Source organism: Pseudomonas sp. SZ57 (assembly GCF_009495975.1).
Classification (GTDB): Bacteria; Pseudomonadota; Gammaproteobacteria; order Pseudomonadales; family Pseudomonadaceae; genus Aquipseudomonas; species Aquipseudomonas syringae.
Genome location: NZ_WIBD01000028.1, coordinates 10,750 through 225,886, shown reverse-complemented (window position 1 = coordinate 225,886; position 215,137 = coordinate 10,750). Strand labels below are relative to the sequence as shown.

The window sequence follows — 215,137 nt, the reverse complement described above, 5'->3', positions numbered from 1 at the left end:
GTCCTGTGGAATACAGAATGCAGGCTGCCAAGGCAGCGTAGGGGGATAATTGACCAACCTTCGGGGGTCACACCATATTCCTGTGGGAGCGAGCTTGCTCGCGAAGAGGCAGGGACAATCGCCGGAGATTTATGCCTCTGTCAGTCAGCCTTCGCGAGCAAGCGAAGCGTGGCCCGGCTCGCTCATACATGGTTATGACTGAACAACATTGCCTCCCACAAGACGAGCTTGGGCATGCCGCTCGTGGCCTTCCCCCCTCTTCAAGGCTCGTCTTTATAGACAAACTTGGGCATTTCCCAGCGGAAACGAATCGCCAGCAGGCGCAGCAGCAGGCCGCCGAACAGGGTGATCAGTACCGCTTGTTCGTTGGGCAGTTGCAGGTACTGACACAGCAGAAAACACCACGCGGCCAGAAAAGACACGCTGGCGTACAGCTCGCGGCGGAAGATCAGCGGGATGTCGTTGCAGAAGATGTCGCGCAGGATGCCGCCGAAAACCCCGGTGATCACGCCGCAGACTGACGCGATCAGCAGACCGTGCCCGGCCTCCAGCGCGGTCATGCAGCCGATCAGGGTAAAGGCCACCAGCCCCAGTGCATCGAGCACCAGAAACAGTGAGCGCAGGTGACGCATCAATGGCGCGATGAAGATCGTCACCAGCGCCGCCACACTGGTCAGAACCAGATACTCCGGGTGCTTGACCCAAGTCAGCGGGTAATGACCGATCAGCACGTCGCGCACCGACCCGCCACCCAGCGCCGTGACGCAGGCAATCAGCACCACGCCGAACCAGTCCATCCCGCGCCGCCCTGCAGACAGGGCTCCCGTCATGGCTTCAGCAGTGATAGCGATCAGATAAAGCATCAGCAACATGGCGGGGACTCTGCGACAAAGGCGCGCAGTCTAACCAGCCGACCAACGCACTGAAAGAGTGCAGCGAAGATTATTCACTGCACCTGCGAGTCTCGATCAGGCCTTGATGAAGTGCTCACGATAAAAGCGCAGCTCGGCAATCGACTCGCGGATATCATCGAGCGCCAGGTGGGTGCTGCCTTTCTTGAATTTCAGCTCGGGGGACCAGCGCGCAGCCAGTTCCTTGAGGGTCGAGACATCCAGGTTTCGGTAGTGGAAGTAGTTTTCCAGCGTCGGCATGTGGCGGTACAGGAAGCGGCGATCCTGGCAGATGCTGTTGCCGCAGATCGGCGAACTGCGCTCTGGCACCCACAGTTTGATGAACTCAAGGGTCTGCGCCTCGGCTTCAGCCATGCTGACGGTACTTTCCCGCACGCGCTGGGTCAGGCCCGAACCGCCGTGCTGGCGAGTGTTCCACTCGTCCATTTTCGCCAGCGTTTCGTCGCTCTGATGCACAGCGATCACCGGACCTTCGGCCAGGGTGTTCAGCTCGCTATCGGTGATGATCGTGGCCATTTCGATAATGACATCGGTATCAGGGTCCAGACCGGTCATTTCCAGATCGATCCAGATCAGGTTCTGCTTGTTCTGCATGTGTCGACTCCTCAGCGTAGGCGCGCAGTTTAGCTCACCCTGCCGTGCTAGACTCCTGCCGATCCATCGTACTGCCTAATTCATCGGTTACATCACATCGGAACACCCATGGCCAAACGCCAACTCAATCGTCGTCAGAACTGGCGCATCGAAAAAATTCAGGGCGAGCGTGCTGCCCGCGCGGCAAAACGCGAGTCCGCTACGCTTGAAACACTTGAGGGTGGCGACCTCGGCCCCGAGCAGACGGGCCTGGTGATCGCTCACTTCGGCGTGCAAGTCGAAGTCGAGGCCCAGGAAGGCGAAGCGACCGGTCAGGTCTTTCGCTGCCACCTGCGCGCCAACCTGCCTGCGCTGGTGACCGGTGATCGCGTGGTATGGCGCGCCGGCAATCAGGGCATTGGCGTGATCGTCGCGCAACTGCCTCGCACCACCGAACTGCGCCGCCCGGATTCACGCGGCCAGCTCAAGCCTGTGGCTGCCAACGTCGACCTGATCGTGATCGTCTTCGCGCCGATGCCCGAGCCACATGCCAACCTGATCGACCGCTATCTGGTGGCCGCCGAGCATGCCGGGATTCGTCCGTTGCTGCTGCTCAACAAGGCCGACCTGATCGACGAACAGAATGCGCCCGCGCTCAATGCGCTGCTGGCGGTCTACCGCACGCTGGGTTATCCGGTGCTGGAAGTGTCCGCACACCACGGTGACGGCATGCAGAGTCTGCAAAGCCAGCTTGACGGGCACATCAGCGTGTTCGTCGGCCAGTCCGGCGTCGGCAAGTCCTCGCTGGTCAACAGCCTGTTGCCGGAAACGGACACTCGGGTCGGCCCGCTGTCGGAAGTTTCCGGCCAGGGCACACACACCACGACCACCGCGCGCCTGTTCCACTTCCCGCGCGGCGGCGATCTGATCGACTCGCCGGGCATCCGGGAATTCGGCCTGGGGCACGTCAGTCGTGCCGACGTAGAGGCAGGTTTCATCGAGTTCAACGACCTGATCGGCACCTGCCGCTTTCGTGACTGCAAGCATGACCGCGAACCGGGCTGCGCCCTGCTCAAGGGGCTTGAGGACGGCCGCGTGCAACAGCAGCGCATGAACAGCTACCGCTCGATCATTGCCAGCCTGCCGCAAGACAGTTACTGAGCACCGAACGCCGCACGCAAAAACGCCGCGATGATCGCGGCGTTTTTGTATCGGTTACAGCTCAGTTCTGGGCCGGCTCGACCCGCAACTTGCCATCGTCAAAGATGTTCAGCTTCTGCCGGATCTCGCGCGGCTGGGCGTAGGCCTGCGGGTCAGGTGGCGCCGCTGTCGAAGCCCCCGGAGCCGCGGGTGTCGCAGGCGCCGGTGCTGACGGTGCTGCCGGCGCGGCAGGTGTGACTGGCGCACCACCGGAGTTCTGATCGCCCTCGATGCGGTGCTGGGCCTTTTTGGTCAGCACCACGATATCGATGCGGCGATTGATCGGGTTGGTCGGGTTCTGGCGGTCATAAAGAGCAGACGACGCGTACCCCACTACCCTCGCTACTTGTGAATCCGGATACGTCCCGGCTACCAGCGCACGGCGTGCAGCGTTCGCACGGTTGGCCGAAAGCTCCCAGTTGCCGAACCCGCCACTGCCCACGAAAGGCGTCGCATCGGTGTGGCCGCTGATACTGACTTTGTTCGGCACACTTTTGATGGTGTCAGCCAGGGCCAGCAGAATATCTTCGAAATAAGGCTTGAGGCGCGCGCTGCCCGAGTCGAACATCGGCCGGTTCTCGGCATCCATGATCTGGATACGCAAACCGTCCTGAGTGATCTCGAACAGAATCTGATCCTTGAATTTCTGCAGCTGCGGATTTTCCTCGACCTTGGTCTGCAACTCCTGGAGCAGCATCTCCAGACGCTCCTGCTCCACCGCTTCAGCCTTGGTCTCGGCATTTTCCGCTTCGATCGGCACCGTATCCGGCGACGGCGTGGTCTGAACCTCAGGGTTCAGCGTCTGGTTCGGCGACATCTCCGGCGAACCGCCCAGATCGATCACATACGGCGAACCGCTGTCCGAGAAGCCGACCGGGTCCTTGAAATAACCGGCAACCGCGAGCAATTGCTCGGGGGTGGCAGACGACATCAGCCACAGCACCAGAAAGAACGCCATCATCGCGGTCGCGAAGTCGGCAAACGCGATTTTCCAGGCACCGCCGTGATGTCCGCCACCAAAGCGCTTTACGCGCTTGATGATAATCGGCTGATTATTTTCCATGACTTAGCGACCGCGAACCGCTTGTTCCAGCTCGCTGAAGCTGGGGCGATGCAGCGGATAGAGAACCTTGCGGCCGAACTCGACAGCCAGCGAAGGCGGCATGCCGGAGGCCGAGGCCACAAGCGACGCCTTGATGGCCTCGTAGACGTTCATTTCTTCCTTGGCATCATGCGCAAGGCTGGTGGCCAGAGGACCGAAGAAACCGTAAGCCGCGAGAATACCGAAGAACGTACCGACCAGTGCCGCACCTACGTGCATACCGATCGCAGCCTTGTCGCCGGAACCCAGCGACGCCATGGTCACTACGATACCCAGTACCGCAGCCACGATACCGAAGCCGGGCATACCGTCAGCGATACCGGTAATGGCGTGGGATGGATGCTCGAGGTCTTCTTTCATGCTCAGCAGTTCCATGTCGAACAGACCTTCCAGCTCATGGGGAGCCATGTTGCCGGACGACATGATGCGCAGGTAGTCGCAGATGTACGCAGTCATGCGCTCATCCTTGAGGACACCCGGGTATTTGGCGAAGATCGGGCTGGAAGCAGCGTCTTCGATATCCCCTTCAATCGCCATCATGCCTTCACGGCGGCTTTTGTTGAGGATTTCGTAAACCAGCCCCAGCACTTCGAGGTAATAGGCATGTGTGAAGCGAGTACCGAACATCTTCAGCGACTTCTTGAACACGTGCATGAACATGTAGCCAGGGTTGGCCTGGAGGAACGCGCCCAGCGCAGCACCGCCGATAATCAAGACCTCGTAGGGCTGGAACAGCGCCATGACCTTGCCATGGGACAGCACATATCCACCGAGGACACTTGCGATAACGACAATGATGCCGATGATTTTAGCCATAGGAAAAAATACTTTACTGAGTCGGGTTCAGGGACAGTCCGGAAGTTGTTGAATCTCTTCTTCTCCTTATCGGCCTAACTGGGCCAGACTATAGCCGGTTCTTTTGAAAAACCCATTTATGCGCCTCCATAAAAGGAGGAAAATGGCCTCAGTGCCCCGTACGCTGGCGGTTTCCCAGCTCAGATAATCAGCCGCACAGGCCCTCGAATGCCGACAGTACACGCAGCACATCACCTCGTTCCGAAGACGCTGGATGCCTGGGTCAAACTGCTTGACGGCATCGCGTTGCCGGTCCCTGCCGTCAATCATGGACACGTCCGCGCCGCACTGAACGACAGTCGTCGGTCGCTGCGTGAAATCGCCGAAATGATGCAGGAAAGTCCTGCGCTGGTGCTCAGCGTGATGCGCGAGGCCAACCATCACACCCACGGGTTGACCGAGCAGGCCGAGAGCCTCGAAATTGCGATCAACCGCCTGGGTCTGGCGCGTACCGAAGTCCTGCTGGGCCGTTTGCCGGCCAAGCCGCCCGAAGAAATTCCTGCAGCCTATCGCCAGCTGATTCTGGTCAGCCAGCACGCCACGCAACAGGCCAACGGCCTGTTTGCCAGCCGCCTTGCGCGACTCTGGCAGGACATTCACATGGGCAGCCTGCTGTTTCTGTCGCCGCTCTGGCCAATGGCGCTGGCCTATCCGAAGCTGCTCGAAGAACTGGAGCTGCGGGTTATCCACAAGGGCCATTCCAGCGTTGCAGTGGAAAAAGAGCTGTTCGGCGTCAACCTGCTGGAATTGTGCCTGGCACTCGCAGAGTTCTGGCGCCTGCCGATCTGGGTTACGCGCGGCTATAAGCTGTTGATCAACGAGCGACGCGATCTGGCCAAGGCGCTGCGCATCGCCCGCGAAGACAACAGCCCGCTGCAGCAGCAACAACTCATGGACGACGACCCCAACCTGCGCCGCTGGCTGAATCAGCCCGCCAATACCGTGTTGCTGGGCAACGGCCTGGCGCTGGCCGCACAACAGGCCTGGAACAGCCCGCATTGCCTGCGCTGGGAACGGCTGACCAGCCTGTACCTGCAACAGTCGATGAGCGAAGTACAGCAACAGGCGCACCAGAATGCCGCCAGCAGCGCACGCGTCCATGCGGAAAAAGACCTCTGGCACCCGGCCGAATCGCTGATCTGGCCGTGGGACGCACGGCGTGTAAGGCGTGACAATGAACCTGCACCGCCGCCATCGGCCGACGCCCTGCAACTGTGGCGCAAGCAATGCGCCGAGCTGCTGCAGGATCCCAGCCCGTTCATCAACGCCATGCACCTGACCACCTCGGCGCGCGATGCATTTATCTCGTGTGGCATGGAGCGGGTCATGCTGCTGATGCTGGACAAGACGTCAACGGTGCTGCGCGTCAATCAGACTGCCGGCCTGCCAAAGGACGCCGCTACCTTGCAGCTGTTCATCAAGGAAAGCACCGTGCTGCAACGCCTGCTGACCCAGCCAACGCAGTTACGCATGACACCCGCCAACAGTGCGCAATTTGCCGCGCTGCTGCCCCCGCAGCTGAAAACCCTGTTCAGCGGCCAGCACTGGCTGATTCGCTCGCTGAGCAACAACGGCAAAGTCATGCTGCTGGTGGTCGCCGACCAGGGCGGCGGGGCCTTGTCGGAAATTTCCGTACAGGCATTCGGAAAAACCGCGCAATGTATTGAACGGGCACTGGGCATCTTTAGTCATCGCAAAGCCTGAGGCCTGGCGTACAATTCGCCCCTTTCCTTTCATCGGAGGCTGCAAATGTCCGCATTCACTGGCTTGTCGCTGGTCATCGAACCCAACGATCTGCTTGAGCGTCTAGACGCCCCGGAACTGATCCTCGTGGATCTGACCAGCAGCGCTCGCTACGAAGCCGGGCACATTCGCGGTGCCCGCTTCGTCGATCCGAAACGTACACAACTGGGCAAGCCTCCTGCCCCCGGTCTGCTGCCCGACACTGCCAGTCTTGAGCAACTGTTCGGCGAGCTGGGCCACAATCCCGACGCCGTGTATGTCGTCTACGATGACGAAGGCGGCGGCTGGGCTGGGCGTTTCATCTGGCTGCTGGATGTCATCGGCCACAGCCGTTATCACTATCTGGACGGTGGGCTGCTGGCCTGGGAAGCGCAATTGCTGCCGCTGAGCACCGACGTTCCGCCTGCTGCCGATGCCCCGGTCACGCTGACGACGCTGCACGACGAACCTACCGCCACGCGTGAGTACCTGCAGAGTCGTCTGGGCGCCGCCGACCTGGCGATCTGGGATGCCCGCGCGCCGACCGAGTATTCGGGCGAAAAAGTGGTCGCGGCCAAAGGCGGCCACATACCCGGCGCCGTCAATTTCGAGTGGACGGCGGGCATGGACAAGGCGCGCAACCTGCGCATTCGCCAGGACATGCCGGAGATCCTTCGCGAGCTGGGCATCACGCCCGACAAGGAAATCATCACGCACTGTCAGACCCATCACCGCTCGGGCTTCACCTATCTGGTGGCCAAGGCGCTGGGCTACCCAAGGGTCAAGGCCTATGCCGGCTCGTGGGGCGAATGGGGCAATCACCCGGAGACACCGGTAGAACTCCCGAATGTGGCCGCCGCGCCCGTCGAGGCAGTCGAGGTTGCACAACCCGTCACGTCTGCGCAGCCAGCACCAGCACCAGCCGAAACCGTCGAGCCGGCCCGCGCCACCGAACCGGGACGGACCTCACAGAAATATTCAGGACACTCATCCTCAGGACCTTCAATGAAAGACCGCTTGTTCATCATCAGCCAGTACCTGCTGCCGCACCACCTGCTGTCCCGACTGGCAGGCTGCGTTGCCGAATGCCGCGTGCGCTGGTTCAAAAACGCTTTCACCGCGTGGTTTGCCCGCCGTTATCAAGTGGAGATGTCGCAGGCACTGGTCGAAGACCTGACGTCCTACGAGCACTTCAACGCGTTCTTCACCCGCGCATTGAAAGCCGACGCCCGCCCGCTCGATGCCACGCCGGGCGCGATTCTTTCGCCAGCCGACGGTGCCATCAGCCAGTTGGGCCCTATCGACCACGGCCGGATCTTCCAGGCCAAGGGCCACAGTTTCAGCGTGCTCGAACTGCTCGGCGGTGATCCCAAGCTGTCAGCGCCGTTCATGGGCGGCGAGTTCGCAACCGTCTACCTGTCGCCGAAGGACTATCACCGCGTACACATGCCACTGGCTGGCACGCTGCGCGAAATGGTCTACGTACCGGGCCGCATCTTCTCGGTCAACCAGACCACAGCCGAAAACGTACCCGAGCTGTTCGCCCGTAACGAGCGGGTGGTCTGCCTGTTCGACACCGAGCGCGGGCCAATGGCAGTGGTACTGGTGGGCGCGATGATTGTGGCGTCTGTCGAAACGGTATGGGCCGGGCTGGTCACGCCGCCCAAGCGTGAACTGAAGACATTCAGCTACGACGAAGCGGCGCGTGCGCCGATCCATCTGGAGAAAGGTGCCGAAATGGGTCGGTTCAAGCTGGGCTCTACCGCCATCGTGCTGTTCGGTGCAGGTCAGGTGAAATGGGCCGAACAACTGACCGCTGGCTCCAAGGTTCAAATGGGCCAGGCACTGGCCGTTCCGGCCCAGGCATAATGGAGGCCTGAGCCTTGATGCATGAGTGTCCGATGATGGACAGTGGCGCTCATGCAACGTGCCGCCGGACGGTAGTAGCTTAGGGCCATAACTGCTGCGAAGCGACGTCGATACTGGTAAAGTCGTCCGATTGATGCTGTAGGATACTTCGCACTTTCATGGGCGTATGCTCGGCACATCGCGGGTGCGAGATAACCTCGGCCCCCTTATGAAGCCATCGTCCGCGCCAGTGAGTTGTTGGAGCTTGCCTGTCACATGAGTAATTTTAGCCTCCCTCTGCTATTGCGTGCCCCCACGCCGACGCAGTCGAGCCTGACATTCAGTGAAGCCAACCCCCGCGACCTCAAACGCTGGATCTCCAGATTGCCCAAGGCAAACCTCGGAGAAATGGCACGCCAGCTCTATCAAGGGCTGACCGAGCTGAACCAGTTGATCACCCCGAGCGAAAACCGCCTGCAATTGCTTGAACTGCTGCGGCCCGAGGTGTACTTCGTCTGCAAGCACCTTGAACGCCACTTTCTCAATCAGGCCATTGTGCTGGACGAGCGACCACGCAAGGTGGCCAACCTCTGCCAGGCGCTGCAAAACCATCTGGCGACCGGTTACAAGCAGATCATTCAACAGGTCGCCCCGCGCTACACCCGAGACCAGGCCGGGCTGTTCAGCATGGCGTTGCAACGCGCACTGCACGGGCTCAACGGGCCGCTGATTCGCGCCAACCAGCTTTACTGTCCGGTTCAGGACGGCCTGTGGCTCGAACTGCACCAGATCTACCAGATTGCCCGTCAGTACCAGTTGCACAACACGCCGGTCGAAGAGCCTCTGGCCCATCACAGCAAAGTGCTGAGCGTGGAACAGACCTATGTGATCGCGCTGCTGATGGGCTGCTCGCGCTGCAATCAGATGCGTCAGCTGAACATCGGCAAACTGGCCGATGCGCTGGAGGCCTGGAGCGCGCTGGTAAAGCTGCAGTCGCCTGTCGAGGAGAGCAGCCTGTTTGCCCTGGATCCGACTGCCGACAAACCACCGCTGTATCGCACGCTGTTCAACGACGAACAATCTCCACGGCTGCTGGGTATCAACACGTTCGCGCTGGCGGAAGCGATCAATCAGTACCTGGCCCTGCCCGACGACCAGCGCACGCCCTCGCCGCTGCTGATTCCAACCGGCATCAACACCGACCTGCTGCAGCATCTGGCGGTCGCCTGGGGCGATGTGGCCGAACGCACCTTTCAACGCACGCCTGGTAAGGGCACGCTGAAACTGTGCATCGGCATGAGCGCGCTGCATTTCTATGTCGCGGGCCAGAAGTCGTTCAGCGAGCTGTTGCAGTTGAACAGCGCCACCAGTGCAGCGAGCTTTTCGTTGAAGATGGCCAATGATGACGCGGACGATCCATGGGCCTCGGCCTTTGATACGCAGCGCGGCAAGAGCTCATCCGTTCTGCTGCCTTACGAAGAGATCGAATACCCGAAAAACGACGGCGACAGCGAATCGCTTTCCAACAACCAGCACACGTTTCCGACCTTCGACCTGAATATCGTCAACCACAGCCCGGGCGGTTACTGCCTGGCGTGGCAGAAGGATGTGCCTCAGCAGTTGCAGGCTGGCGAGCTGGTGGGTATTCAGGACGACGCAGGCCAGGGCTGGAGCATTGCCATCGTGCGCTGGATCCGTCAGGTACGCAGCGGCGGCACACAGATGGGGATCGAACTGATCGCCCCGTTTGCCCAGCCGTGCGGTATGCAACTGATTCGCGAACAGCAGAACAGCCAGTACCTGCGAACCCTGATGCTGCCCGAAGTACGAGCCATGGAAAAACCGCCCACCGTGCTTGCACCACGCCTGCCGTTTCAGGAAGGCAACAAGGTGATGATCAACGTCGACGGTGAAGAACGCCGCGCGTCACTGAGCAACCGGCAGGTCAGCAGCGCCAGTTACAATCAGTTCGAGTATCAGATGTACGACACCCCGAAAGCGGCCGAAACCGAAAAGGTCAGGCCGGATCAGGAATTCGATTCCTTGTGGGGCACGCTGTAGCGGTCATTGCGGCAGCCGTCGCGATTGGCCCCTCGCCATCAGGGGCAGACCACGACGGTCCGAGCGTCAGCGCTTTCCTTCGCGGTCGCGGAAACCCAGCAGGTACAGCACGCCATCGAGTCCCAGCGTCGAAATGGCCTGTTTGGCCGATTGCTTGACCAGCGGCTTGGCACGGAACGCTACACCCAGCCCGGCAATCGCCAGCATCGGCAAGTCATTGGCACCGTCGCCGACCGCGATGGTCTGCTCCAGGCTCAACCCTTCCTTGTGGGCCAGTTCGCGCAACAGATCGGCCTTGCGCTGCGCATTGACGATCGGCTCGACGGCTACGCCGGTCACCTTGCCGTCAACCACTTCCAGTTCATTGGCAAAGACGTAATCGATGCCCAGCTTTGCTTGCAGCTGTTTGGCAAAATAGGTGAAGCCACCCGACAGAATCGCCGTCTTGTAACCCAGCCGCTTGAGCTCGGAGAACAGCGTTTCAGCGCCTTCGGTCAGGCGCAGAGACGCGCCGATTTCATCCAGCACACTCACATCGAGCCCCTTGAGCAGGGCCAGACGCTCTTTGAAGCTTTCGCTGAAATCCAGTTCGCCGCGCATGGCACGCTCGGTAATCTCGGAAACCTGCTCGCCGACGCCCGCAGCCTTGGCCAGTTCATCGATGACTTCGGCCTCGATGAGGGTCGAATCCATGTCGAACACCGCCAGGCGCCGGTTACGACGGAACAGCGAATCCTGCTGGAACGCGATATCGACGTTGAGATCCTGGGCAACCGCGAGGAATTCGGCCTGCATGGCTTTCGGATCGGCAGGCTCGCCGCGCACGGTGAACTCGATGCAGCCCTTGCCCTTGTCGGCCGGGGTGTCGAGCGGCATGCGACCGGACAAACGATCGATCTGATCGATATTCAGCCCGTACTTGGCAGTGATGGCGCTGACGCACTGCAATTGCTCGGCCGTGACCTTGCGGGTCAGCAGCGTAACGATGTGACGCGCCTTGCCCTGGCCTTCGACCCAGTGTTGATAGTCGGTTTCGGACACCGCCGTGAAACGGACTTGCTGATCCAGTTCGTAGGCGGTGAACAGGATGTCCTTGAGCACCGAGGATCCCTGCACGGTATCCGGAATTTCAACCAGGATGCCGAACGACAGGGTGTCGTGGATCACCGCCTGACCAATATCGAGAATGTTCACGCCACCCTGGGCGAGGACGCCGGTGATGGCCGCAGTGAGACCGGGACGGTCGACACCAGTGATGTTAATCAGGACGATTTCGCGCAAGGCGCACCCCCGCAGTGGAAAAAAACCGCATTCTAACCACATTCAGTGACCACCGGGCACAGGCAGCGCTTTGCCGCCACTGGGTCGCTCGTTATACTGCGCGACAACTTCACCGAAAGAGCCGTGCTCTGTGAACCGGCCCACGCCCGTTAAAACCGATAATTTCTTCCTGCTCATCTTTCGTGCCCTGCGTCATCGCCGTGTACCGATCGCTTTGCGCATTGCCAGCCATAACGTGATCCTGGTCGCTTTGGCGCTGGTGATCTACGCCGGTGTCATGGGCCTGCAGTTCAAGCAGGCCATGCATGAACAGGCTGATGCGCTGGGGCAGGCCCTGACCACCCAGACCGCCACCTCGGCTACCGAGCTGTTGGTGTCCAACGACATCCTCAGCCTCAACGTGCTGCTGGGCAATCTGGTCAAGAATCCGCTGGTCGCGCATGCCGCTATCTACAGTGTGGATAACCGCATCCTCGCGGAGGCCGGCCAGCGCCCGAAAAACGGGCTGCTGGGGGAAGCTCAGGGTCTGTATGAAATCAAGATCACGTTCCAGGACGTGATGGCGGGCCATCTGCGCATCAGCCTCGACATGTCGCAGTTCCAGCAGCCACTGACCATCAGTCTGCAGAGCATGGGCATTCTGGCCGGTATCCTGCTGGCCCTGGCGCTGGCCCTGAGCCTGCGCCTTGGCCGCCACATCTCCACGCCACTGATGCAGATGCGTATCTGGCTACGGAATATTGACCCGTACACACCGGCCACCGATCGCCAGGATGAAGTCGGCGATCTGGCGCGCCAGCTGCGCACCTCGTTCGCGCCGCCGGTGCCGGAGCCAGACCCACTGCCCGAGCCTGAGTATGACGGCGAGGAAGACGACAGCGAAGATCCTTATCTGGAGCCGGAAGAGAAGCCCGCACCAAAGGTTTCGGCACGCAGCAGCGAAGCAAAACCGCGCTTGCCGGCACCACCGGTGCAGCGCCGCATCGTTGCCGAAGAAGATGAAGACGACGATGAGGATCCATTCGCCGATCTGCGCGACCACTCGGACAACTCGCCAGCCGTTCGCCCGGCGGCTGCCTCGGTAGCGCCGATCGAACCGCATAACAGCGCAGTGCTGGCCGTGCAGCTGGGTGCGCAGGATCAATTGCGCCGCCTGCCGCGCGCACGCCTGACCGAATTGCTGCAACGCTACCGCGACTGCCTCGATCAGGCCGCCTCGCTGTATGAAAGCGAGCTGCACACGCTGAATGACGGCAGCACGCTGATGCTGTTCCACAGCCACGAAAGCGGTGATGACTACCTGACCAACGCGATCTGCTGCGGTGAGCTGTTGCGCGCACTCAGCCATGCCTTGCAGATCGAGGTGGCCGACAGCGGCATCACCTTGCAACTGCAACTGGGCCTGACGCTGGGCGAGGGCTTGAGTGGGCTGAGCCAGATCGATCTGTTGCTGACCGAAACCGCGCAGGATGCACTGGCGCTGTCTCAGCACAGCCGCAACCTGCTGCTGGTCGAGCGCCGCATCAACGACGACCCGTTGATCCGCCAACGCGCCCGCATCCGCCCGATCGCCAGCCCGGAAGGTGCCTGCTGCGTAGAACGCCTGATGGAGCCCTACCCGTCGATGCTCGAACGCCAGCTGGCGCGCATGCACGAATCCAACAAGGCCTGATCTTCTCCTCCGCTCACTCCTCTCTCGTGCCCATGCTCTGCATGGGCACGCCGCTCTGGGCGCTCGGCGTCCTATCCTGACTGACCTGGTCCGGCGCAAACAGGTGACGCAGAGCGTCACGAACTGCATTCCCACGCGGAGCGTGAGGAACGATAGGTGTCCGCAAGACCACCGTCGTGCCCATGCTCCAGCGTGGGCATGCCGCTCTGCGTCCTATCCTGACTATGCAGCGCATCAGGAACGCCGAGGTGTGGGAACCAGAGATGAGCGCCCAACAAAAAGCCCGCAGCGATGCGGGCTTTTTGTTGGGCCGATCCTAGAAGCGGAACACTTCCAGATCGGTGCGTATAGGGGACGCCAGTGGAATTCTTGGCTTGTCAGGCTCTTTGGCCTTGGCGACAGGCGTTTTTTTCGGCTCGTCGAGCGCCTGCCAGGAAATCGGCTTGATCGCCGTGCTGACCTGATCAGCCAGCCGCTGCAACAGCATGCCCTGGGCTTTGACCTGATCGGCAGAGCTGCCGGCATGGACTTGTTCCAGGTGAACCAGTCGGCTGTCACGGACGTGGCCCTTACGGTCCAGAAGACGCCATTGCGCATCCAGTACCGCAGGCTGTTTGGCACCGGAGTCCAGGCGGGTGATGGACAGCACGACCTGAACATCGGGCGTGAAGCTGGCCGTTGCAGGCGCCATGACGACACGCTGGCTGTCCAGCTTCCAGGCCAGCTGACGCAAGAGCAACTGGTCAATATCCGAAGACAGGTTACCCGCCCAGCGCCCATCGGACGAAGCGGTCAAGGTACCGTCAGGCTGGCGTTGCAGCAGAGTTTCGCGTTGCAGATAGTCGGCCACCGAAACAGGACCCAGCAATACTGCCAGACCACTACTCTGTTTCGGCTGACCAGGCTCACCACTATCGAGCTGATAAAGCGCGGTCGGCTGGTGCACACTGCAACCAGCCAGACCCAGAACGCCAGTCATCAGCAGGATCAAGGGAAGGCGTAGAAAATTCATCATCCCATCCAGGTGGCCGTCCAGAGACAGGCCACAGTATTAGTACTTTCAAGACCCATGCAGGCACTGAGCCACGCATGCACCCCAAGACCCCATATCATCCGTGAATATGCACCATGACTCCAGCGATTATGCATCGTACTTCATGGCAAAACGAAGAACCTTGGTGCCAGATCAATGTTTTCAGCTATTTTCCACCAATAATGCATCGACCCTCTGGAAGCCCCTTGGCAGTTTATTGCCACGTCTGCCTCGCTCACCCTTGTAATGTTCGAGGTCTTCAGGTTTCAGCGACAGCGTTCTTTTGCCCGCCTGAAGTACCAGCGTAGCGCCTTGTCCGATCACCGCAAGATCAGTCACATACTCTTCACGGCTGGCTACCCGCTCACCCGGAATACCGATGATCTTGTTGCCCTTGCCTTTGCCCAGCTGCGGCAAATCGCTGATCTTGAACACCAGCAGGCGGCCTTCGGTGGTCACCGCCGCCAGCCAGTTCTGCTCACGATCAGGCACAGGGCGAGGCAGGATGACTTTCGCCCCGGCCGGCAGGCTCAGCAACGCCTTGCCCGCCTTGTTCTTGGCTTGCAGGTCTTCGCCTTTGACGACAAAACCATAACCGGCATCCGACGCGATCACGTACAACGCATCATCTTCAGGCAACAATACGCATTCGAAGGTCGCACCCGGTGGCGGTTGCAGCTTGCCCGTCAGCGGCTCGCCCTGGCCCCGCGCGGATGGCAGGGTGTGGGCCGCAACCGAATAGCTGCGCCCGGTCGAGTCGATGAACACGGCGAACTGATTGGAGCGGCCGATGGACGAGGTCTTGAAACCGTCCCCGGCTTTATAGGAAAGCCCGGTCGCGTCGATGTCGTGGCCCTTGGCACAGCGTACCCAGCCTTTTTCCGACAGGACGACAGTCACCGGCTCGGTGGGCATCAATTCGTTTTCAGACAGCGCCTTGGCTTCGGCACGGGCAACGATGGGCGAACGACGGTCGTCACCATAGGTTTCAGCGTCGGCAATCAGCTCGGCACGCACCAGCTTGCGCAGCTTGGACTCGCTGCCCAGCAACGCCTGAAGCTTGGCCTGCTCTTTGCGCAATGCATCCTGCTCGCTGCGCAGCTTCATCTCTTCCAGACGCGCCAACTGACGCAGGCGAGTGTCGAGGATGTAATCGGCCTGAATTTCCGACAGATCGAAACGCGCGATCAGCTCCGCTTTCGGATGCTCGGCGGTACGGATGATGTGGATCACTTCATCGAGGTTCAGGTAAGCCGTGAGCAAACCGTCCAACAGGTGCAGACGATGCTCGACCTTGTCCAGGCGGAATTGCAGACGGCGACGCACCGTACCGATACGGAACGTCAGCCATTCGCCCAGCAGCGTCTTGAGGTTCTTGAGCTGCGGCTTGCCATCCAGACCGATGATGTTGATGTTCACCCGGTAACTGGATTCCAGCTCGGTGGTCGCGAACAGATGCTGCATCAGCTCGTCCAGCTCAACCCGGTTGGAGCGCGGGATGATCACGATACGGCAAGGGTTCTCGTGGTCCGACTCGTCGCGCAGGTCGGCAACCATCGGCAGTTTCTTGGCCTGCATCTGCGCGGCGATCTGTTCCAGCACCTTGGCACCGGAAACCTGATGCGGCAGTGAGGTGACGATAATGTCGCCATCTTCGATGCGGTAAACCGCACGCATGCGCACCGAGCCACGTCCGGTCTCGTAGATTTTCAGCAGGTCGGCACGCGGCGTGATGATTTCCGCTTCGGTCGGATAGTCCGGCCCCAGAATGTGCTCGCACAGCTCGGCAACCGTGGCCTTGGGATCGTCCAGCAGACGAACGCAGGCACTGGCGACTTCGCGCAGGTTATGCGGCGGCACATCGGTCGCCATACCGACGGCGATACCGGTGGTGCCATTGAGGAGGATGTTCGGCAAACGTGCCGGCAAAACCGCAGGTTCGTCCAGGGTGCCGTCAAAGTTTGGTACCCAGTCAGCGGTGCCCTGGCCCAGCTCGCTGAGCAGAACTTCCGAGTAACGCGACAGACGCGCCTCCGTGTAGCGCATGGCCGCAAAGGATTTGGGGTCATCCGGCGCACCCCAGTTGCCCTGCCCGTCCACCAGCGTGTAGCGGTAGCTGAACGGCTGAGCCATCAGCACCATCGCTTCGTAACAGGCCGAGTCGCCGTGCGGGTGGAACTTGCCGAGCACGTCGCCGACGGTACGCGCCGACTTCTTGTGCTTGGCGTCGGCACCCAGGCCCAGTTCGCTCATCGCGTAGATGATGCGTCGCTGAACAGGCTTCAGGCCGTCACCGATATGCGGCAAGGCACGGTCCATGATCACGTACATGGAGTAGTTGAGGTAGGCCTGTTCGGTGAAGTCCGCCAGTGATCGGCGTTCTACACCATCCAGGCTGAGGTCAAGGGAGTCGCTCATGCGGGCCTCATTATTTCGTTGACTGGCGCAGCAGCAAATTGCCGCCACGCTGTGTGAATTCGAGTTGTTTCATTGCGCTCATACCCAGCAGCACCTGTTCACCGTCCAGACCGGGTGCCACGAGGGCACGCACATTGGTCAGGACGATATCGCCCAGTTGCAAGCGGTCAAGCGTGGTCCGAAAACCCTGACTGTTGCCGTTGGCCGTGCTGACCGTGACCGGAAAGCCACGCTTGAGCCCCAGGCGGTCAGCCATATCACCGGGTACGGCCACATCGGTCGCCCCGGTGTCGATCATGAACTCCACTGTCCGGCCGTTGATCTGGCCGGTGGTGACGAAGTGCCCCTGACGATTGCCTGCCAGTTGCACCTCTATATAGCCGTCACCGTGTTGCGAGGTGACCACGGCGTTGGGGTTCTGCTGCCGGTCTTCCCAATCGCCGAAAAAGCGCGTCGCGAGAAACAGACCGGCCGCCCAGGCCACGATCATCAGCACCTTGCCAGCGCGTTTGCCAGGCTGCACCTCGCTCACTGCTCAGCGCTCCAGCCCGCCTCAGGTGCAGCGAAACGCCAGACGATCGGGCGTTTCTCACCGTCGGCACGCACACCGAAATTATTGTCGATGCCGATCCAAGCGCCCTTCTCGTCCACCACCAGTGCCTCGGTCAGCCCGTAGGGTTGATCGTAACGACGCGACGGCACCATGGCTTCCTTGGCGAACGACCAGCAACGCTCGACCTGCCCGGTTTCGAGATCACGCCGACAGATGCGATACACCGCACGTTCCAGCGTGAACAGCTTGCCGTTGTACAACGACACATCAGAAAAATCCGTCGACACCTTTTTGCTGCCCTGCTCCGGCGGCAACGCGTCCAGACCGGACTCGGACAGCAGCACGCAGCTTTGCCCGCAGGTCCACTGCTCCTTGTCGCGTTGCACCACCAGCAAGCCGCGCTTCTCGCGTTCGGCCGCCAGCCAGAGACGGTCGCCCACAGGACTGACAGCAATCCCTTCGAAAATCGCGTTAAAGCGCTGCAACATGCCCTGAGCGCGCGCCTGATCCACCAGCGCTTGTGGCAAATCCAGCCAGAACGGCTTACCGCTGACCGGAACCTTGAGCACTGCGCCGTAAGCCTCGCTCACCAGATAGCGATTGCCGGCGGCGTCGCAGCTGACACCCTCGAAATCCAGACTACCGCCGCGTATCAGCGCGGAAAGCCCGGCCATGAAACGCAACTTCAACGGCAGATAGCTTTGTGGCGCAGGTGCGTCAATGTGATGTGACTGAGCCTTCCAGGTGTCTTGCGACACATCCAGGCTGTACAGCACATCATCGTCACGGTCGGACACGGTCCACAACTGGCCGTTGCACATCGCCAGACCTGACAGATTGCCACCGGCCATGTCATCCACCGGGTGCTCGGATTGCAGCTTCAGGGCCTCGAGTGGCGCAGCGACAACCGGCGCGGCAATCAGGATCAGGGCGGCGAGCCAGGCTCGTATCAAGTCAGGACCTCGGCAAGGTTGCCCTTCGACTCGAGCCAGGACTTGCGATCACCTGCACGTTTCTTCGCCAGCAGCATGTCCATCATTTCCGAGGTGGCGGCGAAATCATCCAGCGTGAGCTGCACCAGGCGCCGGGTGTTCGGGTCCATGGTGGTTTCGCGCAACTGCGGCGGGTTCATCTCACCCAGGCCCTTGAATCGGGTGACCTGCGGCTTGCCACGTTTCTTTTCAGCGACCAGACGGTCAAGGATCCCGTCACGCTCGGCTTCGTCCAGCGCGTAGTAGATTTCCTTGCCCAGGTCGATCCGGTACAGCGGCGGCATGGCGACGTACACATGCCCGGCGTCGACCAGCGGGCGGAAGTGCTGCACGAACAAGGCACACAGCAGCGTCGCAATGTGCAGACCGTCCGAGTCGGCGTCAGCCAGGATGCAGATTTTGCCGTAACGCAACTGGCTAATATCGGCTGCGCCCGGGTCAACCCCGATGGCCACGGCAATGTTGTGGACTTCCTGACTGGCGAGCACTTCGCCGCCGTCCACTTCCCAGGTGTTGAGGATTTTGCCGCGCAACGGCAGGATCGCCTGGAATTCCTTGTCGCGAGCCTGCTTGGCGGAGCCACCAGCAGAATCACCCTCGACCAGAAACAGTTCAGAGCGCGCCGGGTCCTGTCCGGCACAGTCAGCCAGCTTGCCCGGCAACGCCGGCCCTTGGGTGATGCGCTTGCGCTCGACCTTTTTGCTCGCCTTGAGGCGCCGACCGGCGTTGTTGATCGCCAGATCGGCCAGCTGCAGGCCCAGCTCGGAGTGCGTGTTGAGCCACAGGCTGAACGCATCCTTGACCACACCCGAGACGAAAGCCGCCGCTTCACGGGACGACAGACGTTCTTTGGTCTGCCCGGAGAACTGCGGCTCCTGCATTTTCATCGACAGGACGAAGGCAATGCGCTCCCAGACGTCTTCCGGGGCCAGCTTCACACCACGCGGCAACAGGTTACGGAACTCGCAGAACTCGCGCATGGCATCCAGCAAGCCCTGGCGCAAACCGTTCACGTGGGTGCCGCCCTGCGCCGTCGGGATCAGGTTGACGTAGCTTTCCTGAACGCTGTCGCCCCCTTCGGGCAGCCAGAGCAGCGCCCAGTCGACCGCTTCCTTGTTACCGGTGAAGCTGCCGCAGAACGGCTCGTCCGGCAGGCGCAGGAAGTCGGTGACCGAGTCCTGCAGGTAGGAGCGCAGGCCGTCTTCGTAATGCCACTCGACTTTCTCGCCGCTGGATTTGTCTTCGAAGCTGACCAGCAGGCCCGGGCACAGAACCGCCTTGGCCTTGAGCACATGCTTGAGACGGCTGACGGAAAACTTCGGCGTATCGAAATACTTCGGATCGGGGGCGAAATAGACGCTGGTCCCGGTGTTGCGCTTGCCAACGGTGCCGACGACCGCCAGTTCGGTGGCCTTGTAGCCGTCAGCGAAGGTCATTTCATATTCGTTGCCATCACGCTTGACCCGCACCCGAACCTGAGTGGACAGCGCGTTGACCACGGAAATGCCCACGCCGTGCAGGCCGCCGGAGAACTGATAGTTCTTGTTGGAAAACTTGCCGCCTGCGTGAAGCTTGGTGAGGATCAGCTCGACGCCGGACACGCCTTCTTCGGGGTGGATGTCCACCGGCATGCCGCGGCCGTCGTCGGAGACTTCGAGCGAATTGTCGGCATGAAGGATGACCTGTACCGAACGCGCGTGACCGGCCAGGGCTTCGTCGACGCTGTTGTCGATGACTTCCTGAGCCAGGTGGTTGGGCCGCGAGGTGTCGGTGTACATGCCCGGACGTTTGCGAACCGGATCGAGGCCCGAGAGGACTTCGATGGCGTCTGCGTTATAAGAGCTAGCGCTGGGAGTGGCCATGGGTTCTCGTTATCAATCTTTCATGGAATTTCGGGGGTTCAATGTTCTTGCATTCGTATGACCGGGCATCGATCACCTACAGCGCCGACAGATCGATCTTCTGCAACAGATCGGGGGCAAATCCGGCAAACGTCAGCAGTGCCGGCATGCGCTCGGCAAAACCCTGAAAGCTGTGGTCGCCGCCCGCCTGAATACGCAAGGCACAGGCCCGGTAAAACTTCTCGGCGCGACGATAATCGAGCGTCTCGTCACCGGTCTGCAGCCACACCTGGAACTGCTGCGGGTCCTGCGGCGCGGGTACTTCCAGCTCGGCCAGCGCCCAGATATGGTCTTCGGTCAACTGCCACTGCTCGCCGGTGTACAGGTTCTGTTGCACGCCGAGAAACCCGTCGAACAGCTGATGCGGATTGACTGCCGGGTTGATCAGCACCGCCTTGAGGCCATGCCGTTGCGCCAAATGAGTCGCATAGTAGCCGCCGAGGGAGCTGCCGACCAGTAATGGCCGTCCCAGCGCCGTGATAGCCGCTTCAAGCTGGAGCATGGCATGACGCGGATGGTGATGCAGTTCAGGGACTTGCAGACGATCAGCCAGACCCAGGGATTTCATCAGCGCGCTGAGCTGACAGGCCTTTCTCGACAGGTTCGAGCTGTTCAAGCCATGGATGTATAGCAGTGAAGGTGTGTCGCTCGTCACGCTGTTGCTCCCGGGTGCCAGGCAAAGCCGTGTAGTTTACAGGGACTTACGCTACAGCACCTCACCGGAAACGTATCCGCCTGCCCGATCAATAGCCGGTGCCGCCGTAATCGACCTCGAATTCCAGGCCGACCACTCGGGAAACAGCCGTTTCCAGCCGTCCATCGTCATGCAGTCGCAGCCAGCGATAGCCCGGCGCCGTGGTGTCCACCTTGAAATCCACACTGCCCGGGGCGAACTGAATGCAGGTCGAAGGCGACGCCAGCAGGCGCACGCCGTTACGCATCTGGTCAAACTCTTGATGCACATGCCCCCACAGTATGGCGCGAACCTGCGGAAAACGATCGAGCACAGCAAACAACGCATCGGCATTGCGCAAGCCGATCGGCGCCATCCACTCACAACCAATCGCCACCGGGTGATGGTGCAGGCAGACCAGATGATGCCGGTCAGGCGCTTCGCTCAGCGACTGCTCCAGCAACTGCAATTGCGCAGCCGCGAGAAAACCCGGCACCGAACCGGGCACCGCCGAATCCAGCAGCGTCACCCGCCACTGGCCGATATCCACCACAGGGTCCAGCAGCCCATTAGGCTGCGCAACCTGCTCCATCTGCGGCAGTTCGTCGTGATTACCGGCGAACCAGCGCGCTGGCGCATCGATCCGCCCGCTGATCCGACGAAACGCTTGGTAAGACTCGACACTGCCGTCCTGCGAGATATCGCCGCTGGCGACCACAAGATCGACGTGCGGCTGCTCGGCCAGCACCTGATCAACGACTTTTTCCAGACTGTCCCGCGTACTCATGCCCAACAACGCCTCGTCCGCCTCGGCGAACAAGTGGCTATCGGATATCTGCACCAGCAAAACTGACGATGAAAGGGCTGCGCTCGGCAAGACCGTCTCCCAGAGAGGATTCAGCGCGATTATGTGATGCGGCAACGGGCGGGTAAACCGGGAATGTGCGTGCGGACGAGCATTTGGTCACATTTGCTGATTCGCTCGGTGCTTGAGCACAATTGAAGCAATAAGTCCGGCCGACACCATGCCTGCCAGTCCCGCACCCAAGAGATAGCTCAACACGCGCTCATAAGGCATTCCGGGCCAGAGATATCCCGCCAGCAAAAGCTCCAGGGCAACACCAAGAATCATTCCTGCCAATCCAGCCAGATGAACGATCCACGGCATGAGCCTCAAAGACAGAATACCGATGACCGCTCCGATAATGGCCATATACAGGGAGTGCTCCCCACGCAGAGCGCTGCCTGTCAGGGTTATCACCTCGATATAGCTGAAAAGGCTGAAAGTGATTCCAGCGAAGCACGCTAACTGACGCCGAGGAGTGCCTAAGTAACTCATTCGTTATACCTGCAAATCAATTCAGGCCGAATGTAAGGCATTGGGTTTCAAATCCAAGGTGCCGGGGTATTTTCAGAAACAACCTACAGGACCGAAGCACACCCACTGTCAGTTGATGTCACTTGCTGGTCAATCAGATGTGGGAGAAATCCAGAGCGAAGCCGGGAAGCGGTAGTACGAGAACAACTGAGGAAAGGAGTTAACGCACCGCCTCAAACTCATGCCCGCACGCCAGGCAGTGACTCAGCCATTCGCCCAGAAACAGGTTGAGCTGGGCTTTTTCGTCTGGTTGGTGCATGTCGGCGTTGGGGTAGGGATAGATGCCCCGGAAGCGCCGTGCATGTTCGGCGCCGATGACTTCGGCCATGCGTGCGTCGTGGTAGACCTGTACTTCGAGCTTGGGCACCGGTAGCCAGGGCAGGCTGTGTTCCTGGCAGACCTGCAAGGTGGTGGTGTACGGGCAGTCGAGCAGCACTTCGACGGCCAGCACGCCCAGCATCTGATCACCCTGGGTAACGGCGACGCGGCGTGAGCGCTGTTCGTTGCGCATGTCGGGCAGCAGGCGCATCAGGCGCGCGTAGTTGGCCTCGCACGCGGCCTGCAGTCCGGCAAGATCGACACGGTAGCGTTCGCGCACTGGATTCACGACCATAAACCCCTTATCTCTGCACGATTCAGCGCCAGCCATTGCAAGGCGATGATCGTCGATGCGTTCTTGATTATTCCGTCTTTCATCGCCTGCATGGCGTCATCGAATGACCAGACCGTGACCCGGATGTCTTCGCCTTCGGATTCCAGCCCGTGCAAGCCGCCCGCGCCTTCGCTCGTGCAGCGCCCCAGAAACAGGTGAACATACTCGTCGCTGCCACCCGGCGAAGGGAAGTATTTGGTGATCGGCCACAACGCTTCGAACTTCAGTCCAGCTTCCTCTTCCGCCTCGCGATGAGCAACTTCTTCCGGCTGCTCGTCCTTGTCGATGAGGCCTGCAACCAGTTCGACCAGCCAGGGGTTGTTGGTCTTTTTCATGGCGCCTACACGAAACTGCTCGATGAGCACGACTTCGTCACGTTTGGCGTCATAAGGCAGCACGCAGACGGCGTCGTGGCGAACGAACAGTTCACGGCTGATTTCCTTGCTCATCCCGCCCGCGAACAATTCGTGGCGCACATGCAGCTTGTCCAGCTTATAGAAGCCCTTGAAGCAGTTTTCACGCTTTATGGTTTCAAAAGCGCTTGGTGCAGATCGTGTGGTCTGGGTCATGGGTTTCTCGCTTGCCGCCGTGTTTGACATCGGGCCATCCTAACGCGCATCGGCAGTCAGATGCAGCCCCCTTGAAGATGCAGGGTAGACGGCCGGGACTTAAAACAATTCTAATCTGCCATGATCGAACCGAAGACGTTGTTTACAGTCCAACCAGCCTGCATACGTACAACGCAACCGCCTTTACTGACACTGCCAAGGATCAACATGTCGTTATTGAGGATCACTTCACTGGCTTGCCTGGCCCTGTTGCTCGGCGCCTGCCAAAGCCTCTTCACGCCCAACATGCGCACACCGCTGCAAGTCCAGCGCGATGCTTCCGAGCTGATCAAGCCGGGCTGCACCACGGCCGACTGCCCGTTGGTGAACATCGATACCGTGCACTTCCCCGATGAGCCGCGGCTGGACGCCATCGTTCAGAAGACGTTGCTGCAACTGACCGTTGCCGACAGCAGCGCATCGCCGCCTGCGTCGATCAAAGCCTATCAGGAACAGTTCCTGAGCCAGGCCCAGGGTCGCAACGCCAGCTATCTGCAGGCCAAGGTACGCGAGCAGCATGACGGTATCGTAGTGGTCGAACTGTCCAGCTATCTGGAGACCGGCGGTGCCCACGGCAACCCGGGTCGGGCGTTCATCAACTATTCGCGTCAGCAGCAGAAAGTCCTGACCCTGGCTGACATGATCATCCCGGGCAAGGAAAGCGAGTTCTGGCAGAAAGCCCAACTGGCCCACCAGGGCTGGCTGGTATCGACCAAGATGAATGAAGACAGCGAGTTCATGAAGACCTGGCCGTTCAAGCGCACGCCCCACATTGCGCTGACCTACGGTGCAGTGATCCTCAAGTACTCGGTCGATACCATCGCGCCGTATTCGATGGGTCACATCGAGCTGAAGATTCCTTATCCGCAGCTCAATGGCATCCTCAAGCCGGAACTGTTCCCCGGCCGCGGTTGATCGCACCGCCGATCAGCAGCTGCAACACGCCAGCGACAATGAGCGCTGGCAGTGTTGCGCCCACTTCAGGATAAAGATTGGCCAGCAGATGATAGGTGCTGAGCCCGCCGAGCCACGCCAGCAGGCTCATCCAGCGCAAACCGCCCTCCGCTACCTGACCACTGCGACCACGCAGGATGAAATGGTCAACCAGCACGACGCCGAACAGCGGCGCGAATACCGAGCCGATCAATAACAGAAAGTTCTGATACTGCGCCAACGGTGCCAGACAGGCGATCAGCGTACAGATCACGCCAATCACCAACGCCAGATGCTCGACCTTGATGCGTGACAGCAGAGCACTGGAGACCGCAGCCGAGTGAATATCGGCGAATGCATTTTCCGTCTCGTCCAGCAGAATCAGGAGCAGCGGGATACCCAGACCTGCGCCGGCCAGTGCCAGCAGCAAGGCATTGACCTCGCCGCTCGGGGCGAACGCCAGGGTGTAGGCGACGCCCAGGCTCATCAGCCAGAAGTTGCCAATGAAAAAGCCGGCAGCGGTGCCGCCGAAGACACTTTTCGCGCGCTGCCCGAAGCGTGAGTAGTCGGCAATCAGCGGCAGCCACGACAGCGGCATGGCGATGGCAATGTCGAACCCCGAGGCAAACGGCAGCGAACCATCGCCGGAGGTTGCCCACAGCGCGGGCAGATCAGCCTTGGCCAGCAGGTTCCAGGTCAGCCATGCACACGCCGTCAAGAGTATCCACAGGCCCCACTTGCGCAGAAACCGGCGCACGAAGGTCAAGGGTCCGCTGACGGCCAACAGCGTGGCCAGTGCGCCGAACAACAGTGTCCAGAGCAGCGGACTGCTCCACAGGCTGCCCTCTGCAAAGGCCCGAGCGCCGAGCAGACTGGCTGCGTCGCGCATGACGATGATCTCGAACGAGCCCCAACCGATCAGTTGCAGCAGGTTCAATACCGCGGGCAGCGACGCGCCCTTGCTGCCCAGGCTGAGCTTGAGCGCAGCCATGGACGACAGGCCGGTATCGCTGCCGATCACGCCGACGCTGGCGAGCAGCAAGACGCCCACCAGCGTGCCGAGGAAAATCGCCAGCATCGAGCCGGACATGCCCAGCCCCGGCGCCAGCAAGGCCCCGATCTGTAACACCATCAGACCGATGCCGAGGGAAAACCACAGGGAAAACAGATCCCGCCCGCCGAACACGCGCTGGCTGGCGGGGACTGGGGTGTCGGGAGAATAGGTGCCGGGTGTATTCACAGGGGTGTCTCGTATGGAAAGTCTAGGAACCGGGTGCAGCCGCACTGCACCTTCAGAATCGGACGCAGAGCGGGCTTCTGGCCGTAGGCCGGAGCGAACTTGTTCGCGAAAGGGTCGTTACATCCGCTGAAGATGTATCGCCCGGAATAAAGCTTTCGCGAACAATGCGGATCGCCGCCCCGGTCGCTCCTACGCCCTTCGGGCAGAAGCGTGCTCTGCGTCCGATGCATCGCTATGCACAAGTCCGCTTCTGATTCTGGCCGAAGGCCGTGGGAGCGAACTTGTTCGCGAAAGGGTCGTTACATCCGCTGAAGATGTATCGCCCGGAATAAAGCTTTCGCGAACAAGTTCGCTCCTACGCCCTTCGGGCAGAAGCCAAGCCCTTTCGCGAACAATGCGGGATCGCCGCCCCGGTCGCTCCTATGCCCTTCGGGCAGAATCAAAGCGGAACTGTGTATAACGACGGGCTATCGCCCTTTACACCTTCTTGTACAACTGGCTGCCTTCCTGCTTGAAGCGCTCGGCCTGTTCGGCCAGTCCCTTGGCGACGTCGACGTCTACCGCCTCGATGCGCTGATTGGCGGCGTACTCGCGGACTTCCTGAGTGATCTTCATCGAGCAGAATTTCGGCCCGCACATGGAGCAGAAATGCGCGACCTTGGCCGAATCCTTGGGCAGGGTTTCGTCGTGGTACGAACGCGCGGTGTCCGGGTCCAGGCCGAGGTTGAACTGGTCTTCCCAGCGGAACTCGAACCGCGCCTTGCTCAACGCGTTGTCGCGGATCTGCGCACCCGGATGACCTTTGGCAAGGTCCGCCGCATGGGCTGCGATCTTGTAGGTGATGATCCCGGTTTTGACATCATCCTTGTTCGGCAGCCCCAGGTGCTCCTTGGGCGTGACGTAACACAGCATGGCGCAGCCGAACCAGCCGATCATGGCCGCCCCGATACCCGATGTGATGTGGTCGTAACCCGGCGCGATGTCGGTGGTCAGCGGGCCAAGGGTGTAGAACGGCGCTTCGTCGCAGCACTCCAGTTGCTTGTCCATGTTCTCCTTGATCAACTGCATCGGCACATGGCCGGGGCCTTCGATCATGGTCTGCACATCATGCTTCCAGGCAATCTTGGTCAGTTCGCCCAGGGTTTCCAGCTCACCGAACTGCGCCGCATCGTTGGCATCGGCAATCGAGCCAGGACGCAGACCATCGCCCAGCGAGAAGCTGACGTCGTAGGCCTTCATGATTTCGCAGATGTCTTCGAAATGCGTGTAAAGGAAGTTTTCCTTGTGGTGCGCCAGGCACCATTTGGCCATGATCGAACCGCCACGGCTGACGATACCGGTGACCCGCTTGGCGGTCAGCGGCACGTAACGCAGCAACACCCCGGCGTGGATGGTGAAGTAATCGACGCCCTGCTCGGCCTGCTCGATCAGCGTGTCGCGGAACAGCTCCCAGGTCAGGTCCTCGGCTGCACCCCCCACTTTTTCCAGCGCCTGATAGATCGGCACCGTACCGATCGGCACTGGCGAATTACGGATGATCCACTCACGGGTTTCGTGAATGTGCTTGCCGGTGGACAGGTCCATGACCGTGTCCGAGCCCCAGCGGATACCCCAGGTCAGCTTGGCGACTTCCTCTTCGATGGAAGAACCCAGTGCGCTGTTGCCGATGTTGCCGTTGATTTTCACCAGGAAGTTGCGACCGATGATCATCGGCTCAAGCTCGACGTGGTTGATGTTGGCCGGGATGATCGCGCGGCCACGGGCAATCTCTTCACGCACGAACTCGGCAGTGATCTCCTTCGGGATGCTCGCGCCAAAGCTGTGTCCGGCATGTTGCTGGGTCAGCAGACCTGCGGCGCGGGCTTCCTGGAGCTTCATGTTCTCGCGGATGGCGACGTATTCCATCTCGGCGGTGATGATGCCCTGACGCGCATAGTGCATCTGGCTGACGTTGGCGCCGGCCTTGGCCCGGCGCGGGTTGCGCACATGGGCAAAGCGCAGCGCGGTGAGTTCGGCATCGCTCAGGCGTTGCTGGCCGAAGTTGGAGCTCAGGCCCGGCAGACGCTCGGTGTCATTGCGCGAGTCGATCCATGGCGAGCGCACGTCAGCCAGGCCTTTGCGCACGTCGATGATCACATTGGGATCGGTGTAGGGGCCGGAGGTGTCATAGACCGTGACCGGGGCGTTGATCTCGCCGCCAAAGTCAGTCGGGGTGACATCCAGGGTGACTTCGCGCATCGGCACGCGGATGTCCGGGCGCGAGCCCTGAACGTAGATTTTCTGCGAACGGGTAAACGGCTGTACCGATCCGGAATCGACCTGCGCCGACTCGCTCAAATGGGCTGCGTTTTTTGCTTTTATACTCATCACGGCTCTCCAGACATCCAGTTGCGGATTTATTGTCGGAGTGACCTGACATGACGGACGGGTGCACCAGTGCTGGTGCTGAGTATCGAAAGGAGGCGAAACTGTTCATTATTTGAACAATCGACCCCGGACGGCACTCAAGAGGACTCGCCGGGAGACGAGAAATCTTGTTCCCTACGCAGGCGCTAACCTGATCAGGTTCAACGGGATCCGGTTTAACCGATCTCAGCCTCATAGCAAGGCACCCCGACAAGAACGCCGCCAGTCTATGACGGGGTGCCGTCGCAACGCCAGCCTATTTGCACGGGGCTCGATAAATGGCGCAAATCGACGATTGTTGCCAAAAGCGTCTGGCTCTACACTCCCTAGCCCGGTTTCTCTTCAACCCGAACTGTAATTATTTTCTTCATGAACAGGGAATGCCTCATGTTGCGCAAACTTTCGTTGGTCGTGGCTGTTTCGTTTGCGTCCAGCGGGTTGACCTGGGCAGCCGAATTGCCGATGCCAACGCAGACAGGGCTGTTGAGCGTTTATCAGCAGGCTGTGGACAACAACGCCGACCTCGCAGCCTCACGCGCCGATTACGATGCGCGCAAGGAAGCCGTGCCGCAGGCCCGCGCCGGTTTGCTGCCGAACATTTCCGGCAGCGCCCAGAACAGCAGCACCCGAACCAGCATCGATCAGCCCAGAGCCGTGGCCACCCGCAGCGGCAATCTCTACCAGGCCACGCTGAGCCAGCCGATCTTCCGCGCTGACCGCTGGTTCCAGTTGCAGGCTGCCGAAGCGAGCAACGAACAGGCGGCGCTCGAGCTATCGGCTACCGAGCAGAATCTGATCCTGCAATCGGCGCAAAGCTATTTCAGCGTACTGCGTGCACAGGACAATCTGGCCTCGACCAAGGCCGAGGAAGCGGCCTTCAAGCGCCAACTGGATCAGGCCAACGAGCGCTTCGATGTCGGCCTGTCGGACAAGACCGATGTGCTGCAGGCGCAGGCCAGCTATGACACGTCACGTGCCAGCCGACTCATCGCCCAGCGTCAGGTGGACGATGCCTTTCAGGCGCTGGTAACGCTGACCAACCGCGAATACAACTCGATCGAAGGCATCGTGCATACCCTGCCGGTGCTGGCGCCGACGCCCAACGATGCCAAGGCCTGGGTCGATACCGCCGCGCAGCAGAACCTCAATCTGCTGGCCAGCAACTACGCGGTCAATGCCGCCGAAGAAACCCTGCGTCAGCGCAAGGCCGGGCACGCGCCGACGCTCGATGCCGTGGCGACCTATCAGCGTGGCGATAACGACGCACTGGGTTTCAGCAACCCCAACTACACCGGCCGCAATTACGGCGGCGACGTCGAGCAGCGCAGCATCGGCGTGCAGTTGAATATCCCGATCTACAGCGGCGGGCTGACCAGTTCACAGGTACGCGAAGCCTATGCGCGCCTGAGCCAAAGTGAGCAGCGCCGTGAAAGCCTGCGTCGTCAGGTGGTGGAAAACACCCGCAACCTGCATCGCGCGGTGAACACCGATGTGGAGCAGGTCCAGGCCCGCAAGCAGTCGATCATTTCCAACCAGAGCGCGCTGGAAGCCACGGAAATCGGTTATCAGGTCGGCACCCGCAACATCGTCGACGTGCTGGATGCGCAACGCCAGCTGTATGCCTCGGTGCGGGACTACAACAACACGCGTTACGACTACATCCTCGACAACCTGCGCCTCAAGCAGGCAGCAGGCACCCTGAACCCGGGCGACCTGCAGGACCTGTCGCGCTACCTGAAGGCCGACTACAACCCGGACAAGGACTTCCTGCCGCCGGACCTGGCGACTGCTGCGCAGAAGAACTTCGAGCGACCTGCAAAGCGCTGACAGGTGACGCAGAGCGTCACGAAATGCATTCCCACGCTGGAGCGTGAGGAACGATAGGTGTCTGGACGAGCGTGAAAGAAGCAAGGCGTCTGGAAACCACTATCGTACCCATGCTCCGCGTGGGTATGCCGTTCCGGACGCTCCGCGTCCTCCCCGATTCAGCGTCTGCTCATCAACCGCCCGATCCCGTCGAGCAGGCGTTGCAGCGCGCCCTGATTGGCCTTCATCACCGCGAGCCCGGCATCGGCCATGTTGCGCGCCTGCTGCGGCTGGTCGAAAAGACCCTGCACGGCGGCGGCCAGCGCTGCTGCATCGTTGACCTCTTGCAACGCACCGGCCTTGCGCAGCATGGCGGCGATCTCGAGGAAGTTGAACAGGTGCGGGCCGCTGAGTACCGGCGTGGCCAGTGCTGCAGGCTCCAGCAGGTTGTGCCCGCCGTTGGGCACCAGGCTGCCGCCAACGAACGCGATGTCAGCCAGCGCATAGAGAAACAGCAATTCCCCCATGGTATCGCCCATCAGCACCGAGACGTCAGGCGTGACAGCCTGCGCGGATGAGCGCCTTACCGTCGCAAACCCCTGTTGCTGACACAACGCATGCACGCTGTCGAAACGTTCGGGGTGGCGCGGCACCAGAATCAGCAGCGCATCGGGGTGACTGGTCAGTAACGTGCGATGAGCCGCCAGCACGCTTTCATCCTCGCCCGCATGTGTGCTGGCCGCGATCCAGACCGGACGCTGCGTGGTCTGCCATTGTTCACGCTGCTGGGCGGCACGCTGCAGAAGCTGCGGGTCGATGCTCAGGTCGAACTTGATCGAGCCGGTCACCGCCACGCACTCGGGACGTGCGCCCAGATCACGAAAGCGCTGCGCCTCAACTTCAGTCTGCACTGCGAACCAGGCCATTTCCGTGAGCATCGGTCGCGTCAGCCCGGCAAAACGCGCGTACCCCCGCGCCGAACGCTCCGACAGCCGCGCATTGGCGAGCACCACTGGAATCCCGCGCAGGGAACACTGATGGATGTGGTTGGGCCACAGCTCGGTTTCCATGATGATCCCCAGCCGTGGCTGTACCTGATCGAGAAAACCAGCGGCCGCCCACGGAAGGTCGTAGGGCAGGTAGCAATGCTGAATTCGCGGTTCACTGGCGAACAGCGCCTTGATTCGCTCCGAACCTGTGGGCGTCATGCAAGTCACAGTGATCGGCAATTGCGGATATTGCACCAGCAGCGAGCGAATCATCGGCGCTGCGGCGATGCTTTCACCCACCGACACCGCATGCACCCAGATACCGCCCCGCTGCATGACCGGCAAACCGCGGGCGAAGCGCTCGCCGATGCGCTGGCGATACGCCGGAGCCTTGCGCGCACGCAACCACAGACGCAGAGCAACCAGCGGCAGGCCGAGATGAAACAGTACGGTATAAAGAGTTCTATTCATGGGCGCGGAGTTTATCAGCCCGCCATCACAAGTCGCTAGAATGCGCAGCCTGACGAAAAGGAATGCACCATGAACGCTTATTACCTGTTGGCTATCGCCGTTTGCGCGGAAGTCATCGCCACCACGTCCATGAAAGCCGTGAAGGGATTCAGCACCCCGCTGCCCCTGGTGCTGCTGATTACCGGCTATGCGATCGCGTTCTGGATGCTGATTCTGGTGATGCGCACGATCCCGGTGGGCATCACTTACGCCATCTGGTCGGGCATGGGCATCGTCATGGTCAGCATCGCGGCGTTCTTCATCTACGGCCAGAAACTCGACCTGCCCGCGCTGCTGGGCATGGGCATGATCGTGGCAGGCGTGGCAGTCATTCAGCTGTTCTCGAAAACCGCCGGGCATTGAAAACCCGATCCTTTATAATGCTGGTACTTTTCGCTCACTGAGGTGCTCATGCCATCGGTTATTTCCACTGACGTGCTGATTGTCGGGGCTGGCGTCGCCGGTCTCTGGCTCAATGCCCGGTTGCGTCGTCAAGGGTTCTCGACAGTGCTGGTAGAAAGCGCCAGCCTGGGTGGCGGGCAAAGCCTCAAGTCTCAGGGGATCATCCACGGCGGCGCCAAGTACGCGCTGCACGGCGCGCTGTCGGGTGCCTCCGAAGCCATTGCCGACATGCCGCGTCGCTGGCGTGAGGCCCTCGATGGCAAGGGCGAGCTGGACCTGTCCGGTGTACGCCTGCTGTCCGAGGCCCATTACCTGTGGTCGCCAGGCACCATCGCCGGCAACCTCACCAGTTTCTTCGCCAGCAAGGCCGTGCGCGGCCGTGTGGATCAGGTCAAGGGCGAGCAACTGCCGCCAGCCCTGCAAAATCCCAAATTCAAAGGCAAGGTCTATCGACTGGCCGAGCTGGTGATCGATGTACCCAGCCTGATCGGGCGGCTTGCCGAGCTGGCCGGTGACAGCCTGCTGGCCGGTCAGCACATCGAGCCGCTCTTCGAGGGCGATGAACTGATCGGTCTGCGCGTCGATGGTCGCGATATCCATGCGCAGCGCATCGTGCTCAGTGCCGGTGGCGGCAATGCCGACCTGCTGAACGCACTGGGCGTGTCGCAACCGCAGATGCAGCGCCGCCCGTTGCACATGGTGCTGGTCAAGGGGCCGACCTTGAAGCCGCTGTACGCTCATTGCCTGGGTGGCGGGCCCAAGCCACGCATTACCGTGACCACACACCCGGCCGCAGATGGCCAGTGGGTGTGGTATCTTGGCGGCGATCTGGCCGAAGCCGATGGCGTGGCGCGCCAACCGGACGCGCAGATCGCCGTCGCGCGCAAAGAGCTTGAGGCGCTGCTGCCGTGGGTCGACCTGAGTCAGGCGCAGTGGGCGACCCTGCGTGTTGATCGTGCCGAGCCGGCTCAATCAGGGCTGGTGCGCCCGGACAATGCCTTCCTCGACAGCCAGCAACGCCTGATGATCGGCTGGCCGACCAAGCTGGCGCTGGCACCGGACTTCGCCGACCGGGTCCTGTCGCAGCTGTCCAGAGACGGCATCCACCCGACCCCGCAAGCTGCGCTGAGCGATGTGCCACGGCCTCCGATGGCCATACCTGTCTGGGATGAACTGCTGCCATGAGCCTGAAAACCCTGCACGATCTGCATCGCCCGCTGGGCAGTACCGGCCTGAACGTATCGCCGCTGGGGCTGGGCACCGTCAAACTGGGGCGCGACCAGGGCGTCAAATACCCCAGCGGCTTCAAGATTCCCGATGACCAGCAGGCGCAGATGCTGCTGCGCATGGCCCGCGACATGGGCATCAACCTGATCGACACGGCCCCCGCCTACGGCACCAGCGAAGAGCGCCTGGGGCCGCTGCTGCGCGGTCAGCGCCAGGACTGGGTGATCGTCAGCAAGGTTGGCGAGGAATTCGTCAACGGCGAGTCGAACCATGACTTCAGCGCCGCCCATACACGCACATCGGTCGAGCGCAGCCTGAAACGTCTTGAAACTGACTTTCTCGATCTGGTTCTGGTGCATTCGGACGGCAACGATCTGGCGATCCTCAACGACGCCGAGGTGTATCAGACGCTCGCCGACCTCAAGCGCGAAGGCAAGATTCGCGGCTTCGGCTTTTCCGGCAAGACCGTCGAAGGCGGCCTGCTGGCGCTGCGTGACGGTGACTGCGCAATGGTCACTTACAACCTCAACGAGCAGGATGAAAAACCGGTACTGGATTACGCGCAGGCGCATGGCAAAGGCATTCTGGTCAAGAAAGCACTGGCCAGTGGTCATGTCTGCCTGACACCCGGCATGGACCCGGTCCACGCCAGTTTCCAGCTACTGTTTGAACATCCGGCGGTTGCCAGTGCTATTGTCGGCACCATCAACCCGTTGCACCTGGCACACAACGTTGCAACTGCCGCTGCCGTGATTTGCCGTCAAGCCTGATTGAGGCGGCCGACCCCAACGCAAGAAGGAGCCGTTATGCCGCGAACACTGATCCGGAAGAATCCCAGCAACTTCAAGACCCTGCCGCTGTTTGTCGAGGCCACTGCGGAAAGCCTGAGCTACCAGAGCGTCGGCATGCCGATGAACTTCGCGCAGACCTTGCAGCGGCGGCGCAAGATCGACGTGCCGGACACCGAACGTTTCTCCACCGAACTGGCCAATCTGGGGGTCTCCGTTCGCCTGACCGTCAGTTGGCAGAATCGCGATTACTGGGTGCTGGTTCGCCAGCGTCGTCAGGATCGCGGCGACGTCGTGCTCAAGCTGATCTCGGGTTATGTCCCGGCCCATGAGCTGACACTGCCGCTGCACACCGCGATTCAGGAAGTGGCCGAAGAGTGCTTGATCGAAACACCGCAGGGCTGGCTCAGCGGGCTGTTCAAGGATACCTGGCTGCCTGCGCCCTACGCCGCCGCGCTGCACTATCGCGAGGCCATGCCCTTTCGCCTGAGCCCCCTCTCCGGCGCCGCGAGACCGGTGCGAACCGGCAGCCTGACCTTGCTGGAGCGCCCGCGGGCCTATGTGCATTTGCCCACGGCGTCCTTGCAACTGATTTACGACATGCGCCTGGAAATCCCCAAGGAGGCGCGCCCGGTCAGCCTTTTCCATGTCGACGAAGCTCTGGAAAACGATCAACTGGTCGCCCGCCTCAACCGCAGCAAACCTGACCTGTACCTGATGCCGCTGGAGAATGGCGCGCCCCTGCCCGAGCTGTACACGCTCAAACGCGACAAGCTGATCCCGGCCGGCACGAGAGGGTTGTACCTGGCCGAGAGCTTCGCCGCGCAGGATGGCTGGGTGGTGCGTGAAGAGCGGATTCGCTGGAAGGACTGGCTGCGTCAGCAGGGCATGGCCCCACCGGCGAAGAAGTCAGGGCTGAAACGCCTGACCGGCAAGGCCCGAGAGCTGCTGCAGATAGCGCGCGGCAGCCTGAGCAAGTAAGTCGGCCGGCGGCGACAAGGCGCTGAAACCTTGAGCACGCCGGCATTCAAGCGGCAACGTTGCGGTTACTGGGCTCGAATCTTCTCGACAATGGCGGTGGTGGAGCTGTTTTCCACCAGCCCCAGCACACGCACTTCGCCGCCGTACGCCTGAACGATATCGGCACCGACCACCTGATCGACACCGTAATCACCGCCCTTGACCAGCACGTCGGGCTTGACGTGGGTCAGCAGGTTTTCCGGGGTTCCTTCCGGGAAGCTGATGACCCAGTCCACGGCCCCCAGACCTGCCAGCACCGCCATGCGCCGCTCAACGCTGTTGATCGGTCGACCGGGCCCTTTCAGGCGGCTGACGGACGCATCGTCGTTGACGGCAACGATCAGGCGATCACCCAGGGCGCGCGCCTGCTCAAGGTAGGTCACATGACCGGCGTGGAGAATGTCGAAGCAGCCGTTGGTGAAGACGATTTTTTCCTTGTGCGCGCGTGCATCATCGACCGCCAGCAGCAGTTGCTCCAGACCCAGCACGCCGCGCTCGGAGCCTTCTTCACGCTGAATGGCCCGGCGCAGCTCGGGGGCGCTGATGGCCGCGGTACCCAGCTTGCCGACCACGATGCCCGCGGCCAGATTGGCCAGCGCCACCGCATGCGGCAACTCTTCGCCGGCAGCGATCGCTGCCGCCAGGGTTGAAATCACCGTATCACCAGCACCGGTCACATCAAACACTTCGCGGGCTCGGGCCGGCAGGTGCAGCGCCTGCTGATCAGGACGCAGCAAGGTCATGCCATGCTCGCCACGGGTCACCAGCAGCGCGCCGAGATCGAGCTCCTGCATCAACTGCGCACCCTTGGTGACCAGTTGTGCCTCATCGACACAATGGCCGACGATGGCTTCGAATTCGCTGAGGTTCGGTGTGATCAGGCTGGCACCGCGATAGATCGCGAAATCCTTGCCCTTGGGGTCGGCCAGCACCGGAATGCCGCGCTTGCGGGCGGCCTGAATCAGCGCCTGATGGTTTTTCAGTGCGCCCTTGCCGTAATCCGAGAGGACCAGCACCTTGATGCCATCCAGCAAGCTGTAGACCTCTGCGCTCAGGGCCAGCGGGTCGGTCCTGAACGGTTCTTCGAAATCGATGCGTAACAGTTGCTGGTGGCGACTCATGACACGCAGTTTGACGATGGTCGGCTGATCGGCGATGCGCTGAAAGCGCGCCAGCACACCAGCAGCCTTAAGGCTGTTGGTCAGACTCTCGGCAGCTTCGTCATCCCCCGTCACACCGACCAGCGAAGCCGGTGCGCCCAGCGCAGCGATGTTCAAGGCCACGTTGGCAGCGCCACCCGGACGGTCCTCGATCTGATCGACCTTGACCACAGGCACTGGCGCTTCAGGGGAAATACGCGAGGTACCACCATGCCAGTATCTGTCGAGCATGACATCGCCCACCACCAGGACAGGGGCCTGATCAAAGCGCGGCATGGATAGCTTCATGGAACAACCCGTACTTGAAAAATGGACAGGGGCGGAATCTTAGCACAGGGGTTTGCAACCGACAGGCTGTTGAATCACACCGCTGAAAGGCAGGCGGGCTGTGTCAGCCCGCCTGATAATGAGGTCAAACAGCGCCGGCAGGCGCTGGCTCGTCCAGCCCCATGGCATGCAGGCGGGCATAATAGCCGTGCTGCGCCAGCAGCTCCGAGTGCGTACCGCGTTCGACGATCTGCCCGGCGTCCATGACCAGAATCAGGTCGGCCTTCTCGATGGTCGAAAGGCGGTGGGCGATGACCAGCGTGGTACGGCCCTTCATGACGTGATCCAGCGCCGCCTGAATGTGCCGCTCGGACTCGGTGTCCAGCGCCGAGGTGGCTTCGTCAAGAATCAGCAACGGAGCGTTCTTGAGCAGCGCGCGGGCAATGGCCAGACGCTGGCGTTGACCGCCGGACAGCAGCACACCGTTTTCGCCCACCTGGGTATCGAAACCCTGTGGCAACTGGTCGATGAATTCCTTGGCGTACGCATCAGCGGCAGCCGCTTCGATGTCGGCACGCGGCGCACCAGCCAGATCGCCGTAGGCAATGTTGTTGGCAATCGTGTCATTGAACAGCGTGACGTTCTGATTGACCTGAGCGATGTGCCTGCGCAGGTTACGCAAGCGATAATCGTTGATTTCGACGCCATCGAGCAGGATGTTGCCCATGTCGTGCCCGTAGAAACGCGGAATCAGGTTGGCCAGGGTCGACTTGCCGCTGCCGGAGCGTCCTACCAGGGCAATCATCTGTCCCGGCGCGGCGGAGAAACTGATGTCGTTCAACACCTGACGCGCCGTCTGCGGGTAGAAGAAGCTGAGGTTCTTAACCTCGAGGTGGCCGGTCACGCGCTCACGCTCGATGGTGCCGGTGTCGACTTCCTCTTCCACATCCAGCTGTTCGAAGATGCTCTCGGCACCGGCGACGCCCTTCTGGATCGTGGAGCTGACTTCCGACAGCTGACGAATCGGCTTGGGCAGCAGGCCCGCAGCGGTGATGTAGGCAACCAGATCACCCGCAGTCGCTTCACCGCGCAGGAACAGCACCAGGAACATCAGCACCGCCATGGCGCTGTAGATCACCAGTTGCAGCATCGGCGTATAGATGGCGCCGGTCTTGGTCATGCGCAGCTGCTTTTTGGTGTTGCTGTTGCTGGCCTGGGCAAAGCGCGCCTGCTCGTAGGGTTCGCCACCGAAGCTGCGGACTACGCGATAGCCCTGAATGGTTTCCGAGGCAACATGCGTGACATCACCCATCGCCACCTGGATCTTCTTGCTCTGCTTGCGAAATTTCTTGCTCGCGGTGCCGACCATCACGGCAATCAACGGCAGGATTGCGAGCATCACCAGCGTCAGCTTCCAGTTCATCATCAGCAGATAGATGAACAGGAACACCACGGTCAGGCCTTCGCGAATCACCACCTTGATGGCATCGGTGGCAGCGCCGGTCACCATCGTGACGTTGAAGGTGATACGTGAGATCAGATGACCGGAGTTGGTCGTATCGAAGTAACGATTGGGCAGCACCAGCAGCTTGTTGAACAGCTCTACGCGCAAATCATGCACCAGCCCGAGGGAAACCTTGGCCAGGAAATAGTTGCCCAGAAACGAACCCAGCCCCTGCCATGCGGCGATCAGCACGATCAGCAGCGGCACGGCCTGCAACAGCTGCAACTCGCGCAGATAAGGGACATTGGGGAACAGCACCGCTTCAGGATTGGTCAGGCCGTCGACGAAATATTTCAGGATGCCGGCGAGCATCGGCTGGGTCGAGGCGAAGATCACGAAACCAATGATGCTGAGCAGGAAAATGCCCACATACGGACGCACATAAGACAACAGGCGGAAATAGATTTTCACGCTGGAGGTTGTGGACGATTCGGAAGTTGTCATGAGAATCCGTCGTGTTAAAAAGAGGCCGAATTGTATCACAGCGGTTTTCGCGGCTGCCTGCTGCGGTAACATAGGCGGCTCGTCCATTCCCAAGGGCGTAAAAACCGGAGTATCGATGCAAGCGCTTGACCACGCCCATTACCTTGAACGGGTTCAAGGTGCCGAAGTACTTGAAGCCGACGGCACGGGCGACAAGGTACTCCGCCTGCGTGACGGCTCCATGCTGAAACTGTTTCGGCGCAAACGCCTTGTCAGCTCAGCAGCCTGGTATCCCTACGCGCAGCGCTTCGCAGACAACTGTGAAACGCTGGCCAAACGCGGCATTCCCTGCCCGCGCATACGCTCGGTCAGCCGCATCGCCGAGATCGAGCGCGATGCCGTGCATTATGATCCGCTGGCCGGCTTCACCCTGCGCCAGCTGCTGGGCAGTGCGGTGGCCGACGACAAGCTGCGCAGGCAACTGGGAAGCTTCATTGCCGGGTTGCACGAAAAGGGCATCTACTTTCGCTCGGCCCATCTTGGCAACGTGATCCTCACGCCCGAAGGCAGCCTCGGCCTGATTGACATCGCCGACATGAAAACCTATCGCCGCGCCTTGCGCAAAAGCCTTCGCTTGCGCAACTTCAAACACATGCTGCGCTATCAGGAAGACCGCCAATGGCTGCTGGACAACGGCAACCCGGCCTTCCTCGATGGCTACATGAGCGCGCAGACCCTCTGTGACACCTCTGAACTGGCCCAGGCTGTTCAATAACCAGCCCATGAAAAATGGCCGCTTTCGAAGCGGCCATTTTTTTGAGGCTATTGCTGCTGCCTGAGTCGATGCGTCTGCGCCACTCGCCCGAGCACCATGGTCGCCGGTAACAGCACCAGCACCCAGAGCTCGTCGGGATTGCCGACCAGCTGGCCGCCGTCGAAGTTAAGCATGACCAGCGCACACACCAGGTAAAGACCCCAGGCATCGCCGTTGCGCACCGAGTCCCACAGCGTCATCGCCATCACGACCAGAAACATCACCAGCGAAGCGGCACCGGTATACAGCCCCAGCGACACGAAAATATTGTGCGGGTGCTGGATCGGTATGCCGCCCGTCAGGGTCTGGGTCGTGTAGAAATCCACACCGCAGCCGAGCATCCAGCCACAGCGACGCCATTCACCGGTCATGATTTCAAACAGCTCGATGCGGTAGGAATCCCCTCTGACCATCAGCAGGGCGACCCACTGTTCATCCTTGACGAACCAGAAGGCGGCTGCCGCCACGACGCCCAGCGCCAACAAGGCCACGATCGTGCGTAGTGGGAAACGGTAGAGCGAATAGGCGGTGCAGACGGCAAACAGAACGGCGCAACCCACCAGCGCAGTGCGTGTCTGTACGACAAAGGCGGTTATCACCAGCGTGACGAAGACGGCGCAGACGGCCTCGACCCAGCGACGCTCTTTTGCCCACAGCGGCATGGCCAACGCAAGGCTGCAGACCAGCCAGGCACTGGCGTAGATCACGTTTTCCATTCGCCCCGGCAAAATCGCCACACGCTGGCCGAACTCGAACTGCCCGGTCACCCAGCTGTGAATGCTGCTGAGCAGGATGTACAGGCACAGCGCCCAGAACAGGCTGCGCACGAAGACTCCGCGCCTGAAGAAGCCGTTGTCGGTGATCCCCGCCACGACAAAGACAAACAGGCTGACATAGATGATGTGCTTGTAATACTGGAACTCCTGCGCCTGTAGCGCCGGGACCAGAAAGCAAGCCATGAACACCGCCCAGGCAATGCCCAGAGGCTTGGCAAACACGCCAGCGGCTCGATACTTGATCAGAAAGAACAAGCCCGGCAGCGCCGTGAATGCATAAAACAGGTTATTGGTGATCTTGGCTGAGGGGTTGAGGATGAAGCTCAGCAGGAAGATGACGATGGCAGCCGTGAAGTACTGCTGTACTTTGCTGCCGGGTACTCTTATCGGGTCAACTGACATTATTAAGCAACCAACCTGCTACTAGGCCAGCGAGCACAGCGACGATCAGCTTGATGCGATCCCGACGTTTGCGACGCTGTTTATCAAGCCGCTCCTGCGGCACCTCCACGTGCTCACCAAACCCGGTGTGCAACACGGCATCATTTTCCAGAATCAGAGCGTAACGGTTTTGCGCAGCGAATAATTGTGAAAGTTTCTTCTCGCCACCGTGTTCGGCATAAGGCGCATGCTGCAGGTAATCAGCCAGGCGGCGCAGCCCCGGATTGAAGGAAAACCCCTGCCATTCCGGCTTGTGCGAGCCCAGTTTGTAAAACGGGATACCCTCGACCACTTCACGCTCGTTCAGGTAAACGTAAGGGCTGTGGATACGCAGATCATGATTGTAGCTGCGCAACCAGACTTGCAAGGCCTGAGGGTCGTGTTCCAGGAGCGTCATCGACTCTTCGATGAAGTGCGGACGGTAGAAATCCCAGTCGTCTTCGCAATGGAACACCCAAGACGTTTCGATCAGCGAATAGGCCGCATCGACAGAGCGCATCTGCCCCAGCTTGGGGTTGTTGATGATGAAGCGCGTATGCGGGTGCCAGTGCTCGGGAATGCAGGCCTGAACCCGGTCATCGCCGGAGTCTTCGGTAATCAGCACATGGCGTATGGGCGCAGTGTTGAAATGGTCGAACGTTTCCAGGGTGCGCTTCAACAGGTCGAATCGACCACAACTGGTGACGACCAGCGTAATGTCGCTGTTTTCGCTGAATACCATCATTCGTTCCCAATCATTGAATATTCATAATTCCCTACCATCCCAATCGTGACCGCAGGCGATCGATCCAGCTCGCCGCCGGCATGCTGCGCAGTGGCGCATGCATGGCATCCACGATGGCTTTTCCAAGGGCATGGAATGTAAAGCGTTCCTCGACCAAAGTCTGCCCATTACGAGATATTTCACTGGCCAGTGTGACGTTATCGCGCAATTTCGCCAGCTTTTCGCGAAGTTCGGGAATGTCGCGATAGAGCACGATGTTGTGCATGTCGACAAAGCCCAGCGCGCGGTTTTCTTCAGCGCCCTGGTCGAAGGCAAGCAGCACGCAGCCGCACGCCATGGCCTCGAAATTCTTGATCATGTACTCGCCCATGCCCACGTCGGCACTGACGAAAAAACGGATGCGGTTCAGGGTGTCGCAATACTCTTCGCCGGACTTGGTCCGCGTGACGAGCAGATTCTCGACCTGGCCCAACTCGTCCAGTAACGCTTTGCGGCCGCTGTAGGCCACGCTGTTGGTGCTGCCCACGAAGGCCAGTTCGATGTCACGCTCGCGTGCCTGCAACTGCAGCAGGCTCTGGTCATAGCCCTTGGGCACGAACACCGCATCGAAGCCTTCCTGACGCAGACGCTCGCTGACCATGAACCCCGAACAGATCACCCGCGCCCAGGGCAGCTTGCGGTAGTGCGCGCTGAACTTGCCGGTGTATTTGCACGGAATGTAGTTCTGGTAGGCATCGTGTTCGAGGATGACCAGATTGGGAATCGTGCGGATGAAGCCGACCTGACGCACTTCCTGCTTGAAACGCAGGAAAAACACGATCCGGTCATAGCGGCTGACGTCCACCTCACGGCGGAAATAACCACGCAGGTTGCGTTGCTCCGCAGAGCTCAGCCAGCGCACTTCGCATTCACAATGTGCGGCGATGCCGTCGTAGAGACGGTCCAGAATCGCACGCTGCTCTTTCTGGACCAGCAGTAGAACTTTCATGGTTTTCCTTGCAGTACTGCGCCTGCTGAATCAGAGATCACGGCTGCACCAGAACAACTCGTGTCGTCGCACCGCCTTGCGGAAGAATTCGTTTTCGCCCTCGGCTGGCCAATGGCGACCGGCCAGAACGCGCTGCAGCACACGGCGCACACGGCGCTTGAGCGGCATGGGTGGCAGCAGGTCATGCATCATCCCCAGTGCCATGGCCTTGTCGCGTTGCGCGGCGACCGACAATTGAAGGCTGTACGGCACCAGCGCCAGCGTGGCATCGAATACCGGCGGCAGGCTGATGCCGCTGTAGGCATCGCCCATCGGCCAGCGGTCGTTGTCGTGCAGGTGATTGGCATAACCGAGCACCACGTCCGGCTGCCATTCGAGCCCGAGCAGGGCTTCACGCACCGCAGCCTGGGCGCAGATGTGATCGGGATGAGGGTCGATGGCAGGGTGCGGCATCACCACAACCTGCGGCCGGGCCTTGAGAATCAGCGCGCGCAGGTCGGCGAGCAGGTTATTCCAGGTCGGCTGACCGTTGTCGCCGGGCAATGGCAGGGTATTGAACTGACGGAACAGGCGGGTATCGGTCAGATCCGCCTCGCGCGAACCAATCGGCGTGTCAGGCGCGGCCTGCATGGCGGGCAGTTGCAGGCAGAAATAGCCCAATTGCACACACTGCGACTCGGGCACCCCGCCCCAGCGCGCCACAGCGATACTGTCCCAGGCCCGCAAGCGGCCTTTCATGCGCGCAGCTTCGGCGCGCTCCATGCCCATCTGCCGATAATGCTCGGCCTCGATCTCACCGGCGGTCAGCGTGATGATCCACGCTTCCTCGGCCTGGCTGTACAGCCCGAAGGCGGCCAGCTCGGCATCGTCGGCGTGCGGTGCGATGACCATGACACGCTGTTTTCGCGCATCCGGCTGACGAAACAGCCAGAGCCGCGGCGTGCCGGCCAGACGGCAGCAACGCCCGCGCAGTTTCAGCACACCTGCGGCCAGCGGCTCGCCCAACCCGGTGAGGTTCAGATAACGCACACCGCAGACGCCGCGCTCGAATGCCTGCTGGTCGTTGAGGCCCTGACCTTGCAGATCGACCACGGGGTCGAGAAAACGCCCGAGCCAGGTGCTTTTGACTGTCAGCGCCAGTATCAGCGTCTCGTCGCCGTTCAGTTGCACAGCGGGGTCGATCAGCAACGTGCCGCCATCCAGGCGCACGCCCGGCACTTCGCTGTCGGCAGCGAAGGTGTACTGATAGTCGTCAGACGGCGAATAGAACAGATGATCGGCGAACCAGGCCTCATGAGCGACCCAGGCACACACGGCCAGCAGCGGGGCCAGCCACCAGGCCACCAGCACGCCCACCGCGATCAACAGGAGCAGCCCACCCAGCAACGCCAGCCGCTTGTTACGGCGATGGCGTTTGAGCAATTGCTGCTTGCGACTCAAATCTGGAACACCGGAACGGGGTTGCACCATCGGTCCTTGTACTCGCGGTCGGCACGACCGAAGGAAAAACGCAGTGATTTGCCCAGTGCGCGGGCGTTCTCCCAGGCAGACTGGGTATTAACGAAGCTGAGCACGCTGCCCGGGCTGAAATCACGGGTTTCGGGATCGACACCGCCGTTGACGTACTCGATGCTGACCCACTGCGGCGCTTCGACGCGATACACCAATTGAATGGCAATCGGCGCATCGTTGAGAAACACCACCGAACCGATCAGCAGCTCGCGCAACAGTTCGATGACTTCGGCCTTGTGCCGGGCACCGGTCGCTTCGAAGCCCCAGCGACGCTGAAACAGATCGCAGTACATACTCGCCAGTTCGGCGCTGCTGAACTCGCTGACAGGCCTTACCGTACCGCCGGCCTCTTCGAGCAAGCGAAGCTCACGACGCTGGTTGTAACGAAATTTCTTGGACAGTTCTTCAGGCGTACGCGCCATCGCCAGGGATTCGGTCTGTGGCTTGAAGGTACTGATGCGGCCTTCGTTGAGCGACGACACATAGCGAGCCCGATGCCGGACCGGCACCTGGATATCATCGGCCACCGGCAGAATCAGCTCGGCATTACCCAGGTCGAACAACCCTTTCTTGCCGTGGCGCTTGAGCTCGTCCTTGGACAGCGCCAGCGAGCGCCCCCAGGTGGCAATCGCCGCCTTCACTTCACCGCCCTGCTCCCAGGCCAAGTAACGTAAAGCGATGCCGGAAAAGGCCGACAGGCGCGCGACCACCAGCGGATGAGTGGCGACGCTGCCGCCAAACCGCTGCCAGGCCTGCTCGTAGGCAGCCGCATCGATCTGCACCCAGCCACGCTCGCGCCAGCCCTTGAATCGATTGAGCATCAGGCCCCCGCTGTCAGGCTGGAGACTTGTGGCAGACGCCAGAAGACATTACGCACAGCGTGATCGGAAAAACGTTCGCGCAAGCGCAGCAGCATGCGCTCGGCACAATCCTGACGTTGTTCGGCATCGAGACCGGCCATGTGCACCAGGCCGTGTGCCAGGCTGTGCACATCACCGAGCGGGAACAGCAGGCCAACGTCTTCGACCACTTCCTTGGCGCCGCCGCATGAGGTTGCAACCAGCGGCACACCGGCGACCATCGCTTCCAGCAGGACCATGCCGAACGGTTCGTGGTCCGAGCTCAGGGCGAACACGTCGAAGGCCTTGAAGTAGCGGCGCGCGTCAGGCACTTGCCCAAGGAACAGCACCTGCGGGCCGATGCCCAGTTCCAGCGCCAGCGCCTTGAGGTCTTCTTCCAGACGCCCCTTGCCGAGAATCACCAGTTGGCTGTTCTCGGGAAGATCAGGCAGCGCTTCGGCAAAACCGCGCAACAGCGTGGCCTGATCCTTGTCGGGATGCAGGCGACCGACATTGGCGACGATCCAGGCCGACGCCGACAGGCCCAGCTCTGCGCGGGCATCTTCAGCGGAAAACTGACTGCCCTGCAGTTGCTCGACATCGATCCGGTTGTACAGCGTCTGAATGCGCTCGGCCGACCACTTGGGCAGGCTGCTGCGCATGTCGTCGCGAACCGCGTCGGAAACACCGAGCAGGCTCAGGCGCTTGCGAAACAGGTTGGCGAACAGCTTGCGACTGCGCCGGTGGTAATCGCCGAACGCATGATGCACACCGATCACCGGCAGCTTCGTTGCCAGCAGGGCGATGTACACCGGCTTGAAGCGGTGCGCGATGCAAAAGCTGAACGAACGCGTCGCGGCGATCTTGCGCAGGTCACGGATGGCGCCCAGCTTCAGGCCACGAATGGCACTGGAGCTGTACTCCATGAACAGCACTTCGTCCGAACCGCAGTCAGCGACGACATCCGGATCGGCGGCACCGGTCAGAAACACCGTCGTTACCCGATAGCCCTTGCCGGCGAACAGGCTGGCGTATTGCCGCGCGCAGTCCAGAAACGGCCCGTCATAGCCGTGGCAGAACTGCAGTACGTGACGTTCAACCGAGCGTGTCATAAGCCTCGACGCCCTCTTTGACCACCAGGATGTCTTCCATGATCAGGTACTCGAGGTCCGAGCCGAAGAACATGTTCAGCGCATCGGTCGGCGAGCAGATCATCGGTTCGCCACGGCGGTTCAGCGAGGTGTTCAGGGACACGCCATTGCCGGTCAGGTTTTCCAGCGCTTTCATCATGTCGTAGTAGCGCGGGTTGTATTCGCGCTTGAGCACCTGGGCACGGGAGGTGCCGTCTTCATGGACGACTTCCGGAACGCGGGTTTTCCACTCTTCGGCCACTTCGAAGGTGAAGGTCATGAACGGCGCCGGGTGATCGATCTTGATCATCTGCGGGGCGACGGTGTCGAGCATCGACGGGCAGAAAGGCCTCCAGCGCTCGCGGAACTTGATCTGATGGTTGATGCGGTCGGCCACGCCGGTGACGCTCGGGCAACCGATGATGGAGCGACCGCCCAGCGCGCGCGGACCGAATTCCATGCGCCCCTGGAACCAGGCAACCGGGTTGCCCTTGACCATGATCTCGGCAATCCGCTCCGGCGTGTTGTCGATCTGGCGCCAGACCGGCTTGCTCGGGTGACGGGCACAGGCCGCGATCACGTCTTCGTTGCTGTACGCAGGGCCGAGGTAGACGTGTTCCATCTTCTCGACCGGCACACCGCGGGCGTGCGAAACATAGGCCGCAGCGCCCACCGCCGTACCGGCATCGCCGGACGCAGGCTGCACGAACAGCTCTTTGACTTCAGGGCGGGCGATGATGCGCTGGTTGAGTTTGACGTTCAGCGCACAGCCACCGGCGAAAGCGATCTTGCCGGTTTCCTTGAGGATGTCACCCAGGTAGTGATCCATCATCTGCAGCGCGAGCTTTTCGAACAGCGCCTGCATGCTCGCGGCGTAGTGAATGTAGGGTTCATCAGCCACGTCGCCAACGCGTTTCGGGCCGAGCCATTCGATCAGCTTCGGCGAGAAATAGAAGCCCTTGCCGTTCTCTTTGTAGCGACGCAGGCCGATGACGTTGGCCAGCTCGGTATTGATGACCAGCTCACCATTCTCGAAGGTCGCCAGACGCGAAAAGTCGTATTTGCTGGCATCGCCGTACGGCGCCATGCCCATGACCTTGAATTCGCCGTCGAGCATCTCGAAACCGAGGAACTCGGTAATCGCGCCGTAAAGGCCGCCCAGCGAGTCCGGATCGAAGAATTCCTTGATCTTGTGGATCTTGCCGTTTTCGCCATAGCCGAAGAAAGTCGTGGCGTACTCACCTTTGCCGTCGATGCCCATGATCGCGGTTTTCTCGGTGAAACCGGAGCAGTGGTAGGCGCTGGAAGCGTGGGCCAGGTGGTGCTCGACCGGCTCGATCTTGATCTTCTTCGGATCGAAGCCCAGTTGCTCGAGGCACCAGACAATCTTGTTGCGGTAGCGCTTGTAACGGCGATTGCCCATCAGCAGCGCATCGAGGGCGCGATCCGGTGCGTACCAGTAACGCTTGGCGTAATGCCAGCGGGCCTTGCCGAACAGGCTGATCGGGGCGAACGGAATCGCGACCACGTCAACGTCCGAAGGCTTGATGCCTGCCTGTTCCAGACAGAACTTCGCCGACTCGTAGGGCATGCGGTTCTTTGCGTGCTTGTCACGAACGAAGCGCTCTTCTTCGGCCGCTGCTATCAGCTTGCCGTCGATATAAAGCGCTGCGGAAGGATCATGGCTAAGGGCGCCGGACAGGCCAAGGATCGTCAATGCCACTAGTGTCTAGCCTCTTTAGTCTGCATGCAGGCGCAGGGCGCCCGAGAAAAGGTGTGCCCCCGCACAGCGAGCTGAGGGCAGCTAAAGGGCGGGATTATAACGTAATGACCAAGGATTGGCTCGACGCGCTGAAATGTCACTGAAGGCGGCCCGCCAGACGGTGTACGAAACGTCTCTTTCGCCACGCTGCATATTTATCTAAGGCGTTGCTGCCCGTCGCATCTGATTAATTGAGGCCTTTAGTCGCCGCCCCCGAGGCCGTCGATCAAACCTCAGCGCCTGGCGCAATGGAAAGCCTGTCATGACACAAACATCACCCTCTCTGAATTTCAACCTTTCAACGCCGAGCCCGGTACCGATGACGCCCAGCGATACCTGGCCTGGCGCGTCCGCAGCGCTGAAAAGGCTCGACGAACTGCGCACCCTGCTGGCCAGGGAACTGGACGCGCTGCCCCGGGCTGGCGAGGCCTTGTTGAGCGCCCTCGAAGGCGCTGACGTGTCCGAGCGCGAACTGGAAATTTTCAGTCTGTTGCAGCAGATCGACGACTACTGGACGGACCCGGGCGAAACCGCTGAAAGCCGCCGCGACCGCCTCGTACCGGCCTTGCAACGGGCCATGCTTGACGAAGCCCGCGTCAGGACTCACGAGCGCGACCTCGACAGTGGCTACCTGGCCTGTCTGCCCGACTCGCCCGAGCAGACCCAAGGCCCGGCGCTCACCTACTCGACGGTGCGGGTGCAATTGCATGATGACGAACAGATTGAAATGGCCGGCGTGCTGGTGATTTCCCAGGATCAGGGGCGCACGTTATTAATGCTGCCAGGGCTCGGCATCACCGGTTTTGCCACGCCGGCCATAATGGTCGCAACCCTTGCGCAGTGGCTCAATACGCCAACATTGCGCGATGCGCTGCTCAGCAATGCGCAACGACAGCATCAGGACCGGCTGGCCAAGATACTTCAGGACGCCGACCTGTACCTGGAGCCGTTCACGGCTGCCGATGTGCAACTGCAGCCCGTTACCACGGCACCGTTCATTCACGCGTTCGACCGGTTGCTGAACAAGCAGCGCAACGACATCCGGTACGCCTGTGAACAACCCGGCATAGCGGATCGGTTCAAGCGTCAGTCGCTGATCCAGCAGGCCATCGACATGCCTGGCCTGTTAGGCCCCGCCGCCATGCTCGAGCTGCGGGAGCTGACCAACAGACAACGTCAGTACCAGCGCAACTTGCCCGAGTGGATGAAGATCGCCAGCGCGGCGGATCTGCAAACCTATGCCCGGCACCTGCAACGCTACGACGCGGCGCATACTGCGATGCTGAGTGTTCTGGGCAGCGCGGCATCGCCGGAGCGGTTTGCCGAAATGCAGTTGCGCACGCGCCTGGCCAATGACCTGGGCCATGATCTGGACCCGCGGGCCTTGATCATCGACACCCGTCGCACGCTGCCAGCGACGAGCGAGACCTACCGCGTGACGCTGCCGCTGACCGAACTGGCGCTCTATGGTCTGCATCCGGGCGACGAGGCAGCAGGCTCGGACTTCCTCGACCAGACGCTCATCACCCTCGATGGCCAGCCGCTGGACGCCGCCTACTCGGCCTTGAACCCGGCCTACCTTGCCGCAGTGATTGACCAACTCGACCTGCGCGCGGTGTTTGGCAAGTTTCAACGCGAGGCCTATCAGCAGCAACACAACCAGCAGATGCTGCGCGCACTGGCGCGGACCCGACTGACCACGCTTGGCTGGGCGGCGAAGATGCAGGGGCATATCCAGCCCGATGATTTTGCGATTGTCGCAGCGCTGACCGGCACGGCGGCGAGTGCGCCTGATCCCACGGTGCGCGTGCAGCAGATCAAACTGAACGACCGCAACGTAATGGCCAGATTGCTGGTGTTTCGCAAGCAGGACGCTCAAGGCCGGACACAGCGGCTGATCATGTTCGCCAGCGAGGCGCCTGGGCAGCACTATTTCAAGGCCTTCGACACCGACACCCAACTGCTGCACGAGGTGGTTAGCTGGACAGCATCGCCGGCAATGACGGCCTGGCTGCTCGATCAGGTAGAGGTCGCTGCCCGTCCGGAACTAGAAGCGCAACTCACGGCCCTTCGCGAGAAACCCCAGCCTGCAAAGAACTTTCTGCAATTCATCGATCACCCCGATTGCGAGACGGCGTTGCACAGTTTTACCGACGAGCAGACCCGCGTATTGCTCTCCGAGCAGGCCCGCCATACCCCGGACTGGTACCTGCGCGCCAGCCGTGCCCAGCGCCGGGAACTACTGGCCCTTGAACACGCCATCGGTGGCGCGCTCGGCAACTATCAGGCCCAGCCGCACAACAGGGTTCAGTCGTTCCAGGACTACGTACACCAGCGTGCCAGCCAGCAGATCGGCAAACTGCTGGGCGTCCCGGCAGGCACGGTAGACCCTGACCTGATCGTGATCACCAGCGAGCGCGAAACGCTGACCTACACCACCATGCTGCTCCAGGGCTACAACGACAGCATCGACCCCTTGCGCACGTCAGCAGCCACCGACGCCACGTTCAGCGGCCCGCCGGGTCTCGACCTGAGCGCGCTGTCACCCGCGGCTGTCGCAGGCTCGGTACGTGGCCAGTGGCTGGCGGACGAGTACATTGCGCTGATCAGAAACACCCTGCTGAACAGCAAAAACGATGGCTATGCCTACCGTCGCCAGTGCAGCGTGAAGATCACCCAATTGCAGATGAAGGCCGCTGCACTGCGCAGCCTGCTGAAAGGTCATGTCGAGCCCGCGCAGTATGTCTGGCTCAAGCAATCACTGGATAACGCGCACCTGAGCGACTCGGCCTCACGCGAGCGTTTCCCCCTTTACCCCCTGCAAATACATGTGGATAAACCGCTGATCGCCTCGGGACTGACCGATGTCAATCAACTGGTTATTCCCAGCCCGCTGCTGACCCACATCGAAACCGTTCAGGGCTGCCTGATCATTTTGCCGACGCAGATCCGGCACGCCGCGCTGCTCTATACGCCGCAGGCACCTGACGGTCTCGAATTCCGACTGTTCAGCGATTTCGTGAGCTCGCTGAACAGCGAAGGGATGATCGATTACTACAAGGATCGCTGCCGCATCAAGGCACGCCGGACGTTGTCGTTCTTCCTGCGGGACATGCAGAAGGGCAATGCCAACAAGCCTCCGGTCATCCCCAGGGCATTCATTTCAGACGTCGCCGATACCTGCTTCAACCGGCCACTGGAGCGCAGGTTGCGTGATGTGGAAGAAACCACCACCGGCCGCCACGACATGCTGGCCAAGCTGATCTGGGTCAGTGTCGAAATCATTGCCACGGCCCTGACCCTGCCCTTCCCGCCGGCAAGCTTTGCGGTGGGCAGTCTGCTTTCATTGCATGACAGCGGGCAGGCACTGGCCGCGCTGAGTGCAGGCGACCGGGAGCGCGCTACGAACTACATGCTGTCGGCACTGTTCAACGGCCTCGGAGCAGGCAGCGATTTGCTGCTGGGTCTGAAAGGACTGGGCGTTTTGCACCAGCTTGAGAACGGCCAGCATTCGACCCCGGTGTTGCGCTCGTTCCAGCGCCAGCCTTCCCTGCCGCGTTACGAGGATCTGTACCCGGTAGAGCTGCAAGAGCAGGTATTTCTGCTCGGCAAGCCCAACGTCCACGGGCATGCGGCGGTGTTCCAGGCGCCCCATGTCGCTTCGGCACCACCGCTGGCAACCGGTCAGTTCGCGGCGCGCGAGGTCGGTGGCGCCTGGCAGCCGCTTCCTCCACTGCACCCGGCAGCGCAGCGCGCGCCGTCAGCTTTACGCATTGACCTGGCGGTCGACATTTCGCTGGATAACGTGCCGCGTATCGGCGATGGTCACGCGAAAGGCGTGCATGCGATCAATGGAAAACACTATATCCAGCTGTCAGACCGGGCCTTCGAGGTTCAGTACGACGCACACTGGCGCTGCTGGCAGATCATCGACCCGGCCAATCCGTTCGCCTTCTTCGGCAAACAGCCGGTTCGCCTGAATGATCAGGGCCAGTGGCTGCTCGTCGAACGGCAGCGCCTGCGTGGTGGCGGGCTGGACACTCCGGGCACTTATCGACCGCTACCTGAGGAAGCCAGCGCAAGCTCAAGCTCGCTGAACACCTTGAGCGACTATGAGATGCCGAGCGGCATGCGCGCGCACCTGGACATCGTCATCAACAAGGAGGTCTTCGACCCGACCGGCGCTGGCCTTGAAGTCTATTTCGAAACGTATTTCACCGAGGTGCGCCAGACCTTCACGACGCGTCGGGAAAATCTCTATCAGGACGCCCAGGCCTTTTTTGCCCGCTTCACCCCTCCACCCAGGCCGACCCTGCCCGCCTATCGCCTGCCCGGCAGCGTCGACACACTGATCGAGCACATCTTCAGCCACACTAACGGGCTGGTGTTCAGCGAGGCCCCGAAGTCGGTGGCCAGCAAGCGTCTGCTGCTGCTCAACATGCCCGTGCTCGCAGAGCAGCGTGTCGAGGTGCTGTACATCGAGCACCTGCTGATCGACAAACACCTGCGCAAGCTGGCCCGGTATCGCCAACTGGGCAAAAAGAGTCGCTCCGGCTCTCATGAACTCAAGTATTACCTGCAAGAGACCAATCGCGGCGCCCTGAACAACGCCAGCAGCGAATTCGATTACTACCACCTGATCAAAACAGCCCACCGTTACGGGATCGAGGTGCGCCCGTTCAGTTCGTCGATCAGCTATCCGTTTCTCGGCCATCCAGTGCTGGCGGCTGCCGATGACCCGACAGCGGCCATGAAAATGAGCAATTTCTTCGGTCACAAGCTCATCAGCCACGATATCGAGCCGGCCTCTGCCAAGCGCTGGGTAGCGCTGCTCGACCAGAAGCTGGCCACGACCCACGATCAGGTGCCCGGCATCGCTGAAATGCAGGGGGCCGTCAGTGTGCATATCCAGGACATCCCCGCCGGCCGGCCAACCCGCATCAGGCAAGGCGCGGGTGGGGCGCATGAACACACGCCGATTCACTGCGACTTCAGCGTAGCGTTTGCCGATCCGACGCTCCCCGCCAAGCCACTGCCCCCTGCCACTGCGCTGGATAACCTGCTGATCCGCGAGCTGGGCGACCCGGCCGCGATTGCCGAGGGTGAGCGCTGGGCCGGCGAGTATGGGTTTGTCCTGGACGACAACGATACCTGGCTGCGCGTGGAGCCCGATGACTGGAACGTTGACCGGCCGATGACGGCCATCCAGCAATCGCTGACCGATGCCACCTACGAAATGCCGCTGGAGACCCGAACAACGCTGCATAGCCTGGCGAACTTCGAAAAGAAAGGCCTCGATATGGAGTATTTTTTTGAAGACATCGAACTCGACACTGTGCGCAATACATTCGATCGGCTGCGCAGAAATCTGCAACAGGACGCCGCCCGGATCAGTGCAGCTCAACTGCCGCCTCGCCCGACATTGCCAGCCGTCGAACCGCAGACAAGCACTGCCGGGCTGCTTGAAACCCTGTATCGCCATACCGAAGGCCTGGTTATTGGCGAGTCGCACGCTTCGCTCGCCAGCAAAAAGCTGATCATCGACAACCTGCCGTTGCTGTCACAGCAGAACGTCAAAACGCTGTACATGGAGCACCTGCTGAGCGATCTGCATCAGGCGGACCTGGATCGTTTCCTCGAAACCGGGCAGATGAGCAAAACCCTGCTGCATGACCTGAAAACCCTGGACCGCGGGCATCACACCGACCCGGACGGGGTCTACACCTTCGAGCGGCTGATCATCAAGGCGCGGCAGCAGGGCCTGGAGATCCGCGCCATCGATTGCGCAGGCAGTTACCACCTCAAAGGCATCGCCGAGGATGAGTCCCTGATCCGCCAGCAAATGATGAATTACTTTGCCTCACGCACGATCCGCAGGCATCAGGAGGTGATGGGCTCGCACAGGTGGATCGCGCTGGTCGGCAACAGCCATTCCAACACCTACCAGGGCGTCGTGCCGGGCATGGCCGAACTGCAAGGCGGGATCGGCCTGCGGGTCGTCGATGTGGCACCGGGGCATTCGAGGGGAATAACGCTGGATCCGGGGGAGCTCGTCTCGGGTGGCATAGCGGATGACAAGGTCTACATCAAAGCTGATTATCGGGTGGAGATGGAGGTGCTGCGTCCACAGCCGGTCAGGCTGCCGAGCATCGAAAACCGCCTTTCCAGGCCGGGAATGTTTCTGGTGCAGGAGGGTGAAGGCAATCTGCCAACCATCATTCATCGCGCACGCGACACCTGGGTTCACCACACACCGGTGCTGCGCAATGAAGAGGGCAAGCTGTACATCGAGCGTCTGCGCTGGCCGCGCATCCACCTCAAACCCTTCGACGACATCGATGCACTGGTGGCAGCACTCGAAGCGATGAACCTCAAACGCATCACCTGAGCATTGGCGCGAGAGTCAGCCACTACCGATGATCGTTCCCATGCTCCGCGTGGGAATGCCTTTCGTGACGCTCTGCGTCACCCAGAGGACGCGGAGCGTCCGGAACGGCATGCCAACGCGGAGCATTGGCACGATAATCTACACCTACCGATGAGCGCTCCGCGCTGGCACGAGGGTCAGCCGGGCTCAGTCCGTCGCAAGCTTCGGCAAGCGCTGTTCCAGCAACTGGTGCAGCGCGCTCTGCGCTGGCCAGTTGCGCATGAAGCGGGCACGGTCTCGGGCGTAGGCCGCAGCGAATGACGACTGCGAGCTGTGCTGCTGCATGGCGTCCAGGTCGATCATCGCCCAGCGATCGACGTGCCAGAACAGGTTATGCCCCTTGAAATCACCATGGCTGATGCGTGCCTGGATAAGCTGCGCAAAAAGCCGATCCAGCGCCAGCAGTTCGACCTCTGGCGCATCACCGCTTTCCACATAGGGAGCGAAGCGTTCGATGATGTCCGGCCCATCGATGAACTCGGTCACCAGCCAGGCCTTGCTGCGCAAGCCGAGAAAACGCTTTTCCTGCACGGCCAGCGGCTTGGGTGTGGCGATGCCGAGGAACATCAGCCGGTTGCCTTCGCGCCACGAATGCCAGGCCCGGCTGGGGCGCCAGAAGCGCTTGAGCCAGTGGCTGAAATTCTTGATGTTGTAGCGCTTGATGACCAGCGGACGACCATTGACCTCAACCCGCCCGACACTCGCAGCGCCACCGGTCTTGTACAGATGGCCCTTGTCGAGCAAGGCATCCGCCTGACTCAGCACCGGCAGCATCGCGGGTTCTTCCTCGCGACGAATGGCGCGGAACACCGAAGCGCTGTCCTCGACACTGAACAGACTGCAGTCGCGCACGGTTTTGCTCATGAAGTCCTTGAGCCGCCAGCTGCGAACCTTGTCGATCTGTTTTTGCAGCGCTTCCATTGGCAACCCATGCTCGGCATTGCTCAACAGGTAATGCACCAACAGCTCTTCAGTAAACGGTTCGAAAGACCTGGGTAACTGGGCAAAGAACACGCCGAGATTTTCCAGCACTTTTTGCCGCGACAACGGCTTACCAGCCTGTTCAGCACGAATGCCGGCGCCATCGATCAGGTACAACTGCCCCTTGTGGCGCAGCAGGTTGTCCAGGTGCAGGTCTTCCTGCCACAGGCCTTTTGCGTGCTGCAGGGCAGTGGCCGATAGCGCCTCGCCGAGCACCGCTTGCTGCTCGTCTGCCAGCGGTGGCAGGTGCTGAACAGCGTTCCACGCATCGCCCAGGCTGGGTGCCTGTTCCAGAAACTCGAACAACAGCCAGCCACCCTCGCCGTCCTGCAAACCGTCGGCCAGCAGCAGCGGCGTGGTCAGGCCCTGTTCGGCAAGCAGCCTTACCCCGGCCAGCTCACGCTGAAAGTGTCGGGCCGCCTTGTCGCCCACCAGCAGTTTTGCCAGCACCGTTCGGCCTCGCCAGACACCGGCCCCGACATAGCGCTGCCCCGGCAAGACACGCAGCAGGGTCAGCAATTGCAGTTCAGCCGATCCGGCAGCATCGGCCAGCGTCAGGCTCATCGGCAACTCGGGGGTACGTCCGGCGGTCTTGAGTTCAGACAGGCGCATCAACGGGTCTCTTTATCATCGCGGTGTTGAAGGTCTCGTTTGTGAGCGCCGCGCTTGCCCAGGCGCGCACTCCAGGCGTCGACCAGCAGGCTGTTCGGCGTGGCGTGCAGATAAGCCGCCAACAGCTCGCGCCGATCGGCCTCATTCCACATGGGCGCACGGCGCAGCAGCGGTTCGAGGTCGCGGGCAAGGTCACGCTTGCCGAAGATCACCGGGCGGGTTTTTTCCAGGTCGATCAGTTGCGCCTGATACCCCGTACCGGCTGCCTGAAGAAAAATATGTTTGGGGTAGAAGCAGCCATGCACCTGTCCGGCGCCGTGCAGCGTGCGCGCCAGCTGGCCGCAGGCGTGCAGTATTGCCTGACGCTGAGGGGCCTCCATCTGGTTCCACTGCTGCAACAGTTCGTCGAGATCGGTCCAGCCGTCCAGCGCACGCGTCATCAGGATCGCCCGGCGTTCGCCGTCGACCTTGCGCTCGCCATAGAACGCCGCCTGCAACGCCGGGATGCCCAGTTTGCGATAGCGACTGATGTTACGAAACTCGCGCGAGAACGACGGTTCGCCAAACGGGTGATGCAACGTGTGAGTCAGGTAGTTGCTCTGACGCTTGAGGTAAAAACCCTGACCGTCCAGGTCGAGGCGGAACACACTGCTCCAGCCGCCGCGTCCGGTATTGGGCTCATCGACGGCGTCGAGTCTGATGTTCCAAAGCGATTCAAAATCAGCCAGGTTGTGACGCGCCAGTAAAGGCTGGTCGGCACTGGCAATAAAAACGCTCATTCACGGCCCTCGAAAAAGCTGACGATATGTCGAATACGTTTTTTGTCGGAGGCGTTCAAACGCGTTCGCTGGCGGTATTGCAGGTAGAAGCGCAGGCGCTGGGTGGCCGACAAATGATACTTGGCGACCTTGTCCAGGCAGGCCAGATCCTTGGTGATCCGATAGCGCAGCATGAAGCTCCACCAGAATGCGCCATTGGGGCAATCGATGAAAAACAGCTTGCCTTCGTTATCCACCAACAGGTTGCGCCATTTCAAATCATTATGCGTGAAATGGTTGTCGTGCATGATCCGGGTAAAGGCAGCCAGCTGGCGACTGACTGCATCGACCCAGTGGCGGTCGGCCAGTCGCGGATCCTTGCGTTGCGCCAGTGCCGACAAGTCTTCGGTGTTCGGCAAGCCACGCGTGATCAATGCGCCGCGATCATACGCCGCGCCATTACGCTCCAGCCCCCAGGCCACGACTTCTGCGGTGGGGATGCCCCATTTGGCGAAGCGCTTGAGGTTCTGCCACTCGGACTTGACCCTCGGCTTGCCCATGTAGCGACGCAGGCCCTTGCCCGCACCCACGTAGCGTTTGACGTAGTAATAAACCCCGGCGCGCTCGACGCGGATCACGTCGGACAGCGGATCGCGGGTCAACTGCTGTCCCTGCAAGGCAAATACGGCATCCAGGCTGCCAAATTCCGGCTCCAGGAACGCGTACTCGGGCTCGAGCTTCCAGCCCGCCATCAGAGTGCGTCTCCGTAGCGCACTTTACGCTGATACAACTTGTCGGCTTTTTTATCCAGCCAGGTCAGCAGCGTCGCTTCCTTGAGCAGGATTTCGCGCAACGGCTTCTGGAAATAGCCCTGCAGAAAACGCAGTTTGTCGCGGCGGGTCAGGCCGATGTCCAACGCTGAAAAATACAGCGCGGCCAGGTCCTTGTTGCGCCAGCGTGGCGTGATCGCACGGCGGGTCTGGGCACGGTGCAGGTCGATGACCGAGAGTTTGAAATCGTCAGCGGTCACCGGTTTGTCGGTGTGCAGCAAAAAATGGCAGATGTAGCAGTCGCGATGATTGACACCGGCGCGGTGCATCATGCCGACCATGCGGGCGACTTCGGCAATGAAGGCTCTCTTCAGACGCGGCTCGGGCGGCTCGTTGCGCCAGTTGAGGCTGACGTCTTCAAGACTGGTGGTCGGTGCGAGTTCTTCGGTGACGATGAACGAGTGCTGCGCGGCAGGGTTGCTGCCACGCTCACCATAGGCCACGGCGGTCATGGTCGGGACGCCGACTTCATGCAGACGCTCGATGGCATCCCATTCCTTGCCCGCGCCGAGTACCGGCAGCTTGGCGGTCGCCAGGTTCTTGGCGATCTCGCCCCAGCCGATACCGCGGTGGATCTTGACGAAGTAACCGCGCCCGTCGACCTCGGTGCGCAGCGTGCGGCGCCCTTCCAACTCGCGGTAGACCTCACCGCTCAGGCCTTCGACCTCGACGAACGCATCGCGCCCCGCCCACAGGCTCTTGAACGGCTCAGCAAGGAACAGCTTCATCAATAGTGCTCCGCCAGAATCACATCCGCAGCGTGTTGCGGCATGCTGTAAAGGTCTGCCGTGTCGGCAAAGGTCAGGCCATTGCGCGACCACGCGCTGCGGGCGGCATCGTCCTGAAGCATCTCCGACAGGTAGCGATTGAGCTGCGCCTGATCGAACGGCTCATCCAGCACCCGCCCGCAATCGGCCTCGGCAATATAATGAGCGTAACCACAGACCGCGCTGACCAGGACCGGCAGACCGGCAACCAGCGCTTCGAGCAGCACGGTCCCGGTGTTTTCGTTGTAGGCCGGATGAATCAGCAGGTCGGCGCCCAGCAGAAAACGCGGAATATCGCTGCGCCCTTTCATGAAGGTCACCTGATCACCCAGGCCGAGCGCCGCGCTCTGTAATTGGAATACTTTGGGGTCGTCCTGACCGATTACAAACAGCCGCGTGCGCTTCTTCAGTTCGGCGGGCAGAGCCGCTAGCGCCTTGAGGCTGCGATCCACGCCCTTGGTCTTGAAACCGGAGCCGATCTGCACCAATAACAGGTCATCGTCGGCAAGGCCGAATTCCTTGCGAAAGCCTGCGCGGATGTCAGGTGCATCCGGCGGCGCGCGGCGATCCTGGGAAATGCCCGGCGGCAGCAAATGGAAGCGCGACGGCGGGGTGTCGTAATGCTTGATGAACAGCGGCTGCTGCACTTCGGAAATCATCAGCACCTGGGTTTTCGAGTCCCTGGCGAACACTGCGCGCTCGTAGTCGGCAAAGTGGCGGTAACGGCCCCACTTGCGATACAGCGGGCTGCGCAGGTTCTGCGCCTTGTCCTCGAAGCAGCCGTCGGCGGCGTAATACACATCCAGACCGGGCATCTTGTTGAAACCGATCAGGCGGTCCACCGGGCGTTTGGCCAGGTCTGCTTCCATCCAGGCGCTGAGCTTTTCGTTGCGCCGATGATTGAAGAACGCCTTGACCGGCGCCACCAGCACCTCGAAACCGGGCGGCACATCGCCTTCCCAGATCAGGGTATAGACGCGGATCTGATGGCCGCGCTGCTGGCACTCCAGCGCGATGCGCATGAAGTCGCGTTGCAGGCCGCCGAACGGGAAGTATTTGTAGAGTACAAAAGCCAGTTGCATCAGCCAGGTTCCTTTGCCAGCAACAGCGCGCCCAATTGGCTCGCTACTCGCTCGGGATTCAAGCGAGTGAAGCACATTGGCCACTCGCGCTTAAGGTCGAACCGGCGCTGATCGTCGGCGGTCGGTTGGTACGTGCATTTCTTTTGCAGGCACGGCGTGCAGCCCGGGTAGTCGCTGGCCAGATGCACCTGCGACTTGCCGTAGGCCCCGGTCAGACCCGGATTGGTCGGGCCGAACAGGGAAATGGTCGGCACATCCAGTGCCGCGGCCAGGTGCCCGATGCCGGTGTCTACCGCGACGCACGCCTGCGCGCTGGCCAGCACCCGCGCAACCCCTGCCAGATTGAGCTTTGGCAGCACGTGCGCACTGCTCAGACCCTCGGCAATACGCTCGGCGCGAGCTTTCTCTGCCGGGTTGCCCCACGGTAACTGCACTTGCAGACCGCGCGCTGCCATCAATTCGGCCAGTTGCCGCCAGTACAGCTCGGGCCAGTGCTTGGTGTCCCAGGTCGTGCCATGCAGGAACAGCACGAACGGGGCCTGCAAACTGTCATCCAGGGTCGCCAGTGGCTTGAGACCGTAATCGCCCATGCCGGACGGCTGTGGATAACCCAGCGCCTGAGCGAACAGCTGACGCAGCCGCTCGACCGCATGCTGCCCGCGTGCCACTGGAAAAGCGCGATCGTAAAAGCGACTGGCGACCGGCTCGCGTGCCGAATCGCGGTCCAGACCGGCCACCGGCGCATCGACATAGCGTGTCAGCCAGGCACTTTTGAACAGGCCCTGCGCATCGATCACCAGATCATAGCGCTGTTCGCGCACCTGCTGTTTGAAGCGTCGCCATTCCCCGGACCTGAAGGTCTGCCAGAGGTGCTTGCGCCAGCGGCGAATCGCCACCGGGATGACCCTGTCGACCGCCGGATGCCAGGCGGGAATTTCCGCGAAGCCTTCCTCGACCACCCAGTCGAAGCGAATGCCGGGCAGCGCGCGCGCCGCATCGGTCAGCGCGGGCAAGGCATGGATCACATCACCCAGTGAAGACGTCTTGATCAGCAGTACCCGCAAAATCAGGCAACCTCCACCGGCGTGCTACTCAGACGGGTCAGCGCCTGAGTCACGGCGTCCGGCTCAAGCAGACGCATGCAGTTGTAATGGCCGAAACGGCAGGTGCGCTCAAAGCACGGGCTGCACTCGATGCCCAGACGCACCACCTCCACTGCGTCGGCCAGCGGCGGCGTGAAGCCCGGCGAGGTCGAACCGTAGACAGCCACCAGCGGACGGTTCAGCGCTGCGGCCACATGCATCAGGCCGGAATCGTTGGACACCACCGCGTCGGCGCACGACAGCAGGTCAATGGCTTCGGCCAGCGAGGTCTCGCCACTGAGGTTGACGGACTCCTCGCGCAGGCCGGGAATCAGCTCCTGGCGAATGCTCTCACCGACCGGGTGATCCTTTTTCGAGCCGAACAGCCAGACCTGCCAGCCTTCGCGAATGCTCGCGTCGGCAACCTGTGCGTAATGTTCGGCGGGCCAGCGCTTGGACTCGCCGAACTCCGCGCCGGGGCACAGCGCCAGTACCGGGCGATCCAGCGTGAGGCCGAATTTGCTCAGTGCGGCATCGCGTGTGGTCGGGTCGATGCGCAGGCTCGGCCGCGGGTAAGGACGCGGCAACTCGGCGCCCTTGTCGAAGGCCAGGGCCATGAAACGTTCGATCATCAGCGGGTAGCGCTGTTTGTCGAGGGTTCGTACGTCGTTGAGCAGGCCGTAACGAAACTCGCCGCGCCAGCCGGTGCGCTTCGGGATACCGGCAAAAAACGGCACCAGCGCCGATTTCAGCGAATTGGGCAGCAGGATAGCCTGATCGTATTGGCCAGCAAGAGATTTGCCGATCCGGCGACGGGTCGCCAGTTCCAAGGCACCGTGACCCAGCGGAAAACTGAGCGCAGCGCGAACTTCCGGCATGCGCTCCAGTATCGGACGGCTCCACTCAGGGGCCAGCACGTCGATTTCGCACTCGGGATGACGCTGTTTCAGACACTGGAACAGCGTTTGTGCCATCACCATGTCACCGACCCAGCTAGGCCCAACGATCAGAATTTTCATGTTCTATCCAAAAACGACCAGAAACGATCAGGGAGGCCGATCAGACTGCGTGACGTTCCCACACAACCTGTCGCCTCCCTGTCATAGCTTTATAGAGTGTTGCAGCGGAATGTGGCGTCGCCGTGAGGCTCAGCTCAACCCCATCTGCGTCCAGATCCGCATCACCTCACGCCGCTGGGCATGAAACTGATCGCCGCTGACCACGCCCGCCTGCTTCTGCAAGGCCTGGCGATGTGCCGCCGAGCGATACGCCTTATAGGCTTCGCGCAACAGGCCGGCATCCGTATCCGGCAGCAGCCCGGCCTCTTCCAGCCCTTCGAGAATCCGGATGTTGTCGGTGTATTGCAGCAGCGCGGGATGCTCTCTGGACCACGCCAAGGCGGCGTATTGCACCATAAATTCGATATCGACGATACCTCCGGCATCCTGCTTGAGGTCGAATGGCACCGCCGCCTCGAAGGCATTGGCCGCCCTGCCGGCCGCTGTCGCGCGGGTCCCGAGGTTGTCACGCATCTTGGCGCGCATTTCGCTGACTTCGGCGCGCAGCTTGTCCAGATCGCGTTCGCGCCCCAGCACATCGGCACGGACCTTCTCGAATTGCTCGCCTACATCCCGGCTGCCGGTCATGACCCGCGCACGAACCAGCGCCTGATGCTCCCAGGTCCAGGCTTCATTGGCCTGATAGCGGGCGAAAGCGCCCAGAGAGCTGACCAGCAGGCCGGACGCCCCCGAAGGCCGCAGGCGCATGTCGACGTCATACAGCTGACCGGAGTTGGTTTGCGTGGTCAGCAAATGGATCACCCGCTGCCCCAGCCGGGTGAAGAACTGCGCAGTGTCGATCGGTTTGGCACCGTCGGTCTCGGCTTCCAGATCGCCATCATGAATGAACACCAGATCCAGATCGGAGCCGTGCCCCAGCTCGATGCCGCCGACCTTGCCGTAGCCGACGATCACAAAGCCCGGATCGCACAACGTGCCGTCCGGGCGCAAAGGCGTACCGTGGCGGGCCACGCTGTAGCGCCAGGCCAGCGCGAGCACCTGATCGAGAATCGCCTCGGCCAGCCAGGTCAGGTAATCACTGACTTTCATCAACGGCAGGCTGCCGGATATCTCGGACGCCGCGACGCGCAGGCTGTGCGCCAGTTTGAAATGCCGCAGGGCTTCCATCTGTTGCTCGAGATCGTCCTCGGGGATACGAATCAGCCGCTCACTCAGCTCGGCCGCCAGTTCCGGGGCCAGCGGCGGATTGAACAGCCGCCCTTCGTTGAGCAACTCATCGAGCAGCAACGGGAAGCGCGCGATCTGTTCGGCAATCCACGGGCTGGCGGCGCACAGGGTCAGCAACTGTCGCAGCGCGTCGGGGTTTTCCGTGAGCAGCACCAGGTACGCCGAGCGCCGCGCGACGGCCTCGACCAAGGGCAGCACGCGCTCCAGGACCAGGTCGGGCTTCTCATGTTCCACCGCCTGAGCCAGCAGACGGGGGATGAACGCGTCCAGCCGCTCACGGCTCAGACGCTGCATCGAACGCAGGTTGGGGCTGCTGCGCAGGTTGGCCAGATGTTTCAGCGCCTTCTCGGCATCGACGAAGCCGGCCTGCAACAGTTGGCGACCTGCGGCTTCTTCGTCTTGGGACTCTTCCCACAACGGCAGCCATTCGCCTCCCACCACCACTTCGTCATCTTCATCTTGCTCGTCGTCCGGATCAGCATCGGGGTCAGCAATGACCTGACGGAAGTGCCAGGCCACACGGCCACGCCAGTACATGAGCCGTTCGTGAAAGGCAGCCCAGTCAGCGAAGCCCATGATCAGCGCAACGCGCGCCTGATCCTGTTCGTTGTCCGGAAGCATCTGCGTCTGACGGTCGGCAATCGCCTGAATGGCGTGTTCGGTATAACGCAGAAACTCGTAGCCCTCACGCAGCTCTTCGGTCACGGCCGAGGGCAGATAGCCCTGCCCCTCGAGGGTTTTCAGCACTTTGAACAGCGGCCGCTGCTGCAGACTCAGGTCGCGGCCGCCGTGAATCAGTTGAAAGGCCTGGGCGATGAACTCCACCTCACGAATGCCACCGGCACCCAGCTTGATGTTTTCCGCCATGCCCTTGCGCTTCACTTCCTGCTGAATGAGCTGCTTCATGGTGCGCAGCGCTTCGATGGCCGAGAAATCCAGATAGCGGCGATACACGAACGGACGCAGCATCGCCAGCAATTCGGCACCAGCCGCCTGATCGCCACCGACCACGCGCGCCTTGATCATCGCGTAACGTTCCCAGTCCCGGCCTTGGTCCTGGTAATACTGCTCCAGCGCATTGAAGCTGAGCACCAGTGCCCCGGAGGAACCGTAGGGGCGCAGGCGCATGTCGACCCGGAACACGAAACCGTCGACGGTCACCGGGTCGAGCGCCTTGATCAGCCGTTGGCCCAGGCGAATGAAAAACTCCTGATTGTCCAGCGCACGCTTGGTACCGACGGTTTCGCCGCCCTCCGGGTAGCCGAAGATCAGGTCAATGTCCGAGGACAGGTTCAGTTCCACCGCGCCAAGCTTGCCCATGCCCAGAATGACCATGTGCTGGGGCTGCCCGGAATGACGACCGGTCGGGGTGCCGAACTGCTGGCAATGCCGGGCGTACAGCCAGTGGTAAGCCAGATCGATCGACGCATCGGCCATGTCCGACAGGTCACGGCAGGTTTCGATCAGGTTTGCCTGACGGGTCAGGTCGCGCCAGATAATCCGTACTTGCTGGCGTGCGCGCTGTCGACGTAGATTACGCCCCAGTTCATCCTCGCTGGCGGTGCTCGACAGCGCGTCGGCAAGCTGACCGCGCAATTGGCCGGCAGCGAAGCTACGCTCCAGCTCGCCCGAATCGGCCAGCTGCAGAAGCATCTGCGGATCACGGCAGACTTGTTCGGTTACAAAATCACTGGCGGCGCAGACCCGGTCGAAGGCTGCCTGTCGCGCCTCGGGCCAAGCGTTGAAAGAAGCCAGCGCGTCCTCGGACAGGACAGTCAGCGCAGCCTGAAACATCTGGCGGGCGCGGCTGATCGATGGCAGTAGAATGGCCGGAAATTCGGCCAGTAAAGGTAGGCTCATGGTCTATCCTTGATCGGCGTGCAGACGCCCGTCCGTCGTTACGGCGAGACGCGTCTGCCAGCACCGCTTGTCGAACAAAGGTTATAAATTGCTGGAAAAATCAAATTAGAAGCATAAAAATCCGCTTTTTCCCTGCAAGATATTCAATAGCGATCAACAGTAACGTTTTAAGCTACACGACAACAGGAGCGATTGAGTCGCTTCTCTGTAGTTTTACTACTGGGTCCGATACTCGGAGGGCTGAAATCGTCGTCGATTTGTAGTAAAACTACACGCCGCCGGATCCCACCCTCCGGAAATCCAAGAATTTATGTCGTCTGCCCACAAGGCCAGTCGCAAACTCAGGCAACCGATTCTGGAAGCCTTTCCGCCCTGGAGCAAGCCATGCAAGACCTCGATCCCGTCGAAACCCAGGAATGGCTGGACGCCCTGGAATCGGTTCTCGACAAAGAAGGCGAAGACCGCGCTCACTACCTGATGACCCGTTTGGGCGAGCTGGCCACCCGTAGTGGTTCGCAGCTGCCGTACGCCATCACCACGCCATATCGCAACACCATTCCTGTCACCCACGAAGCACGCATGCCTGGCGACCTGTTCATGGAACGCCGCATTCGCTCGCTGGTGCGCTGGAACGCATTGGCCATGGTTGTCAAAACCAACATCGGCGACCCGGATCTGGGCGGCCACATCTCCAGCTTCGCCTCCAGCGCCACGCTGTACGACATCGGCTTCAACTATTTCTTCCAGGCCCCGACCGACGAACACGGCGGCGACCTGATCTACTTCCAGGGTCATGCATCGCCAGGCGTTTACGCCCGTGCATTCATGGAAGGCCGCATCACCGAAGAGCAAATGACCAACTTCCGTCAGGAAGTCGACGGCAATGGCCTGTCGTCTTACCCACACCCGTGGCTGATGAAAGATTTCTGGCAGTTCCCGACCGTATCGATGGGCCTTGGCCCGATCCAGGCGATCTACCAGGCGCGCTTCATGAAGTACCTGGAGCACCGCGGTTACATCCCGGAAGGCAAGCAGAAAGTCTGGTGCTTCCTGGGTGACGGCGAGACCGACGAGCCGGAATCCCTGGGCGCCATTGCCCTGGCCGGCCGCGAGAAGCTCGACAACCTGATCTTCGTCGTCAACTGCAACCTGCAGCGCCTCGACGGCCCGGTTCGCGGCAACGCCAAGATCATCCAGGAACTCGAAGGCGTGTTCCGTGGCGCCCAATGGAACGTCACCAAAGTCATCTGGGGCCGTTTCTGGGACCCACTGCTGGCCAAGGACGTCGACGGCATCCTGCAACGTCGCATGGACGAAGTCATCGACGGCGAATACCAGAACTACAAGGCCAAGGACGGCGCGTTCGTCCGCGAGCACTTCTTCAACTCGCCTGAACTCAAGGCCATGGTTGCCGATCTGTCCGACGACGAGATCTGGAAACTCAACCGTGGCGGCCACGACCCGTACAAGGTCTATGCGGCCTACCACGAAGCCGTCAACCACAAGGGTCAACCGACCGTGGTTCTGGCCAAGACCATCAAGGGTTATGGCACCGGCGCCGGCGAAGCGAAAAACACTGCGCACAACACCAAAAAGGTCGATGTCGACAGCCTGCGTCACTTCCGTGACCGTTTCGACATCCCGGTCAAGGACTCCGAACTCGAAGCCCTGCCGTTCTACAAGCCGGAAGAAGGCAGTGCCGAAGCCCGTTACCTGAGCGAGCGTCGTGCTGCGCTGGGTGGTTTCGTACCGCAGCGTCGTGCGCAGAGCTTCAGCCTGCCGACCCCGCCACTCGAGACCCTCAAGGCCATCCTGGATGGCTCGGGCGATCGCGAAATTTCCACCACCATGGCCTTCGTGCGCATCCTGACGCAACTGGTCAAGGACAAGGAAATCGGTCAGCGCATCGTGCCGATCATCCCGGACGAAGCGCGTACCTTCGGTATGGAAGGCATGTTCCGCCAACTGGGCATCTACTCGTCGGTCGGCCAGCTCTACGAGCCAGTCGATAAAGAACAGGTGATGTTCTATCGCGAAGACAAGAAAGGCCAGATCCTCGAAGAAGGCATCAACGAAGCGGGCGCCATGTCCTCCTTCATCGCTGCCGGTACTTCGTATTCCAGCCACAACCAGCCGATGATTCCGTTCTACATCTTCTACTCGATGTTCGGTTTCCAGCGTATCGGCGACCTGGCCTGGGCCGCTGGCGACAGCCGCACCCGTGGCTTCCTGGTTGGCGGCACCGCCGGCCGTACCACGCTGAACGGTGAAGGCCTGCAGCACGAAGACGGTCACAGCCACATCCTGGCATCGACCATCCCGAACTGCCGCACCTTCGACCCGACTTACGGTTACGAACTGGCAGTGATCATCCAGGACGGCATGCGCCGGATGTTCGAAGAGCAGCAGGACGTTTTCTACTACCTGACCGTGATGAACGAGTCCTACGCCCAGCCAGCCATGCCGGCCGGTGTGGAAGAAGGCATCGTCAAGGGCATGTACCTGCTCGAAGAAGACACCAAGGAAGCGGCGCACCACGTCCAGTTGCTGGGCTCGGGCACCATCCTGCGTGAAGTTCGCGAAGCGGCGAAGATTCTCCGTGACGAGTTCAACATCGGTGCCGACGTGTGGAGCGTTACCAGCTTCAACGAGCTGCGTCGCGACGGTCTGGCTGCAGAGCGCAACAACCGCCTGCACCCTGGCCAGAAGCCGCAGCTGAGCTATGTCGAGGAATGCCTGAACGGTCGCAAAGGTCCGGTCATCGCATCCACGGATTACATGAAGCTGTTCGCTGATCAGATTCGTCAGTGGGTTCCAACCAAGGAATACAAAGTCCTGGGCACCGACGGTTTCGGCCGTAGCGACAGCCGCAAGAAGCTGCGTCACTTCTTTGAAGTCGATCGCCACTTCGTGGTGCTGGCAGCCCTGGAAGCCTTGGCTGATCGTGGCGATATCGAACCTAAAGTCGTGGCTGAAGCCATCGCCAAGTTCGGTATCGATCCTGAAAAACGCAATCCACTGGACTGCTAAGAGTCTGCTTCAAGAGCGCTGATCAGAGCGTAAACAGCCGAGGATGCGGAATTTACTCGACGTAAATGAGCATCCAACGCTGTTTCGTTGTAACTGAACCAGCGTATTCGTGAGTGAACAGGTTCTCCTAAGGAGAGACATAGTGAGTGAGTTAATTCGTGTACCCGACATCGGCAACGGTGAAGGCGAAGTCATTGAATTGATGGTCAAGGTCGGTGATCGCATCGAAGCCGACCAGAGCGTTCTGACGCTTGAGTCGGACAAGGCGAGCATGGAAATCCCTGCGCCCAAGGCTGGCGTCATCAAGACCATGAAGGTCAAGCTGGGCGACCGCCTGAAAGAAGGCGACGAGCTGTTCGAACTGGAAGTGGAAGGCGAAGCCGCTGCGGCCCCGGCGCCTGCTGCCGAACCTGCCGCAGCCCCTGCTGCTGCCGAAAAGCCGGCTGAAGCGGCACCTGCACCCGCAGCCGCCGAGCCTGCTCCGGCAGCCAGCGCCAGCGTTCAGGACATCCACGTGCCGGACATCGGCTCGTCGGGCAAGGCCAAGATCATCGAACTGATGGTCAAGGTCGGTGACAGCATCCAGGCCGATCAGTCGCTGATCACCCTGGAATCCGACAAGGCCAGCATGGAGATCCCGTCTCCGGCAGCAGGCGTTGTCGAGAGCATCGAAGTCAAGCTGGACCAGGAAGTCGGTACCGGCGACCTGATCCTGAAACTGAAAGTCGAAGGCGCCGCGCCTGCCGCTGCTCCGGCCCCTGCCGCCAGCGCACCCGCCGCTGCGCCGGCCAAGGCTGAGGCCGCAGCTCCTGCTGCCCCTGCTCCCAAGGCAGAGGCAGCACCTGCGCCGGCCGCTCCAGCGGCTCCGGCAAAAGACGGTGCCAAGGTTCATGCAGGCCCGGCCGTTCGTCAGCTGGCCCGCGAATTCGGCGTCGAGCTGAGCGCGGTCAGCGCCACCGGCCCGCACGGCCGTGTGCTGAAAGAAGACGTTCAGGCTTACGTCAAAACCATGATGCAGAAGGCCAAGGAAGCTCCAGCTGGCGGCGCAAGCGGCGGCTCGGGCATCCCGCCGATTCCGGAAGTCGATTTCAGCCGTTTCGGCGAGATCGAAGAAGTACCGATGACGCGCCTGATGCAACTCGGCGCTTCCGGTCTGCACCGCAGCTGGCTGAACATTCCGCACGTCACGCAATTCGACCAGGCCGACATTACCGACCTGGAAGCTTTCCGTGTGGCGCAGAAAGGCGCTGCCGAGAAGGCTGGCGTCAAGCTGACCGTTCTGCCACTGCTGCTCAAATCCTGCGCCCACCTGCTCAAGGAGCTGCCGGACTTCAACGCGTCGCTGGCACCTAGCGGCAAGGCCGTGATCCGCAAGAAGTACGTGCACATCGGCTTTGCCGTGGACACCCCGGACGGCCTGCTGGTCCCGGTCATCCGCGACGTCGACCAGAAGAGCCTGTTGCAACTGGCCGCCGAAGCCGCCGCACTGGCGGAAAAGGCGCGCAACAAGAAACTGACTGCGAACGACATGCAGGGCGCATGCTTCACCATCTCCAGCCTCGGCCACATTGGCGGCACCGGCTTCACGCCGATCGTCAACGCGCCGGAAGTGGCGATCCTCGGTGTTTCCAAGGCAACCATCCAGCCCGTCTGGGACGGTAAAGCCTTCCAGCCAAAACTGATGCTGCCGCTGTCGCTGTCCTACGATCACCGCGTGATCAACGGCGCAGCTGCTGCCCGCTTCACCAAGCGCTTGAGCGAATTGCTAGCGGACATCCGCACAATCCTGCTGTAAGCCCTGCAGGCCCGTCCCCGGACGGGCCTTGCTGTACACCTTTGCGAGCTGCCACGCTCGAACCTCAACCCCGCCTTCCAGCGGGGATTTTTTTGTCTGGCTATCGCGCCCATGCTCCGCGCTCATTGCTGGATCCTGTGGGAGTGACAGGGGCGGCGATCCGCATTGCTCACGAACCATCTTCTGGGACTGTAAGAGCCCCTTCGCGAGCAAGCTCGCTCCCACGACCTTTATCGTCGGTGCCAGGTCTGACTGGCGGGTGATACACTACGCGACATTTTTGTTTTGCAGGTTCACCGTCGTGACTAACACCGCTTTCAATTCTCTGCCTCTGTCCGCTGCCATGCTGGCTAACCTGGAGTCGCTTGGTTATGCCGAAATGACACCGATTCAGGCGCAGAGCCTGCCGGTGATCCTCAAGGGCATGGACCTGATCGCGCAAGCCAAGACCGGCAGCGGCAAGACCGCTGCGTTCGGCATCGGCCTGCTCAACCCGATCAACCCGCGTTTCTTCGGTTGCCAGGCACTGGTCATGTGCCCGACCCGCGAACTGGCGGATCAGGTGGCCAAGGAAATCCGCCGTCTGGCGCGCTCCGAGGACAACATCAAGGTCCTGACCCTGTGTGGCGGCGTTTCGTTCGGCCCGCAGATCGGCTCGCTGGAGCATGGCGCGCACATCATCGTCGGTACCCCGGGTCGCATACAGCAGCATTTGCGCAAGGGCTCGCTGGTCCTGGACGGCCTTAACACGCTGATTCTCGATGAAGCTGACCGCATGCTGGACATGGGTTTCTACGACGCCATCGCCGACATCATCGAGCAGACCCCGCAGCGCCGTCAGACCCTGCTGTTCTCGGCGACCTACCCGGTTGGCATCAAGCAGTTGTCCTCGAAATTCATGCGTGATCCACAGACCGTGAAGGTCGAGGCACTGCACGCCGACAGCCAGATCGAGCAGATTTTCTACGAGATCTCCCCGGAGCAGCGCCTGGAAGCAGTGGTCAAGGTACTTGGCCATTTCCGGCCGACGTCCTGTGTGGCGTTCTGTTTCACCAAGCAGCAGGTGCAGGAAGTGGTCGATCACCTGACCGCCAAAGGCATGTCTGCCGTCGGCCTGCATGGCGATCTGGAACAGCGTGACCGTGATCAAGTGCTGGCGATGTTCGCCAACCGCAGCACCTCGGTACTGGTCGCCACTGATGTGGCCGCGCGCGGCCTGGATATCGACGCGCTGGACATGGTGATCAACGTCGAGCTGGCGCGTGATTCGGAAATCCACATCCACCGTGTCGGCCGTACCGGTCGTGCAGGCGAGAAAGGTATCGCGGTCAGCCTGGTGGCCCCGTCGGAAAGCCAGCGCGCCCGTGCCATCGAAGAGTTGCAGAAAGCGCCGTTGAACTGGCAGCAATACGACAGACTGAGCATCAAGGAAGGCGGCAAGCTGCTGCCCGCCATGACCACGCTGTGCATCGGCTCGGGCCGCAAGGACAAGCTGCGTCCAGGCGACATCCTCGGCGCATTGACCGGCGAGGCAGGCATTCCCGGCACTCAGGTCGGCAAGATCGCGATTTTCGACTTCCAGGCCTACGTTGCCGTCGAGCGCAGCATGGCCAAACAGGCCCTGGAACGTTTGAACAATGGCAAGATCAAGGGCAAGTCGTTGCGCGTGCGGATTTTGTAAAGTTTATCGTTGACCCTGATAGTCCCTACACGCCGCGCCGAGCGTCATATACAGGCCCCGAAGGTCCTGAAAACGCGGTTTTCAGGCTTCTGCCCGCAGGGCGTAGGAGCGAACTTGTTCGCGAAGACGGTAGTTCAGACGATAAATCTTCGGAGAACCTACCGGCCCTTTCGCGAACACGTTCGCTCCCACGGCCTTCGGCCAGAATCAAAAACAGGCTTGTGCATAGCTTGGCGCGGAGCATGGGAACGATCGTGACCTGAAGATCGAGGAACCACGCTGTGCCCGTTACTGACGTTGTAATCATTGGCGCCGGCGCTGCCGGTCTGATGTGTGCGTTCACCGCTGCCGCTCGCGGGCGCAAGGTGATGTTGATCGACCACGCCAACAAACCCGGCAAGAAGATCCTGATGTCCGGTGGCGGGCGGTGCAACTTCACCAATATGTACACCGAGCCGGCCAACTTCCTGTCGCAGAACCCGCATTTCTGCAAATCGGCCCTGGCCCGTTACACCCAATGGGATTTCATCGCGATGGTCGCCAAACATGGCGTGCCTTATCACGAGAAAAAGCTCGGCCAACTGTTTTGCGACAACAAGTCCAGCGACATTCTGGAAATGCTTCTGGAAGAGTGCCGCCAGGCTGGTGTCAGCCTGCACATGGACACCTCCGTGCAGCAGATCGAAAAGACCGACGCCGGCTACAGCCTGCAGACCACGCTGGGCACCCTGAACTGCCAGTCGCTGGTGATTGCCACGGGCGGGCTGTCGATTCCGACGCTGGGCGCCACCGGCTTTGGCTATCAGGTCGGCAAGCAGTTCGGCCACACGCTGCTGCCGACCCGTGCCGGGCTGGTGCCGTTCACCATCACCGATCAGCTCAAGGAGCTGTGCACCGAACTGTCAGGTACCTCGGTGGATTGCCTGGTGAGCTGCAACGACACCAGCTTCCGCGAAAACATTCTGTTCACCCACCGCGGCCTCAGTGGCCCGGCGATCCTGCAGATCTCCTCGTTCTGGCAGCCCGGTGACACCGTGGAAATCAACCTGCTGCCCGATCATGACGTGCCCGCCTGGCTCAACCAGCAGCAGGCCGAGCGCCCCAACAGTGAACTGAAAACCCTGCTGGGCGAGATGTTCACCAAGAAGATGGCCAACCTGATCGCCGAACACTGGTTCGTTTCCAGACCGATGAAGCAGTACACCCACGCCGAACTGGCCGAGATCGCCGAAAAGCTGGCGAGCTGGCAGGTGGTCCCGGCGGGCACCGAGGGTTATCGCACAGCCGAAGTGACGCTGGGCGGCATCGATACCCGCGAAGTGTCATCCAAGACCATGGAGTCGCTGAAAGCCCCCGGCCTATATTTCGTGGGCGAAGTGCTGGACGTGAGCGGTCATCTGGGCGGCTTCAACTTTCAGTGGGCGTGGGCGTCGGCCTATGCTGCCGCACACTACGTGTGACGTAGTCGCTGATACGCAACATCTCGACACGGCAAACCGGTATAAATTTTGCGAGGCGGATGTACAGCCAGTCATTTGGTCTGTACATATCCTCCTGCACGATCGATCAATTGCGAACAGGGCCGTCAAGCTAACCCATGGCATCGAAATCTCTCCGTCATACATTCCGTCGATTGTGGGCGCTGGATAAATTCAGCTATAGCGTTCGAGTCTTTATCGCACTGACCGGCAGCATGGCGCTGTGCTGGTATCAAAACGAAATGGCGTTACTGATCCCGCTGTTTCTGGGGATCATCGCCTGCGCCCTGGCCGAGACCGACGACAGCTGGCAAGGCCGACTCAACGCCCTGGCGGTAACACTGGTGTGTTTCAGCATCGCCGCCCTCGCCGTCGAATTGCTCTTCCCCTACCCCATCCTGTTTGTCTGTTCACTGGCGCTGGCCAGCTTCTGCCTGACCATGCTGGGCGCGCTGGGTGAACGCTATGGCGCGATTGCCTACGGCACGTTGATCCTTTCGGTCTACACCATGATCGGCGTCGATCAGCGTGGCGGTGAAGTGCTGGACTTCTGGCATGAACCGATGCTGCTGGTGGCGGGCGCAGCCTGGTACGGCCTGCTGTCGGTGCTGTGGCAGATGCTGTTTGCCAACCAGCCGGTGCAACAGGCGCTGGCGCGACTGTTTCGTGAGCTGGGCCAGTACCTGAAACTCAAGTCGACCCTGTTCGAACCGATTCGCACGCTCAACGTGGAGGCCCGTCGTCTGGAACTGGCGCAGCAGAACGGCAAAGTGGTCGCCGCGCTGAACTCCACCAAGGAAATCATCCTGCACCGCGTCGGCAGCGGCCGCCCCGGTTCCAAGGTCAGCCGCTACCTGAAGCTGTACTTCATCGCCCAGGACATCCACGAGCGCGCCAGCTCGTCGCATTACCCCTACAACTCACTGGCCGATGCGTTTTTCCACAGCGACGTGCTGTTCCGCTGCCAGCGCCTGCTGCGCCAACAGGGCGCTGCCTGCCAGGCGCTGTCGGAATCCATCCAGCTGCGGCAGCCGTTCGTGTATGACCCCAGCTTCGCCGAAGCCATGGAAGACCTGCACGCGTCCCTTGAGCATCTGCGCATCCAGAGCAACCCTGCTTGGCGCGGCCTGCTGCGTTCGCTGCGCGCGCTGGCCGCCAACCTCGGCACCCTGGATCGTCTGATCAGCGACGCCAGCAACCCGGACGCCGTGGCCGATGCCACCGACAGCAGCCTGCTGGACCGCTCGCCGCGCAACCTCAAGGATGTCTGGACACGCCTGCGCCTGCAGATGACCCCGACTTCGCTGCTGTTTCGTCACGCGCTACGACTGCCGCTGGCATTGACCATCGGTTACGCGATGGTGCACCTGATCCACCCGTCACAGGGCTACTGGATCATTCTGACCACGGTGTTCGTCTGCCAGCCCAGCTACGGCGCCACCCGGCTCAAGCTCGGCCAGCGGATCATCGGCACCGCGATTGGCCTGACGGTCGGCTGGGTGCTGTTCGATCTGGTCACCAGCCCGATTCTGCAATCGATGTGCGCCGTGCTGGCCGGGGTGGTGTTCTTCGTCAATCGCACCACGCGCTACACCCTGTCGACCGCCGCCATCACGGTGATGGTGCTGTTCTGCTTCAATCAGGTCGGCGACGGTTACGGCCTGTTCCTGCCGCGGCTGTTCGATACGTTGCTGGGCAGCCTTATTGCTGGCCTGGCAGTGTTCCTGTTTCTGCCGGACTGGCAGGGACGGCGCCTGAACAAGGTGCTGGCCAATACCCTGACCTGCAACAGCATCTACCTGCGGCAGATCATGCAACAGTACGCCAAGGGCAAGAGTGACGACCTGGCCTACCGACTGGCACGGCGCAACGCCCACAACGCCGACGCCGCGCTGTCGACCACGCTGGCCAACATGCTCATGGAGCCCGGCCACTTCCGCAAGGAGGCCGACGTCGGCTTCCGCTTTCTGGTGCTGTCGCACACGCTGCTCAGCTACCTTTCAGGCCTCGGCGCGCACCGTGATACGCAGTTGCCGAGTGATGTGCGCGAACACCTGATCGATAACGTCGGTGCCACGCTGGCCGCCAGCATCGACGAGATCGCTGCAGGGCTGGCCGAGAAGAAGCCGGTTGCGGTACAGAGCGATGTCGAGGAAGAGCTGGCCGCACAACTGGAGCAATTGCCCGAAGACATGGACGAAAGTCAGCGACTGGTGCAGGCCCAACTGGCGCTGATCTGCCGCCAGCTGGCCCCGCTGCGTACCCTCGCCGCGCACTTGATCAAAGCTCCGGAGACTGCTGCAACCCATGCAGTCTGAGCAGTTCATCGTAGGTGCCATCCGCTTTCATGGCGGTAATTTCGCGATCGAAGTCGGCGACGATCTTGTCGTGGTGGGGATTTTTCAGGCTGACCAGAATATGCAGGCTGTTCTCGCTCAACGAGCCCGGTAGAAACTCGACCCGGTCACGCACCTCGTCCGGCTCCATCGCCAGGTTGTAACGGGCCACGTATTCGTCTTCCAGGGTCAGATCGACACGCTCGGCGGCAAGCATGCGTATGGCGGTGGAGAAGTTTTGCACCGGGACTTTCTGCAGCTCGGTGTCGTTGTCAAACGCAGGGGCATAAGCGTAACCCCGGACCACTGCGATGACGTACCTGTGCAATTGCTCATGGGTCAGGGTGCCAATCGGCGAGTCCTTGCGCTTGATGAAGCGCACCCGATTGAGCAGGTATTGCGCAGAAAACTGGCCAACTTTCGTACGCTCCTCGCTGAACCAGGCATTGATCAGCACATCATGACGCCCCTGGCTCAAGCCCAGCATCGCTCGCGCCCATGGCACTTGCTCGTACAGCGTGGTGTACCCGGCACGGCGTAGCGCCGTATTGACGATATCGGTCGCCAACCCGCCGTTGAGCAGCAGCGCGTCGGTAAAGGGAGGCCAGGGGTCGGCGACAAGACGCAGCTTTTCAGCTGCGTTGGCCTGCGCCATCAGCAGAACGACCAGCAACCCCACCGCTCGAAGCGACTGCGACATGCTCAGGTTCCTGAAAGGGGCGGCATACCCAATTTAATCCTATCGGCAGGGAAACGCTCGCGCGTTAAGGCGCCTGCCGTTTTTAATTGAAGACCTCAAGCAGGCAGTAGACAAGCAGGGCAAGCAACATGCTCAACCGGCGCAGCATTCATAACGTTGACGGCGTTTATTGGGAATGTCGCCGGATACGTTTAGACTTCGCTTCTGGTTTCCCTGCGAGTCTGCGACATGTCTATCAAATGGATCTGCAAACATCACACCGAGCTGAGCATCCAGCAGCTCTATGCCGTGCTGCAACTGCGTGCCGAGGTGTTTGTGGTCGAGCAGCAATGCGTGTATCTGGACGTCGACGGACAAGACCTGACGGGCGACACCTGCCACCTGATGGCGTGGCAGGAAGACAAGCTGGTCGCCTACCTGCGTTTGCTCGACCCCATCCAGCAAGGCGGCGACGTGACCATCGGCCGGGTGGTAACGGCGCCTTCGATTCGCAGCAGGGGCATCGGCCATGAACTGATGGAGCAGGCCCTGGAAAACGCCGAACGCAAATGGCCCGACCAGCCCATCTATCTATCGGCCCAGGCGCATCTGCAAGGCTATTACAGCCGCTACGGCTTCAACCCGGTAGGCGAGATCTACCTGGAAGACGACATCCCGCATATCGGCATGCGTCGCGATCTGGACTGAAAACCGCTCAGGGATACTCCAGCACAGCCTTGATGCGCGGCAGATTGTCGGCGATCCAACCCTTGTCAACGGCGCCCCAGTCACGGATCCGGTAGCTGCCGGCGTGATTGCGGCCGCCTTCGAGCTGCTCGAAGTCACACACAATGTCCAGATCGGCAAGCGCACTGATAGTGTCCTGCGCGGTACGACGAGGCATGCCGGTTGCCGCCATCAGTTCAGGGACACTGCTGGCGATCTGTGAATCGATCAGGTACGCCACGTACAGGCGGCGATAGAAACTGCTTTTGGTCTTGCTGACCTGCATCGTCGAATCCTTTTTCAGTGCTGGCTCAGCATGGCGCTCGTGCGGCCTGCAGATCGCGGTACGTCAGGTACACGCGCAAATCGAATTCCAGTTGGTGATAACCGGGCAACATGTGCTCGCACAACTGGTAGAACGCCTTGTTGTGGTCCGACTCACGAAAATGAGCCAGTTCGTGCACCACGATCATTTTCAGAAACTCCGGCGGCGCTTCCTTGAACAGCGCGGCCACACGAATCTCGTTACTGGCCTTGAGCTTGCCACCCTGCACTCTGGATATCTTGGTGTGCAGGCCCAGCGCGCGATGGGTCAGGTCCAGGCGATTGTCGAAAAGAACCTTCTTGATGGCTGGCGCGTTGCGCAGGTGATCCTGCTTGAGCGCCAGCGCATAGGCGTAAAGGGCCTTGTCGCTCTGGACCTGATGCCGCGCGGGGTAGCGCTGCTGTAGATAATCCGCCAGGCGATCCTCGGCAATCAGCTGCTGCACCTGATCCTGCAGGGCCTGCGGATAGGCCTGCAGGTATTTGAGCGGAGCATGGCTGGATGCAGTCATGGGGCCTTTGCATGAGATCGAAAAACGCCATTCTACAACAATCTGCTCTGCCTCAAGCCCGCCACGTCAAAGTGCCCGGGAAAGCGCAACGCGTCCTCTGGCACCATCGGATGAGCGATCAGAAAGCCCTGTATGACCTGACAGCCGTTGTCGGCCAGCCACTGATACTGCTCGGCTGTCTCGACGCCTTCGGCAATGACCAGCATATCGAGGTTGCGGCTCAGGTCGATGATACTGCTGGCCATCGCCGCCTCGCGCTTTGACCCGACGATGTTGGCCACAAAACGCCTGTCCAGCTTCAAGGTGTCGAGTTGCAGATTGCGCAGGTGCGACAGCGAGCATTCGCCCGTACCGAAGTCGTCGAGCGCAATGCGCACGCCGACGTCATGCAGCAACTTCAGCTGTTTATGGCTGTGTGTCAGGTTGTTGACCAAAGCGGTTTCAGTGATTTCCACCTCGATCTGCCCCGGCTTCAGCTCGAAGCGATCCATGGCGCGTTTCAATTCCGAAGCCAGATTGGGCAGACAGAATTGCGTGGGACTGACGCAGACACTCAGCACCATGTCAGGCGCGAAGATCCGGCTCCATGCCTGACGCTGCTCGGCGCCCTGATCAAAGATCCAGCTGCCGAGCCGGTTGATCAGTCGGGTCTCTTCCAGCAGCGGAATGAACAGCGCAGGCGGCACCTCTCCGACCGCAGGATGCTGCCAGCGCAGCAAAGCCTCGAAACCCCGCAAGCGACCATCCGCCACGTGAATCTGGGGCTGGTACACCACTGAAAAATCCCGGCCGTCGATGGCCGTACGCACGCTTTCCTCAAGCATCAGTCGCGAGCGGGCACGCCCGTTCATGTTCTGATCATAGAACCGATATTGCTGCCGTCCGGCACGCTTGGCTTCGTACATGGCGATATCTGCCGCGCGCAGCAGACCGTCCAGATTCGAGCCGCAATCCGGAAAGGTTGCAATGCCGACGCTGGCACCCAGCGTGATCTCGACGCCGTCGACCTGACGTCTTCCGGATACGCGCTCAATGAGCTTTTCGGCGATCTTGGCCGCCTGTTCGGGGTAATCGAGCCCGTCGATCACCACCGTGAACTCATCGCCGCCGATGCGCGCCAGCACATCGTAGGGGCGCATGCTGTCCTTGAACTGCTCGGCGACCCAGAGCAATACCTGATCACCCGCTTCATGGCCCAGCGCGTCATTGATCTGCTTGAAGCCATCCAGATCCATGAACAGCACGACCAGGTATTTATCGGCCCGCTCGTTGCGCAACAGCATGCTTTCAACGGCCTGATAAAGCCCTCGGCGATTGAGCAGGCCTGTCAATGCATCGGTGACGGCCTGTTTTTCCAGCTGCTGATAAAGATCACGGACCACCGACATATCGAGAACCGTCAGCACCATTGCTTTCTGTTCGGCAGGCAGCGCCGCGCAGGACAACGCCACTGGCAGTTGCGTGCCTTGCGCCGTACGCAGAATGGCGTCGTGCACCCGATAGGTGTCGGACTTGCGATAGTGCTGATAGAAACCAGAATCCAGCCAGTGGCCCACCTTCGGTTCGATGATGTAGTCCAGCACCTGGGTGCCGCGAAGGTGATCGACCGAGGTGTTCAATAACTGGCAGATAGCCGGGTTGGCAAAGCTGATAGTGCCCGCTTCGTCAACGACCAGAATACCTTCGGCGACGTTGGCCAGCACCGATGCATTGAACGCACGAGCCGATTCCAGCTCCAGCGACAACTGTTGCAGCGCACGGCGATTGCGCTGCTGTTCAAGCAGGGTCTGCACCTTGGGCTTGAGCACATTAGGGTCGAAGGGTTTGAACAGATAATCCGTCGCACCATTCGCATAGCCCTTCTGCACCGCATCCTGGGTCTGCTCATTGGCGGTGAGAAATATAATCGGCGTCAGGCGGGTACGCTGACTGCCGCGCATCAGCCGCGCGACCTCGAAACCGTCCATGCCCGGCATTTGCACATCCAGCAAAACCAGGTCGACTTCCTGCTCGAGAAGTACGGTCAATGCTTCAATTCCGGAACTTGCAGTCACGATGTGCCAGTCCGTTCTTTGCAGAACAGCGCACATCGTCACCAGATTCTCCGGGTAATCATCTACAACAAGTAAAACTGAAGAGCCATCATCTGGCTGGGTTGGCACGCGTTCCATGCTGCTTCTCTTTGTGGGCATGACGCCTGAGACTCAGGACGACCGTCATACTTTGGAATAACTCTAGCCTCGTCTCGCCAAAAGCAGAAGCAAGGCGCCTCTTCCCTACTGTCAAAGTTCGATCTAGCCGACTAACGGTCATTCTCTACACCCCTTGCAGGCTCTGCCCTGCAGAAGAAGTGACAGCACTTTGACGCCATCCGTTCGACATTTTTTTATTAACAAATTGTCCTACGAGCCGTATAAAAGTCGGCTGAAGCCTCGCGCCAGAGGCTTTTCCATGAGCGATACAAAGACATTTACGGACGGAGACAAAATGGTAGATCTTGGATCGTGGAATCTCAGCATCCCGGTGGGGTCACCCCCCAAGACCATCGAAACCGCTCAGTTAGTAAAAGGCTACGACGGTAAATATTTCAAATCCAAAACCGACTCCATTGTGTTCTGGTCGCCCGTCACCGGCACTAAAACCGAGAACGCCAAATATTCCCGTAGCGAACTTCGGGAAACGTGGTCCGACGGTTCGCTGCATAACTGGGTATATCCGGATGCCGACAACTATCTGAACGCCAAACTGGAAGTCGATCAGGTACCTTCCACCGGCAAGGTGGTCATCGGACAAATACACGCATACGAGAGCACAGAGCCGCTCCTGAAAGTCGAGTTTCAATACAAGGAAGACACCAAGACCGGCGATATCGTTGCAAAAGTTCGCAACCGCTATGACGATGACGAAAGCAAGGTTTACACCATCGTAGAAGGGGTGAAGCTGAATGAGACATTCAATTACGTCATTCACCTGAGCAAGGGCGGCAAACTGTCCGTCAGCGCCAAGGATCAGGACTGGAGCACGCGCATCAGCGAGACCTGGCGGGACAAGCCTCTGTACTTCAAGGCGGGGGTGTATACCCAGGACAATACCGGATACACCTCGGAGGGCGGCAAGGCGACGTTCTACAACCTCGACATCGATCACAACCAGAGCTGACCGGCACGCTGCTCCCGGCGCACATACAGAACGGCCCGCGCTTCACGAAGAAGAACGGGCCGTTTGTGTTTCAGTCAGACCTCTCAGCGGTTGGCTTTGAAATCCTGCTCGGCTGCCAGGAAACGGGTCTGCATGGATGCAGAAGCAGGCTTGCCGATCAGGCTGAACACCACGATCGCGAGGCTGGCCAGGATGAAGCCGGGAATGATTTCGTACAGCCCCATCGTACTGAACTGCTTCCAGAGCACCACGGTCGCCGCACCCACAATGACCCCGGCCAGAGCGCCGTTACGGGTCATGCCCTTCCATAGCACCGAAATCAGCACCACAGGGCCGAAGGCTGCGCCGAAACCGGCCCAGGCGTAACTCACCAGGCCCAGCACGCGGTTTTCGGGATTGGCCGCCAGCAGAATGGCAATGATCGCGATCAGCAGCACCATTGCCCGACCGACCCAGACCAGCTCGACCTGCGAAGCTTCTTTGCGCAGATAAGCCTTGTAGAAGTCCTCGGTCAACGCGCTGGAGCACACCAGCAACTGGCAGCTCAGCGTACTCATCACCGCAGCCAGAATGGCCGACAGCAGCACGCCCGCAACCCATGGGTTGAACAGCAGCTTGGCCAGCTCGATGAACACCCGCTCCGGGTTTTCAGTCACCGGCCCAGCAACATCCGGGTGCGCCGAGAAATAGGCGATGCCGAAGAAACCCACCGCTACGGTGCCGCCCAGGCACAGGATCATCCAGGCCATGGAGATGCGTCGGGCGCTGGCAATCGACTTGACCGAATCGGCCGCCATGAAGCGCGCCAGGATATGTGGCTGACCGAAATAGCCCAGGCCCCAGCCGAGCAGGGAAATGATGCCGATGAAAGTAGTGTTCTTGAACATGTCGAAGCTGGTCGGATCTTTCGCTTCAATGGCCAGAAAGGTGGTATCCACGCCGCCCGTTGCCAGCAGAACGATGATCGGCGTGAGGATCAGCGCGAAGATCATCAGCGTGGCCTGCACGGTGTCTGTCCAGCTCACTGCGAGGAAACCACCGACGAAAGTGTAGGCAATGGTCGCCGCAGCACCGGCCCACAGGGCGGTTTCGTAGGACATGCCGAAGGTGCTTTCAAACAGACGCGCCCCCGCAACGATGCCCGAGGCGCAATAGATGGTGAAGAACACCAGAATCACGATGGCCGAGATGATGCGCAGCAGGCCGCTGCTGTCTTCGAAACGGCTGCTGAAGTAATCCGGCAGGGTCAGCGCGTCGCCGTTGTGCTCTGTCTGCACACGCAGACGGCCAGCCACGAACAGCCAGTTCAGGTAGGCGCCGATGATCAGGCCGATGGCGATCCAGCTTTCCGACAGGCCGGACATGTAGATGGCACCGGGCAAGCCCATCAACAGCCAGCCGCTCATGTCAGAGGCACCTGCTGAAAGAGCGGTGACCACGCTGCCAAGACTGCGTCCGCCGAGGATGTAATCTGAAAGGTTGTTGGTAGAGCGATAGGCCATCAGGCCGATCAATACCATTGCCGCTATATAGATCACGAACGTGATCAAGGTAGGGTTGCTGACACTCATGAGTTCTGCCTTGGCATTATTTTTATGTTGGCACCCGATGCCAAAGGGAATGGCGACCGATATTCGGCACATCCCTGCTTTTGCACCCGACACCGCGTTGACTGATCGCTCCGCAAGGATTGGCAATCAATGACTGGCGGTTGCACCGCAGGAACGAATCCTATTAAACAAAGCAAACAAGGTGCAACCCATTTCATCCTGCAAGTTGCACCTGTTACAAAAAACCTGACGCAGATGCATTTACGCGCCATTTTAGGGCGTTTTCGATGCAATCTACAAAAAATCGCGCACCAGCATTGAGCGTAGCGCTGTTTTTATGAGCTGCTCGCCGGGAGCGTCACAAAATATTCTCCAAATCGGGTTGCACCCGGTTGCACCTCACCCCGTCCCGAGGCTAATCTGCGCCAAAGCCGATGCCACCTCCGCGTGGCTATAAAGAGGACAACACATGGCCACCACCACTCTTGGCGTCAAACTTGACGACCCTACCCGCGAGCGATTGAAAGCCGCAGCCCACTCCATCGACCGTACACCGCACTGGTTGATCAAGCAGGCGATTTTCAATTACCTGGAAAAGCTCGAGAGTGGTGCAACCCTGTTGGAGCTCAATGGGTCTGCCGGGAAGGAAAACGATGACCGCGGCGAGCTGGCAGAAGACGCGGGGCTGCAATGCTTCCTGGATTTTGCCGAGAGCATTCAGCCACAGTCCGTATTACGTGCAGCCATCACTTCCGCCTACCGTCGCCCCGAGCAGGAAGTGGTGCCGATGCTGCTCGAGCAGGCGCGCCTGAGCGCCCCGGTTGCCGAAGCCACCAACAAGATGGCCGCGTCGATTGCAGAGAAACTGCGTAACCAGAAAAGCGCGGGCGGTCGCGCAGGCATCGTTCAAGGCCTGTTGCAGGAGTTTTCACTGTCCTCTCAGGAGGGCGTTGCGCTGATGTGCCTGGCCGAAGCGCTGCTGCGTATTCCGGACAAGGGCACCCGCGATGCGTTGATTCGCGACAAGATCAGCAACGGCAACTGGCAGCCGCACCTGGGCAACAGCCCGTCGCTGTTCGTCAACGCCGCCACCTGGGGCCTGCTGCTTACCGGCAGACTGGTTGCCACTCACAATGAGGCGGGCCTTACGTCCTCGTTGAGCCGCATCATCGGCAAAAGCGGCGAACCGATGATCCGCAAGGGCGTCGACATGGCCATGCGCCTGATGGGCGAGCAGTTCGTCACCGGCGAAACCATCGGTGAAGCATTGGCCAATGCCAGCCGCTTCGAAGCCAAGGGCTTCCGCTATTCCTACGACATGCTGGGTGAAGCGGCGCTGACCGAACATGACGCGCAGAAGTACCTGGCGTCCTACGAGCAGGCCATCCACTCCATCGGCAAGGCCTCCCACGGTCGCGGCATCTACGAAGGTCCGGGAATTTCCATCAAGCTGTCGGCACTGCATCCACGCTATAGCCGCGCCCAGTACGAGCGGGTGATGGATGAGCTGTACCCGCGCCTGCTGTCGCTGACCCTGCTGGCCAAGCAATACGACATCGGTCTGAACATCGACGCCGAAGAAGCCGATCGCCTGGAGCTGTCGCTGGATCTGCTTGAGCGCCTGTGTTTCGAACCACAGCTCACCGGCTGGAACGGCATCGGCTTCGTCATTCAGGCGTATCAGAAGCGCTGCCCTTACGTGATCGATTACGTGATCGACCTGGCACGCCGCAGCCGCCATCGTCTGATGATCCGCCTGGTCAAGGGCGCTTACTGGGACAGCGAGATCAAGCGCGCCCAGGTCGAAGGCCTGGAAGGCTATCCGGTGTACACGCGCAAGGTGTACACCGACGTGTCCTACATCGCCTGCGCCCGCAAACTGCTCGCGGCACCGGAAGTCATCTATCCACAATTCGCTACGCACAACGCCCATACCCTGGCGGCCATCTACCAGATTGCCGGTCAGAATTATTACCCCGGCCAGTATGAATTCCAGTGCCTGCACGGCATGGGCGAGCCGTTGTACGAGCAGGTCGTGGGCAAAGTCGCCGACGGCAAACTGAATCGTCCTTGCCGCGTGTACGCCCCGGTCGGCACCCATGAAACACTGCTGGCCTATCTGGTGCGTCGTCTGCTGGAAAACGGCGCCAACACCTCGTTCGTCAACCGGATTGCCGACCACTCGATCTCGATTCAGGAGCTCGTCGCAGATCCGGTCAGCCAGATCGAACGCATGGCAACCCAGGAAGGCGGTTTCGGCCTGCCGCATCCGCGCATTCCGCTGCCGCGTGATCTGTACGGAACCGAACGCGCCAACTCCAGCGGCATCGACATGGCCAACGAGCATCGTCTTGCTTCGCTGTCTTCGGCCCTGCTGGCTACCGCGCACAACGACTGGAAAGCCGCCCCTATGCTGGGCTGCCCGGCCAGCGCTGGCACGCTGAGTGCTGCGCTCAACCCATCGGACCTGCGTGACGTGGTCGGTCATGTACAGGAAGCGTCCCTGCCAGATGTCGATAACGCCATCCAGTGCGCCTTGAGCGCCGGTCCGATCTGGCAGGCCACTCCGCCTGTCGAGCGCGCTGCGATTCTGGAGCGTGCCGCTGACTTGATGGAGGCTGAAATCCAGCCGCTGATGGGCCTGCTGGTCCGTGAAGCGGGCAAGACCTTCGCCAACGCCATCGCCGAAGTGCGCGAAGCCGTGGACTTCCTGCGTTACTACGCCGTGCAGGCGCGCAATGACTTCACCAACGACGGCCATCGTCCGCTGGGGCCGGTGGTCTGCATCAGCCCGTGGAACTTCCCGCTGGCAATTTTCAGTGGTCAGGTGGCTGCTGCACTGGCTGCGGGTAACCCGGTGCTGGCCAAACCTGCCGAGCAGACACCGCTGATCGCCGCACAGGCCGTGCGCCTGCTGCTTGAAGCGGGCATTCCGGAAGGCGTGGTGCAATTGCTGCCGGGTCGCGGCGAAACCGTAGGTGCCGGGCTGGTCGGCGACGAGCGTGTCAAAGGCGTCATGTTCACCGGTTCCACCGAAGTCGCCCGGCTGCTGCAGCGCAATGTGGCAGGTCGCCTCGACTCTCAGGGTCGCCCCATTCCGCTGATCGCCGAAACCGGTGGCCAGAACGCGATGATTGTCGACTCTTCGGCGCTGACCGAGCAGGTGGTGATCGACGTGGTGTCTTCGGCGTTCGACAGCGCCGGTCAACGCTGCTCGGCACTGCGCGTGCTGTGCCTGCAGGAAGATTCTGCTGACCGCGTCATCGAAATGCTCAAGGGCGCGATGGCCGAGAACCGCCTCGGCAATCCGGAGCGCCTGTCCGTGGACATCGGCCCGGTGATCGATGCAGAGGCCAAGGCCGGTATCGAAAAACACATCCAGGCCATGCGCGACAAGGGCCGCACGGTCTATCAGGTGGCCATCGCCGACAGCGCCGAACTCAAGCGTGGCACTTATGTGATGCCGACCTTGATCGAACTGGAAAGCTTCGATGAGCTGCAACGCGAAATCTTCGGTCCGGTACTGCACGTGGTGCGCTACAAGCGCAAGGAACTCGGCCTGCTGATCGATCAGATCAACGCTTCCGGTTATGGCCTGACCCTGGGCGTGCACACCCGCATCGACGAGACCATCGCCAAGGTCATCGACAACGTCAATGCCGGCAACGTCTACGTCAACCGCAACATCGTCGGCGCCGTGGTGGGTGTTCAGCCATTCGGCGGCGAAGGCCTGTCCGGCACCGGCCCCAAAGCCGGTGGCCCGCTGTACCTGTATCGCCTGCTGTCGACGCGCCCGCAGGACGCTATCGAGAAATCGTTCGTCCGCAGCGATGCGCTGTCTGCACCGGATACGCGCCTGCGTGAAGTTCTGGGCAAGCCGTTACAGGCATTCAAGGCCTGGGCTGCCAGCAATCAGCAAAGCGATCTGGACGCCCTGTGCAGTCAATACGCCGAGCAATCGCAAAGCGGCATCACCCGCCAGCTGGCGGGCCCGACCGGCGAACGCAACAGCTATGCGATCCTGCCGCGTGAACACGTACTTTGCCTGGCTGACGACGAGAACGATCTGCTGATTCAACTGGCAGCCGTACTGGCGGTCGGCAGCTCTGCCGTGTGGCCGGAAACCGACATCAGCAAACCGCTCCGTGCTCGCCTGCCGAAGGACGTTCAAGCGCGCATCAAACTGGTACCTGACTGGGCCAAGGACGAAGTCACCTTCGACGCCGTCCTGCACCACGGCGACTCCGATCAGCTACGCGCCATCTGCCAGCAGATCGCACAACGCAGCGGTGCCATCGTCGGCGTCAACGGCCTGTCCCACGGCGAAACCAACGTGCCACTGGAACGCCTGGTGATCGAGCGGGCATTGAGCGTCAACACCGCGGCGGCGGGTGGCAATGCGAGCCTGATGACGATCGGCTGATGCCGTGCGTTAACAGATGACGCAGAGCGTCAAGAACGGCATTCCCACGCTGGAGCGTGCGGAACGAGAGGTGTCTGAAAGACACCGACCGTTCCCATGCTCTGGACTATCCGCGTCCGCTCTCGATACCCCCTGCACACGCTCGACCATCACCCGAATCAATCTTGCTACCCTCCCCCCTCAACCCGACCTAGACTTGAGCCATTCCAAGAACAGGTACGCCATCATGTCCGAGTCGCTGCTCAGTTCCCGAAATCTGGCTTTCGAGCTGTATGAAGTTCTGGACGCCGAAGGTCTGACGCGTCGCGAGCGCTTTGCCGAGCATTCGCGGGAAACCTTTGATGCGGCGCTGGGGACGGCGCGCGCCATTGCGGAAAAGTACTTTGCACCGCACAACCGCAAGGCTGACGAAAACGAGCCGCGCTATGAAAACGGCGAAGCGATCCTGATTCCTGAGGTCAAGCCCGCGATAGACGCGTTTCTCGAGGCCGGCTTTCTCAATGCATCACGCGACTTCGACGCAGGCGGCATGCAGTTGCCTACGCTGCTGTCGCAAGCCTGTTTTGCCCACTTTCAGGCTGCCAATGTCGGCACCACGTCGTATCCGTTTCTGACAATGGGCGCGGCCAATCTGATCGAGAGTTTTGCCGACGACGAGCAGAAGCAGCGTTTTCTGCAACCCATGATCGAAGGCCGCTTCTTCGGCACCATGGCGCTGACCGAGCCGCATGCCGGTTCGTCGCTGTCAGATATCCGCACACGCGCCGAACCGGCAGGCGACGGCACTTATCGGCTGCGTGGCAACAAGATATTCATTTCCTGCGGGGATCATTCGCTGTCGGAGAACATCGTGCACATGGTCCTGGCAAAACTTCCGGATGCGCCAGCCGGGGTCAAAGGTATCTCGCTGTTCATCGTGCCCAAGTTTCTGGTCAACGATGACGGCAGCCTCGGCCAACGCAATGATGTACTGCTGGCGGGCCTGTTTCACAAGATGGGCTGGAAAGGCACCACCTCCACCGCGCTGAATTTCGGCGATAACGGTGAGTGTGTCGGCTATCTGGTGGGCAAGCCTCATCATGGCCTGAATTACATGTTCCAGATGATGAACGAAGCGCGTATCGGCGTGGGGCTTGGTGCGGCGATGCTGGGTTATTCCGGCTACCTTTATTCACTGGAGTACGCCCGCGAGCGGCCGCAAGGGCGCTTGCCGGACAGCAAAAGCCCGGACAGCAAGCCGGTCCCCATCATTGAGCATGCTGACGTGCGGCGCATGTTGCTGACCCAGAAAGCTTACGTGGAAGGCGCGTTTGACCTGTGCCTGTACGCCTCGCGGCTGTTCGATGACACACAGACCGGCGAAAGCGAAGACGATCGCAAGCACGCGCATGAATTGCTGGACCTGCTGACCCCGGTGGTCAAGTCATGGCCGTCGGAGTTCTGCCTGAAGGCCAACGAACTGGCGATCCAGGTCCTGGGCGGCCATGGCTACACCCGCGAATACCCGGTCGAGCAGTATTACCGGGATAACCGCCTCAATGCGATCCATGAAGGCACTCACGGCATCCAGTCGCTCGACCTGCTTGGCCGCAAGCTGGCGCAGAATGGCGGCACCGGCCTCAAGCAACTGCTGCGCCTGATCTCGGCGACCTGCGAACGCGCCCAGACTCATCAGGCACTCGACGAACTGCGCCAGCCTCTGCAGCAACTGGTCGCACGCGTGCAGGCCGTCACCCTCGGGCTGCTCACCGATCTGGCACAGGGCAGAATCACCAGCACGCTGGCCAATTCGGCGCTGTACCTCAAGGCATTCGGCCACACGGTAGTCGGTTGGCGATGGCTCGAACAGGCGGTCCGCGCAGAAGAAGGCCTGAGTGGCGGCAATCAGGCCGACGGCGACTTTTACCGCGGCAAACTGCAGGCAGCCCGGTACTTCCTGACGTGGGAAGTACCGGGCTGCCATCACGAACTGGCGATTCTGGAAAGTCGTGATGACACCTGCCTGGCAATGCGCGACGACTGGTTCTGATTAAAACCTGACTAGCACTTGATCAGTGAAAGCCGAACAGATCCGCCAGTGGCTCTTGCGGGAAAAACCGGTCGACCAGTGGCTTGGCATCGTTACCCAGCTTGAGTGCGTACTGCTCTCGGCTGAAGGGCTCGCCCGTGCGCATGTCGTAAAGCGCCCGCCCCGGATGAGGGCGATCGACCTCCTGCATCTGGATTTTCATGATGCGGTAAAACTCGCCGCTCACCTCTTCGATGCTGTCTATCTGAAAGTAGCAGCCGGGCAAAAAGATTGATTCGGCTTCCTCGGGCGAGGCTGAAAACGGTGCAATCGGTGTGGCCCGCAGGTATCGGCCCTTGGGCAGAACGAAGACCACCGAGGTGTCATCGAAGGTTACCGGCCCGATCAAGGCGTTAGCGGGTGCACCGGCCCGACTGCTGGCGAAGGCGCTGACCACATAGGGGTTTTCACTGAACGAGGTGACATCGGTATTGACCAGCACATCACCGACCTTGATCTGCCCGCTGCGGAACACGGCACCCGAAGTCCCGCGATCACCACTGCCGCCGCGGTACAACTCGACATCATTGTTGTACCCCACCACCTGGATGTCATCGGCCAGTCGCTCGATGAGTCGTACCTGATTGGCCCTTTTGCTCTCGCCCGTGCGCAGGAACTGATTGAATTCAGCGTCATCCTGGGTGTAGAGCATGATATTTCTGCCGTAATAGTCGTCCTCTCCGAGCTTGAAAACCCGGTGTTTGCCATGCCAAGGGTCTTTGTACACCTCGTCGCCGTCGGGTGATGAGTCCGACATAGGGGCCTCCTCAGGGCCTGGCTCCCAAATCGTCATCACGTCTTTCTGCCGAGCCAACGCCACTTCAGAATAGTGTTGCTCATTGAACAGATCCGTTTGCAGATACCTGTCCCAAAAGGCCGAGTGCACGGTCACATAAGGCTTGCCCGTCGCGGCGGATGCACTGCTTGACGGCACCGGCACATCCATCGGGGCACCGCCCTGCAGACCAGGCGAGCCAAGCAACGTCCACTCTCCGCTGGCGTTCAAGCGCACAGGTTTACTGCCCACGAATGCAAACGGGTTGTCCGGGTTGACGATAAACCAGCACTGCTGCTGTTCATTGAACATTACGCGATAGGGCAGTTGCGCAAGCTTGATCCAGGTTTCGCCATTGCCCAGCGTGTAGATGCCGCGAAACCTGCCCTCCGCAGTTGAAGGCGTCAGGCTGTCGAGCAGCAGGTTGCCTTCCATATTGTCCAGCGGATGGGCTGGCGCGCTGCTGCTTTCCAGCACCTCGCTGGAGATCGGCAGCCCTTCGGTTGCAGCCACCGGCACAGGCTGAGGGACGGCACGTATGGACATCAGCAGAGGCAGATTGAACAGCAGATAAATGATGTTGATGATCGCGCCCAGCACGCCCGCCTTGCGCTGCGCAGCGGTCTTGCCATTGACCGCCTGGTCGATGTTCAAACCGGTATTGGCGAGACTTGCGCCAACCAGCGTCAAGGCGATCGGCCAGCCCAACGGCGCAAGCCCGCCAAACGCCTGCATGAATGCGCCCAGGTAGCCGATCCACATCTGTTTGCGCAGATCCGCATTGGAGGTCAGCAGTTCACGTGCATCGGCGGTCATTCCCTGTCGGGCGACGTCTCGCAGATACACGAAGGGATCACCCGCAATAGGTGTTTGCGCCAGGTTGACCAGTCGAACGTCGGCACGCCAATCGTGCGCAAGCAACTGGCTCACCGCGCGAAAGAACCGCTCACCATCCTTTTTTCGGGACGCCTCGCCACGCAGAAACTGACGTGTTATCGCCTTGTCGGCGTGCTCGCCCATGAACCGGACCTTGAGCCAGCGGTACACCGCACGTTCGCTATCGAACGCCATGAACGGCTGCTCGGCATCGGGCCAGTAGATGATCTCGCGGCCAGCGGCGGTGACGATACGCAAAATGTCATGGGCCTTGATGCCGTCGATATCCAGCGTATGTACCGTGACACCGGGAGTCGCAGGGGGCGGGCCCTGCAACGCCTTCAGCGTAGGCGTCTGCAAGGGATCGGCGGTGACGACGCACGTGACGTGCTTGAAATCATCGGCTGAAAGCTGGCCCTTGCGCAGACAGTGACTGGCCGCAACCAGATAGCGTGCCTTGGCCAGGGTGCAAAAGTTCTCGCTGTGCAGGCTCCAGAAACGCTCCATACGGCGGGTGTACAGCGCGCTGAAATCAAGCGTCCACATGTCTCTGAGCACGTCCTGAGGAAGCATGGGCACCTCGTTGCGCTCGTCGAAAACCCCGTGAGCCGGGCCATCGGTATAGAAACCGCCGTACAGGGAAAGCTCGTCGCTGGCTTCCTGATCGTGGGCGCTGAAGTGCCGCATGAGCAGCTCGATCAAGGTCATCGACTGCACCGGCGTTCCGGAATGCTGCCAGCCGGTAAACGTGCGCGGACTGCTGCTGGCACTGCTGAAACGATGCCAATACACCTGCTCCGGGGCAAACACGCGCTGGGTGTGCTGCAGAATGATCCTGCTGGCGGCGGTATGGGCCAGATCGTAGAGATCGGGATAATCGAGAACGAACTGCTGCGCACGTTCGCGCAACAGTTGCTGGTCGGTTTGGGGTGTTTCCAGGGGGTTAGGTGTCATGACGTCTTCCTGTATGAGAGAAGTCATGCACGTAATCATTCATCAGAGCGTTGGTGGCGCTAACTATCTATACCCTTCACCTGATGTTGAATGCATGCAGCGGCTCAGCCGACGAGCCGCTGCAAACATCGAAGGCTACCAACCGTTCGCAGCGCCTGCAGTGATTATTGCTTTGGCCTTGAAGGGGAAATAGAAGTCCACTGCATCATTCAGATAGGCGTTGTATGTCGGAGACACGACTTCACCAGGCGCAAGATAGGAGCGCTCCAGCAGGTCGAAGCAGTCAGGCCGCAGCGTTCTCAGCACATCTGACATCAATTTAGGGCCGGTCAGGTACGAAATCCGCGTCATATAAGGCGTCATTCTTGTTTTCGATGCAGCTTGCGAAGCTTCATCGGTACGGTCGATGTAAGGTCTGCGAGTGCTGAAGAAGGACTTGTTCGTCTGCTTCTCACTGTCAAAACGTATTTTAATTTCTTTGAGCATCCGCTTTAAAACCGGATTGTCCGGGTGACTGGCGAAGTGGCTATTGTTTGGCCCGGTGTAGCTCAATTGCCGAGCGTCTACGCGCCCTCCTAACAGTACGTCATTCGGACCGGCCTTCAATGGGACCTCCGCGAAAGGGACATTGATCGTATCGTCGCAGTCGAGATAGATGCCGCCATACTCGTCAATCAACCGATAACGCAGAATATCCGAAGCAGCCGCGTAATTACGGTTATCCGAATACCTGAAATAGTTGAATGCCTCGGCATTTTTACCCGTCAGGAACTCGGAATAGAACGGTTCTTCCTTGAGAAAGGAAATGTGCATTTGCGGGTGTTCAAAAAAGTGATCGAACAGTTGCTCATACGCCGCCGGATCATCGATATCAATATGCAGTTGAAAGCGTAAATCCGGACTGGTGCGCATGTTGTGCAGCATGTTGTCCAGAAGATCTGCACCCGGCATTCGCTCCCCCATCCAGATGTGATGAACCATGCGACTGACGGGTTTGGCGTCTGCAGGCAGCCTCGGGACACGAGGAAAAGAATAGAGCTCAAAACGATGGCTCTGGGGCAGTTTTGCCTCCACTTTCAAGAATGCGTCTTTTGAACCGCGGTTCCACACCCCGTCGCGATCCCGCCACACCAGACCGACTTTGTCAGATGGGTCAGTTCGCCAGCAGCGACTGTCGGGGTCGTAATAGACATTTGTCTTTGCCCCCTTGAGCTGAATGAAATATTTCTCTACGACCGTCCCTTTCGACTGGCTCAGGACTTCCTCAATGAGGATTCCGTCCATAGGCAACTCCACCTGCACCTTGGGCCCCCAGCGCTGAATCTCGACGGCTGGCTCGTCAGGCACGACTGCCACCACGGCACTGTCTGCCTCACTGGCCGGCGGCAATCGCGAGCCGTCGAAGCTTTCCCCGCCACGCAACCCGAGCTTGAGGTCCAGGTCCCAATAGCCGGTGTCGATAGTCTTCACATAGGGCCCCCAGACACGCGGATCAGAATCAGAGCGAATCCGGTACTGCTTTTCCTGTGGCACCCACTCGACCCGAAACGCCTGATCATGCAGCTCGATGTAACTTTTGCCTTGCAGCGGATAGATACCCGCCACTTCGCCCGAGGCCAGTCCTGGCAGGTCTTGAGTCACTTCGAGCGCGTGCAATAGACGGCGCATTTTGGCATCGAGCGAACGCAAGGCCGGTGGTTCTTCCCTGAACACCGGAATCGGCTCGACCTCGACAGCAGGGTCGATCGGGGTGGTTGGACCAGGAACCTCATAACCGTCTCCCGCCTCGTCAATCAGCCCGGTTTCGGCGCCCGCCTCGACCGCAGCGCCCTCCTCGGCAAGGATCGGCAAAGCGTTCAACACCCCGAAGGCAATCCGCCCAAGCCCCGCCTGGCGCTCGTCCAGCGTGCGGCCATTGACCGCCGCATCGACGCCCAGCCCGACCAGCGCGAGAGACAGCCCCGCGATGACCGGAATCAGCTCAGGAAAGACGATCGCGACGCCGCCCAGGACAGACACGCACTCACTCAGCCCGCTGCTGACTTCCTCTTTCCAGTAATCGCCATGGCTGCGTATTTTTTGCAGCGCGTCCGCTTCAGACTTCGCCTTGACCCGATACTTGAAGTGCGAGAACGGCCAGGGCTGCAGCGGCTCGCCGAACTGCACCAGTTTGCGCGGGTTCCACGCCCCGGTCGCTGAGTCCAGCAGTTTCGGGTAGACAGCGAAGCCTCTGAGGGCGGTGGCAACGCCACTGTAGAAAAAGCCATCGACGTCATCCGCAGCACTGAAATGCCCCTCGAAAGACCGGCGTTTGCCTGGATCCTTGCACATCAGCGCGATCCAGTCCTTGAGCGCGTCGGCGTTGGCGAAGGTATGAATCGGTGACGAGTTGCCGGGGATATAGAGCAGCACGGTCGGCGAATCGACACTGCGTATGACCATGATGTCGGCCGCGCTGTAGCCGTGCACCTGCAATTCGGAAATCGTCACCCGAGTGGAAATCGGCGCGGCGACAAAAGTGTCGAAACTCAGCTGTTTCCAACCCTGATCAGCGGGCAGCCCGAGCGCCTCCAGCACCATGTCCTTGTGCTCGGCCTTGAGCGTATTTTCCTCGGCTTGCAGCCAGGCCGCCCTGAACAGACCGGCCTTGAGCATCAGGTTGTAGTCTTCTGCGTGCGCCTGCCAGAACTGTTTCAGGTAGGCGAGATAGCCGGCTTGCAGGTTGTGATCCCAGATGTATTGCTTGAACGCCTCGGCCGTCAGGCGCAGTTGCGTCGTCGAATCGTAGTGCTGCGGATCGGATTTCCGGTACACCGCCTCATAAGCGACGCAGTCATAGGGCGGTAGTTTTTCATCCACGACCTGACAGTCGAGACCGTCCTCATGATGGGGCTGCAAATGCCCGAGGTGATCAAACCAGTCACCATTGCCCTTCTGCTGCCAGTTGCGCAGCAGCGCCTCGGTCAGCGTCATCGAGTGAGCGACATTGGCGCGGTGAGGGGCGGGGTAGAGCTTCGGGTCTTCGATATACAGCGTCGCGATCAAGGTGTCGTCCGGATCGATCTCGATACCCCACCTTGACTGGCATTCCTGTGCCACATCCCGCGCAGCAAGGGCGGCAGGTGACTGCAGGTTGATCGGGTGAAGCCGGAAGTGATCGCTGACCGAAAAGTCCTCGCGCTCACGCGTCAAGGACTCTGCGTCAGAGTCATCATCGCCATCACTGTCGCCATCGTCGAAGTCGTCGAAGTTGTAATGTGCTGCAAAATCATCGTCCATGATGAAGAACCTTCTTGGTGATTGGAGCCCTGACAGTAGGGAGCAAGAAGGCCTGGTCTGCGGTATATAACTATGTGTCAGCCGCTGGATTGCAACCAATCGTGAGCCCGGTAGCGCCGCTCTGCGTCAATCGCTCGAAATTGCTCTTTGACAGCCAAGCAATTCAACAGGTTAAATCCCTTGGCACGCGGACTGCATGGTCAGCTTTCGCCCTTCCCGCTTCAATTCAGTTTTCTACGGAGTACCGCCTTTGGACGCCACCACCATCAACAGCCTGTTCCTGATCGGCGCGTTGCTGGTAGCCGCGAGCATCCTGGTCAGTTCTCTTTCGTCGCGCCTCGGCATTCCGATCCTGGTCATCATCCTCGCGGTGGGCATGGTGGCTGGCGTCGATGGCGGCGGGATCATCTTTGACAACTATGCGACCGCCTACCTGGTCGGCAACCTTGCGCTGGCGGTGATCCTGCTCGACGGCGGGCTGCGCACGCGGGTGGCCAGTTTCCGGGTTGCGCTGTGGCCAGCCTTGTCGCTGGCGACGGTGGGCGTGCTGATCACCACCGTACTGACCGGCATGATGGCGGCGTGGCTGTTCAATCTCAGCGTTATCCAGGGCCTGTTGATCGGCGCGATCGTCGGCTCCACAGACGCTGCGGCGGTGTTCTCCCTGCTGGGCGGCAAAGGCTTGAACGAGCGCGTTACCGCCAGCCTCGAGATCGAGTCGGGCAGCAACGACCCCATGGCCGTATTCCTGACCGTCACCCTGATCGGCATGCTGGCCAGTGGGCAGACCGGGTTGCACTGGGGACTGCTGGGGCACCTGATCCAGGAATTCGGTATCGGCAGCTTCATCGGTCTGGGCGGCGGCTGGATCCTGCTGCAACTGGTCAACCGCATCAATCTGGCCGCTGGCCTCTACCCGATTCTGGTGATTGCCGGCGGTCTGGCGATCTTCGCCCTGACCAACGCCATCCACGGCAGCGGTTTTCTCGCGGTCTACCTGTGCGGCCTGGTGCTCGGCAACCGGCCGATTCGCAGTCGCCACGGCATCCTGCACATGCTCGATGGCATGGCCTGGCTGGCGCAGATCGGCATGTTTCTGGTGCTGGGCCTGCTGGTCACGCCGCACGATCTGCTGCCGATTGCGATACCGGCGCTGGGTCTGGCGCTGTGGATGATTCTGGTGGCACGTCCACTGTCGGTGATGGTCGGCCTGCTGCCGTTCAAGGCCTTCCATGATCGCGAAAAAGCCTTTATCGCCTGGGTCGGCCTGCGTGGCGCGGTACCGATCATCCTCGCGGTGTTCCCGCTGATGGCCGGCCTGCCCAACGCACAGCTGTACTTCAACCTGGCGTTCTTTATCGTGCTGGTTTCGCTGTTGCTGCAAGGCACCAGCCTGCCGTGGATGGCCAAATTGCTGAAAGTGACGGTTCCACCTGATCCCGCGCCGATTTCCCGGGCCGCGCTGGAGGTGCACGTCACCAGTGAATGGGAGTTGTTCGTCTACCGCCTGGGCGCTGAAAAGTGGTGCATCGGCGCGGCGCTGCGCGAACTGAAGATGCCGGAAGGCACGCGTATCGCGGCACTGTTCCGCGGCCAGCAACTGCTCCACCCGTCTGGCAGTACGACGCTGGAAGTGGGTGATCTGCTGTGCGTGATCGGCCACGAACACGACCTGCCGGCGCTGGGCAAATTGTTCAGCCAGGCACCGCAGCGTGGGCTGGACCTGCGTTTCTTCGGCGACTTCGTGCTCGAAGGCGACGCAAGGCTGGGTGAAGTGGCCGCCCTGTATGGCCTGAAACTCGATGGCATCGACCCAGGAATGCCGCTGAGCCAGTTCATCGTGCAGAAGAACCGTGGCGAGCCGGTGGTCGGCGACCAGGTTGAATGGAATGGAACTATTTGGACCGTTGCCGTCATGGACGGGAACAAGATCCAGAAAGTGGGCGTCAAATTCCCCGAAGGAACCCGCCCGGGCCCCGGACTGTTCCTTTAAACTGCCAACCCACACGTATCATCATGCGACCGGTGTCTATGTTTTCCCTGCGTTCCTTTTGTGCTGCCGCACTGTTTGCGCTCTGCCTGTCTTCTTTCCCGGCGCTTGCCGCCGATCCGCCCAGCAGCGACGCTGTTCAGCAAAGCCTCGACAAGATTGCCGACCGCAAGCTGCCTGACGCCGAGCAGAAGGCACTGCAACAGGTCCTAGAGCAGACACTGGCGTTTCTGAACAGCAAGCAGGACAGCGAGCAGAAGCTCGAAGCGCTCAAACAGCAGCTCGCCCAGGCGCCAAAACAGACTTCGGAAAACCAGCGTGAACTGGCCCGCCTGAAAGAAAGCAAAGTGGTGCCCGTGGCCCAGCGCTACGGCGGCCTCGACGTGCCGCAGCTGGAGCAACTGCTCAGTCAGCGCAGCACCCAGCAGAGCGATCTGCAGAGCGAACTCAACGACGCCAACAGCCTGGCCATTACCGCGCAAACGCGGCCGGAGCGCGCCCAGACAGAAATCAGCGCCAACCAGACGCGCATCCAGCAGATCAACGCCATCCTCAAGAATGGCAAGGACAACGGCAAGACCCTGAGCGCCGACCAGCGCAATCTGCTCAATGCAGAGCTGGCCTCGATCAACGCCCTCAACCTGCTGCGTCGCCAGGAACTGGCCGGCAACAGCCAGTTGCAGGACCTGGGCAACAGCCAGCATGACTTGCTGACCGAGAAGGTCGCGCGCCAGGAACAGGAAATTCAGGACCTGCAGACCCTGATCAACGACAAGCGTCGTGCCCAGTCGCAGAAAACGGTTGCCGACCTGTCTCTGGAAGCGCAGAAGTCCGGCGGCAGCAGCCTGCTGGCGACCGAAAGCGCCGCCAACCTCAAACTGTCGGACTACCTGTTGCGCGGCACCGATCGCCTCAACGAGCTGACCCAGCAGAACCTCAAGACCAAGCAGCAACTGGACAACCTGACCCAGACCGATCAAGCCCTCAGCGAGCAGATCAACGTGCTGAGCGGCAGCCTGCTGCTGTCCAAGATTCTCTACAAGCAGAAGCAGGCGTTGCCGCATCTGGAGCTGGACAAGGGTCTGGCCGACGAAATCGCCAACATCCGCCTGTATCAGTTCGACATCAACCAGCAACGCGAACAGATGAGCACACCGACCGCTTACGTCGAAAAGCTCCTCGCCACCCAGCCGCCTGAAAACGTCACCCCGCAACTGCGCCGGACGTTGCTGGACCTGGCCATCACTCGCAGTGACTTGCTTGAGCGCCTCAATCGCGAGCTGAGCGCGTTGCTCAACGAATCCATCACCCTGCAACTGAACCAGAAGCAGCTGACCAGCACCGCACAGGGGCTGCGCGCCACACTCGACGAGCAGATGTTCTGGATCCCCAGCAACAAGCCGCTGGACGTGGAGTGGTTTCAGAATATCTGGCCGCGCCTGCAAAAGCAGGTCGCTACCCTGCCGTGGACATCCAGCCTCAGCGAACTGTCAGATGGCCTGACCCAGCGGCCGCTGCTGTTTCTGCCCTTGCTGCTGTTGATCGGCATACTGACCTGGCGACGCAAGGCGCTGTACCAGAAGCTCAATCGCCTGCACGCCGACATCGGTCACTTCAAACGTGACAGTCAATGGAAGACGCCACTGGCGCTGCTGATCAACGTGCTGCTGGCCATGCCCGTCGCACTGGGGCTGGCACTGTGCGGCTACGCGCTGCAGATCGACGCACGCGGTCAAAACGCCAACCTGGGCGAGGCCTTGCTGCAGATCGCCCTCGCCTGGCTGGTGTTCTACACCGCCTACCGCGTGCTTGCCCCGTCTGGCGTTGCGCAACTGCACTTCCGCTGGGAGACCGCACAGGTCGAGTTCCTGCGTGGCTGGGTGCGTCGCCTGGGGCTGGTCGTTCTGGCCCTGGTGGCGGTGGTGGCCGTCGCTGAACACCAGCCTGCCGCACTGGCCGACGACGTGCTGGGGATCGGCGTGGTGCTGACCTGTTACGCCCTGATGACCTGGCTGCTCGCTCGCCTGCTGATCTCAAGCCCGACGCATCACAACGCCTCACTGTTCCGCAAAACCGTCGGCTTGGTGTTCACAGCATTGCCGGTCGCGCTCTTCCTCGCGGTTTGCTTTGGCTATTACTACACCGCGCTCAAGCTCAGCGACCGCCTGATCGACACCCTGTACCTGATGATGATCTGGCTGATGGTCGAGGCGACGTTCGTCCGCGGCCTGAGCGTGGCCGCCCGGCGTCTGGCCTATCAGCGCGCGCTGGCCAAGCGTCAGGCAGCCAGAGAAAACGGCGACAGCGACATTCCGGTCGAAGAACCCAAGCTGGACATCGAACAGGTCAACCAGCAGTCGCTGCGCCTGATCCGTCTGGCCCTGCTGGCCGGATTCGTCGGCGCACTGTACCTGGTGTGGGCCGAGCTGATCACCGTGTTCGCCTACCTGGACAACATCATTCTCTACGAATACACCAGTGGCACCGGTGCCAACATGAGCATGGTGCCGATCAGCCTGAGCGATTTCCTCGGTGCGGGGGTGATCATCGTCATCACCTTCGTACTCGCCGGCAACCTGCCCGGCCTGCTGGAAGTGCTGGTGCTGTCACGCATGAACCTCGCGCAGGGCAGTGCCTACGCGACAACCACGCTGCTGTCTTACACCATCGCCGGTGTCGGCTTCGTCACCACGCTGTCGACGCTGGGCGTGAGCTGGGACAAATTGCAGTGGCTGGTCGCGGCGCTGTCGGTGGGTCTGGGCTTCGGCATGCAGGAAATCTTCGCCAACTTCATTTCCGGCATCATGATCCTCTTCGAACGTCCGGTGCGGATCGGCGACACCATCACCATCGGCGCCCTGTCGGGGACGGTCAGCAAGATCCGCATCCGTGCCACGACCATCACCGACTTCGACCGCAAGGACATCATCGTCCCGAACAAGACCTTCATCACCGGCCAGCTCATCAACTGGTCGCTGACCGACACCGTTACCCGCGTAACCCTCAAGCTGGGCGTGGATTACGGCTCGGACCTGGACCTGGTGCGCTCCCTGCTGCTGCAAGCCGCCCGGGAAAACCCTCGGGTGCTCAAGGAACCAGAGCCGATCGTCTACTTCCTGAACTTCGGCGAAAGTACCCTCGACCACGAACTGCGCATGCACGTACGCGACCTGGGCGACCGCAACCCGGTGCTCGACGAGATCAACCGCTTCATCAATCGCGAGTTCAAGAAGCAGCACATCAACATCTCGTTCCGTCAGATGGAGATCTACCTCAAGAACACCCAGGGCCTGGAATACAAACTGGTGCCCGCAGAGCCGGTCGACAAGCATGGCGCACCAGATGGGCAGACGACCCTGCAACCGGTGAACACCCAAGTGGCCCCGGCGACCAAAGATGCGCCCGAGCCGCCTGAGTTGCGGCTGGATTGAGAAGAGTGAAAGTGTGTGTCGACCGGGCTACCGTCCGGTCGACACGCGCTAGCGATTAAATCAGGCCTCAACCCGCCCAATCACCACCTTCGCCTCCAGATACCCCCCAGGCTCCTTGCTGATCTGCACGGTTCCGGCACACGGCGCCAGTATCGATGTTTCCATCTTCATCGCCTCCATGATCGCGATCACCTGCCCCTTTTCTACCGTCGCACCGTCTTCAACCGCCCAGGCATGCAGGTTGCCCGCGACCGGGGTCAGGACTGCGTGCGGGTCCGGGGCGTTGGCCGCTGGCTGGCTGGCGTCAGCCGGGGCGTCAGCGTTCAGGCTCATGCCGGCCAGCAGCGCTGCAGGCAGGCCCAGTTCGTGGCGTTTGCCGTCGATTTCAACGAAGGTGCGCAGCACGCCGGGATCGACCGGCTCTGCGTTGCGCGGGGCGATGGTGACGTGCTCGGCGAAGTCGGTTTCGATCCAGCGGGTGTGTACCGCGAAGGTGTCGGCGGCGGTGAAGTCGGCATGGTCCATGACCGCCCGATGGAACGGCAGCACGGTGGCCACGCCTTCCACCTTGAACTCGGCCAGCGCACGGCGGGCGCGGCTGATAGCCTGTTCGCGGGTTGCGCCGGTGACGATCAGCTTGGCGATCATCGAGTCGAAGTTCGGTGAGACCCTTGAGCCTTCTGCAACGCCGGTGTCCAGGCGCACGCCCGGACCGGACGGCGGCTGAAATAAAGTGATAGATCCCGGCGTCGGCAGAAAGCCGTTGCCCGCGTCTTCGGCGTTGATGCGGAATTCAAAGCTGTGGCCGCGTGGCACAGGCGTGCCATCGAACGACAGCGGCAGGCCGTCGGCGACGCGGAGTTGTTCGATGACCAGATCCACGCCGCTGGTTTCTTCCGTCACTGGGTGTTCGACCTGCAAGCGCGTGTTGACCTCCAGGAACGACAGGGTGCCATCGCCGCTGAGCAGGAACTCCACCGTACCGGCACCGACATAGCCCGCTTCGGCGCAGACCGCGCGGGCCGACTCATGAATGCGCTGGCGCAGTTCGTCATTCAGATAAGGCGCTGGCGCTTCTTCGATCAGCTTCTGGTTGCGACGCTGCAACGAGCAGTCACGGGTGCCGACCACAACCACCCGGCCATGACGGTCGGCGATGATCTGCGCTTCGATGTGCCGTGGGCGATCCAGAAAGCGCTCGACGAAGCACTCGCCACGGCCAAACGCCGAAACCGCTTCACGCACCGCAGACTCGTACAGCTCGCTGACTTCATCGAGCTTCCAGGCAACTTTCAGGCCGCGACCACCGCCGCCAAAGGCTGCCTTGATGGCAATCGGCAGGCCGTGCTGCTCGGCAAACGCGACCACTTCAGAGGCATCGTTTACCGGGTCTTCCGTACCGGCCACCAGCGGTGCGCCGACTTTCAGTGCGATGCGCCGGGCCTGGACCTTGTCGCCCAGTGCGTCGATGGTCGCAGGATCGGGACCGATCCAGATCAGACCGGCGTCGATCACCGCGCTGGCGAATTCGGCGCGTTCCGAGAGAAAGCCGTAGCCTGGGTGAACCGCGTCGGCACCGGCACGCGCGGCAACCGCCAGCAGCTTTTCGATATTCAGGTAGGTGTCGGTCGGGCGTTCGCCCTGCAGCCCATAGGCTTCATCGGCCTGACGCACGTGCAGCGCGTCGATATCGGCATCAGCGTACACCGCCACCGAGGCGACTCCGTAGTCACGGCAGGCACGGGCAATACGAACGGCAATTTCGCCACGATTGGCAATCAGAACCTTTTTCATCTGTTCTTGGTCTCGTCTGAAGTGGCGGGGCACACTGGCTCGAAGGCGCTCAGCGGATTGAAGCGAATGCGGGCATTGACCGGAATCTGCCCGGCCTTGTCCAGGTGGTAAGTGGCGACTGCGCCGATGACCGGGTAACCGCCGGTCAACGGGTGATCGGCCAGAAACAGTACCGGCTGGCCACTGGGCGGCACCTGAATGGCGCCGACCGTGGTGCCCTCGCTGGGCAACTCGCCATCGACGGCACGTTGCAGCGATTGCTCGCCCGCCAGGCGAATGCCGATACGATTGGATTGCGGCGTTACCAGCCAGGTCTGTTGCGCCAGCAGTTGCTGGGCTTCGGCGCTGAACCAGTCACTGCGCGGGCCCATGACCACATCCAGGGTGATGACCTCATCGCTACGCGGCATCTCGAAGGCCGGTTGTTCGGCAGTCGATACTGAAAGGCCGCCAGTTCTGCGCGTGAAGCCCAGCCGGTCACCCGCTGCCAGCGCGGCGGGCCCGACCTGGGCCAGCGTGTCGGTGGACAGGCTGCCGAGCACCGGCTCATGAATGAAACCGCCACGAACCGCCAGATAATTGCGCAGGCCGGCAGTCGGGGAACCGATGCTGACCTGATCGCCGTTCTGTAGAGAAAATGGCGCATAAAGCCGCGGCTGCAATTTTTGTCCTTCGGCGGTCAGCACCTCGACGCTGACCTGAGCCCCGGTAATCGCCACAACGGTCTGCCCCTGACAGGTGAAGGTCAGGCCGCCCATGAGAATTTCCAGGCACGCCGTCGCCGGATCGTTACCCACCGCGCGGTTGGCAGCGCGCAAGGCGCCGCGGTCCAGCGCGCCCGATGCGGAAACACCCTGCCCCGCGCGACCGGGACGCCCCAGGTCCTGAAACAGGGTCTGCAGACCTGGCGTCTCGATCTGCAGATAGTCTTCGCTGACCGTCGTCGCCTGCGGCCGGACAGGTGCGGCAACCTGCACACGGGTCTCCGGGAGCGGACCGGCATCCTGGAAACGCACGCGATAGCCGGGCTGGAGCAAGGCGGGCTCGTCGCGGCCCAGATCCCACATGGTTGAGGTGGTCACCCCGATAATCTGCCAGCCGCCGGGGCTGGCCTGTGGATAAATGCCACTGAAACCACCGGCCAGTGCCACTGCGCCAGCCGGAATACGTGTGCGCGGCGTGCTGCGCCGTGGCACCACGAACCCGGCGCCACCGCTGAGGTAGGCAAAACCGGGTGCAAAGCCGCAGAACGCAACGTTGTAGTCGCTGCCAGTGTGACGCTTGATCACTTCCTCGACGCTGATGTCCAGCTCGCGGGCGACATCGGCCAGGTCTTCGCCGTTGTAATGCACAGGTATTTCAATCAGCTTGCCCGCCTCGCGGGCCTTGCCACGAATGTCGCGCGAGGCGATCTGTGTGGCGAGCGCTTCGAAACCGATGGCTGACGGACGAAAGTGCACCAGCAAGGTTCGGGCGGCCGGGACGATTTCCTCGACGCCAGCGATGGGCATCTGCTGTAACGATTCGAACAGGGCCAGGGTCTCGTCCAGATTCGACAGTTCAACCAGGAGTGCATCCAGGTTGGCCGGGTAGAAACGCATGAGCCTCTCCTATACGTGGTAGTAGCTGTCCGGAATATCGGTAATGAACATGTGGCCCGGCGCGTGGGAAACCGCAAACGGCACACGGGACGCCATGACCACCGCCTGCGGGGTCACGCCGCAGGCCCAGAACACCGGAATCTCGCCGGGCCTGATCGTCACCGCATCACCAAAATCAGGGCTCGCCAGGTCGTTGATGCCGAGCAGTCCAGGCTCGCCGACGTGTACTGGCGCGCCGTGCACACCGGGATAGCGCCCGGTGATGCGCGCCGCTTCGGCCACCCGGTCCGCCGCGATCGGGCGCATCGACACCACCATGTTGCCCTGCAGGCGCCCGGCCGGGCGGCAGACGCGGTTGCTGCGGTACATCGGCACATTGCAGCCTTCGCTGATGTGGCGCACATCGATGCCGGCGTGCATCAGATCGGTTTCGAAGGTGAAACTGCAGCCGATCAGAAAGCTGACCAGATCAGTGTGTTGCGCCCAGATGTGGCTCACGTCACTCAGCTCTTCGGCCAGTTGCCCGTCGCGCCAGACCCGGTACAGCGGCAGGTCGGTGCGCAGATCTGCCTGCTCGGCCAACAGCGTGGTGTGGCTGCCGGGCTCTGTCACATCCAGCACCGGGCAGGCTTGCGGGTTGCGCTGCGCGAACAGCAGAAAGTCATACGCCCATTCACGCGGCAGCGTGATCATGTTGCACTGGGTCAGACCGGGCGCCTGGCCAGCGGTCGGCGCGACGAATCCCTGGCGATAACGGGCACGGGCGGCCCTGGCTGCCTCGCGGGCGAGTTGCAGTGAGTTCATGATCAGCCTCGATTGAATGCGCGGACAGTGACGCCTGCGTCGTGCAAACGGTCTTTCAGAATACGCGCGATGTTCACCGCGCCCGGGCTGTCGCCATGCACGCAGATCGAATCGGCCTGCAGGCTGATTTCGCGGCCATCTTCAGCCTCGATGACGCCTTCGCGCACCAGGCGCAGCATGCGCTCGGCGATCCGTTCGGCGTCGTGCAGAACGGCACCGGGCCGCGAGCGCGAGACCAGCGTGCCTTCAGCGGTATAGGCGCGGTCGGCGAACGCTTCGGCGACGCAGGAAAGCCCGGCTTCGCGTGCCCAGTCGAGCAGCGGGGAATTAGCCAGGCACACCAGCTTCAGCGCGGGATCAATGCGCAACAGCGCCTGAATGACCGCCGTGGCCTGACGCTGATCACCCGCGATGGTGTTGTACAGCGCGCCATGCGGCTTGACGTAGCTCACGCTGGTCCCGGCGCTGCGGGCCAGGCCCTGCAGTGCGCCGATCTGATAAATGACGTCGGCGGTCAGTTGGTCGCTCGGGATGTCCATGTTGCGGCGGCCGAACCCTACCAGGTCCGGGTAGGCGACATGCGCGCCGATGGCAACGCCCCGTGCCGCAGCGGCCTCGAGGGTGCGCAGGATCCCGGCCGGGTCACCGGCATGGAAACCGCAGGCCACGTTGGCGCTGCTGACCACATCGAGAATCGCCTCATCGTCGCCCATGCTCCAGGCGCCGAAGCTTTCACCGAGATCACTGTTGAGGTCTATCGCAGGCATTTTTATTCTCCGAAATCAGGCTGCATTGATGAAGGCAAAGATGGCTCCCGCCGATTTGAACGCCATGTACCACGACAGCAGGCAGGTCAGCACGCCCAGCACCAATAGCCAGCGCGGGTAGTGGTAGCCGTCCATCATGTCGGACCGGCGCCAGCCGACGTACATGAAAATGCTCAGGCCCAGCGGCAGGATCAAGCCGTTGAAGCCCCCGGCAAAGACCAGCAGCGCGGCCGGTGGTTTGCCCCACATGACGTATACGACCACGGTGATCAGAATAAAGCCGACCGTCGCCAGGTTGCGCGCGCGTTCAGTGATGCGTTTGGAGAACACGGTGATGAACGACATCGAAGTGTAGGACGCGCCGATCACGCTGCTGATGCCGGCCGCCCAGAGCACCAGGCCGAACATGATCAGGCCGAAGTTGCCAGCGGCAGCGGTGAACGCCTGGGCCGCAGGGTTTGCACCCTTGCCGGACACATCGATGACGACGCCGCTGGCGACCACGCCGAGGATCGCCAGAAACAGTATGTAACGAACAACCCCGGTGACCAGAATACCGGTCAGCGCCGCCTTGGACACCACATCGATGTTCTCGACCCCGACGGTGCCGCGATCCAGCAATCGGTGAGCACCGGCGTAAGTGATATAGCCGCCGACCGTGCCACCGACAATGGTGGTGATGGCCGCGAAATCGACCATGTCCGGCAGAATGGTCTGGCGCAGCGCTTCACCCAGCGGCGGGTGCGAGGCAAAGGCGGCGAACAGAATCAGGCAGACCTTCAGGGTGCCCAGCACCATCATGATGCGGTCCATGGCAATGCCGGCGCGGTGCGATGAGAAAATCGCGATGGCGATCAGCGCGCTCAAGGCGCCACCCCATTTGGGGTCAAGACCGGTCAACGCATTCAAGCCCAGGCCCGCACCCGCGATGTTACCCAGACTGAACACCAGGCCGCCGAAGATCACCAGTACCGCCAGCAGATAACCGCTGCCCGGGATTGCCGCGTTGGCCAGATCGGCCGCGCGCATTCTGGTCAGCGTGACGATGCGCCAGACATTCAGCTGCACCACGAAGTCGATCAGGATCGAAGCCAGGATGCCGAAGGCAAACGCCGCCCCCAGCGTCGCGGTAAACGTGGCTGTCTGGGTCAGAAAGCCAGGACCGATGGCAGAGGTCGCCATCATGAAGATCGCGGCGATCAAAGAGGCGCGGCGCGCCTTGGTGAACTCATTGGCAGTCTGTGTCACGGCGGCATTCCTGAGATGAGAGGTATTCTGCCAGAGCAACGACCATGCCAAAGGTCATTCAAGCGTGCCAAGTTGTAGATACATAAAGATAATATTGTTGAACAATGTAGATAGCATGGATCAACCATGTGCACCATGTTGTTACGCAGGGACTCAGGTGTGCTACCTGATGAAGCATCTGCTGACCTTCGTCCTTGCCAGCCAATGAGCTGTCGTGGAATATCGACCTGGCTTTTCTTTCTCTGGACCCTTTATGAACGACGCTGCCTCTGCCCTCCCTCGCACCCTCGGAGAATCGATCACCACTGAGCTTCGCAGAATGCTGGTCGAGGGCGAGCTGGTACCCGGTCAGCGCCTCTCGGAAGCCGCTCTGGCCGAGAGTCTGGATATTTCCCGTAATACCCTGAGAGAAGCCTTCAGAGTGCTGACCCGGGAAGGACTGCTGACCCACGAACCCAATCGCGGGGTCACCGTGGCCGAGCCTGATATGGCTTCGATCATCGATATCTACCGCATTCGACGCTTCATCGAATGTGGGGCGATTGCCCAGGCTTATCCGCAGCATCCCGGTGTGCTGCACATGCGCAATGCGGTCGAGGCAGGCGTGCAGGCGCGTGAAGCGAAGGACTGGATTGCCGTGGGCACCGCCAACATGATGTTTCACAAGGCCATCGTCGAGCTGTCCGACAGCCCGCGACTGGTGGCGTTTTATGCACAGATATCGGCAGAGTTGCGACTGGCCTTCGGCCTGCTCAACAACCCCGAGCTGTTGCATTCGCCTTATCTGGACATGAATGCTGCGGTACTTGGGCGCCTGGACGCGGGCAAGACCGATGAGGCGACGCGCATGCTCGAGGATTATCTGGTGCAATCGGAACGAACGATTCTGGCCGCCTTCGAGCGAAGCCGGAACCGGTAGTCCGGGCGCAGGCCCGATCACCAGAACTACCACCCAGGGACCCGGTCTACGGGTTCTGACCGTTGCAACACGCCCGACGAGCCAGGCAGGCCGCCGCTTCGTTGAAAGCCTGAAATCCCCCTCTGGAGGCGATACGCTTTGAAAGCACTCGACGAACTCATTTTCGACAACCGCTTTGCCCGTCTGGGCGATGCGTTCTCCACTTCCGTGCTGCCTGAGCCCATTGATGCGCCGCAGCTTGTGGTTGCCAGCCAGTCAGCGCTGGCGCTGCTGGACCTGGCGCCTGAACAGGCCGATCTGCCGTTGTTCGCGGAAATCTTCAGCGGTCACAAGCTGTGGTCCGAAGCAGAGCCTCGGGCGATGGTGTATTCCGGGCATCAGTTCGGCTCCTACAATCCGCGCCTGGGCGACGGTCGCGGGCTGTTGCTCGGCGAGGTGTACAACGACGCCGGCGAGCATTGGGATCTGCACCTGAAAGGCGCGGGCCAGACACCGTACTCACGGATGGGTGACGGGCGCGCCGTATTGCGCTCGTCGATCCGCGAGTTTCTGGCCTCCGAAGCCCTGCACGCACTGGGCATCCCCAGCAGCCGCGCGGGGTGCGTGGTCAGCTCCAGCACGCCGGTATGGCGCGAAACCCAGGAACATGCCGCCATGGTGCTGCGCTTGGCGCAAAGTCATGTGCGCTTCGGCAGTCTGGAATACTTTTTCTACACCAAGCAGTCAGAGCAGTTGAAGACCCTCGCCGAGCATGTGCTGACGATGCATTACCCGCACTGTCAGGAGCAGCCGGAGCCGTATCTGGCGATGTTCCGGGAAATCGTCGAGCGCAACGCCGAGCTGATTGCCAAGTGGCAGGCCTACGGCTTCTGCCATGGTGTGATGAACACCGACAACATGTCGATTCTGGGCATTACCTTCGATTTCGGACCGTTCGCGTTTCTGGACGATTTCGATGAGCATTTCATCTGCAACCACTCCGATCACGAAGGTCGCTACTCCTTCAGCAATCAGGTGCCTATCGCGCAATGGAACCTTAGCGCGCTGGCGCAGGCGCTGACCCCGTTCATCAGCGTGGAAGCGTTGCGTGAGGCCATCGGTTTGTTTCTGCCGTTGTATCAGGCCCACTACCTGGACCTGATGCGCCGCCGACTGGGCCTGACCGTTGCGAATGATCAGGACGAACAACTGGTCAGCCAATTGCTGAAATTGATGCAGAACAGTGGCGTGGATTACACCCTGTTCTTCCGCCGCCTGGGTGACCAGCCAGCCGCCGAGGCGTTGCGCACGTTGCGTGACGACTTTGTCGATATCAAGGGCTTCGATGGCTGGGCGCAAGCGTATCAAGCGCGTATTGCCCTTGAGAACAACGGCACCGAGCAGGAGCGTCAGACCCGCATGCATGCAGTCAATCCGCTGTACATCCTGCGCAACTACCTGGCGCAGAACGCCATCGCTGCTGCGGAAAAAGGCGACTACGAAGAAGTCCGCCGCCTGCATCAGGTGCTCTGCACCCCCTTCACCGAACAGCCCGGCATGCAAGGCTACGCCCAACGCCCGCCGGACTGGGGCAAGCACCTGGAAATCAGCTGTTCGTCGTGAGGCTTTGATTCCCTATCGTGCCCATGCTCAGCGTGCTCTGCGTCCTGCCTTGAGTGTGCGGCGCGGCGCAGAGTTGTGACGCAGAGCGTCACCCACGGCATTCCCACGCTGGAGCGTGAGGAACGATAATCCTGTAACTATCGTGCGGCGCTCCGCGTCGCATGCAGTTCTGGACGCTCCGCGTCCTGTCTTGAGTGTGCGGCGCGGCGCAGAGTTGTGACGCAGAGCGTCACGAACGGCATTCCCACGCTGGAGCGTGAGGAACGATAATCCTGTAACTGTCGTGCAGCGCTCCGCGTCGCATGCAGTTCTGGACGCTCCGCGTCCTCTTTAACTATGACAGCCCTGCATCCACCAGCCATTGCTCCAGCCCTTCGAGGTCGGGAATGCGGGCTACGGTTTCGCCGATCTGTACGGCGGCCAGTTCCAGTTCGGCCAGCGGGACGTCGACATAGCTCAACTGGCTGTCGACCTTGCACGAACGCGGGATGCCCTGGGTCAGCAGAGCGATGAACCTGACGTCGTTGCGTCCGCCCAGCGCGTTGAGCACCACGATCCGGGCTCGACCGCCAACGCGGGTGCGGCCTCCGCAGGCGGCTTCGAAGCTGAGCAGCGGCAAGGTCAGTTCGCGCCAGCTGATCGGCCCCAGATACCACTCGGGGGCGTCCGGCTCTGCGCTGCAATCCTGGTAATCGATCAACTCGGCGACCGCAACATTGGGCAGCAGCAGATGCCGGTCACTCAACGGCACCAGCAAGCCAGTCAGGCTGGTCAGACGGCTGGTCTGGAACGTACCTTCAGACATGCACCTGACTCCAGTAAGCGATGCTCTCCAGCAACACGTTTTCCTGATACGGCTTGCTCAGGTACTCGTTGACGCCCACTGCCATCGCCCGATCGCGATGCTTCTGGCCCGAGCGGGAGGTGATCATGATGATAGGCAGGTCCTTGAGCTGTTCGTCCTGGCGGATCTGGCTGGCCACTTCAAAGCCGTCCATGCGCGGCATTTCGATATCGAGCAGCATGATGTCAGGCGTGTGCTCCTGCAACAGGGTCATGGCATCGACCCCGTCCTTGGCGGTCAGCACATGCATGCCGTGGCGTTCCAGCAAGCGGCTGGTAACTTTACGCACCGTCACCGAATCGTCCACCACCATCACCAGCAATGGTCTGGCGTGCTCGGCTTCGTGGTAGGCAGGCGCCAACCCTCTGAAAGGCAAGCCCTGCAAGGTACGAATCTGCGCCATCAGATCAAGAATCAGCACCACGCGGCCGTCACCCAGAATGGTCGCCCCGGAAATGCCCTGGACCCTGGAGAACTGCGTACCCAGGCTCTTGACCACGATCTCGCGCGAGCCAGCCAGCGCATCGACCTGCACCGCCACCCACTGATCCTGCAGATGCACCAGCAACACCGGCAGCGGCTGCAATTGCCCCGCCAGCCTGGGCGGACTGCTGCCCAGCAACTCGCCCAGATAACGCAATTCGTAACTGCGCCCGCCATATTGATAGCGCGGCGGGGTGGTCTGGTAATAGCCGTCCAGCTCATTGGCCATGACGCGCACGATGCCATCGACGGTATTGAGCGGCACCGCATACTGTTCTTCGCCGCACGTCACCATCAACGCCCGGTTGACCGACACCGAAATCGGCAGTCGAATACGGAAGCGCGTGCCCTGGCCCGGTACCGAGTCGATGACCATCGAACCGCCCAGTTGCTTGACCTCGGCGTGCACCACATCCATGCCCACGCCACGGCCGGAAATCTGGGTGATGATCTCGCTGGTGGAAAACCCCGCCTGCAGAATGAACGGCAACACTTCATGGTCGGACAGATCGGCATCCGGATGGATCATGCCGCGCTTGATGGCCTTGCGGCGTACCGCAGCGAGGTCAACACCAGAGCCGTCATCGCTCAGTTCGATGACCATATCGCCGCCTTCGTACATCAATTCCAGACTGATATGGCCCTGTTCCGGCTTGCCGGCTGCGATGCGTTTTTCGGTGCTTTCAAGCCCGTGATCGACGGCGTTGCGCAGCATGTGCTCCAGTGGCGCGACCATTCGCTCCAGCACGTTGCGGTCCATTTCACCGTCGGCGTTGCCCACTTCGAAATGGACTTTCTTGTGCAGCTCCGAGGCCACCTGGCGCACCACGCGACGCAGGCGCGGCACCAATCGTTCGAACGGCACCATGCGCGTACGCATCAGGCCTTCCTGAAGCTGAGTGTTGACCCTGGCCTGTTGCGACAGCAGCGTTTCCGCATCGCGAGCGCGCGCACCGAGGGTTTCCTTGAGGTCCATCAGGTCGGACGCCGATTCGAACAGCGCGCGTGACAACTGCTGCAACTGCGAATGACGGTCCATTTCCAGCGGGTCGAACTCTTCATAGCCCAGTCGCTCGGCCTGGACCTGCTCACGGCTGAGAATGCGCCCCTGGGTTTCCATGTCCAGACGACGCAACTGATCGCGCATCCGCTCGATGGTGGTTTCCATCTCTACCAGGGCGATCTGTGAATCAATAATCTGCTGTTCGATGCGTCCACGGAAGATCGAGGTTTCGCCGGCCAGGTTGACCAGGTCTTCCAGTTGCTCGGCAGGCACCTTGACCATTTCCGGGCCACTGCGCTCTGCCTCACCCTCGGCGGCCGGGGCCACGGCGACCACCGACTCCGGATGGACCTCCAGGTCCTGCGCAGCAAGCACAGCGCCCGACGGCTCGTCGGTGGCCAGCCTGCGAATGCTCTCAATCAGCAAGGTCGCGTCAGGCAGCGGCTTGTCACTGCGCACGGCATCGAGCATGTCGGCCAGCACATCCTGGCCGCTCTGCAACAGCCCCATCATCAACGGCGCGGGCTGCAGGCTGCCGGCGGAAAGCCCCTCGTAAAGCGTCTCCAGTTCGTGGGCCAGATCGCCTATCGGAGCAATTTCCACCATCCGCGCGCCGCCCTTGAGGGTGTGCAGGTCGCGCAGCAGGTTTTCGACTTCCAGCATGTTGTGCGGATCGGCCTGCCAACGCGCCAATGCCGCGCCCGAGCTTTCCATGATGTCGAAACCTTCCTCGAGGAAGACTTCACGCAGCTCGGTGTCATGTTCGGGAAGATCTTCACTGGCGGCAGGCGAGGCTTGCACCTCGGGTCCGGCGCTCTCGAGCGTGCGGCAGTTGCGCAGCGCGTCGATCAAGGCCGAAGGGTCGCTGAGCGTTTCCTGCCGATGCAGTTGCTCGAGCATAATCGCCAGATGGTCGTGGCTCTCGTGCAGCAGCTCGGCCAGCGCCGGCGAATGGTTGAAGCGCCGGTCGATCAAGCCTTCGTAGAGGTTTTCCAGTTCGTGGGCCAGATCGCCCACCTCGGCCACCTCAGCCATCCGCGCACCGCCCTTGAGGGTGTGCAGATCGCGCTGCAAGGAGGCCAGCGGCGCAGGGTTTTCCGGGTCGGCCAGCCAGCGCTGCAACGCCTGACCGGCGCTGTCGAGGATATCGACGGCCTCTTCCAGAAATATCTCGACGATTTCGTCGTCCGGCCCGGCAATTTCAGTGTGCCCGGCCTCGCTGGCCAGCTGCGCGGTGGCGGCGTTGAGCTCGGTAACGCTCAAGGTGCGGTGGCCGTCGCTCTTGACCAGCCCGGTCGCCGATGGGTCAAGCGCCTGATCCAGCAGCTGGTTCAAGGCACGCACGCATTCGGGACGTGGCTCGACATCCTGGCCGGCCGCCACCTGATCGAGCATGTTGATCAGCGCTTCGTGAGCATTTTCTGCCACATCGAAAAACCGCTCGCTGACCGCCAGACTGCTTTCCTCGACCGCGCCGTAGAGGTCGAGCAAGGCTTCGCACAGCTCATCAACCTGCGGCAGGTCAGCCAGGTGCGCGCCATGACCGAGGGTGGTCAGTTCGTCGAGCAGCGCGCTCAGTTCCTGGCGTTCGCCGGGGTGCTGCCGCCAACGCTGCAGCAGGTTCTCCGCGTCCAGCACGATGTCCATGCCTTCGGCCAGAAAACCGGCGAGCAGCGTGGGGTTGCGCTTGATTCGCAGGCCGCTGTCCGACTCGCGCAGCACCACGGTGAGGCGGTCGTTGAGCATCGCCAGGGCAGCCTCGATCAACGGCGCAGCACCCGGAATATCCGCCAGCGGCGTGCTGTCCAGTTGCTCGAGGCCCTTGTGCAGCAACGGTTCGGCGCTGCGCAGCAGGGCGAGCTCCGGTGAACCGATATCGATCAGGTTGGCCTTGTATTCACGAACTAACTGGTCGAGCGGGCTGGCCAGTTCGGCAATCGGCAGCACTCCGGCCATGTGCGCGCTGCCCTTGAGCGTATGCAACGCACGCAGCACGGCGTCGCTGATCGCCGGCGACGCTGATTGTTCGGCATTGTCGAGGAAGCGACCGAGGGTGTTCAGATGGCCGAGCGCTTCCTGCCGGAAAATCTCCAGCAACTGTGGATCGAGCGGTTCGTCGGCAACGGGCGTGCCTGGCGCATGATCCTCCACGGCCGGCAGCGTCGGTGGCTCCAGCCCGTTCGCCAACGCATGGGCGCGAGCCGCCAACAGGTCGACATCGTCGCGCTGGCACTGCGCATCTTCGGCAAAGTCGCGGATGACCGACGGCAGCAGCGCCTGCACTTCGCTCATCAGTTGCTGCACTTCGAGGCCCGGAAGTACATCGCCTTCCAGCACCCGGTTGAGCAGGTTCTCCACCGACCAGGCCAGCTCGCTGAGGATCAGCGCACGCACCATCCGGCCGCTGCCCTTGAGGGTATGAAACGCACGGCGCACTTCGGTCAACGCCGTGCTGTCCCAGTGGCCGTCGCGGCCGAGCGAGGCGAACCAGCGCGGCAGGTACTCACGCAGCGCGTCGAGCACCTCGTCGGCCTCTTCGAGAAACACATCGCGCAACTCGTCGTCCACCGCCTCTTCCCCGGCCGAGGGCGGCAACAGGCTGGTGGGGACGTTACGGGCGGGCGGGTTAACGGCCGAGACCGGGCTGGCGAGGACCTGGGCAATGGTTTGCGTGGGGCTGACCAGCGCCTTGCGGTCATCCAGTTCGAGCAACTCGTCCTGAGTGATGATCTCTTCGAGCAACGGCACTTCGAGGGTGTCCGCAGCGGGCGTATAGCCCAGCCGTGCCAGGCTTTGCTGGGCCATGTCGAGCACTTGGTCGCCCGGCGCCTGATGGTCTTCGAGCATGCGCTCCAGGTAATACTCGATGCCGGTGATGGTGTCGGCCAGGCAATCGAGCTGAACCCAGGTGGGACGGGTTTCGTCCACCAGCAGGTGTTCCTGAATGTATTCGTTGCAGGCGGCCAGCAGGCTGGCCGCACGGGCCAGCGGGATCATGGCCAGCGCACCGCGAACCTGCACGATCAGCGCGCACAGCGGATCGAGCCGCTGTCGGTCCCACTCGCCGTCGATGTAATCGAGGATCACGTCCTTGGCCTGCTGCAACACGGTGCGGGCTTCGCGAATCACCAGTTGATGAATCTGCGTCAGGTCGGTGGTCGGCAGGCGGCTTTCTTCGCGGCTGACCTGCTCGTGGCTCCCGGCCATGCCGGCAAGGGTCGATTCGACGTAGAGCAAGGCACCCGCCACATCCATCAGCGCCGCGTCGCTGGGCTCGCGCTGCCCCTGGGCCAGACCGAGGACCACAGACAACTGATCGATGATCACCTTGCGCGGCTGGCCGAAACCCAGCACCGCCAGGGTATCGGCAATCTGTCGCAACGGCGGCAGCAACGCGTTGAGCTCGCTGACATGCTGACGGTCGCCGCGCACGAACACGTCGAGCCGTTCCTTGACCCTGACCAGCCCTTCGCACAAGGCCACGATCACCGAACGCATGGCGTCTCGGTCCGGACCGGCCATGCGGGCGCGCTCTTCGTTGACCACGTCGTTGCCGGGCAAGGCATCGGCCAGCGCGTACTGGTCCTTGAGGTCGAGCATCTTCGGCGCCAGGCTGTCGGACTTGGCGATATAGAACAGCAGGCTTTTCAACAGCTCTTCGGGGGCGGGCTGGTTGATGCCGGTGACGCCCTGCTCGGCCAGCCGCTTGAGTTCCTTGTCGGCGTCCTTCAACAGGCTGCGCAGCGCCGGGCTGTTGGTGAAGTTGCCGTTGAGCATGGTTTCGACCAGTGCCGAGGCAATCCGCCAGAGCGCACCGAGCGGCGCGTCTTCGCACAACTGCTCAAGCCGGGCAAACACCTTGGCCATGTAACCGAGCTGGGTCTGCACGCCCTGCTCGCGCATCAGGCCGGCCAGCGCCGCCTGCAGGGTCTGGCGCAGCTTGCGCAGCAGGTTGGGCAATTCCGGGGTATTGCGCCGCGCCAGCTCCTCTTCATCAAGCGCCGGCACGACGACCAGCTGCGGGGCGAACAGGCTGGTTTCCGAGAGCAGACTTTCGCCCCGCGCGCTGCGCAGGTCATTGAGCAGTGGCAAGACCACCAGCGGCAGGTCGCGGCGCGCGGAATGAATGCGCTCCAGGTAAACCGGCAACTGACTCATGGCCTGGATCAGCAGTTGCTCGGACTCGATCGGATGGCTGACACGGTTCTGCTGGACCGCCAGCGCCAGTTGCTCGATTTCCTCGGCCAGCAACGCGGCGCCGTAGAACTCGATCATCTGCAGACTGCCGTGAACCTGATGCACCAGGTTCAGGCACTCGGCCATCGCAGCAGCATTGGCCGGGTCTTCGATGAACAGGTCCAGCGCCTGACGGGCCTGGCGCAGCGTTTCGGCGATCTCGCCCTTGAGCCACTCAAGAGCAACGTAATCGTGACGATCAGCCATGACGAGTACCGTCCGTTACCCAATCAAGGTTGTTCATGTGCGGTACATCATCCGGCTTTCTTCGATGACGGCAGGGCAAAGCCCGATACCGATCGGCGCATTTCGCTGGCCATTTTCGCCAGATTGCCGATGCTTTCAGCGGTGGCCGATGTGCCCGAGGTGGTCTGCGAAGTGGTCTGCTGAATGACGGTCATGATCTGCGAAATCTGCCCGGCAGACTCGGCCTGTTGGTGGGCGGCATCGGTGATACTTTCGATCAGCTCGGCCAGCACCCTGGACACCCCTTCGATTTCCCCCAGCGCCACCCCGGCGTCCTGCGCCAGGCGTGCGCCGCGCACCACTTCGCTGGTGGTCTGCTCCATGGAGATAACCGCCTCGTTGGTGTCGTTCTGGATGGCCCGGACCAGTGTTTCGATCTGCTTGGTCGCGGACGACGAACGTTCGGCCAGCCGCTGTACTTCGTCAGCCACCACGGCAAACCCTCGTCCGGCATCACCGGCCATCGACGCCTGAATGGCGGCGTTCAAGGCCAGAATATTGGTCTGGTCGGCAATGTCGTCGATCAGGCTGACGATGTCGCCAATCTCCTGGGATGACTCGCCCAGACGTTTGATGCGCTTGGAGGTGTCCTGAATCTGCTCGCGAATGTTGTCCATGCCGTGAATGGTGTTTTGCACGACCTCGTTGCCTTTATTGGCAATCGTCACGGAACGCTCCGCCACGGCCGAGGACTCCGAGGCGTTGGTCGAAACCTGATCGATGGACGCCGCCATGTCGTTGATCGCCGTCGACGCCGCACTGATCTGCAACGCCTGATGCTCTGAGGCAGCCGACAACTGCATGGCCGTCGCCTGGGTTTCGGTCACCGCAGCCGCCACCTGCTCGGCGGTCAGGTTGATGGTTACCACCAGCTCGCGCAATTGATCGATGGAGTAATTGATGGAGTCGGCAATCGCCCCGGTGAAGTCCTCGGTCACCGAGGCCGTGACCGTCAGGTCGCCGTCGGCGAGGTTCTCGATCTCGTCCAGCAGACGCATGATCGCCGTCTGGTTGCGCTCGCTCTTCTGCGCGGTTTCGCGCAGCTGGCGATTGGTCTCGCGCACCATGATCAGACCGATGAGGATGATCGACGCCAGTGCCAGCAAGCCCAGCACATAGCCGCCGACGGTGTTCACGGTACGGCGCTTGGCGAGGTTTTCCAGGCTGTTGGCGAGTACCGAGGTCTCATCCAGCAGGGTTTGTGAGGTGTTGAAGATGTTGCCCGAGGCCTCGCGCACCTGATACAGCTCGGGCGAGGTTTCGAGAATCTCGTCCACGGAGCCTGAGACGAATTCGAACAGTTCGGCGATCTCCGCCAGCCGCGCGCGCGCATCGCGGTCCTCGACCTGGGAGATGCGCAGCGTGGCGTTGCCCTCCAGCATGCCGTTGAGCACACGCCCGAACTGACTGGCGTCGCGGCCAAAGGCATCGGCGGCCTGCACAGCCGTTTCATCACCGGCCAGTACGGTGTTGACCGAGCCGAGAATTCGTTCTGCGAGCAATGCCTGACGTTGCGCAACCACCACCTGTGCGGCAGGGGCACGGCTTTGCAGGAGGTTCTCGACGACTTTTTCGTATTCGGCCTGCAATTGCGGAATGGTTTCGGCCAGCGTCGCCGCCACCTGATGCAGCGACAGAACGGTCTGCTCGCTGGCCAGAATCACGTCGGTGCTCTTGCGCAGCCCTTCCCAGTCACGTTGCACGGTGCGCAATTCGTCGCGTATCAGATCAGGAGCCGCAGGCAAGCCGGTGGCCGGGTCGCCTTTTCTCAGGTAGCCCCAGCGCACGTCGAAATCGTTTCGCGCATCGGCCAGCAATTTGAACGCCTGGGTTTTGCCGGCAGCCGCTTCGGTGGCGTTTTTCGCGATGCGTTGCGACAGGACGCGCAGCTCACCGGCATGCCCGATGTACTGTTTGTCGTAGTTGGACTGAGTGTTGAGGTAGGCGAAGTTGGCGAACAGCAACATGATGAAAACGATAAGCGCCACGAACAGCAGAATAATCTGCGTCCGGCTTCTTGCGCCTTCCCTTGACCGGTCTGTACTACTCATTAATCAGGCCCCCGCCTGGATCAATTGTGAAACACACCAGGCCCGACATGCTAGGACGCCAGGTCCATGAAATCCGCAGACTGCACCAGCGCCCATGGGCTGAAGATCTGCCACGCTTGCTCGCGGATAAACTGCCCGCGCAGGAACGGCACCATACGCTGATCCATGTCCTGCGGGGTCTGGGGTATGAGGCTCAACTGACTGAAACGTTGCATGCCGAACACTTCATCGACCAGCAGACCGGCAAATACGTCATGGTGCTCGACCACCAGCACCCGGCGCTGTTTGCGCACCGGCACCAGTTCATGGCCGAAAAACCCGCACAGATCCATGAGTGGCAGCAACCGACCGCGCAAATTGGCGATACCCGCCACCCAGAACTTCACCCCGGGCATTACCGCATGATGGGGTTCGTGGAGGATTTCGGCGATCTCGCCAATCGGCGCGACAAAGCGTTGCTCGCCCATGCGAAAGCCGATGCCGACCCAGTCCTGCTGATGGGCTTCCTGCAGCGGCAGGCCCGCCGCCAGCGAACGACAGCGTCGATCCATATCCAGAAGCAGTTCAAAAGCGGTGCGCGGCTCGGCCATGGCGATTCCGGCAATCAGCCGGCCAGCACCGCATTCAGGGTTTTCATCAGGGTTTCTTCGTCCACCGGCTTGGTCAGGTAATCCCGCGCGCCCTGGCGTTTGCCCCAGACCTTGTCGGTCTCCTGATCCTTGGTGGTGATCATGATCACCGGGATCATGCTGGTGTCGGCATCCTTGGTCAGCTGGCGCGTGGCCTGAAAGCCGTTGAGCCCCGGCATGACGATGTCCATCAGCACGGCATCGGGCTTTTCCTGACGGGCCAGGGCCACGCCATCAGCGCCGTTTTCGGCCTTTAGCACTTCATGACCGTGCTTTTCCAGCATGCCGGTGAGTTTGTACATTTCAGTCGGCGAATCATCGACGATCAATATTCGAGCCATGGGTGTTCCCCGTCAGATTACGAGCGCGCGACATCAGGCGCGGGCGTCATGATATGTGTTGTTCTGCTGCAACGAAGCCCGGCACATGAGCCTTGATCGCGCTGAGCAGTTCTTCCTTGCTGAAAGGCTTGGTCAAAAACTGATCGGAACCGACAATCCGCCCCTTGGCCTTGTCGAACAGGCCGTCCTTGGAGGACAGCATGATGACCGGCGTCGACTTGAATGCCCGATTGTTCTTGATCAGCGCGCAGGTCTGATAACCGTCCAGACGCGGCATCATGATATCGACGAATATGATTCGCGGGTGGTTATCGGCAATCTTGGCCAGCGCGTCGAAACCGTCTATCGCAGTGATGACTTCACAGCCTGCGTTCTTGAGCAGTGTTTCGGCAGTGCGGCGGATGGTCTTCGAATCATCGATGACCATGACTTTCAGGGCGGAGGCGTGTTGTTCCATAGCTGCTCTTCCATCGCCGCAGCGAATTTTTGCGCATTCTGCGAGGCACTGGGAGCCTGACGGTATCGCTTCGTTGATCGACTGGGACCGAAGACCGGATGCCGAGCCTTTTTAGCACACTCTCCAGACGCAATCCATAAAGTGCACCTTGGCGCATCGCGGCAGGCCTGCCCCTTGACCGGGAGCAATCGGAGCGCCACCCTGATGCCAATTTTACGGCCGTTGCGGCCCTTACCGATCAGAGGATATTGCCCATGAGCGTTCGCCTAGGGATTGTCATGGACCCCATTGAGCGCATTTCCTATAAAAAGGACAGCTCGCTGGCCATGCTGCTTGCCGCCCAGGAACGCGGCTGGTCACTGTTCTATATGGAACAGAAAGACCTGTATCAGAACGCTGGCCAGGCCCGCGCACGCATGAAGCCGCTCAAGGTGTTTGCAGATCCGGCCAAGTGGTTCGAGTTCGAAGCCGAAGTCGACGCAGGTCTGGACGATCTGGACGTGATCCTGATGCGCAAGGATCCGCCGTTCGATATGGAATTCGTCTACGCCACCTACCTGCTGGAGCAGGCCGAGCGTGCCGGCGTACTGGTGGTCAACAAGCCGCAGAGCCTGCGCGACTGCAACGAGAAGCTGTTCGCCACGCTGTTTCCGCAGTGCACGCCGCCGACGCTGGTCAGCCGCCGCGCGGACATCATCCGTGAATTCGCCGAACAGCATGGCGACGTGATCCTCAAGCCGCTGGACGGCATGGGCGGCGCGTCGATCTTCCGCCATCGTGCGGGCGATCCGAACCTGTCAGTGATCCTCGAAACACTGACCGCCCACGGCACGCAGCAAATCATGGCGCAGGGTTACCTGCCGGCCATCAAGGACGGCGACAAGCGCATTCTGATGGTCGATGGCGAACCGGTCCCGTATTGTCTGGCGCGCATCCCGGCAGCCGGCGAAACGCGTGGCAACCTGGCGGCAGGCGGACGTGGCGAGGCCCGTCCGTTGAGCGACAAGGACCGCTGGATCGCCGAGCAGATCGGCCCGACCCTGCGTGAAAAAGGCCTGCTGTTCGTCGGCCTCGACGTGATCGGTGAGCACCTGACCGAAATCAACGTCACCAGCCCGACCTGCATCCGCGAAATCGACAATGCCTTCGGCACCAACATTGGTGGCCTGCTGATGGACGCGATCGAGAAGAAGCTGCAAGCGCGCAAGGGCTGATCAGCCGCTGACGCCGCTGGCCACGGACAACACCGTGCGCCACGGCGCCAGATCGATTCCCTTCGTCCGATCCGCAGCAGAGCGGCGCGGCACATTGCGTTATCATGCGCCACCTGTAACACGACACGGATTTTGACATGCAGGCTGACGAGATGCTGAACCGCCAATGACATCGATGGCCAACAACGACCTCCCCCTGGAACTCGCCAACGCCGGTGTGCGCCCTGCCGATCGCCTGGGTTTTACCATGATGATCGCGGCGCTGATTCACCTCGCGGTGATCCTTGGCGTGGGCTTCACCTATGTAAAGCCGGAGCAGATCTCGCAGACGCTGGAAATCACCCTGGCCAGCTTCAAAAGCGAAGAAAAGCCCAAACAGGCTGACTTTCTGGCGCAAGACGATCAGCAGGGCAGCGGCACTCTGGACAAGGCCGAAACGCTCAAGACCACTGAGCTGGCGCCCTATCAGGACACCAAGGTCAACAAGGTCACGCCGCCCCCGGCCAGCAAGCCGGTGGTCAAACAGGAAGCACCGAAGACCGCCGTCGCGACCACCGCGCCCAGTCAGCAGAAAACCGTTGCCAAGCGCGATGAGGTCAAGCCCGAGCCCACCACCAAGGCCGCACCGACCTTCGACAGCTCGGAACTGAGCAACGAAATTGCCAGCCTGGAAGCCGAACTGTCGACCGAACAGCAGCTCTACGCCAAGCGCCCGAAGATCCACCGCCTCAATGCGGCCTCGACCATGCGCGACAAAGGTGCCTGGTACAAGGATGACTGGCGCAAGAAGGTCGAGCGGGTCGGAAACCTGAACTATCCTGAGGAAGCACGGCGCAAGCAGATCTACGGTAATTTGCGACTTCTTGTGTCAATCAATCGGGACGGCTCGTTGTATGAAGTGCTGGTGCTCGAATCTTCAGGACAGCCTTTGCTGGATCAGGCCGCACAGCGGATCGTGCGTCTGGCGGCGCCTTTTGCGCCGTTCACCGGCGATCTGGCGGATATCGATCGACTGGAGATCATTCGCACCTGGAAATTTGCACGCGGAGACAAGCTGTCAAGCAACTGAACTTTTTGCCAGCTGACGCCCGACACCCAAACGTGTCAGTTGTCAGCCGGGCAAGGCAACGCCAAACTAGGGCTCATGAAAAAAGTCTCTCCGAGTTATCTCAAGCATCATTTCCTCATCGCCATGCCTCACATGCACGATGAGAACTTTGCTCAGACCTTGACCTACATTGTCGAGCACAACGCCAATGGCGCCATGGGGCTGGTGATCAACCGCCCGCAAAGCCTGACCCTGGCCGATGTGCTCGAACAACTGCGACCGGAACTTCCGGCACCGAGACACTGCCAGGACATCGTCATTCATACCGGCGGGCCGGTGCAGACCGATCGCGGCTTTGTGCTGCATCCCAGCGGCCAGAACTTTCAGGCGACGGTCAATCTTCCGGGCGGGATTTCCTTGTCGACCTCTCAGGATGTGCTGTTCTCCATCGCCGATGGCTACGGGCCTGATCAAAATGTGATCACCCTGGGTTACGCGGGCTGGGACGCCGGTCAACTGGACGCTGAAATGGCCGACAATGCCTGGCTGACCTGTTCGTTCGACCCGGCCATCCTGTTCGATGTCGACAGCGAGCAGCGTCTGGATGCTGCCGCCAGACGCCTGGGCATCAACCTCAACCTGATCTCGACCCAGGCGGGGCACGCTTGATGGCCGCCTTACGGCTGCTGCTGGGCATTGATTACGGCACCAAACAGATCGGCGTTGCGGTCGGCCAGGCGATTACCGGCCAGGCACGTGAACTCTGTACGCTCAAGGCGCAGAATGGCGTGCCGGACTGGGACAAGGTCCAGGCGCTGATCAACGAATGGAAACCTGATGCGATCGTGGTGGGTCTGCCGTTGAACATGGACGGCACGCCCAGCGACATGAGCGCGCGCGCGGAAAAGTTTTCGCGCAAGCTCAACGGACGCTTTGGTGTAACGGTCTACACCCATGATGAACGCCTGACCACCTTCGAAGCCAAGGGCGAGCGCATGGCGCGCGGCGGCCAGAAAGGCAGCTATCGCGACAATCCGGTGGACGCCATTGCCGCTGCGCTGTTGCTGCAAGGCTGGCTGGATGAGCACCCCGAACTGTTGAATGTGTGACTTTTTCTGCCTTTATCGCTTCGAGATACCCGGATTCCACGTTATCGCTTGAGCATCGCGCCACGGACCAGACTGTGTAAAAACGTCACGAGCGAAGGCAAGACAAGGCAAAAACAGGCGAAAACGGCCGGGGTCGCGACCGACTCTAGGTGTTCTAAATGAGCATTTTTCGCCTGTTTTTAACGCAGTATTGCCAAGCGCAGTAGTTTTTTACACAGTCTGGGAAGGACGCTGCCCGAGCCTCAAAGGAGCAAATATGAGCCTGCCCGATCCCGCCGAACTGATTCGTCAGATGGCCACTGACCTGAACGCTCACCTGAGCAAGCGCGGCATCAGCGACCCTCGTTTCATCGGCATCCGCACTGGCGGTGTCTGGGTTGCCCAGGCGCTGCTCAAGGCATTGAACGACCCCGCTCCGCTGGGCACGCTGGACGTTTCGTTCTATCGCGATGATTTCAGCCAGAACGGCCTGCACCCTCAAGTGCGCCCTTCTGAACTGCCGTTCGAGATCGAAGGCCAGCACCTGGTGCTGATCGATGACGTGCTGATGAGCGGCCGTACCGTCCGCGCCGCACTCAACGAACTGTTCGATTACGGCCGCCCGGCCAGTGTCACGCTGGTCTGCCTGCTGGACCTGGACGCCGGTGAACTGCCGGTACGTCCGAACGTGGTCGGCGCCACTCTGTCGCTGGCACCGAATGAACGCATCAAGCTGTCCGGCCCCGAGCCGCTGGCGCTCGAACTTCAAGACCTCTCCACCGCCCTTTAAGAGTCCATTGCGATGACGCCTCTCGACGCCAAGCGCCCGCTGCAGCTCAACCACTTGGGCCAGCTGCGCCATTTCCTGTCTCTGGACGGCTTGCCCCGCGAGCTGCTTACCGAAATTCTCGACACGGCCGACTCGTTCCTCGAAGTCGGCGCCCGGGCGGTCAAGAAAGTCCCGTTGTTGCGCGGCAAGACGGTGTGCAACGTGTTCTTCGAGAACTCCACGCGCACCCGCACCACGTTTGAACTGGCGGCCCAGCGCCTGTCAGCCGACGTGATCACGCTGAACGTCTCGACCTCGTCCACCAGCAAGGGTGAAACGCTGTTCGACACCCTGCGCAACCTCGAAGCGATGGCCGCCGACATGTTCGTCGTGCGCCACGCGGACTCAGGTGCGGCGCACTTCATTGCCGAGCACGTCTGCCCGGACGTCGCGATCATCAACGGCGGCGACGGCCGCCATGCTCACCCGACCCAGGGCATGCTCGACATGCTGACCATCCGCCGTCACAAGGGCGGTTTCGAGAACCTGTCGGTGGCCATCGTCGGTGACATCCTGCATTCACGGGTGGCACGCTCCAATATGCTTGCGCTCAAGGCGCTGGGCTGCCCGGACATCCGCGTGATCGGACCGAAAACCCTGCTGCCGGTGGGCGTCGAACAATACGGGGTCAAGGTCTACACCGACCTCAACGAAGGTTTGAAGGACGTGGACGTGGTCATCATGCTGCGTCTGCAGCGCGAACGCATGACCGGTGGCCTGCTGCCCAGCGAAGGCGAGTTCTATCGCCTGTTCGGCCTGACCACTGCGCGTCTGGAAGCCGCGAAGCCGGATGCGATAGTCATGCACCCCGGCCCGATCAACCGCGGCGTGGAAATCGAATCGGCAGTGGCCGACGGCGCGCATTCGGTGATTCTCAATCAAGTGACTTACGGTATCGCGATCCGCATGGCGGTGCTGTCCATGGCCATGAGCGGACAGAACGCACAACGCCAATTCGAACAGGAGAACGCCCAGTGAAGCTCAGCATCCTCGGCGCTCGCGTCATCGACCCGGTCAGCGGGCTGGATCAAATCACTGACCTGCACCTCGAAGCAGGCAAACTCAGCGCCATCGGTTCGGCACCGGCGGGTTTCGAGCCCACCCAGACCATCGACGCTACCGGGCTGGTTGCAGCACCGGGCCTGGTCGACCTCAACGTATCCCTGCGCGAGCCTGGCTACAGTCGCAAGGGCAGCATCGCCAGCGAAACCCGCGCGGCGGTGGCAGGCGGCGTGACCAGCCTGTGCTGCCCGCCACGTACCAAGCCGGTGCTCGACACCTCGGCAGTGGCCGAGCTGATCCTGGATCGCGCCCGTGAGGCCGGGTTCAGCAAGGTGTTCCCCATCGGGGCGCTGAGCAAGGGCCTGGAAGGCGAACAGCTGGCAGAACTGATCGCCCTGCGCGACGCAGGCTGCGTGGCCTTCGGCAACGGCCTGAGCAGCTTCAGCAACACCCGTACGCTGTGCCGGGCGCTGGAATATGCGGCGACCTTTGACCTGACGGTGATTTTCAACTCGCAGGATCGTGATCTGGCCGAAGGCGGTCTGGCGCACGATGGTCCGACGGCCAGCTTCCTGGGCCTGGCGGGCATTCCCGAGACGGCCGAGACCGTGGCGCTGGCTCGCGACCTGTTGCTGGTCGAACAGAGCGGTGTACGCGCGCACTTCAGCCAGCTGACCAGTGCACGTGGCGCGGCGCTGATCGCCCAGGCGCAGGCGCGCGGCCTGCCGGTGACGGCGGATGTCGCGCTGTATCAGTTGATTCTGACTGACGAGGCGCTGATCGACTTCTCCAGCCTCTATCACGTGCAGCCGCCACTGCGCACCCGCGCTGACCGCGATGGCCTGCGTGAAGCAGTGAAGAGCGGTGTCATCCAGGCGATTTCCAGCCATCACCAGCCGCACGAACGCGATGCCAAGCTGGCACCGTTTGGTGCTACGGAGCCGGGCATCAGCAGCGTCGAACTGCTGCTGCCGCTGGCCATGACGCTGGTGGATGACGGCCTGCTGGACCTGCCGACCCTGATCGCCCGCCTGAGCAGCGGCCCTGCCGCCGCGCTGCGCCTGCCGGCCGGCAAGCTGAGCGCAGGAGCGCCGGCCGACATCGTCCTGTTCGACCCGGCCGCCTCGACGGTTGCAGGCGAGACCTGGCTGTCAAAAGGCGAAAACTGCCCCTTCATCGGCCACTGTCTGCCGGGCTCGGTACGCTACACACTGGTGGATGGACGGATCAGCTACAGCCGTTGAGCCCGCTCCGGGCTCTCGCTCCCGCACAGAGCGCTCATCGTTATACACAAGTCCGCTTTTGATTCTGGCCGAAGGCCGTGGGAGCGAACTTGTTCGCGAAGGGTTTCGACTACCGTGCGACGCTCCGCGTCGGCATGCCGTTCTGGACGCTCTGCGTCCGGTCTTGAGCATGCGGCGCGGCGCAGAGTTGTGACGCGGAGCGTCACGACAGGCATTCCTAAGCAGAGCGTGAGGAACGATAGGTGTTCGGGCCGCGCTCTGCGTCAGCCCCTCGCCCCAAGCCTCACCCGCGTCGGGCGTTCTTCATCGAGATCTGGTCATTCAATGTCCAGAAGTCATAGAGGATGCCGACCAGAAACAACCCGCCGGTAAACAGGTAGATGATCCCGGTGATCCACTTGCCCTGGTACATGCGGTGCACACCGAACAGGCCGAGGAAGGTCAACAGCACCCACGCCACGCTGTAGTCGGTGGAGCCAGGTGTAAAGCGCAGGTCGGCGTCACGGTCCATCGACGGGATCAGGAACAGGTCGATCAGCCAGCCGATGCCAAACAGACCGAATGTGAAGAACCAGATGGTCCCGGTGACCGGCTTGCCGTAGTAGAAGCGATGCGCTCCCAGGAACCCGAAAATCCACATCAGGTAGCCCATGACCTTGCTGTGTGTGTCTGAACGATAGGCGTTCATTTTTGCCCTCTTTGCGCTGATAGAAAAAAATACATAACAAAATTGTGACTTGGTTTCCCTATTCCGACGTATGGCACATGAGGCGGTTTAATGCCGCCAAGCCCTTGTCGCTAAAGGGATTAGCCCGAAAAAAGAAAGAGTCTGTCGCATAAAACGCAATGATGCCACTGTGATGCGCTCGACAAATGGGGTCAGTTTTTTTGAAAAAGCTGTTATAAAGTTGCGCGCTGACCACCATGAGCCCTGCCGAATGCGTCCTTTTTTCAAGACATGGCTAACCATTTGCCTATTTATGCCTCTGGCCGCCCACGCCACCAATCGTGAGCAACAACTTCCTGCGAGCTTCTCGGGCTACACCGCCAAAAGCCACTCTTCACCGGCACTCGCGACTCGCAATGCACCCCAGGAAGCCACCACTACCCGAACTCAGTACGGCGCTACCAGCGCTGTCCAGAAGCCGCTTTCACGCAAGAACGCCAGGAAAGTCGCGGCCTTGCAGGCTCCTGCCCCCGCCAAGCAAGGCAGCGCCGTTGTAAAACGCGCCTTGCAGGCTGTGGGCACGCCTTATCGCTGGGGCGGCACCACGCCCGGCAAAGGCCTGGACTGCAGCGGACTGGTCAAATACGCCTACACGGATGTCCGTGAGGTCGACCTGCCACGCACCTCCAATGCCATGGCCCAGGGTCACGGTCAGACGGTGGATCGCAAGGACCTGAAACCCGGTGATCTGCTGTTCTTCAACATCAAGAGCCGCAACATCAACCACGTCGCCATTTACCTGGGCGATAACAAGTTCGTTCATGCGCCGCGCCGTGGCAAGGCCGTAACTGTCGATACGCTGAACAAACCGTATTGGAACAGCCACTACAAGATCGCCAAGCGTGTGTTGCCCAAGCAACCAGGGCAAATGCGTGTGGTTCAGCGCTGATCCTGGCCTGAATCCGCGGTCTGCAAGCCGCATCTGAAAAAGGGGTCTTGAACGCGTTCAAGACCCCTTTTTCGTTCCTGCAGCATCCCTGCGATCAGAAGTTGTCCGGCACCTTGGCGCGTTCGCGTGCGCTTTCGCGGGTGATCAGCCCCTTCTTCACCAGATCGGCCAGGCACATGTCCAGCGTCTGCATGCCCATCGAGCCGCCCGTCTGGATCGACGAATACATCTGCGCCACCTTGTCCTCGCGAATCAGGTTACGGATCGCCGGGGTGCCCATCATGATTTCGTGCGCCGCCACGCGTCCGCCGCCGACCTTCTTGAGCAACGCCTGCGAGACCACGGCGTGCAGCGATTCGGAGAGCATCGAGCGAATCATCGATTTTTCCTGAGCCGGAAACACGTCGACGATCCGGTCGATGGTCTTGGCCGCTGACGTAGTGTGCAGCGTGCCGAATACCAGGTGGCCGGTTTCAGCGGCGGTCAGCGCCAGGCGGATGGTCTCCAGGTCACGCATTTCACCGACCAGAATCACGTCCGGGTCTTCACGCAACGCCGAGCGCAGCGCCTCCGAGAAGCCCAGCGTGTCGCGGTGCACCTCGCGCTGGTTGACCAGACACTTCTTCGACTCGTGGACGAATTCGATCGGGTCCTCGATGGTCAGTATGTGGTGATGCTTGTTGTTGTTCAGGTAGTCGATCATCGCCGCCAGGGTGGTCGACTTGCCTGAGCCGGTCGGCCCGGTAACCAGAATCAGGCCGCGCGCCACGTCGGTAATCTTCCGAAACACATTGCCCATGCCCAAGTCTTCCATGCTCAGGATTTTCGAGGGAATGGTCCGGAAGACCGCGCCGGCACCGCGGTTCTGGTTGAAGGCGTTGACCCGAAACCGCGCCACGCCCGGTACTTCGAAGGAAAAGTCGGTTTCCAGCCGCTCTTCGAAGTCCTGGCGTTGCTTGTCGTTCATGATGTCGTAGATCAGCGCCTTGACCTCCTTCGCGTCCAGCGGGGGCAGGTTGATACGCCGTACATCGCCGTCGACGCGGATCATCGGCGGCAGACCTGCAGAGAGGTGCAAGTCCGACGCGCCCTGTTTGGCACTGAAGGCCAGCAGCTCGGTAATATCCATACAGCTCCTCAATCACATAGAATGCCGCAGACTTTAGCCCTGCTGGCGCAAATCAATGTCCACGATAGCAGCGAACATTTCAACGCTCGAACAGCGAATTCGCGACGCAGCGCTTGCCGCTGAGCGCGATCCGGCGTCCGTCGGCCTGCTGGCAGTGAGTAAAACCAAGCCCGCCAGTGACCTGCGTGAAGCTTACACCGCAGGTTTGCGCGATTTTGGCGAAAATTATTTACAGGAAGCCCTGGGCAAACAGCTCGAACTGAGCGACCTGCCCTTGTGCTGGCACTTCATCGGCCCCATTCAATCGAACAAGACGCGAGCTATCGCCGAGAACTTCGACTGGGTACATTCCGTGGACCGCCTGAAAATCGCTCAACGCCTGTCCGAGCAACGCCCCGAAGCGCTTGAACCGCTGAACATCTGCATTCAGGTGAACGTCAGTGGTGAAGACAGCAAGTCGGGCTGTACGCCTCAGGACCTGCCTGCGCTGGCCGCTGCCATCATCGCGCTGCCGCGACTCAGATTGCGCGGCCTGATGGCCATACCCGAGCCCACAGACGATCCTGCGGCGCAGGACGCATCCTTCGCCGCAGTGCGCGTGCTGCAGGAGCAGTTGAACCTGTCGCTCGACACACTTTCCATGGGCATGAGCCACGACCTGGAAGCCGCCATTGCACAAGGCGCGACCTGGGTGCGCATCGGCACGGCTCTTTTTGGCGCCCGCGACTATGGCCAGCCATAACCTCTTCATAAGGACCCCTTCATGAGCAAGACCCGTATTGCCTTCGTCGGTGCCGGAAACATGGCCGCCAGCCTGATCGGCGGCCTGCGCGCCCAAGGCGTGGAGGCGGCACTGATCAGTGCCAGTGCGCCGGGTGCCGAAACCCGCGAGCGCATCGCCAACGATCACGGCATCCAGGTATTCGCCGACAACGCCGACGCCATCAATGGCGCCGACGTGGTGGTACTGGCGGTCAAGCCGCAGATGATGAAAAACGTCTGTCAGGCCTTGAAGTCCAGTCTCGAACCTCACCAGCTGATTGTTTCGGTCGCGGCCGGCATCACCTGCGCCAGCCTGACGCAATGGCTGGGCGAGCAGCCGGTGGTGCGCTGCATGCCCAATACCCCCTCGCTGCTGCGTCAGGGTGCCAGCGGGCTGTACGCGACCGACAACGTCACGCCAGAGCAGCGTGAGCAGGCCGAGGCGTTATTGGCCGCGGTCGGCATCGCGGTCTGGGTCGAGCAGGAAAAACACATGGACGCTGTCACGGCAGTGTCCGGCAGTGGCCCGGCGTATTTCTTTCTGATGATGGAAGCGATGACCGCGGCAGGCGTGAAACTGGGTCTGCCGGAGGACATCGCTAAAAAGCTGACCCTGCAAACAGCGCTGGGCTCGGCCTTGATCGCGACGGGCAGTGATGCAGGCGCGGGCGAGCTGCGTCGTCGTGTCACTTCGTCGGGCGGGACCACCGAGGCGGCTATCAAGGCATTTCAGGCGGGCGGCTTCGAGGCACTGGTGGAAACGGCACTGACTGCCGCAGACCATCGTGCAGCCGAGCTGGCTGAACAACTGGGCAAATAATTTTCGGGTTTTCTGGAGCAGATCGATGATCGGATTGAACACCGCTGCAATTTACGTCCTGCAGACGCTTGGCAGTCTTTACCTGCTGATCGTGCTGTTGCGCTTTGTCCTGCAACTGGTACGGGCCAACTTCTACAACCCGCTGTGCCAGTTCATCGTGCGCGCCACCCAACCGCTGCTCAAGCCGCTGCGGCGCATCATCCCCAGCCTGTTCGGGCTGGACATGTCGTCGCTGGTGCTGGCGATCATCGTGCAGATGATCCTGATGGCCCTGACCCTGCTGCTGATGTTCGGCACCACGGGCGACCCGCTGCACCTTCTGCTGTGGTCGATCATCAGCGTCACCGCGCTGTTCCTGAAGATCTTCTTCTTTGCCCTGATCATCAGCGTGATTCTGTCGTGGGTCGCACCGGGCAGCCATAACCCTGGCGCGGAACTGGTCAACCAGATCTGCGAACCGGCACTGGCACCGTTCCGCAAGATCGTCCCGAACCTGGGCGGCCTGGACATCTCGCCGATCCTCGCATTCCTGGTACTCAAGCTGCTGGACATGCTGGTCATCAACAACCTCGCCGCCATGAGCGGCATGCCGGATGTGCTGCGGCTGTTGATGTAAGCACTATTGTTGCCACGTTCCAATGCTCGACGTTACACACAAGTCCGCTTTTGATTCTGGCCGTAGGCCGTAGGAGCGAACTTGTTCGCGAAGGGGTAGGTACATCCAAAGAGGATATATCGACCCAAGCAACGCCTTCGCGAACAAGTTCGCTCCTACAACAGCCTTAACTATCGTGCCGTTGATTTACGTCTCACAATATCCCTTATTGCCGCTGCACCCCGCGGTCTTTAGACTTACGCCTCATTCACGCGAGAGCAGGGTCGATGCCCACGGTATTCCCCCACGATTCTGTCGGACTGGTCACACCGCAAACGGCGCATTTCAGCGAGCCTCTGGCGCTGGCCTGCGGTCGTTCGTTGCCAGCCTATGACCTGATTTACGAAACCTACGGTCAACTCAACGCCGCACGCAGCAATGCCGTGCTGATCTGTCATGCGCTGTCCGGGCATCATCATGCCGCTGGCTTCCACAGCGCCGATGACCGCAAACCCGGTTGGTGGGACAGCTGTATCGGTCCCGGCAAGCCTATCGACACCCAAAAATTCTTCGTCGTCAGCCTGAACAATCTGGGCGGTTGCAACGGTTCGACCGGGCCGAGCAGCATTGACCCGGACACCGGCAAGCCGTTCGGCGCCAACTTCCCGGTGGTGACCGTGGAAGACTGGGTCAACAGCCAGGCCCGGCTGGCCGACCTGCTCGGTATCGACACCTGGGCTGCGGTGATTGGCGGCAGCCTGGGCGGCATGCAGGCGCTGCAATGGACCATCAGCTATCCGCACCGCGTGCGCCACTGCCTGGCAATTGCCTCGGCACCCAAGCTGTCGGCACAGAACATCGCGTTCAACGAGGTGGCGCGCCAGGCCATTCTCACCGACCCGGAATTTCACGGTGGTTCGTTCCAGGAGCGCGGCGTCATCCCCAAACGCGGCCTGATGCTGGCGCGGATGGTCGGGCACATCACCTACCTGTCGGATGACTCGATGGGCGAGAAATTCGGCCGTGGCTTGAAGAGCGAAAAACTCAACTACGACTTCCACAGTGTCGAGTTCCAGGTCGAAAGCTATCTGCGCTATCAGGGTGAAGAGTTTTCCGGGCGTTTCGACGCCAATACCTACCTGTTGATGACCAAGGCACTGGATTACTTCGATCCTGCGGCGAACTTCAATGACGACCTGGCCAAGACCTTCGCCAACGCCACAGCCAAATTCTGCGTGATGTCGTTCACCACCGACTGGCGCTTCTCGCCGGCCCGCTCGCGGGAACTGGTGGACGCGCTGATGGCCGCGCGCAAGGACGTCTGTTACCTGGAAATCGACGCACCGCAGGGCCACGACGCCTTTCTGATCCCGATTCCGCGCTACTTGCAGGCTTTCGGTAATTACATGAACCGAATTTCGTTGTGAGGACGCCATGAGAGCCGATCTGGAAATCATTCAGGAATGGATTCCCGCGGGCAGCCGCGTGCTCGACCTGGGCTGCGGTGACGGCGAATTGCTGACCTGGCTGCGTGACCACAAGCAGGTCACCGGCTACGGACTGGAAAACGACGCGGCCAACATTGCCGAGTGCGTCGCCAAGGGCATCAACGTCATCGAGCAGGACCTCGACAAGGGGCTGGGCAACTTTGCCAGCAACAGTTTCGACGTCGTGGTCATGACCCAGGCCCTGCAAGCGGTGCATTACCCGGACCGAATCCTCGACGAGATGCTGCGCGTCGGTCGCCAGTGCATCATCACCTTCCCCAATTTCGGTCACTGGCGCTGCCGCTGGTACCTGGCGAGCAAGGGCCGCATGCCGGTGTCCGAATTCCTGCCGTATACCTGGTACAACACGCCGAACATTCACTTCTGCACCTTCGGCGACTTCGAAGAGCTGTGCCGCGAGCGCGATGCGCAGGTGCTCGACAGGCTGGCGGTCGATCAGCAGCACCGTCATGGCTGGGCCAGCAAGCTCTGGCCCAATCTGCTCGGCGAGATCGGCATCTACCGCGTCACCAGCCCCGGGCTGACAGACCACAGGATTGCCGTTTAACCGACCGTTTTCATGCACCACGACAGGCCAACCATGAACCTCACACAACTCGTACTGGCCAGCCACAATGGCGGCAAACTCAAGGAACTCCAGGCCATGCTCGGCGGCAGCGTAACGCTGCGCTCGGTCAGCGAATTCAGCCTGATTGAGCCGGAAGAAACCGGCCTGTCCTTCGTCGAGAATGCAATCCTCAAGGCACGCAACGCCGCGCGCCTGTCCGGCCTGCCTGCGCTGGCCGACGACTCGGGGCTGGCGGTGGACTTTCTAGGCGGTGCGCCGGGTATCTATTCCGCACGTTACGCCGATGGCCAGGGCGATGCCGCCAACAACGCCAAGCTGCTGGAGGCGCTCAAAGACGTACCGGACGACCAGCGTGGTGCGCAGTTCGTCTGCGTGTTGGCGCTGGTACGCCACGCCGACGACCCATTGCCGATCCTCTGTGAGGGGCTGTGGCACGGGCGCATCCTGCACGCCGCCAGCGGCGAGCACGGCTTCGGCTATGACCCGCTGTTCTGGGTGCCGGAGCGCAACTGCTCGAGTGCCGAACTGGGCCCGACCGAAAAAAACCAGCTCAGCCACCGCGCCCGCGCGATGGTCCTGTTGCGGCAACGCCTGGGTCTGCAATGACCCACGATTCGCCTGCGCAGCCGCTGTTTCTCGGCGAGAGCGGCTTCTCGTCAGAGAGCCCGCGCCCTGCACTGCCGCACCTGCCGCCGCTGTCGCTGTACATCCATATTCCGTGGTGCGTGCGCAAATGCCCGTACTGCGACTTCAACTCGCACACCGCCAGCCCGGTGCTGCCGGAACAGCAATACGTCGACGCCCTGCTCGCCGACCTGGACCTTGATCTGCCGCACGTCTATGGCCGCGAGCTGCAATCGATCTTCTTTGGTGGCGGTACGCCGAGCCTGTTCAGCGCCGATGCGTTGGGACGCCTGCTGCAAGGCGTCGAACAGCGCATCCGCTTTGCCAGCGATATCGAGATCACCCTGGAAGCCAACCCCGGCACCTTCGAACAGGCCAAGTTCAGCGCCTATCGCGGTCTGGGCATCAATCGGTTGTCGATCGGCATTCAGAGCTTTCAGGAATCCAAACTCAAGGCGCTGGGCCGCATTCACAACGGCGACGAAGCGATTCGCGCCGCGGACATGGCGCGCCAGGCCGGTTTCGACAACTTCAATCTGGACCTGATGCACGGCCTGCCGGATCAATCCCAGGACGAAGCGCTGGCCGATCTGCGCCAGGCCATTGCCCTCGCACCGACCCACCTGTCCTGGTATCAACTGACCCTGGAGCCCAACACGGTGTTCTGGAATCAGCCACCGGTGCTGCCCGAAGACGACATTCTCTGGGACATTCAGGAAACCGGGCAGCAGTTGCTGGCCACTCATGGCTACGCGCAATACGAAGTGTCAGCTTATGCACAGCCCGGGAAACCGGCGCGGCATAACCTCAACTATTGGGCGTTCGGTGATTTCATCGGCATCGGCGCAGGCGCACACGGCAAGCTGAGCCACCCGGACGGGCGCATCATGCGCACCTGGAAAACCCGGCTGCCCAAGGATTACCTGAACCCGGACAAGCCGTTTCAGGCCGGTTCCAAGCTATTGCCGCTCGATGAATTGCCGTTCGAATTCCTGATGAACGCACTGCGACTGACAAATGGTGTGGACGCTGCGTTATTTCGCGAAAGAACCGGTCTAAGCCTCGATTCGCTGGCCGCGGCGCGTCGACAGGCTGAACAAAAGGGGTTGCTGCACCAGGACCCGACACGCCTGATCGCCACGCCACAAGGCCAGCTGTTCCTCAACGACCTGCTGCAATACTTTCTGATCTAAGGACCCTGCATGGATTTCGTACTCGATTTGCTCGCCACCGTCTCGCGCTGGAGCCGCAGCAATCTCTCGGAAATCGCGCTCGCGCTGGTGGGCTGCCTGCTGGTGCTGTTCGGCTCGGACATCAAAGGCTGGCTGGAACAGCGCATCAGCAGCATGACCGGCGCCCTGCGCATCCCGCTCATCGCCCTGCTGTGCGCCGTGGGCAGCGGCGCGGCGCTGATCTACGCCACGCCGTGGGTAGTTCGCGGCCTCAGCCAGTTCAACAACTACAGCCTGGCGCCGGTGTTGTTGGTGGTACTGGTGCTGATCGGGGTGATTGCGGACAGGAAGTGAGCCGATAACTTGCCAAAGGCTGACTCGACCTCATCCATCCGGCTACTGCACGATGAGGCAACTGGCTGATTCGCATGTGCCTTTTTTCGGGGTCAGGGTCACGTATTTGATGCCTGAAGTGCCGCTTACAGGTCTGACGCTGATTGGACCAGCGGACAGGTCATTAATGACCCAGTTGCATTTGCTATTGACTGTTGCCTGTCTGGAACCCGGCTGTGAAACATAGATAGCCACCAGGGTGTTGTTACGTACCTGAACAGATGCGTCTGTCGCCTCAGGCGCCGGGACCTGAGTACATTCTGGCACCGCAGCAGGCGCTTTCTCGTCTTGGACAGACTCTGCTGGATCAAGCGCATACGCTCCCAGACAAACGCTCATCAGCACTGTCAGTGTCAGAAATCGGGTTTTCATCAAGTTCTCCTTCAAGCAGGCTGAAGCCGTACGTGGTGAAAATTGACCGGCCATTGGCTTACTGTACAGGTCTGAAAACCCTTCGAAACCTGTCAGAAATACCACTACCCCTGATTCCCGGACAAAAAAACACCCCGACTGGCGGGGTGTTTTCGCTGCGTCGCCGAACGTTACGGCACCAGTTTGTCCAGCAACGCCTTGTCACGCACCGCGCCCTTGTCGGCGCTGGTCGCCAGCAGGGCGTAGGCCTTGAGGGCGGTGGTCACTTTGCGTGGACGCGACTCGACAGGCTTCCAGCCTTTCTTGTCCTGTTCGGCGCGACGCTCAGCCATTTCGGCATCGTCGATCAGCAGGTTGATCGAGCGATTGGGGATGTCGATCAGCACCTTGTCACCGTCGCGCACCAGGCCGATCGCTCCGCCTGCCGCAGCTTCCGGTGAGGCGTGGCCGATGGACAGGCCGGACGTACCGCCCGAGAAGCGGCCGTCAGTCAGCAGCGCGCAATCCTTGCCCAGCCCCTTGGACTTCAGATAGGACGTCGGGTAGAGCATTTCCTGCATGCCCGGGCCGCCTTTCGGGCCTTCGTAGCGGATGATGACAATGTCGCCCGCTTTGACTTCGTCAGCGAGAATCCCGCGCACCGCGCTGTCCTGGCTTTCGAAGATCTTCGCGTTGCCTTCGAAGACGTGGATCGACTCGTCGACACCGGCGGTTTTCACCACGCAGCCGTCCAATGCAATGTTGCCGTACAGCACGGCCAGGCCACCTTCTTGCGAATAGGCGTGCTGGACGCTGCGGATGCAGCCGTTTTCACGGTCGTCATCCAGGCTGTCCCAGCGGGTCGACTGGCTGAACGCGGTCTGCGTCGGGATGCCCGCCGGGCCTGCCTTGAAGAAGGTGTGCACGGCTTCGTCGTCAGTCTGGGTGATGTCCCATTTGGCGATGCCTTCAGCCAGGGTCTTGCTGTGTACGGTCGGCAGGTCGGTGTGCAGCAGCCCCCCACGGGCCAGCTCGCCGAGGATGCTGAAGATCCCGCCTGCGCGGTGCACGTCTTCCATGTGGTACTTCTGGATGTTCGGCGCGACCTTGCACAGCTGCGGCACCTTGCGCGACAGATGATCAATGTGGCGCAGGTCGAAGTCGATCTCGGCTTCCTGAGCCGCCGCCAGCAAGTGCAGGATGGTGTTGGTCGAACCGCCCATGGCGATGTCCAGCGTCATGGCGTTCTCGAACGCCTTGAAGTTGGCGATGTTGCGCGGCAACACCGAGTCATCGTTTTCCTTGTAGTACTGACGGCACAGGTCAACGATGGTGCGGCCGGCCTGCAGGAACAGTTGCTCGCGGTCGCTGTGGGTGGCGAGTGCGGAACCGTTGCCTGGCAGGGCCAGGCCCAGTGCTTCGGTCAGGCAGTTCATCGAGTTGGCGGTGAACATGCCGGAACACGACCCGCAGGTAGGACAGGCGCTGCGCTCGTACTCGGCGACTTTTTCATCGCTGGCGGTCGAATCGGCGGCGATGACCATCGCATCGACCAGATCCAGGCCGTGGCTGGCTAGCTTGGTCTTGCCCGCTTCCATTGGCCCGCCGGAGACGAAGATCACCGGAATGTTCAGGCGCAGCGACGCCATCAGCATGCCGGGGGTGATCTTGTCGCAGTTGGAAATGCACACGATGGCGTCGGCGCAATGCGCGTTGACCATGTATTCGACCGAGTCGGCAATGATCTCGCGGCTCGGCAGCGAATAGAGCATGCCGTCGTGGCCCATGGCGATGCCATCGTCGACCGCAATGGTGTTGAATTCCTTGGCCACGCCACCGGCGCGCTCGACTTCACGCGCGACCAGCTGGCCCATGTCCTTGAGGTGGACGTGGCCGGGTACGAACTGGGTGAAGGAGTTGGCGATGGCGATGATCGGTTTCTTGAAGTCTTCGTCCTTCATGCCCGTGGCGCGCCACAGGGCACGGGCGCCGGCCATGTTGCGGCCGTGGGTGGAGGTTTTCGAGCGGTAATCAGGCATTGGAGCACTCCGGCAAAAATAAGGCTGATCAGGAAGGGAGTGAGCTTCTATTGACGTCGCGGACGAGCGGCAGTGACCGCAGGCAGCGAAGAAACCGAACACCACGGGATCACCGTGTACTCGGCCTGAGCTCATAAACCCGCCGGGGATGACTGGCGATGAATAGCGCCGATTCTACACCGCCGGGTGGTTTGGTGGGGTCCGAATATCGGTCTTGGCACGGCGTTGCAAATCCCGATGGACAAAAGGCTATCAGCCCATCTATCTTCCTCGGCAGGCCGCCTCATGTGGCCACGTCGCTCGGACGGTTCCGGGCGCTTACGTACGCGAGATACTCATGGCAGACCAAGGTTCGCCGCGCCGCTTTGCGCGCATCGATCGACTCCCCCCTTACGTGTTCAACATCACCGCCGAGCTGAAAATGGCTGCTCGTCGTCGCGGTGAGGACATTATCGACCTGAGCATGGGCAACCCCGACGGGGCCACACCGCCGCACATTGTCGAAAAACTGATCACCGTCGCCCAGCGCGAAGACACCCATGGCTACTCCACCTCGCGCGGCATTCCACGCCTGCGCCGGGCGATTTCCAACTGGTACAAGAAGCGCTACGAGATCGACATCGACCCTGAAAGCGAAGCGATCGTGACCATTGGTTCCAAGGAAGGTCTGGCCCACCTGATGCTCGCCACGCTGGATCAGGGCGACACGGTGCTGGTGCCCAACCCCAGTTACCCGATCCACATCTACGGTGCCGTGATTGCCGGCGCCCAGGTGCGATCGGTACCGCTGGTGCCAGGCGTGGACTTCTTCGACGAACTGGAAAAAGCCATTCGCGGCTCGATTCCCAAGCCGAAGATGATGATTCTGGGCTTCCCGTCCAACCCGACTGCGCAATGTGTGGAGCTGGATTTCTTCGAGCGCGTGGTGGCCCTGGCCAAACAGTACGACGTGCTGGTGGTGCATGACCTGGCGTACGCCGACATCGTCTACGATGGCTGGAAAGCCCCGTCGATCATGCAGGTGCCGGGCGCTAAGGACATTGCCGTCGAGTTCTTCACCCTGTCCAAGAGCTACAACATGGCAGGCTGGCGGATTGGCTTCATGGTCGGCAACCCCGAGCTGGTGAATGCACTGGCGCGGATCAAGAGTTACCACGACTACGGTACCTTCACGCCACTGCAGGTGGCGGCGATTGCCGCGCTGGAAGGCGACCAGCAATGCGTGCTCGACATTGCCGAGCAGTATCGCCAGCGCCGCAATGTGCTGGTCAAGGGCTTGCACGAGCTGGGCTGGATGGTCGAGAACCCCAAGGCTTCGATGTACGTCTGGGCGAAGATCCCCCAGGCTTACGCGCACCTGGGTTCGCTGGAGTTCGCCAAGAAGCTGCTGGCCGAAGCCAAGGTGTGTGTCTCGCCGGGCATCGGTTTCGGCGAGTACGGCGACGATCACGTGCGCTTCGCCCTGATAGAGAATCAGGACCGCATCCGCCAGGCCGTTCGTGGCATCCGCAGCATGTTCAGGGCCGACGACAAGCTCAAGTCCTGAGTGCCTTCTGAGACACCGCGCCTGCTGACCGACTGCGCTCGGCAGGCGCGGACTCTGCAGCCGACTGCCTGCCCACACCTGACCGACAGTCGCCTCGGCAATTTTTGATTTCTGCAAATCGCTGCAGACCGGTATGATCGCGCGCCCCGATACACCCGGAAGCCTGACCTGAAATGAAACCCACCTTGATCGCCGCCGCAGAACTCGATCGCATCGACACCTGGGCCAAATACTCCAGCCACATGTGCGGGGGCTGCGTGTCCAGTTGCTGCACGTTGCCGGTAGAAGTGAAGATCAAGGACCTGATCCGCATCGGCATCGTCGATGAGTTCGAACGCGGCGACCCGGCGAAGAACATCGCCAAGCGGCTGCAGAAAGAAGGCATCGTCGAGCGCTACAACCAGAAGTCCGAGATCTTCACCTTGCAGCGCATGAGCAACAACGACTGCCTGTACCTGGACCGCAAAAGCCGCCTGTGCACCATCTATGACAAGCGCCCGGACACCTGCCGCAACCACCCGAAAGTCGGGCCGCGCCCCGGTTATTGCGCGTACAAGCCCAAAGAAGTCGTGCGCCAGGAAAGCGGCTCACTGAGAAACGCCACCAGCGCGCCAGTGCCGAAATTCTGATTCGTCAAAGACGGCGCAGCACGCCGAACATCATGGTTTTCAATCAAGCCCCGCACAGGGGCTTTTTTGTGCGCGATGGAAAAAGCCTATCGATGTTAAATTTTGTGAAAAATAAAAATACTTCACATTATTTACTCATTGATTCACTATCCGATTCACAGATCAGAACAATAACGTCCGAATGTCGGCTTCACAGGCATCGGCACTGACTTCGAGGATTACTGCATGACTGGCAAAAACGTTGGCGTTATCGGCCTGGGTGCGATGGGTCTGGGCATTGCCCGCTCGTTGCTGCGTAGCGGCTTCACTGTGCATGCCTGTGATGTGCGCACCAGCGTGACCGAAGCATTCGCTCAGGAAGGCGGGGTTGCCTGTGATTCTCCGGCCAGCATGGCCGCTGCCTGCGATGTGATCATCACAGTCGTAGTCAATGCCGAGCAGACCGAAACCGTGCTGTTTGGCGAAAACGGCGCCATTGCCGCGTTGCGTCCGGGCTGCCTGGTCATCGGTTGCGCCACCGTCGCGCCCACCTTCGCCGTCGAACTGGGCGAGCGTCTGGCCGCACAGAACCTGCTGTACCTCGATGCGCCGATCTCCGGCGGTGCCGCCAAGGCTGCCGCTGGCCAGATGACCATGATGACCTCCGGCCCGGCCGAGTCCTACGCCAAGGCAGAAGCCATCCTCAACGGCATGGCCGGCAAGGTCTATCGCCTGGGCGACGTCCACGGTCTGGGCTCGAAAGTCAAAATCATCAATCAACTGCTCGCTGGCGTACACATCGCCGCCAGCGCCGAAGCCATGGCTCTGGGCCTGCGCGAAGGTGTCGACGCTGACGCGCTGTATGAAGTGATCACCAACAGTGCCGGTAACTCGTGGATGTTCGAAAACCGCGTGCCGCACATCCTCAATGCCGATTACACGCCGCTGTCGGCCGTGGACATCTTCGTCAAGGACCTGGGTCTGGTGCTGGATACCGCACGCGGCAGCAAATTCCCGCTGCCACTTTCGGCCACTGCGCACCAGATGTTCATGCAGGCGTCCAGCGCCGGCTTCGGTCGTGAAGATGACTCGGCCGTGATCAAGATTTTCCCGGGCATCGAGTTGCCGAAAGCCAAGCCAGAAAAAGCCTGAGGAGCGACTGATGAGCCTGAATAACGCTCGCCCGCTGCTGGGCTGCATTGCCGATGACTTCACCGGCGCCACCGACCTGGCCAACATGCTGGTGCGGGGCGGCATGCGCACCGTACAGAGCATTGGCATCCCCAGCGCCGAGATGGCTGCCGGTCTGGACGCCGACGCGATTGTCATCGCCCTGAAATCGCGTACCACGCCCAGCGCCGACGCGGTGGCTGAATCCCTGGCAGCTCTGGAATGGCTGCGCGAGCGCGGCTGCGAGCAGATCTTCTTCAAATACTGCTCGACCTTCGATTCCACTGCCGCGGGCAACATCGGCCAGGTCAGCGAAGCACTGCTGGAGCAACTGGGCAGCGATTTCACCCTCGCCTGCCCGGCCTTCCCGGAAAACGGTCGCACGATCTTCCGTGGTCACCTGTTCGTGCAGGACCAGCTGCTCAGCGAATCGGGCATGCAGAACCACCCGCTGACGCCCATGACCGACGCCAATCTGGTGCGCGTGCTGCAAGCGCAGACCCGCCACAAGGTCGGCCTGTTGCGCTACGACAGCATTGCCCAGGGCGTCGAAGGTGTGCGTAACAGAATTGCCGAGCTGCGCGCTGAGGGTGTGAGCATGGCGATCGCCGATGCCCTGTCGGATGCGGATTTGTACACCCTGGGCGAAGCCTGCGCCGACTTGCCGCTGCTGACCGGTGGCTCGGGTCTGGCGCTGGGCCTGCCGGGCAACTTCCGCAAGGCGGGCAAGCTGCGCGACATCGATGCCGCCAAACACATCGCCATCAGTGGCGGCGAAGTGGTACTGGCAGGTAGCGCATCGGTCGCCACCAATGGTCAGGTTGCGGCCTGGCTGGAAGCCGATCGCCCTGCGCTGCGCATCAATCCGCTGGATCTGGCCGCTGGCAAGCCAGTGGTCGAGCAGGCGCTGGCCTTTGCCAGAGATGCCGGGCAGACCGTATTGATCTACGCCACCAGCACACCGGACGAAGTCAAAGCCGTGCAGAAAGAACTGGGCGTCGAACGCTCCGGGGCCATGGTCGAAGCCGCACTTGGTGAAATCGCCAAAGGGCTGCTGGACGCAGGCGTACGCCGTTTCGTGGTGGCCGGTGGCGAAACCTCCGGTGCCGTGGTTCAGGCACTGGGCGTGCAGTTGCTGCAGATCGGCGCACAGATCGATCCGGGCGTTCCGGCCACGGTGAGCAGCGGCGCACAACCGCTGGCCCTGGCCCTCAAATCCGGCAACTTCGGTGCGCGCGACTTCTTCGCCAAGGCGCTCAAGCAACTGGCGGGGGCTGCCTGATGATCGATGAAAACGCACTGCGTCAGGAAATCTGCGACGTCGGCCGTCTGCTGTATGGCCGTGGCTATACGGTGGGCAGCGCCGGCAACATCAGCGCACGACTCGACGACGGCTGGCTGATTACCCCGACCGACGCCTGCCTGGGCCGCATGGACCCGGCCGATATCGCCAAGGTCAATCTGGCCGGCGAATGGGTATCCGGCAGCAAGCCGTCCAAGACCCTGGCCCTGCACCGCGAAGTCTACGACCGCAACCCGCAGGTCGGCGGCGTGGTGCACACGCACTCGACGCATCTGGTCGCCCTGACCCTGGCCGGAGTGTGGCAGGAGGACGACATTCTGCCGCCGCTGACGCCGTATCAGGTCATGAAGGTCGGGCATATCCCCTTGATCCCTTACGAACGTCCGGGCTCGCCGAAAGTCGCCGAGCGCGTAGCGGAACTGGCCAACAGCGTGCGCGGCGTGATGTTGGAGCGCCTCGGTCCGGTGGTCTGGGAAAGCTCGGTGGCCAAGGCCTGCTATGCCCTGGAGGAGCTGGAAGAGACTGCCCGTCTGTGGCTGATGAGCAACCCCAAACCTGCACCGCTGGCCCCGGCGGCGCTTGAAGAGCTGCGTCAGGTGTTCGGCGCCAGGTGGTAACGAACACACGATGATCGGGGAGCGCATTGCGCCTCCCGGTCGAACAACAATAACAACAGGAATCGAGAGCATGACTCACCCCTACCCCGCTGTTTCGTTGTCAGTCTTTACCGCCATTGACCGGAGTGCACGGGCATGACGCCGCTCATGCTGATGGTCGTGGCCGGTGCGGGCATCGCACTGCTGTTGTTTCTGGTGCTCAAGTACAAATTCCAGCCCTTTGTCGCCCTGATGCTGGTCAGCATTATCGTGGCGCTGGTCGCCGGTGTTAAACCGGCCGACCTGGTTGCCACCATCGAAGGCGGCATGGGCAAGACGCTCGGCCATATCGCGATCATCATCGCCCTGGGCGCGATGATCGGGCGCATCATCGAGCTGTCCGGCGGGGCCGAAGCGCTGGCCAAGACCCTGATCAACCGCTTCGGCAACAGACGCACGCCACTGGCGCTGACCGTTGCCGGCTTCATGGTCGGTATTCCGGTGTTCTTCGAGGTCGGCGTGATCATTCTCATGCCGCTGGCCTACGGTGTCGCACGTGCGGCACGCAAGCCGCTGCTGATTTTCGCGTTGCCGATGTGCGCTGCACTGCTCGCCGTGCATGCGTTTCTGCCGCCGCATCCTGGCGCTGTCGCCGCCGCCAGCCAGTTGGGCGCGGATCTGGGCCGGGTGCTGATGCTGGGCATTCCGATCGTTGCCGTGCTGTGCATGATCGGCTACTTCGTCGCGGGGCGTATGACCCGCAAGACTTACCCGATGACCGATGACATCCGCGCCGAGGTCTATGGCCCGCATGTCACCAACGAAGACCTGGAAGCCTGGGCCCGCAATGATTATTCCGCTGTGCGCGAAGCGACCGAAACCCGGACCATGGGCGTCGAAGAAAGCGCCAGCAGCCTGGCGAGCAAGCTGCCGCCCGCGCCCGCACCGGGTTTCGGACTGATCATCGCGCTGATCCTGCTGCCGATCGTGCTGATTCTGATGGGCACGCTGGCCACCACCATGTTGCCGGACACGTCCACGCTGCGCGCGGTGCTGACCGTGCTGGGCGCGCCTCTGGTTGCGCTGCTGATCGATACCCTGCTGTGCGCCTGGCTGCTGGGCTCGCGTCGCGGCTGGAGCCGTACCCAGGTGTCCGATGTGATCGGCTCGGCCTTGCCGGGTGTCGCGATGGTGATCCTGATTGCCGGCGCCGGTGGCGTATTCGGCAAGGTGCTGGTCGACACCGGCATTGGTGCCGTGGTTTCCGAAGCGCTGCGCAACACCGGTCTGCCGGTACTCGCGCTGGGCTTCCTGCTGACCCTGCTGCTGCGCGCCGTTCAGGGCTCGACCACCGTCGCACTGGTCACCACCGCAGGCATTCTCAGCCCGCTGATCGCAACGCTGGACCTGAGCGCCAATCACCTGGCCCTGCTGTGTCTGGCCATGGGCGGTGGCGGTCTGGCCATGTCGCACATCAACGATGCCGGTTACTGGATGTTCACCAAGCTGGCGGGCCTCAACGTCGCCGACGGCTTGCGCACCTGGACCGTACTGGTCACGCTGCTGGGCACACTGGGCTTCGTGATCACCCTGCTGCTTTGGCCATTCGTCTGACCCTTTGAAGACTGGAGTTAACATGCCTCGTTTTGCCGCCAACCTCAGCATGCTGTACCCGCAGCATGATTTTCTTGAGCGCTTTGCCGCAGCCGCTGCCGATGGTTTCGGCGCGGTCGAGTACCTCTTCCCTTACGCCTACAGCACTCAGGAACTCAAGCAGCGCCTGAGCGACAACGGTCTGGTGCAGGCGCTGTTCAACGCTCCGCCGGGCGACTGGGAGGCAGGCGAGCGAGGCATTGCCACGCTGCCGGGCCGTGAAGCGGAATTTCGCAGCGGTATCGAGCGGGCCCTGGAATATGCGCAGGTGCTGGGCAATGACCGTGTGCACGTCATGGCCGGCCTGCTGCCCAATGAAGGCTTGCGTGAGCGTCATCAGGCGGTCTACCTGGAAAACCTGGCGTTCGCGGCTGAGCACGCCAAGGGCGCAGGCGTCACGATTCTGATCGAGCCGATCAACACCCGCGACATGCCGGGCTTCTTCCTCAATCGTCAGGATCAGGCGCAGGATATCTGCAAGCTGGTGGGCGCCGACAACCTGAAAGTGCAGTTCGACTGCTACCACTGCCAGATCGTCGAAGGCGACCTGACCAGCAAACTGCGTCGTGACTTTGCAGGCATCGGCCACATTCAGATCGCCGGGGTACCGGATCGCCATGAGCCGGACCTGGGCGAACTGAACTACGAGCACCTGTTCAACGTCATCGACGAGCTGGGCTACAGCGGCTGGATCGGCTGCGAATATCGCCCGAAAGGCGATACCAGCGCGGGGCTGGCGTGGTTGCGCGCGTTACAAGCCAAGGGCTGAACCCTGCTTTTATGGATGACGCGGAGCGTCATGAACGGCATTCCCACGCGGAGCGTGAGGAACGATCATTCTGTAACTGTCGTGTCCATGCACGGCAGGTTTACGCAAGAACACTATCGTGCCCATGCTCCGCGTGGGCATGCTGTTCTGGACGCTCCGCGTCCGATGTTCAGCGACCTGAACGTCAGTCCTCTTCGTCGAACTGGTCCTTGATGTAGCGGATTTCAGTCCGGCCATGCGGCGCAGGCTGGCCGTCTTCGTCGAGGTTGACGAAGACAATCTTGTCGACGGTCAGAATGCTCTTGCGGGTGATCTTGTTGCGCACCTGGCATTTGAGGGTGATCGAGGTGCGACCGAATTCTGTGGCGGTGATGCCCAGCTCTATGATGTCGCCCTGACGCGAGGCACTGACGAAGTTGATTTCAGAGATGTACTTGGTGACCACCCGCTGATTACCCAGTTGAACGATCGCGTAGATCGCCGCCTCTTCATCGATCCAGCGCAGCAGGCTGCCGCCGAACAACGTGCCGTTGGGGTTGAGGTCTTCGGGCTTTACCCACTTGCGGGTGTGGAAATTCATGGTCACTCCTGAGCGTCTGGCCGATGGATAGCTGCATGATGGCAGAGCCGGCGACCCGCGCCCATGCCTGCGTCATAGCGACTGTGCATCGACCCTATTACAGACAGATGGCAATTGGATGGCCTTTAAACCGACAGAAAGCCTTGGGAAGAATCGCGAGCGCCGCTATACTGCCAAACGTTTCAAAACGGTCATCTACGCTTGATACCGTTCCCGCCACCTGTCCGAGGGGCGCTGCAGCAGGTTTTCCCTGTCAGGCTCGGATGGGGCGTTGTTTGCCAGGACGATCCTCGACCGGCAAACCTTAAACGCACAACGGCGCCCATTCGCATTTTTATGGAATGGAGACTCTCAATGAGTGCTGTAATGACGCCCACAGAATTCAATGACTACAAGGTTGCCGATATTTCCCTGGCCGCCTGGGGCCGCCGCGAAACCATCATCGCCGAATCCGAAATGCCTGCCCTGATGGGTCTGCGTCGCAAATACGCTGGTGATCAGCCGCTGAAAGGCGCGAAGATTCTCGGCTGCATCCACATGACCATTCAGACCGCCGTACTGATCGAAACCCTGGTTGCCCTGGGTGCCGAAGTTCGCTGGTCGTCGTGCAACATTTTCTCCACTCAGGACCAGGCTGCTGCGGCCATCGCTGCTGCCGGCATTCCTGTGTTCGCCTGGAAAGGCGAAACCGAAGAAGAGTACGAGTGGTGCATCGAGCAGACCATCCTCAAGGATGGCCAGCCATGGGACGCCAACATGATCCTCGACGACGGCGGCGACCTGACCGAGATCATTCACAAGAAATACCCGGCGATGCTGGACAAGATCCACGGCGTCACCGAAGAAACCACCACTGGCGTGCACCGCCTGCTGGACATGCTGGCCAAGGGCGAGCTGAAAATCCCGGCCATCAACGTCAATGACTCGGTGACCAAGAGCAAGAACGACAACAAGTACGGCTGCCGTCACAGCCTGAACGACGCCATCAAGCGCGGCACCGACCACTTGCTGTCCGGCAAGCAGGCGCTGGTGATCGGCTACGGTGACGTGGGCAAGGGCTCGGCTCAGTCCCTGCGTCAGGAAGGCATGATCGTCAAAGTGACCGAAGTCGACCCGATCTGCGCCATGCAGGCCTGCATGGACGGTTTCGAGCTGGTTTCGCCGTTCATCGACGGTGAAAACGACGGCACCGAAGCGAGCATCGACAAGGCCCTGCTGGGCAAGATCGACCTGATCGTGACCACCACCGGTAACGTCAACGTTTGCGACTCCAACATGCTCAAAGCGCTGAAAAAGCGTGCTGTGGTGTGCAACATCGGTCACTTCGACAACGAAATCGACACCGCTTTCATGCGCAAGAACTGGGCATGGGAAGAAGTGAAGCCACAGGTTCACAAGATCCATCGTACCGGCCCAGGTTCGTTCGACGCACAGAACGACGACTACCTGATTCTGCTGGCCGAAGGCCGTCTGGTAAACCTGGGCAACGCCACTGGCCACCCAAGCCGCATCATGGATGGCTCGTTCGCCAACCAGGTTCTGGCGCAGATCTTCCTCTTCGAGCAGAAGTACGCCGACCTGGCACCGGCCAAGAAAGCCGAGCGTCTGACCGTTGAAGTACTGCCGAAGAAACTCGACGAAGAAGTGGCCCTGGAAATGGTCCGCGGCTTCGGTGGCGTTGTGACCAAGCTGACCAAGACCCAGGCCGATTACATCGGCGTGACCGTCGAAGGCCCGTTCAAGCCAGACGCTTATCGCTATTGATAGATAGCTGCAAGCGATAAGCTTCAAGCTGCAAGCAAGTGCATTTCTCTTGTTTGCAGCTTGAGCTTGACGCTCGTTTCTTTATCGTTATTACACAGCCGTGAGCGGTAAGCATGAGGCTGCGGAGCCAGGCATACAGCCCTCTTGCAGCTTGTAGCTTGCAGCTAAAAGCTGGAGGCCTCCTCCCCCATGTCTCAAGAACGCCGCTTCAGCTTCGAGTTCTTTCCTACCAAAACCGACGCTGGACACGAAAAGCTGCTGACCGTCGCTCGTCAGTTGGCCACGTACAACCCCGATTTTTTCTCCTGCACCTATGGTGCCGGTGGCTCGACCCGCGACCGCACGCTCAATACCGTGCTACAGCTGGAAAACGAGATCAAAGTCCCTGCTGCGCCGCATTTGTCCTGCGTGGGCGACAGCAAGGACGACCTGCGCAACCTGTTGGCGCAGTACAAGGATGCGGGCATCAAACGCATCGTGGCACTGCGCGGCGACCTGCCTTCGGGCATGGGCATGGCCAGCGGTGAGCTGCGTCACGCCAATGACCTGGTGAGCTTCATTCGCCAGGAAAGCGGCAGCCACTTCCACATCGAAGTTGCCGCCTACCCGGAAATGCATCCGCAGGCGCGCAATTTCGAAGACGACCTCAAGCACTTCGTCAACAAGGCCAATGCCGGCGCCGACAGTGCGATCACTCAGTACTTCTTCAACGCCGACAGCTATTTCAACTTCGTCGAGCGTGTCGAGAAGATGGGCGTCAGCATTCCGATCGTGCCGGGCATCATGCCGATCACCAACTACAGCAAGCTGGCGCGTTTCTCGGATGCCTGCGGTGCGGAGATCCCGCGCTGGATCCGTAAACAGCTGGAGGCCTATGGCGATGACGTGCAAAGCATCCAGGCGTTCGGCGAAGAAGTCATCACGCAGATGTGCGAACGACTGCTGCAAGGCGGCGCCCCCGGTCTGCACTTCTACACGCTGAACCAGGCGGAACCGAGCCTGGCGGTGTGGAACAACCTGCAACTGCCACGCTGAAAACGGCTGCGGCACCGCGATCCAACCGGCAGTTTCCGGGGGATCGCGGCCTCATACACCGTTGGGCAGCAGGAAAGCGGCGTATTGCGCTCGCTCTGTTATACTCCAGCCTTTCCGCCAGGCTTACGCCCGGACGCCCGGTCTTGCAATCGTCATCCGTTCACGCCAACAGCGCAATTTTCATCAAGCGCAGACGTCACGGAATGCACTGAAGACCCGGCAGGACCGGACGGGATCGCGTTGTCTTTACACGCCATTCGCGCCAGGCAAGACATCCCTTGAGCTTAAGCTCCAACAGAACAGGATTACTCATGTCCTTTGCTTCCCTCGGTCTCTCCGAGGCTTTAGTCCGCGCCATCGAGGCAGCGGGCTATACCCAGCCTACCCCCGTGCAACAGCGGGCCATTCCCGCCGTGTTGCAAGGTCGCGACCTGATGGTTGCGGCACAGACCGGTACTGGTAAAACCGGTGGTTTCGCCCTCCCTATTCTGGAGCGGCTGTTTCCCAATGGTGTTCCGGACAAATCCCAGCGTCACGGCCCGCGTCAACCACGCGTTCTGGTCCTGACCCCGACCCGCGAACTGGCCGCACAGGTGCACGAGAGCTTCAAGCTCTATGCCCGCGACCTGAAATTCGTCAGCGCCTGCATCTTCGGCGGCGTCGGCATGAACCCTCAGGTTCAGGCCATGTCCCGTGGTGTGGACGTCCTGGTGGCCTGCCCTGGCCGCCTGCTCGACCTGGCCGGTCAAGGCAGTGTCGACCTGTCCCACGTCGAAATCCTGGTGCTCGATGAAGCAGACCGGATGCTCGACATGGGCTTCGTGCATGACGTCAAGAAGGTCCTCGCGCGGCTGCCGGCCAAGCGTCAGAACCTGCTGTTCTCGGCTACCTTCTCCAATGACATCACGTCGTTGGCTGGCAAGCTGCTGCACAACCCCGAGCGCATCGAAGTCACGCCGCCGAACACCACGGTCGAGCGTATCGAGCAACGGGTTTTCCGCCTGGCAGCCAACCACAAGCGTTCGCTGCTGGCGCACCTGATTACCGTCGGTGCCTGGGAACAGGTGCTGGTCTTCACCCGCACCAAGCACGGCGCCAACCGTCTGGCCGAGTACCTGGACAAGCATGGCCTTGCGGCTGTCGCGATCCACGGCAACAAGAGCCAGAACGCCCGGACCAAGGCACTGGCCGACTTCAAGGCAGGTGATGTACGCATCATGGTCGCGACCGATATCGCCGCACGCGGCCTGGATATCGATCAGTTGCCGCATGTCGTCAACTTCGAGCTGCCCAACGTCGACGAAGACTACGTTCACCGTATCGGTCGTACCGGCCGCGCCGGTCGCTCCGGTGAAGCCATTTCGCTGGTTGCGCCGGACGAAGAGAAGCTGCTCAAAAGCATCGAGCGCATGACCAAGCAGAAGATCGCCGACGGCGACCTGATGGGCTTCGACATCACTGCAGTCGAGGCTGAGAAGCCTGAAGTGCGTGAGCGTCCGGATGTTCGCAACTCGCGTGGCGCACGTCCTGCACGTGGCGATGGCGACAAGAACAACGGTGGTCGTCGCGACAAGGGCAAGGATAAAGGCAAGGAAAAACCTGCTGCTGCCTCCGCCACTGGCGAACGCCCTGCAAGGCAGCCACGCGAAAAAAAACCTCGTGAGGGCACGCCTCGCAGCGAACAGCGTGCATCGCAACCCGCCACACCGCGTCCGGCAGCCGATCGTGCCCCTGACGAGTTCCGTGACGATGAAGTAGACAACTTCGGCAACCGCGCTGACTACGTCAGTCCTTATCAGGGCAAAGGCCAGAACCGTGGTCGTCGCCCTGCTGCCGCGCCTGGCGCAGCCGCACCGGCCGCTGGCGGCGCTGCTCGCCCGGCCAATCCGGGTCGCCCTGCCGGTGGTGCGCGCAACGGCTCCGGCAGTGGCGCGCCAAAGCGCAACGGCTCGGGCTCATCGGCACCCCGCTCGCGTGATGGTCAGCCACGTGGCCGTCGCCCGGCACGTGAAGAGCAACCCTTGCCACGTGAAGGTCAGGAGCCAGTCGCACGCGCACCCCGCGACGGCCAGCCTCAGCCGAAGATCGTGCACAAGGAATCCAAGATCGACCGCTTCCCGTCTGCCGAGCAACTGGACCAGTTGCCAAGCCGTCCACGCGGTGAAAAACCGGCCCTGCTGACCCGCAACCGCGACAGCTGACAGCAACGCAACACTAAAAACGCCCCGACCTGTTCGGGGCGTTTTTGTTTGTTGTATCGATGATCGTCGTGCGAGATGATCGCTCCCGCACTCTGCGTATACTTAAATCTGTTTTTGATTCTGGCCGAAGGCCGTAGGAGCGACCGGGGCGGCGATCCGCATTGTTCGCGAAGGCTTCAGCTCAGACGATGCATTTTCGGTGAATATACAGGCCCTTTCGCGAACAAGCGAAGCGTCGCCCGGTCCGCTCCCACGCCCTGCGGGCAGAAACCTGAAAGCGCCGTCCTCCGAGCTTTTCAGGGCTTGTATATGAAGATAAGCGCTCCGCGTAGTAGCGCAGCCTTGGACGCTCTGCGTTCGATCCTGGGCAGCACCAACAAAAACGCCGACCCAAGGGTCGGCGTTCTGTCGATCAAGCGTGCAATTACTTCTTCTGTACGCCTTCGAAGCTGATGTCCAGATCCAGCGTCTGCGACGTCGGGCCTGGGCCCTTGATGCCGAAGTCGTTCAGGTTCAGCGTCGAAGTACCGTTGAAGCCGGCACGGTAGCCGCCCCACGGATCCTTGCCTTCGCCGTTGAAGGTTGCCTTGATGACGATTGGCTTGGTCACGCCGTGCAGGGTCAGGTCGCCAGTGACGTCAGCCGTTTTCTCGCCAGTCGATTTGACAGCGGTGGAAACGAATTTGGCTTGCGGGTATTTGCCAACGTCCAGGAAATCCTTGCTGGAGATGTGCTTGTCGCGCTCGGCGTGGTTGGTGAACAGGCTGGCGGTTTTCAGATCGACATTGATTTTGCTGGCTTCAGGCTTGGCAGCGTCGAAGCTGAACGTGCCGCTCCAGTCCTTGAAGGTACCGTGGATGAAGCTGTAACCCAGGTGGCTGATCTTGAAGTCAACGAATGCGTGTTGACCTTCCTTGTCGATAACGTAGTCGGCAGCCATGGCCTGGCCAGCAGACAACAGTGCGGTACCCAGAGCCAGAGCGGCGAGAGACTTCTTCAACATGCTTTTCTTCCCGTTTTTGGTTGAACAATCAATTACGACCCAGCATACGCTTGAGGGTCACATCGCGATCGATGAAGTGGTGTTTCAATGCAGCAAGACCATGGAGCCCCGCGAATATCACGATGACCCAGGCCAGATACAGGTGAATCCAGCCAGCCGTTTCTGCCTGATCAGGAAGGCCCGAAACCAGCGCGGGCACATCGAACAGGCCGAATATCGGAATCCCCACGCCGTCGGCGGTGGAAATGAGATACCCGGCGAACATCACGGCAAACAGTGCGACGTACAAAAACAGATGGCCGAATGCGGCACCGATGCGCGTCAACTTACTGTAGCTGGTCAACGGCGGCGGTGGCGGACTAAGCAGACGCCAGACCACGCGGATCAACATGACCGCAAACAGCGTGATGCCGATGCTCTTGTGCAGATCAGGGCCCGCCTTGCGCCATGTATCGTAGTAATCCAGCCCGACCATCCACAGCCCCAGCGCAAACATTCCAAACACGACAGCAGCCACACCCCAGTGCAGCACCATGCTGACCAGACCGTAGCGAGAGGATGAATTACGTAGCTGCATTACCAGTACCTTGTCAGAAGTGTTACCAGACTAGCTTTTTATCTATCGAATGAAAGCTCAAAATTTCGCTCGGACGTATCGAACAATACGATAGGTCTGGTGGGCAGTTCGTACCTCGATTCTGTTGCTTCCCTCAACACCTGAACCTCTGTTCAGCGGTGTCAGGCTGTCCGCGCTGCAGCAGCATCCCGATAATTTGCCGTCAGTAACACGTTGTAATGACCATCGGCCTTTCGATACCGATGAACGGCACGATCAGGCCCGGCAAGGGCTATCACAGGGATAGAACGAATCGAGCGCGCATAAAAAAAGGGATGCGGTATGAACCGCATCCCTTTCAGTCAGCCATCGGACGGTCAGTTATTGGCGTCTGCAGGCGAGGCGTCAGCAGGGGTCTTGGCTGGAGCCGGTTTGCTCTGAGCCTTTTTCGCGGCCTCTTTTTTCGCCGCTTCCTTCTTCGCAGCCTCTTTTTTAGCCGCTTCTTTCCTGGCCGCTTCCTTGCTCTGCACTTTCTTCGCAGGCTCGGCCTTGGTCGCTGGTTTCTTCGCTGGCTCGGCTTTTACCGGCGGTTTGGCAGGCTGGACAGCCGGCGCAACCACGGGTGCCGGAGCGGCAGCCGGTACAGGCGCTGGAGCAGGCTCTACAGCTTTCTCTACCGGAGCAGGTGCCGGAGCCGGTTGTTCACCGCCACCGAACAGGCGCGAGAAGAAGCCTGGTTTGTCAGTCTGCGGCTTGGCAGGTTCAGCTGGCTTGTCGGAGGAACCACCGAACAGATTGCTGAAGAAATTACCTTCGGACTTCTGCGAAGCAGGGGCCGGTGCTTTCGGCGGTGCAACCTTGACCGGTTCGAACGACTTGCCAGCGGCCAGATCCTGCACCTGACCGGCTGCACGCTGACCACTGCGCAGGGCGCCTTCCAGAGTGCCGGGGTACAAGGTGTCGGTGTGCTCGCCAGCAAAGGCTACACGCAGAATCGGCCGTTCCCACAGGCGCCAGTATTTGCTGATCTGACCGGGGCCGAACGCCAGGTAAGAACCGCCGGTGGACGGATCGACGCTGTAGCGGCGGATTTCATAGCCGGTGTACGCACCGCGTGCCTCAGGGTAGAACGCATGCAGACGGATCAGCACCTGATCGACCATCTGCTTGTCACCGAAGGCCTGCATGATGCGCGCGTTGTCGCCAGACAGGTTGATGACCACGTTGGCGCCACCTTTAAGCGCCGGCTCTACCCACAACATGCCCAGACCGGTGTTACTGAACACTTCACCGGACATGCGCGCCTTGCTGTCCCAGACCGGAGTCTTGAACTTGAGCATGATCTGGTCGCGCCAGCCGTAGTTGGTGCTCTTGATCGCGCCCATGTGCTGCGCGTCCAGTGCAGGCGTCATCTGGATCTTGCCCAGCGAACGCAACGGCACGGCCATCACTACGTAATCCGCGGTATAGCTGGTCGCGCCAGCCTTGACCGTGACCTTGTCCTTCTCCTGAATGACTGCCGTCACCGGCGAGTTGGTCTTGACGGTCTTGAGTTGCTTGACGAACGCCTGGGTCAGCACCGCACTGCCACCGGGCAGGCGTGCAGCACGCAAGTCACGCTCGTCGACCGAACGATACACCCGCGATTGCTGGGCGAGGTACAGCAGCGACAGGCGCGAAGGCTCGTCGTAGCGGGTACGGATCTGCTGATTGATCAACTGACGCGCCGTGACAGGCAGGTTCAGGCGGTCCAGCCAGTTGGCGACGTTGATCTGGTCGAGCGCAAACAGCGTGCTGTTGGACGCCGGGTTTTCCGGGTCATCAACCGAACGCGCGAGGTTATCCAGCGTGTCGTTGTAGCGCTTGATGGCTTCGGCGGTCGCCGGCTGTTTGACGGCCAGGTCAGCCTGGGTGAAGTACACGCCGTCGATCAGGTAGCTGGGCGTGCGCACGAATTCAGGCGCAGGCACGGTAGGCAGCTTGAAGCTGTCCAGGTAGCGGTTCAGCACAGGCTGAGCCTTGGTGTTGCCGATCCACTCGCTGGTCGCCAGACCGGAGCGTCCGCCCAGACTCGGCTTGGCTTCCAGCACCGTCACCTGCCAGCCTTTGGCCTGCAGTTCGTAGGCGGCAGTCAAACCTGCCAGACCACCACCGACGACAATGGCGGTTCGTTGTTTTTCATCGGCGAGCGTCGAAACGCTGACCAACCCTGCCACTATCAGCGCACACGCGCGCAGCCAACCAGAAAGCATTCGGCGAACTCCAGAAAACATAGGGAAGATAGGGCAAGTCAGCCCGACACATCGACTCGCTGCGCAGGATACGCGAGCCATCAAATAGCCGCCAGCAATGTCCATCGGCCGTTAAAACTGCATCAAAGGTTGTTCCGCAGCCGGGCATTGCATAGGCTTGCGCGATTGTTCGTCCTCGCATCAGGCGAGTCGCTACCCGGAGATTGAAAATGGGCCTCAATGACCAGTGGATGCAACGTGACCTGAAGGTCCTGTGGCACCCCTGCACCCAGATGAAAGACCACGAAAATCTGCCGTTGATACCGATCAAGCGTGGTGAAGGCGTATGGCTTGAAGACTTCGAGGGCAAGCGTTATCTGGACGCTGTCAGCTCCTGGTGGGTCAACGTTTTCGGACACGCCAACCCGCGCATCAATCAGCGCATCAAGGACCAGGTCGACCAGCTCGAGCACGTGATCCTCGCCGGCTTCAGCCATCAGCCGGTGATCGAGCTGTCCGAACGGCTGGTCAAGCTCACGCCTGACGGCCTGACCCGCTGCTTCTACGCCGATAACGGCTCATCGTGCATCGAAGTCGCGCTGAAAATGAGCTTTCACTACTGGCTCAATCGCGGCCAGCCGGACAAGAAACGCTTCGTCACCCTGACCAACAGCTACCACGGCGAGACCATGGCGGCGATGTCGGTCGGTGACGTGCCGCTGTTCACCGAAACCTACAAGGCGCTGCTGCTCGACACCATCAAGGTGCCGAGCCCCGATTGCTACCACCGCCCGGACGGCATGAGCTGGGAAGAGCATTCGCGCAACATGTTCGCCGCCATGGAGCAGACCCTCTCCGAGCACCACGCCAGCGTCGCGGCAGTGATCGTCGAACCGCTGATCCAGGGCGCGGGCGGCATGCGCATGTATCACCCGATCTACCTCAAGCTGCTGCGCGACGCCTGCGACCGCTATGGCGTGCACTTGATCCACGATGAAATCGCTGTCGGTTTCGGCCGTACCGGAACCATGTTCGCCTGTGAACAGGCCGGCATTCGTCCGGACTTCCTGTGCCTGTCCAAGGCGCTGACCGGTGGCTACCTGCCGCTGGCCGCCTGCCTGACCACCGATGATGTGTACGACGCGTTCTACGACGACTACCCGACCCTGCGTGCGTTTCTGCACTCGCACAGTTACACCGGCAACCCGCTGGCCTGTGCGGCGGCGCTGGCGACCCTGGATATCTTCGAGCAGGACAACGTCATCGAGAACAACAAGGCCCTGGCGCAACGCATGGCGACGGCCACTGCGCATCTGGTCGATCACCCGCACGTCGCGGAAGTGCGTCAGACCGGCATGGCCATCGCCATCGAAATGGTTCAGGACAAGGCCACCAAGACCGCCTACCCGTGGCAGGAACGCCGCGGCATGAAAGTCTTCCAGCACGCACTGGAGCGTGGCGCACTGCTGCGGCCGCTGGGCAGTGTGGTGTATTTCCTGCCGCCGTATGTGATCACGCCGGAGCAGATCGACTTCCTCGCCGAGGTGGCCAGCGAAGGCATTGATATCGCGACCCGCAGCAGTGTCAGTGTTGCCGTGCGCGAGAACTTTCATCCGGACTTTCGCGATCCGGGTTAAGGGCTAGAACTGAATGCAGCCGGACTGGCGCCTTCGCGAGCAAGCTCGCTCCCACTGGCAGGGGCCTGTCCGGGCGACCTTCGTTTGCTCGCGAATGCGTCATCCCAAAACGAACACTGGAACCGAGACACACCATGAGACTGTCGCGCTTTTTTACTGAAACGCCGCTGAGTCTGGGCGAGCATGAACTGCCTGAGGCCCAGGCGCATTACATCAGCCGCGTGCTGCGCATGACCGAAGGTGACGCGCTGCAACTGTTCGACGGTTCGGGTCAGGAATTTCGCGGCACCTTGCTGGAAGTCGGCAAGAAGCGCGTGCATGTGCAGCTCACTGAAAGCTTCGCGGGCCAGGTAGAGTCAGGCCTGCGCATTCATCTCGGTCAGGGCCTGTCGCGCGGCGAGCGGATGGACTGGGCGATTCAAAAGGCCACCGAGCTGGGCGTCAGCGAAATCACGCCGATTGTCAGCGAACGCTGCGAGGTGCGCCTGAAAGACGAGCGTGCCGAGAAGCGTCAGGCGCACTGGCAGCAGATCGCAATCAGCGCCTGCGAGCAATGTGGCCGCTCCGTGGTGCCAGTGATTCATGCGCCGATGCCGCTGACCGAGTGGATCAAGCACACCGAGGCCGACCTGAAACTGGTCCTGCACCCGGTGGCCGAACCCCTGACCAGCCATGACAAGCCCGCCAGCCTGGCCTTTCTGATCGGTCCGGAAGGCGGTCTGAACGACGCGGAAGTCGCCCAGGCGCAAGACGCCGGCTTCCACGCCGCACGCCTCGGCCCGCGCGTGCTGCGCACTGAAACCGCTCCCGTGGTCGCGCTCAGCGTGGCGCAGCAGTTGTGGGGCGATTTTTGATCGCTGATGATGGTCCCCACGCTCATGCGCTCATCGTTATACACAAGTCCTGATGGGCTTCTGCCCGGAGGGCGTAGGAGCGAACTTGTTCGCGAAGACAGTAGTTCAGGCGATGCATTTTCGACGAATATACTGGCCCTTTCGCGAACAATGCGGATCGCCGCCCCGGTCGCTCCTACGGCCTTCGGCCAGAATCAGAAGCAGACTTGCGTATAACGCAGAGCGCTGGAGCGCGGGAACGAGAGTCAGATCCCCATCGCCCTTCCTCACAGCACATAAAAACAAATCGCCACGAAGTGCATCAAACTGCCGCCGATGACGAACAGGTGCCAGATGCCGTGAAAGTGGCGGATCTGGTCGTAGGCGAAGAACAGGATGCCGACGGTGTACAGCACGCCGCCTCCGGCCAGCCAGATAAAACCCGATACACCGAGCGCAGCCAGCAGTGGCTTGACGGCCACCAGCACGATCCAGCCCATCACCGCATAGATCACGATGGACATGATGCGCGCTTCGGAGCGCGGTTTTATCTCTTGCAGGATGCCGATCAGCGCCAGCCCCCAGACAATTCCGAACAGGGTCCAGCCCCATGCACCGCGTAATGTCACCAGACAAAACGGGGTGTAGCTGCCGGCAATCATCAGGTAGATCGAAAAATGGTCGACCTTCTGCATGATCGATTTCGAGCGTCCCTTGACGCTGTGGTAGACCGTCGAGACGCTGTACAGCGTCACCAGACACACTCCATAAATGGCCATGCTGACCACTTTCCAGACATCACCATGCAGACACGCCATGACCAATAACCAGATCGCACCGACGGCCGCCAGTACGGCGCCGACCAGGTGCGACCAGGCGTTGAATTTTTCTCCGTAGTACATCCGCTCAATACCTCTCTTAATGGCGAAAACACTGGAAACAGAGACTCCGGCTTATTGAAACAAACCGCAACACCTGTGTCAGTGACGGATATTTTAAGCAGCTATCGACGCATGAGTTGTGCACAATCAGCGCACTTCAACCACAAGCGCCACGACATGCAGATCGATGACGAACTGACGCTCAAGAAAATGGAAATATTCCTCGCCTTCATGCGCACCGGCAATCTGGCGCGGGCGGCTGAGGAGCTGCAGACCAGTAACGTCAGCGTGCACCGCGCCATTCATTCGCTGGAAAGCGCGCTGCGTTGCCCGTTGTTCAAGCACGAGGGACGCAACCTGACGCCGCTGGAAAGCGCGTATGTGCTGGAAGAACGTGCACAGAAACTGGTCCAGGATGTGCTGGCCACGGTAGAGCTGACGCGTCAGGCAGCAGGCTTCTCAGCGGCGCGGTTTCGGCTGGGGGCGTTGTATTCGTTGACGGTCAAGACGGTGCCGCAGTTGATCATGGGCCTGAAGATCCGCCGCAGCGAGCTGAATATCGACCTGATTCTGGGCTCGAACATGGACCTGCTCTACAAGCTCAAGAACATGGAAGTCGATGCGATGCTGGTGTCGCTGGATGAAAGCACCCATGACCCGGACTGCGAGCACCTGGCGCTGTTTTCCGATGACATCTTTCTCGCCGTCCCCATCGACTCACCGTTCGCCGAACACTCTGAAGTGGACCTGGGCGACCTGCGCGAAGCGACGTTCATCACCCTGACCCAAGGCTTCGCCACGCACCGCGACGGAATCAGGGTATTTCAGCAGGCCGGTTTCGAGCCCAAGGTGGCGATGCAGGTCAATGACATCTTCACCCTGCTGAGTATGGTCAGCTCCGGCGTCGGCTATGCACTGCTGCCGGGAAGAATCGCCGCGGTCTATGAAAACCGCGTGCGCCTGATCCCGTTGCAGAGCCGCTACCGGATGCAGCAACACATCGGCATTGTTTTTCTCAAGTCCAAACAGCGCGATCCCAACCTGCTCGCGCTGTTGGCCGAGTGCCGGATGTACACCAACCGGCTGCTGGAACAGACGACCTGACCTAGCCGACGATGGCGCGCACGATGAAGTACAGCACCGATGGCCCGAGCAGGCAGCCCAGACCGGTGTGGAACGTGGCGGTCAGCGCGCCATAAGGCACCAGACGCCGGTCGGTTGCTGCCAGCCCTGCGGTAACGCCGCTGACAGTACCCGCCAGACCACCGAAAACCATCGCCGAGCGCGGATTGTCCAGCCCCATCCAGCGCGCCGCCATGGGCGTGCCGACCATCACCAGAATTGCCTTGATCAGGCCGGTGGCAATCGATAGCGCCATCACATCGGAGGTGGCACCCAGCGCAGCACCGGTCACCGGGCCGACAATGTAGGTTACTGCCCCGGCACCGATGGTGGTCATGCTGATCGCGTCCCGATAACCGAATACCCAGGCAATGCTCGCGCCGACGATAAACGGCAGAATTGTGCCCAACAGCAAGGCTATGGCCCCGATCAGTCCGGCCTTGCGCGCTTCGGTGGCCTGCACTTCAAACGCCGTCGCCACGATAGCGAAGTCACGCAGCATCGCCCCGCCCATCAGGCCGATACCGGAAAACAACGTGATATCCGCCAGCCCTTTCTGGCCGCCGGTCAAGGTGCCGCCGACCCAGGCCAGAATCAGCCCGATGACAATCGCAATGGCCGAACCATGCACCCGGCCGAACGTCAGCCGTTTGGACAGCACCACAGACACCCACATGATGATGCCGACGAAAGCGAAAGCGGTGATCAGGCCGTTGTGTTCAAGTCCCTTCTCGATGAGGTCCCACATATCAGCGACCTCCGGCCGGGGCGATTTCAGGCGTCAGCAGCGGCTCTTCCTTGGGTAACGGCTCACCGCGATTAGTGCGGCTGATCACTGCGATGGTGCAGGCACACAGCACCACCGAACCCACAGCGGCCAACACCGCCACCGGCCCGCCCTTGAGTGCGGTTACCACGTTTTGTTGTGCGGCCATCGCCACCACCACCGGGATGTACAACGCACCCCAGAAGCCGACACCCATTTCGCAGTCCTTGCTCATGCCGCCGTGTTTTTCCATCCACAGGCGCGCGCAGATCAACAGGATCATGGCGATCCCGACCCCGCCCACATTGGATTTCACGCCCAGCAGAACGCCGAGCATATCGCCGAGAATCACGCCCGCAAGCGTGCAGATGGCCAGTAGTGCAACACCGTAGATAATCATTGTTGTTATTCCTCTGTTTGCATTGCTGAAGTTGTTGTTTTTGTCCTTCGTAGCAGCTGCACGGCGGCTCTATAGGGTGCGGCGACCCTCCTCGCGCGACAGCGCGACCAGGCTGTCCAGACGCGCAGCCTGAAAAGCCAGCGCGGTGCCCTGCTGGAACACCTTGCGCGCCAGCCCGGTCAGCACGCTGCCGGGCGGCAATTCGATGTGCAGGCGCACGCCCCGCTCCCAGGCGGTTTCCACGGTGCTGCGCCAGTCGATGACCCGACACATGTTGAACGCCAGGTCTTCACGCAGCTTCTCGGCATTCAACACAGGTCGCGCCGTGCTGCCGCTCAGGTAACGTATCGCGGGTGCCTGCAGCGCAACGCTCGAAAAGGCCTCGGCCAGTTGTTGCGCGGGGGCGTCCAGCAAGGCGCAATGCGACGGCACGCTGACGGCAAGACGCTTGACCGCTGCCGCGCCGGCGGCCTTGGCCAGTTGACCGACCTGATGCATCGCCTCGGCACTGCCGGAGATCACCATCTGGTTGTCGGCGTTAATATTGGCGAGAAATACCGGTGTCTTCGCGCTGTGTACCTGCGCGATCAGCGCTTCTACCCGCGTCTGGTCCAGACCGATGAGCGCGGTCATGCCGTAACCCTGCGGCCAGGCGCTTTGCATCAGCTCGCCACGCAGCGCGACCAGGCGCACGGCGTCGTCAAAGGCCAGCGCACCCGAAATCACCGCTGCCGGATAAGCACCGATGGACAGCCCTGCCAGGTAGTCCGGCACGCAATCACGCGCCTGCAGCACGCGCGCGCATGCGACGCCCGCGATCAACAGGCAAAGCTGAACGGCACGGGTGGCTTGCAGTGCCTCGTCGGTGTCCAGCGCAAGCACGTCTTCGCCCAGCGCATCGGCGGCTTCCTGCAGGCAGTCGCGCACCGCAGCATCGTCCGGCAACTGATGCAGCATGCCGGCTTGCTGCGCGCCCTGGCCGGGAAATACCCACAGGCTGCTCATGCGCGCACCTGACCCAGGTGCCATGGGTCTGCAACCAGCCGCGCGCCGGTGGCGGTCTTGAGCAGCACCCGCCCCGTTGGCCGCGCCCACTCACGCAGCGCCACGGCACCCTGCTCGAGTTGCAGCTGGACGTCGACCCGGCAGACCGAGGTTTCCAGCGCCTCGACCAGCTCGGCGGCACAGCGGCGACCCAGGCGTCCCGGGGTGCGCAGGATCAGGTCCAGATCGCTGTCCTGATGCAACGCCGCAATACCGCTGGCCAGCTCGAATCCGGCACTGCCGCCCACGCCCCAGTCCAGCTCCAGCGCCTCCATGACCGGACGGATCTGGCGCAACGCATGCAACGCCGGCCATTGCTGATGACTCTCGGTCGGGACGTCGATCAACTGCTCGGGCATGACCCTTCGGCAGACGTCGGCCAACGGCATGCTCGCGGCATAGCGCTGCTCCCGACTGCGACCACGCAAACCCACAGCCACCTGTCCAGCGGGCATTGCCTGACGCCGGACCACCACCGGGTGCCCTGCAAGCACGGCGTCGACCGCCCATTTGGGCGCATCGTCCGCCAACGCAGTCAGCGGCATGCCCCACAACAAATCGTGGGGCAGCACTGCGCCAGTGTTGCTGATCACCATTGCGCCCGCAGCAACTGGCGCACATTGGCCGACGCCGCACGGTTGCTGGCGCCCAGGCGACTGCTCAGATCGACGCCGCGGGCCTGCACGTCCTTGATCGCCCTGCTCAGCACATGGCGCACCTGGGTGAGATCATCGGCAGCGGGCTGTTCGATCTGGCTGACCGCCAGGGTTTCCCACAGCAGACCGAGACTGGCGTAGCTGTCGATGTCGTAAGCCATCGGCGGAATGCTGGCGGCGAGCTTTTCCAGATCCTCGACGCTGCGCAGGGTTACGCGGGCTGCCGAGGCCTTGCCCATCGCATGCACCATCACGCCGGGATCACGTAGCGCGATCAATCGATTGGCCTGATAGCCGTGGGCCAGGAATGCGCCGGACATCGCTTTGCCGACCAGCAGGCCGATCACCGGGTGCCCGGCCAGACGTGCTCGCGCGTAACTGTCCACGGCCCCGGCCAATGCCTGATGGATACCGAGCGCTTCCTCGCGACGCCCGTAGGCCTGGCTCGGGACGTCGACGATGGCAATCAGTGCGCGCTTTTCGGCGCGGTCGCGATCCTGCTCGATGGCCTCGTCCACCGCCTTGGCCAGGCCCCAGCCTTCCAGCAGGCCGACTTCGCCCTGACGCGCCCGGGGAAAGCGGTTGTCGGTATCGGCAATCACGGCAACGAAACGCACCGCCTGCTCGCAGAGAAAACCATCGGCCACCTTGAGTGAGGCAGGCAGGCCAGTGACTTCACGGGCGCCTGCGCTCAAGGCGTTGAACCAGTTCAAACCCCGCTGTGAATGACTCATGACCGGGCTCCTTGATAGAGGGTGCGCACGCTTTGCGGATCGATTTGCGGCTCAGTGTCGAGGCTGGCCAGGCGTTGCAGGAACAGTGGGTACTGACTGCTGCGATGCGTGTCGGGCACGCCCTGCTTGAGCCAGCCGCTGACCTGCTGGCGGATATCGGCGACATCGTCGGCAGCAAAACCATCCACCAGCGCGCTGGCAAAGCGTTGCTCGCCACCGGTAAGGCTCCAGATGAACGGACGGTCGCGGGAGTCGTATTCTTCGATGCCGGCTTCCTGCTCGATCACCTGCGGACCGTTCAGGCCCAGACGCGCTTCCTGGGTCACCAGCAGGTAACTGCACAGCCCCGCGGCGATGGACATCCCGCCAAAACAGCCGACGCTCCCGGCCACCACGCCAATCACTGGCTGGTACTGACGCAGGTCGACTATCGCGGCATGAATCTCGGCAATCGCGGCCAGGCCCAGATTGGCTTCCTGCAAACGCACGCCACCGGTTTCCAGCAGCACGATCGCGGCGGTGGGAATGCCGTTGCGGTTGTCTTCGGCGGCCAGCTCCAGCGCACCAGCCATTTTCGCGCCGCCGACTTCGCCCATGCTGCCGCCCTGAAAAGAACCTTCGATGGCGGCGATAACCACTGGCCGACCATCGACAGTGCCTTTGGCGACCACCACGCCATCATCCGCCTGGGGCACCACGCCCTGCATGGCCAGCCACGGCGACATGACCCGATCGAACGGCCCGAGCAATTCGCGGAAGCTGCCGGCATCCAGCAAGGCACGGGCGCGCTGTCGGGCACCCAGTTCGATGAAACTGTGCTGATTCAGCAAACGTGCGTTATCAGTCATGGCCGATCTCCTCGAAGCCTTGCTCCAGGCGCAAACGCACGACGCCGGGCGTCGCGCCGAAGTCATGAATATCGATGCTCAGCGCAGGCGGGGTCTGACCGTCGAACATGCGTTCGAACAGGTGCTGCCAGCGCAGCGCGGCACCGTTGACCGACGTCACTACCTGAATCGACAAGGTGCCCGGTTTGCCGGGTTCAAGCAGCACCTCCAGATCACCGGAGCCCACCACACCCACCAGCGCACGGCCCTTGGGCGGCTGTCCGGCAGGAAATTCAAAAGACAGGGTTTCCATTTCAGGCACTCCTCGAAACAGGGCCGAGCGCAGGCTCAAGGCCATCGATGAACAGGCAGGCAGCCAGCAGATCCGCCGCGCCACCGGGCGAAGCATTGAGGGCCAGCAGGTGCTGATCCAGCGCGTTCAGTGCGCGGCGGCCCGCCAGACTGGCGCTGCCTCCGGCGTCCAGCACGCGCTGTGCGCCTTGCTGCATGGCGTTCAGCCCTTCGATGCCGGCGCGATGCAGCACGCAGGTGTCGTCCAGCGTAGTCATGATTGCCAGCAGCGCATCCAGCCGGGCGTTCTGCTCGCCGCTGCCTGCCGCACGGCTGCGCCGCAGTTGCGGCAAGGCGAACAGCCTGACCGCCGGGAAACCCTGCTGTGCCTGCTCTCTGGCGCCCATGACGCCGTAACGACGAACCACCTGATCACCGTGGCTGTTTTGCCTGAGCACCTGGCGGTCCTTGATCTGGGCCAGAGCGGCAGCGCGCGCGCAGATGACATCGGGCGCGCATTCCTGAGGATCCAGCGCGGCAGCGGTCACCAGCAGGCCCAGCGCCCAGATCGCGCCGCGATGCGTATTCACCCCGCTGGTGGTGCGCAGCATCGTGGCTTCGCCTTCACGGCCAAGCCTGCCCAATGCCTCACGCAATGGCTGGCCCACGACAGCGAACTGCGTGGCGGCGTCGGCCATCCACTTGAAAGTCGGCCACAACGACAGCGCCGAAGAATGCATCAACCCCAGGTGCAGGTCGCTGTGCGCGCCGCTGCCACGCCGGTCCACCAGAGCCGGTTTGGGCGACAGGTCGGCTTCGTCGATCAAGGCATCGACCGCCAGATCGGCCAGTCGCTCGGCCAGCGAGGCCGATTGCGGTGTCCATTGAAGTGCGCTCATTACCAGCTCCTGAATTTGGCGGGCGGGTTGTAGAGGCCACCGGACCACTGAACCAGGTCGGCAATGCTCTTGGCGGCCAGCAGTTCACGGCTGGCGTCGGTGCGACGAATGCCGAGGTCTTCGGGCAACGCGATCAGCCCTTCACGGCGCATGCGTGCGGTGTCCTTGGGGTTATGGCGCAAGCCGATCACGGTCACGCCCGCCACTGCCGCAATCATCGCCTGGCGTTCCTCAAGGCTGCGCGCCTTGTAGAGGTAGGCGATGCCTTCTTCCGTCAGCAGGTGGGTCACGTCGTCGCCGTAGATCATGATCGGTGCCAGCGGCATGCCGCTTTTCTTCGCCACCTCGACGGCGTCCAGGGTTTCGACGAAGGTCGGTTTGCCACCCTCCTGGAACGTCTCGACCATCTGCACCACCAGTTTCTTGCCGCGCTCCAGGTAGGCCGCCGGGCCGTCATCGTGCTGCTGACGCATGTCGAGCCAGGCGGGCGTGGCATGACGCCGGCCGCGTGGGTCGTGGCCCATGTTCGGCGCGCCACCAAAACCGGCCAGACGACCACGGGTGACCGTCGAGGAATGCCCGTCGCCATCGACCTGCAAGGTTGCGCCGATGAACAGGTCCACCGCGTACTGCCCGGCCAGCTGGCAGAGCTGGCGGTTGGAACGCAGCGAGCCGTCGCGTCCGGTGAAGAACACATCCGGGCGCGCGGCGATGTAGTTCTCCATGCCCAGTTCGGTGCCGAAACAATGCACGCTCTCGACCCAGCCGCTTTCGATGGCCGGGATCAACGTCGGGTGCGGATTGAGTGTCCAGTTGCGACAGATCTTGCCCTTCAGGCCCAGCGACTCGCCGTAGGTCGGCAGAATCAGCTCAATGGCGGCGGTATTGAAACCAATGCCGTGGTTTAGCGACTGGACGTTGTGTTTCTCGTAGATACCGCGAATCGCCATCATCGCCATCAGCACATGCACCGGCTTGATATGGCGCGGGTCGCGGGTGAACAGCGGTTCGATATAGAACGGCTTGTCGGCGACCACCACAAAGTCGACCCATGAGGCCGGGATGTCCACGCGTGGCAGCTCGCTGACGTCATCGACCAGTTGGTTGACCTGGACGATGACGATGCCGTCGCTGAATGCCGCCGGTTCGATGAGTGCGGGGGTGTCTTCGGTGCTGGGCCCGGTGTAGATGTTGCCGGCGCGGTCGGCCATGAAGCCTGCTGCCAGCACCACATTGGGGATGAGGTCCACCACCAGCCGTGAATAGAGTTCGATGTAGGTGTGGATCGCACCGATTTCCAGCAGGCCGTCTTCCAGCAACTGACTGATGCGCAGGCTTTGCGTACCGGCAAACGAGAAGTCCAGCTTGCGCGCAATGCCTTGCTCGAACAGGTCCAGGTGCTCGGCGCGGCCGACGCTCGGCATGATCATGTGCAGGTCATGCACCTTGCCCGGATCGACTTTGGCCAGCGCGCGGGAGAGGAAGTCCGCCTGCTTCTGGTTGTTGCCTTCAAGCACCACGCGGTCGCCGGAAACCAGCAGGGCCTCCAGCGCCGCGACGATTTTGTCGGTCGGCAACACCACACCGTCGGCCAACGCCCGCACTTGCTCCAGACGCCGCTGCTTCTCGCTGCGACGACGTGTCCAGCGTGCGTCGGGGGAAGTTGTTGTTGTCATGATCGCTCCACGATTTTGCTGTCGTCGGCCACCATAGGAGCGATAGCGGTCGAGCATCAATCAAGCAGCGCGTCGAATCATTACGGCTGGAGTAACGATAGGGCAACGGATGTTTCGCCGGGCGCGTCATTGCGCGTGCAACATGCTCGAAACGCCCGGCTGGTAATTGCGTAGGACCGCTCTTTAAAGGGCCAGGGGAGCTATCGGAATCCGTGTTTGCGCCTAGCCTTGAGGTTTTCCGTAACCCAGAGGCAGTAGCGCGATGTCATTTATAGTCAGGGAAGGCGATATCACCACCACACGCGGCTTCGTGCTGGCCGCATCGGCAAGCGAAGTCATCGAACGGCGCCGTGTGGCGCGCATGGGAGACCCGGTGTGGTGCCCGGCCTGCAAGCAGATTGGCTTCATCGCTCAGGGCAACCCCACCTACATCGACGAACTCGTGGCGGTCGCCACTCAGGGGCATGAGGTGCAGTGTGGCTGCGAGCCCGGCAGCAATACGCTGACCACCTCGCAGGAGCATGTCCGGGCCGACATGGACGCGACCATCACCATCCCCGAAGAACTGGCCAACACTGCCCGCCAGAATGCCGAACACCTGGCCCGTTCGATGAAGGACGGCAGCTTCACGCCTGATGTATTGAGGCCGCTGACGTAGCAAGAGTTACGCGGTAGAACGCACGTCAAAGGGCTTAGGAGCGAACCGGGTGTTTGCGGTGCCCTGCAGGAGCGGACTTGTCCGCGAAGAGGCCGGCACAGTCGATGGATTTTCTGCGTCAGGATATAGCCTTCGCGAACAAGGCGGATCGCTGACCCGATCGCTCCTGCGGGTGTTTGCGGTGTCCTGTAGGAGCGGACTTGTCCGCGAAGAGGGCGTTACAGTCGATGGATTTTATGCGTCAGGAATATAGCCTTCGCGAACAAGTTCGCTCCTACGGCCTTCGGCCAGAATCAAGAACGGACTTCTGCATGACGAGCCTTCGCGAACAAGGCGGATCGCAGCCCCGGTCGCTCCTGCGGCCTTCGGCCAGAATCAAGAGCGGACTTGCGTATGACGATTGCTCTCACCGTGGCCCATCACGGATGGGCGTTGGTCTCGAGCAAGTGATGCAGTTCCACGAACTGTTGCGTCAGTTTGTGCCGTGGGTCGAGGTGGATCAGCGGCAGGTTGGCCTGATGCGACTCGCGCATTTTTACCGAGGCGTTGAGGTACACCGGCAGCACCGGCAAGCCTTCGGCAATCAGTTCGTCGAGCATTTGCTGCGGCAGGCTGGCCCTGGGCTGGAACTGGTTGACGATGATGCCTTCCACCTGAAGACCTTCGTTGTGGTCCTCTTTCAATTCTTCGATCTCGCGCATCAGCCCGTACAGCGCCTGTCGCGAGAAGCTGTCGCAGTCAAAAGGGATCAGCACCCGATCAGACGCGATCAACGCCGAAACCGCATAAAAATTCAGCGCTGGCGGCGTATCCAGATAGATACGCTCGTAATCTTCGCTCAACTCGTCGAGCAGTTTGCGCAGCTTGTTGATCTTGTGCTTGGCCTCGAGCTTGGGCTGCAGGTCAGCAAGCTCTGCAGTCGCCGTGACCACATGCAGGTTGTCGAACGGTGTTTCGTAGATATCGACATGGTTCTTCTTGGCGACCGGGGAGCCGGACAGCGTGTTCTTGAAGAACTCGGCAATCCCCATCGGAATATCCTGACCGGTGAGGCCGGTGAGGTACTGAGTCGAGTTGGCCTGGGCATCGAGATCGATCAATAACGTCCGATAGCCTTCGTGAGCGCTGACTGCAGCCAGATTGCAGGCGATGCTCGATTTGCCGACACCGCCCTTCTGATTGAATACCACGCGACGCATGCTTTGGATTCCTTGAAAGATGAAGAAACAGCAGCAGTGGCCGATAACGACCGTAAGAGGAGGTCGATTCTAGACAGCACATATGACAACGGTGAGCTTAACGCAAAACAGTTGCCAGCCGGTTGTCATACAGAAAAACGACTTCAACCTTAAAATACACGCCTGTAAACGGTTTTTATGTAACAAATTTGCTAGTAATGAGCCCCATCAGGATAATGCGCGCACTCGGTCAATTACCGCACCCAGGCTGATATCGACCTGATATCGATGTAGCGAGAAACAAGCCCGCAGGGGCGGGAAGAGAAGCCTTGATCACCTTCAACATTGCACGATGGCAAGCCTGGGCGCCGGGCCTGGCGAGCGCGGAAGACTGGCAGAGATGGAGCCTCGATCCGACGTTGCTGGAAACCAGTGACGCAGCGCCAGACGTGTCTTTTCTTCCTGCGATGCAACGCCGCCGCCTGGGCCGTATGGCAAGAATGGCGTTTGCCGTCGGTTGGCCATTGACTGAAGGGCTGGAGCGCGTCCCGCTGGTGTTTGTCTCGCGCCACGGAGAGACCCCGAGGACCTTTGAAATCCTGCGTGATCTGGCCGCCAGCGAGCCGCTTTCACCGACCCAGTTCAGCCTTTCAGTGCATAACGCCGTCATTGGTCTGTGGTCGATCATGCGCGGTGAAACAAGTGAGATGACAGCCCTGGCCGCCACAGGCGACGGGCTGGAGTATGGAGCATTCGAGGCCGCAGCGTTGCTGGCCGAGGGAGCAGAAGCAGTATTGCTTGTGGTGACTGAAGAACAGCCACCGCAAGCCTATGCCCAATGGATTGATGACGTGCCCTTTCCCTACGCGGTCGGCTTGCTGCTGACGCCGGGGAATGAGTGGCAACTGTCTCTGAACACCGATACGCAAGGCACCAAGCGCACTCAGTGGCCTCACGCCCTGAACCTGCTGCGGGCCTTGCACACTGATCAATCCGTCTGCCTGCACCCCTGGAATAACCGGTTATGGAACTGGCAACGCAGTCACTGAAGAAAGGTCGGGACGCCTATTACTGGCGTCTGCTGGCAACAGGCATCAGCTTTGCCCTGTTCGGGTTGAGCGGTTTATGCCTGCGGTTGTTCGTTTTTCCAGTCTTGAGTTGCCTGCCTGGCAGTGTGGCCAGCCATCAGCGTCGCGCGCGGCGGACCATCAGCCGCCTGTTCTGGCTGTTCATCCGCATCATGGCGCGCATGCGTGTGCTGACCTACGACGTGCAAGGCGCCGAAAAGCTTGGCCGCCCCGGGCAGATGATCATCGCCAACCACCCGTCACTGATCGATGTGGTGTTCCTGATCGGGCTGGTGCGTGACGCCAACTGCGTCGTCAAACGCAGCCTGTGGGAGAACCCGTTCACCCGCGGCCCTGTGCGCTCCACCGGTTACATCAGCAACGATGGCAGCATGGACATGCTCGACGCCGCCGTAGAGCGCCTGCAAAGCGGCCAGACACTGATCATCTTCCCGGAAGGCACGCGCACCCAGCCAGGTCAGCCGCCGGTCTTTCACCGCGGCGCGGCAGCCATTGCGCTGCGTGGCGCAAGCGTCATCACCCCGGTGACGATCAAGGTCCAGCCGACCACCCTGACCAAGGCCGAGCCCTGGTATCGCATTCCGCAACGCCGCGTGCACTTCACTTTGCGCGTCGGTGCCGATATAGACCCAACCGCCTTCAGTGCGCTAGGCCCACCGCCCCTGGCGTCCCGCAAGCTCAACGATTACCTGCATGACTATTTCACCAAGGAGCTCGCCTCAGATGAGCGATCTGCACCAGGACATTAAATTGTTGATCATCGATGCCCTGGGCCTCGAAGACATCACCCCGGAAGATATCGGCAACGATATGACGCTGTTTGGCGAAGGACTGGGACTGGACTCGGTGGATGCACTCGAATTGGGCCTGGCCATCCAGAAGCGTTATGGCATCAGGATCGATGCCGATGCAAAGGACACCCGTAACCATTTCGCCAGCGTCGACAGCCTTGCGGCCTTCGTCAGCGCCAGACAACCGGCCTGAGAATTGAACATGCAAACCCGTGAAGACATCTTCGAAATCCTGCGCACCGCAATGGTGGAACTGTTCGAACTGGAGCCTGAGCGAGTCACGCTTGAAGCCAATCTGTATCAGGACCTGGAAATCGACAGTATCGATGCCGTGGACCTGATCGATCACATCAAACGCAAGACCGGCAAGAAGATTGCGGCTGAAGAATTCAAGTCGGTGAGAACCGTAAACGACGTGGTAGAGGCCGTCTACAAACTGGTCAACAGCGCCGAATGAAGCGGCTGATTGGCCTGATTCTGGTGCTGGCCGGCGTGCTCTATCCATTCGCCGTCTATTGGGGGACCGAGCATTTCGCCCCCTGGCAGTTCGCGCTGCTGCTCGGCAGCCTGTGGCTGGCGCGCGCCCTGACCGGAGAGCGCAAGCAAGGCAGCCTGGCGATGGCGATTGTCGCGCTGATCTTTTGCGTGGTGCTCGGCGCCCTCGACAGCCACATGATGCTGCGCTGGTACCCGGTACTGGTCAGCACCTTCATGCTCGGTCTGTTCGGTTCAAGCCTGGTCTACGGCCCGCCGATCGTGGAAAAGATGGCGCGCCTGAACCGCCCCGATCTGCCTGAGGCCGGTATCCGCTATACGCGTAAAGTCACGCAGATATGGTGCCTGTTCTTCCTCGTCAACGGCCTCACGTCAGCCATCCTGACGCTGTGGGCACCGTTGTCATGGTGGACGCTGTACACCGGCCTGATTTCCTACGGCCTGATGGGCATATTGTTCGCTGTCGAATGGATCGTCCGCCCACCCTCAGCGGGCGGCAAATGAAATGGATCGCATGAACTGGTTGAACCTGGAACACCTGCTGCTCGATGCGCTGCCCGACCGGCTGCTGACGCTGGCCCCGACCCTCGACCACGCGCAGTTTCGTGATCAGGCGCTCGGCGTGGCCGCAGGACTGCAGGCGCGTGGCATCACGCACCTTGCAGTGCACCTCGAAGATGCCGCCGACCTGGCCATTGCGTTGTTCGCGGCCTGGCGCGCAGGTGTGCACGTGTTGCTGCCCGCCGACTTGCAGGGCCAGACCCGCGAGCGCTGGGCGAATCAGGTCGACCTGTGGCTGACCGACCTGCCGGGTGACACCCACCTGAGCGATCTGCAGGCCGCGCCTCTCCCGGCGGCAGCGCTGGACCTGGACCAGTGCCGGCTGAGCCTGTGCACCTCAGGCTCCAGCGGCGAGCCCAAACTGATCGAGAAGCGCCTGCGGCAACTGGCCAACGAAGTCTGCGGGCTGGAGCAGCTGTGGGGCGCGGAGCTGGGCTCGGCATGCATGATCGGCAGCGTGGCGACGCAACATATTTACGGGCTGCTGTTTCGCTTGCTGTGGCCGCTGTGCGCGGCACGCCCGTTCGTGCGCCGGCAGTTGCCGTTCGCCGAAGACCTGCAACGCGCCAGCCGTGAATACCCGTCATTCGCCTGGGTCGCCAGCCCCGCGCTGCTCAAGCGCATGGGCGACAATCTCGACTGGCCGGGTCTTGCGGCCGTGCGCCGGGTGTTCTCTTCCGGTGGTGCATTGCCGGCCGAAGCCGCACACAGCCTGCAGCAACGCCTCGGTCAGTGGCCGACTGAGATTCTCGGCAGCTCGGAAACCGGCGGCATCGCCTGGCGTCAGGGCGGGCAGCGCTGGCAGGCCTTCGACGGCGTAGAGCTGAGTCAGGACGCGCAAGGTGCGCTGCGCATCAGCTCGCCCTATCTGCCGCCCGGCCATGTCGAGCAGACCGCCGATGCGGCGCTGATCGGTGCAGACGGGCGCTTCGAACTGCTGGGCAGGCTCGACCGCATCGTCAAACTCGAAGAGAAGCGCGTGTCCTTGCCGCTGATCGAGCAGGCCCTCGCGGCTCACCCGTGGGTGAGTGAAGCGCGCCTTGGCGTGGTGCAGACAAACCGTGCCTCGCTGGGCGCGCTGCTGGTGCTCAGCGACGCGGGCTTGCTGGCCCTGCGCAATCAGGGCCGTCGGGCGCTCACCGAAGCCTTGCGACACTACCTGCAGCCGCATTGCGAAACCATCGCCCTGCCGCGTCGCTGGCGGCTGCTGCGGCAGATGCCGCTCAACGCCCAAGGCAAGCTGCCGCAAGCAGACGTCGAGGCGCTGCTGCTGGCGCCACGCTCGAAACAGCCGGAAGTGCTTGAGCAACGGAGCATCGAAGGCGAGTTGCACCTGCAATTGAGTGTCCCGCCCGATCTGGCGTTTTTCAGCGGCCACTTTCCCAAGGCGCCGATTTTGCCGGGCGTGGTGCAGGTCGACTGGGCGATCAGCCTGGGCCAGCGACTGCTCGACCTGCCATGCGGATTCGCCGGCATGGAGGTGCTCAAATTCCAGCAACTGGTGCGCCCCGGCGACCGCCTCACGCTGACGCTGCGCTTCGATGCAGCACGCTCCAAGCTGCACTTCGCCTTTCGCAACGCCGACAACGCGCCCTGCTCCAGTGGCCGGATCCTCCTGGTGGACGACCATGCATAAGCCTTGCGTGATCATTCCGGTGTTCGACCACGAGCGGGCCGTGCCCAACGTGGTCAAGGCCGTGCGTAACGCAGGGTTGCCGTGCATCCTGGTCGACGATGCCAGCAGCCCGGCCTGCGAAGCTGTGTTACAGCAGCTGGCGCAGGGTGAGGCTATCTACCTGCTGCGCCTGCCGGTCAATCAGGGCAAGGGCGGCGCGGTGATGGCCGGCTTCCGCGAGGCGATCCGGCTGGGTTTCAGCCATGCGTTGCAGGTCGATGCCGATGGCCAGCATGATCTGAGCGATATCCCGGTATTTCTGGAGCAGTCGCGCCAGCACCCGGATGCGCTGATCTGTGGCTATCCGCAATTCGACGAGAGCGTGCCCAAAGGCCGTCTGTATGCACGCTACCTGACCCACGTCTGGGTGTGGATCAATACCCTGTCGTTGCACATTCGCGATTCCATGTGCGGCTTTCGCCTCTATCCACTGGCCCCGGTGCTGGCGCTGATCGACAGCGTGAAGATCGGCAGGCGCATGGATTTCGACTCGGAAATGCTCGTGCGCCTGTCCTGGCGCGGCCAGCCGATGCGCTGGCTGCCGACCCGCGTGCACTACCCGCAGGACGGCCTGTCGCATTTCCGCCTGTTTCACGACAACGCGCTGATTTCGAAAATGCACGCCAAGCTGTTCTTCGGCATGCTGCTACGCCTGCCAATGATCCTGTGGCGACGGTGGCGGCCATGAGCATCGACAAGTCGCCCAAGGAGCATTGGGCCAGTCATCAGGAGCGCGGCAGTTTCATGCTCATGAAACTCACCGCCTGGGGCATGCGGGTGCTAGGTCGGCGCCTGCTCAGCCCGGTGCTGTATGGCATCGTTCTGTATTTCTTTGTCTTCGGCCGACGTGCCCGGCACAGCATCTGGCAATACCAGCAGCACCTGGCTGACTGGAGCGGCAAGCCCGAACTGCGGCCCAGCCAGCGCCGGGTGTTCGGCCAGTTCATGGCATTTGCCGATTCCTTGCTCGACAAGCTCGACGTGTGGAACGGCAGGCTGGGTATTGATCAGATCGAGATCGTCGACCAGGCCCTGCTGCGCCAGAACCTGCGTGGCCAACGCGGACAGATGCTGGTCGGTGCGCACCTGGGCAACCTCGAAGTGTGCCGGGCGCTGGCCGAACTCGGCGAAAAGGTCACCATGAACGTGCTGGTGCACACCAAACACGCCGAACGTTTCAATCGCCTGCTCGGCGAAGCTGGCGCGACCCATCTGCGCCTGATTCAGGTCAGCGAGCTGGACCCGGCCATCATGCTGCAATTAAGCCAGCGTCTGGACGAAGGCGAGTGGCTGGCCATCGCCGGTGACCGCGTCGCCCTGCATGGCGGGCGCAATGTGCGGGTCGACTTTCTCGGCCAGCCGGCGACCTTCCCGCAAGGCCCCTGGCTGCTGGCCGGGCTGCTCAAGTGCCCGGTCAATCTGTTCTTCTGCCTCAAGGGTGCGAAAGGCTACCGGGTGATTCTGGAACCGTTCGCCGACGCCATCGAGTGGCGGCGCAGCGACCGCGCTCAGGTCATCGAGCAGTGGGCCACGCGTTATGCCGAGCGTCTTGGGCACTATTGCCTGGAAGCGCCGCAGCAGTGGTTCAATTTCTACCCATTCTGGAAGTCTGCCGATGAATCAGGCTCATGAGCTGATCGCGCTCGGCGATCATGTGCTGCGTCGTAAGATCAGCGCAGGTCGCCACAGGAGGTTACATGCGCAGTAAGGGTTTTCTGCACATCGACACTGAAATCGTCGTGCCGTTTTTCGACGTCGACATGATGAACATCGTCTGGCACGGGCACTACGTGAAGTACCTCGAAGTGGCGCGTTGCGCGCTGCTCGATCATATCGGGCATAACTACATGCAGATGCTCGAATCCGGTTATGGTTGGCCGGTGATCGATCTGCAGTTGCGCTATGTGCGCAGCGCCGTGTTCGGTCAGACACTGAACGTGCGCGCCAGTCTGGTGGAGTGGGAGAACCGTCTGAAGATCAATTACCTGATCACCGATGCACACACCGGTGAGCGCCTGACCCGCGCCAGCACTGTGCAGGTCGCCGTCGACAGCCAGAGCCGGGAAATGCAACTGGCCTCGCCGCAGGTGTTCATCGATGCCGTGAAAAATGCCCTTGAGAGCACAATAGAGAGCGCCTCGCCATGAACCGCCCGCTTCGTACCTTGATCCTGCTGGGTCTGCTGTGCCTTTGTTCCCTGGCACAGGCGTTCGACCTGCAACAACTGAGCGACCAGCTCGCCAAACCTGCGGTGGTGCAGGGTCGTTTCGTTCAGGAAAAACACCTGCGCGCCCTGCCGCAACCGCTGCTCAGCAAGGGCCGCTTCGTGCTCGCCAGGGATTTCGGGCTGCTCTGGCTGCTGGAAACACCGCTCAAGCAGGATTACCGCATCAACGCCGACGGTATTGCCCGTCGTGAAACCGCTGGCAATGTCAGCAGCTGGAAGCCGGTGCCGAACAAGAACGCCGGCGCCGAGCAGAACCGTCTGTTCCTGGCGGTCCTGCAAGGCGACAGCAGCGGCCTGCAGCGGGATTTCGACTTGCAGCTCAAGGGCGAGGCGACTGCCTGGCACCTCACCCTGACGCCGCGTTCGATGCTGCTGCAACAAGTGTTCAAGCAGATCAACATCGACGGTGGCGAACTGGTGCAGCGTATCGAGCTGCTGGAAACCCAGGGCGACAGCACGGTCCTGAAAATGATCGACAGCAGCAGCGCTCCGACCCTGACCGATGCGCAGCGTAATGACTTCAAAGACTGAGCGGCTGTTGCCGCGACTGTTCCTGCTGATTCTGGCAGGCGTACTGGCGCTCGCTGGCTGGCAGTGGCACGACCGCTCGCCGCTGTCGGCCAACCTGATGGAGCTGGTGCCGGGCACCGATAACGACGAACTGGTGGTGAGCGCCGAAAAGCGCATGCAGGAACCGCTCAACCGGGAAATGCTGGTGCTGGTGGGCCACAGCGATCGGCAGAAGGCTGTCGAACTGGCACGCACTCTGGCTGAACAATGGCAGTCGACCGGCCTGTTCGAGAAGGTCCAGTGGTCGCTGCAGGCCGACCTGCCCGCGTTGCGCACCCAGTTGCTGCAAGGGCGCATCGCCATGTTGCCGACAGCGGATCGCACACTGCTGATCGACGACCCGAAAACCTTCATCGAACAGCGCGTGCAGACGCTGTTCGACCCGTTTGCCGGGTTCAGCCTGGTGCCTGGCCAGGATGACTGGCTGGGGCTGACCGGACGTATCCAGAACGGCCTGCCGAAGCAGGGCTCGGTCGAAGCGGACCTGGCCAGCGGCGCGCTGGTGGCCAGCGCCGAGGGTAAAAGCTGGGTACTGCTGCGTTCGCGAACCCGAACCGATGCCTTCGATATGCACCTGCCCGGCCAGGTTGCCGACCTGCTGGCGCAAGCGCGGGTACAGGCCAGTCAGGCAGGTGGTCAATTACTCGCGGCCAGCGGGCTGCTTTACGCTGCCGACGGGCAGAAGCAGGCCAGCCGGGAAATCACCTGGGTCGGCGGTGGCGCAACGGTCGGTATCCTGTTGTTGCTGTTGCTCGCCTTCCGGCGCTGGAGCGTGCTGCTGGCATTCGTGCCGGTGGTGGTCGGCATGCTCTTCGGCGCGGTGGCCTGCGTCGCGATATTCGGCAGCATGCACGTCATGACGCTGGTGCTGGGCTCGAGCCTGATCGGGGTGGCGGTGGATTACCCGCTGCACTACCTGTCCAAGAGCTGGAGCCTCAAGCCCTGGCGCAGCTGGCCCGCCTTGCGCCTGACCCTGCCGGGCCTGAGCCTGAGCCTGATCACCAGTTGCATCGGCTACCTGGCGCTGGCCTGGACGCCGTTCCCGGCACTCACGCAAATTGCGGTGTTCTCGGCGGCCGGCCTGATCGGCGCCTACCTGACGGCGGTGTGCCTGCTGCCCGCGCTGCTCGCCAACGTCGAGATCAGCCCTGCCCAGTGGCCGCTGAAACTGGCGCAATTGATGCTCGACTGCCGCGCCGCCTTGCTGCTGCGCATCAGCACACCGATCCTGCTGGTGCTGCTGTTGGCCTTCTGTGGCGGCGGACTCTGGCACCTGACCACCAAGAACGATATCCGCCAATGGGTGGCAGCACCTCAGGCGTTGACCGATGAAGCCCAGGCCATCGCGCGGATCACCGGTTATCAGCCCACCAGCCAGTTCTTTCTGGTGCGCGGCAAGGACCAACAGCAGTTGCTGGATCGGCAGTCCGAACTGACCCAACGGCTCGACCAACTGGTCAGCATGGACAAGCTGCAAGGCTACATGGCGCTCAATCAGTTGCTCGATTCGCCTGCCGAACAACAGGCTACCCGCGGTGCACTGGGCAAATTGCCGCAATACTGGGCGCCGCTGGTAGAACTTGGCGTTCCGGCCAGTGCCTTGAAGGCTGAACTGGCGCAATTGCAGGCACTGCCGACGCAAGACGTCGATCAGGCGCTTCAAGGCCCGCTGAGCGAACCGTGGCGCACGCTCTGGCTGGGACCGACACGCGATGACGACGGCGATCAAGGTGTCGCCAGCATTGTCAGCCTGCGCGGCATGAACAGCATGGCGTTGCTGCGCGTGCAGGCCATCGGGCTGGAGGGCGTGCAACTGGTCGACCGCCTGGGTGAGCTCAACGAGGTGTTTGCCCACACGCAGATCAGCGCAGCGCAATTGAAGCTGGCGTCGTGCGTGCTGATTGTCCTGCTGCTGATCGCGCCGTTTGGCTTCGGTGGTGCATTGCGCATCGTCGCCCTGCCCCTGCTGGCGGCGCTGTGCAGCCTCGCCAGCCTGGGCTGGCTCGGTCAGCCGCTGACCCTGTTCAGCCTGTTCGGCCTGTTGCTGGTCACGGCGATCAGCGTCGATTACGCCATCCTGATGCGCGAGCAGATAGGCGGCGCAGCGGTCAGCCTGCTGGGCACGCTGCTGGCCGCGCTTACCACCTGGCTGTCGTTCGGCCTGCTGGCCGTTTCCAGCACCCCGGCGATCAGCAACTTCGGCCTTTCGGTCAGCCTGGGGCTGGCGTTCAGCTTCCTGCTGGCGCCCTGGGCCAGCCCGCGTAAAGCGCTTCATTCGCCAGCCAATGCTGAAGGGCCACACGCATGAATCTTGCAGCGCTGTCGTTACTCCCTGCCACCGCCCAACCGAAAAGGAATACCTGTGCCCATCACTGATAGGGAAATTCGTCAGGTCGTCGTCATCGGTGCCGGCCCGGCCGGTTCAATAGCGGCTGCCCTGCTCAAACGCCAGGGCCATGACGTGCTGATCATCGAGCGCCAGCTGTTTCCGCGCTTCTCCATCGGTGAGAGCCTGCTGTGTCATTGCCTGGACTTCGTCGAAGAAGCCGGGATGCTGGAGGCCGTGCAGGCTGCCGGTTTCCAACCCAAGAATGGCGCAGCCTTCGCGCGTGGCGAGCAATACAGCGATTTCGACTTCGGCGATACGTTCAGCAACGGCAAGCCGACGACCTTTCAGGTGCAGCGCAGCGAGTTCGACAAACTGCTCGCCGATCAGGCGGCGCTGCAAGGCGTGGACATCCGCTATCAGGAAGAGATCGTCAGCGCCGACTTCGAGGGCCCGCAGCCGGTTTTGCGTGTGAGGCGTGAGGACGGCAGCGAATACAGCGTGCAGGCCAGCTTCGTACTCGACGCCAGCGGCTATGGCCGCGTGCTGCCGCGCTTGCTGGATCTGGAAGCGCCGTCAGGTTTCCCTGTGCGCCAGGCGGTGTTCACCCATATCGAAGACCGCATCGAAAGCCCGCCCTTCGACCGCCGCAAGATTCTCGTCAGCATCCATCCGCAGCACAGCGATGTGTGGTTCTGGTCGATTCCGTTCAGCGAAGGCCGCTGTTCGATAGGCGTGGTCGCCTCGGCCGAGCGCTTCAAGGACAAGCCCGAGGATCTGGATGCCTGCCTGCGCGCCTTTATCGATGAAACACCGCAGCTGGCCAGCGTGCTGAAAAACGCAGTCTGGGATACGCCAGCGAGAACCATCGGCGGCTACTCGGCCAACGTCAAGACCCTGCACGGCAAGGGCTTTGCGCTGCTGGGCAATGCGGCGGAATTCCTCGACCCGGTGTTCTCTTCGGGCGTGACCATCGCCATGCGTTCGGCGAGCATGGCGGCTGGCGTGCTGAGCCGGCAGTTGCAAGGCGAAAACGTGGATTGGGAAAGCGAGTTCGCGGTGCCGTTGAAGCGTGGCGTCGACACCTTCAGGGCCTATGTCGAGGGCTGGTACGACGGTACGTTTCAGAATGTGATTTTCTACCCCGGCAGCGCTCCGGACATCCGCCGCATGATCAGCTCGATTCTGGCCGGTTATGCCTGGGACGAACGCAATCCGTTTGTCAGCGAGCCCAAGCGCCGCCTGCGCACGCTCTCGGAAATCTGCGCGGACAGTGGCCCATGAATCGACCGTTCCTGAGTGACAGTTATGTCGAGGAAACCCGCTTCGGCCTGTGGTTTCTGCGCAGCAACATCTGGCAGTACCGCGTGCTGCGCGTGGCGATAGACGACTTGCGCAGCCTGTTCACCAGCCCGCCGCCGGTTGCGCCGGTATTGCTCGACGCAGGGTGCGGGCAAGGCCGGTCGTTTCAGCAGCTGAACAAGGTTTTTCAGCCGTCCAGGCTCATCGGTGTCGACGCCGATCCGCACAGCCTCGACATGAGTGGTGAAGAGGCTCGGGCCAGAGGCGTAGAGGTCGAGCTGATCGGCAGCGACTGCGCAGCCCTGCAAGTACCCGACGCCAGCGTCGATCTGCTGTTCTGCCACCAGACTTTCCATCATCTGGTCGAGCAGGAACAGGCGCTGGCCGAGTTTTATCGTGTGCTCAAGCCGGGCGGCTACCTGCTGTTTGCCGAGTCGACCGAAGCGTACATCGACACCTGGGTGATTCGCTGGCTGTTCCGCCACCCGATGCACGTTCAGAAAAGCGCGGCGCAGTATCTGCAGATGATCCGCGACCAGGGTTTCGAGTTCGATGCACAGAATGTTTCGTACCCTTACCTGTGGTGGAGCCGCGCCAGGGACTTCGGCCTGCTCGAGGTCTTGAAACTGCAAAAGCCCAGGCCATTCGGGCAACGTGAGGAAACGCTGGTCAATGTCGTGGCCCGCAAACCCCTGGAAGTTGGAGCATCATGATTCGCGTACTGTTTTTAGCCTTCCTGCTGCTCGGCGGCTGTGCGGCACAAGCCCCGCTGCCGACCAGTGCACCGACCATGCAATTGCCGATGCAACTGCACATTGAACGTCGCCAGGCCGATCAGCATCAGGACTGGCTGCTGATCATCCAGCGCGAAAACGGCGGATTGCGCTGGTCAATGATGGACCCGCTGGGCATTCCCCAGGCGCGCCAGTTGCTGATCGACGGAAAATGGCAGGCCGACGGTTTGCTGCCGCCCAATCCGGAAGCCCGCGAGCTGTTCGCTGCGCTGATGTTCGCCATGACCCCGGACCTGGAAATGCATGGCCGCTACCCGACGGCTTACCGCCAGGGCATGCAGCGTCGTCTGGAGGACCGCTGGCTGGTCGAATATCAGTCGGCCAACGCGTTCACCATCCGCCTCAAGGACCGGCTGAGCTACAAGGTGACACCGCTGAACAACGAGAGCCTGCCATGACCGCCTATCTCAACGCGCTGGGCGTGATCTGCTCGCTGGGCGACAGCCGTGAAGAGGTGTCGCGCAGGCTGTTCGCAGGCGACAGCTCGGGCATGGTGTTCGAAAGCGGCTGGGTGCCGGAACGCGCGTTGCCGGTCGGTGCAGTCAAATCCGCACTGCCGCCCATTCCGCCTGCCGTGCATTTGCATCGCAGCCGCAATAACCAGTTGCTGCTGGCCGCCGCCCTGCAGATCGAGGAGGACATCAGCCAGGCCATCACCCGCTTCGGCGCCGGGCGAATCGGCGTGATCATCGGCACCAGCACCTCGGGCATCGATGAAGCGAGCGAGAGCATGGCCGTCTGGCTGCGTGAGCGTACCTTCCCCGACGATTACGATTATCGGCAACAGGAACTGGGCGCACCGGCGAATTTTCTCGCCGCCTGGCTGCAATTGAGCGGCCCGGCCTACGTCATCTCGACAGCCTGCACGTCCAGCTCGCGGGCGTTGCTCAGTGCGCGTCGGGCGCTGGACATGGGCCTGTGCGATGCCGTGCTGTGCGGCGGCGTCGACAGCCTGTGCAAGCTGACCCTGCAGGGGTTCTCGGCACTCGAGGCCATGTCGCCGCAGCTCTGCAACCCGTTCTCCAGCAACCGCAACGGGATCAATATCGGCGAGGCGGCCGCGCTGTTCCTGATGACTCGTGAAGCCGACAGCAGGCACTCGATTGCCCTGCTGGGCGCAGGTGCCAGCTGCGACGCTCACCACATCTCGGCCCCCGAACCCACCGGCCGTGGTGCGCGCGATGCCATGCTGCAAGCGTTGCGCAATGCCCGACTCGAGGCGGAGCAGATCGGTTATCTGAACCTGCATGGCACCGCCACGCAGCACAACGATGCGATGGAGAGCCTGGCCGTGCAGGGCGTATTTCCGAACGGCGTGCCCTGCTCGTCGACCAAACCGCTCAGCGGCCACACCCTGGGCGCGGCGGGCGCGCTGGAAGCGGCGTTTTGCTGGCTGAGCCTGGCCCCGCAGAATACCGAACAGGCCCTGCCCCCGCACCTGTGGGACGGCGAGGCCGATCCGCTCCTGCCTGCGCTGCAATGGACACACGCAGGCTCGCGCCTGACACCTGAAAACGCTCGTTACATGATGAGCAATTCGTTTGCCTTCGGTGGCAACAACATCAGCCTGATTATCGGAGATGCCCCATGACCGAGTGGCCGCTCGCCGAACTCATCCCCCATGCCGGCGACATGATTCTCATCGATCAGGTGCTGAGCGTTGACGAAGAACAGATTCGAACCCGCCTGACCGTACGCGCCGACGGCCTGTTCAATCAAGCCGACGGCAGCCTGCCGGCCTGGCTGGGCATAGAGCTGATGGCGCAGAGCGTCGCGGCCTATGCCGGTTGCAAGGCGCGCAACAAGGGCGAAGCGGTCAAGCTGGGTTTTCTGCTTGGCAGTCGCAAGTTCGACTGCAACGTGACGCGCTTCCCGCTGGGCAGTGAACTGCACATCCATGCCGTGCGCTCCCTGCAGGACGACAACGGCATGGGCATGTTCGAATGCACCCTCACCGGGCCGGGTATCGAGGCTTTTGCCCGACTCAATGTATATTGCCCGCCCAACACTGCTGACTACCTGGCTGAAGGAGCCCCGGCATGACTGAATCGATACTGGTCACCGGCTCCAGCCGTGGCATCGGCCGCGCCATCGCCCTGCGTCTGGCGCAGGCCGGATACGACCTGATCCTGCATTGCCGCACCGGCCGCAGCGAAGCCGAAGCGGTGCAGGCCGAAGTCGTTGCGCTGGGCCGTCAGGCACGCGTGCTGCAATTCGATGTTTCGGACCGGGCCGCCTGCAAGGCCATTCTGGAAGAGGACGTGGAGACGCACGGCGCCTATTACGGCGTGGTACTCAACGCCGGGCTGACCCGCGACGGCGCGTTTCCGGCACTCAGCGAGGATGACTGGGATCAGGTGCTGCGCACCAACCTGGACGGGTTCTATAACGTCCTGCACCCGTTGACGATGCCGATGATTCGCCGTCGTGCAGCAGGGCGCATCGTCTGCATCACCTCGGTTTCCGGGCTGATCGGTAATCGCGGCCAGGTCAATTACAGCGCTTCCAAGGCAGGGCTGATCGGTGCCGCCAAGGCGCTGGCCATCGAACTGGGCAAGCGCAAGATCACCGTCAACTGCGTCGCGCCGGGGCTGATCGATACGGCCATGCTGGACGAGAACGTGCCGGTGGACGAACTGATGAAAATGATCCCGGCCCAACGCATGGGCACGCCCGAGGAAGTGGCGGGTGCGGTGAATTTTCTCATGTCGGCCGAAGCGAGCTACATCACCCGTCAGGTTCTGGCCGTCAACGGGGGACTGTGCTGATGAAGCGTGTGGTAGTGACCGGCATGTCCGGCATCACCTCGGTGGGCAGCGACTGGCCGACTATCGATGCACGCTTCACGGCCAATCGCAGCGGCATTCGCCGGATGGACGAGTGGAACCGGTTTGCCGAGCTCAATACCCGCCTGGCTGGCCCCATCGACGGTTTCGCCGTGCCGGGGCACTGGACGCGCAAACAACTGCGCAGCATGGGCCGTGTGTCCCGTCTGGCCGTGGCGGCCGCGGAGCAGGCCCTGATCGACGCCGGGCTGCTGAATGACCCGATCATTCGCGATGGCCGCATGGGTACGGCCTGCGGCTCGTCCACCGGTAGCACCGACGAGATCAAGGCCTTCGGCAACATGCTGATCAACTCGGTGGCTGTGGGCCTGAACGCCAACTCCTACGTGCGCATGATGCCGCACACCACGGCCGCCAACATCAGCATCTTCTTCGGCCTGACCGGACGCCTGATTCCGACCTCCAGCGCCTGCACCAGTGGCAGTCAGGGCATCGGCTATGCCTACGAGGCGATCAAGTTCGGTCGTCTGCCGCTAATGCTGGCGGGCGGGGCCGAAGAGCTGTGCCCGACCGAGGCCATGGTCTTCGACGCGCTGTACGCTACCAGCCTCAAGAATGACGCGCCACACACCACACCACGCCCCTACGACAGCGGACGCGACGGCCTGGTGATCGGTGAAGGTGGCGGCATGCTGGTGCTTGAAGAGCTGGAACATGCCCAGGCACGTGGCGCGCACATCTACGCCGAGATCGTCGGCTTCGGCAGCAACGCCGACGGCGCGCACAGCACTCGCCCCGAGCAGGCCACCATGCGCCGCGCGATGGAGCTGGCCCTCGAAGACGCCAACCTTTCGCCTGACGCCATCGGTTACGTCAACGGTCACGGCACCGCCACCGAGCAGGGCGACATCGCCGAGACGCTGGCCACCAGCAGCCTGTTCGGCCCGCGCATGCCACTCAGCTCGCAGAAAAGCTTCCTCGGCCACACGCTGGGAGCGTGCGGCGCGCTGGAGTCATGGTTCAGCATCGAAATGCTCAACAGCGATCGCTATATCCATACGCTCAACCTGGTCGACATCGACCCACAGTGCGGCGAACTAGACTACATCGTCGGCGAACCAAGGCACATGAGCAACGAATACGTGATGAACAACAACTTCGCATTTGGCGGCGTGAACACCTCGCTGATCTTCAGGCGTTGGGGTTGAGCGGCGCCTTCCCGAGCACCTGTCGTTCCCTACGCGGCAGCGCAAAGTCATGCTTTGCCTGTAGTCACTGCACATAAAAGCGCTTTTTTCTCACAGTGGCACTGACGACGCAGAGTGCGACGTCAGTGACGGCTGAGTCCTGGCGCTCAGTGGTCAACAGCCAGAAGTGCCGACAGAACGCACAGAAACAGTACCCTCAGGCTTCTCCTGCTGGCCGCACTTGTCATTTGCAATGATGTCCGTGATCCAGTCCTTGTAGAACGAAATTCGAGTCATCTGACTAGCGTCGAGCAAACCACGACTTACCAGCGCAACGCCGACGTAGCCGCTCTGCGTTTTGAAGAGCAACGGCCCGCCTGAATCGCCGCCGCCAGAAATCTTGCTCGAACACACATTCAAGAGAGGATCAAAGTAGGTAGGTGGATAGCCCGGCGGCACGTCTATGCATTTGCGATCTTCCAGAATCGAGCCGTCAACATGATAAAGCTCGTTCGGCATGGTGCCGGTTTCTCTCACTCCGAAACCTGCCAGCGTGACAGGCATCCCGACTTCGTGCGCAACCACCTGATCAATGCCGTCCAGTTTGAGGATGTCTTTACTTTCGGTTGGACGCTCAAGTTTCAATAGCGCAATGTCGTAAAGCCCCGATCCCTTTTCGTCGCCTGTTTTAGAGTAAACCTGCCAGCCTTTGAAATCCGCAGGAATAAACGCTTCAGCGATCCTGATCTTGTCCCGGCTGACGACCGGAGGCCCGTACTTCTCTATAGCAATCTGGACAAACGCAGGCGACTGACCACGTATGCAGTGTGCCGCCGTAAGCACCCATTGCGCAGCGATCAACGCCCCCCCGCAGAGGTGCTGGCCATCCTCCTTGGTCAATGAAGTGAAAAAAGGATAAGCACCTGCGGGTGCGGGCGTACCACCGATAATTTTCTCGTCTGCCGCCACTGTCAGCGACAGGCTCAATAAAGCCATCATCCATATTTGTTTGCGCATGCTTCTCTCCCTGTTCCTGTCATTCCGTCCTGGAGCATCAGGTGCACATGAGATTCAACGCAAAAAACACTGATCTGCCTACTGTCAAAAGTGATAGTGAGTACCGGATATACGCCAGGCATTCACCCGACGTTACGCGTCAACAGCTCGGTGAACGCCTTGGCCATGGGCGATTGTTCGTCCTTGCGTTGCACCAGCCACACCGCACTGGTTGCGCCGGGGTCGAGGACGTTGCGGTAGACCACGCCGTCGATGCGCATTCGCCGGTAGGACGCAGGCAGTACAGTGACGCCCAAGCCTGCTGCAACCAGGCCGATGACGGTCATCACTTCGCCCGCTTCCTGGGTGATCAGCGGGCTGAACCCTGCGGCGCGCGCAAGGCTCAGGACTTGCGCGTAGATGCCACTGCCATAAGTGCGCGGGAAGAACACGAACGGCTCGGCGGCCAGCGCCGCCATGTAGATTCCCTCCTCGCTTTCTGCCGCCAGCGGATGGTCGGCCCGCATGATCGCCACCAGCGGCTCACTCAGCAATTCGAACACCACCAGCGAGTCGGGCAATGCCAGCGGGCGCATGATGCCGACCTGAATGCTTTTGTCCTCAAGACCTGCCGCCACTTCCTGACTGGTGATCTCGGTCAGGGTCAGGTGCACGTCCGGGTAGGCCTGGCGGAAGGCAAAAATCGCCTGCGGGATGCTCGACGTAAACGGCGCAGACGAGGTAAAGCCGATCTTCAGCTCGCCGATTTCACCCAGTTGCGCACGCCGCGCCACATCGGTGGCCTTGTCGACCTGCGCCAGCACCAGCCGTGCCTCGTCGAGAAACAGCCGCCCGGATTCGCTCAACTCGACGCGCCGGTTGGTGCGTTCGAAAAGACGCGTGCCCAGTTCCTGCTCCAGCGTCTGAATCTGCTGGCTGAGCGGCGGTTGCGAAATCCCCAGCGCCTGCGCGGCGCGGCCAAAATGCAGCTCTTCGGCAACCGCGATGAAGTAACGCAGATGACGCAATTCCATGCGGCCTCCATTAAGTCGTGTTACCTATCAAACAGGTCGAACAATATATTGGATGGAATGATTAGCGAGCTATATGATTTTTTCATTGCCTGCTCAACCGTGCCCTGAGGTCTTTGTGAACCCTGCCGTTGCCCCGCCCACCCCCGACTTGAACACCTCGTCCGTACAGTCGTCGACACTGCCCGGCGATACCTACATCGAAAAGAACACGCCGCTTTTCAAACGCACGGCTCTGGCGCTGTTCGCTGGTGGGTTTTCGACCTTTACCCTGCTGTACTGCGTACAGCCGATGATGCCGACGCTGTCCAGCGAGTTCTCCCTGACGGCGGCACAAAGCAGCCTGATCCTGTCCGTCGCCACGGCAATGCTCGCCATCGGCCTGCTGATCACCGGGCCGATATCCGATCGGCTGGGGCGCAAGCCGGTGATGGTCATGGCGCTGCTCTGTGCGTCGCTGTTCACCATCGCCAGCGCCTTGATGCCCAGCTGGGAGGGCGTGCTGATTACCCGTGCCCTGGTGGGCCTGTCACTGAGCGGCCTGGCGGCAGTGGCGATGACCTACCTGAGCGAGGAGATCCACCCCACCCATCTGGGCCTGGCGATGGGGCTGTATATCGGCGGCAGCGCCGTCGGTGGCATGAGCGGAAGGCTGATCGTCGGGGTGATGATCGACTACGTCAGCTGGCACGCGGCGATGCTGGTGGTCGGCGGGCTGGCGCTGATCGCCGCAGCGGTGTTCTGGAAGATCCTGCCGGCGTCGCGCAACTTCCGCCCGCGCTCGCTGCACCCTCGCAGTCTGTTCGACGGGTTTGTGGTGCAGTTTCGTGATGCAGGCTTGCCGCTGCTGTTTCTGACCGGCTTCCTGCTGATGGGCGCATTCGTCACGCTGTTCAACTACATCGCCTACCGCTTTCTGAGCGCACCCTACAACCTGAGCCAGGCCGTGGTCGGCGTGTTTTCCGTGGTGTACCTGTCAGGCATCTACAGCTCGGCAAAGATCGGCTCGCTGGCTGACCGCCTTGGCCGCCGACAGGTGCTGTGGGCGGTGATCGTGATGATGCTGGCCGGCCTGCTGCTGACCCTGTTCACCCCTCTGCCGCTGGTGATCGTCGGTGTACTGATCTTCACCTTCGGCTTCTTCGGCGCACATTCGGTGGCCAGCAGCTGGGTCGGACGCAGGGCCACCACCGCCAGAGGCCAGGCCGCGTCCCTGTACCTGTTCTGTTACTACGCAGGCTCGAGCGTGGCCGGAACCGGCGGCGGCGTGTTCTGGCACTACGCGGGCTGGAACGGTATCGGGCTGTTTATAGGCGTGTTGCTGCTGATTGCCCTTGGTGTGGCGTTGCGACTGGCAAGGTTGCAGCCGCTGGGGGCGCAGGTTTAGTCACCCGGCAGACGCAGGCGGATGGGGAGACGCAATGGCACTCCCATCAGGCACCTGACCCTTTCCAAGAAATTTATTTTCATATATTTGTTTATATTTAATTTTCGTGTAATTTATTTTCATCACGAAAACAGAGATAAAAACAATGAATACCTGTGATCGCCCTGAAACGCCCCTGCTCCACCTTATTGCGTCGTCCCTGCCGAGTACTCCCGAGTCGCCTTCAGGCTGACAGCTTCAGCTGTTGGTGTTGCGCCCTCGCCTACCCACTTTGCAAGGAATCGTCGCTATGTCGCCGTCACCCGGTCTTTCGCTATTGGTCTACGCCGCTGTCGCCATCATCGCCTTGATCGTGCTGATCGCGCGTTACCGCCTCAATCCGTTTATCGTCATTACGCTTGTTTCGGTCGGTCTGGCCCTGGTCGCCGGAATGCCGGCCAGTGGCGTGGTGGCTTCTTATGAAGCGGGGGTTGGCAAAACGCTGGGGCATATCGCGCTGGTCGTGGCGCTGGGCACCATGCTGGGCAAGATGATGGCCGAGTCTGGCGGTGCCGAGCAGGTGGCGCGCACCCTGATCGATCGCTTTGGCGAGCGTAACGCGCACTGGGCCATGGTCTGCATTGCGTTTCTGGTGGGCTTGCCACTGTTCTTCGAAGTCGGCTTCGTTCTGCTGGTACCGATTGCCTTCACTGTGGCCCGGCGTGTCGGGGTGTCGATTCTGATGGTCGGCCTGCCGATGGTCGCCGGTCTGTCGGTGGTGCATGCGCTGGTGCCGCCGCACCCTGCTGCGATGCTCGCGGTGCAGGCGTATCAGGCGTCGGTAGGGCAAACGCTGTTCTACGCCATCCTGATCGGCATCCCGACGGCGATCATCGCCGGTCCGGTGTATGCCAAATTCATTGTGCCGCGCATCCACTTGCCAGCTGAAAACCCGCTGGCCAAGCAGTTTCTCGACCGCGAGCCACGCCAGAAGCTGCCCAGCTTCGGCCTGACCATGGCCACGATTCTGCTGCCGGTGGTGCTGATGCTGCTGGGTGGCTGGGCCAACCTGATCAGTACACCGGGCAGCGCGTTCAACAGCTTTCTGCTGTTCATCGGCAACTCGGTGATTGCCCTGCTGCTGGCCACCCTGCTGAGTTTCTGGACACTGGGCATCGCGCAGGGCTTCAACCGCGACTCGATTCTGAAATTCACCAACGAGTGCCTGGCACCGACCGCGAGCATCACGTTGCTGGTAGGCGCCGGTGGTGGCTTGAACCGCATTCTGATCGACAGCGGCGTGACCAATGAGATCGTGGGTCTGGCGCAGGACTTTCATCTGTCGCCCCTGCTGATGGGCTGGTTGTTCGCGGCACTGATGCGGGTTGCGACGGGGTCGGCAACGGTGGCGATGACCACGGCATCGGGCATCGTCGCACCTGTCGCGCTGGGGCTGGGTTACCCGCACCCCGAACTGCTGGTGTTGGCAACGGGCGCAGGCTCGGTGATCTTTTCCCACGTCAACGACGGTGGTTTCTGGCTTATCAAGGAGTATTTCAACATGACCGTCGCGCAAACGTTCAAGACCTGGACGGTATTGGAGACGCTGATTTCTGTCGTCGCTTTCGCCCTGACGCTGGGCCTGGCGCAGGTGCTTTGAGTGGACATTCTGTACCAGATACGTGCCCGTCAGGATTCCTTCAGCGCAGGAGAAGGACGAATCGCCAGGCTGTTGCTCAGCGATATCGCCTTCGCGGCCAGTGCCAGTCTGGATGAGCTGGCCAGCCGCGCCGAGGTCAGCAGTGCGACGCTGTCACGTTTCGCGCGCAGCATCGGTTGCCGGGATCTGCGCGACTTGCGCCTGCAACTGGCCCAGGCCAGCGGCGTCGGCAGCCGCTTTCTGCATCCGGAACCGGCGCCGGAGCAGTCGGCGTTTTTCACCCGAATTGTCGACGACATCGAAGCCACCCTGCGCCAGCACCTGGCCGGCTTCGATGCAACGCGCTTTGCCGCCGCCATCGCCTGTGTCGCCGATGCGCGCATGATTCACACATTCGGCATGGGCGGTTGCTCCAGCCTGTGCAGCGAGGAACTGCAAACCCGGCTGGTGCGCCTGGGTTACCCGGTGGCCGCCTGCCGCGACCCGGTGATGATGCGCATGGTCGCCGCCACGCTTGGCCCGCAACACAGCCTGATTGTCTGCTCGCTCAGCGGACGCACACCGGAACTGCTCGACGCCGTGACCCTGGCGCGCAGCTACGGTGCCCGCGTGCTGGCCATCACGCTGCCTGATTCACCGCTGGCACAACTGGCCGAGGTCGTGCTGCCGCTACAGATTGCTGAAACCAATTTCATCTATAAACCCACCGCAGCGCGTTACGGCATGCTGCTGACCATTGACGTGCTGGCCACTGAACTGGCGTTGGCGAGCCCTGAAGACAATCAGGAGCGGCTGCGCCGGATCAAGCTTGCACTGGATGAATACCGTGGCGGCGAAGATGGCCTGCCGCTGGGAGACTGAACCATGCTTTATGACCTGATCATTCGCGACGCACTGGTCATCGACGGCAGTGACACACCGGGGATACGCGCCGATGTGGCGATCAGCGACGGACGCATCCAGCGCATCGGCAGTCTGAGCGATGCCAGTGCCCGTGAAGAAATCGATGCAGCCGGTCGCGTGCTGGCGCCAGGGTTTATCGATGTGCACACCCACGACGATACGGTGGTCATCCGCAAACCCGAGATGCTGCCGAAGATCAGTCAGGGCGTGACGACCGTCATCGTCGGCAACTGCGGGATCAGCGCGTCGCCGGTCTCGCTGAGCGGCAATCCGCCCGACCCGATGAACCTGCTGGGCGACGCGGCGGCGTTCGTCTATCCACGTTTCACCGACTACCGCGCGGCCGTCGACAACGCCCGGCCCGCCGTCAACGTGGCGGCCCTGATTGGCCATACCGCCTTGCGCAGCAACCACATGGATGACTTGTTGCGCAGCGCCAGCCCGGAAGAAATTGCCGCCATGCGCGAGCAGTTGCGCGACAGCCTGGAAGCCGGCGCACTGGGGTTATCGACCGGCCTTGCCTACGCCTCGGCGTTCTCGGCCGAAACCAGCGAGGTCAAGCAACTGGCGGAAGAGCTCAGCGCATTCGGCGCGATTTACACCACCCACCTGCGCAGCGAATTCGAGCCGGTGCTGGAGGCCATGGCGGAAGCATTCGATATAGGTCGCCATGCGCGCTCACCGGTCATCATCTCGCACATGAAATGCGCCGGTGCAGGCAACTGGGGACGCAGCCCACAACTGCTGGCGGCCCTGGAAAAAGCCGCGCAGGACCATCCGGTAGGCTGCGACTGCTATCCCTATGCGGCCAGCTCTTCGACGCTGGACCTCAAACAAGTTACAGACGCGTTCCGCATCACCATCACCTGGTCTACGCCGCACCCGGATCAGGGCGGCAGGGATCTGCAGGACATTGCCGCCGACTGGGGGCTGTCATTGCTGGACGCCGCACGCAAGTTGCAACCTGCAGGCGCGGTGTACTACGGCATGGATGAGGGCGACGTCGAGCGCATCATGTCTCACCCGCTGACGATGATCGGCTCCGATGGCCTTCCGGAAGACCCGTTTCCCCATCCGCGCCTGTGGGGCGCGTTCCCGAGGGTGCTCGGGCATTTCAGCCGCGACAAGGGGCTGTTTGCGTTGCACACCGCCGTACACAAAATGACCGGGCTGTCGGCCGCGCGCTTCGCCTTGCACGAACGCGGCCTTATTCGCGAGGGTTACTGGGCGGATCTGGTGCTGTTCAACCCGCAAACCGTACGCGACGTTGCGGATTTCAAAGATCCTCAGCGAGCGGCGCAGGGCATCGACGGTGTCTGGGTCAACGGCCGCTTGAGCTACGCCGACGGCAAACCGCAAGGCGAGCGACAGGGCCGATTCCTGCCACGCAACGGTTCGCTGCGCGAAGGCTTTGCGGATGCGAAAGCGCCGACGTAGTCGTCGGCGCTGAAAAGGGAAGGATGCCCCTGGTACGTACAGTGTTACCAGAGGTAGGGAAACAGGAACTCGATCGAGTGCCGGGATAGGTTCAGGGCTACCGGCTTGCGGCCGTCCAACGTTATCAAGCCCTCTTTGGCCATCTGGCTCAACAGACTGCGTGTGGTGCGCTCGCCGACGCCCAAGCGGGCCTGAATATCAGCGCGCTGCTGATCGCCCTGATAGAGCAACGCCTTATAGACATCTCGGGCCTCTATACGGAGCTCAGGAAGAGTCTCGCCCTTGCTGTCCGAAAGCGCGCGACGGCTGCGCATCTCGAAATAAACGTCGATCCGCTCGCCAAGCCTTTCCGGTTCAAGCTGCGCGCTGAAGTATTGCACCTGATCCAGGGCAGTCTCCGTGAAGAAACGGGTCCAGCGCAACAGGCCACTATCCGAGAGCTCACCCCGCCCGTCCAGCTCACCTTTGCGCGGGTGGTCGGCGGCGCCAAGCATCTCGTAGTAGGCGGCGACGTTGCGGGCAAATCCACGGCTCATGGACCACAGACCATACCCACCAAAGCCAGCTGCCTTGAGGTACTGATCCGTGAACAGGCGGCCGGTGCGACCGTTGCCATCCATAAATGGGTGAATCCACATCAGCCTGTGGTGCGACGCTGCAGCCGCAAAGAAGCCCGAAAGGCCGTGGATCCAGTCCAGGCGGTACATTCGCTCAAAATCGTTGAGGTATGTGGGCATCTGCTCGACGGTTGGCGGGATGTGCTTGCCGACGCGAACCCCTAAATGCCGGAATTCGCCGGGGACCATACGCACGGTATCGCCCTTCTCATTGAGTTGAATATCCAGCATATCTTCGGGCACGCCAACATAGAACTCGCGGTGCATGCGTGAGATAGCGCTCTTCGTGCACACGTCGACCTGATTGATAGGCTCATCGGTAAGTCGACGCTGGGCTTCAATGTGACGCTTGATCTCCTGCAGGTCCTTGGCACCCTTGAACTCCTGAGGCGCATCCTCGGCACGCAGAATGTCGGCGGGAATCGTGGAGTTACCCTCGATCTTGTTGCTGTAGTAAGAATTCACCACCCGAAGTAGATTCATCATCGGCAAGCGCAGCGGGCCCGGAATTTTCGCGTGGAGAGCCGCATCGAGCCGCATGATCTGCACGACCTGATCCTGCAACTCATCGGGCGCTTTGTCTTGGGGAATGTACGGTGTGAATGCCATTTGCCGGCTTTAAACCCCGTCTAACGCCCCTATTTATAGGGCCTGGGTAATTTTTAACCGGCTATTTTTGCCGGATTTCTTGCCGGCAATTTATCACTCCTTGTCCCTAAGAGCACTACCGTCGTCCGATGACCAGCGATCAGCCATGAGAATCAGCAAGAGGAATAGTCTTTTCTATTCCTCTCCCACAGGTTTAACTCTCAAAAACCAACATCGTCAGCCCAGCAACTACTGGTGATACTGCGCCGACAACTCGTGCACCGCGTTGATGAACGCGCCGGCATTGGCCGGGTCGACTTCAGGGGTGATGCCATGGCCGAGGTTGAAGACGTGGCCGGTGCCGCTGCCGTAGCTGGCAAGGATACGCGCGACTTCCTGGCGGATGGCTTCCGGGCGCGCGTACAGCACGGTCGGGTCCATGTTGCCTTGCAGCGAAACCTTGCTGCCGACACGCTGACGCGCTTCGCCGATGTCGCAGGTCCAGTCCAGCCCGAGGGTGTCTGCACCGATGTCGGCAATGCTTTCCAGCCACAGACCGCCGCCTTTGGTGAACACGATCACCGGCACCTTGCGCCCGTCGTTTTCGCGAATCAGGCCGTTGACGATCTTGCGCATGTAGGCCAGCGAGAACTCCTGATAGGCCGCCGAAGACAGGCTGCCGCCCCAGCTGTCGAAGATCTGCACGGCCTGCGCACCGGCCAGAATCTGGCCATTGAGGTAGGAGGTCACTGACTGCGCCAGCTTGTCGAGCAGCAGGTGCATGGCTTGCGGGTTGTCATAGAGCATGGCCTTGGACTTGCGGAAGTCTTTCGACGAACCGCCCTCGACCATGTAGGTCGCCAGCGTCCACGGGCTGCCAGCGAAACCGATCAGCGGTACACGACCGTTGAGTTCACGGCGAATGGTGCTGACCGCATCCATCACGTAGCCCAGATCCTGCTGTGCATCAGGGATCGGCAACGCTTCGATGTCAGCCAGCGTGCTGACGGTTTTCTTGAAACGCGGGCCTTCGCCGGTTTCGAAGTACAGCCCCTGGCCCATCGCATCGGGAATGGTCAGGATGTCGGAGAACAGAATTGCCGCATCCAGCGGGTAGCGATCCAGCGGCTGCAAGGTGACTTCACAGGCGAACTGCGGGTTCTTGCACAGGCTCATGAAGTCCCCGGCACTGGCGCGGCTGGCGCGGTATTCCGGCAGGTAACGACCTGCCTGACGCATCATCCATACCGGCGTGACGTCTACGGGTTGCTTGAGCAAAGCGCGAAGGAAACGGTCGTTCTTCAGGGCAGTCATGTCGGCATCCGCAATAAAAGTGCCGGCATTTTCTCAGAGCTCGACGCAAAAGGCACGGCGAGAGCCGTGCCTTTTGTCTATCGAGGCGATTTGTCAGGCTGATTCAGCGGCCGCCAGTCTGAATTATTTGTGGGGATCCTTGACGTCGACAGCCCTGATGATGCCCTTTTCACTGGGTTCGAGTATCAAGCGCCAGGCTCCTCTCCCGGTACTTCTGCCGACACCGGGAAGATCAAGCGAAAAACCTGTTTTGCCGTGTTTATGCAGACTGCCGTTGCCGTCCAGTTCGAAGCGCTCTTTTGCCTTCTTGACCGCGACGACAAGGTCATCCTCGATGTCTTTCTGAGCGTTCTTGAAGCTGCGACTTTCAAAGAACCCTTCCAGATCAACCTTGTACCTCTTTACGCGGTGACCGTTGTCCGGCGATCCGCTATCGCTGCCCGAGCCACTGGAGGACTTGGGTTTTGAATGCTTCTTGCCACCGCGCAATCCTGCCGAGGCGTGTACCCAAACATTTTGCCTGTCGAGCTGAATCGGCAATTGGTAATACGCATCCGGCCGGCGCGGATCGATCACCCGCCAGACTGCGGAATCAGCGTCGTACCTGACGGCGTAGGCCTTGTCGTGTTGCACGGCATAAAAACGGCTTGGCGCGCCTTCCCGAGTCTTTTCAAAAACGCCTTTGTAAAAGCCGTCATCGCGTAATTTCAACCCGCCGGGGATTCTTGCCACGGCTGTTTTCGGATCGAGGACAGAGCGGCCGATAGACGTCGCTGCGGGCGTCTTGACCCGTCGCCCCTTGGGCAGCGCCAATCCATCGGCCAGTAGCAGCGCCGCCTGAACGAAATACAGCGGAGCACTTGCCTTGTCATCAACAGTCGTTGCGACGCCCTGCCATATGGCATAAAAACTGCGCAGCGCGGCAATCGGCAGCCTCACCTTGAAAGGTGCGAAGGTGAGTACGATGTCGCCAACGAGTTTGGTGATTTCCCAGGCGCTCTCCCAATTGGTTTCCCAAGTGGTATTGGTCTGTTCATCGACAGCAGAAATCACCCGCGCGACTTCAGACGCGTAAACCGCATCGAGAAAACTGCCGGTGCAGGGCTGCAGCTCCATGAACAGCGTGTCACGGCCAGAGGTCAGGACGTGCCTGACATGGGCCTGGGACGCCAGAGGTGCCCTGCTCACCAGATAGTCCAGCAATTCAGGTTCAAGCAGTACTTGTTGCTGAAGAGCCTGCGCATCGCTTACTTCCCGAAAGCATCTGCCGTCGGGCGCCTGAGGGGTGAACACCACCAGGCTGGCCACGCTGGAGAGAGACTCCACGCCGACCAGCAGTATGCCGCTCAATGTCACATCATTGATCGACAACTGACTGACCTGAATACGGTGCCCCTCCACCGCCGCACGATCATTGCCTTCAGCCGGGCGATCCAGCACGGCGGCGAGCCATTTGTAACCTCTGTTCGCCAACTCGGGAGGAAGCCCGCCATCGCCAAGAAAGTCTCCGGCCATTTTTGCTTCGAGGGCGTCCAGACGCATCTGTGCGCGCATGACGCTCGCGAAACGTTCGCGGTGCCATTGCCCGGCTGTCGAGGTCAATAATTCAGTGTTGAGGAATCGGACATAGTTTTCGCCGACGTTCAGATCACGAATCAGACCGAACAGATAGCCGGCGCTCAAAAAGCTGAGCAGTTGCTCCTGATCGTCAAACGCGCGACCGGTGAGCAGAAAGTTGATATCGGTAACGGCAATGTTTTCCAGCGACAGCGCCGTCAGGCTGCGCTGCTGCGTTTCAACATTCGGCTCGACCTCTGAAGGACCGACGTAGGTGTAATCCGTATCAATGATAATGGCTGGGTCAATCTTGATGCTCGCGGTGTGGACAGTGATAGCGTCCGGGTCCACTGCCACCCCATGGTCGAGCAGGATTCGCTCCTGGAGTTTCTCGCGCGCATATTTGCGCAACAGATCAGGCTCTCCGTACCCGGAAGGATCGAGCAGGTCCGGCGCCTGAGCTTCGAGCAGTGCCTGAGTGTAATCCTGCACTGCCGCTTTCCAGCGTTGCTTTTCGAAATCGGCCGCATTCGCGAACCACTCGGGTAGAAACCCGCTTTCGATTTCAGTCGGCTTTCCGGGGTCAAACCAGCCGCGATTGTCCTTGATGGCCAGACGGGTCAGGAAGTCGCGAAAACGCTTAACGTCCTGTTCGAACTGCATGCCGAGCAGTGCTCGTTCTTCGGCCTTCAACTGCGCACTGATCGCCAGATAAAAGCTGTCGGTGCCCTCCTTGAATGAAGTGATTTCACCGTTGCCGATGTCCTGTGCACGGTAATTGCCGTAGTTGTCATGCAGCAAAACGATGCGTGTATCGTCAGGGCCTGGCGTGACATACCGGGTCATGCCGTAGTCGATGATCACCAGCTCTCGTCCCAGCGTGTCAGCCAGCACCTGACTGGCAAGGTCGCGGGCCAGCTCATCCGTATGGATATTGAAACTGCGCGTTCGCGCCAGACCATCGATAGCCAGACTGCTGCGCCACTCATCCAGAGAAATGTTCAGCGCTTCGCCAAGGGCATCCGGCAATAGCGTTTTCTCCAGCAAGTCGGCTTCCTCCTGCTCCGTCAACGGCATTTGCTCCAGCAACTCCTCAAGACGTGCGACCGGAACCTCGGGGCATAAGGCACACAGCACGCCCAGCGCCGGAGTCAGAAAAATCTGCTGACGAACCCACAACGGCAGGAGAGGGTTACGTGTGCGAGTATCCAGCTGGCTTTTTGAAACCCCCTCATTCGCCGCCACCAGGGCATCGAACAACAGCGGTCTCTGGTCTTTCGCCAAGCCGGCGATCTGCTCACGCAGGGTCACTATTCGTCCAGCGACACTGTGGCTGCCCGGAAAGTCACCTCCCATCCCGAGGCCAGAACTCGCAGGCAGCTGGCTGAACACCAAGTGCAGCAGCGGCTCCTCAGCGGAGACCGGAACATCCTCCGGCGCGACATAAGCGTCACCGTTTTGCATCAGGACAATACTGTTCTGAACGACGCTGTCATCGCTGCCCTTCAGAAAAACCGCGAGCACTTCGTCGTTTTCGTTGTGAATCCTGATCGACAGCTCTGCTGGCCATTCAGGCAACTGAACCAGCAAGGCAAACAAGGCGTCATCGCCATCATCCGGAAAAAAATCTTTCTCTGTGAAGCGCTCGACGAACTGGTCGATGATGCGGTCGGCCCGTTCCCGGTTGCGGTGTTCGCGGACGGCAACGCTACTGGGCGTGAACCTGTCCGGACCGAGAGATTTCTGTTCAGTGGAGCGCGCAAGCTTGCCCATGGGTGCTGCTTTCAACATGGCTATTTCCTTATAGCGACATGGATGGCGGGAGCATCGAAGGCGATGAGCTCCCGATGAGGGTCAGGAGCGTAATCCTTTTCAGAAGCAGGCACAGGGGGCGGAAAACAGCTGTAAACAATCACCTGTCGCCTACGCCGCAACAGGCTTTGCTCGGGATTCGCAGAAGGGGTTGAAAGCTTGGTACACCGCCCCTGGCAGGGCGGCGCAACGCGATGAAAAGCGCGTTGTAATACCAGGATAGGGTTATTTCAAAACGTCACAAAACCGTTTTCCGAGCCCCGTCCCGGCCATCCAGACCTGGCCTTGGCCAGGCTGGAATAGGGAATCAATTAGCCTGGCTGATACCCGACGCTGCAAGCGACTGTTCAAGTGCGTAGGCATAGCTCAGCAAATCAGCTTCGTCCCAGGCCGTAGAAAGAAAATACAGCCCTCGGGGCAGGCCATTCTCTTCGAGCCCGACAGGCACGGTTATTCCCGGATAACCCGCGATTGCGCCAACCGCTTTGAACGAAACCTCTGACCAGTCAATCAGCGCGTCAAGCGCGTGCTGTTGCAAGAGCCCATCGATCAATTGCCGATGGGCAGTGCGCAGACTGGTTGCAATGGACAGGTAATCCTCCTGATCGAGAGTCGCGCCCGAGGAGTCGATCATTAAATCCTGGTCATAGGCTTGCGCCCCATCCGACGCGGTGTTGAATGCGATGATGTCATCCAGCGTGCTGACACCCAACCCGGTGCGTGTGCTCAAGTAAGCGTTAAGCTCACGCTTGAAGTCATGCAGCAGCACTAGATACTCCGGGGTGCTGTCAATCGAAGGAACGTCAACTGGAACCAGTATCGCCCCGGCCGAACTCAAACGACTCTTCACCTTTTGGAATTCAGGATCGTCGTCCATCAGCATGCCGTCATGGGTGCGGCTCGAATAGCCCAGGCGCTTGCCATTCAACGCGTCCGTTCTGAGCTGATCGACATAGTTCACGGTGTTAGCGGTGGCTTGGGCGGTGGCGTCGTCGAGAGGGTCGGTGCCGCTCATCGCCGTCAGCAGGATGGCGGTATCCGTGACCGTTCGCGCCATGGGCCCGGGGGTGTCCTGACGACTGGAGAGCGGAATCATGCCGGTACGGCTGAGCAGACCCAGCGTAGGCCTCAGCCCTATCACACCACTCGTGGCGGCAGGCTGGATGATCGACCCATTGGTCTCGGTGCCCACCGCCAGGGGTGAAAATCCAGCCGCAAGGCCCACTGCCGAACCGGAGCTGGAGCCGAGCGGATCAGCGCTCAGGTCATAGGGATGACGCGTCTGCCCGCCGCGGCCACTCCAGCCGCTCGGCACCTCGTATCCACGGAAATACGCCCATTCGCTGAGATTGGCCTTGCCGATAATGATCGCGCCGGCCTCGCGAAGCCGCTGCACCACAAAAGCATCGCGTTGCGCAGGCAAGCCGACCATCGAGAGAGAGCCCGCAGTGGTCTGCATCTGGTCGCCCGTATCGAGATTGTCTTTCACCAGTACGGGAATGCCGTGCAGCGGCCCACGTTCCTCACCGCGAGAACGCTCCTCGTCCATTTGCGCGGCCAGCTGCAGCGCGTCGGGGTTGATTTCAATGACCGCGTTAAGCGCCGGGCCATTTTTGTTCAGCGCTTCGATGCGCTGGAGCAGGTCTGTCACCAGCCCGGCAGAGGTCAGGCTGCCTGCGCTCATGCGTCGCTGAAGCTCGACACTGGATTCAAAGTAAACGGCCTTGTTTTCGATGATCGAACCGAACACGGGGCCATCGAAGTCGGCGTGCGCCTGGCTGGCAAATGTAAAGGGCGCTATCGAGAGCGCAAGGCAGAAACCAAACTGATTGTTCATGACGTCCTTCCCTGGTTGATAAAACGCTCGTCTTGAGCGAGTTACACCGAGCTTAGGAAGGAGTGGGGATAAGGGATGTCAGAAAAGTCGGTAAATTACCCGTGATGGGTAGACACCCGTTGTCAGAGCGCGCCTCAGCAACGGCGCGCTCTGGCAACAAGGCTCAGACGCCCAGGTAATCCAGAATCCCTTCAGCCGCATTACGGCCTTCGAAGATAGCGGTCACCACCAAGTCGGAGCCGCGCACCATGTCGCCACCGGCGAAGATCTTCGGGTTGCTGGTCTGGTGCTTGTACTGCGCCTGTTCCGGTGCCACGACACGGCCCTGGCTGTCGGTTCTGATGGTGAACTGCTCGAACCAGGGCGCCGGGCTTGGGCGGAAGCCGAAGGCGATGACCACGGCTTCTGCCGGGATGATCTCTTCGGAGCCAGGAATCGGTTCGGGACTGCGACGACCACGGGCATCCGGTTCGCCCAGGCGCGTCTCGACCACTTTCACGCCTTCAACCTTGCCCTCGCCAATGATGGCGATAGGCTGACGGTTGTAGAGGAATTTCACACCCTCTTCCTTGGCATTTTTCACTTCCTTGCGCGAGCCAGGCATGTTTTCTTCGTCGCGACGGTAGGCGCAGGTCACTGACTTGGCGCCCTGGCGGATCGAGGTGCGGTTGCAGTCCATCGCCGTGTCGCCACCGCCCAGAACCACGACCCGCTTGCCCTTCATGTCGACAAAGTCTTCCGGGGCCTTTTCAAAGCCCAGGTTGCGGTTGACGTTGGCGATCAGGAAGTCGAGCGCATCGTGCACGCCCGGCAGATCCTCACCAGGGAAGCCACCTTTCATGTAGGTGTAGGTGCCCATGCCCATGAACACCGCATCGTACTCTGCGAGCAGTTGATCGATGGTGACATCCTTGCCGACTTCGGTGTTGAGACGAAACTCGATGCCCATGCCGGTGAACACTTCACGGCGATGGCTCAGCACGGATTTCTCCAGCTTGAATTCCGGGATGCCGAAGGTCAGCAGACCGCCGATTTCCGGGTTCTTGTCGAACACCACCGGGGTCACGCCGCCACGCACCAGCACGTCGGCACAGCCCAGGCCCGCAGGCCCGGCGCCGATGATCGCGACGCGCTTGCCGGTCGGCACGACCTTGGACATGTCCGGACGCCAGCCCATGGCAAAGGCGGTATCGGTGATGTACTTCTCGACCGAACCGATGGTCACCGCACCGAAACCGTCGTTCAGTGTGCAGGCACCTTCACACAGGCGATCCTGCGGGCACACACGGCCGCAGACTTCCGGCAGGGTGTTGGTCTGGTGCGACAATTCCGCAGCGGCGAGGATATTGCCCTCGGCGACCAGCTTGAGCCAGTTGGGAATGAAGTTGTGCACCGGGCACTTCCATTCGCAATACGGGTTGCCGCAGCCCAGGCAGCGGTGCGCCTGATCGGCGGACTGCTGGGGCTTGAAAGGCTCGTAGATTTCCACGAACTCTTTCTTGCGTTGACGCAGCAGTTTCTTCTTCGGGTCTTTACGTCCGACGTCGATGAACTGGAAGTCGTTACTGAGACGTTCAGCCATTCTCTGGAGCCTCTTTGCAGCAGCCTCAGGTTACAAGCCTGAAGCTGCGGGAATCATGATCGCAGGCAATTGGCGCACTGCTGTTAACGTGCGGCGTGAAGCTTGCCGCTCGCAGCTGCTGTTATTGCGGGTTGGCCCGAGTGCTGGAGAGCAGCGATTTCAGGTTGGCAGCCTTGGGCTTGACCAGCCAGAAACGACGCAGGTAATCGTCCAGGTTTTCCGCGATATTACGGCCCCATTCGCTGTCGGTTTCCGCGACGTACTCATTCAGGACGCTTTGCAGGTGAGTGCGGTAAGCCTCCATCGATTCGCCGCTGATACGCTGGATCTCGACCAGTTCATGGTTGACGAGGTCAACGAAAGTGTTGTCCAGGTCGAGCACGTAGGCGAAACCGCCGGTCATGCCGGAACCGAAGTTGTAGCCGGTCTTGCCCAGTACGCAGACGAAACCACCCGTCATGTATTCGCAGCAATGATCGCCAGTGCCTTCAACCACGGTATGAGCACCGGAGTTACGCACGGCGAAACGCTCGCCAGCCGTGCCCGCCGCAAACAGCTTGCCGCCGGTTGCGCCGTACAGGCAGGTGTTGCCGATGATCGCGCTTTCGTTGGTCTTGAACGGGCTGCCTTTGGGCGGCACGATCACCAGCTTGCCAGCGGTCATGCCCTTGCCGACGTAGTCGTTGGCATCGCCTTCCAGATACATGTTCAGGCCACCAGCGTTCCACACCCCGAAGCTCTGACCGGCAGTGCCCTTGAAGCGGAAGGTGACAGGTGCCTTGTTCATGCCCTGGTTGCCGTGCAGTCTGGCGATTTCACCAGAGATGCGCGCGCCGATCGAACGGTCGCAGTTGCAGATATCCAGTTCGTAGTCGCCGCCACTGAGCGACTCGATGGCCGGCTTGGCCATCTCCACCATCTTCTCGGCCAGCAGGCCCTTGTCGAACGGCGGGTTGCGATCCACCTGGCTGAACTGAGGCTTGTCCGCAGGAATGTGGTCACTGCCCAGCAACGGTGTCAGGTCCAGATGCTGCTGCTTCTCGGTTTCGCCCGGCAGGATGTCCAGCAGGTCGGTGCGGCCGATCAGCTCTTCCAGCGAGCGAACACCCAGCTTGGCCAGCCACTCGCGGGTTTCTTCTGCCACGTAGGTGAAGAAGTTGATCACCATGTCGACGGTGCCGATGTAGTGGTCCTTGCGCAGTTTTTCGTTCTGGGTCGCTACGCCGGTGGCGCAGTTGTTCAGGTGGCAGATACGCAGGTATTTGCAGCCCAGCGCGATCATCGGCGCGGTGCCGAAGCCGAAGCTTTCGGCCCCGAGAATGGCAGCCTTGATCACGTCCAGGCCGGTTTTCAGACCACCGTCGGTCTGTACCCGGACCTTGCCGCGCAGGTCGTTGCCGCGCAGGGTCTGGTGGGTTTCGGCCAGCCCCAGCTCCCACGGTGCGCCGGCGTACTTGATCGAGGTCAGCGGCGATGCGCCGGTGCCACCGTCGTAACCGGAAATGGTGATCAGGTCGGCATAGGCCTTGGCGACACCGGCGGCAATGGTGCCGACGCCCGCTTCTGCCACCAGCTTGACCGACACCAGCGCCGCCGGGTTGACCTGTTTCAGGTCAAAAATCAGCTGCGACAAGTCTTCGATGGAATAGATGTCGTGGTGCGGAGGCGGCGAAATCAGCGTCACGCCCGGTACTGCATAACGCAGCTTGGCGATCAGGCCATTGACCTTGCCGCCCGGCAGTTGGCCGCCTTCGCCCGGCTTGGCGCCCTGCGCGACCTTGATCTGCAGCACATCGGCATTGACCAGATACTCGGGCGTCACGCCAAAGCGGCCCGTCGCGATCTGCTTGATCTTGGAACTGCGCACCGTGCCGTAACGGGCCGGGTCTTCGCCACCCTCACCGGAGTTGGAGCGCGCGCCCAGACGGTTCATCGCCTCGGCCAGCGCTTCGTGGGCCTCGGGCGACAAGGCACCCAGAGAAATACCGGCCGAGTCGAAGCGCTTGAGGATTTCGCTCAGCGGCTCGATTTCGTCGATGTTCAGCGGCTGATCGATCGTTTTTACCTGCAGCAGGTCACGAATCATCGACACCGGACGCTGGTCCACCAGCGAGGTGTATTCCTTGAACTTGCTGTAGTCGCCCTGCTGCACAGCAGCCTGCAGGGTACTGACCACGTCCGGGTTGTAGGCATGGTACTCGCCACCAAACACGAACTTGAGCAGGCCGCCTTGCTGGATCGGCTTGCGCGGGCTCCAGGCCTCGGCAGCCAGCGCCTTCTGTTCGGCTTCGATGTCGACGAAGCGCGCGCCCTTCAGGCGGCTCGGTACACCGCGGAAGCTCATGTCGCAGACTTCCTCGGACAGGCCGATGGCTTCGAACAACTGCGCGCCACGGTAGGACGCAACGGTAGAGATGCCCATCTTCGACAGGATCTTGAGCAGGCCCTTGGTGATGCCTTTACGGTAGTTCTTGAAGACTTCGTACAGATCGCCCAGCACTTCGCCGGTGCGGATCAGGTCGCCCAGCACTTCGTAGGCCAGGAACGGATAGACCGCCGAGGCGCCGAAGCCGATCAGCACGGCGAAATGGTGCGGGTCACGCGCCGTTGCGGTTTCGACCAGGATGTTGCTGTCGCAGCGCAGCCCCCGCTCGGTCAGACGGTGGTGAACCGCGCCGACCGCCAGCGAGGCATGCACCGGCAGCTTGCCCGGCGCAATGTGTCGGTCGCTCAGCACGATCAGCGTATGACCCGAACGCACGGCCTCTTCGGCCTGATCGGCAACGTTGCGCACAGCGGCTTCAAGGCCCAGGCTTTCATCGTAGTTCAGGTCAATGATATGGCGCTCGAACCCTGGACGCTCCAGGTTCATCAGCGAGCGCCATTTGGCTGGCGAAATGACCGGCGAACTGAGGATCACGCGCGAGGCGTGCTCCGGCGATTCCTGGAAAATATTGCGCTCGGCACCGAGGCAGATTTCCAGCGACATGACGATGGCTTCACGCAGCGGGTCGATCGGCGGGTTGGTCACCTGCGCGAACTGCTGACGGAAGTAGTCGTAAGGCGAACGCACACGACGCGACAGCACGGCCATTGGCGTGTCGTCACCCATCGAGCCTACGGCTTCCTGCCCCTGTTCGCCCAGCGGACGCAGCACCTGATCACGCTCTTCGAACGTGACCTGATACATCTTCATGTACTGCTTGAGCTGCTCGCTGTCGTAAAAAGCCGAACCGTGGTCGTTGTCTTCCATGGTGGCCTGAATGCGCAGGGCATTCTTGCGCAGCCATTGCTTGTACGGATGACGCGACTTGAGACGGTTGTCGATGGCATCGGTGTCGAGGATCTGACCGGTTTCGGTGTCCACGGCAAAGATCTGCCCCGGACCGACACGGCCCTTGGCGATGACATCTTCGGGTTTGTAGTCCCATACGCCGATTTCCGACGCCAGGGTGATGTAGCCGTTCTTGGTGGTAACCCAGCGCGCCGGGCGCAGGCCGTTGCGGTCGAGCAGGCAGACCGCATGACGACCTTCGGTCATCACCACACCCGCAGGGCCGTCCCACGGCTCCATGTGCATGGAGTTGTATTCATAGAACGCCCGCAGATCCGGGTCCATGGTCTCGACGTTCTGCCACGCAGGCGGAATGATCATGCGCACGCCACGGAACAGGTCGATGCCGCCGGTGACCATCAGCTCGAGCATGTTGTCCATGCTCGACGAGTCAGAACCCACGCGGTTGACCAGCGGGCCCAGCTCGTCCAGATCCATCAGATCGTTGGTGAACTTGGTGCGCCGCGCCTGTGCCCAGTTGCGGTTGCCGGTAATGGTGTTGATCTCGCCGTTGTGGGCGAGGAAGCGGAACGGCTGCGCCAGCGGCCATTTCGGCAGGGTATTGGTGGAAAAGCGCTGGTGGAACACGCAGATAGCGGTCTGCAGACGCTCGTCGCTCAGGTCCGGGAAGAAGGCCGTGAGGTCGGCCGGCATCATCAGGCCTTTATAAATGATGGTCTTGTGCGAAAAGCTGCAGATGTAGTGATCGGTATCTGCGGCGTTGGACACCGACGAGCGGCGACGCGCACTGAACAGTTTGATGGCGAATTCCTGATCGCTCAGGCCTTCACCGCCAATGAATACCTGCTCGATTTTCGGCAGACGCTCCAGCGCCAGACGACCCAGAACGCTGGTATCGATCGGCACCTGACGCCAGCCCACCAGATCCAGGCCTTCGGCGAGGATTTCGCGGTTCATGTTTTCGCGTGCGGCGTCGGCCTTGGCGTCGTCCTGATTGAGGAACACCATGCCCACAGCATATTGGCGGGGCAGATCGACGTCGAAGTGTTGCTTGGCGATTGCACGCAGGAAGCCATCGGGCTTCTGAATCAACAGACCGCAACCGTCGCCGGTCTTGCCGTCGGCGTTGATACCGCCACGGTGGGTCATGCAGGTCAGGGCCTGAACGGCCGTCTGCAACAGGTGATGACTGGGCTCGCCCTGCATATGAGCGATCAGGCCGAAGCCGCAGTTATCCTTGAATTCATCTGGTTGGTACAGACCTGCTTTCATAGACACTTTCTCACCAGGCTGCCTCTATGCGAGGCAAATTTCCTTTTAATTCAACCAATTACCTGTCACGCCGAACGTACGCCAGCTTCGGACAGGCAAAACGGAGGTCATTGTACACAGCGACACAAGGGCTAACAAATTTAACGACGACTGGCTGATAATCAATGTCGCAATTATGAAAGTTTTAAAACGGGTCGCTGTGCTAGTCAAAGTATTTCTTCATGAATCTGACTGACGCGACGGGAGACTGTAAGGCGCTTGTAACGCAGACGCCGCAAGGCGCGGGGCCGATAGGCCGCGCGCGCAGGCGGGTTAAGTCAGGTAAATCGGCAAACGGCCCGGGTAGGGCCGCTGCGACTTTAACGAGTGGCGCCGAGCTCTTGTTGGACGCTGGCGACAGTACGAGGCCAAGGTTTACCAGCCTGAACCTTGGCTGGCAATACCTTGATGGCTGCCAGGGCGGCAGCACGGTCAGGAAAGTTGCCGTACGTCACGACGTACAGCGGCTTGCCCTGCAGGGTTTTCTTGAAATAACGGTACTCGCCACCCTGCTCTGCAACGTAAGCCTGAGCCGTCGCTTCGGAGCTGGTGCCGAGAATCTGCACCACGTAGTGGCCTGGTGCCTGGCTGCTGTACCAGCTACCGCCGGCAGCCGGTTTGGCCGCCGCCGCTGCCGGTTTTTCAGCCGGCTTGGCAGCCGGAGCCGGAGTCGGGGCAGGCTTGGCTGTTGCGACCTGAGTCTGCGCAGGGGCCGGCTTGGCGGCTGGCGCAGGTGCCGGGGTCGGTGCAGGGATGGACGAACGAGGCGTCTGCGCTGCAGCCTGACCTGCCGGAACACCGGCTGGCGGCGCAGTGGTGGTCACGGTCGGCGGCTGGGCAGGCGAACCTGTCGGCACGGCGTCTTCGTCGGAATCACTGGAACCGGCAGCTTCAGCCAGAGGCCCGCGCATCACCGGCTGAGAGCCATTCATCGGCAACGGCATCGGCTGGGAGTTGCCAGCGAATTCGATGGCCGGGCTACCGTTGTTCGATTGTTGAGCAGTTGGCTTGCCTTCACCCAGCGGCAGTTGCGCCTGAGCGGAAGCCGGGGCATTGGCGGGTGTACCCGTCTTGTCGCCGCGACCCGGGATCAGCACAGCTGCTGCCACGGCCACTATGACGACGGCACCCAAGGCCAATACGTGTTTTTTCGGCATTTTGAACCCCACACTTGGACGCTTGACCGCAGAACGACTCGCGATCATCGCCTCGATCATTGAATCGCGGGCTACCTGGTTGATTGCGCCAGGCCAGCCATCGGACTGTTCATGAATATCGGTGATCTGGTCGGCGGTGAACAACGCGATTCCCTGCCCTGCACCCTCCAGACGCTGAGCCAGATACTCCCGGGTTTCCTCTTCCGTATAGGGTTGCAGCTCGATGACGTGAAAGCGTTCGCCTTCGACATCGCCCTGCAGGTCGGCACACATCTGATCGAGACGATCGAGCAGCGATGGCTCTCCGAACAGGAATACATGCGGACGCCCTTCAGGCGTTCCCGCAGCAAGACCCAGCAACGCTTCGAGCGCCGAATCGCCAAGTTGTTCCGCATCGTCAACCAGCAGGTAGACTTCCTGGCCGGTCAGCCCGAGCTGCACGACCTGCGACAGGATCGACTGCATTTCAGCCTGCGCGACGCTCAGCGCCTGCGCGACCTGCTGCAGCACGCCCGCGGCATCGCCGGCACCGCGCGCAGAAATCACGACACTTTGCACCGACTGCTTGTTGGTGCTTGCCACCAGTGCCTGGCGCAGCAGGGTCTTGCCGCTGCCCTGAGGCCCGGTGACCGCCAGCAGCAGTTGGCTGTAGCGCGCCAGATGATGAAGCTGACCCAGCACAGGCTTGCGTTGGGCAGGAAAGAATTTGAAGCCAGGTACCCGCGCCGCAAAGGGGTCATGACTCAACTGATAATGGCCGAGGAAGGCCTCGTCGGCATGCAAACTAGTCATGGGGTTTCCGTTAACCTCTGAGCTGATCCACCAGGGCGCGATAATCCGCAACCAGAGTGGCCTGTAATACTTCTTTTGGATATTCGTCCGTGATAACCGCTTCACCCATCCGGCGCAACAGCACCAGACGCAGGCGACCGTCGATGACTTTCTTGTCGATCGCCATGTGTTCGAGGAAATTGTCTTCCGTCATCTCCTGCGGCGGCACGACCGGCAGCCCGGCACGCTGAAACAGGCGAATGCCGCGATCCCGCTCGTGCGTGCTGATCCAGCCCAGGCGCGAGGACATTTCCAGCGCCATGACCGTCCCGGCAGCAACCGCCTCGCCATGCAGCCAGACACCATAGCCCATATGCGTCTCGATGGCGTGCCCGAATGTGTGACCCAGGTTCAATGTCGCACGAACACCGGACTCGCGCTCATCGGCGCCGACCACCAGCGCCTTGGCGGCGCAGGAACGTTCGATGGCTACGGTCAGCGCCGCCTGGTCCAGCCCGCGCAGTGCATCGACGTGCTCTTCGAGCCAGGTCAGAAAGGGCTCGTCGCAGATCAGACCATATTTGATGACTTCCGCCAGCCCGGCGGACAGCTCACGCGCGGGCAGGGTGTTGAGCGAGGCGGTATCGATCAGCACCACACTCGGCTGATAGAAGGCACCCACCATGTTCTTGCCCAGCGGATGATTGATGCCGGTCTTGCCGCCAACCGACGAGTCCACCTGAGACAGCAGCGTGGTCGGGATCTGGATGAAGTTCACGCCGCGCTGATAACAGGCGGCAGCGAACCCGGCCATGTCGCCGATCACCCCGCCACCCAAGGCGATGACCGTGGTGCGACGATCATGACGAGCGGTCAGCAGGCCATCGAAAATGGTCTGCAGGGTTTCCCAGTTCTTGAATGCCTCGCCATCGGGCAGAACAATCGGCAGAACGTTGTAACCGGCCAGGGTTTGCGTCAGGCGTTCCAGATACAGCGGTGCCACTGTCGTGTTGGAGACGATAGCCACCTGACGCCCGACGATATGCGGGGTCAGGAGCTCGGGCTGATCCAGCAGGCCTTCGCCAATATGGATCGGGTAGCTACGCTCACCAAGCTCGACCTTAAGTGTCTGCATGTGTCCCCACATTGATTACCGATTGGACGGTTTGTGCTTCAGCAGGTCATGACGCAAGGCCACGAACCGACGCTGTTTTGCTGGGCGACGAGAATAGCGCATTTTCGCCTGCGCTTTAACGGGGAGGAAGCTCTGCCAGTCGCGCCAGTATCTCGAGAACCACCATTCGGGGTGGCCGCTCATCGGTTTCAATCACGATATCGGCGATTTCCCGATAGAGCGGGTCACGGATGGCCAGCAGCTCGCTAAGGACCCGGGCAGGATCGGCGGTACGCAGCAAAGGACGATTGCGATCACGCGCGGTGCGCCCCACCTGCTGCTCGATCGAGGCGTGCAGATAAACCACGCGCCCGCCGGCCCGCAGTGCATGGCGATTTTCGCTGCGCATGACCGCGCCACCGCCGGTGGCCAGAACCACGCCATCGGCGTCGCACAGTTCGGCAATCATGGCCTGCTCGCGATCACGAAAACCCGGCTCGCCTTCCTTGTCGAAGATCCAGGGAATGTTGGCGCCCGTACGCAGCTCGATTTCCTTGTCGGAATCCTTGAACGGCAGTCGCAATTCTTTGGCAAGCAAACGGCCGATGGTGCTCTTGCCAGCACCCATCGGCCCCACAAGTATTAAATTTCGCACAAAATCAACGACTCACAGAAATCGCCTGGTTGTTCATGATACGCGGAGTCAGAAATACCAACAGCTCGGATTTGGACTCGGATACCACATCGCGCCTGAAAAGCCGGCCAAGATACGGTACATCGCCAAGAAATGGCACTTTATCGACAACTTTACTTTGCGTATTCGAGAACACACCACCGATGACGATGGTCTCGCCGTCGGAAATCAGCACTTTGGCGTTGACCTCGTTCTTCTTGATCGGCGGCACACCCAGCACCGCATTCAGGTAGTCCGGCTCATCCTTGGTGACCTTCACTTCCATGATGATGCGATTGTCCGGGGTGATCTGCGGCGTTACCTCAAGCGACAGGGAGGCCTCCTTGAAGCTCACGGTGGTCGCACCGCTGGAGCTGGATTCCTGATACGGAATCTCCGTACCCTTGAGGATCTTGGCGGTTTCCTTGTCGGAAGTGACCACCTTGGGCTGGGAGACGATTTCACCGTTACCGGTTTTCTCCATCGCGCTCAGTTCCAAGTCCAGCAGCGTGTTGTTGGTCACGAAGCCCAGGCCGATACCGGTCGTCGCATCAGCGGCGCCCAGGTCCACGAACGGCACGTTGGAGGTCACACTGCTGCCAGTGTTACCGGCCTCGTCGCCATTATTATCGAGCCCGTAGGTTGTCCATTTGCCGCTGCCGCTGGTGTTGGTAGAACCGCCCCAGCGTACCCCGAGCTGCTTGTTGTAATCGACGTTGGCCTCGACGATGCGCGCCTCGATCATCACCTGGCGTACCGGGATGTCCAGTTGCGACACGATACGACGAAGCTCGTCGAGTCGTTCCTGGGTCTGGTAGGCAATGATGTTGTTGGTCCGGTCGTCCACCGTGATCGAGCCGCGCTCGTCGGCCTTGGACTCGGCGCTGGTCACGGACTGGAACAGCTTGGCGATGTCGGCTGCCTTGGCGTAATTGACCTGCAGCAGTTCGCGGCGCAGGGGCGCCAGCTCGGCGATCTGTTTGAGCGATTCCAGCTCCTGACGCTCGCGGGCGGCAATTTCATCGGCTGGTGCGACCAGCAGAACGTTGCCGACCTTGCGCTTGTCCAGGCCCTTGGTTTTCAGCACCAGGTCCAGCGCCTGATCCCATGGCACATTCTGCAGACGCAGGGTGATGCCGCCCTGGACCGTATCACTGGCCACCAGATTGAGGTTGGTGAAGTCGGCGATCAGTTGCAGTACCGAACGCACATCGATGTCCTGGAAGTTCAGCGACAGCTTTTCACCGGTGTACACCGGCTTGTCGGCGGCGCGGCGGTCCAGATCCTCGTTGGTCAACGGGCGCACGCTGATCGTCAGCTTGTTTTCGGTCTGGAACGCCGAGTAGTCGAAGGCGCCCGACGGCTCGATCAGAATGCTGGCTTTGTCACCTGTCGCCGAAGCACTGACGAACTGCACCGGCGTGGCGAAGTCCTTGACGTCCAGGCGGACGCGCAGCGGTTCGGGCAGTTGGGTCTTGGCGAAGTCCACGCGGATCTTGCCGCCCTGCTCCTGAATATCCGGGGCAATGCTGGGGTTGCTCAGGTCGATGACCACATTGCCTTCACCCAGCTCGCCACGCTGGAAGTCGACATTCCGGATGGCCTTGACGCCAGCAGGGATGAACGGCCTGGCGGATGCCGGCGCGGGCGGTGGCGCTGCGACCCGTTGCGCGCCCATTGCGGTGGTCGGCTGAGAGGCTTGCGCGGCGCCGGCACCCTGGCCGATGACCACGAACAGGTTGTTGCCATCGACGCGGGAGCTGTACGGCGAAAGCGTGGTCAGGTTGATGATCACCCGGGTGCGGTCCTGAGCCTGTACCACGACCACACTGCGCGCATTGCCGGTCCCCAGATCACGACTTTTGGTCGCCAGCTGGCTGGTAACGCCCGGCAGGTCCAGCGCAATGCGCGCCGGTTGCGACGTGGTGTAACCGCGCGGTGCAGGCACCGGGGCGTCGAATGCCAGCTTCAGCTCGATGCGGTCACCCGGCAGGGCGGCGACATCCAGGGTCTTGAGGTTGGCAGCCTGGAGAACCGGCGACAGCATCGCGATGCATAACGACACGCCGATAATCGAGAGAATCCGGGTCATGATCAATTTCCGTTGAGCGCTACTGTGCATACTTGGCCTTGCCCACTTCATGAGCGTTCTTTGAGGGCGATAGTGCGCGGCCTTTCCAGCCACGCCCCCTCTCCATCAGGAACAATTTCGATGACATCAACCTGCGCGTCGCCGATCGACACTACCCGGCCGTTGTTACGCCCCAGATAATCGCCCACCTTGACGCGATGAACACCTCCAGCACCGCGCAGCAGGGCAAATGTCCCTGACTCGTTGCCAATCGTGCCGACCATCTCGAACGACTCGATATTGAAGCCTTCAAGGAACTGCCTGACCCGGTGTTCGTCCGGCGCCACCAGCCGTGAACCCTTCTGGCGGTTGAGCAGGTCGATCTTGACCGGCGGCTGAAAAGGACTGCGCAACGTGGAAGCGTTATAGGTGAACGCCTCGTACGGTCGAAATTTGGGGAGCGGCTCGATGTTGCCACTCGGGCGGGCTCTGGCCTGATCCATGAACTCGGACAGATCGGCAAAATCATTGTCATTACCGCACCCGGCGAGCCCTGCCAGAACCACACTGACGCACAGCAATCGCGCCGCCCTCATTTCTTCAGCCCTTCATCGTTGTAGCGGTAGGTCTTGGCCAGAATGCTCATGCGCAACTTGGTCGGCACCTTGGAATCGACCGGCTTGATCTCGAAATCATGCAGCGTGACGATGCGCGGCAGGCTGGCTACGCCGCTGACGAAGGTCGCCAGATCGTGATAACCACCGACCACGGTGATCTGTATCGGCAGCTCGATGTAGAACTGCTGGACCGCCTCGGGCAGCAGCTTGATTTCCTCGAACTCGAGCCCGCTTCCCAGTCCGGTGCGGGTGATGTCCTCAAGCAGGCCGGGCACCTCGGTGTCGCTGGGCAATTGCCGCAACAGAGCGCCGAAGGTGTTTTCCATTTCTTCCATCTGCTTCTTGTACGGCTCGAGGTTGGCCGCCTGGAAGGCCTTGTTGGAGAACTGCTCCTTGAGCGTCACCTCGCTGGTCTGAGCGCTTTCCAGCTGGGTTTCCAGGTCCTGGATAAAGAAGAAATAACCCAGCGCGAAAATCATGACCGCAACCAGCACCCCGGCAATGGCCTTGACCGCTGCGGGCCATGAGCCCAGGTTGTTCAGGTCCAGCTCGCTCAGATCGACCTTGCGCAGCCCTTCCAGCCATTCGGACATATTCATGGCTTGGCTCCCGGGGCAGCGGCAACCGGCGGCTGGGTCTGGCGTACGGTCAGCTGAAAGACGTTGGCCTGATCCACAGCACCGGCCGTGGTGGCCTTGACCTCGGTCAGGCTCGGCGCTTCCAGCCAGTCAGAGGCTTCAAGGTTGCGCATCAGGTCGGAAACCCGGTTGTTCGACTCGGCAGCGCCATTGATGGCGATCAGCTTGTCGGTCATTTTGACCTGCGAGTAATAGACGCCGTCCGGCAGGGTCCGCGCCAGTTGATCGAAGACGCGCCCGGTGATCGGGCGGTTGCCTTGCAGATCCTGAATGATCTTCATGCGCTCGAGCAGCTGTTTGCGCCGAGCCTTGAGATCACTGATCTCCTTGATGCGGATATCGAGCTGGGCGATCTGCGTCTGCAGAAAGGCATTGCGCGCCATCTGATGCTCGATGGCGTTGCTGACGTAACGATCGATCAGAAACAGAATGCCGACTGACACCACCAGCACGCCGACCAGTGCGGTCAGGAAGCGCTTCTTTCGTTCTTCGCGAAGCTCTTCGCGCCACGGTAATAAGTTGATCCGCGCCATCAGTCGAAGCTCCTCAACGCCAGGCCACAGGCGATCATCAGCGCCGGCGCGTCACTGGCCAGGGCGCCGGCATTGACCTTGGAGCTCAGGGCCATGTCGGCAAACGGGTTGGCGACCATGGTCGGCGTGCCGATGCGTCGCTGGATCAGATGCTCCAGCCCTGAAATCGAAGCCGTGCCGCCTGCCAGCATGATGTGATCCACAGAGTTGTATTGACCGGCCGCAAAGAAGAACTGCAGGGAGCGGGAAACCTGCTGCACCAGCGCTTCCTTGAAGGGGTCGAGCACTTCGCTGACGTAGTCGTCGGGCAAGCCGCCCTGCTTTTTGGCAAGCCCGGCTTCCTCCATGGAGAGCCCGTAGCGGCGCTGGATTTCGTCAGTCAACTGGCGCCCGCCAAACAGCTGCTCGCGGGTATAGATGATCCGGCCGTGATGCAGCACGCTCAGGGTAGTCATGGTGGCGCCGATATCGACCACGGCCACCGTCAGCTCGTCATGGCCATTGCCCAGTTGCGCAGCCAGCAAACCGAACGAACGCTCCAGGGCATAGGCCTCGACATCGACGACGCGCGCGGTCAGCCCGGCCAGTGCCAGCGCGGCCTCGCGTACTTCGACGTTTTCCTTGCGGCAGGCAGCCAGCAACACCTCGACGCGCTCGGGGTTGCGCACCGAGTAGCCCTGCACTTCGAAATCGATGGCGACTTCTTCCAGCGGATAGGGGATGTACTGGTCAGCTTCAAGCTTGAGCTGGTTTTCCATATCATCGTCGGAAAGACCGGCGTCCATCTCGATGGTCTTGGTGATCACCGCCGAACCGGCCACGGCAACCGCCACGATCTTGACGCTGGTCTTGGCCTTGACGAGTACGCGTGACAACGCCTGCCCGACCCCTTCGAGTTCGGCAATGTTCTTTTCGACGACAGCGTTGGCCGGCAATGGCTCTACTGCGTAAGACTCGACCTTGTAACGGGTGCCGGAACGACTCAATTCCAGGAGTTTTACCGAGGTGGAGCTAATATCGATCCCTAGAAGGGTGTTGGCCTTCTTACTGAAGAGTTCGAACACAACCTGATTCCTATGAGTTTCCGTCACTTACGGAGTTATTTCGGGCCAACGTCACGGTCGACAGCCTTGACAGTAGCGCAAATCACGCTTGGGGACGAAAAATGCTTATAATGCCCAGCGTTTTTTTCATTTAATAAAGCTTCAAGGCATGTTCATTTGTAAATGCCTGCGCTTAACCCATTATTTTTTCTGGAAATCCAAAAGCCTTGATACGCCTGCTGAAGTTTTTCTGGTGGTCCCTCGTCGCGGTATTCTGCTCGCTGTTGCTTGGCCTGAGCGGCGCGTTTCTTTACCTGAGCCCGACCCTGCCCTCCGTTGACGCGCTGCGAAGCATTCAACTGCAAATCCCCCTGCGCGTGTTCACCAGCGACGGCAAGCTGATTGCCGAGTTCGGTGAAATGCGCCGCACGCCGATTCGCTTCGCGGAAATCCCGCCCAATTTCATCAACGCACTGCTGTCGGCCGAAGACGACAACTTCGCCAACCACTATGGCGTCGACCCGGGCAGCCTGATGCGCGCCGCCACTCAGCTGGTCAAGAGCGGCCATATTCAGTCAGGCGGCAGTACCATCACCATGCAGGTCGCGAAAAACTTCTTCCTGACCAGCGAGCGCAGCTTTTCGCGCAAAACCACCGAGATTCTCTTGGCCTTGCAAATCGAGCGCCAACTTACCAAGGACGAGATTCTCGAGCTGTACGTCAACAAGATTTATCTGGGTAACCGCGCCTACGGGATCGAGGCGGCGGCGCAAGTCTACTATGGCAAATCGATTCGCGATGTAAGCCTTGCGCAAATGGCCATGATTGCCGGTCTGCCCAAGGCACCGTCACGTTTCAACCCATTGGCCAACCCGACCCGTGCCAAGGAACGTCGCGACTGGATCCTCGGCCGCATGTACCGCCTGGGCAAGATCGACCAGACCGCTTACCAGGCCGCTTTGAACGAACCGCTCAACGCCAGCTATCACGTGCCGACGCCGGAAGTGAATGCGCCGTACATCGCTGAGATGGCGCGGGCAGAAATGGTCGGCCGTTATGGCAGCGAGGCCTATACAGAAGGCTTCCGCGTCACCACCACCGTGCCGAGCGACCTTCAGGAACACGCCAACAAGTCCATCCAGCAGGGCTTGATCGATTACGACCAGCGCCACGGCTACCGTGGTCCGGAAAGCCGCTTCCCGGGCATGACCCGCGCCAACTGGGTACAGGAACTGACCAAACAGCGCACGATCAACGGCCTTGAGCCAGGCATCGTGACTCAGGTCGACAAGACCGGTCTGCGCGTCCTGACCCGCAATGGCGAGAAGGAAGAAACCGTCGACTGGGCCACCATGAAGTGGGCACGGCCTTACCTGAATACCAACAGCCTGGGCGCCAATCCGAAGCAGCCGGGTGACGTTGCAAAAGTTGGCGACCTCGTCCGCCTGCTGCGCCAGGACGATGGCTCGCTGAAATTTAGTCAAATTCCCGTCGCGCAGAGCGCCCTGGTATCGCTTGATCCGCAAAACGGTGCCATTCGCGCGCTGGTCGGCGGCTTTGCGTTCGAGCAGAGCAACTACAACCGCGCCATGCAGGCCAAACGTCAACCGGGCTCCAGCTTCAAGCCGTTCATCTATAGCGCCGCGCTCGATAACGGTTACACCGCTTCCAGCCTGGTGAACGACGCGCCTATCGTGTTCGTCGACGAATACCTGGACAAGGTATGGCGTCCGAAAAATGACACCAACACCTTCCTTGGGCCGATCCGCCTGCGCGAGGCGCTGTACAAGTCTCGTAACCTGGTATCGATCCGCCTGCTCCAGGCCCTCGGCATCGACAGCACCATCGACTACATCACCCGCTTCGGCTTCTCCAAGCAGGACTTGCCGCGCAACCTGTCGCTGGCACTGGGTACGGCGACATTGACTCCGATGGAAATCGCCACTGGCTGGGCGACCTTCGCCAACGGCGGTTACAAGGTCAGCCCTTATCTGATCCAGACCATCGAGAACCGTGACGGCCAGACCCTGTTTGTCGCCAACCCGCCAAGCGTTCCGGTCAACGATGTGAACACAGCGCCCAATACGTCGACGTTTGCCGTGCATGACAGCCCGAGCGTCGTTGCGGGTCCACCGGGCGCACCCGCCCAGCCGCAAGCGCCTGCCGTTGCCGAGCGCATTGTCGATGGCCGCACCACGTACATTTTGAACAGCATGCTGCAGGACGTGATCAAGCGCGGCACCGGGCGCCGCGCGCTGTCCATGAACAGACCGGACATCGCGGGCAAGACCGGTACCACCAACGAGTCCAAGGATGCTTGGTTCTCCGGGTATAACGCGGACTACGTGACGACGGTGTGGAGTGGTTTCGATCAGCCTGAAAGCCTCGGCCGTCACGAATTCGGTGGGACCGTCTCGCTGCCGATCTGGATGGACTACATGAGCGCTGCGCTCAAGGACAAGCCGCCGCATCAGCAGGCCGAACCGCCAGGCATTCTCAGCCTGCGCGTCGACCCATTGAGTGGCCGCGCCGCTACGCCAAGCACGCCGAACGCATTCTTCGAGCTGTTCAAAAGCGAAGACACACCGCCAAGCGTCAACGAACTGGGCGGCAGCAGCGCACCGGGCAGCCCGTTACCGGCAGATGAGTCCGCGCCGATCGATTTGTTCTGATAGCACAGACTTAATGGATCAGTAGATTTTCAGAGGCTGCACTGGCCTCTTCGTGAGCAAGCTCACTCCCACAGACTCGGGGATGATCCGGGGCTATGTGGGAGCGAGCTTGCTCGCGAAGGCGTATTAGTGGGTCAGTAGATTTTCAGCGGCTGCACAGGCCTCTTCGTGAGCAAGCTCACTCCTACGGATTCGGGGATAATCCGGGGCTTTGTGGGAGCGAGCTTGCTCGCGAAGGCGTATTAGTGGGTCAGTAGATTTTCAGAGGTTGCACTGGCCTCTTCGTGAGCA

Annotated in this window: 167 protein-coding genes, 1 pseudogene and 2 riboswitches; of the genes and pseudogenes, 80 read left to right on the top strand and 88 right to left on the bottom strand. The window is 61.1% G+C overall.

The window, feature by feature from the left end; all coding sequences use genetic code 11:
- Positions 1–260 precede the first annotated feature (260 nt).
- Together GE543_RS23225 and orn are read right to left on the bottom strand one after the other, a co-directional pair.
- On the bottom strand, positions 261–872 hold the full coding sequence (locus GE543_RS23225; RefSeq protein WP_003343002.1) for a trimeric intracellular cation channel family protein: 612 nt from the start codon (positions 870–872) through the stop codon (positions 261–263).
- Between the two features lie 96 nt (positions 873–968).
- Positions 969–1,505, bottom strand: coding sequence for an oligoribonuclease (gene orn / locus GE543_RS23220; RefSeq protein ID WP_003342999.1), 537 nt, complete (start codon positions 1,503–1,505; stop codon positions 969–971).
- A 108-nt stretch (positions 1,506–1,613) separates the two neighbouring features.
- Here orn and rsgA point away from each other — a divergent pair, with 108 nt between their 5' ends.
- A complete protein-coding gene (gene rsgA, locus GE543_RS23215) occupies positions 1,614–2,645 on the top strand; it encodes a small ribosomal subunit biogenesis GTPase RsgA (protein ID WP_003317188.1) in 1,032 nt (343 codons plus the stop codon).
- Between the two features lie 61 nt (positions 2,646–2,706).
- Here the strand turns inward: rsgA and motB are convergent, their stop codons facing one another.
- On the bottom strand, positions 2,707–3,747 hold the full coding sequence (gene motB, locus GE543_RS23210) for a flagellar motor protein MotB (protein WP_153222466.1): 1,041 nt from the start codon (positions 3,745–3,747) through the stop codon (positions 2,707–2,709).
- Between the two features lie 3 nt (positions 3,748–3,750).
- Positions 3,751–4,602, bottom strand: a complete 852-nt coding sequence (motA, locus tag GE543_RS23205) for a flagellar motor stator protein MotA (protein ID WP_032697730.1) — start codon at positions 4,600–4,602, stop codon at positions 3,751–3,753.
- Between the two features lie 207 nt (positions 4,603–4,809).
- Between motA and GE543_RS23200 the strand changes: the two genes are divergently transcribed.
- From GE543_RS23200 to GE543_RS23190, 4 genes and pseudogenes are all read left to right on the top strand, one after another.
- Positions 4,810–6,345, top strand: coding sequence for an HDOD domain-containing protein (locus GE543_RS23200; RefSeq protein WP_003414465.1), 1,536 nt, complete (start codon positions 4,810–4,812; stop codon positions 6,343–6,345).
- A gap of 45 nt (positions 6,346–6,390) precedes the next feature.
- Positions 6,391–7,206 (top strand): annotated as a pseudogene (locus tag GE543_RS27540) (rhodanese-like domain-containing protein); the annotation flags it as partial.
- A gap of 162 nt (positions 7,207–7,368) precedes the next feature.
- Complete coding sequence (asd, locus tag GE543_RS27535) at positions 7,369–8,232, top strand: archaetidylserine decarboxylase (RefSeq protein WP_256664795.1); 864 nt, start codon at positions 7,369–7,371, stop codon at positions 8,230–8,232.
- Between the two features lie 255 nt (positions 8,233–8,487).
- The gene (locus GE543_RS23190) at positions 8,488–10,272 is read left to right on the top strand and encodes a molecular chaperone (protein WP_153222464.1); all 1,785 of its coding nucleotides are present in this window, start codon (positions 8,488–8,490) and stop codon (positions 10,270–10,272) included.
- 66 nt (positions 10,273–10,338) lie between these two features.
- Here the strand turns inward: GE543_RS23190 and serB are convergent, their stop codons facing one another.
- A complete protein-coding gene (serB, locus tag GE543_RS23185) occupies positions 10,339–11,553 on the bottom strand; it encodes a phosphoserine phosphatase SerB (protein ID WP_003431946.1) in 1,215 nt (404 codons plus the stop codon).
- Positions 11,554–11,683: 130 nt separating this feature from the next.
- Here serB and GE543_RS23180 point away from each other — a divergent pair, with 130 nt between their 5' ends.
- Positions 11,684–13,225: a histidine kinase gene (locus GE543_RS23180; RefSeq protein ID WP_371927241.1), complete on the top strand. Its 1,542-nt coding sequence runs from the start codon at positions 11,684–11,686 to the stop codon at positions 13,223–13,225.
- A 316-nt stretch (positions 13,226–13,541) separates the two neighbouring features.
- Here the strand turns inward: GE543_RS23180 and GE543_RS23175 are convergent, their stop codons facing one another.
- The 10 genes from GE543_RS23175 to GE543_RS23130 form a co-directional block, all read right to left on the bottom strand.
- Complete coding sequence (locus tag GE543_RS23175) at positions 13,542–14,237, bottom strand: membrane integrity-associated transporter subunit PqiC (protein ID WP_003414458.1); 696 nt, start codon at positions 14,235–14,237, stop codon at positions 13,542–13,544.
- Positions 14,238–14,420: 183 nt separating this feature from the next.
- Positions 14,421–16,676 carry a DNA topoisomerase IV subunit A gene (gene parC / locus GE543_RS23170; protein ID WP_003317178.1) on the bottom strand — a complete coding sequence of 752 codons (2,256 nt, stop codon included), beginning with the start codon at positions 16,674–16,676 and terminating at the stop codon, positions 14,421–14,423.
- Between the two features lie 10 nt (positions 16,677–16,686).
- Positions 16,687–17,166, bottom strand: a complete 480-nt coding sequence (locus tag GE543_RS23165; RefSeq protein ID WP_153222477.1) for a TIGR02281 family clan AA aspartic protease — start codon at positions 17,164–17,166, stop codon at positions 16,687–16,689.
- Between the two features lie 38 nt (positions 17,167–17,204).
- Positions 17,205–18,182, bottom strand: coding sequence for an esterase-like activity of phytase family protein (locus tag GE543_RS23160; protein WP_153222463.1), 978 nt, complete (start codon positions 18,180–18,182; stop codon positions 17,205–17,207).
- Positions 18,179–20,083 carry a DNA topoisomerase IV subunit B gene (gene parE / locus GE543_RS23155; protein WP_003414454.1) on the bottom strand — a complete coding sequence of 635 codons (1,905 nt, stop codon included), beginning with the start codon at positions 20,081–20,083 and terminating at the stop codon, positions 18,179–18,181. The genes GE543_RS23160 and parE overlap by 4 nt, the downstream gene beginning before the upstream one ends.
- A gap of 76 nt (positions 20,084–20,159) precedes the next feature.
- Positions 20,160–20,777 carry a YqiA/YcfP family alpha/beta fold hydrolase gene (locus GE543_RS23150; protein ID WP_371927239.1) on the bottom strand — a complete coding sequence of 206 codons (618 nt, stop codon included), beginning with the start codon at positions 20,775–20,777 and terminating at the stop codon, positions 20,160–20,162.
- A gap of 88 nt (positions 20,778–20,865) precedes the next feature.
- Positions 20,866–21,672: a 3',5'-cyclic-AMP phosphodiesterase gene (gene cpdA / locus GE543_RS23145; protein WP_082100756.1), complete on the bottom strand. Its 807-nt coding sequence runs from the start codon at positions 21,670–21,672 to the stop codon at positions 20,866–20,868.
- An 87-nt stretch (positions 21,673–21,759) separates the two neighbouring features.
- Positions 21,760–22,134 carry a hypothetical protein gene (locus tag GE543_RS23140; RefSeq protein ID WP_010407519.1) on the bottom strand — a complete coding sequence of 125 codons (375 nt, stop codon included), beginning with the start codon at positions 22,132–22,134 and terminating at the stop codon, positions 21,760–21,762.
- 199 nt (positions 22,135–22,333) lie between these two features.
- On the bottom strand, positions 22,334–22,786 hold the full coding sequence (locus tag GE543_RS23135; protein ID WP_003431956.1) for a DUF1249 domain-containing protein: 453 nt from the start codon (positions 22,784–22,786) through the stop codon (positions 22,334–22,336).
- Positions 22,777–23,394 carry an NUDIX domain-containing protein gene (locus tag GE543_RS23130; RefSeq protein WP_003342963.1) on the bottom strand — a complete coding sequence of 206 codons (618 nt, stop codon included), beginning with the start codon at positions 23,392–23,394 and terminating at the stop codon, positions 22,777–22,779. The genes GE543_RS23135 and GE543_RS23130 overlap by 10 nt, the downstream gene beginning before the upstream one ends.
- A 207-nt stretch (positions 23,395–23,601) precedes the next feature.
- Between GE543_RS23130 and GE543_RS23125 the strand changes: the two genes are divergently transcribed.
- Positions 23,602–24,348, top strand: coding sequence for an RsiV family protein (locus GE543_RS23125; protein WP_003402864.1), 747 nt, complete (start codon positions 23,602–23,604; stop codon positions 24,346–24,348).
- Here the strand turns inward: GE543_RS23125 and cytX are convergent.
- Both cytX and thiC read right to left on the bottom strand, forming a co-directional pair.
- Positions 24,317–25,606, bottom strand: a complete 1,290-nt coding sequence (gene cytX, locus GE543_RS23120) for a putative hydroxymethylpyrimidine transporter CytX (protein WP_371927238.1) — start codon at positions 25,604–25,606, stop codon at positions 24,317–24,319. The two genes, GE543_RS23125 and cytX, sit on opposite strands and share 32 nt — an antisense overlap.
- A gap of 477 nt (positions 25,607–26,083) precedes the next feature.
- Complete coding sequence (gene thiC / locus GE543_RS23115; RefSeq protein ID WP_003414443.1) at positions 26,084–27,973, bottom strand: phosphomethylpyrimidine synthase ThiC; 1,890 nt, start codon at positions 27,971–27,973, stop codon at positions 26,084–26,086.
- A gap of 154 nt (positions 27,974–28,127) precedes the next feature.
- Positions 28,128–28,232: riboswitch (TPP riboswitch) on the bottom strand.
- A gap of 167 nt (positions 28,233–28,399) precedes the next feature.
- On the opposite strand from thiC, the gene GE543_RS23110 reads away from it, so the two are divergent.
- On the top strand, positions 28,400–29,839 hold the full coding sequence (locus GE543_RS23110) for a TolC family outer membrane protein (protein WP_003414440.1): 1,440 nt from the start codon (positions 28,400–28,402) through the stop codon (positions 29,837–29,839).
- A gap of 158 nt (positions 29,840–29,997) precedes the next feature.
- Here GE543_RS23110 and waaA read toward each other — a convergent pair whose 3' ends face one another.
- A complete protein-coding gene (gene waaA, locus GE543_RS23100; protein ID WP_153222461.1) occupies positions 29,998–31,278 on the bottom strand; it encodes a lipid IV(A) 3-deoxy-D-manno-octulosonic acid transferase in 1,281 nt (426 codons plus the stop codon).
- A gap of 69 nt (positions 31,279–31,347) precedes the next feature.
- On the opposite strand from waaA, the gene GE543_RS23095 reads away from it, so the two are divergent.
- Genes GE543_RS23095 through GE543_RS23080 form a run of 4 tightly spaced genes read left to right on the top strand, consistent with a single transcriptional unit; the run spans position 31,348 to position 34,715 of the window.
- The gene (locus GE543_RS23095; protein WP_003346798.1) at positions 31,348–31,680 is read left to right on the top strand and encodes an SMR family transporter; all 333 of its coding nucleotides are present in this window, start codon (positions 31,348–31,350) and stop codon (positions 31,678–31,680) included.
- Positions 31,681–31,728: 48 nt separating this feature from the next.
- Positions 31,729–32,904 (top strand): FAD-binding oxidoreductase, encoded by a 1,176-nt coding sequence (locus GE543_RS23090; RefSeq protein ID WP_153222460.1) that lies wholly within the window; start codon positions 31,729–31,731, stop codon positions 32,902–32,904.
- Positions 32,901–33,716, top strand: a complete 816-nt coding sequence (locus GE543_RS23085; RefSeq protein ID WP_153222459.1) for an aldo/keto reductase — start codon at positions 32,901–32,903, stop codon at positions 33,714–33,716. The genes GE543_RS23090 and GE543_RS23085 overlap by 4 nt, the downstream gene beginning before the upstream one ends.
- Positions 33,717–33,752: 36 nt before the next feature.
- Positions 33,753–34,715, top strand: coding sequence for a metal ABC transporter ATPase (locus GE543_RS23080; RefSeq protein WP_153222458.1), 963 nt, complete (start codon positions 33,753–33,755; stop codon positions 34,713–34,715).
- A gap of 65 nt (positions 34,716–34,780) precedes the next feature.
- Here the strand turns inward: GE543_RS23080 and hldE are convergent, their stop codons facing one another.
- On the bottom strand, positions 34,781–36,202 hold the full coding sequence (gene hldE / locus GE543_RS23075; RefSeq protein WP_032697722.1) for a bifunctional D-glycero-beta-D-manno-heptose-7-phosphate kinase/D-glycero-beta-D-manno-heptose 1-phosphate adenylyltransferase HldE: 1,422 nt from the start codon (positions 36,200–36,202) through the stop codon (positions 34,781–34,783).
- Positions 36,203–36,326: 124 nt separating this feature from the next.
- Positions 36,327–38,129, bottom strand: a complete 1,803-nt coding sequence (gene msbA / locus GE543_RS23070) for a lipid A export permease/ATP-binding protein MsbA (RefSeq protein ID WP_153222457.1) — start codon at positions 38,127–38,129, stop codon at positions 36,327–36,329.
- Positions 38,130–38,244: 115 nt separating this feature from the next.
- Between msbA and GE543_RS23065 the strand changes: the two genes are divergently transcribed.
- The gene (locus GE543_RS23065) at positions 38,245–38,883 is read left to right on the top strand and encodes a toluene tolerance protein (RefSeq protein ID WP_003414428.1); all 639 of its coding nucleotides are present in this window, start codon (positions 38,245–38,247) and stop codon (positions 38,881–38,883) included.
- A gap of 47 nt (positions 38,884–38,930) precedes the next feature.
- Here the strand turns inward: GE543_RS23065 and GE543_RS23060 are convergent, their stop codons facing one another.
- From GE543_RS23060 to GE543_RS23030, 7 genes are read right to left on the bottom strand one after another with little or no spacing between them, the layout of a single operon-like run.
- A complete protein-coding gene (locus tag GE543_RS23060; protein WP_153222456.1) occupies positions 38,931–40,100 on the bottom strand; it encodes an O-antigen ligase domain-containing protein in 1,170 nt (389 codons plus the stop codon).
- Positions 40,090–40,863: a glycosyltransferase family 2 protein gene (locus GE543_RS23055; protein WP_004409433.1), complete on the bottom strand. Its 774-nt coding sequence runs from the start codon at positions 40,861–40,863 to the stop codon at positions 40,090–40,092. Before GE543_RS23055 ends, GE543_RS23060 begins: the two co-directional genes overlap by 11 nt.
- Positions 40,864–40,894: 31 nt before the next feature.
- Entirely contained in the window at positions 40,895–41,851 is a 957-nt protein-coding gene (locus GE543_RS23050; RefSeq protein ID WP_003414423.1) for a glycosyltransferase, read from the bottom strand.
- Positions 41,852–41,881: 30 nt separating this feature from the next.
- The gene (locus tag GE543_RS23045) at positions 41,882–43,291 is read right to left on the bottom strand and encodes a PIG-L family deacetylase (protein WP_153222455.1); all 1,410 of its coding nucleotides are present in this window, start codon (positions 43,289–43,291) and stop codon (positions 41,882–41,884) included.
- Positions 43,288–44,184, bottom strand: a complete 897-nt coding sequence (locus GE543_RS23040; RefSeq protein ID WP_153222454.1) for an antimicrobial resistance protein Mig-14 — start codon at positions 44,182–44,184, stop codon at positions 43,288–43,290. The genes GE543_RS23045 and GE543_RS23040 overlap by 4 nt, the downstream gene beginning before the upstream one ends.
- Positions 44,184–45,314, bottom strand: a complete 1,131-nt coding sequence (locus GE543_RS23035) for a glycosyltransferase (protein ID WP_153222453.1) — start codon at positions 45,312–45,314, stop codon at positions 44,184–44,186. Before GE543_RS23035 ends, GE543_RS23040 begins: the two co-directional genes overlap by 1 nt.
- Entirely contained in the window at positions 45,298–47,055 is a 1,758-nt protein-coding gene (locus GE543_RS23030) for a carbamoyltransferase (protein WP_003431977.1), read from the bottom strand. Before GE543_RS23030 ends, GE543_RS23035 begins: the two co-directional genes overlap by 17 nt.
- A gap of 301 nt (positions 47,056–47,356) precedes the next feature.
- Here GE543_RS23030 and GE543_RS23025 point away from each other — a divergent pair, with 301 nt between their 5' ends.
- Positions 47,357–53,482 carry a membrane-targeted effector domain-containing toxin gene (locus GE543_RS23025; RefSeq protein ID WP_153222452.1) on the top strand — a complete coding sequence of 2,042 codons (6,126 nt, stop codon included), beginning with the start codon at positions 47,357–47,359 and terminating at the stop codon, positions 53,480–53,482.
- 186 nt (positions 53,483–53,668) lie between these two features.
- Here the strand turns inward: GE543_RS23025 and GE543_RS23020 are convergent, their stop codons facing one another.
- The 8 genes from GE543_RS23020 to glnE all read right to left on the bottom strand — a co-directional run bounded on the left by GE543_RS23020 (position 53,669) and on the right by glnE (position 63,739).
- Positions 53,669–55,114: a lipopolysaccharide kinase InaA family protein gene (locus GE543_RS23020; RefSeq protein WP_153222451.1), complete on the bottom strand. Its 1,446-nt coding sequence runs from the start codon at positions 55,112–55,114 to the stop codon at positions 53,669–53,671.
- On the bottom strand, positions 55,114–55,893 hold the full coding sequence (locus tag GE543_RS23015) for a lipopolysaccharide kinase InaA family protein (protein WP_153222450.1): 780 nt from the start codon (positions 55,891–55,893) through the stop codon (positions 55,114–55,116). The genes GE543_RS23020 and GE543_RS23015 overlap by 1 nt, the downstream gene beginning before the upstream one ends.
- Entirely contained in the window at positions 55,890–56,624 is a 735-nt protein-coding gene (locus tag GE543_RS23010; RefSeq protein ID WP_003414408.1) for a lipopolysaccharide kinase InaA family protein, read from the bottom strand. Before GE543_RS23010 ends, GE543_RS23015 begins: the two co-directional genes overlap by 4 nt.
- Positions 56,624–57,430: a lipopolysaccharide core heptose(I) kinase RfaP gene (rfaP, locus tag GE543_RS23005; protein WP_016567036.1), complete on the bottom strand. Its 807-nt coding sequence runs from the start codon at positions 57,428–57,430 to the stop codon at positions 56,624–56,626. The genes GE543_RS23010 and rfaP overlap by 1 nt, the downstream gene beginning before the upstream one ends.
- The gene (locus GE543_RS23000) at positions 57,430–58,551 is read right to left on the bottom strand and encodes a glycosyltransferase family 4 protein (protein ID WP_153222449.1); all 1,122 of its coding nucleotides are present in this window, start codon (positions 58,549–58,551) and stop codon (positions 57,430–57,432) included. The genes rfaP and GE543_RS23000 overlap by 1 nt, the downstream gene beginning before the upstream one ends.
- Entirely contained in the window at positions 58,551–59,615 is a 1,065-nt protein-coding gene (waaC, locus tag GE543_RS22995; protein ID WP_046269310.1) for a lipopolysaccharide heptosyltransferase I, read from the bottom strand. Before waaC ends, GE543_RS23000 begins: the two co-directional genes overlap by 1 nt.
- 2 nt (positions 59,616–59,617) lie before the next feature.
- Positions 59,618–60,652, bottom strand: coding sequence for a lipopolysaccharide heptosyltransferase II (gene waaF / locus GE543_RS22990; RefSeq protein ID WP_100072807.1), 1,035 nt, complete (start codon positions 60,650–60,652; stop codon positions 59,618–59,620).
- A gap of 129 nt (positions 60,653–60,781) precedes the next feature.
- Positions 60,782–63,739: a bifunctional [glutamate--ammonia ligase]-adenylyl-L-tyrosine phosphorylase/[glutamate--ammonia-ligase] adenylyltransferase gene (gene glnE, locus GE543_RS22985; protein WP_153222448.1), complete on the bottom strand. Its 2,958-nt coding sequence runs from the start codon at positions 63,737–63,739 to the stop codon at positions 60,782–60,784.
- 384 nt (positions 63,740–64,123) lie between these two features.
- Here glnE and aceE point away from each other — a divergent pair, with 384 nt between their 5' ends.
- From aceE to yccS, 5 genes are all read left to right on the top strand, one after another.
- Positions 64,124–66,769, top strand: a complete 2,646-nt coding sequence (gene aceE, locus GE543_RS22980; RefSeq protein WP_003392156.1) for a pyruvate dehydrogenase (acetyl-transferring), homodimeric type — start codon at positions 64,124–64,126, stop codon at positions 66,767–66,769.
- A 142-nt stretch (positions 66,770–66,911) separates the two neighbouring features.
- The gene (aceF, locus tag GE543_RS22975; protein WP_371927236.1) at positions 66,912–68,564 is read left to right on the top strand and encodes a dihydrolipoyllysine-residue acetyltransferase; all 1,653 of its coding nucleotides are present in this window, start codon (positions 66,912–66,914) and stop codon (positions 68,562–68,564) included.
- A gap of 301 nt (positions 68,565–68,865) precedes the next feature.
- On the top strand, positions 68,866–70,245 hold the full coding sequence (gene dbpA, locus GE543_RS22970) for an ATP-dependent RNA helicase DbpA (protein WP_003432003.1): 1,380 nt from the start codon (positions 68,866–68,868) through the stop codon (positions 70,243–70,245).
- Positions 70,246–70,526: 281 nt separating this feature from the next.
- Positions 70,527–71,705 (top strand): NAD(P)/FAD-dependent oxidoreductase, encoded by a 1,179-nt coding sequence (locus GE543_RS22965; protein ID WP_249723680.1) that lies wholly within the window; start codon positions 70,527–70,529, stop codon positions 71,703–71,705.
- Positions 71,706–71,842: 137 nt separating this feature from the next.
- Positions 71,843–74,041 (top strand): YccS family putative transporter, encoded by a 2,199-nt coding sequence (yccS, locus tag GE543_RS22960; RefSeq protein ID WP_032697710.1) that lies wholly within the window; start codon positions 71,843–71,845, stop codon positions 74,039–74,041.
- Here yccS and GE543_RS22955 read toward each other — a convergent pair.
- Positions 74,004–74,759, bottom strand: a complete 756-nt coding sequence (locus GE543_RS22955; protein WP_003414394.1) for an ABC transporter substrate-binding protein — start codon at positions 74,757–74,759, stop codon at positions 74,004–74,006. The genes yccS and GE543_RS22955 overlap by 38 nt on opposite strands.
- 228 nt (positions 74,760–74,987) lie before the next feature.
- Here GE543_RS22955 and GE543_RS22950 point away from each other — a divergent pair, with 228 nt between their 5' ends.
- Positions 74,988–75,446, top strand: coding sequence for a GNAT family N-acetyltransferase (locus tag GE543_RS22950; RefSeq protein WP_003366207.1), 459 nt, complete (start codon positions 74,988–74,990; stop codon positions 75,444–75,446).
- A 7-nt stretch (positions 75,447–75,453) separates the two neighbouring features.
- Here GE543_RS22950 and GE543_RS22945 read toward each other — a convergent pair whose 3' ends face one another.
- From GE543_RS22945 to GE543_RS22935, 3 genes are read right to left on the bottom strand one after another with little or no spacing between them, the layout of a single operon-like run.
- Positions 75,454–75,750 (bottom strand): helix-turn-helix domain-containing protein, encoded by a 297-nt coding sequence (locus GE543_RS22945; RefSeq protein WP_003392169.1) that lies wholly within the window; start codon positions 75,748–75,750, stop codon positions 75,454–75,456.
- A gap of 25 nt (positions 75,751–75,775) precedes the next feature.
- Positions 75,776–76,300, bottom strand: coding sequence for a M48 family metallopeptidase (locus GE543_RS22940; RefSeq protein WP_004409397.1), 525 nt, complete (start codon positions 76,298–76,300; stop codon positions 75,776–75,778).
- A 32-nt stretch (positions 76,301–76,332) separates the two neighbouring features.
- Entirely contained in the window at positions 76,333–78,471 is a 2,139-nt protein-coding gene (locus GE543_RS22935; protein WP_003414388.1) for an EAL domain-containing protein, read from the bottom strand.
- Between the two features lie 316 nt (positions 78,472–78,787).
- On the opposite strand from GE543_RS22935, the gene GE543_RS22930 reads away from it, so the two are divergent.
- Complete coding sequence (locus tag GE543_RS22930; RefSeq protein WP_003414386.1) at positions 78,788–79,459, top strand: polysaccharide lyase family 7 protein; 672 nt, start codon at positions 78,788–78,790, stop codon at positions 79,457–79,459.
- Positions 79,460–79,542: 83 nt separating this feature from the next.
- Here the strand turns inward: GE543_RS22930 and putP are convergent, their stop codons facing one another.
- Positions 79,543–81,030, bottom strand: coding sequence for a sodium/proline symporter PutP (gene putP, locus GE543_RS22925; protein ID WP_153222446.1), 1,488 nt, complete (start codon positions 81,028–81,030; stop codon positions 79,543–79,545).
- 448 nt (positions 81,031–81,478) lie between these two features.
- Here putP and putA point away from each other — a divergent pair, with 448 nt between their 5' ends.
- Positions 81,479–85,432: a trifunctional transcriptional regulator/proline dehydrogenase/L-glutamate gamma-semialdehyde dehydrogenase gene (gene putA, locus GE543_RS22920; RefSeq protein WP_153222445.1), complete on the top strand. Its 3,954-nt coding sequence runs from the start codon at positions 81,479–81,481 to the stop codon at positions 85,430–85,432.
- A 226-nt stretch (positions 85,433–85,658) separates the two neighbouring features.
- On the top strand, positions 85,659–87,461 hold the full coding sequence (locus tag GE543_RS22910; protein WP_103696056.1) for an acyl-CoA dehydrogenase: 1,803 nt from the start codon (positions 85,659–85,661) through the stop codon (positions 87,459–87,461).
- 22 nt (positions 87,462–87,483) lie between these two features.
- Here GE543_RS22910 and GE543_RS22905 read toward each other — a convergent pair whose 3' ends face one another.
- Both GE543_RS22905 and GE543_RS22900 read right to left on the bottom strand, forming a co-directional pair.
- Entirely contained in the window at positions 87,484–90,105 is a 2,622-nt protein-coding gene (locus tag GE543_RS22905) for a dermonecrotic toxin domain-containing protein (RefSeq protein WP_178118660.1), read from the bottom strand.
- A gap of 135 nt (positions 90,106–90,240) precedes the next feature.
- Positions 90,241–93,384, bottom strand: coding sequence for a dermonecrotic toxin domain-containing protein (locus tag GE543_RS22900; RefSeq protein ID WP_153222473.1), 3,144 nt, complete (start codon positions 93,382–93,384; stop codon positions 90,241–90,243).
- A gap of 250 nt (positions 93,385–93,634) precedes the next feature.
- Here GE543_RS22900 and GE543_RS22895 point away from each other — a divergent pair, with 250 nt between their 5' ends.
- Both GE543_RS22895 and mscK read left to right on the top strand, forming a co-directional pair.
- On the top strand, positions 93,635–95,377 hold the full coding sequence (locus GE543_RS22895; protein ID WP_003414375.1) for a potassium/proton antiporter: 1,743 nt from the start codon (positions 93,635–93,637) through the stop codon (positions 95,375–95,377).
- A 38-nt stretch (positions 95,378–95,415) separates the two neighbouring features.
- The gene (mscK, locus tag GE543_RS22890; RefSeq protein ID WP_178118662.1) at positions 95,416–98,805 is read left to right on the top strand and encodes a mechanosensitive channel MscK; all 3,390 of its coding nucleotides are present in this window, start codon (positions 95,416–95,418) and stop codon (positions 98,803–98,805) included.
- A 60-nt stretch (positions 98,806–98,865) separates the two neighbouring features.
- On the opposite strand, the gene GE543_RS22885 is transcribed toward mscK, so the two are convergent.
- Genes GE543_RS22885 through GE543_RS22865 form a run of 5 tightly spaced genes read right to left on the bottom strand, consistent with a single transcriptional unit; the run spans position 98,866 to position 105,019 of the window.
- Positions 98,866–100,599, bottom strand: a complete 1,734-nt coding sequence (locus GE543_RS22885; RefSeq protein ID WP_153222442.1) for a biotin carboxylase N-terminal domain-containing protein — start codon at positions 100,597–100,599, stop codon at positions 98,866–98,868.
- Positions 100,596–102,200 carry a 5-oxoprolinase/urea amidolyase family protein gene (locus tag GE543_RS22880; RefSeq protein WP_153222441.1) on the bottom strand — a complete coding sequence of 535 codons (1,605 nt, stop codon included), beginning with the start codon at positions 102,198–102,200 and terminating at the stop codon, positions 100,596–100,598. The genes GE543_RS22885 and GE543_RS22880 overlap by 4 nt, the downstream gene beginning before the upstream one ends.
- Before the next feature lie 9 nt (positions 102,201–102,209).
- Positions 102,210–103,004 (bottom strand): putative hydro-lyase, encoded by a 795-nt coding sequence (locus GE543_RS22875; protein WP_153222440.1) that lies wholly within the window; start codon positions 103,002–103,004, stop codon positions 102,210–102,212.
- A 2-nt stretch (positions 103,005–103,006) separates the two neighbouring features.
- Positions 103,007–103,771, bottom strand: a complete 765-nt coding sequence (locus tag GE543_RS22870) for a LamB/YcsF family protein (RefSeq protein ID WP_153222439.1) — start codon at positions 103,769–103,771, stop codon at positions 103,007–103,009.
- Positions 103,772–103,786: 15 nt separating this feature from the next.
- Complete coding sequence (locus GE543_RS22865; protein WP_046271316.1) at positions 103,787–105,019, bottom strand: NRAMP family divalent metal transporter; 1,233 nt, start codon at positions 105,017–105,019, stop codon at positions 103,787–103,789.
- Between the two features lie 253 nt (positions 105,020–105,272).
- Here GE543_RS22865 and GE543_RS22860 point away from each other — a divergent pair, with 253 nt between their 5' ends.
- The gene (locus GE543_RS22860) at positions 105,273–105,938 is read left to right on the top strand and encodes a GntR family transcriptional regulator (RefSeq protein WP_080052450.1); all 666 of its coding nucleotides are present in this window, start codon (positions 105,273–105,275) and stop codon (positions 105,936–105,938) included.
- Positions 105,939–106,076: 138 nt separating this feature from the next.
- The gene (selO, locus tag GE543_RS22855; RefSeq protein WP_153222438.1) at positions 106,077–107,540 is read left to right on the top strand and encodes a protein adenylyltransferase SelO; all 1,464 of its coding nucleotides are present in this window, start codon (positions 106,077–106,079) and stop codon (positions 107,538–107,540) included.
- A gap of 334 nt (positions 107,541–107,874) precedes the next feature.
- On the opposite strand, the gene GE543_RS22845 is transcribed toward selO, so the two are convergent.
- From GE543_RS22845 to pilG, 6 genes are read right to left on the bottom strand one after another with little or no spacing between them, the layout of a single operon-like run.
- On the bottom strand, positions 107,875–108,345 hold the full coding sequence (locus GE543_RS22845; RefSeq protein WP_003392217.1) for a chemotaxis protein CheW: 471 nt from the start codon (positions 108,343–108,345) through the stop codon (positions 107,875–107,877).
- The gene (locus tag GE543_RS22840) at positions 108,338–114,313 is read right to left on the bottom strand and encodes an Hpt domain-containing protein (protein WP_153222437.1); all 5,976 of its coding nucleotides are present in this window, start codon (positions 114,311–114,313) and stop codon (positions 108,338–108,340) included. The genes GE543_RS22845 and GE543_RS22840 overlap by 8 nt, the downstream gene beginning before the upstream one ends.
- A 47-nt stretch (positions 114,314–114,360) precedes the next feature.
- Positions 114,361–116,403 carry a methyl-accepting chemotaxis protein gene (locus GE543_RS22835; RefSeq protein ID WP_153222436.1) on the bottom strand — a complete coding sequence of 681 codons (2,043 nt, stop codon included), beginning with the start codon at positions 116,401–116,403 and terminating at the stop codon, positions 114,361–114,363.
- A 50-nt stretch (positions 116,404–116,453) separates the two neighbouring features.
- Complete coding sequence (locus GE543_RS22830) at positions 116,454–116,993, bottom strand: chemotaxis protein CheW (protein ID WP_024682800.1); 540 nt, start codon at positions 116,991–116,993, stop codon at positions 116,454–116,456.
- Between the two features lie 14 nt (positions 116,994–117,007).
- On the bottom strand, positions 117,008–117,373 hold the full coding sequence (gene pilH / locus GE543_RS22825) for a twitching motility response regulator PilH (RefSeq protein ID WP_003316741.1): 366 nt from the start codon (positions 117,371–117,373) through the stop codon (positions 117,008–117,010).
- A 46-nt stretch (positions 117,374–117,419) separates the two neighbouring features.
- The gene (gene pilG, locus GE543_RS22820) at positions 117,420–117,830 is read right to left on the bottom strand and encodes a twitching motility response regulator PilG (protein ID WP_002551738.1); all 411 of its coding nucleotides are present in this window, start codon (positions 117,828–117,830) and stop codon (positions 117,420–117,422) included.
- A gap of 254 nt (positions 117,831–118,084) precedes the next feature.
- On the opposite strand from pilG, the gene gshB reads away from it, so the two are divergent.
- From gshB to GE543_RS22785, 7 genes are all read left to right on the top strand, one after another.
- The gene (gene gshB / locus GE543_RS22815; RefSeq protein ID WP_003316740.1) at positions 118,085–119,044 is read left to right on the top strand and encodes a glutathione synthase; all 960 of its coding nucleotides are present in this window, start codon (positions 118,085–118,087) and stop codon (positions 119,042–119,044) included.
- A 166-nt stretch (positions 119,045–119,210) separates the two neighbouring features.
- Positions 119,211–120,113: an energy transducer TonB gene (locus tag GE543_RS22810; RefSeq protein ID WP_003316738.1), complete on the top strand. Its 903-nt coding sequence runs from the start codon at positions 119,211–119,213 to the stop codon at positions 120,111–120,113.
- Positions 120,114–120,188: 75 nt separating this feature from the next.
- A complete protein-coding gene (locus GE543_RS22805; protein ID WP_046236031.1) occupies positions 120,189–120,761 on the top strand; it encodes a YqgE/AlgH family protein in 573 nt (190 codons plus the stop codon).
- The gene (ruvX, locus tag GE543_RS22800) at positions 120,761–121,201 is read left to right on the top strand and encodes a Holliday junction resolvase RuvX (protein WP_002551734.1); all 441 of its coding nucleotides are present in this window, start codon (positions 120,761–120,763) and stop codon (positions 121,199–121,201) included. The genes GE543_RS22805 and ruvX overlap by 1 nt, the downstream gene beginning before the upstream one ends.
- A 256-nt stretch (positions 121,202–121,457) precedes the next feature.
- Positions 121,458–121,970 (top strand): bifunctional pyr operon transcriptional regulator/uracil phosphoribosyltransferase PyrR, encoded by a 513-nt coding sequence (gene pyrR / locus GE543_RS22795; RefSeq protein ID WP_004409370.1) that lies wholly within the window; start codon positions 121,458–121,460, stop codon positions 121,968–121,970.
- 12 nt (positions 121,971–121,982) lie between these two features.
- Positions 121,983–122,987: an aspartate carbamoyltransferase catalytic subunit gene (locus tag GE543_RS22790; protein WP_003316734.1), complete on the top strand. Its 1,005-nt coding sequence runs from the start codon at positions 121,983–121,985 to the stop codon at positions 122,985–122,987.
- Positions 122,984–124,255: a dihydroorotase gene (locus GE543_RS22785; protein ID WP_003366140.1), complete on the top strand. Its 1,272-nt coding sequence runs from the start codon at positions 122,984–122,986 to the stop codon at positions 124,253–124,255. Before GE543_RS22790 ends, GE543_RS22785 begins: the two co-directional genes overlap by 4 nt.
- A gap of 283 nt (positions 124,256–124,538) precedes the next feature.
- Here GE543_RS22785 and GE543_RS22775 read toward each other — a convergent pair whose 3' ends face one another.
- On the bottom strand, positions 124,539–124,943 hold the full coding sequence (locus GE543_RS22775; protein ID WP_003345171.1) for a TM2 domain-containing protein: 405 nt from the start codon (positions 124,941–124,943) through the stop codon (positions 124,539–124,541).
- A gap of 250 nt (positions 124,944–125,193) precedes the next feature.
- On the opposite strand from GE543_RS22775, the gene GE543_RS22770 reads away from it, so the two are divergent.
- Entirely contained in the window at positions 125,194–125,871 is a 678-nt protein-coding gene (locus tag GE543_RS22770) for a C40 family peptidase (RefSeq protein ID WP_103696645.1), read from the top strand.
- Between the two features lie 94 nt (positions 125,872–125,965).
- Here GE543_RS22770 and GE543_RS22765 read toward each other — a convergent pair whose 3' ends face one another.
- Positions 125,966–127,000, bottom strand: coding sequence for a type IV pilus twitching motility protein PilT (locus GE543_RS22765; protein WP_003404551.1), 1,035 nt, complete (start codon positions 126,998–127,000; stop codon positions 125,966–125,968).
- A 55-nt stretch (positions 127,001–127,055) separates the two neighbouring features.
- Between GE543_RS22765 and GE543_RS22760 the strand changes: the two genes are divergently transcribed.
- The 8 genes from GE543_RS22760 (at position 127,056) to GE543_RS22720 (ending at position 133,403) form a co-directional block, all read left to right on the top strand.
- Positions 127,056–127,742, top strand: coding sequence for a YggS family pyridoxal phosphate-dependent enzyme (locus tag GE543_RS22760; RefSeq protein WP_153222435.1), 687 nt, complete (start codon positions 127,056–127,058; stop codon positions 127,740–127,742).
- Between the two features lie 21 nt (positions 127,743–127,763).
- Positions 127,764–128,582 carry a pyrroline-5-carboxylate reductase gene (gene proC / locus GE543_RS22755; protein WP_153222434.1) on the top strand — a complete coding sequence of 273 codons (819 nt, stop codon included), beginning with the start codon at positions 127,764–127,766 and terminating at the stop codon, positions 128,580–128,582.
- Between the two features lie 25 nt (positions 128,583–128,607).
- Complete coding sequence (locus GE543_RS22750; RefSeq protein WP_003345162.1) at positions 128,608–129,198, top strand: YggT family protein; 591 nt, start codon at positions 128,608–128,610, stop codon at positions 129,196–129,198.
- A gap of 266 nt (positions 129,199–129,464) precedes the next feature.
- A complete protein-coding gene (locus tag GE543_RS22740) occupies positions 129,465–130,604 on the top strand; it encodes a homoserine O-acetyltransferase (RefSeq protein ID WP_003316725.1) in 1,140 nt (379 codons plus the stop codon).
- Positions 130,605–130,611: 7 nt separating this feature from the next.
- Positions 130,612–131,232, top strand: coding sequence for a methionine biosynthesis protein MetW (gene metW / locus GE543_RS22735; RefSeq protein WP_003316724.1), 621 nt, complete (start codon positions 130,612–130,614; stop codon positions 131,230–131,232).
- A gap of 33 nt (positions 131,233–131,265) precedes the next feature.
- The gene (rdgB, locus tag GE543_RS22730; RefSeq protein ID WP_003422453.1) at positions 131,266–131,859 is read left to right on the top strand and encodes an RdgB/HAM1 family non-canonical purine NTP pyrophosphatase; all 594 of its coding nucleotides are present in this window, start codon (positions 131,266–131,268) and stop codon (positions 131,857–131,859) included.
- A complete protein-coding gene (gene hemW / locus GE543_RS22725) occupies positions 131,856–133,070 on the top strand; it encodes a radical SAM family heme chaperone HemW (protein ID WP_153222432.1) in 1,215 nt (404 codons plus the stop codon). The genes rdgB and hemW overlap by 4 nt, the downstream gene beginning before the upstream one ends.
- 9 nt (positions 133,071–133,079) lie before the next feature.
- Entirely contained in the window at positions 133,080–133,403 is a 324-nt protein-coding gene (locus GE543_RS22720) for a DUF3392 domain-containing protein (RefSeq protein ID WP_003414337.1), read from the top strand.
- Positions 133,404–133,445: 42 nt separating this feature from the next.
- On the opposite strand, the gene GE543_RS22715 is transcribed toward GE543_RS22720, so the two are convergent.
- Together GE543_RS22715 and ilvD are read right to left on the bottom strand one after the other, a co-directional pair.
- The gene (locus tag GE543_RS22715; RefSeq protein WP_153222431.1) at positions 133,446–133,814 is read right to left on the bottom strand and encodes a hypothetical protein; all 369 of its coding nucleotides are present in this window, start codon (positions 133,812–133,814) and stop codon (positions 133,446–133,448) included.
- Between the two features lie 170 nt (positions 133,815–133,984).
- The gene (gene ilvD / locus GE543_RS22710; protein ID WP_004409347.1) at positions 133,985–135,832 is read right to left on the bottom strand and encodes a dihydroxy-acid dehydratase; all 1,848 of its coding nucleotides are present in this window, start codon (positions 135,830–135,832) and stop codon (positions 133,985–133,987) included.
- Between the two features lie 337 nt (positions 135,833–136,169).
- Between ilvD and alaC the strand changes: the two genes are divergently transcribed.
- The 7 genes from alaC to otnI all read left to right on the top strand — a co-directional run bounded on the left by alaC (position 136,170) and on the right by otnI (position 143,477).
- Positions 136,170–137,378, top strand: coding sequence for an alanine transaminase (gene alaC, locus GE543_RS22705; RefSeq protein ID WP_003392250.1), 1,209 nt, complete (start codon positions 136,170–136,172; stop codon positions 137,376–137,378).
- A 173-nt stretch (positions 137,379–137,551) separates the two neighbouring features.
- The gene (locus tag GE543_RS22700) at positions 137,552–138,007 is read left to right on the top strand and encodes a YkgJ family cysteine cluster protein (protein ID WP_002551717.1); all 456 of its coding nucleotides are present in this window, start codon (positions 137,552–137,554) and stop codon (positions 138,005–138,007) included.
- A gap of 225 nt (positions 138,008–138,232) precedes the next feature.
- Positions 138,233–139,138, top strand: a complete 906-nt coding sequence (gene ltnD / locus GE543_RS22695; RefSeq protein WP_003346353.1) for an L-threonate dehydrogenase — start codon at positions 138,233–138,235, stop codon at positions 139,136–139,138.
- A gap of 10 nt (positions 139,139–139,148) precedes the next feature.
- Positions 139,149–140,438, top strand: a complete 1,290-nt coding sequence (gene otnK, locus GE543_RS22690; RefSeq protein WP_153222430.1) for a 3-oxo-tetronate kinase — start codon at positions 139,149–139,151, stop codon at positions 140,436–140,438.
- On the top strand, positions 140,438–141,076 hold the full coding sequence (locus GE543_RS22685; protein ID WP_096120527.1) for an aldolase: 639 nt from the start codon (positions 140,438–140,440) through the stop codon (positions 141,074–141,076). The genes otnK and GE543_RS22685 overlap by 1 nt, the downstream gene beginning before the upstream one ends.
- 135 nt (positions 141,077–141,211) lie before the next feature.
- Positions 141,212–142,669, top strand: a complete 1,458-nt coding sequence (locus tag GE543_RS22680) for a GntP family transporter (RefSeq protein WP_003414329.1) — start codon at positions 141,212–141,214, stop codon at positions 142,667–142,669.
- 22 nt (positions 142,670–142,691) lie between these two features.
- On the top strand, positions 142,692–143,477 hold the full coding sequence (gene otnI, locus GE543_RS22675) for a 2-oxo-tetronate isomerase (protein ID WP_046236024.1): 786 nt from the start codon (positions 142,692–142,694) through the stop codon (positions 143,475–143,477).
- A 184-nt stretch (positions 143,478–143,661) separates the two neighbouring features.
- Here otnI and GE543_RS22665 read toward each other — a convergent pair whose 3' ends face one another.
- Positions 143,662–144,057 (bottom strand): acyl-CoA thioesterase, encoded by a 396-nt coding sequence (locus GE543_RS22665; protein ID WP_003414326.1) that lies wholly within the window; start codon positions 144,055–144,057, stop codon positions 143,662–143,664.
- Between the two features lie 220 nt (positions 144,058–144,277).
- A riboswitch (S-adenosyl-L-homocysteine riboswitch) is annotated at positions 144,278–144,388 on the top strand.
- Between the two features lie 23 nt (positions 144,389–144,411).
- Between GE543_RS22665 and ahcY the strand changes: the two genes are divergently transcribed.
- From ahcY to GE543_RS22650, 3 genes are all read left to right on the top strand, one after another.
- Entirely contained in the window at positions 144,412–145,821 is a 1,410-nt protein-coding gene (gene ahcY, locus GE543_RS22660; RefSeq protein ID WP_153222429.1) for an adenosylhomocysteinase, read from the top strand.
- A gap of 189 nt (positions 145,822–146,010) precedes the next feature.
- Positions 146,011–146,856 (top strand): methylenetetrahydrofolate reductase [NAD(P)H], encoded by an 846-nt coding sequence (metF, locus tag GE543_RS22655; RefSeq protein WP_003346344.1) that lies wholly within the window; start codon positions 146,011–146,013, stop codon positions 146,854–146,856.
- Between the two features lie 311 nt (positions 146,857–147,167).
- Positions 147,168–149,057 carry a DEAD/DEAH box helicase gene (locus tag GE543_RS22650; protein WP_003316710.1) on the top strand — a complete coding sequence of 630 codons (1,890 nt, stop codon included), beginning with the start codon at positions 147,168–147,170 and terminating at the stop codon, positions 149,055–149,057.
- A 424-nt stretch (positions 149,058–149,481) separates the two neighbouring features.
- Here GE543_RS22650 and GE543_RS22645 read toward each other — a convergent pair whose 3' ends face one another.
- From GE543_RS22645 to GE543_RS22635, 3 genes are all read right to left on the bottom strand, one after another.
- Positions 149,482–150,060 (bottom strand): YceI family protein, encoded by a 579-nt coding sequence (locus tag GE543_RS22645; RefSeq protein ID WP_153222428.1) that lies wholly within the window; start codon positions 150,058–150,060, stop codon positions 149,482–149,484.
- Between the two features lie 28 nt (positions 150,061–150,088).
- Entirely contained in the window at positions 150,089–150,637 is a 549-nt protein-coding gene (locus GE543_RS22640; RefSeq protein WP_011266415.1) for a cytochrome b, read from the bottom strand.
- Between the two features lie 356 nt (positions 150,638–150,993).
- A complete protein-coding gene (locus GE543_RS22635) occupies positions 150,994–152,868 on the bottom strand; it encodes a flavin monoamine oxidase family protein (RefSeq protein ID WP_153222427.1) in 1,875 nt (624 codons plus the stop codon).
- Between the two features lie 209 nt (positions 152,869–153,077).
- Between GE543_RS22635 and GE543_RS22630 the strand changes: the two genes are divergently transcribed.
- Together GE543_RS22630 and GE543_RS22625 are read left to right on the top strand one after the other, a co-directional pair.
- On the top strand, positions 153,078–154,484 hold the full coding sequence (locus tag GE543_RS22630; protein WP_046236020.1) for an adenosylmethionine--8-amino-7-oxononanoate transaminase: 1,407 nt from the start codon (positions 153,078–153,080) through the stop codon (positions 154,482–154,484).
- Positions 154,485–154,618: 134 nt separating this feature from the next.
- The gene (locus GE543_RS22625; protein WP_153222426.1) at positions 154,619–155,338 is read left to right on the top strand and encodes a 16S rRNA (uracil(1498)-N(3))-methyltransferase; all 720 of its coding nucleotides are present in this window, start codon (positions 154,619–154,621) and stop codon (positions 155,336–155,338) included.
- A 266-nt stretch (positions 155,339–155,604) separates the two neighbouring features.
- Here GE543_RS22625 and GE543_RS22620 read toward each other — a convergent pair whose 3' ends face one another.
- Positions 155,605–156,219: a hemolysin III family protein gene (locus GE543_RS22620; protein ID WP_003414317.1), complete on the bottom strand. Its 615-nt coding sequence runs from the start codon at positions 156,217–156,219 to the stop codon at positions 155,605–155,607.
- A gap of 156 nt (positions 156,220–156,375) precedes the next feature.
- Between GE543_RS22620 and GE543_RS22615 the strand changes: the two genes are divergently transcribed.
- Positions 156,376–157,302 carry a LysR substrate-binding domain-containing protein gene (locus GE543_RS22615; RefSeq protein WP_153222470.1) on the top strand — a complete coding sequence of 309 codons (927 nt, stop codon included), beginning with the start codon at positions 156,376–156,378 and terminating at the stop codon, positions 157,300–157,302.
- Between the two features lies 1 nt (position 157,303).
- On the opposite strand, the gene madM is transcribed toward GE543_RS22615, so the two are convergent.
- The 9 genes from madM to mdcA form a co-directional block, all read right to left on the bottom strand.
- Complete coding sequence (madM, locus tag GE543_RS22610) at positions 157,304–158,068, bottom strand: malonate transporter subunit MadM (RefSeq protein WP_004409324.1); 765 nt, start codon at positions 158,066–158,068, stop codon at positions 157,304–157,306.
- Position 158,069: 1 nt separating this feature from the next.
- On the bottom strand, positions 158,070–158,486 hold the full coding sequence (gene madL / locus GE543_RS22605; RefSeq protein WP_003366092.1) for a malonate transporter subunit MadL: 417 nt from the start codon (positions 158,484–158,486) through the stop codon (positions 158,070–158,072).
- A 69-nt stretch (positions 158,487–158,555) separates the two neighbouring features.
- Positions 158,556–159,491: a malonate decarboxylase subunit epsilon gene (mdcH, locus tag GE543_RS22600; protein ID WP_153222425.1), complete on the bottom strand. Its 936-nt coding sequence runs from the start codon at positions 159,489–159,491 to the stop codon at positions 158,556–158,558.
- Complete coding sequence (locus tag GE543_RS22595) at positions 159,488–160,126, bottom strand: malonate decarboxylase holo-ACP synthase (RefSeq protein WP_153222424.1); 639 nt, start codon at positions 160,124–160,126, stop codon at positions 159,488–159,490. The genes mdcH and GE543_RS22595 overlap by 4 nt, the downstream gene beginning before the upstream one ends.
- Positions 160,120–160,920 (bottom strand): biotin-independent malonate decarboxylase subunit gamma, encoded by an 801-nt coding sequence (mdcE, locus tag GE543_RS22590; RefSeq protein WP_153222423.1) that lies wholly within the window; start codon positions 160,918–160,920, stop codon positions 160,120–160,122. The genes GE543_RS22595 and mdcE overlap by 7 nt, the downstream gene beginning before the upstream one ends.
- Positions 160,917–161,768, bottom strand: coding sequence for a biotin-independent malonate decarboxylase subunit beta (locus GE543_RS22585; RefSeq protein ID WP_003414310.1), 852 nt, complete (start codon positions 161,766–161,768; stop codon positions 160,917–160,919). The genes mdcE and GE543_RS22585 overlap by 4 nt, the downstream gene beginning before the upstream one ends.
- Positions 161,761–162,060, bottom strand: coding sequence for a malonate decarboxylase subunit delta (locus GE543_RS22580; protein WP_003346322.1), 300 nt, complete (start codon positions 162,058–162,060; stop codon positions 161,761–161,763). Before GE543_RS22580 ends, GE543_RS22585 begins: the two co-directional genes overlap by 8 nt.
- 1 nt (position 162,061) lies before the next feature.
- On the bottom strand, positions 162,062–162,937 hold the full coding sequence (locus tag GE543_RS22575; protein ID WP_153222422.1) for a triphosphoribosyl-dephospho-CoA synthase: 876 nt from the start codon (positions 162,935–162,937) through the stop codon (positions 162,062–162,064).
- Entirely contained in the window at positions 162,937–164,613 is a 1,677-nt protein-coding gene (gene mdcA / locus GE543_RS22570; protein WP_046237743.1) for a malonate decarboxylase subunit alpha, read from the bottom strand. Before mdcA ends, GE543_RS22575 begins: the two co-directional genes overlap by 1 nt.
- Positions 164,614–164,875: 262 nt before the next feature.
- Between mdcA and GE543_RS22565 the strand changes: the two genes are divergently transcribed.
- A complete protein-coding gene (locus GE543_RS22565) occupies positions 164,876–165,271 on the top strand; it encodes a PAAR domain-containing protein (RefSeq protein ID WP_153222421.1) in 396 nt (131 codons plus the stop codon).
- A 419-nt stretch (positions 165,272–165,690) separates the two neighbouring features.
- On the opposite strand, the gene GE543_RS22560 is transcribed toward GE543_RS22565, so the two are convergent.
- Positions 165,691–166,470 (bottom strand): ParA family protein, encoded by a 780-nt coding sequence (locus tag GE543_RS22560; protein WP_003304810.1) that lies wholly within the window; start codon positions 166,468–166,470, stop codon positions 165,691–165,693.
- Between the two features lie 308 nt (positions 166,471–166,778).
- Here GE543_RS22560 and GE543_RS22555 point away from each other — a divergent pair, with 308 nt between their 5' ends.
- The 18 genes from GE543_RS22555 to GE543_RS22470 all read left to right on the top strand — a co-directional run bounded on the left by GE543_RS22555 (position 166,779) and on the right by GE543_RS22470 (position 182,272).
- Complete coding sequence (locus tag GE543_RS22555; RefSeq protein WP_003414301.1) at positions 166,779–167,498, top strand: beta-ketoacyl synthase chain length factor; 720 nt, start codon at positions 166,779–166,781, stop codon at positions 167,496–167,498.
- Positions 167,474–168,286, top strand: coding sequence for a 1-acyl-sn-glycerol-3-phosphate acyltransferase (locus GE543_RS22550; RefSeq protein WP_004409308.1), 813 nt, complete (start codon positions 167,474–167,476; stop codon positions 168,284–168,286). Before GE543_RS22555 ends, GE543_RS22550 begins: the two co-directional genes overlap by 25 nt.
- The gene (locus GE543_RS22545; RefSeq protein WP_003316688.1) at positions 168,261–168,521 is read left to right on the top strand and encodes a phosphopantetheine-binding protein; all 261 of its coding nucleotides are present in this window, start codon (positions 168,261–168,263) and stop codon (positions 168,519–168,521) included. Before GE543_RS22550 ends, GE543_RS22545 begins: the two co-directional genes overlap by 26 nt.
- Before the next feature lie 9 nt (positions 168,522–168,530).
- Entirely contained in the window at positions 168,531–168,785 is a 255-nt protein-coding gene (locus GE543_RS22540) for an acyl carrier protein (RefSeq protein WP_003316687.1), read from the top strand.
- The gene (locus GE543_RS22535; RefSeq protein WP_004409305.1) at positions 168,782–169,327 is read left to right on the top strand and encodes a membrane protein; all 546 of its coding nucleotides are present in this window, start codon (positions 168,782–168,784) and stop codon (positions 169,325–169,327) included. Before GE543_RS22540 ends, GE543_RS22535 begins: the two co-directional genes overlap by 4 nt.
- A 10-nt stretch (positions 169,328–169,337) precedes the next feature.
- On the top strand, positions 169,338–171,020 hold the full coding sequence (locus GE543_RS22530; RefSeq protein ID WP_178118659.1) for an acyl-CoA synthetase family protein: 1,683 nt from the start codon (positions 169,338–169,340) through the stop codon (positions 171,018–171,020).
- Entirely contained in the window at positions 171,013–171,747 is a 735-nt protein-coding gene (locus GE543_RS22525; RefSeq protein ID WP_046237741.1) for a glycosyltransferase family 2 protein, read from the top strand. Before GE543_RS22530 ends, GE543_RS22525 begins: the two co-directional genes overlap by 8 nt.
- Positions 171,744–172,691 (top strand): glycosyl transferase, encoded by a 948-nt coding sequence (locus tag GE543_RS22520; RefSeq protein WP_024692114.1) that lies wholly within the window; start codon positions 171,744–171,746, stop codon positions 172,689–172,691. The genes GE543_RS22525 and GE543_RS22520 overlap by 4 nt, the downstream gene beginning before the upstream one ends.
- 65 nt (positions 172,692–172,756) lie before the next feature.
- Entirely contained in the window at positions 172,757–173,206 is a 450-nt protein-coding gene (locus GE543_RS22515; protein ID WP_003316680.1) for a thioesterase family protein, read from the top strand.
- The gene (locus GE543_RS22510; RefSeq protein WP_153222419.1) at positions 173,203–173,817 is read left to right on the top strand and encodes an outer membrane lipoprotein carrier protein LolA; all 615 of its coding nucleotides are present in this window, start codon (positions 173,203–173,205) and stop codon (positions 173,815–173,817) included. Before GE543_RS22515 ends, GE543_RS22510 begins: the two co-directional genes overlap by 4 nt.
- Complete coding sequence (locus GE543_RS22505) at positions 173,801–176,164, top strand: MMPL family transporter (RefSeq protein WP_178118658.1); 2,364 nt, start codon at positions 173,801–173,803, stop codon at positions 176,162–176,164. Before GE543_RS22510 ends, GE543_RS22505 begins: the two co-directional genes overlap by 17 nt.
- Before the next feature lie 54 nt (positions 176,165–176,218).
- Positions 176,219–177,466: an NAD(P)/FAD-dependent oxidoreductase gene (locus tag GE543_RS22500; protein WP_103696664.1), complete on the top strand. Its 1,248-nt coding sequence runs from the start codon at positions 176,219–176,221 to the stop codon at positions 177,464–177,466.
- Positions 177,463–178,197 carry a class I SAM-dependent methyltransferase gene (locus tag GE543_RS22495; RefSeq protein WP_003414280.1) on the top strand — a complete coding sequence of 245 codons (735 nt, stop codon included), beginning with the start codon at positions 177,463–177,465 and terminating at the stop codon, positions 178,195–178,197. The genes GE543_RS22500 and GE543_RS22495 overlap by 4 nt, the downstream gene beginning before the upstream one ends.
- Positions 178,194–178,676 (top strand): hypothetical protein, encoded by a 483-nt coding sequence (locus GE543_RS22490; protein ID WP_100072844.1) that lies wholly within the window; start codon positions 178,194–178,196, stop codon positions 178,674–178,676. Before GE543_RS22495 ends, GE543_RS22490 begins: the two co-directional genes overlap by 4 nt.
- Positions 178,673–179,869 carry a beta-ketoacyl-[acyl-carrier-protein] synthase family protein gene (locus tag GE543_RS22485; protein WP_100072845.1) on the top strand — a complete coding sequence of 399 codons (1,197 nt, stop codon included), beginning with the start codon at positions 178,673–178,675 and terminating at the stop codon, positions 179,867–179,869. Before GE543_RS22490 ends, GE543_RS22485 begins: the two co-directional genes overlap by 4 nt.
- Positions 179,866–180,321, top strand: coding sequence for a hotdog family protein (locus GE543_RS22480; RefSeq protein WP_003392291.1), 456 nt, complete (start codon positions 179,866–179,868; stop codon positions 180,319–180,321). The genes GE543_RS22485 and GE543_RS22480 overlap by 4 nt, the downstream gene beginning before the upstream one ends.
- Positions 180,318–181,046, top strand: a complete 729-nt coding sequence (gene fabG, locus GE543_RS22475; RefSeq protein WP_003414275.1) for a 3-oxoacyl-ACP reductase FabG — start codon at positions 180,318–180,320, stop codon at positions 181,044–181,046. Before GE543_RS22480 ends, fabG begins: the two co-directional genes overlap by 4 nt.
- On the top strand, positions 181,046–182,272 hold the full coding sequence (locus GE543_RS22470) for a beta-ketoacyl-ACP synthase (protein ID WP_153222417.1): 1,227 nt from the start codon (positions 181,046–181,048) through the stop codon (positions 182,270–182,272). The genes fabG and GE543_RS22470 overlap by 1 nt, the downstream gene beginning before the upstream one ends.
- A 153-nt stretch (positions 182,273–182,425) precedes the next feature.
- Here the strand turns inward: GE543_RS22470 and GE543_RS22465 are convergent, their stop codons facing one another.
- Together GE543_RS22465 and GE543_RS22460 are read right to left on the bottom strand one after the other, a co-directional pair.
- Positions 182,426–183,268, bottom strand: coding sequence for a trypsin-like serine protease (locus tag GE543_RS22465; protein ID WP_153222416.1), 843 nt, complete (start codon positions 183,266–183,268; stop codon positions 182,426–182,428).
- A 122-nt stretch (positions 183,269–183,390) separates the two neighbouring features.
- Positions 183,391–184,281 carry a LysR family transcriptional regulator gene (locus GE543_RS22460; protein WP_153222415.1) on the bottom strand — a complete coding sequence of 297 codons (891 nt, stop codon included), beginning with the start codon at positions 184,279–184,281 and terminating at the stop codon, positions 183,391–183,393.
- A 115-nt stretch (positions 184,282–184,396) separates the two neighbouring features.
- Here GE543_RS22460 and GE543_RS22455 point away from each other — a divergent pair, with 115 nt between their 5' ends.
- The 4 genes from GE543_RS22455 to GE543_RS22440 all read left to right on the top strand — a co-directional run bounded on the left by GE543_RS22455 (position 184,397) and on the right by GE543_RS22440 (position 189,644).
- Entirely contained in the window at positions 184,397–185,665 is a 1,269-nt protein-coding gene (locus GE543_RS22455) for an MFS transporter (protein WP_371927231.1), read from the top strand.
- Between the two features lie 289 nt (positions 185,666–185,954).
- Complete coding sequence (locus tag GE543_RS22450; RefSeq protein ID WP_004409270.1) at positions 185,955–187,304, top strand: GntP family permease; 1,350 nt, start codon at positions 185,955–185,957, stop codon at positions 187,302–187,304.
- Positions 187,305–188,165: a MurR/RpiR family transcriptional regulator gene (locus GE543_RS22445; protein WP_003414261.1), complete on the top strand. Its 861-nt coding sequence runs from the start codon at positions 187,305–187,307 to the stop codon at positions 188,163–188,165.
- A gap of 3 nt (positions 188,166–188,168) precedes the next feature.
- On the top strand, positions 188,169–189,644 hold the full coding sequence (locus GE543_RS22440; protein WP_153222413.1) for an amidohydrolase family protein: 1,476 nt from the start codon (positions 188,169–188,171) through the stop codon (positions 189,642–189,644).
- Positions 189,645–189,688: 44 nt separating this feature from the next.
- On the opposite strand, the gene GE543_RS22435 is transcribed toward GE543_RS22440, so the two are convergent.
- From GE543_RS22435 to GE543_RS22365, 14 genes are all read right to left on the bottom strand, one after another.
- Positions 189,689–190,870, bottom strand: coding sequence for a Fic family protein (locus tag GE543_RS22435; RefSeq protein ID WP_153222412.1), 1,182 nt, complete (start codon positions 190,868–190,870; stop codon positions 189,689–189,691).
- Between the two features lie 228 nt (positions 190,871–191,098).
- Entirely contained in the window at positions 191,099–192,163 is a 1,065-nt protein-coding gene (gene hemE, locus GE543_RS22430; RefSeq protein WP_003414256.1) for a uroporphyrinogen decarboxylase, read from the bottom strand.
- A 123-nt stretch (positions 192,164–192,286) separates the two neighbouring features.
- Positions 192,287–195,511, bottom strand: coding sequence for a dermonecrotic toxin domain-containing protein (locus GE543_RS22425; protein WP_153222411.1), 3,225 nt, complete (start codon positions 195,509–195,511; stop codon positions 192,287–192,289).
- A 328-nt stretch (positions 195,512–195,839) separates the two neighbouring features.
- Positions 195,840–197,369 carry an amidase family protein gene (locus tag GE543_RS22420; RefSeq protein WP_153222410.1) on the bottom strand — a complete coding sequence of 510 codons (1,530 nt, stop codon included), beginning with the start codon at positions 197,367–197,369 and terminating at the stop codon, positions 195,840–195,842.
- Positions 197,370–197,532: 163 nt separating this feature from the next.
- On the bottom strand, positions 197,533–198,951 hold the full coding sequence (locus GE543_RS22415; RefSeq protein ID WP_153222409.1) for an FAD-dependent oxidoreductase: 1,419 nt from the start codon (positions 198,949–198,951) through the stop codon (positions 197,533–197,535).
- A 121-nt stretch (positions 198,952–199,072) separates the two neighbouring features.
- Positions 199,073–203,518, bottom strand: coding sequence for a glutamate synthase large subunit (gene gltB, locus GE543_RS22410; RefSeq protein WP_004409248.1), 4,446 nt, complete (start codon positions 203,516–203,518; stop codon positions 199,073–199,075).
- A gap of 359 nt (positions 203,519–203,877) precedes the next feature.
- Positions 203,878–205,506 carry an SPOR domain-containing protein gene (locus GE543_RS22400; RefSeq protein ID WP_003432141.1) on the bottom strand — a complete coding sequence of 543 codons (1,629 nt, stop codon included), beginning with the start codon at positions 205,504–205,506 and terminating at the stop codon, positions 203,878–203,880.
- A 10-nt stretch (positions 205,507–205,516) separates the two neighbouring features.
- Positions 205,517–206,620, bottom strand: coding sequence for a 3-dehydroquinate synthase (aroB, locus tag GE543_RS22395; RefSeq protein WP_046237725.1), 1,104 nt, complete (start codon positions 206,618–206,620; stop codon positions 205,517–205,519).
- A 115-nt stretch (positions 206,621–206,735) separates the two neighbouring features.
- The gene (gene aroK, locus GE543_RS22390) at positions 206,736–207,254 is read right to left on the bottom strand and encodes a shikimate kinase AroK (protein ID WP_032697680.1); all 519 of its coding nucleotides are present in this window, start codon (positions 207,252–207,254) and stop codon (positions 206,736–206,738) included.
- Positions 207,255–207,258: 4 nt separating this feature from the next.
- A complete protein-coding gene (pilQ, locus tag GE543_RS22385) occupies positions 207,259–209,364 on the bottom strand; it encodes a type IV pilus secretin PilQ (protein ID WP_003414241.1) in 2,106 nt (701 codons plus the stop codon).
- A 47-nt stretch (positions 209,365–209,411) separates the two neighbouring features.
- Complete coding sequence (pilP, locus tag GE543_RS22380) at positions 209,412–209,939, bottom strand: type 4a pilus biogenesis lipoprotein PilP (RefSeq protein ID WP_003350151.1); 528 nt, start codon at positions 209,937–209,939, stop codon at positions 209,412–209,414.
- Positions 209,936–210,559, bottom strand: coding sequence for a type 4a pilus biogenesis protein PilO (pilO, locus tag GE543_RS22375; protein ID WP_153222408.1), 624 nt, complete (start codon positions 210,557–210,559; stop codon positions 209,936–209,938). The genes pilP and pilO overlap by 4 nt, the downstream gene beginning before the upstream one ends.
- A complete protein-coding gene (locus GE543_RS22370; RefSeq protein ID WP_003365994.1) occupies positions 210,556–211,131 on the bottom strand; it encodes a PilN domain-containing protein in 576 nt (191 codons plus the stop codon). Before GE543_RS22370 ends, pilO begins: the two co-directional genes overlap by 4 nt.
- Entirely contained in the window at positions 211,131–212,195 is a 1,065-nt protein-coding gene (locus tag GE543_RS22365; protein WP_003414236.1) for a type IV pilus assembly protein PilM, read from the bottom strand. Before GE543_RS22365 ends, GE543_RS22370 begins: the two co-directional genes overlap by 1 nt.
- Before the next feature lie 209 nt (positions 212,196–212,404).
- Here GE543_RS22365 and GE543_RS22360 point away from each other — a divergent pair, with 209 nt between their 5' ends.
- A complete protein-coding gene (locus GE543_RS22360; RefSeq protein WP_371927242.1) occupies positions 212,405–214,846 on the top strand; it encodes a penicillin-binding protein 1A in 2,442 nt (813 codons plus the stop codon).
- Positions 214,847–215,137 lie beyond the last annotated feature (291 nt).

Excerpts from the sequence above, each read along its gene's own strand:
- putP (WP_153222446.1), bottom strand. The coding sequence starts at position 81,030 with ATGAGTGTCAGCAACCCTACCTTGATCACGTTCGTGATCTATATAGCG.
- pilG (WP_002551738.1), bottom strand. The coding sequence starts at position 117,830 with ATGGAACAACACGCCTCCGCCCTGAAAGTCATGGTCATCGATGATTCG.
- GE543_RS22485 (WP_100072845.1), top strand. The coding sequence starts at position 178,673 with ATGACCGCCTATCTCAACGCGCTGGGCGTGATCTGCTCGCTGGGCGAC.
- GE543_RS22940 (WP_004409397.1), bottom strand. The coding sequence starts at position 76,300 with ATGACTGCATCCAGCCATGCTCCGCTCAAATACCTGCAGGCCTATCCG.
- GE543_RS22470 (WP_153222417.1), top strand. The coding sequence starts at position 181,046 with ATGAAGCGTGTGGTAGTGACCGGCATGTCCGGCATCACCTCGGTGGGC.
- mscK (WP_178118662.1), top strand. The coding sequence starts at position 95,416 with ATGTTTTCCCTGCGTTCCTTTTGTGCTGCCGCACTGTTTGCGCTCTGC.
- proC (WP_153222434.1), top strand. The coding sequence starts at position 127,764 with ATGAGCAAGACCCGTATTGCCTTCGTCGGTGCCGGAAACATGGCCGCC.
- GE543_RS22495 (WP_003414280.1), top strand. The coding sequence starts at position 177,463 with ATGAATCGACCGTTCCTGAGTGACAGTTATGTCGAGGAAACCCGCTTC.
- GE543_RS22885 (WP_153222442.1), bottom strand. The coding sequence starts at position 100,599 with ATGAAAAAGGTTCTGATTGCCAATCGTGGCGAAATTGCCGTTCGTATT.
- motA (WP_032697730.1), bottom strand. The coding sequence starts at position 4,602 with ATGGCTAAAATCATCGGCATCATTGTCGTTATCGCAAGTGTCCTCGGT.
- GE543_RS22810 (WP_003316738.1), top strand. The coding sequence starts at position 119,211 with ATGACATCGATGGCCAACAACGACCTCCCCCTGGAACTCGCCAACGCC.
- ltnD (WP_003346353.1), top strand. The coding sequence starts at position 138,233 with ATGACTGGCAAAAACGTTGGCGTTATCGGCCTGGGTGCGATGGGTCTG.
- GE543_RS22950 (WP_003366207.1), top strand. The coding sequence starts at position 74,988 with ATGTCTATCAAATGGATCTGCAAACATCACACCGAGCTGAGCATCCAG.
- GE543_RS22770 (WP_103696645.1), top strand. The coding sequence starts at position 125,194 with ATGCGTCCTTTTTTCAAGACATGGCTAACCATTTGCCTATTTATGCCT.
- thiC (WP_003414443.1), bottom strand. The coding sequence starts at position 27,973 with ATGAGTATAAAAGCAAAAAACGCAGCCCATTTGAGCGAGTCGGCGCAG.
- GE543_RS22625 (WP_153222426.1), top strand. The coding sequence starts at position 154,619 with ATGAGACTGTCGCGCTTTTTTACTGAAACGCCGCTGAGTCTGGGCGAG.
- GE543_RS22665 (WP_003414326.1), bottom strand. The coding sequence starts at position 144,057 with ATGAATTTCCACACCCGCAAGTGGGTAAAGCCCGAAGACCTCAACCCC.
- parC (WP_003317178.1), bottom strand. The coding sequence starts at position 16,676 with ATGAGCGACTCCCTTGACCTCAGCCTGGATGGTGTAGAACGCCGATCA.
- gltB (WP_004409248.1), bottom strand. The coding sequence starts at position 203,518 with ATGAAAGCAGGTCTGTACCAACCAGATGAATTCAAGGATAACTGCGGC.
- GE543_RS23135 (WP_003431956.1), bottom strand. The coding sequence starts at position 22,786 with ATGGTCGTGAATCCAGTGCGCGAACGCTACCGTGTCGATCTTGCCGGA.
- GE543_RS22535 (WP_004409305.1), top strand. The coding sequence starts at position 168,782 with ATGAAGCGGCTGATTGGCCTGATTCTGGTGCTGGCCGGCGTGCTCTAT.
- msbA (WP_153222457.1), bottom strand. The coding sequence starts at position 38,129 with ATGACAACTTCCGAATCGTCCACAACCTCCAGCGTGAAAATCTATTTC.
- waaF (WP_100072807.1), bottom strand. The coding sequence starts at position 60,652 with ATGAAAATTCTGATCGTTGGGCCTAGCTGGGTCGGTGACATGGTGATG.
- GE543_RS22450 (WP_004409270.1), top strand. The coding sequence starts at position 185,955 with ATGTCGCCGTCACCCGGTCTTTCGCTATTGGTCTACGCCGCTGTCGCC.
- putA (WP_153222445.1), top strand. The coding sequence starts at position 81,479 with ATGGCCACCACCACTCTTGGCGTCAAACTTGACGACCCTACCCGCGAG.
- rfaP (WP_016567036.1), bottom strand. The coding sequence starts at position 57,430 with ATGAAGCTGTTCCTTGCTGAGCCGTTCAAGAGCCTGTGGGCGGGGCGC.
- GE543_RS23175 (WP_003414458.1), bottom strand. The coding sequence starts at position 14,237 with ATGAATTTTCTACGCCTTCCCTTGATCCTGCTGATGACTGGCGTTCTG.
- metF (WP_003346344.1), top strand. The coding sequence starts at position 146,011 with ATGTCTCAAGAACGCCGCTTCAGCTTCGAGTTCTTTCCTACCAAAACC.
- GE543_RS22840 (WP_153222437.1), bottom strand. The coding sequence starts at position 114,313 with ATGGCTGATCGTCACGATTACGTTGCTCTTGAGTGGCTCAAGGGCGAG.
- GE543_RS22700 (WP_002551717.1), top strand. The coding sequence starts at position 137,552 with ATGAAACCCACCTTGATCGCCGCCGCAGAACTCGATCGCATCGACACC.
- pyrR (WP_004409370.1), top strand. The coding sequence starts at position 121,458 with ATGAGCCTGCCCGATCCCGCCGAACTGATTCGTCAGATGGCCACTGAC.
- GE543_RS22930 (WP_003414386.1), top strand. The coding sequence starts at position 78,788 with ATGGTAGATCTTGGATCGTGGAATCTCAGCATCCCGGTGGGGTCACCC.
- fabG (WP_003414275.1), top strand. The coding sequence starts at position 180,318 with ATGACTGAATCGATACTGGTCACCGGCTCCAGCCGTGGCATCGGCCGC.
- parE (WP_003414454.1), bottom strand. The coding sequence starts at position 20,083 with ATGGCCACTCCCAGCGCTAGCTCTTATAACGCAGACGCCATCGAAGTC.
- GE543_RS22415 (WP_153222409.1), bottom strand. The coding sequence starts at position 198,951 with ATGGCTGAACGTCTCAGTAACGACTTCCAGTTCATCGACGTCGGACGT.
- GE543_RS22530 (WP_178118659.1), top strand. The coding sequence starts at position 169,338 with ATGAACTGGTTGAACCTGGAACACCTGCTGCTCGATGCGCTGCCCGAC.
- mdcA (WP_046237743.1), bottom strand. The coding sequence starts at position 164,613 with ATGACAACAACAACTTCCCCCGACGCACGCTGGACACGTCGTCGCAGC.
- madM (WP_004409324.1), bottom strand. The coding sequence starts at position 158,068 with ATGTGGGACCTCATCGAGAAGGGACTTGAACACAACGGCCTGATCACC.
- GE543_RS23110 (WP_003414440.1), top strand. The coding sequence starts at position 28,400 with ATGTTGCGCAAACTTTCGTTGGTCGTGGCTGTTTCGTTTGCGTCCAGC.
- GE543_RS23015 (WP_153222450.1), bottom strand. The coding sequence starts at position 55,893 with ATGAGCGTTTTTATTGCCAGTGCCGACCAGCCTTTACTGGCGCGTCAC.
- GE543_RS23020 (WP_153222451.1), bottom strand. The coding sequence starts at position 55,114 with ATGCGCCTGTCTGAACTCAAGACCGCCGGACGTACCCCCGAGTTGCCG.
- mdcH (WP_153222425.1), bottom strand. The coding sequence starts at position 159,491 with ATGAGCAGCCTGTGGGTATTTCCCGGCCAGGGCGCGCAGCAAGCCGGC.
- hldE (WP_032697722.1), bottom strand. The coding sequence starts at position 36,202 with ATGAAGCTATCCATGCCGCGCTTTGATCAGGCCCCTGTCCTGGTGGTG.
- GE543_RS22635 (WP_153222427.1), bottom strand. The coding sequence starts at position 152,868 with ATGCTTTCTGGTTGGCTGCGCGCGTGTGCGCTGATAGTGGCAGGGTTG.
- alaC (WP_003392250.1), top strand. The coding sequence starts at position 136,170 with ATGGCAGACCAAGGTTCGCCGCGCCGCTTTGCGCGCATCGATCGACTC.
- ilvD (WP_004409347.1), bottom strand. The coding sequence starts at position 135,832 with ATGCCTGATTACCGCTCGAAAACCTCCACCCACGGCCGCAACATGGCC.
- GE543_RS23055 (WP_004409433.1), bottom strand. The coding sequence starts at position 40,863 with ATGATGGTATTCAGCGAAAACAGCGACATTACGCTGGTCGTCACCAGT.
- GE543_RS22650 (WP_003316710.1), top strand. The coding sequence starts at position 147,168 with ATGTCCTTTGCTTCCCTCGGTCTCTCCGAGGCTTTAGTCCGCGCCATC.
- GE543_RS22830 (WP_024682800.1), bottom strand. The coding sequence starts at position 116,993 with ATGGCCGAGCCGCGCACCGCTTTTGAACTGCTTCTGGATATGGATCGA.
- GE543_RS22480 (WP_003392291.1), top strand. The coding sequence starts at position 179,866 with ATGACCGAGTGGCCGCTCGCCGAACTCATCCCCCATGCCGGCGACATG.
- GE543_RS22520 (WP_024692114.1), top strand. The coding sequence starts at position 171,744 with ATGAGCATCGACAAGTCGCCCAAGGAGCATTGGGCCAGTCATCAGGAG.
- GE543_RS22875 (WP_153222440.1), bottom strand. The coding sequence starts at position 103,004 with ATGAACTCACTGCAACTCGCCCGCGAGGCAGCCAGGGCCGCCCGTGCC.
- GE543_RS22955 (WP_003414394.1), bottom strand. The coding sequence starts at position 74,759 with ATGTCGCAGTCGCTTCGAGCGGTGGGGTTGCTGGTCGTTCTGCTGATG.
- GE543_RS23090 (WP_153222460.1), top strand. The coding sequence starts at position 31,729 with ATGCCATCGGTTATTTCCACTGACGTGCTGATTGTCGGGGCTGGCGTC.
- GE543_RS23025 (WP_153222452.1), top strand. The coding sequence starts at position 47,357 with ATGACACAAACATCACCCTCTCTGAATTTCAACCTTTCAACGCCGAGC.
- GE543_RS23040 (WP_153222454.1), bottom strand. The coding sequence starts at position 44,184 with ATGCTCAATCGATTCAAGGGCTGGCGCGAGCGTGGCTGGGTGCAGATC.
- asd (WP_256664795.1), top strand. The coding sequence starts at position 7,369 with ATGAAAGACCGCTTGTTCATCATCAGCCAGTACCTGCTGCCGCACCAC.
- yccS (WP_032697710.1), top strand. The coding sequence starts at position 71,843 with ATGGCATCGAAATCTCTCCGTCATACATTCCGTCGATTGTGGGCGCTG.
- GE543_RS22435 (WP_153222412.1), bottom strand. The coding sequence starts at position 190,870 with ATGGCATTCACACCGTACATTCCCCAAGACAAAGCGCCCGATGAGTTG.
- hemE (WP_003414256.1), bottom strand. The coding sequence starts at position 192,163 with ATGACTGCCCTGAAGAACGACCGTTTCCTTCGCGCTTTGCTCAAGCAA.
- aroB (WP_046237725.1), bottom strand. The coding sequence starts at position 206,620 with ATGCAGACACTTAAGGTCGAGCTTGGTGAGCGTAGCTACCCGATCCAT.
- orn (WP_003342999.1), bottom strand. The coding sequence starts at position 1,505 with ATGCAGAACAAGCAGAACCTGATCTGGATCGATCTGGAAATGACCGGT.
- GE543_RS22945 (WP_003392169.1), bottom strand. The coding sequence starts at position 75,750 with ATGCAGGTCAGCAAGACCAAAAGCAGTTTCTATCGCCGCCTGTACGTG.
- GE543_RS22835 (WP_153222436.1), bottom strand. The coding sequence starts at position 116,403 with ATGAGTAGTACAGACCGGTCAAGGGAAGGCGCAAGAAGCCGGACGCAG.
- GE543_RS22740 (WP_003316725.1), top strand. The coding sequence starts at position 129,465 with ATGCCCACGGTATTCCCCCACGATTCTGTCGGACTGGTCACACCGCAA.
- GE543_RS23060 (WP_153222456.1), bottom strand. The coding sequence starts at position 40,100 with ATGTCAGTTGACCCGATAAGAGTACCCGGCAGCAAAGTACAGCAGTAC.
- ruvX (WP_002551734.1), top strand. The coding sequence starts at position 120,761 with ATGGCCGCCTTACGGCTGCTGCTGGGCATTGATTACGGCACCAAACAG.
- GE543_RS22585 (WP_003414310.1), bottom strand. The coding sequence starts at position 161,768 with ATGACTGATAACGCACGTTTGCTGAATCAGCACAGTTTCATCGAACTG.
- gshB (WP_003316740.1), top strand. The coding sequence starts at position 118,085 with ATGAGCGTTCGCCTAGGGATTGTCATGGACCCCATTGAGCGCATTTCC.
- GE543_RS22620 (WP_003414317.1), bottom strand. The coding sequence starts at position 156,219 with ATGTACTACGGAGAAAAATTCAACGCCTGGTCGCACCTGGTCGGCGCC.
- GE543_RS22630 (WP_046236020.1), top strand. The coding sequence starts at position 153,078 with ATGGGCCTCAATGACCAGTGGATGCAACGTGACCTGAAGGTCCTGTGG.
- GE543_RS23065 (WP_003414428.1), top strand. The coding sequence starts at position 38,245 with ATGCAAGCGCTTGACCACGCCCATTACCTTGAACGGGTTCAAGGTGCC.
- hemW (WP_153222432.1), top strand. The coding sequence starts at position 131,856 with ATGACCCACGATTCGCCTGCGCAGCCGCTGTTTCTCGGCGAGAGCGGC.
- GE543_RS22860 (WP_080052450.1), top strand. The coding sequence starts at position 105,273 with ATGAACGACGCTGCCTCTGCCCTCCCTCGCACCCTCGGAGAATCGATC.
- GE543_RS22760 (WP_153222435.1), top strand. The coding sequence starts at position 127,056 with ATGTCCACGATAGCAGCGAACATTTCAACGCTCGAACAGCGAATTCGC.
- GE543_RS22490 (WP_100072844.1), top strand. The coding sequence starts at position 178,194 with ATGATTCGCGTACTGTTTTTAGCCTTCCTGCTGCTCGGCGGCTGTGCG.
- GE543_RS22425 (WP_153222411.1), bottom strand. The coding sequence starts at position 195,511 with ATGTTGAAAGCAGCACCCATGGGCAAGCTTGCGCGCTCCACTGAACAG.
- GE543_RS22565 (WP_153222421.1), top strand. The coding sequence starts at position 164,876 with ATGTCATTTATAGTCAGGGAAGGCGATATCACCACCACACGCGGCTTC.
- GE543_RS22505 (WP_178118658.1), top strand. The coding sequence starts at position 173,801 with ATGACTTCAAAGACTGAGCGGCTGTTGCCGCGACTGTTCCTGCTGATT.
- GE543_RS22880 (WP_153222441.1), bottom strand. The coding sequence starts at position 102,200 with ATGCGTTTCTACCCGGCCAACCTGGATGCACTCCTGGTTGAACTGTCG.
- ahcY (WP_153222429.1), top strand. The coding sequence starts at position 144,412 with ATGAGTGCTGTAATGACGCCCACAGAATTCAATGACTACAAGGTTGCC.
- GE543_RS23225 (WP_003343002.1), bottom strand. The coding sequence starts at position 872 with ATGTTGCTGATGCTTTATCTGATCGCTATCACTGCTGAAGCCATGACG.
- GE543_RS22765 (WP_003404551.1), bottom strand. The coding sequence starts at position 127,000 with ATGGATATTACCGAGCTGCTGGCCTTCAGTGCCAAACAGGGCGCGTCG.
- GE543_RS23010 (WP_003414408.1), bottom strand. The coding sequence starts at position 56,624 with ATGGCGGGCTGGAAGCTCGAGCCCGAGTACGCGTTCCTGGAGCCGGAA.
- otnK (WP_153222430.1), top strand. The coding sequence starts at position 139,149 with ATGAGCCTGAATAACGCTCGCCCGCTGCTGGGCTGCATTGCCGATGAC.
- GE543_RS22595 (WP_153222424.1), bottom strand. The coding sequence starts at position 160,126 with ATGGTGATCAGCAACACTGGCGCAGTGCTGCCCCACGATTTGTTGTGG.
- pilO (WP_153222408.1), bottom strand. The coding sequence starts at position 210,559 with ATGAATATGTCCGAATGGCTGGAAGGGCTGCGCAAGGTCGATCTGAGC.
- madL (WP_003366092.1), bottom strand. The coding sequence starts at position 158,486 with ATGATTATCTACGGTGTTGCACTACTGGCCATCTGCACGCTTGCGGGC.
- GE543_RS23200 (WP_003414465.1), top strand. The coding sequence starts at position 4,810 with ATGCCGACAGTACACGCAGCACATCACCTCGTTCCGAAGACGCTGGAT.
- GE543_RS22645 (WP_153222428.1), bottom strand. The coding sequence starts at position 150,060 with ATGTTGAAGAAGTCTCTCGCCGCTCTGGCTCTGGGTACCGCACTGTTG.
- GE543_RS22440 (WP_153222413.1), top strand. The coding sequence starts at position 188,169 with ATGCTTTATGACCTGATCATTCGCGACGCACTGGTCATCGACGGCAGT.
- GE543_RS22545 (WP_003316688.1), top strand. The coding sequence starts at position 168,261 with ATGAGCGATCTGCACCAGGACATTAAATTGTTGATCATCGATGCCCTG.
- GE543_RS22870 (WP_153222439.1), bottom strand. The coding sequence starts at position 103,771 with ATGCCTGCGATAGACCTCAACAGTGATCTCGGTGAAAGCTTCGGCGCC.
- GE543_RS23000 (WP_153222449.1), bottom strand. The coding sequence starts at position 58,551 with ATGCAACTGGCTTTTGTACTCTACAAATACTTCCCGTTCGGCGGCCTG.
- GE543_RS22935 (WP_003414388.1), bottom strand. The coding sequence starts at position 78,471 with ATGGAACGCGTGCCAACCCAGCCAGATGATGGCTCTTCAGTTTTACTT.
- GE543_RS22900 (WP_153222473.1), bottom strand. The coding sequence starts at position 93,384 with ATGGACGATGATTTTGCAGCACATTACAACTTCGACGACTTCGACGAT.
- GE543_RS22550 (WP_004409308.1), top strand. The coding sequence starts at position 167,474 with ATGGAACTGGCAACGCAGTCACTGAAGAAAGGTCGGGACGCCTATTAC.
- GE543_RS22775 (WP_003345171.1), bottom strand. The coding sequence starts at position 124,943 with ATGAACGCCTATCGTTCAGACACACACAGCAAGGTCATGGGCTACCTG.
- glnE (WP_153222448.1), bottom strand. The coding sequence starts at position 63,739 with ATGAGCCTACCTTTACTGGCCGAATTTCCGGCCATTCTACTGCCATCG.
- GE543_RS22715 (WP_153222431.1), bottom strand. The coding sequence starts at position 133,814 with ATGAAAACCCGATTTCTGACACTGACAGTGCTGATGAGCGTTTGTCTG.
- GE543_RS23085 (WP_153222459.1), top strand. The coding sequence starts at position 32,901 with ATGAGCCTGAAAACCCTGCACGATCTGCATCGCCCGCTGGGCAGTACC.
- GE543_RS22640 (WP_011266415.1), bottom strand. The coding sequence starts at position 150,637 with ATGCAGCTACGTAATTCATCCTCTCGCTACGGTCTGGTCAGCATGGTG.
- rdgB (WP_003422453.1), top strand. The coding sequence starts at position 131,266 with ATGAACCTCACACAACTCGTACTGGCCAGCCACAATGGCGGCAAACTC.
- GE543_RS23140 (WP_010407519.1), bottom strand. The coding sequence starts at position 22,134 with ATGAGTTACTTAGGCACTCCTCGGCGTCAGTTAGCGTGCTTCGCTGGA.
- GE543_RS22560 (WP_003304810.1), bottom strand. The coding sequence starts at position 166,470 with ATGCGTCGCGTGGTATTCAATCAGAAGGGCGGTGTCGGCAAATCGAGC.
- GE543_RS23125 (WP_003402864.1), top strand. The coding sequence starts at position 23,602 with ATGTCGTTATTGAGGATCACTTCACTGGCTTGCCTGGCCCTGTTGCTC.
- GE543_RS22525 (WP_046237741.1), top strand. The coding sequence starts at position 171,013 with ATGCATAAGCCTTGCGTGATCATTCCGGTGTTCGACCACGAGCGGGCC.
- metW (WP_003316724.1), top strand. The coding sequence starts at position 130,612 with ATGAGAGCCGATCTGGAAATCATTCAGGAATGGATTCCCGCGGGCAGC.
- GE543_RS22910 (WP_103696056.1), top strand. The coding sequence starts at position 85,659 with ATGTCCGAGTCGCTGCTCAGTTCCCGAAATCTGGCTTTCGAGCTGTAT.
- GE543_RS22370 (WP_003365994.1), bottom strand. The coding sequence starts at position 211,131 with ATGGCGCGGATCAACTTATTACCGTGGCGCGAAGAGCTTCGCGAAGAA.
- GE543_RS22905 (WP_178118660.1), bottom strand. The coding sequence starts at position 90,105 with ATGACACCTAACCCCCTGGAAACACCCCAAACCGACCAGCAACTGTTG.
- GE543_RS23165 (WP_153222477.1), bottom strand. The coding sequence starts at position 17,166 with ATGATCGTGGCCTGGGCGGCCGGTCTGTTTCTCGCGACGCGCTTTTTC.
- GE543_RS22465 (WP_153222416.1), bottom strand. The coding sequence starts at position 183,268 with ATGCGCAAACAAATATGGATGATGGCTTTATTGAGCCTGTCGCTGACA.
- GE543_RS22805 (WP_046236031.1), top strand. The coding sequence starts at position 120,189 with ATGAAAAAAGTCTCTCCGAGTTATCTCAAGCATCATTTCCTCATCGCC.
- GE543_RS23095 (WP_003346798.1), top strand. The coding sequence starts at position 31,348 with ATGAACGCTTATTACCTGTTGGCTATCGCCGTTTGCGCGGAAGTCATC.
- waaA (WP_153222461.1), bottom strand. The coding sequence starts at position 31,278 with ATGAATAGAACTCTTTATACCGTACTGTTTCATCTCGGCCTGCCGCTG.
- GE543_RS22580 (WP_003346322.1), bottom strand. The coding sequence starts at position 162,060 with ATGGAAACCCTGTCTTTTGAATTTCCTGCCGGACAGCCGCCCAAGGGC.
- GE543_RS22615 (WP_153222470.1), top strand. The coding sequence starts at position 156,376 with ATGCAGATCGATGACGAACTGACGCTCAAGAAAATGGAAATATTCCTC.
- GE543_RS22420 (WP_153222410.1), bottom strand. The coding sequence starts at position 197,369 with ATGAACAATCAGTTTGGTTTCTGCCTTGCGCTCTCGATAGCGCCCTTT.
- GE543_RS22510 (WP_153222419.1), top strand. The coding sequence starts at position 173,203 with ATGAACCGCCCGCTTCGTACCTTGATCCTGCTGGGTCTGCTGTGCCTT.
- GE543_RS23050 (WP_003414423.1), bottom strand. The coding sequence starts at position 41,851 with ATGAAAGTTCTACTGCTGGTCCAGAAAGAGCAGCGTGCGATTCTGGAC.
- GE543_RS23035 (WP_153222453.1), bottom strand. The coding sequence starts at position 45,314 with ATGACACGCTCGGTTGAACGTCACGTACTGCAGTTCTGCCACGGCTAT.
- rsgA (WP_003317188.1), top strand. The coding sequence starts at position 1,614 with ATGGCCAAACGCCAACTCAATCGTCGTCAGAACTGGCGCATCGAAAAA.
- GE543_RS22750 (WP_003345162.1), top strand. The coding sequence starts at position 128,608 with ATGATCGGATTGAACACCGCTGCAATTTACGTCCTGCAGACGCTTGGC.
- aceE (WP_003392156.1), top strand. The coding sequence starts at position 64,124 with ATGCAAGACCTCGATCCCGTCGAAACCCAGGAATGGCTGGACGCCCTG.
- GE543_RS22680 (WP_003414329.1), top strand. The coding sequence starts at position 141,212 with ATGACGCCGCTCATGCTGATGGTCGTGGCCGGTGCGGGCATCGCACTG.
- GE543_RS22400 (WP_003432141.1), bottom strand. The coding sequence starts at position 205,506 with ATGACTAGTTTGCATGCCGACGAGGCCTTCCTCGGCCATTATCAGTTG.
- GE543_RS22685 (WP_096120527.1), top strand. The coding sequence starts at position 140,438 with ATGATCGATGAAAACGCACTGCGTCAGGAAATCTGCGACGTCGGCCGT.
- mdcE (WP_153222423.1), bottom strand. The coding sequence starts at position 160,920 with ATGAGTCATTCACAGCGGGGTTTGAACTGGTTCAACGCCTTGAGCGCA.
- GE543_RS22515 (WP_003316680.1), top strand. The coding sequence starts at position 172,757 with ATGCGCAGTAAGGGTTTTCTGCACATCGACACTGAAATCGTCGTGCCG.
- GE543_RS23190 (WP_153222464.1), top strand. The coding sequence starts at position 8,488 with ATGAGTAATTTTAGCCTCCCTCTGCTATTGCGTGCCCCCACGCCGACG.
- motB (WP_153222466.1), bottom strand. The coding sequence starts at position 3,747 with ATGGAAAATAATCAGCCGATTATCATCAAGCGCGTAAAGCGCTTTGGT.
- GE543_RS22790 (WP_003316734.1), top strand. The coding sequence starts at position 121,983 with ATGACGCCTCTCGACGCCAAGCGCCCGCTGCAGCTCAACCACTTGGGC.
- GE543_RS22845 (WP_003392217.1), bottom strand. The coding sequence starts at position 108,345 with ATGTCTGAAGGTACGTTCCAGACCAGCCGTCTGACCAGCCTGACTGGC.
- GE543_RS22575 (WP_153222422.1), bottom strand. The coding sequence starts at position 162,937 with ATGAGCGCACTTCAATGGACACCGCAATCGGCCTCGCTGGCCGAGCGA.
- GE543_RS22460 (WP_153222415.1), bottom strand. The coding sequence starts at position 184,281 with ATGGAATTGCGTCATCTGCGTTACTTCATCGCGGTTGCCGAAGAGCTG.
- pilH (WP_003316741.1), bottom strand. The coding sequence starts at position 117,373 with ATGGCTCGAATATTGATCGTCGATGATTCGCCGACTGAAATGTACAAA.
- GE543_RS22720 (WP_003414337.1), top strand. The coding sequence starts at position 133,080 with ATGGATTTCGTACTCGATTTGCTCGCCACCGTCTCGCGCTGGAGCCGC.
- GE543_RS23080 (WP_153222458.1), top strand. The coding sequence starts at position 33,753 with ATGCCGCGAACACTGATCCGGAAGAATCCCAGCAACTTCAAGACCCTG.
- GE543_RS23130 (WP_003342963.1), bottom strand. The coding sequence starts at position 23,394 with ATGACCCAGACCACACGATCTGCACCAAGCGCTTTTGAAACCATAAAG.
- pilQ (WP_003414241.1), bottom strand. The coding sequence starts at position 209,364 with ATGACCCGGATTCTCTCGATTATCGGCGTGTCGTTATGCATCGCGATG.
- otnI (WP_046236024.1), top strand. The coding sequence starts at position 142,692 with ATGCCTCGTTTTGCCGCCAACCTCAGCATGCTGTACCCGCAGCATGAT.
- pilP (WP_003350151.1), bottom strand. The coding sequence starts at position 209,939 with ATGAGGGCGGCGCGATTGCTGTGCGTCAGTGTGGTTCTGGCAGGGCTC.
- GE543_RS22540 (WP_003316687.1), top strand. The coding sequence starts at position 168,531 with ATGCAAACCCGTGAAGACATCTTCGAAATCCTGCGCACCGCAATGGTG.